This is a genomic window from Serratia sp. ME47 (genome assembly GCF_903970925.1).
Taxonomy (GTDB): domain Bacteria; phylum Pseudomonadota; class Gammaproteobacteria; order Enterobacterales; family Enterobacteriaceae; genus Serratia; species Serratia ureilytica.
This window is the reverse complement of record NZ_CAJCKE010000007.1, coordinates 1-169,660: the sequence shown is the minus strand read 5'-3', so window position 1 is coordinate 169,660 and position 169,660 is coordinate 1. Positions and strand designations below refer to the sequence as shown.

Annotated in this window: 150 protein-coding genes, 10 tRNA genes, 2 other RNA genes, 3 pseudogenes and 1 riboswitch; of the genes and pseudogenes, 91 read left to right on the top strand and 74 right to left on the bottom strand. The window is 57.9% G+C overall.

Features of this window, described 5'->3' with window-relative positions:
• Positions 1-78: 78 nt before the first annotated feature.
• From H7A77_RS10505 to H7A77_RS10360, 30 genes are all read left to right on the top strand, one after another.
• Entirely contained in the window at positions 79-384 is a 306-nt protein-coding gene (locus H7A77_RS10505) for a phage holin family protein (protein ID WP_182074132.1), read from the top strand.
• Positions 381-821: a lysozyme gene (locus H7A77_RS10500; protein WP_128868907.1), complete on the top strand. Its 441-nt coding sequence runs from the start codon at positions 381-383 to the stop codon at positions 819-821. Before H7A77_RS10505 ends, H7A77_RS10500 begins: the two co-directional genes overlap by 4 nt.
• Complete coding sequence (locus H7A77_RS10495; RefSeq protein ID WP_127146584.1) at positions 818-1,264, top strand: lysis protein; 447 nt, start codon at positions 818-820, stop codon at positions 1,262-1,264. Before H7A77_RS10500 ends, H7A77_RS10495 begins: the two co-directional genes overlap by 4 nt.
• 78 nt (positions 1,265-1,342) lie before the next feature.
• Positions 1,343-1,552 carry a hypothetical protein gene (locus H7A77_RS10490; RefSeq protein WP_182074131.1) on the top strand — a complete coding sequence of 70 codons (210 nt, stop codon included), beginning with the start codon at positions 1,343-1,345 and terminating at the stop codon, positions 1,550-1,552.
• 536 nt (positions 1,553-2,088) lie between these two features.
• Positions 2,089-2,337, top strand: a complete 249-nt coding sequence (locus H7A77_RS10485) for a DNA polymerase III subunit theta (RefSeq protein WP_182074130.1) — start codon at positions 2,089-2,091, stop codon at positions 2,335-2,337.
• Between the two features lie 51 nt (positions 2,338-2,388).
• A complete protein-coding gene (locus H7A77_RS10480; protein WP_128868910.1) occupies positions 2,389-2,631 on the top strand; it encodes a DUF2560 family protein in 243 nt (80 codons plus the stop codon).
• A gap of 67 nt (positions 2,632-2,698) precedes the next feature.
• On the top strand, positions 2,699-3,349 hold the full coding sequence (locus H7A77_RS10475; protein ID WP_182074129.1) for a putative metallopeptidase: 651 nt from the start codon (positions 2,699-2,701) through the stop codon (positions 3,347-3,349).
• 31 nt (positions 3,350-3,380) lie between these two features.
• Positions 3,381-3,836: a DUF2280 domain-containing protein gene (locus H7A77_RS10470; protein WP_063919324.1), complete on the top strand. Its 456-nt coding sequence runs from the start codon at positions 3,381-3,383 to the stop codon at positions 3,834-3,836.
• Positions 3,833-5,080, top strand: a complete 1,248-nt coding sequence (locus H7A77_RS10465; RefSeq protein WP_063919325.1) for a PBSX family phage terminase large subunit — start codon at positions 3,833-3,835, stop codon at positions 5,078-5,080. The genes H7A77_RS10470 and H7A77_RS10465 overlap by 4 nt, the downstream gene beginning before the upstream one ends.
• Before the next feature lie 21 nt (positions 5,081-5,101).
• Positions 5,102-6,430 (top strand): anti-CBASS protein Acb1 family protein, encoded by a 1,329-nt coding sequence (locus H7A77_RS10460; RefSeq protein WP_182074128.1) that lies wholly within the window; start codon positions 5,102-5,104, stop codon positions 6,428-6,430.
• Positions 6,414-7,340, top strand: a complete 927-nt coding sequence (locus H7A77_RS10455) for a phage minor head protein (protein ID WP_182074127.1) — start codon at positions 6,414-6,416, stop codon at positions 7,338-7,340. Before H7A77_RS10460 ends, H7A77_RS10455 begins: the two co-directional genes overlap by 17 nt.
• Before the next feature lie 3 nt (positions 7,341-7,343).
• Complete coding sequence (locus H7A77_RS10450) at positions 7,344-8,609, top strand: hypothetical protein (RefSeq protein WP_182074126.1); 1,266 nt, start codon at positions 7,344-7,346, stop codon at positions 8,607-8,609.
• Between the two features lie 12 nt (positions 8,610-8,621).
• The gene (locus H7A77_RS10445; RefSeq protein WP_049188535.1) at positions 8,622-9,068 is read left to right on the top strand and encodes a hypothetical protein; all 447 of its coding nucleotides are present in this window, start codon (positions 8,622-8,624) and stop codon (positions 9,066-9,068) included.
• Between the two features lie 17 nt (positions 9,069-9,085).
• The gene (locus tag H7A77_RS10440; protein ID WP_182074125.1) at positions 9,086-10,162 is read left to right on the top strand and encodes a major capsid protein; all 1,077 of its coding nucleotides are present in this window, start codon (positions 9,086-9,088) and stop codon (positions 10,160-10,162) included.
• An 8-nt stretch (positions 10,163-10,170) separates the two neighbouring features.
• Entirely contained in the window at positions 10,171-10,464 is a 294-nt protein-coding gene (locus H7A77_RS10435) for a hypothetical protein (RefSeq protein ID WP_060429454.1), read from the top strand.
• Positions 10,465-10,530: 66 nt separating this feature from the next.
• Entirely contained in the window at positions 10,531-10,929 is a 399-nt protein-coding gene (locus H7A77_RS10430) for a hypothetical protein (RefSeq protein ID WP_182074124.1), read from the top strand.
• Positions 10,930-11,100: 171 nt separating this feature from the next.
• Positions 11,101-11,448 (top strand): hypothetical protein, encoded by a 348-nt coding sequence (locus H7A77_RS10425; RefSeq protein WP_147823658.1) that lies wholly within the window; start codon positions 11,101-11,103, stop codon positions 11,446-11,448.
• 2 nt (positions 11,449-11,450) lie between these two features.
• Positions 11,451-11,849 carry an HK97 gp10 family phage protein gene (locus H7A77_RS10420; RefSeq protein ID WP_060660826.1) on the top strand — a complete coding sequence of 133 codons (399 nt, stop codon included), beginning with the start codon at positions 11,451-11,453 and terminating at the stop codon, positions 11,847-11,849.
• Positions 11,846-12,229 carry a hypothetical protein gene (locus H7A77_RS10415; protein ID WP_182074123.1) on the top strand — a complete coding sequence of 128 codons (384 nt, stop codon included), beginning with the start codon at positions 11,846-11,848 and terminating at the stop codon, positions 12,227-12,229. Before H7A77_RS10420 ends, H7A77_RS10415 begins: the two co-directional genes overlap by 4 nt.
• A 60-nt stretch (positions 12,230-12,289) precedes the next feature.
• Positions 12,290-13,039, top strand: coding sequence for an Ig-like domain-containing protein (locus tag H7A77_RS10410; RefSeq protein WP_041033806.1), 750 nt, complete (start codon positions 12,290-12,292; stop codon positions 13,037-13,039).
• A 51-nt stretch (positions 13,040-13,090) separates the two neighbouring features.
• Positions 13,091-13,765, top strand: coding sequence for a DUF6246 family protein (locus H7A77_RS10405; protein ID WP_182074122.1), 675 nt, complete (start codon positions 13,091-13,093; stop codon positions 13,763-13,765).
• Positions 13,766-13,847: 82 nt separating this feature from the next.
• The gene (locus H7A77_RS10400; protein WP_182074121.1) at positions 13,848-14,198 is read left to right on the top strand and encodes a hypothetical protein; all 351 of its coding nucleotides are present in this window, start codon (positions 13,848-13,850) and stop codon (positions 14,196-14,198) included.
• A 61-nt stretch (positions 14,199-14,259) separates the two neighbouring features.
• Entirely contained in the window at positions 14,260-17,655 is a 3,396-nt protein-coding gene (locus H7A77_RS10395; protein ID WP_182074120.1) for a tape measure protein, read from the top strand.
• Between the two features lie 57 nt (positions 17,656-17,712).
• Positions 17,713-18,180: a hypothetical protein gene (locus H7A77_RS10390; protein WP_182074119.1), complete on the top strand. Its 468-nt coding sequence runs from the start codon at positions 17,713-17,715 to the stop codon at positions 18,178-18,180.
• Positions 18,181-18,651 (top strand): DUF1833 family protein, encoded by a 471-nt coding sequence (locus tag H7A77_RS10385; protein WP_060452314.1) that lies wholly within the window; start codon positions 18,181-18,183, stop codon positions 18,649-18,651.
• Positions 18,644-19,063, top strand: a complete 420-nt coding sequence (locus tag H7A77_RS10380; RefSeq protein WP_255443858.1) for an NlpC/P60 family protein — start codon at positions 18,644-18,646, stop codon at positions 19,061-19,063. The genes H7A77_RS10385 and H7A77_RS10380 overlap by 8 nt, the downstream gene beginning before the upstream one ends.
• The gene (locus H7A77_RS10375; protein ID WP_182074118.1) at positions 19,023-21,515 is read left to right on the top strand and encodes a host specificity factor TipJ family phage tail protein; all 2,493 of its coding nucleotides are present in this window, start codon (positions 19,023-19,025) and stop codon (positions 21,513-21,515) included. The genes H7A77_RS10380 and H7A77_RS10375 overlap by 41 nt, the downstream gene beginning before the upstream one ends.
• Positions 21,516-23,411 carry a hypothetical protein gene (locus tag H7A77_RS10370; RefSeq protein WP_182074134.1) on the top strand — a complete coding sequence of 632 codons (1,896 nt, stop codon included), beginning with the start codon at positions 21,516-21,518 and terminating at the stop codon, positions 23,409-23,411. It abuts the gene before it with no gap.
• A 1-nt stretch (position 23,412) separates the two neighbouring features.
• Positions 23,413-24,213, top strand: coding sequence for a hypothetical protein (locus H7A77_RS10365; RefSeq protein ID WP_182074117.1), 801 nt, complete (start codon positions 23,413-23,415; stop codon positions 24,211-24,213).
• Between the two features lie 89 nt (positions 24,214-24,302).
• A complete protein-coding gene (locus tag H7A77_RS10360) occupies positions 24,303-25,154 on the top strand; it encodes a hypothetical protein (RefSeq protein WP_182074116.1) in 852 nt (283 codons plus the stop codon).
• On the opposite strand, the gene H7A77_RS10355 is transcribed toward H7A77_RS10360, so the two are convergent.
• Both H7A77_RS10355 and H7A77_RS10350 read right to left on the bottom strand, forming a co-directional pair.
• Positions 25,136-25,366, bottom strand: a complete 231-nt coding sequence (locus H7A77_RS10355; protein WP_182074115.1) for a hypothetical protein — start codon at positions 25,364-25,366, stop codon at positions 25,136-25,138. The genes H7A77_RS10360 and H7A77_RS10355 overlap by 19 nt on opposite strands.
• 259 nt (positions 25,367-25,625) lie before the next feature.
• Positions 25,626-25,766 (bottom strand): annotated as a pseudogene (locus tag H7A77_RS10350) (integrase); the annotation flags it as partial.
• Between the two features lie 636 nt (positions 25,767-26,402).
• On the opposite strand from H7A77_RS10350, the gene rfaQ reads away from it, so the two are divergent.
• Positions 26,403-27,563 (top strand): putative lipopolysaccharide heptosyltransferase III, encoded by a 1,161-nt coding sequence (rfaQ, locus tag H7A77_RS10345; RefSeq protein ID WP_182074114.1) that lies wholly within the window; start codon positions 26,403-26,405, stop codon positions 27,561-27,563.
• A gap of 51 nt (positions 27,564-27,614) precedes the next feature.
• Complete coding sequence (locus H7A77_RS10340) at positions 27,615-28,862, top strand: O-antigen ligase (RefSeq protein ID WP_182074113.1); 1,248 nt, start codon at positions 27,615-27,617, stop codon at positions 28,860-28,862.
• Between the two features lie 177 nt (positions 28,863-29,039).
• Here H7A77_RS10340 and H7A77_RS10335 read toward each other — a convergent pair whose 3' ends face one another.
• On the bottom strand, positions 29,040-30,536 hold the full coding sequence (locus H7A77_RS10335; protein ID WP_033642144.1) for an NCS1 family nucleobase:cation symporter-1: 1,497 nt from the start codon (positions 30,534-30,536) through the stop codon (positions 29,040-29,042).
• Between the two features lie 133 nt (positions 30,537-30,669).
• Between H7A77_RS10335 and H7A77_RS10330 the strand changes: the two genes are divergently transcribed.
• The 5 genes and pseudogenes from H7A77_RS10330 to H7A77_RS10310 all read left to right on the top strand — a co-directional run bounded on the left by H7A77_RS10330 (position 30,670) and on the right by H7A77_RS10310 (position 35,079).
• Entirely contained in the window at positions 30,670-31,386 is a 717-nt protein-coding gene (locus H7A77_RS10330) for a GntR family transcriptional regulator (RefSeq protein ID WP_182074112.1), read from the top strand.
• A pseudogene (locus H7A77_RS10325) lies at positions 31,386-32,253 on the top strand (aspartate/glutamate racemase family protein); the annotation flags it as partial. The gene H7A77_RS10330 and the pseudogene H7A77_RS10325, both read left to right, overlap by 1 nt.
• Positions 32,222-33,076 (top strand): annotated as a pseudogene (puuE, locus tag H7A77_RS10320) (allantoinase PuuE); the annotation flags it as partial. The pseudogenes H7A77_RS10325 and puuE, both read left to right, overlap by 32 nt.
• A gap of 192 nt (positions 33,077-33,268) precedes the next feature.
• A complete protein-coding gene (locus tag H7A77_RS10315) occupies positions 33,269-33,412 on the top strand; it encodes a hypothetical protein (protein WP_162837200.1) in 144 nt (47 codons plus the stop codon).
• Between the two features lie 125 nt (positions 33,413-33,537).
• Positions 33,538-35,079, top strand: a complete 1,542-nt coding sequence (locus tag H7A77_RS10310; RefSeq protein ID WP_033651133.1) for a glycosyltransferase family 39 protein — start codon at positions 33,538-33,540, stop codon at positions 35,077-35,079.
• Between the two features lie 75 nt (positions 35,080-35,154).
• Here the strand turns inward: H7A77_RS10310 and cysE are convergent, their stop codons facing one another.
• The 10 genes from cysE to H7A77_RS10260 all read right to left on the bottom strand — a co-directional run bounded on the left by cysE (position 35,155) and on the right by H7A77_RS10260 (position 57,901).
• Positions 35,155-35,922, bottom strand: coding sequence for a serine O-acetyltransferase (gene cysE, locus H7A77_RS10305; RefSeq protein WP_049866655.1), 768 nt, complete (start codon positions 35,920-35,922; stop codon positions 35,155-35,157).
• 58 nt (positions 35,923-35,980) lie between these two features.
• The gene (locus tag H7A77_RS10300; RefSeq protein ID WP_089191282.1) at positions 35,981-37,201 is read right to left on the bottom strand and encodes an aminotransferase class V-fold PLP-dependent enzyme; all 1,221 of its coding nucleotides are present in this window, start codon (positions 37,199-37,201) and stop codon (positions 35,981-35,983) included.
• On the bottom strand, positions 37,198-38,481 hold the full coding sequence (locus tag H7A77_RS10295) for a phenylacetate--CoA ligase family protein (protein ID WP_042783830.1): 1,284 nt from the start codon (positions 38,479-38,481) through the stop codon (positions 37,198-37,200). The genes H7A77_RS10300 and H7A77_RS10295 overlap by 4 nt, the downstream gene beginning before the upstream one ends.
• Positions 38,478-39,485, bottom strand: a complete 1,008-nt coding sequence (locus H7A77_RS10290) for a TauD/TfdA family dioxygenase (RefSeq protein ID WP_182074111.1) — start codon at positions 39,483-39,485, stop codon at positions 38,478-38,480. Before H7A77_RS10290 ends, H7A77_RS10295 begins: the two co-directional genes overlap by 4 nt.
• Positions 39,482-42,592: an amino acid adenylation domain-containing protein gene (locus H7A77_RS10285; protein WP_182074110.1), complete on the bottom strand. Its 3,111-nt coding sequence runs from the start codon at positions 42,590-42,592 to the stop codon at positions 39,482-39,484. Before H7A77_RS10285 ends, H7A77_RS10290 begins: the two co-directional genes overlap by 4 nt.
• A gap of 8 nt (positions 42,593-42,600) precedes the next feature.
• Positions 42,601-43,176 (bottom strand): DUF6817 domain-containing protein, encoded by a 576-nt coding sequence (locus tag H7A77_RS10280; protein ID WP_232097504.1) that lies wholly within the window; start codon positions 43,174-43,176, stop codon positions 42,601-42,603.
• Positions 43,177-43,197: 21 nt separating this feature from the next.
• Positions 43,198-48,219: a non-ribosomal peptide synthetase gene (locus tag H7A77_RS10275; RefSeq protein ID WP_182074109.1), complete on the bottom strand. Its 5,022-nt coding sequence runs from the start codon at positions 48,217-48,219 to the stop codon at positions 43,198-43,200.
• Positions 48,220-48,232: 13 nt separating this feature from the next.
• Complete coding sequence (locus H7A77_RS10270) at positions 48,233-55,822, bottom strand: non-ribosomal peptide synthetase/type I polyketide synthase (RefSeq protein WP_182074108.1); 7,590 nt, start codon at positions 55,820-55,822, stop codon at positions 48,233-48,235.
• Entirely contained in the window at positions 55,815-56,597 is a 783-nt protein-coding gene (locus H7A77_RS10265; protein WP_071883536.1) for a thioesterase II family protein, read from the bottom strand. The genes H7A77_RS10270 and H7A77_RS10265 overlap by 8 nt, the downstream gene beginning before the upstream one ends.
• 80 nt (positions 56,598-56,677) lie before the next feature.
• A complete protein-coding gene (locus tag H7A77_RS10260; RefSeq protein ID WP_182074107.1) occupies positions 56,678-57,901 on the bottom strand; it encodes an MFS transporter in 1,224 nt (407 codons plus the stop codon).
• A gap of 1,189 nt (positions 57,902-59,090) precedes the next feature.
• Here H7A77_RS10260 and H7A77_RS10255 point away from each other — a divergent pair.
• Entirely contained in the window at positions 59,091-59,642 is a 552-nt protein-coding gene (locus H7A77_RS10255; RefSeq protein WP_033642149.1) for a flavodoxin family protein, read from the top strand.
• A 603-nt stretch (positions 59,643-60,245) separates the two neighbouring features.
• Positions 60,246-61,694, top strand: coding sequence for a GGDEF domain-containing protein (locus tag H7A77_RS10250; RefSeq protein ID WP_072628211.1), 1,449 nt, complete (start codon positions 60,246-60,248; stop codon positions 61,692-61,694).
• Between the two features lie 6 nt (positions 61,695-61,700).
• Here the strand turns inward: H7A77_RS10250 and H7A77_RS25495 are convergent, their stop codons facing one another.
• Both H7A77_RS25495 and H7A77_RS10245 read right to left on the bottom strand, forming a co-directional pair.
• On the bottom strand, positions 61,701-61,862 hold the full coding sequence (locus tag H7A77_RS25495; protein WP_216594421.1) for a YnfU family zinc-binding protein: 162 nt from the start codon (positions 61,860-61,862) through the stop codon (positions 61,701-61,703).
• Between the two features lie 81 nt (positions 61,863-61,943).
• A complete protein-coding gene (locus H7A77_RS10245; RefSeq protein ID WP_004940042.1) occupies positions 61,944-62,423 on the bottom strand; it encodes a cold-shock protein in 480 nt (159 codons plus the stop codon).
• A 167-nt stretch (positions 62,424-62,590) separates the two neighbouring features.
• On the opposite strand from H7A77_RS10245, the gene H7A77_RS10240 reads away from it, so the two are divergent.
• Entirely contained in the window at positions 62,591-63,100 is a 510-nt protein-coding gene (locus tag H7A77_RS10240; protein ID WP_015376923.1) for a VOC family protein, read from the top strand.
• A gap of 36 nt (positions 63,101-63,136) precedes the next feature.
• Here H7A77_RS10240 and H7A77_RS10235 read toward each other — a convergent pair whose 3' ends face one another.
• From H7A77_RS10235 to H7A77_RS10210, 6 genes are all read right to left on the bottom strand, one after another.
• The gene (locus H7A77_RS10235; RefSeq protein WP_015376924.1) at positions 63,137-63,964 is read right to left on the bottom strand and encodes an amino acid ABC transporter ATP-binding protein; all 828 of its coding nucleotides are present in this window, start codon (positions 63,962-63,964) and stop codon (positions 63,137-63,139) included.
• Positions 63,965-63,973: 9 nt separating this feature from the next.
• The gene (locus H7A77_RS10230; protein ID WP_089191287.1) at positions 63,974-64,861 is read right to left on the bottom strand and encodes an amino acid ABC transporter permease; all 888 of its coding nucleotides are present in this window, start codon (positions 64,859-64,861) and stop codon (positions 63,974-63,976) included.
• Positions 64,862-64,891: 30 nt separating this feature from the next.
• On the bottom strand, positions 64,892-65,419 hold the full coding sequence (locus H7A77_RS10225) for a GNAT family N-acetyltransferase (RefSeq protein WP_016928789.1): 528 nt from the start codon (positions 65,417-65,419) through the stop codon (positions 64,892-64,894).
• Positions 65,420-65,428: 9 nt separating this feature from the next.
• Complete coding sequence (locus tag H7A77_RS10220; protein ID WP_089191288.1) at positions 65,429-66,349, bottom strand: ABC transporter substrate-binding protein; 921 nt, start codon at positions 66,347-66,349, stop codon at positions 65,429-65,431.
• 26 nt (positions 66,350-66,375) lie between these two features.
• A complete protein-coding gene (locus H7A77_RS10215) occupies positions 66,376-67,701 on the bottom strand; it encodes an LLM class flavin-dependent oxidoreductase (protein WP_042783837.1) in 1,326 nt (441 codons plus the stop codon).
• 188 nt (positions 67,702-67,889) lie between these two features.
• The gene (locus H7A77_RS10210) at positions 67,890-69,053 is read right to left on the bottom strand and encodes a M20 peptidase aminoacylase family protein (RefSeq protein ID WP_182074105.1); all 1,164 of its coding nucleotides are present in this window, start codon (positions 69,051-69,053) and stop codon (positions 67,890-67,892) included.
• A 345-nt stretch (positions 69,054-69,398) separates the two neighbouring features.
• Here H7A77_RS10210 and cspE point away from each other — a divergent pair, with 345 nt between their 5' ends.
• Positions 69,399-69,608: a transcription antiterminator/RNA stability regulator CspE gene (gene cspE / locus H7A77_RS10205; protein ID WP_004940030.1), complete on the top strand. Its 210-nt coding sequence runs from the start codon at positions 69,399-69,401 to the stop codon at positions 69,606-69,608.
• Positions 69,609-69,665: 57 nt separating this feature from the next.
• On the opposite strand, the gene H7A77_RS10200 is transcribed toward cspE, so the two are convergent.
• From H7A77_RS10200 to crcB, 3 genes are all read right to left on the bottom strand, one after another.
• On the bottom strand, positions 69,666-70,856 hold the full coding sequence (locus H7A77_RS10200; protein ID WP_033642154.1) for a multidrug effflux MFS transporter: 1,191 nt from the start codon (positions 70,854-70,856) through the stop codon (positions 69,666-69,668).
• Positions 70,857-70,862: 6 nt separating this feature from the next.
• Positions 70,863-71,459: a TetR/AcrR family transcriptional regulator gene (locus tag H7A77_RS10195; RefSeq protein WP_182074104.1), complete on the bottom strand. Its 597-nt coding sequence runs from the start codon at positions 71,457-71,459 to the stop codon at positions 70,863-70,865.
• A 289-nt stretch (positions 71,460-71,748) separates the two neighbouring features.
• Complete coding sequence (crcB, locus tag H7A77_RS10190) at positions 71,749-72,132, bottom strand: fluoride efflux transporter CrcB (protein WP_004940022.1); 384 nt, start codon at positions 72,130-72,132, stop codon at positions 71,749-71,751.
• 78 nt (positions 72,133-72,210) lie between these two features.
• A riboswitch (Fluoride riboswitch) is annotated at positions 72,211-72,273 on the bottom strand.
• An 83-nt stretch (positions 72,274-72,356) separates the two neighbouring features.
• On the opposite strand from crcB, the gene H7A77_RS10185 reads away from it, so the two are divergent.
• Entirely contained in the window at positions 72,357-72,785 is a 429-nt protein-coding gene (locus H7A77_RS10185) for a GNAT family N-acetyltransferase (RefSeq protein ID WP_033651145.1), read from the top strand.
• A gap of 1 nt (position 72,786) precedes the next feature.
• On the opposite strand, the gene H7A77_RS10180 is transcribed toward H7A77_RS10185, so the two are convergent.
• Positions 72,787-73,854: a diguanylate cyclase gene (locus H7A77_RS10180; RefSeq protein ID WP_182074103.1), complete on the bottom strand. Its 1,068-nt coding sequence runs from the start codon at positions 73,852-73,854 to the stop codon at positions 72,787-72,789.
• A gap of 218 nt (positions 73,855-74,072) precedes the next feature.
• Between H7A77_RS10180 and tatA the strand changes: the two genes are divergently transcribed.
• Positions 74,073-74,288: a Sec-independent protein translocase subunit TatA gene (tatA, locus tag H7A77_RS10175; protein WP_004940019.1), complete on the top strand. Its 216-nt coding sequence runs from the start codon at positions 74,073-74,075 to the stop codon at positions 74,286-74,288.
• A gap of 93 nt (positions 74,289-74,381) precedes the next feature.
• Here tatA and lipA read toward each other — a convergent pair whose 3' ends face one another.
• The 13 genes from lipA to leuS all read right to left on the bottom strand — a co-directional run bounded on the left by lipA (position 74,382) and on the right by leuS (position 87,871).
• On the bottom strand, positions 74,382-75,347 hold the full coding sequence (gene lipA, locus H7A77_RS10170; RefSeq protein ID WP_004940018.1) for a lipoyl synthase: 966 nt from the start codon (positions 75,345-75,347) through the stop codon (positions 74,382-74,384).
• Complete coding sequence (lipB, locus tag H7A77_RS10165; RefSeq protein ID WP_033651147.1) at positions 75,340-76,008, bottom strand: lipoyl(octanoyl) transferase LipB; 669 nt, start codon at positions 76,006-76,008, stop codon at positions 75,340-75,342. Before lipB ends, lipA begins: the two co-directional genes overlap by 8 nt.
• Positions 76,009-76,142: 134 nt before the next feature.
• Entirely contained in the window at positions 76,143-76,409 is a 267-nt protein-coding gene (gene ybeD, locus H7A77_RS10160) for a DUF493 family protein YbeD (RefSeq protein WP_004940012.1), read from the bottom strand.
• Between the two features lie 104 nt (positions 76,410-76,513).
• A complete protein-coding gene (gene dacA, locus H7A77_RS10155) occupies positions 76,514-77,725 on the bottom strand; it encodes a D-alanyl-D-alanine carboxypeptidase DacA (protein ID WP_004940010.1) in 1,212 nt (403 codons plus the stop codon).
• Positions 77,726-77,905: 180 nt separating this feature from the next.
• Entirely contained in the window at positions 77,906-78,979 is a 1,074-nt protein-coding gene (gene rlpA, locus H7A77_RS10150) for an endolytic peptidoglycan transglycosylase RlpA (RefSeq protein ID WP_164107194.1), read from the bottom strand.
• 10 nt (positions 78,980-78,989) lie between these two features.
• A complete protein-coding gene (mrdB, locus tag H7A77_RS10145) occupies positions 78,990-80,102 on the bottom strand; it encodes a peptidoglycan glycosyltransferase MrdB (RefSeq protein WP_004940006.1) in 1,113 nt (370 codons plus the stop codon).
• Between the two features lie 8 nt (positions 80,103-80,110).
• The gene (gene mrdA / locus H7A77_RS10140) at positions 80,111-82,006 is read right to left on the bottom strand and encodes a peptidoglycan DD-transpeptidase MrdA (RefSeq protein ID WP_033642160.1); all 1,896 of its coding nucleotides are present in this window, start codon (positions 82,004-82,006) and stop codon (positions 80,111-80,113) included.
• Between the two features lie 38 nt (positions 82,007-82,044).
• Entirely contained in the window at positions 82,045-82,515 is a 471-nt protein-coding gene (gene rlmH / locus H7A77_RS10135) for a 23S rRNA (pseudouridine(1915)-N(3))-methyltransferase RlmH (RefSeq protein WP_004940002.1), read from the bottom strand.
• Positions 82,516-82,518: 3 nt separating this feature from the next.
• On the bottom strand, positions 82,519-82,836 hold the full coding sequence (gene rsfS / locus H7A77_RS10130; RefSeq protein WP_004940001.1) for a ribosome silencing factor: 318 nt from the start codon (positions 82,834-82,836) through the stop codon (positions 82,519-82,521).
• Positions 82,837-83,030: 194 nt separating this feature from the next.
• Positions 83,031-83,693: a nicotinate-nucleotide adenylyltransferase gene (nadD, locus tag H7A77_RS10125; RefSeq protein WP_015376938.1), complete on the bottom strand. Its 663-nt coding sequence runs from the start codon at positions 83,691-83,693 to the stop codon at positions 83,031-83,033.
• Complete coding sequence (holA, locus tag H7A77_RS10120; RefSeq protein ID WP_182074102.1) at positions 83,683-84,717, bottom strand: DNA polymerase III subunit delta; 1,035 nt, start codon at positions 84,715-84,717, stop codon at positions 83,683-83,685. Before holA ends, nadD begins: the two co-directional genes overlap by 11 nt.
• Positions 84,714-85,274 (bottom strand): LPS assembly lipoprotein LptE, encoded by a 561-nt coding sequence (lptE, locus tag H7A77_RS10115; RefSeq protein ID WP_033633932.1) that lies wholly within the window; start codon positions 85,272-85,274, stop codon positions 84,714-84,716. The genes holA and lptE overlap by 4 nt, the downstream gene beginning before the upstream one ends.
• 14 nt (positions 85,275-85,288) lie before the next feature.
• Positions 85,289-87,871 (bottom strand): leucine--tRNA ligase, encoded by a 2,583-nt coding sequence (gene leuS / locus H7A77_RS10110; protein ID WP_147838935.1) that lies wholly within the window; start codon positions 87,869-87,871, stop codon positions 85,289-85,291.
• Between the two features lie 285 nt (positions 87,872-88,156).
• Between leuS and H7A77_RS10105 the strand changes: the two genes are divergently transcribed.
• Complete coding sequence (locus tag H7A77_RS10105; RefSeq protein WP_025301844.1) at positions 88,157-88,639, top strand: zinc ribbon-containing protein; 483 nt, start codon at positions 88,157-88,159, stop codon at positions 88,637-88,639.
• A 40-nt stretch (positions 88,640-88,679) separates the two neighbouring features.
• Here the strand turns inward: H7A77_RS10105 and H7A77_RS10100 are convergent, their stop codons facing one another.
• From H7A77_RS10100 to miaB, 12 genes are all read right to left on the bottom strand, one after another.
• Positions 88,680-89,390, bottom strand: coding sequence for an FMN-dependent NADH-azoreductase (locus tag H7A77_RS10100; protein WP_182074101.1), 711 nt, complete (start codon positions 89,388-89,390; stop codon positions 88,680-88,682).
• Positions 89,391-89,537: 147 nt separating this feature from the next.
• Positions 89,538-90,470, bottom strand: coding sequence for a pyrimidine-specific ribonucleoside hydrolase RihA (gene rihA / locus H7A77_RS10095; RefSeq protein ID WP_033642165.1), 933 nt, complete (start codon positions 90,468-90,470; stop codon positions 89,538-89,540).
• A 113-nt stretch (positions 90,471-90,583) separates the two neighbouring features.
• Positions 90,584-91,309 carry an amino acid ABC transporter ATP-binding protein gene (locus H7A77_RS10090; protein ID WP_004939983.1) on the bottom strand — a complete coding sequence of 242 codons (726 nt, stop codon included), beginning with the start codon at positions 91,307-91,309 and terminating at the stop codon, positions 90,584-90,586.
• On the bottom strand, positions 91,309-91,983 hold the full coding sequence (gltK, locus tag H7A77_RS10085) for a glutamate/aspartate ABC transporter permease GltK (RefSeq protein ID WP_015376945.1): 675 nt from the start codon (positions 91,981-91,983) through the stop codon (positions 91,309-91,311). The genes H7A77_RS10090 and gltK overlap by 1 nt, the downstream gene beginning before the upstream one ends.
• Complete coding sequence (locus tag H7A77_RS10080; protein WP_004939979.1) at positions 91,983-92,723, bottom strand: amino acid ABC transporter permease; 741 nt, start codon at positions 92,721-92,723, stop codon at positions 91,983-91,985. Before H7A77_RS10080 ends, gltK begins: the two co-directional genes overlap by 1 nt.
• A gap of 216 nt (positions 92,724-92,939) precedes the next feature.
• On the bottom strand, positions 92,940-93,836 hold the full coding sequence (locus tag H7A77_RS10075; RefSeq protein WP_033642166.1) for an amino acid ABC transporter substrate-binding protein: 897 nt from the start codon (positions 93,834-93,836) through the stop codon (positions 92,940-92,942).
• Between the two features lie 395 nt (positions 93,837-94,231).
• Positions 94,232-95,761: an apolipoprotein N-acyltransferase gene (lnt, locus tag H7A77_RS10070; RefSeq protein ID WP_089191293.1), complete on the bottom strand. Its 1,530-nt coding sequence runs from the start codon at positions 95,759-95,761 to the stop codon at positions 94,232-94,234.
• Between the two features lie 7 nt (positions 95,762-95,768).
• Complete coding sequence (gene corC / locus H7A77_RS10065) at positions 95,769-96,647, bottom strand: CNNM family magnesium/cobalt transport protein CorC (protein WP_004939973.1); 879 nt, start codon at positions 96,645-96,647, stop codon at positions 95,769-95,771.
• An 84-nt stretch (positions 96,648-96,731) separates the two neighbouring features.
• Entirely contained in the window at positions 96,732-97,205 is a 474-nt protein-coding gene (ybeY, locus tag H7A77_RS10060; RefSeq protein WP_004939970.1) for an rRNA maturation RNase YbeY, read from the bottom strand.
• Positions 97,202-98,233 (bottom strand): PhoH family protein, encoded by a 1,032-nt coding sequence (locus H7A77_RS10055; RefSeq protein ID WP_170853105.1) that lies wholly within the window; start codon positions 98,231-98,233, stop codon positions 97,202-97,204. The genes ybeY and H7A77_RS10055 overlap by 4 nt, the downstream gene beginning before the upstream one ends.
• Before the next feature lie 258 nt (positions 98,234-98,491).
• Entirely contained in the window at positions 98,492-98,827 is a 336-nt protein-coding gene (locus tag H7A77_RS10050; RefSeq protein ID WP_004939967.1) for a zinc ribbon domain-containing protein YjdM, read from the bottom strand.
• A 119-nt stretch (positions 98,828-98,946) separates the two neighbouring features.
• Complete coding sequence (gene miaB, locus H7A77_RS10045; protein WP_089191294.1) at positions 98,947-100,371, bottom strand: tRNA (N6-isopentenyl adenosine(37)-C2)-methylthiotransferase MiaB; 1,425 nt, start codon at positions 100,369-100,371, stop codon at positions 98,947-98,949.
• 197 nt (positions 100,372-100,568) lie between these two features.
• On the opposite strand from miaB, the gene ubiF reads away from it, so the two are divergent.
• The gene (gene ubiF / locus H7A77_RS10040) at positions 100,569-101,750 is read left to right on the top strand and encodes a 3-demethoxyubiquinol 3-hydroxylase (protein WP_089191295.1); all 1,182 of its coding nucleotides are present in this window, start codon (positions 100,569-100,571) and stop codon (positions 101,748-101,750) included.
• A gap of 88 nt (positions 101,751-101,838) precedes the next feature.
• Here the strand turns inward: ubiF and H7A77_RS10035 are convergent.
• From H7A77_RS10035 to nagB, 12 genes are all read right to left on the bottom strand, one after another.
• Positions 101,839-101,913 (bottom strand) — tRNA-Gln (locus H7A77_RS10035).
• Between the two features lie 4 nt (positions 101,914-101,917).
• Positions 101,918-101,994: transfer RNA gene (locus H7A77_RS10030), tRNA-Met, on the bottom strand.
• Between the two features lie 41 nt (positions 101,995-102,035).
• Positions 102,036-102,110: transfer RNA gene (locus H7A77_RS10025), tRNA-Gln, on the bottom strand.
• A gap of 44 nt (positions 102,111-102,154) precedes the next feature.
• Positions 102,155-102,229: transfer RNA gene (locus tag H7A77_RS10020), tRNA-Gln, on the bottom strand.
• 30 nt (positions 102,230-102,259) lie between these two features.
• Positions 102,260-102,344 (bottom strand) — tRNA-Leu (locus tag H7A77_RS10015).
• A 16-nt stretch (positions 102,345-102,360) separates the two neighbouring features.
• Positions 102,361-102,437, bottom strand: a tRNA-Met gene (locus H7A77_RS10010).
• A 218-nt stretch (positions 102,438-102,655) separates the two neighbouring features.
• Positions 102,656-104,320, bottom strand: a complete 1,665-nt coding sequence (gene asnB, locus H7A77_RS10005) for an asparagine synthase B (protein WP_033642171.1) — start codon at positions 104,318-104,320, stop codon at positions 102,656-102,658.
• Positions 104,321-104,603: 283 nt separating this feature from the next.
• Positions 104,604-106,046 (bottom strand): glycosyl hydrolase family 18 protein, encoded by a 1,443-nt coding sequence (locus tag H7A77_RS10000; RefSeq protein ID WP_046686571.1) that lies wholly within the window; start codon positions 106,044-106,046, stop codon positions 104,604-104,606.
• 190 nt (positions 106,047-106,236) lie between these two features.
• The gene (locus H7A77_RS09995; protein ID WP_004939957.1) at positions 106,237-106,989 is read right to left on the bottom strand and encodes an HAD-IIA family hydrolase; all 753 of its coding nucleotides are present in this window, start codon (positions 106,987-106,989) and stop codon (positions 106,237-106,239) included.
• Between the two features lie 67 nt (positions 106,990-107,056).
• Positions 107,057-108,277 carry an N-acetylglucosamine repressor gene (locus H7A77_RS09990; RefSeq protein WP_019454064.1) on the bottom strand — a complete coding sequence of 407 codons (1,221 nt, stop codon included), beginning with the start codon at positions 108,275-108,277 and terminating at the stop codon, positions 107,057-107,059.
• Positions 108,278-108,304: 27 nt separating this feature from the next.
• A complete protein-coding gene (nagA, locus tag H7A77_RS09985) occupies positions 108,305-109,444 on the bottom strand; it encodes an N-acetylglucosamine-6-phosphate deacetylase (protein ID WP_033642173.1) in 1,140 nt (379 codons plus the stop codon).
• Positions 109,445-109,462: 18 nt separating this feature from the next.
• Complete coding sequence (gene nagB / locus H7A77_RS09980) at positions 109,463-110,263, bottom strand: glucosamine-6-phosphate deaminase (protein WP_004939952.1); 801 nt, start codon at positions 110,261-110,263, stop codon at positions 109,463-109,465.
• A gap of 334 nt (positions 110,264-110,597) precedes the next feature.
• Between nagB and nagE the strand changes: the two genes are divergently transcribed.
• The 5 genes from nagE (at position 110,598) to H7A77_RS09955 (ending at position 119,562) form a co-directional block, all read left to right on the top strand.
• Positions 110,598-112,634, top strand: coding sequence for an N-acetylglucosamine-specific PTS transporter subunit IIBC (nagE, locus tag H7A77_RS09975; RefSeq protein WP_164107199.1), 2,037 nt, complete (start codon positions 110,598-110,600; stop codon positions 112,632-112,634).
• 240 nt (positions 112,635-112,874) lie between these two features.
• Entirely contained in the window at positions 112,875-114,539 is a 1,665-nt protein-coding gene (gene glnS, locus H7A77_RS09970; protein ID WP_033642175.1) for a glutamine--tRNA ligase, read from the top strand.
• Positions 114,540-115,115: 576 nt separating this feature from the next.
• Positions 115,116-116,519, top strand: coding sequence for an OprD family outer membrane porin (locus tag H7A77_RS09965; protein WP_182074100.1), 1,404 nt, complete (start codon positions 115,116-115,118; stop codon positions 116,517-116,519).
• A 45-nt stretch (positions 116,520-116,564) separates the two neighbouring features.
• Complete coding sequence (gene chiQ / locus H7A77_RS09960) at positions 116,565-116,891, top strand: ChiQ/YbfN family lipoprotein (RefSeq protein ID WP_046686572.1); 327 nt, start codon at positions 116,565-116,567, stop codon at positions 116,889-116,891.
• A gap of 13 nt (positions 116,892-116,904) precedes the next feature.
• A complete protein-coding gene (locus H7A77_RS09955; RefSeq protein ID WP_033651163.1) occupies positions 116,905-119,562 on the top strand; it encodes a beta-N-acetylhexosaminidase in 2,658 nt (885 codons plus the stop codon).
• Between the two features lie 249 nt (positions 119,563-119,811).
• Here H7A77_RS09955 and fur read toward each other — a convergent pair whose 3' ends face one another.
• The 4 genes from fur to ybfF form a co-directional block, all read right to left on the bottom strand.
• A complete protein-coding gene (gene fur / locus H7A77_RS09950; protein ID WP_019454058.1) occupies positions 119,812-120,258 on the bottom strand; it encodes a ferric iron uptake transcriptional regulator in 447 nt (148 codons plus the stop codon).
• Positions 120,259-120,587: 329 nt separating this feature from the next.
• The gene (gene fldA, locus H7A77_RS09945; protein WP_004939938.1) at positions 120,588-121,127 is read right to left on the bottom strand and encodes a flavodoxin FldA; all 540 of its coding nucleotides are present in this window, start codon (positions 121,125-121,127) and stop codon (positions 120,588-120,590) included.
• Between the two features lie 262 nt (positions 121,128-121,389).
• A complete protein-coding gene (ybfE, locus tag H7A77_RS09940; RefSeq protein ID WP_004939936.1) occupies positions 121,390-121,677 on the bottom strand; it encodes a LexA regulated protein in 288 nt (95 codons plus the stop codon).
• A 256-nt stretch (positions 121,678-121,933) separates the two neighbouring features.
• A complete protein-coding gene (gene ybfF / locus H7A77_RS09935) occupies positions 121,934-122,707 on the bottom strand; it encodes an esterase (protein ID WP_080273370.1) in 774 nt (257 codons plus the stop codon).
• Between the two features lie 224 nt (positions 122,708-122,931).
• Here ybfF and seqA point away from each other — a divergent pair, with 224 nt between their 5' ends.
• The 4 genes from seqA (at position 122,932) to H7A77_RS09915 (ending at position 126,324) form a co-directional block, all read left to right on the top strand.
• Complete coding sequence (seqA, locus tag H7A77_RS09930) at positions 122,932-123,474, top strand: replication initiation negative regulator SeqA (protein ID WP_033651164.1); 543 nt, start codon at positions 122,932-122,934, stop codon at positions 123,472-123,474.
• 77 nt (positions 123,475-123,551) lie between these two features.
• A complete protein-coding gene (gene pgm, locus H7A77_RS09925; protein ID WP_033638690.1) occupies positions 123,552-125,195 on the top strand; it encodes a phosphoglucomutase (alpha-D-glucose-1,6-bisphosphate-dependent) in 1,644 nt (547 codons plus the stop codon).
• A gap of 191 nt (positions 125,196-125,386) precedes the next feature.
• Positions 125,387-126,025 carry a PadR family transcriptional regulator gene (locus H7A77_RS09920; RefSeq protein WP_089191298.1) on the top strand — a complete coding sequence of 213 codons (639 nt, stop codon included), beginning with the start codon at positions 125,387-125,389 and terminating at the stop codon, positions 126,023-126,025.
• Positions 126,025-126,324: a DUF3861 domain-containing protein gene (locus tag H7A77_RS09915; RefSeq protein WP_033642181.1), complete on the top strand. Its 300-nt coding sequence runs from the start codon at positions 126,025-126,027 to the stop codon at positions 126,322-126,324. Before H7A77_RS09920 ends, H7A77_RS09915 begins: the two co-directional genes overlap by 1 nt.
• 27 nt (positions 126,325-126,351) lie before the next feature.
• Here the strand turns inward: H7A77_RS09915 and kdpE are convergent, their stop codons facing one another.
• The 6 genes from kdpE to H7A77_RS09885 all read right to left on the bottom strand — a co-directional run bounded on the left by kdpE (position 126,352) and on the right by H7A77_RS09885 (position 134,289).
• Positions 126,352-127,041, bottom strand: coding sequence for a two-component system response regulator KdpE (gene kdpE, locus H7A77_RS09910; RefSeq protein WP_033637458.1), 690 nt, complete (start codon positions 127,039-127,041; stop codon positions 126,352-126,354).
• A 16-nt stretch (positions 127,042-127,057) separates the two neighbouring features.
• Positions 127,058-129,754: a two-component system sensor histidine kinase KdpD gene (gene kdpD / locus H7A77_RS09905; RefSeq protein ID WP_033642182.1), complete on the bottom strand. Its 2,697-nt coding sequence runs from the start codon at positions 129,752-129,754 to the stop codon at positions 127,058-127,060.
• Positions 129,755-129,827: 73 nt separating this feature from the next.
• Positions 129,828-130,397: a potassium-transporting ATPase subunit KdpC gene (gene kdpC, locus H7A77_RS09900; RefSeq protein WP_033651192.1), complete on the bottom strand. Its 570-nt coding sequence runs from the start codon at positions 130,395-130,397 to the stop codon at positions 129,828-129,830.
• Positions 130,398-130,415: 18 nt separating this feature from the next.
• A complete protein-coding gene (kdpB, locus tag H7A77_RS09895) occupies positions 130,416-132,485 on the bottom strand; it encodes a potassium-transporting ATPase subunit KdpB (protein WP_033651166.1) in 2,070 nt (689 codons plus the stop codon).
• A 26-nt stretch (positions 132,486-132,511) separates the two neighbouring features.
• Positions 132,512-134,200 carry a potassium-transporting ATPase subunit KdpA gene (gene kdpA / locus H7A77_RS09890; protein WP_182074099.1) on the bottom strand — a complete coding sequence of 563 codons (1,689 nt, stop codon included), beginning with the start codon at positions 134,198-134,200 and terminating at the stop codon, positions 132,512-132,514.
• A complete protein-coding gene (locus tag H7A77_RS09885; protein ID WP_016928742.1) occupies positions 134,200-134,289 on the bottom strand; it encodes a K(+)-transporting ATPase subunit F in 90 nt (29 codons plus the stop codon). Before H7A77_RS09885 ends, kdpA begins: the two co-directional genes overlap by 1 nt.
• A 441-nt stretch (positions 134,290-134,730) precedes the next feature.
• Here H7A77_RS09885 and H7A77_RS09880 point away from each other — a divergent pair, with 441 nt between their 5' ends.
• The 12 genes from H7A77_RS09880 to nei all read left to right on the top strand — a co-directional run bounded on the left by H7A77_RS09880 (position 134,731) and on the right by nei (position 145,024).
• Positions 134,731-134,940: a YbfA family protein gene (locus H7A77_RS09880; protein ID WP_004939916.1), complete on the top strand. Its 210-nt coding sequence runs from the start codon at positions 134,731-134,733 to the stop codon at positions 134,938-134,940.
• A gap of 142 nt (positions 134,941-135,082) precedes the next feature.
• On the top strand, positions 135,083-136,039 hold the full coding sequence (locus H7A77_RS09875; protein ID WP_033651168.1) for a DUF523 and DUF1722 domain-containing protein: 957 nt from the start codon (positions 135,083-135,085) through the stop codon (positions 136,037-136,039).
• A 16-nt stretch (positions 136,040-136,055) separates the two neighbouring features.
• The gene (gene phrB / locus H7A77_RS09870) at positions 136,056-137,486 is read left to right on the top strand and encodes a deoxyribodipyrimidine photo-lyase (protein WP_072628175.1); all 1,431 of its coding nucleotides are present in this window, start codon (positions 136,056-136,058) and stop codon (positions 137,484-137,486) included.
• Between the two features lie 22 nt (positions 137,487-137,508).
• Entirely contained in the window at positions 137,509-138,489 is a 981-nt protein-coding gene (locus H7A77_RS09865; protein ID WP_042783859.1) for an MBL fold metallo-hydrolase, read from the top strand.
• 18 nt (positions 138,490-138,507) lie between these two features.
• Complete coding sequence (locus H7A77_RS09860) at positions 138,508-139,251, top strand: type 2 GTP cyclohydrolase I (protein ID WP_016928738.1); 744 nt, start codon at positions 138,508-138,510, stop codon at positions 139,249-139,251.
• A 159-nt stretch (positions 139,252-139,410) separates the two neighbouring features.
• Positions 139,411-140,067, top strand: a complete 657-nt coding sequence (pxpB, locus tag H7A77_RS09855; RefSeq protein ID WP_071997796.1) for a 5-oxoprolinase subunit PxpB — start codon at positions 139,411-139,413, stop codon at positions 140,065-140,067.
• Complete coding sequence (gene pxpC, locus H7A77_RS09850) at positions 140,061-140,993, top strand: 5-oxoprolinase subunit PxpC (RefSeq protein WP_047572334.1); 933 nt, start codon at positions 140,061-140,063, stop codon at positions 140,991-140,993. Before pxpB ends, pxpC begins: the two co-directional genes overlap by 7 nt.
• Positions 140,983-141,723 (top strand): 5-oxoprolinase subunit PxpA, encoded by a 741-nt coding sequence (gene pxpA, locus H7A77_RS09845; RefSeq protein ID WP_004939906.1) that lies wholly within the window; start codon positions 140,983-140,985, stop codon positions 141,721-141,723. Before pxpC ends, pxpA begins: the two co-directional genes overlap by 11 nt.
• A 54-nt stretch (positions 141,724-141,777) precedes the next feature.
• Complete coding sequence (locus tag H7A77_RS09840; RefSeq protein WP_016928734.1) at positions 141,778-142,509, top strand: DUF969 domain-containing protein; 732 nt, start codon at positions 141,778-141,780, stop codon at positions 142,507-142,509.
• Entirely contained in the window at positions 142,506-143,525 is a 1,020-nt protein-coding gene (locus H7A77_RS09835) for a DUF979 domain-containing protein (RefSeq protein ID WP_108680285.1), read from the top strand. Before H7A77_RS09840 ends, H7A77_RS09835 begins: the two co-directional genes overlap by 4 nt.
• A gap of 8 nt (positions 143,526-143,533) precedes the next feature.
• A complete protein-coding gene (pcp, locus tag H7A77_RS09830) occupies positions 143,534-144,178 on the top strand; it encodes a pyroglutamyl-peptidase I (RefSeq protein WP_016928732.1) in 645 nt (214 codons plus the stop codon).
• A gap of 54 nt (positions 144,179-144,232) precedes the next feature.
• Positions 144,233-145,024 carry an endonuclease VIII gene (nei, locus tag H7A77_RS09825; protein ID WP_047025691.1) on the top strand — a complete coding sequence of 264 codons (792 nt, stop codon included), beginning with the start codon at positions 144,233-144,235 and terminating at the stop codon, positions 145,022-145,024.
• Between the two features lie 57 nt (positions 145,025-145,081).
• On the opposite strand, the gene H7A77_RS09820 is transcribed toward nei, so the two are convergent.
• Positions 145,082-146,374: a citrate synthase gene (locus H7A77_RS09820; RefSeq protein ID WP_033642196.1), complete on the bottom strand. Its 1,293-nt coding sequence runs from the start codon at positions 146,372-146,374 to the stop codon at positions 145,082-145,084.
• A gap of 729 nt (positions 146,375-147,103) precedes the next feature.
• On the opposite strand from H7A77_RS09820, the gene sdhC reads away from it, so the two are divergent.
• The 8 genes from sdhC (at position 147,104) to sucD (ending at position 156,857) form a co-directional block, all read left to right on the top strand.
• Positions 147,104-147,493 (top strand): succinate dehydrogenase cytochrome b556 subunit, encoded by a 390-nt coding sequence (gene sdhC, locus H7A77_RS09815; RefSeq protein WP_004939893.1) that lies wholly within the window; start codon positions 147,104-147,106, stop codon positions 147,491-147,493.
• A complete protein-coding gene (sdhD, locus tag H7A77_RS09810) occupies positions 147,487-147,834 on the top strand; it encodes a succinate dehydrogenase membrane anchor subunit (RefSeq protein WP_004939891.1) in 348 nt (115 codons plus the stop codon). Before sdhC ends, sdhD begins: the two co-directional genes overlap by 7 nt.
• On the top strand, positions 147,835-149,601 hold the full coding sequence (gene sdhA / locus H7A77_RS09805) for a succinate dehydrogenase flavoprotein subunit (protein ID WP_015376974.1): 1,767 nt from the start codon (positions 147,835-147,837) through the stop codon (positions 149,599-149,601).
• Between the two features lie 16 nt (positions 149,602-149,617).
• Positions 149,618-150,334, top strand: coding sequence for a succinate dehydrogenase iron-sulfur subunit (locus tag H7A77_RS09800; RefSeq protein ID WP_015376975.1), 717 nt, complete (start codon positions 149,618-149,620; stop codon positions 150,332-150,334).
• Between the two features lie 275 nt (positions 150,335-150,609).
• Positions 150,610-153,417 (top strand): 2-oxoglutarate dehydrogenase E1 component, encoded by a 2,808-nt coding sequence (gene sucA / locus H7A77_RS09795; protein WP_033644215.1) that lies wholly within the window; start codon positions 150,610-150,612, stop codon positions 153,415-153,417.
• Positions 153,418-153,481: 64 nt separating this feature from the next.
• Positions 153,482-154,696 carry a 2-oxoglutarate dehydrogenase complex dihydrolipoyllysine-residue succinyltransferase gene (gene odhB / locus H7A77_RS09790; RefSeq protein WP_033642197.1) on the top strand — a complete coding sequence of 405 codons (1,215 nt, stop codon included), beginning with the start codon at positions 153,482-153,484 and terminating at the stop codon, positions 154,694-154,696.
• 122 nt (positions 154,697-154,818) lie between these two features.
• Positions 154,819-155,985 (top strand): ADP-forming succinate--CoA ligase subunit beta, encoded by a 1,167-nt coding sequence (gene sucC / locus H7A77_RS09785; protein WP_015376978.1) that lies wholly within the window; start codon positions 154,819-154,821, stop codon positions 155,983-155,985.
• Positions 155,985-156,857 carry a succinate--CoA ligase subunit alpha gene (sucD, locus tag H7A77_RS09780; protein ID WP_004939878.1) on the top strand — a complete coding sequence of 291 codons (873 nt, stop codon included), beginning with the start codon at positions 155,985-155,987 and terminating at the stop codon, positions 156,855-156,857. The genes sucC and sucD overlap by 1 nt, the downstream gene beginning before the upstream one ends.
• A gap of 72 nt (positions 156,858-156,929) precedes the next feature.
• Here sucD and H7A77_RS09775 read toward each other — a convergent pair whose 3' ends face one another.
• Entirely contained in the window at positions 156,930-158,828 is a 1,899-nt protein-coding gene (locus H7A77_RS09775) for a bifunctional UDP-sugar hydrolase/5'-nucleotidase (protein WP_182074098.1), read from the bottom strand.
• Positions 158,829-159,512: 684 nt separating this feature from the next.
• Between H7A77_RS09775 and cydA the strand changes: the two genes are divergently transcribed.
• The 17 genes from cydA to H7A77_RS09690 all read left to right on the top strand — a co-directional run bounded on the left by cydA (position 159,513) and on the right by H7A77_RS09690 (position 169,429).
• Positions 159,513-161,081 (top strand): cytochrome ubiquinol oxidase subunit I, encoded by a 1,569-nt coding sequence (cydA, locus tag H7A77_RS09770; protein ID WP_004939873.1) that lies wholly within the window; start codon positions 159,513-159,515, stop codon positions 161,079-161,081.
• 14 nt (positions 161,082-161,095) lie between these two features.
• Entirely contained in the window at positions 161,096-162,235 is a 1,140-nt protein-coding gene (cydB, locus tag H7A77_RS09765) for a cytochrome d ubiquinol oxidase subunit II (RefSeq protein WP_015376980.1), read from the top strand.
• Positions 162,236-162,252: 17 nt separating this feature from the next.
• Positions 162,253-162,366 carry a cytochrome bd-I oxidase subunit CydX gene (gene cydX, locus H7A77_RS09760; protein ID WP_004939868.1) on the top strand — a complete coding sequence of 38 codons (114 nt, stop codon included), beginning with the start codon at positions 162,253-162,255 and terminating at the stop codon, positions 162,364-162,366.
• A complete protein-coding gene (gene ybgE / locus H7A77_RS09755) occupies positions 162,366-162,662 on the top strand; it encodes a cyd operon protein YbgE (RefSeq protein ID WP_033641067.1) in 297 nt (98 codons plus the stop codon). Before cydX ends, ybgE begins: the two co-directional genes overlap by 1 nt.
• 130 nt (positions 162,663-162,792) lie before the next feature.
• Positions 162,793-163,197: a tol-pal system-associated acyl-CoA thioesterase gene (gene ybgC, locus H7A77_RS09750; protein WP_004939863.1), complete on the top strand. Its 405-nt coding sequence runs from the start codon at positions 162,793-162,795 to the stop codon at positions 163,195-163,197.
• The gene (gene tolQ, locus H7A77_RS09745) at positions 163,194-163,877 is read left to right on the top strand and encodes a Tol-Pal system protein TolQ (protein ID WP_004939862.1); all 684 of its coding nucleotides are present in this window, start codon (positions 163,194-163,196) and stop codon (positions 163,875-163,877) included. Before ybgC ends, tolQ begins: the two co-directional genes overlap by 4 nt.
• A gap of 12 nt (positions 163,878-163,889) precedes the next feature.
• Positions 163,890-164,318, top strand: coding sequence for a colicin uptake protein TolR (gene tolR / locus H7A77_RS09740; protein ID WP_004939859.1), 429 nt, complete (start codon positions 163,890-163,892; stop codon positions 164,316-164,318).
• An 81-nt stretch (positions 164,319-164,399) separates the two neighbouring features.
• Complete coding sequence (gene tolA / locus H7A77_RS09735; protein WP_164107210.1) at positions 164,400-165,623, top strand: cell envelope integrity protein TolA; 1,224 nt, start codon at positions 164,400-164,402, stop codon at positions 165,621-165,623.
• 133 nt (positions 165,624-165,756) lie between these two features.
• The gene (gene tolB / locus H7A77_RS09730; RefSeq protein WP_004939856.1) at positions 165,757-167,049 is read left to right on the top strand and encodes a Tol-Pal system beta propeller repeat protein TolB; all 1,293 of its coding nucleotides are present in this window, start codon (positions 165,757-165,759) and stop codon (positions 167,047-167,049) included.
• A 44-nt stretch (positions 167,050-167,093) separates the two neighbouring features.
• Positions 167,094-167,609: a peptidoglycan-associated lipoprotein Pal gene (gene pal, locus H7A77_RS09725; protein WP_004939853.1), complete on the top strand. Its 516-nt coding sequence runs from the start codon at positions 167,094-167,096 to the stop codon at positions 167,607-167,609.
• A gap of 9 nt (positions 167,610-167,618) precedes the next feature.
• Positions 167,619-168,413: a cell division protein CpoB gene (cpoB, locus tag H7A77_RS09720; protein WP_004939852.1), complete on the top strand. Its 795-nt coding sequence runs from the start codon at positions 167,619-167,621 to the stop codon at positions 168,411-168,413.
• A gap of 178 nt (positions 168,414-168,591) precedes the next feature.
• Positions 168,592-168,667 (top strand) — tRNA-Lys (locus H7A77_RS09715).
• Positions 168,668-168,696: 29 nt separating this feature from the next.
• Positions 168,697-168,772: transfer RNA gene (locus H7A77_RS09710), tRNA-Val, on the top strand.
• 7 nt (positions 168,773-168,779) lie between these two features.
• Positions 168,780-168,855 (top strand) — tRNA-Lys (locus tag H7A77_RS09705).
• A 15-nt stretch (positions 168,856-168,870) separates the two neighbouring features.
• Positions 168,871-168,995, top strand: a non-coding RNA gene (locus H7A77_RS09700) — RtT sRNA.
• A gap of 152 nt (positions 168,996-169,147) precedes the next feature.
• Positions 169,148-169,223 (top strand) — tRNA-Lys (locus tag H7A77_RS09695).
• A gap of 69 nt (positions 169,224-169,292) precedes the next feature.
• Positions 169,293-169,429, top strand: a non-coding RNA gene (locus H7A77_RS09690) — RtT sRNA.
• Positions 169,430-169,660 lie beyond the last annotated feature (231 nt).

Genomic DNA, 169,660 nt, shown 5'->3' with positions numbered 1-169,660 from the left:
TACCGGCAGCGTTTACGGCTGGTGGCTGAACCCTACCCATAACCCGAAGCCGGGAAAGAGCCCCGGAAGGGGGAGGTTATGAAAATGCCCTGGAAGAACGAACCCAACATCCTATCAATGCTGATTGCGTTCGGCATGACCCTGCTGGGCGCTATTGCGAGCTACTCGTTCAAGGTATTGAACGGCGAGGTGTTCAGTTGGCGCACGCTGTTTCTGCAACTCTTCATTTCCATCTTCGCTGGTTCAACTATGGTGCTGATTGCCCTGCATTACGGCTGGCCATCTGAGGTGATGGGTGGCGTAGCCGGTATGGCTGGCTGGTCAGGCGCGTCATTGATTAAGGCGCTGGAGCGTCGATTCCTGAATAAAGCGAGCGAGCAATGAATATCAGTAAAAGCGGCATTGAGCTGATTAAGCGCTTTGAAGGCCTGCGGTTGAAAGCCTATCAGGATTCGGTGGGCGTCTGGACGATCGGTTACGGATGGACACAGCCAGTTGACGGTAAGAAAGTCGGCCCAGGAATGCAGATTGATCAGGCGACTGCCGATCGGCTGCTGAAATGCGGCGTTGTGCAATATGAGCAGGGCGTTAATCAGTTGGTGAAGGTGAAAATCACTCAGGGCCAATTCGATGCGCTGGTGAGCTTTGCATATAACCTCGGCCTGCGATCGCTGAGCACATCTACGCTTCTGCAAAAACTGAACGCTGGCGATAAGCAAGGCGCAGCAGACCAATTCGGCCGCTGGGTAAATGCCGGGGGTAAACGTCTGGATGGTCTGGTTGCACGCCGTGCAGCAGAGCGCGAGATGTTTTTATCATGAAATGGCCGCTACCGCATTGGCAGGCCGCTATCGTGGCTGTGGTGCTCTCTCTGCTGGCGTATTTCGCATATAGCAATCAGGCGCTGCGCCACGAACGCGACAAATTGCAAACGGCCAACAGCCAGCTGACTGGCCAGCTCGACTGGCAGAACGGCACACAGCGCGCCGTGGCTGCAATCGACGAGCACCGCACCCAGGAACTGAACGATGCCAAGAATCAAATCGATGTTCTGCAGCGCGCTGTTGACACTGGCAATCTCCGGCTGCAGCTCGCCGCCACGTGCCCAACCACCGGCGCCGCCGGCGTGGCTAATGCAGCCAGCCCCAGACTTACTGACGCCGCTGAGCGGGATTATTTCCGTCTCCGAGAGCGAATCGAAATCGCCCGCAGCCAAATAGCTGGCCTACAGGACTATATAAGACAGGTTTGCTTAGCGAAATGAACCCGAAAGGTTCGGCTGATGCTGCGAATTAAACAGGTAGTGATATAATGCCACTTCCAAAATCAGACTGGAGATGGCATGGAAAAGTTAAACAAAGAGATTTATTTAATCTTGGCCGAGCAAGAACTTACCGGATGGGATGGAAAGCCTATTCTTGATGTTATGCAGCCTTATTATAAGAATGGGAACGAAGAAACCAAGGCGCTTATCATCAATAAGGTAGAGGCGCTGAAGGTGGAACCTGGAATTAATTTCCCAACAAATTATGAACAGATTTTGAATGGTTGATGAAGCCGCCTCCGGGCGGTTTTTTGTTGTCCATCACAGAGCAGCTTTCCGAGGCTGCTGCGTGATGAAGAATTCCCCCGACAAGGAGTGAGACGGTGAAGCCCTGCAGGAGGTGATCACGTCTTGGCAGCCGGAAAGACGGAAGTGGCGAGGCAACCCCGCGAGGTGGGGCTGATACTGCGATTTGATAGACGGGTGATTAACTGACTGGGAATAGGTATTGAGAGAAGTGAAGTGCGATTTTTGCCAATGCGGTTAGAAAGGCAAAACCGGATGATATGGCGACATAAAACTCAGGTGGATAGTTCATAAGGCCTCCTTGGCTAGTTGGAACGTGTAGTTGCTATAAGGGTAACTAATCAGGCTTAGCCGGATGGTTATGCTGATTATCAATTGTGTCGGCGATTAGAAGTCCAGCGCACCGATGGCCCTATAGTCAGGGTTTACCCGCTGTGAGGCGCTCTCTCGATAGTGAGTCGTAATTGCTTACATGCAGCTGGATGCTGGCGTATGATCCTCTGAACCAGGAGGATTTCATGTCATACAATCTCGGCAATCTGCCAAAAGAAGAAATGGACAAGGTTAACGTAGACCTTGCGGCGTCAGGTGTGGCGTACAAAGAGCGCATGAACATGCCGATCGTACCGGCGCAGGTGGAGCAGCCTGAGCACCTTCGTGAACTTTTCCGCGAGCGTCTGCAGCACTACCGGAGCCAGAGCCAAAAATTCCCAGGGCCGAATGACCCACGCTATCAGCAGATGGCTGAGGCCAACGGCAAGAAATGACTGAACCCGCTCCGGCGGGTTTTTTTATGCCCCTTGAACAGGAAAATCTATATGTCAGGCACTGTAGAGATCACCCCAGCCCAAACAATCCGTCTTCGGTTACTTGAACTAGTTAATTACGACACCGCGGCAGCAGCGAAAGCCATTGAGTTTGTCGGCGACGATGCGCTCAAGAACGCGATCTTCCAGCAGCAGTTTGCGCGTGTTTTTACGGAGAGTGAGATTGTCGCTAAGACGGTCAAAGCTATTCAGGAAAGCAAAGAAGCCCTGGCGCTGTTCGACACCGAGGCATAGCAGGCATCGCGGCAGCCATTCAGTGAGTGGCTGATTCAATGCTACCGATAACAAGCAGGAGGAAGTCATGGCAAAGCAAACGCAGGATGAAAGCCATGCTCGGCGGCCATATCCGCCCCTGCAGTTCATCGAGTCCCATCAACTGATGCCATACATCGGCATGGTGCCTGCAAACGAAGTGCAGGAGTGGATAAAGCATCAAATTATCGACGAAGCCGGCAGCCTGTTTAATCCAGACCACGGACACCTTGCAGACGCCGATCTACGCTTTATGTGGGCATCGTCCGCGTTTGAGAAGAAAGGACGCCATGTGCTCGGCCAGGCTGAAGAGGTAGCGATGCGCGCCGGCGGCTGGCAGAAGGCCAGGATGGAACAGCAGATGCATGAGTGGTTCGGCGATGTGCCGAAATTCATCATCACGCTTGCTGCCGACTACTGCACACAGTGCTCTGATGCTGAGTTCTGCGCGCTGGTAGAGCATGAGCTTTACCACATCGCGCAGGCGACAGACGATTTCGGCGCACCAAAATTCAACAAGGAAGGTCAGCCGGTGCTGAAGCTACGCGGCCACGACGTTGAAGAGTTTGTTGGCGTAGTTCGTCGGTATGGCGCCAGCGTGGAAGTTCAGGAACTGGTTGATGCGGCCAACAGGCCTGCGGAGGTGGCACAACTAAACATTGCCAGGGCGTGCGGTAACTGCATGTTGAGGCTGGCGTAAAGCTGTATTCAGATTGTCATGGAGGTGACCAATGGCAGCATTATCGACAGAGGTTAAAGCCTTCATTGTTCAATCACTTGCATGTTTCGAGTCGCCAACAAAAGTCATTGAGCTTGTAAAGGCTGAATATGGCATCAATGTCTCACGGCAGCAGGTGTCACAATACACGCCCGGCAACGCAATGGCGTCCAAGTTGAGCCAGAAGTGGATCGACCTGTTCAATGCCACTCGTAAACGATTCCAGAATGAGATCGCCGACATCCCGATCGCAAACAAAGCATACCGGTTGCGCGTTCTTGACCGAATGGCGACCAATGCTGAAAAGATGAAGAACTTCGGTATGACCTCGCAACTTATCGAGCAGGCAGCCAAAGAAATGGGTGACGCCTATACCAATCGCCAGAAAGTAGAGCACACAAGTCCTGATGGCAGCATGACCCCGAAGCCTACCATCATCCAGTTACTGCCCGTTGAGCCGAAAGCATGAGTGAAGCCGTTCAACTACCGATCCCAGCAAAGCTAGCTCCGCTGTTCACCGTAATGGATAAGCGCTATCGCTGCTCACACGGTGGCCGCGGTAGTGCTAAGACACGCACTTTTGCCATGATGACGGCAGTTAAAGCCTATCAGGCGATGATGAATGGCGAAGCTGGAGTGATCTTGTGTGCTCGTGAGTTCATGAATTCACTGGAAGAGTCGAGCATGCAGGAGGTTAAGCAGGCGATCCTATCTGTGCCATGGTTAGCAGCCAACTTCGATATTGGTGAGAAGTACATCCGAACCATCGATAAGAGCGTGAATTATGTGTTCTGTGGTCTGCGGCATAACCTCGATAGCATCAAGTCGAAGGCGCGGATTTTGCTTTGCTGGGTCGATGAGGCTGAATCAGTCAGCGAAATTGCCTGGCAGAAGCTGAGCCCTACCGTTCGTGAGGAAGGCTCAGAGATTTGGGTGACGTGGAACCCAGAGCGCGACGGTAGCGCCACTGATAAGCGTTTTCGCAAAGAGGCTGGCGATGACTGCATTACCGTTGAGATGAACTACACGGATAATCCCTGGTTCCCCGATGTGCTGGAAGGTGAACGGCTGAACGATGAGCGCCGTCTTGACCCGGCAACATACGCATGGGTATGGGAAGGGGCTTACCTCGAAAACTCGGATAAGCAGGTACTGGCCGGCAAATATCGGATTGCTGAATTTTCCGACAATCTCTGGAAAGAGGCGGAACGCCTGTTCTTCGGTGCCGACTTCGGTTTCGCTAAAGACCCGAATACGTTGGTGCGTTCATTCATTCTGCATAACCGCCTTTACATCGAATATGAGGCATATGGTCAGCATACCGAACTTGACCACATGCCTGAGCTGTACGACACCATCCCCGGTGTGCGTGACTGGCCCATTAAGGCCGACTCAGCGCGGCCGGAGACAATCAGTTATCTCAAGAGACAGGGATTCAATATTTCAGCTGCTGAAAAGTGGCAGGGAAGCGTTGAGGACGGGATCGCCCATCTCCGTGGCTTTGACGAAATAATCATTCATCCTCGCTGCAAGAACGTGGCGCGCGAGGCACGGCTCTGGTCTTACAAAACTGACCGTATCACCGGTGAAGTGTTACCAAAACTGGCAGATGGCAATGAGCACTGTTGGGATGGGATACGCTACAGCTTGGATGGACATATCAAACGTAAATCTCAGGCCGTCGGGATGCTGATCCCTAAGCGACTTCGGTAAACCCTTCCAAACGGAAACCACATGAACAAAAATCTCCAGCTGGCCGTCAACCACGCGTTGAACGACGCCAGGATTGAGCGTGCTCGTATGGCGATGCTTGGGCCATCTATGGGCCTGGATAATAAACGCGGCTCCGCCTGGTGCGAATACGGCTTTCCTGAGCAGATCACTTACGACAACCTTTATTCACTGTATCGCCGCGGTGGTATTGCGCATGGCGCCGTGGAAAAGCTGGTGGGCAAATGTTGGCAGACCAACCCTGAGATCATCGAGGGTGATAAGGCCGACGAGAAGCGCGCGGAAACTGCCTGGGAGAAAAAACTCAAACAGGTATTCACGAACCGGTTATGGCGCGCTTTTGCAGAGGCTGACCGTCGGCGGCTTGTCGGGCGTTACTCCGGCATTTTGTTGCACATCCGCGATAACAAACCATGGAATACCGAAGTAACCAGAGGCCGAGGGCTCGAAAAAGTCACGGTTGCCTGGGCTGGTTCACTAAACGTGAGCGAGTGGGATACCGGGCTTAACTCGCAAACATACGGCCAGCCGAAGATGTGGCAATACACAGAGCGGCTTTCAAATGGAGCCTCGCGACGTGTCGAAATACATCCAGACCGGATCTTCATCCTTGGCGACTACACCGACGACGCTATCGGGTTCCTTGAGCCAGCATACAACGCATTCGTCAGCCTGGAGAAAGTAGAGGGCGGTTCCGGTGAGTCATTCCTGAAGAACGCAGCTCGGCAGCTGGCGCTAAGTTTCGACAAAGAGATCGACTTCGGCAGTTTGGCTTCTATGTATGGCGTCAGCGTTGACGAATTGCAGGACAAGTTCAACGAAGCCGCGCGCGAGATGAACCGCGGCAACGATGTGCTGATGAGCCTGCAGGGCGCTGCTGTTACCTCCCTTGTTTCCCCTGTGTCTGACCCAAGCCCAACCTATGCCGTGAACCTGCAGACGGCTTCTGCCGGCGTTGATATTCCTTCGCGGATACTGGTAGGCAACCAACAGGCTGAACGCTCAAGCACCGAAGACCAAAAGTACATGAACGGGCGCTGCCAGAGTCGCCGCGGTGATCTGTCGTTCGAAATTGAGGACTTCTGCGACAAGCTGATCGACCTGATAATTATCGATTCTGTCGGCCAGAAAACAGTCATCTGGGATGATCTCAATCAACAGACTCGCGCTGAACGCCTGGCGGACTCTAAGACCATGGCAGAGGTGAACAAGGCTATGGTTGAAAGCGGTGACACGGCGCCATTCAGCGGTGAGGAAATTCGCACTGCTGCAGGATTTGAGACTGAAGGCGGCGACCCGCTTGGAGAGACAGGGGATGACGACGAAACCTAAACCTCCAATCCTGCCGAGCAACATCAAAGATCCCACAGGAGTTGATAAGTTAGAGCGTGGCGCCATGCGTGAGTTTGCAAAGCGCATGAAGCTGATAACGAAAGGCTATATCGACATCCTCAACCGCATCCCCGCCGAACCAGTCGTAAACGAGCGCTACACCTTCCGTCTTGATCAGGGGCTTCTGTCGATGCTGCTTCATAACGGTGAAGCGCTGGTGGACGAAATTCTGCTGGAGGGTGGGGAGTTCAATCTGTGGTTCTTTGGCCGCTATGTGTCCGTGGCTTACCAGCGAGGAACGGCGCAGGAGTATTACAACCTCTCTCAGCAATCCTCCGCTTATGCCGCCGGCCAGCAGGATGTTCCAAACATCTTGTTAAGTGAGCCATATCAGCTTCGGCTGATTCTGGTCAGAGCGCGTGAATTCGAAGAGATGAAAGGGCTCAGCGCTCAGGTTAAGAGCGATATGGCGAGAATTCTGACTGATGGCATTGCCAGGGGGCTAAACCCGCGGGACGTAGCCAAAAACCTCAACGAGCAAACCGGCATTGAAACCCGACGCGCGAATCGCATTGCCAGGACTGAGATCACTACCGCACTGCGGCGCGCGCGGTGGGATGAAGCTCAGGATGCGCAAGACCGCTACGGCATCAAAACAAAGCTGCTTCACATCTCTGCGTTAAGCCCTACCACCCGAGCAACGCACGCCGCCAGGCATGCTCATCTGTACACGCAGGATGAAGTTAGGGAGTGGTACACGAAGAATGGCAACGCCATCAACTGCAAATGCTCGCAGCTTTCCGTGCTGGTGGATGACAAGGGGAACCCTCTCACTCCTTCGATCATCGACAAGGCCAAGCAGACGTTCAACGACATGAAGGAGAGAGGCTACGAATGGGCAGAGGGTTAATCCATGAAAGTTCAAGTTAACGTCACTACGAAGGTCAACAGCCAGGCAATTCGCCGGGAGTCATACAACGGCCGCGAGCATCTTGTTTTGCCGAGCTACACACTGCCGGCAAACGTGGTCATGAATGAAGGGCTGTATACCGCCAGTGAAATCGATGCTCACTATCAAGGGCTGGAAGGCACGCTAGCGCCGCTGGGGCATCCCCAGCTAAATGGCGCATTCATCTCTGCATTTTCTCCTGAAGGTATCAACCAGGGCCATATCGGCGCCTGGAATCGCAACGCGAAGAAATCTGGCAACAGAATCTACCTGGAGAAGTGGGTGGATACAACGATCGCTAACCAGAGTGAAGGTGGCAAAGAGCTTATCGCTCGTGTCGAAGCATTCGAGCGTGGTGAGGATGTCCCACCAATCCACACCAGCGTTGCGGTGTTTCTCGACCAGCTTGAGCCCAATGAGCAGCAAAAGGCTACAGGCGCGAAGTGGGTGGCGAAGATTCACAGCATAGATCATGACGCAATCCTACTGCATGAGGTGGGTGCAGCGACGCCTGAGCAGGGCGTTGGACTGATGGTTAACGCTGACCTTGCTACGCCGTTAAAGGCCAACTCTGGCGCGCTGATTGGCGAATCCTACCGGGATCGTGAGCAACGCCTAGACCGCGCTGCAAAAGATAAATTTGCTCCCGGCGAAAATGAATATGCCTGGGTGGCAGACTTCACCGACTCACAGGTGGTTATCATCCGCAACGGCGGCGCAGCCCAGGTTTATGGCTACACATCGGAGGGCGGAAAAATCACCTTTGATGAAACCGGCACGCCGGTTGCGCGTCAGGAATCCTGGGTGACGGTCGTCGCCAACAAAGTTAAATCCTTTTTCAATCCGCAGGGACAACCTGCAAACAACCAGCAAACGGAGGGCGACATGCCTTTAACCACTGAAGAGAAACAAGAGCTGATCACCGAAATCGGCAAAGGCCTGGCCGCCAACTTCGCCGAGGCGCTCAAGCCTATTACCGAGAAAGTTGAAGCGCTGCAGGCCAACCATACCCAACTGGCCGAAACCCTTACTGCCAACTCCCGCGCAGAAGAGAAAACCAAGCGTGAAGCAGTGGCGAAAGTTCACGGCGAAATCGTGGCAAACGCGCTGCAAGGCGAAGCCCTGGAAGCGATGTTTAAAACGCTTGGCGAATCGGCGCCGCTGGCGGGTAACTCAGGCCAGCATCAGCAAGAATCCGGCGCACCCGCCGCAGATGCATACTTTAAATAAGGGGGCTATCCAATGCCACGTTATCGTCGCGTAAACATCGACGGAAAGTCGCTGTATAAGACTGAAACCCGCACCACTGCCGCGGCACTTTTGCCAGGCACTGCTGCTGTCATCAACGCCAGCGATGAATTCGCTCAGGCTACCGCGCTAAAGGGTCGCATCTACATCATCGATGTTGCCTACCATCAAGGGCTGAAAATCACCGAGGCGGTTCCTGCTGGCGACTCCGCTGTAGGCAACTACGTGGAAGAAGGCCGTGAACTGGCGCTGCTCTGCGTACCTGGCGCGTACAAGAAAGATAGCCCGATCAAGCTTGGCGCTAACGGCCAATTCACCCTGGCAACTGCTGACACTGACTCAGTGATCGGTTACAGCCAGGATGAAGCCACCATCGCCGCCGGCGCTACCGATTTCATCCGCGTGCGTATGCGCGTTGGCACTGTCGCCGCTGGCGCTTAAAAGAAGGATAAACGCACATGTATTTCTCCAAAGAGACATTGGCTGCTAATAGCCGCCTCGGCGGTCACTGGAATGAGCTGTGGGCGAACCGCAATATGTGGAACGCCAATCATAACGCCATGATCGCTGCCAACCGCGCCCACATGACACAGGAGTGGTTGGCAGTAAACGCTGCTGGTGGCTTTACTCGTGATTTCTGGGCTGAAATTGATCGCCAGGTACTGCAACTGCGCGATCAGGAAGTTGGCATGGAAATCATCAACGATTTGGCCGGCGTTCAAACGGTTCTGTCCGTCGGCAAAACTGCCAAGCTGTATAGCGTGGTAGGTGATATTGCTGATGATGTGTCGGTAAGCATTGATGGCCAGGCGCCGTTCTCCTTTGACCACACAGAATACGCCAGCGATGGCGACCCAATTCCGGTATTCACTGCCGGCTATGGTGTGAACTGGCGTCATGCTGCCGGGCTGAACACCGTGGGTATCGATCTGGTGTTGGACTCGCAAATGGCTAAGATGCGTAAGTTCAACCAGAAGCGCGTCAACTATTACCTCAACGGTGATCCTAACATCCAGGTTCAGTCCTATCCTGCGCAGGGTATTAAAAACCACCGCAACACCAAAAAGCTCAATCTTGGGGCTGGTGCCGGCGGCGCAAACATCGATCTGACTGCAGCAACGATGACTCAGTTGTTCGAGTTCTTCGGCAAAGGTGCATTCGGTGCGCTGGCGCGCGCCAACAAAGTCGCTCAGTACGACGTGATGTGGGTATCCCCAGAAATCTGGGCAAATCTGGCGCAGCCATACGTGGTCAACGGCGTTGTGAGTGGCACTGTATTGCAGGCGGTACTGCCATTTGCACCGGTTAAAGAAATTCGCATGACCTTTGCACTGAAGGGTAATGAGTTCGTCGCTTACGTCCGGCGCCGTGATGTGATCTCTCCGCTGGTCGGCATGGCTGTGGGTGTTATTCCGCTGCCGCGCCCTCTGCCTAACGTTAACTACAACTTCCAGATCATGTCTGCTGAAGGTCTGCAAATCACTGCGGACGATCAGGGGCTTTCCGGCGTTGTCTACGGCGCCAATCTGGCGTAAGGGGAAACATGGCTAAATACGAAGTTATTCGCCCCTGGAATGGCGTAGAGATCGGGGATGTGTTGGAACTGGAAAAGCTTCACCCAGCGCTGAAATCTAACGTTCGGTTGATGCGTGGCGCGGCCGGCGGTGAACTGACCCCGGCCACCCCGGATGCCGGCAACGAAACCAAGTCGCGCAAGGATGCTATCAAGGCGCGGCTCACTGATCTGGGGATTGAGTTCAAAGGCAACCTCGGCGAAGAAAAGCTCGCTGAACTGTTGCCGGAAGGCGAGCTCGAAAATCTGTTCCCTGCTGAATAACAGCCGCCGCCAGGGCGGTTTTTTTATGCCCCGTTTCGGCGGGGCTTCTTCTTACAGGAATCAGCCATGGTGACTAAAGAAAAGGCCAAGGAATATCTGGATTCACAGGGTATCACCTTGCCTGATTTCGTCCTGGATGCGCTGGTGGAGCAGGTGAACAGCATTCAGGAATGTCTGGATGCGAATTACCCAGCATCCACAGCGTTACTCATCCAACTCTATCTTCTCGGGCTTATGGGATTAGGCCAGGGAGATAAATACATCAGCTCTCAAACGGCGCCAAGCGGGGCATCTCGTTCGTTCCGCTATCAATCATTCAGCGATCGCTGGAAAGGGGCGCTGAACCTGCTGCGCGGGTTGGACAAAAAAGGGTGCGCTACAGGCCTGATTCCACCTGACCCGACAAACAAGGCTTTTGCTGGTGTCTGGATCGGCAAGGGTGGCTGCATGTGCGGTGGTGGTTGATGGCATGGATACCTGTCACCGAACGATTACCAAAGCCTTTTGAGCGCGTCTGGGTGAAGACTGATACGGACAGGCAAACCACGGGATTCGTTAACGACCGCGGTGAGTGGAAATTTAATTGCCCGAAAATCGCGGCAGAACGGCCTGCGGTGATTAGCTGGAGAGAGTGACATGTCATCATTAGCCATTTGGTCATATACGGCTGAGGCCACGATATGGCGCAATCTCGGCAATAGTGAAGCGGGCGATCCTCTGGGTTGGGCTCCGCCTGAAATTATCATGTGCGATTACCAGGGCGGACTCTCGGCGAAGCTGAACAATATCGGTTCGGAAATCACTGTAAAAAACACTGTGTGGACTGAATTCACCGAAGCAAAGAAAGGCGACTATCTGCTTATCGGCGTGTCTACCATGGTAGACCCGATCGCCGCGGGTGCCGATGAGGTGGTACAAGTGATCCGCTATGCCGACACGTTTGAGCGCCTGGCAGAGGATATAGCCATTCTGACGGGAGCGTAGCGATGGGCGTAAAGATAAAGGGTATCAAAGAGGCCCAGCGGCGCCTTGATGCCGTGGTTGAGGATGTCAGGACGAGAAAGGCAGTCAGGGCTATCAAATCGGCCGTGATGATAATCGCTAATGAAGCAGCGCTGATGACCCCGGTTGACACCAGTACCCTGATAAATTCGCAGTACCAGGAGACAATGATCAACGGTACTCGGATTACTGGCCGTATCGGTTACTCAGCGAATTATGCGGTCTATGTCCATAACGCCAGTGGCATCATGAAGGGGTTACCGCGGCCAAACAACCGCGGCAACTACTGGGATCCTGCTGGTGAACCTAAATTCCTCACCAAGGCCGCAGAGAAAACCCGCCGGCAGGTGGGAGAGATAATCAGGAAGGAGATGATGCTGTGACACCTCCAATGTATCTCCGCCTGCGAAATCTTTTCGAGAGCGCAGGCCTAACCGCAGGGTTCACCATCCAAACGCTGATGTGGAACGACACGGGTAAGTTATCTGACGCCTTCATCGTGTTCCGGCCTGGCGGTGGTTCAGATATTCAATACGACCGCGGCGGAGATTTCTTCGTAATGGTCGATGTTGTCGGGGCCAAAGGGAAGAACGCAGAAGCAGATGCTACGGCAAACAAAATTGCCGACTACATCAGCAGCCAACAGGGCGCTGATAGCTGTGTTGGCGCTATGCGTCTGCTCGGAGGCTATCCAGCGCCAATCCCATCAGCAGAGGGGCGATTAATCTACCGACTTTTAGTCTGCTGCACCTTCGGCGAATAACGCACATATCTATCCATCAGGCTGCCTCTGGGCGGCCTTTTTTATTTGAAGAGGTAACACATGCAAGGTTGTGCAAATGATACCGGCAAGCTGATCGGTAAAGTCGCGGTGCTGCGTATGGCTTTCGGCTGTGCTGACACGCTGCCGGCACTGAGTGACTGGAAGCGCCTCGGCGCGCTGACCACCAAGGGCTTCGACTTCTCGCCAAACTCCGTGACGTCCGAAGCGGACGACGCGAAAGGGCTGGTGGAGAACCTGGTAACCAATATGGACTTCACCATTTCCGGTGAAGGTGAATTCCGCCGTAAAGACAAAACCACTGAGATCGGCGCGCTCAACATCTCGAAGTACATTTTCGATGAAGTGCAGGCTGGCCGGCAGCCGTCGATTTGGGTTCGATTCGATTTCGTCGGCGAAGATTCCGGCACCTACATCATGGGCTACTTCAACACCACATCGTGGTCTGGTGATTTTGGCACGAGCGACATCTCCACTTTCTCCGGCGAGTGGAAAGTTGCTGATGCCGATACTGTCGTATTTGAAGTCGCCGCGGATGTACCGGTTACCGGTGTGACAGTGGCGCCAGCAACAGCAAGCATTGCTGTAGGGGCTACTCAACAGCTTACCGCCACCGTGGCGCCGGCTGATGCAAGCGACAAAACCGGCACCTGGTCATCCTCGGCAACCGGTAAGGCCACAGTCAATCAGTCAGGTCTCGTTACTGGCGTTTCTGCCGGCGCGGCCACAATCACGTTTACCACCAATGATGGCGCCAAAACATCAACCAGCGCGATCACCGTTACCGCGTGACTATCACAAAGGGCGTACTGCGCCCTTGATGATAATTATTCGAGGAATCTCATGACACCAATCACTGAATTAGGCGAGATGGTCATCACCGATGCCGATCGCGATTACTTCCTTCGACCTTCGTTCGCAAACATGACCCGTATAGGCTCGCCAGCGGAGATTGTAGAGCGATTTGCTGAACTCCATACCAGTGAGGCACCACGGTTACTTGAAGCCGCTGTAGAGGCATACGGTGAGGTTCCTGGGTGGTTGCTGGCATACATCAATGCGCCGTCATTCAGTAGCTCAGCAGTATTCGCCGGGATGATCGTCATGCAGGCATGCTGTGATGATGACCTCAGCGCGCTAGTGGGAGAGTTGCGGCCAAGCAAAAGAGGGAAGAGGGCTTTCGTGTTTCGCCGCGGCAAGATGCCGGCGAGCGATATCATCGTAATCGGTCAGTCGCTGATCACTCATGGCATCATCGGCAAGGCAAAGATACGTAAGTTGCAACGACACGAGTCGAACAGCTACGTTAACGAGTTCAACGCCTTCGAGTACATCAGCGCAGCACGGAATCACTTCAACATGCCTCGTGCCGAAGCAGAGCGCCTTTCGATGACCGAGTTTAAGCTGCTGCTAGCGGCTAAGTACCCAGAGCAGAAAGGCTTCACGCGTGAAGAGTATGACCAGGTGATGGAAGAAGATGAGAAGCGCTGGCAGGCGATGATGGGTAAAGAAAGGTAGCCAGCTAAGCTTTGGGTTTTTCGTTGCCTGCCCCATGCTCTCTGCTAAGATCGGGTCATCTTTGATTGATGGGGATATGGGTGTGAAAAATTTTTTGTTCATCATGCTGGCTTCGTTTGCGCTGGCTGGGTGCGGTGAAAAAAATGATGCTAAAGCCATTGAAGCGGTTATCGACTACGTTTCAAAAAATGACGATGGAACATCAGAGTTACAAAACTTAAAATTCTATCCAGACGACAAAAAATCAGAGCAAGCTATCAGCGGATATGTTTGTGGGAATGTGAATATAACCATGAAAGATAAGAGTAAAATGTCATATCCGTTTTATTCTCATGTTTTCATCTCTGGCGAAACCAAAAATTTCACGGATACGCATGCGTTATTCTCTAATGACGAGGATTCTGTTTTAAAAATAAAATCAAGGTGTAAGTGATTTTTTAGCAAAACCATAGGCCTCGCTCTAGCGAGGTTTTTTTATGCCCGGAGATCGGTAAATGGCTAATGAGACGCGTGACGGAAGCATCCTTTATCAGGTTGAGATGGATGTTCAAGGATTGCTGGTTGGCCAGCGGCAAGTAAATGCCAGACTTGATGAAATGGAAGGCCTTTTCAACGCTACAGGGAAAGCGGTTGGTTCCACAGAAAAAGCCTTCTCGTCTTTATCGCGCGTTGCCGTCAGCCTGTCCGCCGCTCTATCCGTCCAGCAAGTGGCGCAATATGCCAATGCCTGGGTAGATGTGAACAACAAGCTGGTAAACGCCGTAAGACCAACCGAACAGTTGGCAGATGTAACGCAGCGAGTTTTTGACATCTCTCAAGAGACGCGTTCCGGGTTGGAGGCAACGGCAACGCTTTACGGACGACTTGAGCGAGCAACGCGCAGCGCAGGAACTAGCGCTGAAGATTTGGCAAAGCTGACAACGACAATAAATAAGGGCTTGATTGTCTCCGGTGCGACCACGCAAGAAGCTAGTTCAACCATGATCCAGTTGTCTCAGGCGCTCGCCTCCGGTGTGCTGCGTGGTGAAGAGTTCAACTCAATCTCAGAGAACGGCTCCCGCTTATCGGTGGCTCTGGCTGACTCCTTGGGCGTAACGGTTGGTCAGCTCCGAGCCATGGCGGCAGAAGGTAAGCTGACTACCGATGTAGTTGTGAAAGGATTACTCAGCCAAGGTGATGTGATTGCCAAAGAGTTCGGCAACACGATCCAAACCATGGGTCAGGCCTTCCAGATCGCCGGGAACAACATCACTAAATTCATCGGTGAATCTACCTCTGTTCAGTCAGGTTTGAAGGTATTCAATGATGCTGTTGTCTCTTTAAGTGAAAATGTTGATGTTGCTGCTGGTGTGGTCACGGCTTTTGCTGTCGTGCTCGGCGGGCGATACATTGGCTCCTTGGCGATGGCTACGCAGGCAAAGGTAAGCGACATGCTTGCTTCTCAGGCTCACGCTTCTGCAGTAGCAGCTGACGCAGCGGCTGCAGCGAATGCTGCTGCGGTAACGGCAAGAAAGGCATTGTTAGATAAAGAGGCTGCGTTATCGTCTCTTGCACTGGCACAAGCAGAATACAACGTTGCCAAGGGGACGAACGCGGAAGCTTTCGCGTTGCAAAATCTCAATACAGCTAAGTCGGTTGCTATTCAACGGTCAGCTGTGTTTGCGGAGGCGCAATTAGCACAGGCGGCAGCAACCACGACAGCAACGACTGCAGCAGCGGCGGCCACTACTACCATTGGCGGATTGGCGAGAGGTGCTCTGTCATTAATTGGAGGACCGGCAGGCGCAGCGATGATTGCTGGTGCAGCATTGTTCTATTTTTACCAAAAGGCACAACAGGCGAAGCAGGAATCTATTGATTTCGCGGACAAGCTTGACGGTGTTATTGCCAAAATGCGTACCATGAGCAATGTGCAGTTGGCAGCAGAGATAGACAAGGCGGCCAAATCGATAAATGTCCAGTCTGGAGAGCTCAAGAATAACGAAGCTCGCCTGACGGATCTCACTTCAAGGCTGCAAAGCGCTAAAGCCGCGGTGGCTGGTTTGTCGGAAGGAAGCCTTTTTTATTCAGATGCTGTGTCGAAAGTAAGTCAGTTAGAAAGTGAACACATCCAATTAACTGCCAAGGTAGAGGCAGAGCAAAGTAAGCTGAGCCAGACAATTAGCAAAGCCGGTATCTTGCGGGCGCAGATGAACGGTGAGTTCAGGCAGGGTATAGACCTTTTGAAACGAGATGGCCAGGAGGCAAGCGTTACTGCTGGTCTATTTGGTCAGCTTGGTGATGCCATTAACTTTGCGGGTAGGGCTAAAGAAAAGTTTAACTCGCAAAGCCTCATCGTTGAACGGCCTAAAAACGTTCAGGACTATCTGGATAAGCTGAATGATCAGGTTGAGATTCAGAGCGAACTTAACGACAGGAAGCGCGCCCAGCTTAAGGCAGAGAAGGACATCAGAACACTCGGCGGTAGCGAGCAAGACGTCATGCTGGCACGCGAAAGGGCTGGTGCAGAGTTCGATGCAACCAAGGCGATTCAGGAGCAGAAGAAGGCAACCAAGGAAGGGATAGCGGAGGGCAAGAAGTCAGCGAGCCAGGTGGAAAGCGTTGCCCAGAAGCTGGCTAACCTGAAGCAGCAGTCTGAGCTTGCGGCGGACTCAACAAGTGAGCTTAGCCGAGAGCAGGCGATCCTGACTGCACAACAATCGCTGGGTAAAGGAGCTACACAGGCCCAGATCGCTGAGGCTGGTGCTTACGCCGCTAAGAAGTGGGACACTGCCAACGCTATCAAGGCGCAGGCTGCAGCAGAGAAGCTCCTGCCAGAAGCCAAAGAGAATGCCAGCTACGCTCAGGACGTGAAGGACTTAAACACGGCGTTAGCGGCCAAGAAAATCAGCCAGGAGCAGTACAACACCACGGCTGAGCAGCTGGAGCAACAGCATCAGGTTAACTTGGCAAAAATCCGGGCTGAAGCCGTGGTAAGTCCTCAACAGCAAGCTGCCGGCATGGTTGACCCAGTGCAGCAGCTTGCCAATGAGAATACGCAGAAGCTGGCGTTGATTCAGCAGTTTGAAACGGATAAAGGGAAGATTACTCAGCGCGGAATTGAGCTGATGAATGCTGCTAACAAGCAGTACGAACAACAGCGAACTGCCGCGCAGTGGGAAATCCTTAGCCAGCAGAGCCTTGGCTACGACATGTTGACGAGCGCTGTTGATGCTTTCTCGGGTAATGCCTCAAACGCTATTACAGGGCTGCTTACCGGCACCATGTCGGCACAAGAGGCGATGAGGTCGCTTGGCAACACCATTCTGAACAGCGTGATAAACAGCATCGTTCAGGTGGGTGTGGAGGCGTTGAAAAACTACATCCTCGGCCAGACGCTTGGCGCCGCCTCCGTGGCGTCATCTGTGGGTATGGCTGCAACAACGGCTTCAGCCTGGGCGCCGGCGGCCGCAATGGCATCACTGGCAACTCTTGGCGCTAACGCTGCTCCAGCGGCTGCAGGGATAACCTCAACCGTTGGATTGGCTGGTGGGCTGGCTTTGGCTGGAGCGCGTTATAACGGCGGCCCTGTGAGCGCCGGTGCGATGTACCAGGTAGGTGAGCGAGGCAAGCCAGAGATTTACCAGGCGAGCACTGGTAAGCAGTACATGATCCCCGGTGACAACGGCAAGGTGATTAGCAACAAGCAGATGACCGGCGGCGGCAGTGCGGCGCCAACCATCATTATCGAAAACTACTCATCCGGCGCTGGTGTAATGGATACTCAGGCCAGCAAAGGGGCTGATGGTGCCGATGTGGTGCGCATTGTGCTGGCTGATCTGCAGCAGGGCGGCCAAATTAGTCAGGGCATCTCCCAGTATCACCAGGCGCCTCGCAAAGCCACTGAATAGCAGCACTCAAACCTCCATAACCCGCTTCGGCGGGTTTTTTATTACCGGGAGAAAACCGTGGCAATACCCTATCCCGACTGGCTATCACTTCCCCAGAAGGCCAACAAGAGCCGCACGATTGATGCCGGGTTCCGCACCGATCAGCCGGCAGTGGGCGCGCCTATCTTCCAGCGCCTGACAGATGACCTCAAAACTACCTGGTCGCTGACGTGGATTTTCACGCTGCAAGAGGATCGGGCATTCGAACAGTGGTATCGCAGCCCTCGTTACCTGGATAACGGCAATCAGTGGTTCACGATGCTGTGCAATCTGGGGGGCTCTGGCCTGCAACTGCAGGAGCTGCATTTCGTTGCGCCGCCGGTGCAAACGAGCATCAACGGCAACACGACGACGTGGACGGCGAGCGTAATCACCCGGAAGGTCTACAACCCGGATGACGATTTCTCAGACGTCATTGTTGAGCTGCCGCCGTATCAGTGGGGGATCATTGATGAAGTGGTCAACCGCGACATGCCGGAGTATTGAATGCCTACATTACGAGAATTTCAGTCACAGCGGCCCAACAGGATCATCTACGACACGATGACGTTTAGCCATCCGTCATTTGGCGTTCTCCGGCTGGTGGCTAACCAGATATACCCAAAGACGTTCGCCGGCCAGGTGTTTTCACCGTGTCGAATGGAGGTCGCAGAGAGCCAGCAAAGCAGTACGCCGGTGATCAACTCAACGGTGAAATTCGGGCGTCTGGCACAGGACTTTAAGCAGCAGCTGAAGCTGTGGCGCGCGCACTCACGCATAACGCCTATCTCTGCCACGTATCAGCGTTTCGATGCGGCGGACATGAACACGCCACTGAAGTCTTGGACGCTGTATGTGAAAGATGCCTCTCTCGATGAGGCTGACGTAACGTGCTCGCTCACGCTGCAGAACCCGCTCAACAACAACATCGGCTTTCTCTACAACACCACTGAATTCCCAGGACTCGCCAATGCATAAATCTGACTTCATTCACACCATGGAGGGTAAGCCGTGGCGCGATCGGGCGTGCTCGTTCGACACGGCTGATTGCTGGGGGCTGGTGGTGCTGTATTACCGGCATGTGCTCGGCATAGAGATACACCAAACGCCGGACTACGAAGCCGGTAGCGACTTCCTGACGTGTTTTTCCGGTGATGTTGTGTTCTGGCATCAGGCCGATAAAGCGGCCGACAGTAGCATTTTTATCGCGTATTACGGCGGTCAGCCTGCCCACGTTGGTTTAGTCATCTATGGGCAAGCATTCCATAGCCGCGGCGAAGCGGGGCATGTGCGCTTTGACAAACTGCGGACGCTGGAGCGAGTTTTCACCAAATTGGAGTTTTACGACTATGCCGTTGATCGAAGTACAGCGCGTGCCGGGGTTGCCTAAAGAACGTCATAACCTTCCCGCCGGCAGCATGTTCTACCCCTGGCTGAAATCGGCCAATCTTCACTGCGATGTTGAAATTCTGCGTAACGGCGTAAAGCTGCAGCCCGATGATGAGTTGAATTTCCCGCTCAACGACGGCGACGTGATCAGCGTGTTCGACCAGCCGAAAAGCGGCACCATTGGCAAAGTGCTAAGTCCTATTTTCGCTCCGATCAAGTTTGTCCAAAAAATCCTGACGTCACTGCTCGGCCAACCAAGCGCGGGCGTGGCGACAAGCAGCAATGCAAAGACCTCCCCGAATAACAGCCTGAAAGGGCAAACCAACATTGCGCGAAACGGTGAGGCAAAGCCTGACAACTACGGCCAGGTGCGCGCGTACCCTGACCTGATTCAGGAGTCGCTGTTCGAGTATGACAACAACATCAAGAAAGTCACAGAGTGGATGAACTTCGGGCTGGGCCGGTATGACGTCACGTCAGTAAGGTACTCAGAATCGAACCTCGGCGCGCTGGCTGGCGCCTCATACCGCATCTACCAGCCAGGCGATAACATCCCGCTGATCAACGAGGGGTTCGCTTTTGACGACATCGACGGCCAGGAGCTGCCGGGGCCGAACGAGAGCGGAGATTTTCCAGCAGAAACGGCGACGACAACTACCGATATGGTGTCTGGGGAGTTCATCGCTGGACAGGCAAAGGTGAAAATCAAGCAGAACAGCGATTTCGATTACTTCTATGACCTGTCTAAGCCTCATTCCGTGTCTTTCGTGGTCAATGTCACATACAACACAGTATCAGGCCCAGTAACACGCGATATCACTGTATTTGCCGATCTCTTCAGTGCTACGACAACCGACGATGGCGCCCCAGTTAATCCGCATTATTTCTACGAATTCACCTTCATAAACCTGGGGGGCAATGATATTGGGCAGATCCCCGATGATGCGGTGATCAACACGTCGATATTCACGCTAAACGACAATGAACCGTTGGTAATCGGCCCGTCATTTTCACCAGTAGAGGGGACTCAGCTATGGATTCATCTGCAGGCGCAACTGGGGCATGGTGACTATGCACGAACAACGGTCACATGGTGGAAGATTGACGATGACAACAACCAGATCCCAGGGACTACAGAGTTTCTAAACATCGGACTTAACAATGATGACGAGAATGCAGATACCAAGTACGGGACAACCAAAATCACGCCGGCAGCCGGTTATGGTCGTTATGCGCTTCAGTTTGTCAGAACCAACAACAGTAACGATCACTCGATCCTGAAGGTTGAAGCTGTACACATCGTCAGGACGCGCACCAACGTTGTTTACCCGAATGACACGCTCGTAACCGTCACTGTCACTGCGACAGAACGCGCGACCAGTGCAAGGGAGCGAAAATATAACGCTCTAATCACCCGCCACGTCATCAGCTACAACCTGGCCACACAGACAGTCGATTACACAGAAAGGCCGTCACGCTCGTTTGCAGACGCGGTATTGCACACCTGGCTAAAGATGGGTGGTCAGCCAGAGTCGAGTATCGACATCTACGAGCTTTACTCTATCGCGGCATCGTTGCCGGATCAGCGCCTGGGCTATTTCGATTACACCTTCGATGACGAAGATATCTCGCTGGGCTCTCGGATTCAGACGATCTGTGATGCGGCGACCATAACCGCATTTTGGGATGGCGGGGTGTTGTCTTTTACTCGCGATGAACGGAAGCCAAGCGCAACAACGGTGTTCAACCGCGCCAACATGAAAGCGGAGGATTACAGCCTTTCCTACGACATGACACTACCCGGTGGTTTTGATGGGGTAGAGGTCAAGTATCGAAACCCGGTCACGAATAAACAGGCATTCATCCGCTACCGGATCGTCGGCAACTCGATTGAAGAGGGGGAACCGGTAAAGGCGAAGAAGTTCGACATGCTGTTTATCCGCAATTCTTTCCAGGCACGGGATCGGGCATTGAAAGAAGTTCGCCGGCTGCTGTATTCACGCCAAACGATGGCTATCCGCGCGCTTGCCGATGGTGAATGGGTGAACGTCGGCCAGATGGTGCAGGTAGCCGATATCTACGACGCGAACCAGCAGGATGGCTATATCGTTGCGCGAAACAGCAACAACTTCGACACAAGCGAACGCATCGAGTGGGCTGGGGATATGTTTGTCGTCATCACTGATGCAAGTGGCACTCCAACGGCGCGCGTTCAGGCATACCCCCGCAGCGATACGACATTCGGTTTTACCGCTGCAGTGCCAGCAATAAACCTCAACATATTTGACGGCTACAACGTCCAGTCGCCGTCTCGCTACGTTATTGCCACGCAAATGGAGATGGATGCCACTAAGTGGACGATCACAGAAAAGAAACCGAATGGCGACGGGACTACCTCGTTAACCATGTCTGAATACAACGATGAAATGTATAATTACGAGGTTACAGCGTAAATGACCACACCAACGAATAAGCCAATCCCAAGCGAGGACGTAAGGGATTTAAAATTCAACTCTGGAAAAATTGATGAGATTGTAACTTCTGATAAAAGAACATACATCGATAGGTTTGGTGTTGAAAGATATACATGGGCTGGCGCACTAGCAAATATAGCACCACTTGGTCATCCATGGACTGAGTCAGAAGCGAGCGCTGCAATTGCATCTGGAGAGATCCCTAATGGTGCGTATTACTTTGTCTGGTCACCATATAAAAATAATATTGCAGATGTATGGCGTAATGTGAACGGAACGCCTACAAAAACAGAAAAGAGTTATCCATCAAGCGAGTTTGTATACGAACTTAGTGATAAAGTTGATGACCTATCAGCGCAAGTAAGAAATGTAGTAAATATCAGTGGTGTGAAAGATGAGTTGGGTAGGGAGATTATCGGTGGAATAGCATCAGATAACGGTAAGATCCCGCTCCATGTAAACAGCAATGGGGATACGTTCTTGTCGGGATTGAAGGTTATTAACTTACCTGGTGACAATGGTGTTGTTTTTACGGACAAATACTACAGGCCATACGCTTGTTCTGCAGGATACAAAAACGATGAAGGGCTTCCTGTTATTGGCGGTGTTAGCATTTCCGAAAAGCCGACAAGTAAAATAGAACTATCTGGCATTATGGGTATAGAGAATGGAGGTCAATCATTAAGTCAAGGGGTGACAAATCCTGCCAGTGTGAAAATTGTTAACTCCACTCAGCCTTATAGTAATGTAACATTTAGCGGGACAATTCGAAGCACTACTCCTGAAACTGATGTACTTGCCCCATTGGTAGAAAGCAACCGCGTGCTGCCGGGATTTGAAAATTATCCACAATCAGAGACATATTTGAGTTCATTCGTAAACGAACTGACAAGAAAGTTAATGGTTGAGTTAGGGATTGACTCTTCTGAATCACTTAAATTTAAATTCTTCGGGGCATCTCATGGTGTTGCAGGTCTAAAGCTTATTGAGCTGATGAAGGGGTCTGAAAGCTATAATACTTATATCAAATATGTTACCAACGCAAAGCGTTTGGCTAATGATAGTGGGGTGATATATTCGGAACTATGCGAGATATTCAGCCAGGGAGAGTCCGATTATCGGGATCAGACGCCTCAAGAGGAATGGGAGTCCTTGCTGATTAAATATATTGAGGATAAGAATAATGACGCAATGGCTATAACTGGACAGTCCTTTGACCGTGTTATGATTGCCGCGCAGTTAGCATCACACCGGGCTTATCAGAGAGTAAAGCCAACAATTGCTTTGTCTATAGCTAAGCTTGCCAGGAAGGGTTATTTACAGATCGGTTATCCGGCATATGTTGGTAAATACGTTGACGGTGTTCACATGTCTCCTGATGAGTATATCTATGTTGGACGCTTGGCGCAGAGGTCATTTCATCGAGCCATCAAAAATAACCAGGAAGGTAAGTCATTCGGCATCACATGGCTTGCAGTGACTTCTGAGCGCGTGCAGGGTAATATTCGTGAGTTAACGTATAATGTACCAACACCACCAATTCGACTAAAAACAGATTGGGTATGGAAGTCTGCCAATTATGGGTTTGAGGTTGTTGATAGAATTACGAATGAATATGTGGACATTATTACCTCGGTGGAAGTTTCTGGCTCCAATCGCATTACTGTAGTTACTTCGCGTCCACTGGCACAAAATGAAGTGCTAACATACGGATGGGGAGTTTCTGGAGAGATAGGAAAAAGCGGTAGAATTAATGGGCCGCGAGGTAATGTTTGTGATAGCTCAGGCGATCTGCCTGGTGAATCTTATACTGATTCCACTGGCGTGCTGCGCCCGATGGATGACTACGCTGAAATTTGGATGTCGGAGTTATAAAATGCCAATCATTCTTGCTGATAATTCTATTATTGAAAACCCTCAATTTGCGCCTATGTTTACCCCGTTCAATACTGTTGCAGGGTGCATGGCTGCTTGGAGGGGAGATTTTAGTGTTGACCTTACAGGGAATGGACATACGCTCACTAAAATTGGCTCTCCTAACCAATCTGTAAACACAGTTTTATGCAACAAAGATAACGGTTATATCACAAACGTACCTGACGGAATAAATCGCACTTTAATCGTTGTTCACCGCTTGCCTAATACTGTTGCTCCGCCAAATCAAACATATAGCAATCCACTGGGCAATCTATCTCAGCTTGGAACTAGTCAAGGTGTTGGTATTGGTATTGTTCAGGCCACTATTGCTGGTGATAACGGTTTTCAACAGATGAGTGGCTGTGTTGGTGCTGATAAAAAGGATACACCTTTGTTCTCAAAGGCGACGCCAGCACAAGACAAACCAGTAACCAATGCTCTTAAATGGCAATGGTCTGCATTTGCAGTAGATGGCGATAACAATATCTGTGCAATGTATATTCCGCGTCAGCTGGATGACCTTGTTGTCGGAGTTAATGCGCCAGGGATTCAGTTAAAAAACAGGTGGGTAACTGAGAACAACGGCCCGTCAATGTACCGCATTGGTGCTTGGCGTGATCCATCAACACCAGGGATTGCATCTTCATCAGTAGAGGTGGCGTATGCGGCTATCTACAACCGCCCCCTGTTGCTGTCAGACTTGCGTCAACAGTATCAGTACGACAAATTTTATTGCGGGCAAGTAAACATAGCAGTTTAAATTATGCCGGGAAGGAACCCGGCCTTTGGTGACTTATTGAGTGATTTGCTGTATGATTCGCTGAAATTTATCATATAAAAAGGGGTTATATGAAACGGAATTTTCTACTATCATTCATACTAATTTTCATTATTGGTTTTTTATTCTTATTTTATTACTATTTTTATTCTGTTTCTGGAAGGGTTTCTTATCTAACAATAATAGACGACGACACCAGAATTGAAACATATACATACTGGGGTAAGTTATCAAAAGAAACAGGTGTCAATATAACCATAGCAGCCGTGCCAAACTGGATAAATGGGAATGGCCCTGATGGCAAAAAAACCATGAGTTTAGAGCAGTTAAAAGAAATGTATAATAATGGAAGCGATGTTGTTTCTCATGGGTTCGATACTTTAACAATACAAGACAACATTAGTAATGATGATATTACAAAGAAGCAGCTGTTTGAATCAAGACAGTGGTTAATCGATAACGGGTTTACTAGGCGTAATGGCTATGACTATTTTGTGTGGCCTCAAGGGCTAAGTGGTTCAGAAGACGTTAAGGAAAAAGTAAAGCTTGAAGCAAGTAAATATTATAGTTTTGCCGTTAATGCGTTTACTGATGAAAGGTATCTAAAAAAAGGATTATTCGATTCTTATGATATACCCCGCGCTACATCAGATGGGCAAAGATCTTTAAGACTTATTCATTGGATGCGGCAAGCTATCAATGATGGTGGATGGATGGTTGTTTTGAGCCATTCATGGCACGCGAAAGATTATGATGATGATAACTATGATAAGTGGGCATCTAGATATCGTTATCTAATATGGTACGCCAAAATAAACAACGTACAGATAGTAACTCTTCCTGAGGGAATGAAGCTATGGTGTATGGAAAATGCATTGAATGAACAGTGTAAGTGGCTCAATGCTCAAAATGTAAATCTATAAGCTAGTTCTGCGTCAACTGCTTCGCCCTGGGTTTTATATGGATCTTCAGAGACGAGCGGCCAGCGCCCTTTATGCCAAACATAAAGCCAGTGCTGCTGCTCTTCGTCTTCGCGTATCGCGAACATCGGAGGGCTATTCTGCTGCGGTTCCGGGTATCTGTCGTTTTCGTTGAGAATGAAGATCTGCCGGCCGGCGATGGTGATGCTGCCCATTGCTACGCTCCGTTGGTGGGTGTGCAGTAATGGTAGCTGGTGGGGGGGTTGAAGGGTAGGGATGGTGTCATATTGGTGACGTCACTACGGTGCCATTAAGGCGTCACTAATATGTCATCACTTGCCGATTCATGTCACTGTGAATGCAGAACGGCCTTTAATTACAATGGGTTAAACTTTATGTCACTTTCTTCTAAGCCGTAGGTCATAGGTTCGAATCCTATAGGGCGTGCCATTAAGTATCAATGAGTTACGCCTTTCATCCCGTCTTTCCAATTTCATCATGGGACAGATTTGGGACTAAACCTCCGAAAATCGCATCAATTTGCCTCGCATGCTCAGTGAGATGGTTCGGTGCAAGGTGAGTGTATCGCTGTACCATTTCTATGCTCTCCCAGCCGGTCTATTCTCCAAAGCTCAGCTTTTCGACGGTCGTGCAATTCCTGCGCTTGGCGAGTGATTAGGTATCCGGCCGCGGCGCCGCTGTTCCACCGGTGAAAACTCCTATTTCCCCCTCCCACGTTTATTCGCTGACGATGGTTCACTTCCCGCACCGGGCTCTCCGGTCGGGGAGTGAGTTCAGCACGCGCCGTACGCTGCAGCAATAAAAGACATTAATAACCTCAATGGGTTAGGAGTTTTCTCGGTAACCCTGCAATTTGTAAAGGATTGATCGTTTTCAACGATCGGTAGGATCTTATTGATCTGCACAACCAATTATCTTTGCTGCACGGTCGCCGTTAAGATCGGGCAGGATATTATTCGGCGGTAACTCTTTATTCATCCGGTGAATACCACGTAGCGCTCGACAATTTATCAGGATAAAACCCCCGTACTCAGCCATGACGAGAACGTCTGCTAATCGCCCGCTTTCCCGCGATAACGAGATTGACGGTTCAGGGAGCACGGCAGAGAGAACGGCGTTTTCTCCCTGCAGCCTTCTCGGGTTTTCGAACCGTGGCGCAGCGCTATTTTTATCCTCACGGACTCTTTCGGCCCTGCAGCGGCCTTTTGTATTTTTCTGAGGCGACGAACCATGAATGCCCATCGCACCACCGGCAAACGCCCCGTATCCCCGCTGGCCATACTCCCCGATCGCCGGGTGCCCAATGCGCTTTTGCACCGGGATAGCGTGCAACGCATTCTCGTCATCAAGCTACGCCACTTTGGCGACGTCCTGTTGATGACGCCGGTGCTCAGCACATTGCGCGTCAACTACCCCAATGCGTTGATCGATGTGCTGGTCTATGACGGCACCGAGGCGATGCTGGCCGGCAATCAGGATGTTTATCTGGCCTTTACCGTGGACCGGGATCTCAAGCACGAGGGGCTGAAAGCGCAATACCGCGGCGAATATGCGTTATGGAACAGCCTGCGGACCGGCCATTACGATCTGGTGATCAACCTCTCCGATCAGTGGCGGGCGGCGTTGTATTGCCGTTTTCTCAAGCCGACCTTCAGTCTGGGGTTTCGCTACCCCAAACGCGACAATCGACTCTGGCGGGCCTGCCATTCGCTACTGGTCGACGTTGCCGGCCCGGCGCAGCACACCGTGCTGAATAATCTCAGCATTCTGGCGCCACTGGCCTTGCCCACGACAATCACGCAGGTGACGCAGGCCTGGCGGCAATCTGATGTGGATGACGTTGACCGGCTCAGCCGACGTCATCACCTGACCGATTTTGTGCTGATACAGCCGACCGCACGCTGGGCTTTCAAGACCTGGACGGTGGACGGATTCAGCGCCGTGATTAACCACCTGACCGCCCAGGGCAGAACGGTGGTGCTCACCGGCGGACGCACGCAAGATGAATCCGCGATGATAAGCGCCATTATGGCCCGCTGCCTGTTACCGCGGCGGGTGATTAATCTGGCCGGGCGTCTGGAGCTGCCGGAGCTCGCGGTGTTGATTGACCGGGCGCGGCTGTTTATCGGGGTCGATTCGGTGCCGATGCACATGGCCGCCGCGCTGAATACGCCCTCGGTGGTGCTGTTCGGGCCCAGCGACCTCGCGCGATGGTCCCCGTGGCAGGCGCCCCACACGTTGCTGTGGGCCGGAGACTATCGTCCGCTGCCCGCCCCGGAAGCCGTTGACACCAACACCTGCGAGCGTTACCTCGCGGCCATCCCGGCCGGCGATGTGATACAGGCGGTTAACAGGCAACTGGCATCCCTCGTCGGGTCTGCGCAGCGTTAATCCTGCGCGGCCTTCCACCGTGTTTTTTCTCTTATCAATGAGTACGTCACGATGCTATTCAACTCAGCAGTTTCCTCGTCGATACAGACGCCCCTTCAGCAACGGTTGTTTGCGTTTACCGCCTTTTTGCTGGGAGCCTCCCTCCCGACCTCCAATCCCCTGATGAATATCTCACTGGGGCTGGTTGTCGTCTGTCTGCTCTGGCTGCGCGATATCCGGCAGTGGGCTGCACTGGTTTGTCATCCCCTGGTCTGGTTGCCGGCCCTGATGTTTGCGCTGCTGGCGTTGTCATTGCTGACGCATGCTCACGCCTACGGCCCCAAAATGGTCGGCAAATACCAAAAATTGCTGTATGTCCTGCCGCTGGCGCTGTTCTTTCTGGCCGACTCGCGGCTGATGACGCAATTTGTCCGCGGCTTTTTGTGGGCCAATGCCGCGATATTGGCCATCAGCTTCATGAGCGGGCTTGGCCATGTCACATTGGGCGGGCTGAACCCCGACAACCCTACGGTGTTTAAGCTGCAAATCACCCAAAACGTGTTTATGGCGCTGGCGGCGCTGGTCTGGTTGTCGCGTGCTTTTGCCTGTAGCGGAAAACGGCGCTGGGGGTATGCGGGACTGGTGTTGCTGGCGACGGTTAATGTTCTGCTGATGGTGCAGGGGCGTACCGGGTATGTGGCATTGGCCGTTGGCATGGGCATCTGGTTATTGCTCACACTCCGGCGCAAGCAGCAAGTGGCCGTGATCGCCTGCGGCATACTGGCTGTCGTGATGCTGGTCATGACCCCCAATCGCGCCATGGAGCGCCTGACGCTGGGCGTCCAGCAAATTCAGGAGTGCGTTTTCGCCCCGGCCCAAACGGCTTATGCGGCCTGCGACAACTCCATGGGCCAACGCACCGCCTTCGCCCGCGAAGCCCTGCGACTGATAAAGCAATCCCCGCTGCTGGGCAACGGTGCCGGCAGCTTTTGGTACGGCAATCCATCCACCGGCTATGGCGTGCATAATCCGCACAATGAATACCTGCTGGAAACGGTGCAGAGCGGCTTGCTGGGATTGATGGTGTTCCTCACCTGGATGTGGAGTTGCTACCGCGTCGCCTGGCGCTTGCCGCCGGCGCGCCGAAATCTGTTCGTTGCGGTGCTCAGCAGCTACATGGCCTGCCATCTGTTCAATTCATTCCTGCTGGACTCGTCCGAAGGGCACCTGTTTGTCATTATCGCCGCCTTACTGGCCGGGCTTTCCCTCACCACTCCGCCGTCTCTTCATGCAGATTTGCCTCAACCCCAGATGCGATAGGGGGTTGAAGTGCTTCGAAAATACGCGCTTGAACGCGGCGCTCAGCGCTCCTCCGCGCATCGGTGAAAAGCCGGCGGCCGCCTGGTTCGCTCACAACGGCCGCCCCGGCGTTAACGCCGGGGCGGCACGGTTGCGGATGGCTTTTTTCCCTTCCGGCGCAGTTTGCTGTGGGCGGAATTACTCTTTTTGCGCCATCACCTTCGCCCGGAACGCCGGACCGGCCACGGCGGTGCGCTCATCGCGGGCCAGCCAGCGGTAGGCGGTCGCGCCGAGGAAGACGCCGATAAACCAGCTGAAGTTGGCCACTTGGTGCAGAGCCGGAATAAAGCTGATGATCAGGCCAATGGCCACCGACGGCAGCAGCGCGGCAATGGCTTTCGGGTTAAAACCGTTGCGGTACCAGTATTTGCCTTTCGGGGTGTCATCAAACAGATCGTCCACGGATACCTGGCCGCGTTTGATCAGATAAAAATCGGCGATCAGGATGCCGAACAACGGGCCAATAAAGGCGCCCAGCACGTCGAGGGTGTAGTGGATAAGCTCCGGCGAATTAAACAAATTCCACGGCGTCAGCAGAATCGACCCAACGGCGGCAATCATCCCGCCGGTGCGGAAGCTGATTTTCTGCGGCGAACAGTTCGAAAAGTCAAAGGCCGGCGAGACGAAGTTGGCCACGATATTGATGCCAATGGTGGCGGTGATCATCGTCAGCAGGCCAATGGCGACCGCCAGATCGTTTCCAATGCGGCTGACGGTTTCAATCGGGTCGGTGATCATGTGGCCAAACAGCGATTGTGTGCCGGAAACAATCACTACGGTGACGATGGAGAACAGCAGGAAGTTGAACGGCAGGCCCCAGCGGTTGCCGCGGCGGATCTCGCCCATGTTTTTGCCGTAGCGGGAGAAATCGCCGAAGTTGAGCAGCGGCCCGGAGAAGTAGGAGACCACCAGCGCGGTGGCGGTGATCATTTGCCAGGTCTGCTCCCCGGCGGTCAGCGATTTGCTGGCCAGGGTAAAGGAAATCCCGTCAAAACCGGTCTTGTATACAATCCAGCCCGCCAGCGCCAGCATAACCACATAGACTGCCGGCCCGGCGATATCGATGAAGCGCTTAATGGCGTTCATGCCGTGCCAAAAGACCATCGCCTGCAGCAGCCACATGGTGGCGAAGCATAGCCAGCCCAGGAGCGACAGGCCGAGGAAGCCGCTTCCGGTGAGCGTGGACAGCGACGGCCAGAACTTGAGCAGCACCAGCATCAGGGCGTTGGCCGCAAGGTAGGTCTGGATCCCATACCAGGCGAAAGCGATAAGCCCGCGGATCACCGCCGGGATATTGGCGCCAAAGACGCCAAACGCCTGGCGGCAGATGACCGCATAGGGCACGCCGGCCATTTGGCTTGGCTTCGCCACCAGGTTGGCGCACAGCTGTACGATGCAAATGCCGATCAGCAGGCAGAGCAGCACCTGCCAACTGGCCAACCCGAGCGTGAAAAAGCTCGCCGCGACCACATAGCCCCCCATGCTGTGCACGTCCGACATCCAGAATGAAAAAATGTTGTACCAGCTCCAGTTTTGGTCGCGCGTCGGCGCGAGATCTTCATTACACAGTCGCGGGCTGTAGCCGGCGGTCGCGTCTTTGGCCGAAACCTGATGCATGTGTGTTGAATGTGGCATGAAACCTGCTCCTCTTGTTATGTGGATTGCTGAGGCTATTGCAGGATCCAGGCCACAATGGCTGATTTTGCATACAGAAACCGAGCGTTATGTATACGATTTTGCTATCGATAGGTGAAACCGGAGTGGGTGAATGAATACTGAACATTGTCTCCAGGCCGCGCCAGCGCTGCAGGACAAAGATGAAACCATTTATCAGGCGTTGATGACGGCGATTGTCGAGCATCAGCTGCCGCCGGGCAGCAAATTGCCGGAGGAGGCGTTGTCCGACGTGTTTGCCGTGAGCCGCACCGGCATCCGTAAGGTGCTGCAACGACTCGCCGCTGTGCAAATGGTTAGCCTGAAGCCCAAACGTGGTGCATATGTCGCCAGCCCGACGGTGGAAGAGGCGCAGGCTATCTTCCGCACGCGCGCGCTGCTGGAGGTCGCCAACCTTCCCGATATTATCGCCCGCTGTCGGGCGCCCCATCTGGCGGCACTGGAGCGCATTATTCAGCTGGAACAGCAGGTGCATGAGGCTTACGACGGCCCGACGGCGATTCGCTATTCCGCCGATTTTCATATTCAGCTGCAGGCGATCTCGGGCAATTCGGTTATCACCGACATGGTGACGCGTCTTTGCCAGCGTTCTTCCCTGGTCATCGCCACCTGGGGCGCGCCGTGGCGGCAGGGGTGCCGTTGCGACGATCATCAGCAGTTGGTCGGTTTGTTGCGGGATAAAGCGCTGCAGCCTCTGAGCGACGCCCTGATGCGCCATTTTGATCATATTGTCGCCAGCCTGCGCTTTGAGCGCGATGGCGTCAGCCTGCCCGATTTTTCCCGGCTGTTCGCCGGTTACAAGGAGCCGTGATGTCTTCTGTTTGCATACAGGTTATCAACCCCAACACCAGTCAGGCGATGACCGACACCATCGCCGCCGCCGCGCGCACCGCCGCCGCGCCGGGCACCGAGATCCTGGCGGTGTGTCCGCGCGACGGGGTGCCGTCCATTGAAGGGCACTTTGACGAAGCCATCGCGGCGATCGGCGTGCTGGAACAGGTGAGGGCGGGGCGACGGCAGGGCGTTGACGGTCATGTGATCGCCTGTTTCGGCGATCCGGGATTGCTGGCCGCGCGCGAGCTGGCGCAGGGGCCGGTGATCGGCATTGCGGAAGCGGCGATGCATATGGCGTCGATGGTGGCGACCCGTTTTTCGATCGTCACCACGTTACCGCGCACGCTGATTATCGCCCGCCACCTGCTGCATCAGTACGGTTTTCATCAGCATTGCGCGGCGCTGCACGCCATTGACTTGCCGGTGCTGGCGCTGGAAGACGGCAGCGGGCTGGCGCAGGAGAAAGTGCGCGAGCGCTGCATCCGCGCTCTGAAAGAGGATGGCTGCGGGGCGATTGTGCTCGGCTGCGGCGGAATGGCGACGCTGGCGCAGGAACTGACCCGCGAGCTGCGGGCGCCGGTGATTGATGGCGTCAGCGCGGCGGTAAAAATGGTGGAGTCGCTGGTGGCGTTGGGGTTATCGACCAGCAAACAAGGGGACTTGGCCTATCCCGAAACCAAAGCGTTAAGCGGTCAATTTCAGTCGTTAAATCTATTTTAAAGGGATGAAGAATGGTCATTGTCGATGAGAATTACCCCCGTGACCTGCGAGGCTACGCCGGAGATCCGCCGCACGCGCGCTGGCCGGGCAACGCGCGGATTGCCGTGCAGTTTGTGCTCAATTACGAGGAGGGTGCGGAGAATCATGTGCTGCATGGCGATGCGGGATCGGAACAGTTTCTCTCCGATATTATCGGCGCCGCCAGCTATCCGGCGCGCCATATGTCGATGGATTCGCTGTACGAATACGGCAGCCGGGCGGGCTTTTGGCGGATCCACCGCGAGTTCAGCCGGCGTGGCCTGCCGTTGACGGTCTTCGGCGTGGCGATGGCGCTGGCGCGCCAGCCGGAGATTGTCGCGGCGATCAAAGCGGCGAAATACGATGTGGTCAGCCATGGTTGGCGCTGGATCCATTATCAACATATGGATATCGCTGAGGAGCGTGAGCATATGCAAAAAGCGGTGCAAGTGCTGGCCGACCTGTTCGGCAAAGCGCCTACCGGCTGGTATACCGGGCGCGATAGCCCCAACACTCGGCAACTGGTCGTGGAGCAGGGCGGTTTTGATTATGACAGCGATTATTACGGCGATGATTTGCCGTTCTGGAGCGAAGTGGTGTGCGGCGACGGCAGCCGTCGGCCGCACCTGATCGTTCCTTACACGCTGGACGCCAACGACATGCGTTTTGCCACCGCTCAGGGGTTTAATACCGCCGAGCAATTTTACACCTATCTGAAAGACAGCTTCGACGTGCTGTACGCTGAGGGCGAGGAGGCGCCGAAGATGATGTCGGTGGGGATGCACTGTCGTCTGCTGGGCAGGCCGGGGCGTTTTCGCGCGCTGCAGCGTTTTCTCGATTATATCCAGCAACACGAACGGGTGTGGGTCTGTACGCGGCAGCAGATAGCGGACCACTGGCGCGAGACCCATCCGTACCCGGGAACATGACGCATGCCTGGCGGCGCTGTGTCGGCCCGCTGCGCAGCATGTTTTCGTATGGCCAATAACGCTGCCGCTCAGCTCGCTCCAATGCTTTGATGGATCGACAGAGCGGCCGTAGGGCAAACGACCCGCCGCCAATTGAACCTTCGTTTATTTTGCCGCGTTACAATAGGTGAAAATTTCCCCATGGAGCCTATCGTGCGCAAATCCAGATTCTTTCTCGTGACCTTGCTGTGCCTGTGCGGCGCCGCCGTGCTGTACGTCATGGCTTACCGGGCATTGGGGCATTACCTCAGCGACGGGGAGAAGGCCTACCCGGACATCACCGTTGAAATCCGCTGAGGGCCGTGCGCCGCCGCGGTGATTGCGCCGATTTTTTCGCACTGATTTACCCGCCATTTACCCGCCGTCGGCAATGATGACGCTGCGTCTCCACACTGTGTGATTCTCTTGGGCGGAATGCGGTTATGTCACTGCAACAGGTATCGAATGTTTCTTTGAGCAATAACGGCTTAAAAGGCATCGGTTACAAACATTACGCGTTGGCGATCGTGGCGTTTTCGGCGATCGTGCGGTTTATTTCCTTAACGGATCGGTATTTTTGGTGCGACGAGGCCTCCAGCGTGCTGACCAGCCGCTATGATGTGGGCGCTTTGCTGTACCATGCTTCCTTCGATGTTCACCCGCCGCTTTATTACCTGCTGCTGCATGGCTGGATGGTGCTGTTTGGCGACGGCATTATGGCGGCCCGCGCGCTGAGCCTGGTGTTCGGCGTGATGACGGTGGCGCTGGCGATGCGTTTTACCCGTTGGTTGGCCAACGAGCGGGCGGCGCTGACTGCGGGATGGCTGATGGCGATCATGCCGATGGCGGTGCGTTACAGCCAGGAGGCGCGCATGTATGCGCTGATGGGGCTGTTGGCGATCGCCGCCGCCATGGCGCTGGCGAAGTGGCTGAAAACGCCGGATAACCGCCGCTATCTGGCGCTGTATGCGCTGTTGATGACGCTGAGCTTTTATACTCACTACTTCACGATTTTCACGCTGATCGCGCACTGGCTGGTGGTGTTGGCACTGTCGTGCCGCCGCGAAGGCGAGTGTTACATCAGGCAGCCGGCGTGGTGGGTGGCCAATGCGGCGATTGGAGTGGCCTATATTCCCTGGCTGCTGGTGCTGCTCAATCTGCTGGCGCATATTGCTGAACTGCGGGTCGGCGGCGACGTCGGTTGGATCCCTCAGGTTGCCTGGGGCGATCTGCCGGCGATGTATTGGCGTTTTCTCACCGGGCATGATGGCAGCAACTATCCCACGATCATTCTCTGGCTGCTGCCGGCGATGTTTGTCGCCTTATGTTCACTGCTGCTGTGGCGGCGCCAGATGCCGAGAAAATATGCGCTGCTGCTGCTCGGCGGCATGCTGATCCCGGTGACGTTGGTATTCGCCATTTCCTGGCGTTCGCCGCTGTTTGTCGATCGCTACCTTTATTCCGCCGCGCTCGGCATTCCGCTGGTATTGGGCGTGCTGATCGCCGGTACGAAAAGCCGGGTGCGCGGGATCTCTTTGCTGCTGTTCTTCAGCCTGCTGTTCGGCTGCGGCGTGCGCAACGACTATCCGGTCGAGAAAGATGAATTCAAGGTGATGGTGCACTACATCAACAGTAACTATCAGCCCAACGATGCGGTGGTGGTCAGCAACATGTTCAACTACCTGAGCTATGTGTATTACAACAAGAAGGGCTATCGCGCCTTGCTGTATACCCCCGCCAGGCCCAACGGCATTTCGGGCAAGCCCAATGCCTATGGTTTCGGCACCTTTTTCCACGATCGGGCGGCGCAGACCTACGTCGATAACCTCAGCGCGTTAGCGAAAGGCCATCGCCGGGTCTGGCTGGTCAGCGGCGGGGATTTCAATCAGGACTTCGGCCGTTCGCCGCCGGGGTGGGTCAATACCGGCACCTTCAAAAGCGGCGGTTTCGAGTCGAGGCTATTCGTGGTGCGCGACGCCAGATAGCCGGATAAATGCCCCAAATCTCGGAAGCCCCCACACACCGAAACTTTTTCACCGCTACCGGTGTGTGGGAGGCGCTTAGAGGCCGACAATCCGGGCGGGAACGCCCACTGCCGTGGCCGATGGCGGAATGTCCTTGAGCACAACGGCGCCGGCGGCAACACAGCAACTGTCGCCGATTCGCACATTACCCAATATTTTGGCTCCGGCGCCGATAACGACGCTATTACCCACCTTGGGATGGCGATCGCCGCCGGCTTTTCCTGTTCCTCCCAGCGTCACCGAATGCAGCAGGGAGACGTTGTCGCCCACCGTCGCCGTTTCACCGATGACAATCGCGTGAGCATGGTCGAGCATGATGCCTTTGCCCAGCTTGGCGGCCGGATGGATATCGATACAGAAGAGTTCTGATACCCGACTTTGGATGTGATAGGCCATTTCACGTTGCTGATGCCGATACAGCGCATGTGAGATGCGATAGGCTTGCAATGCGATAAACCCCTTGAAGAAAAAAAATATCTGTACCGTACTGTGGCAGGCGGGATCGCGTTCGTAAACCGCGCGCATGTCCGCCAGCGCGGCGTCGACAATGTCGGGCGCACGTTGCAGCGTTTGTTCAACAACGTTTCTCAGGCTCGTCGCATCGATATCGTCATTGGCCAGTTTCAAGGCCAGGCGGTTTGCGAGCGCCTCGTTGAAGGTGGCATGCTGCAATACTCCTTGCTGCAGGAGTTTGCTCATCGCCCCTTCTCTTTCGGCCAAGGCTTTTGCCTCTTGCCGGAGCTGTACCCAGAAGGGGTCGGAGACCGTCAGGTTCGGGAAAATGGCATAGTTCATCAATCGCATCTTTTTTCCTCGTCGCGTTATAGCGATAAAACGCCCGGCAAACGCCGGGCGTTTTTCATCAGTTTACCGTGGGCAGCCCCATGCACTCCGCCAGGTCATCAAGGGCCTGATACAGGGCATCGATATCAGCCGTCGTGTTGTATAGATAGGCGGATGCTCGCAGGATCTCTCCACCGGCCAGGGTGCTAACGAAAGGTTGCGCGCACAGATAACCGCTGCGGCACATGATGCCGTAGGCGTCGCTGAGCAAGCGGGCGATTTCTCCGACCGAAACGCAGTCCGAGAACTTGAAGGCGCCTATGGCATGGCGGTTTTCACCGTCGGCGGGGCCGATAAGTTTGAGGTAAGGGCGAGAGGCCGCCCCGGAAAGCAGCGCGTTGACCAAACCTTTGTCGTGTTCACGCCGCGCCGTCTCATCGAAGCCGGCTAACAGACGAAAAGTCGCGCCGGCGCCGATGACGGAAGCAATCGCCGGCGTGCCGGCCTCGAGATGATAGGGCGCCCGACGATTGACCTGGCCATCGGCATCCACCCAGTCAACCGTACCGCCACCGAATTGCAGCGGTTTAAGTGCATCGAGGCGATGTTGGTTCGCGTACAAAAAGCCCAACCCGGTTGGGCCCAGCATTTTGTGTGCGGAGAAGGCGACAAAGTCGGCGCCCAGCGTGTGGAGGTTGAGACGGCCGTGCGGGAGAGACTGTGCGGCGTCCAGCACAATAACGGCATCGCTTTGTGTGCGGATCATCGCGATCATCTGCTCAATGGGATGCACAACGCCGGTGACATTGGAGCAGTGCGTCAGGGCGACCACTTTCGGCCGTTGCGCGAGCAGCGTCTGGAAATGATCCAAATCGATCCTGCCCTGATCATCGGTTTGGATGAACCTCAGGGTGGCTACTTGTCGCCAAGGCAATAGTTGGGAATGATGTGAATCGACACCAGCGATAACCAGATCCGATTTTCTCAGCGCCAATCCTTGCGCCACGATGTTCAGCGCATGGGTCGTATTGTGGGTAAACACGACTTCGTTAGCCTGTGCGCTGATGTAGTCCGCTACTGCGAGGCGCGCGGCTTCATAGGCATTGGAGGCTTCATCGGAGAGACGGTGTTTGCCGCGATGGATATTGGCGCCGTTCTGGCTGTAATACTCCGTTACGGCGTCAATCATGACGCGCGGCTTTAGGGTAGTCGCGGCGCTGTCGAGATAGTTGAGAGGCCGTCCGTCTATTTCCTGCATCAGCGCAGGGAACTGACTGCGGTCAATAAAATGATTCGTCATGGATGAGATGCCCCGTTATATCTTGAAATGCAGGATTGGAATTTTCCGCTGCGTTCGCAGGCGATGTAATCCACGGCTTCGAAAATGATGTCGCGGGTTTGGCAAAGTGCGCTGATGCGCTGTTGCAATGCGAGTAGCTCAGACGATGATGCTTGATTGAGGATATAGCGAAAACGAAGATTCCCGAGCTCGTCTTGTTCCAACTTATATAAATCGATCGCTGGGCAATCGGCCACCGCCAGATCGACCTCGGCAGGCGTCACTATCGCCCCGTTTTTACCGATGACGTTGTGGGTGGCGCGCCCTTCGATGTTGACCACCGGCAAAGTGGCGCCACAGGTGCAGGGTTCCGACGATAGACGGTACAGGTCGCCGGTGGCGTAACGAATGCGCGGTAGCAAGCTGTCATCAATGGTGGAAATGACCAACTCGCCGACTTCATCCAAGGCCGATTCCTGCTCCCCGCTTAAAAACTCCAGGAAAAAATCTTGGTTGTTGATGTGCAAACAACCGTGGTGGCATTCGAAACCGAGGTAACCCAGTTCCGACATGCCCAGCATGTTGCCGATTGGCGTTTCGTCACCGAAGAAGCGCCGAATTTGACGTCGTGCAACCTGCGTCAAATGGGTATAGCCACAAACGATATGCAGCTTGTTGGTGGTGACGATAGTGCGTCCCAACTTGTCGGCCTCTCGAGTTAAAAAAGCTAAATGCGTCGGGTCCACCACCAAAATTTCCGGATCGTAGGCGGCGATTTCGTCCAGCGCCTGCTTGATCATCCTGGCGGGGGTCGCCAATAAGTCGTGAGCGACAGGCAAGACCAGCGTGCCGTCGGCCAGCGTGCGTTCCGCCATGGTTGTCAGGCCGATGCCGCACTCTACGTCAGAGCAGTTAGGTGGGGCATAGCGGCAAATGCGCGGCCGGGCACCAGGGCGCCACAGTGCGTTGAAGTTTGCATTGACGCCCATACTGGTGGCCTGTCGTCGCGCCAGGTCATAGGAAAGGATCGCGCTGTTCAAACGTTCTCCTGAGGTCCCAGAACTTTGAAAGCGCATCACATGCGGCCCGGTCAGTGTAAATCCGGCAGCTAACACCCCTGACGGATAGTTGCGTCGATAGTGCATTTTGCGTGTGACGGGGATGCGTTTAAAGTCCGCCAGGGTTTTAATGTCGTCGGGCCGTAGGCCCGACGCTGCCATGTGAGCTTTAAAAAATTTCACATTTTCATAAGCGTACGCCACTTCACGACGTACATCTTTAAATGAACCTGATTCGCTCATGTCATTGCCACCATGATGTTGCGCGGCGGCGTAAATGGTCGCCGGCCGTGGGAAATGGTTTCGTTATCCAAAATCAGAATGTCGCCCTGTTCCCAGTCGAACAGGATTTCTTCTTGTTGATAGGCTTGTCGAATCAGCGTCAGGTCGGTTGACGGGATAGGACTGCCGTCGCCAAACAGGGCATTGCGCGGCAGCTCATGCTCGGCGAATTCGCGTCTTAACTCACGTTCCGCCTCCGCCGGCAGATTGCTGATATGGAACAGATGCGCCTGATTAAACCAGATCCCCGCCCCCGTTCGCGGGTGGGCAAGGGTCGCCTGACAAATTTGGCGTGTGCGCAGGCGTCCTTCCCCCAACCATTGGCATTGGATGTCGTTCGCTTGGCAATACGCCTCAACCTCCGCCTGATTTTCCGTTTGGAATACCTGCTGCCAGCTGAGATCCAAACCTTGTCCAAAATTGCGCACGTACATCACGCCATGGGCTTCAAAACGCGCGCGCAGGTCTTCCGGCAGGCGTTCATAGACCCCCTGACTGTCGGCAAGCGGAGTCTGCCCCCGATCGCCTGGTTTGACGGCGCAGTGGAAGAACAGCCGCTTGGGCCAACTGCGGGTGTAGGACATCTCATTGTGTTGGGGAATATGCTGGTCGGCCGGATACTCGGTCGAGGTGTATATCCCTTCGCTGATATTGCTGCGCGGCGTAGAGCGGTGGGTGTATCCCAACAATGCGCCTGCCGACGTTTGCACAAAGGCGCGAAAAGCCGCGACATCCGCGACCTTGAAGCCACGCAGCAAAACGGCGCCAGATTCGGCTAACAGACTGGCGATATAATCCCAGCTGTTTTGCCCCCACTCAGGGGCGGATAGGTTGGCTAGCGCCGGGCGCAGCATGACACCTTTAGCGCCGGCATGGGTCAGTGGTGACGCGGTGACCAGACTGGTGACGGATACGCCTTGGCTCTGGCGCCGTCGGGCGAATAAACCGCTTGCTGTTTCGTTCATTTTGCCAGTTCCTGAGAGTGTCGTTGTTCATCAATGTTGCGGCTGAGGCCGGCTACGGTCGCATCCATAAAAACGCTGCGCAGATTGAACGGAATATCGAAGGTGGAACGGATTTGAGCGACCAACTTTGTGGCGATTAGCGAATGCCCACCGATATCAAAGAAGTCGTCGTGTATGCCTACACGGTTGGCCAGCAGCAACTCCTGGAAAATGGCCGCGACACTTTTTTCCGTTTCGCTTTGCGGCGCGACATAGTCATCGGCGTTGGCGGCGATAAGCGTATCCGGCGCCGGTAGCATGCGGTGATCGACTTTGCCGTTGTGGTTTAACGGGAAGCGGGAGAGCGACACGATTTGAGAGGGGATCATGAAATCCGGCAGGTAAGCGGCGAGATGCTCACGCAGCCAATCGGCATTGCCGTTGTCGCCGCTTTGCAGAACCACGTAAGCCAACAGATGTGCACTGCCGGATTCGCCTTGTTCAACGACGCAGCTGTCCAAAACCTCCGCATGTTTGCGCAGCGTGCTTTCTATTTCGGCCGGTTCTACCCGGAATCCGCGGATTTTCAACTGACGGTCGATACGGCCAAGAAACTCCAGGCTGCCATCGGGAAGCCTGCGAACTTTATCCCCTGAACGGTAAAGCCGGGCATTGGATCGCGGGCTCCAGGGATCGGCGATAAAGCGGGGACGCTGATCTTCAGCGCTTTGCACATAGCCGCAAGCGACCGTCTCGCCGCCAATATATAACTCACCCGCGACGCCCACGGGAAGCAATGCACCATGCGGGTCGACGACATAGCAGCGGGCATGCGGCAAGGGGGTACCGAGGGGAACGGTGGAAGCCAGCCTGGCGTATTTATCCGACGCTACCTGCTGCGCAATGGCGCCCACGCAGGTTTCGGTTGGCCCATAATGATTGTAGATGCGACAACCGTTCGCAAAATCGTTGAACAGGCGCCACATCCCCCAACTTAACACCTCACCCCCCAGCAATAAGGCCTTGCCAGGCATCAGGCGCGCCGGCGTGTCCGCCAGCGCGAATAAAGATGCCATATGAGAAGGGGTCAATTTGAGGACGTCATACTCGCTTTGCTCCATATAGCGAATTTGCTCCTGAATATCCTCGGCGTGCGTGAAAGGTGAGATGTCGATGCAGCCACCGGTGACCAGTGCGGGGAACAGGGTGGTATTACCCAAGTCGGTGGTGATGGGGCCAATGGAGAGATAGGTGAGCGCTGCGCCCAGTTCCGCACGCTCAATAATGCCGGACACATAGTTCTGCAATTGATGATGAGCGATCTTGACGCCTTTCGGCTCTCCGGTAGAGCCGGAGGTGTAGAGCACATAAGCGAGGCTGTCGGCAGACGCGGTGAATGGCAGCGCGGAGTCATCCAACACGCTAATGTCATTCCACTGCTCATCCAGCGCCATCACGGGGAGGGTGAGCTGCGCCTGGCGGTGTTGCGCTTGAGCGACAAGCATCAGTGCCGGCCTGGTTTGCTTCAGGATGATCTCCACCCGCTGCTGGGGCAGTTGAGGGTCGAGAGGGACATAACAGGCTCCGGCTTTGTGGATGGCGATGATAGCCGCCAGCGCCAGATCGCTGCGCTCAAGCATCAGGCCGACCGCTGCGCCCTGTTCCACCCCATTGTTCAGCAAATGGCGAGCCAACTGATTGGTGAAGGCATCCAGCTCGGCATAGCGCCAAATGCGCGAGTTGTACTTTAACGCCGGCGCATCGGGAGTCTGCGACGCCTGGCGGCTGAAAGTATGGTACCAACAACCGAGGGCCGGCGATGACGACAACGCGTTATGGGTGTTTTCAATCAGAATGCGTGTTTCATCGTCAGTCATAAGCGGAAAGCGATCGAGCATGGCCTGTGGTGTCTTGAGCAACGCCTGCAGCGTGGCGCGGAACGCCTGCTCAATCGTTGCGATCCCTGCCGTATCGAAGACGCCTTGCTGTATCTGCAACACAAGGTGGAGGCGTTCACCGGCATTCACCTGCAGAGATAATCTGCAGTGTTCCGGTACAGGGATGGCGGTACGGTTTTCCCAATGTAGCAGGGGTGTTTCGATTGCCGACGCCGCATTGAAGAATTGATAGCCGATCTCGCTGGCTGAATGAACATCACCCGGCTGGCGGCCGTCTTGCTGCTCGCTCAGTCGCAGTGCTTGCTGACAATGTTCAGCGAACTGCAGCAACGTCATGTCAGCGTTGGGCTGCGCGATCGTAGGCACTGCATATTCGAACCGACCCAGAGCCTGTTGAAGTTCCGCAAAAGGGCGGCCGGCCAGGTTCGTGCTGAGCACAAAGCGGTCGGGATATTCCGCTATGCGCCATAACGCAGCACTCCAACAAGCGTAAAGCAGAGCGCGCAGAGACAAGGCGTTTTCTGTTGCCAGCGCTTGTAGCTGAGATTGTGTTTCCATCGTCAGCGTTATGGGGCGGCATTGCCAATCCTGGCTGTCGGACTTGAATTCGAGAGGCAGACGCAAAGAAGGGATGGGCTCGACATGAGTAACGGTAGTTTGCGGGGGGAAATCCTCGCGCTGCCATTGGGCAAAGTCGACGTATTGTACAATGGGGGACGACGTACCAGCCTCACCGGTATAGAGGCGACTCAACGCCACCATCATCGCGTCGGCGGAGGCATAGTCCAGGCTGGCGGTGGGCAGTGAAATCACCAGCGTATGCCGGTCGGCTGTTATGCGGTAAAGCGCGGCTTTGAGAGGCCGTTCTCTGGCTGTGGGACTTGCGCATGCCGATGCCGCTTCTTCCTCGTTGAACGGGTTAACGTCCGAAGGCTCACCGTCAGCCATAATCAGTTCGGGCTGATAGGGATCATTGATGACCATCAGCACATCGCTGTTTTCTCCCAATACGTTTCTGAACGACGTTCGCAAAATCTCATGTTCATTAATCAGTGTGGACAAGGCCGCGATTAAACGGTTGGGGTCCAAAGATCCTGACAGAGAATACGTTGCGCTGAAATATTGCGGGCTATTTCGGGTAGTTTGCTTAATCAGCTGTTGCTGCTGAAAAGACAGGGGAAACCCTTCCCAGTTATTCTCTGGTAATGCCATGTTTTCTGCAGTTTTCATGTTTTTTATTACCCGTTAATGGTTTTGTTCCAAATGGACAAGTGTTTTTCACCCAGATATTCCGCGACTAACTCCCAAAACATGCCGTATTCCGCCGGCAGATTTAGACAGGTGTGATATTTCTGCGTAGGGGTGTGCGCCAATACGTCCGCCAGCTTTAAAGCTAACAATGCTTGGAAATGACTTACTGAAACGTTGAGCGTTTGACCGTTCCTGCGATCCTTCAAACAAGGTTGCCCTTCCGGTTTGAGGATATTACGGAAACTTTTACTCAATGATTCGTAACTCATGACGGAGAAGTGATAAACCAGCTGCTCGGCGTTTTCACCGATACTGGCTCTGACAATTTCCCTTTGAGATGACGGAATGTCACCAATCTCATCGGTATGTAATCCCTGTGTGCCATATGCGCCGTGAAATAATCCGGATAAGCATATCGTCTCGTCACATTCCATTTCCCTGAGAAGATGGTGTGTTCGTATTAAATGATTCATTAGTGGCTCATCTAAATGAGCCACTTTATGTGCGCCCAACTTCACCAGCTGCGGCTGGTATTGCGCGATAAGCTTGGCATCTGCATCCATCATTTTTTCCTGTCAATAAGATCAGTCGTTGGCGGTGATTCGTTGTTTTCTTTGTTGCATTAGGCGTTGTCGGCCAGAGAGCCGCTGTTCGGTTGCCTGAGATGCGCCCGCTGCATCGTTCTCTATGTTGCCGGCCAGCCATTCGGCGAGGCTGCGCAAAGTGGTGTACTGAAAGAGCGTGACGATGGGGATCGTGCGGTTCAACGCGTTCTCCAGCGTTCTGTGTGTCCTTATCAAGCTGGCGGAGTTGCCGCCGAGATCAAAAAAGTTATCCGTAGCGTTCAGGGCCTCGCAGTTAAGTTCGTGCTTCCAGATATCGGCGATCGTCGTCTCATAGTGCCCTGTCGGGGGGGCGTGCCGATCGCCGCCGCCGTTCAGCGTTATTGGCTCCGGAAGCCGCTGCTTATCCAGTTTGCCGTTGGCGGTTAAAGGAAATGCTGACAGACAGGTGAATACGGCGGGGATCATGTATTCGGGTAATTTGGTGCGCAGATTGGCGCGCAGCCGTGCAATCGCCTCCTGATTGTGTTCCTCGCTGACGATATAGGCGCACAGCCAGAGGCGATGACGTTCACCTTTAACCACGACACAAGCGCCGTTTATTCCGGGTTGCGTGAGTAGCGCAGCTTCGATTTCGCCCGTTTCAATGCGGTATCCATTGATTTTTATCTGCGTATCTTGCCGTCCCAGGAATTCGATGGTGCCATCCGGAAAGAATCGGGCTCTATCGCCGGTTCGATACATTCTGGCGGTTGGCGTCAGGCCATATGGATCGGGCAGATAACTGCGCGCCGTTTTCTCTTGATCGCCGAAGTAACCTTCGGCCAATACCTCGCCGCCGATAAACAGATCGCCCTCGACCGCGATGGGAACGGGCTGCAGTTGCTTATCCAGTATGTAGTAGCGAGCATTTTGAATCGGTTTGCCGTAAGGGATGCTGCTTTGCTCCGGCGCTACCCGCTCGATGATAAAGAAGTTGGACCAAATGACGGCTTCAGTGGCGCCGCCCAAGCCAACCAGCTGCAGGTTGGGGAACGTCTTACGCAGCTTGTCCGGCAGCGATACGGGGATCCAGTCGCCGGACAAGAAGGCCAGGCGTAATGATGGAATCGGGTACGGCGGGAAATAGGGTTCGCATTGATCGAGCGCGATGGGCGCTGAGTTCCAGAAGGTGATGCCCTCTGCACAGACGATGTTGGCCAGTGTACTCGGATCCTTGGTTTCGTCTCGGCCGGCGAGGCGAATCGTTCCGCCTGCCGCAAGCATTCCCAGCAGATCGTAGACGGACAGGTCGAAGGCCAGTGACGTGACGAACAGCGACTTGTCGCTGGCGTTCACGGTGAAGGTCTTGTTTACCCACTCGATCAGATTGATTACCGGTTTATGCCTGACGGCGACCGCCTTGGGATCGCCGGTCGTTCCTGATGTAAAGATGATGTAAGCCAGTGCGTCCGATGTGATGCGGCTCTCCACGGGAGTCGAAGGCCAGGAGAGGTCCTCGCTTATCGCGACGTGCACGTGCGCCAACGAGGTGGGCGCTTGTGCGATCAAGGCGGCGGCGGTATCGGCAAACAGCGCGTCAGTTGCGATACCGGTGATGCCGGCGATACGGATCATCGCTTGAAAACGAGCTGGAGGGCTGGCGGGATCGAAGGGCACATAAACACAGCCCGCTTTCAGAATAGCCAACATGGCGATGACCATCGCCGGGCTGCGATCGCACAGGATAGCGATGCGTGCGCCGGCGTCGAATCCCTGGGCCAGCAAATAATGGGCCAAACGATTGGCACGCGTATCCAAGTCAGCGTAACTCATCGCGTTCTGCGCATTGCATAGCGCGATGTGGTGAGGTGCCTGACTGGCTTGTGCTTCGAACAGCTGATGCACCAGCCGATCGCCGGCATAATCGCATTGCGTGGCGTTCCAGCCGTCGAGCATGTTGTGGCGCTCATCGTCAGAGAGCAAAGGCAGGGCATTGACGACGGTTTCATCGTTTGCGAGCGCTGCACTCATCAGTGTGAACCAATGGCCGATCAGGCGCTGAACCGCAGCATCGGTAAAGCGTTCCGTGTCGTATTCGAGATTCAGCTCAAGGCCGCCGTTGCTGAGACGGAAAAAGAAGCCCAGGCTGAAACGGCTGGTCAACAAGTCGATGGGCAGGTGGCTGGAGCCGGTATCCCTCATCGTCCACAGCGGCTGTTCTTGCTGCAGCGATAGCATGACGTTGAGCGCCGGCGTGCCATTGGCGGTGCGTAGCCCTTTGACGTTATCGAGCACCGTTTCATAAGGAACCTGGCCGAACTGCATGGCTTCCTGGGTACGTTGCCTGGCCTGACGCAATAATTCACCGACGCGCGGCTGGTGCCGCATATCGCCGCGCAAAATAACCGTATTGACGAAATTACCGATGGTTGCGGCAAAATCGTGGTTGTTTCGCGTTTGCAGCGGTGCGGTCAACAGGACATCGTCGGTATCCGCCAGGCGTCCCAAATAAGCCCAAGTCAGCGCCAGCAACCCGTGGAACACAGAGACTTCGTGTCGGCGGCAAAGTTGAGAAAGCGCGATGAATTTATCTTCTGGAATGGGGACGCTTAACTGGCGACCTTGCCCCCGTTCCTGGCGCGGCAGCGGCCGATCGCAGGGAAGTTGCGGGGCGGCCGGTGGCTCGGCCAGCTGTCGTTGCCAATAAGCCAGAGCCTCGGTTTGCCGGCTTTCACATTGCGTCAGCCAGTGGCAATAGTCCTGGTAACTGAGGGGGGCAGGAGAGGCATCCGAAGCCGTATTCTCATAGGCCGCGGAGAGTTCGGACAGCAAGATGTCCATGGAGCCGTCAACGGCGATGTGGTGCGTCAGCAGCACCACCAGATGCAGGTCTTGCTTGATCTTGAGGGCCAGCACCTTGAACGGGATTTCTTCGGTCAGATCGAACGCCGTGCGAGCGAAGGCGTTCGCGCGGTTCCAGGCCTGTTCCCAGGCTGCTTTTTCATCCCATTCACACAGGTTTTCATGATGAACCACCGGCGGGTAGGTTTGGGCGACGCATTGCTGCAGACCCTGCGCGCCTTCGGCATAGCGCGTACGCAAGATGGTATGTTGCATCACGACTTGTTCCGCTGCGTTGGAAAGACGGCTTAGATCCAGTGGCCCCACGATTTGAAAAGCTGCGGGAATGTTGTAACGAGGCGAGCCGGGCAACAGTTTTTCCAGCATCCACATTCTCGATTGCGAGGGCGAACAGGGTGCTTCGAGAGTGGTTTGTCGCGTATGGCTGACGCACGGCGGCGCATCGGCGTTTTTCGTCCATTGTTCAATAAGTCGTGCCTGACGCGAGAGCGTATCGGCAGCCAGGAGCCGTTCTATCGCAAGGTCAGCAGAAAACTGCTTTTTGATCTCATGAGCCAGTCGGGCGAGCAGTAAAGAATGCCCGCCGAGACCGAAGAACGTATCGGTGCGATAGACGTCAGCACAGTCCAGCAACTGGCGCCAAAGTCCAGCCAACGATAGCTCTGTGGCGCCTTCAGGCGCTTGGCCCGCACGATTTTCATGTTGCGTTCGGCAGTGTCTTAAGGCACCTCTGTCAATTTTTCCGTTAGGCAAACGGGGAAGTTCATCGAAGGCCATCCACTCCGCCGGCAGCATGTAGACCGGCAGTTGGGTTGCCGCCCAGGCGATAATGGCATGACGATCCGCCGGAGAGTGCAGCTCCAGCGCGCAGCGTAAAGATTTGCCCTTGTTCGCTGATTCGACCACCACCACCGCCACTTCTCGCACACCAGGATGCCGACGGAGCACGGCGTCAATCTCACCGATTTCGATACGATGGCCGCGGATCTTGACCTGGTCGTCGCGACGCCCGAGGTAGAGCAGGCGTCCATCTTCAAGCTGCTTGCCATAATCGCCGGTGCGGTACATGCGCGCCCCTTTGGGGCCGGCGGGGTCGGGCAGGAAGGCGTCGTTGAGTTCTGGACGATGGTAGTAACCGCGAGCGACGCCCGGGCCGGCCACGTAGATTTCCCCCGTTTCTCCCGGCGCTACGGCGTTGCCTTCTGCGTCAAGCAGATAACAGCGTCGGCCCGTCAGTGGTGTGCCGATGGTGGGATGCGGGTCTGAGGCCAAGACTTCACCGCCGGTGGAGTAGGTCGTATCTTCCGAGGGACCATAGAGATTAAAGATTTTTGCCGTCGGGCATTGTCGCCTGAGCGTATGCACCAGGTGCATCGGCAGCGGTTCCCCGGCTAAGTTGATAATCGGCAAATGGGATGGCAACTCGCCGATTTTAACCATCTCGTTGATGACCGAAGGTACGGTATTGAACAGCGTAATATCGTCACGCTTGTGCCACTGTAATAACGCCAGGGGATCTGCCAGCATATGCACGCATCCGCCCTGAGTAAGCGGAGCAAAGATTTCAAAGACGGAGAGATCGAAGGTGATCGACGTGCCACAAGCGACCTGCGACAGCTGTTCGTCAGTATAGGTTTGGTGGGCCCAATCGATAAGCGACAGGGCGTTGCCGTGTTCGATCATCACCCCTTTGGGAACGCCGGTGGAACCGGAAGTAAAGATAAAGTAAGCCAGTTGAGTGGCGCAGGTGTTGCGCTGCAGTATGGCTTCGTTGGGGCGCCCGTTTTCGTCGATGAAAACGGGCGTAATGGTGTCGGGCAGCCTGCTCGCTAGCGCCGTTGTTGTAATGACGTATTTGGCCTGGGCGATCTCCAGCAACAGTTCGGTGCGCGCCTGGGGATGCTTGGGGTCGAGCGGCAGATAAGCGCAATCCGCCGCCATGATGCCCAACAAGCTGGCGGGGATATGGCGATCGCGCGGAAGATAGACGCCGACGGCCGTCTCTTTCGCCAGATTAAGCGCGGACAATTGCTGTGCGATGCTCAACGCGGCATGCCGCAAGCATTGATAGTCCATGATGCCGCTTTCGTCGATCACGGCCGGGCGTAGTGGCGTTGCCATCGCCTGATTAAAGACGGCTGCGTGCAGCGTATGGGATTGCGTCTGGTTTTCCGGTCCAATACCTTTCATGCTTTGCATTGTTAACCCTTATTTATTTGCGGCGATTAACCGAAAAGTCCCAAGAGGGCAATTCGTCTGAACAGGCTGATGTTTCATCGACTTTGGGGTGTTGTGCATCGAGATAGCCTTTTATTTCCGGCAAGGTGATCGTCATGTCCTCAGAAACCTTCTCGACTAACTGCGTAAAGGCGACGGCAACATTTGCGATTACGTCGGGTGTAAACAAGGCGGTGCGGTAATCCAGCCCGCCTTCCATTGCGCCCTGTCTGGTAACCAGCGACAGTTTTATGTCGTGCACGTCCAGCAGAAATTCCGCATCGAGCAAGGTGGCCTTAATGCCTGATAACGTCCATGGCGGGGTCGCTACGTCATGCAAGACGAACCACGAGCGGTAAATCGGCGCCGACTGCGACATTTTTCGCTTCGGTCGCAGCGCGTTGACGATTTGATCGAACGGCAGATCCTGATGCCGGTAGGCATCCAGACAGGTTTGTTTGACGCGCAGGCACAGATCTGCAAAGGCGTTATGGCGTTGGAAGCGAGTGCGGATGGCGAGGCTGTTCACCATAAATCCGATGACGCCGGCGAGTTCGGGACGAGAACGATGGCCTGCCGCCGTTCCCACGACGATGTCGTCTTGTTGACACCACCAATGCAGCAGCAACTGCCAGGCGGTCATATACCCCATGAAAGGCGTGATACCCAGTTTGGCGCAGAGTGCATCGAAGCGTGCAGTGAGCGGCGCGCTTAAATGGAAAGGATGACGCGCGCCGGTAGCGGTCAGATGGTCGGTATCGACAGGCGTCGTCGGCAAAGCCAGCACCGGCAGGTTATCGCCAAGCTGATTGACCCAGTAATCCAATTGAGTGTTGAAGGTCCGGGATGCGCGTTGCGTTTGCTCCCATTGCGCGACGTCAAGGAAATTAAGCCTGTCTGACGATTCGGCTGGCGTCCTCCCTGCGACGAGAGCGTTATATATCTCGCTGATCTCACCCGCCATAATGGCAGTGGACCAGCCATCCCATACGATGTGATGCACGGCGATGATCAGGAGGTGACACTGCGCGGAGAATGCGATGAGGCTGGCTCTGAACATATCGCCGCAACGGGTATCGAACGGGCGCGTCGCCGCGGCAGCAAGTGCGCGCTGCATGTAGCCCTTTCTCTCGTGAGAGGGGATGTCGAACGCCTCTTCCAACTGCAGCTGAAATGAGGTCTCCAGCGACGGGGACATATAAGCGTCAGCCCGATCGTCGAGAATGCGGCATGTCAGCACCGAATGTCTGGCGACAAAGATCCGCAGAGCCTGGGACAAGGCATCCACATTGAGCAAGCCGTTCAGTTCGAAAGGTTCCACCAGGTTGTAGGTGCAGTTTCCCGGATGAAGCTGATCATGGAACCACAGCCGCTGTTGGGCGGAAGAAAGCGGCCAGCGGGACATGGCCGGTACCTTGACAATAGGGGGCAGTTCGTCCTCGGTGCGCTCAGCATCCAGCGCATTCCTGACCGCCTCTGCAATGCCCCGTATGTTGGGCGTTTCAAAGGCGGCGCGAAGCGGGAATGCCGGGGTAAATTCTCGGCGAATTTGGGTCACCAAATCGGTGAGACGGCGTGAGTCAATCCCGGATTTAAACAGATCCTGGGTAACGCTCAGCGCCTCGCCACCCAAAATCTTCTGGCCAAGCCGGCAGAGACGATGCTCGATATCGTCCGCCGGAGCGATAAATTCACCGCTATGGCGTGACAGTTGCGGCGTCGGCAGCTGTGAAATATCGACTTTGCCATTGGCTGACAGCGGCAACGTCGGTAGGATCATAATGACGCTTGGCACCATGTAGTCCGGCAGCTGTTCGGCAAAATGGCGATGGAGCTGCATTTCATCGAGCGTGGCGTCTTGCCTCGGGCAAAGATAGGCGAGCAGCAGTGCTGAGCCGTCCTGGCGGTGAAGGCGAACCACACAGCGATCGACTCCCGGGTGTTTACCGGCGGCGCGCTCTATTTCACCGGTTTCAATACGGAATCCATTGATCTTCAGTTGATTGTCTCTGCGCCCCAAAAACTCGATGGTGCCGTCAGGCAACCAGCGTCCCAGATCGCCGGTTTTGTATAATCGCTCGCCGCTTTGCGGGTGGGTGATAAAGCGCGCTGCGGTTTCTGCGGGATTGTTCAGGTAGCCGGCGGCCAGCCCTTTGCCGGCGATATAAAGTTCGCCCGCAACGCCTTCGGGCCGGTGGCGAAGATGGGTGTCCAAAACATAGAAGCGTTGGTTTGCCAAAGCCTTGCCATAAGGAATGCTGGTCATCGTCGGATCGATATCCTGGATGAGGTGGAAAATGGACCAAATGGCGGCTTCGGTGGCGCCGCCAAGACTGACGCTCAGGGCGTTTGGCATTGCGCGGTGGATTTTCTCCGGTAAAGCAACGTTGATCCAATCGCCGCTCATCATGACCAGCCTGATGCTCGTCAGCGTTGCGTTTTGATTGGCGGACAGATGATTGACCAAGAGTTCAACCAAGGCCGGCACCGAGTTCCAGACGGTGACCCGGTATTTCTGCACGCAGGTTTCCCAGTGCGCAGGATCTTTGGCAAGCTCATCTTTCGGCATCACGATGGCCGCGCCGCGCGCCAGTGGCCCGAAAATGTCGTAAACCGACAGATCGAAAGAGAGTGAGGAAAGCGCCAACACACGGTCGTTCTCGCCGATAGCGAAACGCGAATTGATATCGGTAACGGTGTTAGCGGCGGCGGCATGGGTGACAATGACCCCTTTGGGCTTACCGGTCGTGCCTGAAGTAAAGATAATGTAAGCCGGCGACGCCGCGTCGATCTCGGCATCGCGCCATTCGTCCGTGAATGCGTTCATCGCTTCAGTGATGGGCAGATGCGCGATGGTTGCCGGCCACTCAACGCGCCCGTCGCTGGCGGGCGTCGTCAGTGCGACTCGAATTTCGGCCTCGCTCAAAAGTGCCTGCATGCGCCCCTTCGGTAGCGTCGGGTCGAGTGGAACATAGACGCAACCGGCGCGCAAAATACCCAACACAGCGGCGACTTGTTGCCAGCCTTTTTCTGCGACTACGGCTACGCGTGCACCGGGCTGGAGCGCCTGCTTGGTCAGCGACAGCGCCACATTGGCGGAGATATTCGCCAAATCCGCATAGGTGAGGACGGTTTCCCCCAGGATAGCGGGAGCTGACGGCTTCTTGTTTGCATACGCCAAGAACCCCTGATGCAAGCAACTTTCGTCAAAGGCGACGGCCGTACGATTGGCTTCGGCGATGGCGCCGCTGTTGACGCGTTGAGCCAGAGCGTCGCGCCAATGATTTTCATGCCAGATGGCTTCTTCTTTGGGCAAACGCATAAGCAATGCGCGATAGTCCATAAACATCGCATCAAGCATGTCAGGATCGAAAAGGCCGTCGACCGCATCCCAGTTGATGAGGAGATTGCCTTTTTCTTCGTAAACCTGGCAGTCGAGCCATACGTGTGGCGTTTGCGATATCCCTTCCACCAATTTACCGAGCCGGCTCACAATCGGTTTATCATCGGCGGACGGGAAGATCAGGCTGGTAAAGACATAGGGCATGGTTGGCCGTTCGGCGCTTTTTTCCGCAATGTCTCGCAGCATTTTTACGCCGCTGTACTGCAAGGCAGAAAGATCGTCCCAAAGGCGTTTTTGCGTTTTTTTAGCGCGTTGAGTAAAGGTCTCCTCCTGCCGCAGGTCGGCTTCGAACAGCAGAACCGAGGTGAAATCCCCCATCACCTGATCGATTTGTGGATGCACCTCCAGACGATTGAAAGCCGGCAGGTTCAGGCAAAAATGGGGTGTTTCGCTCCAGTTCGCCAATATCTCCGTATAGGCGGTGAGCAATATGGTGGACGGCGTGAGGCCCTGGTGTGCGGCGGCGTCTTTCAGCTTGCGCCAGACGGCGTGGGGTATCGTCGTTTCCCGGCGAATGAAGCGGCGATGCTCCAGGCTTTGCGGAGCGATTCGCTGCGGCAGGGACGGGGCAGAAGGGAAGGCGTCGGCGCGTTTAAGCCAATAGTCGCGAGCGCGCTGATAGGCGGCGCTGTGTTCCAGGCGCTGTTCGGCCAGCACGTAATCTCTGAACGTGATGGCCACCGGTTCAGGCTGGTAATCGGCGTGGTAATAACGTTCCTCCAGCTCGCGCCAGAATAACGTAATGCTCCAGGCGTCCATAATCAGCAGATCGAAGCTGACGTGCAGCCGTACGGTGCCATCGGGCAATCGCGAGGCGGAAATATCAAACAGCGGCCATTGATCACAGGGCATCAGCTGATGAGATTTCCGCTCCCTGAGCGCCGTTAACTGCGCCACGGCGTCCTTAGGTTTCAACTGACTAAAATCGTTAGTGTCAATGATATATCGGGGGACGTGGGGGAGAACGCGCTGCATGCCGTCGTGCGTCATGACGGCTCTCAGCATATCGTGTTGAGCGATCAAGGCATTGAGTGCCTGTTCTAGACGCGCAAGATCCAGATCGGCGCATTCAAACTCTTCATAGGCATGCGCTGCAACATTGCCCGAGTTATTGCCCGCGTTACGTCCAACCCAATATGCGTGCTGAATATCGGTAAGCGGGAACGGCAAGAATGCCTCGTCCGGACGGATTTTCAAGGCGCTTGCATAAATGCTGGCCAGATCTTCTTCGGGTTGTGCCGCTGCGTCGCGTTGCCCTGCACGGTTCTCCAAAGCGGCGAGCAAGCTTTCCACCGTCGGAAACTCGAGGATGTCACCAGGGCCAAAATGCAACCCCAGCGTACGCGCGCGGTTAGCAATCTGGATGCTGAGAATGGAGTCGCCACCGAGATCGAAGAAATTTTCTTTCGGCTCAATTTGCGCGACTCCCAGCGCTTCGCTCCACAGCAACGTCAGTTTTTCCGCCAGCGTGTTCGCCGGCTTCGCCTGTTCAGGCGCATTTTTGTTGTCGACGGCGCTGATGGCCGGCACCATGTCAGCGGTTTGCGGTTCAGGATCGACCCAGTGACGGGCGCGATCAAAGCGGTAAGTCGGCAGCGGAATTTTGTTGCCCCGCGATGAGTGGGGTATTGCCTGGCCGTAACACCAGCGCTGCTCCTGGATGCGCAGAAGTGACGCCGGGCCACTCAATCCCGTGTGCTCGGGCGAGAGCAACGGGATGGCGTTGACATCTTTGCGGCCGGCGCCAATAGCGCGTGCAGCCTGGCTCAATGAGGTGCCTGGCCCGCACTCGAACAACAGGAAGGCGTGTTGATCGATAAGCGTTGCCAACCCATCGGCAAAACGCACGGTACCACGTAGATGACGCACCCAATAATCCGGGGCCGTCGCCTCTTCATCAGTGATCCATGTTCCGCTGAGATTGGAGATAAAGCGCTGACGCGGCGGTGTCAGGGTGACCTGAGCCAGCACCTCACCAAAAGCCTGCAAGCAAGGTTCCATCATGGCCGAATGGAAAGCATGGGAGGTTTCAAGGGCTCGGCAGCTGATGCCATCGTGCTCCAATGACCGGCGAAACGCGTCCATATCATGGGCGGGGCCGGAGATGACGGTTAATGCCGGCCGATTGACGGCCGCGATGGAGAGGGCGGAGGGTAGCCGAGAGTGCAGGCTTGCCTCATCAGACATGACGGCCAACATCTCGCCGTGATCCATGCTTTGCATCAAGCGACCGCGTGCCGAAACGACCTTGACGGCATCTTCAAGCGTAAAAACACCTGCGAGGCAGGCTGCGACATATTCGCCGATGCTGTGTCCTATCATGCCTTCGGGGGTCAGGCCGGAAGCCATCCAATGTTTCGCCAGCGCATATTCGACGGCGAAAATCGCCGGTTGCGAAAGCCAGGTTTGCGCCAGCAATTCGCCAGTGTCCTGCGCCTTGTTGAACAACAGCGAGCGTAAGTCGTGGTCGATAAACGGTTGGAACAGCTGCGCCAGCCGATCGAACTCTTGGGTGAAGATGCCGCCGGTGTGATACAGGTTGGCTCCCATACCCTGATATTGTGTTCCCTGGCCAGGAAACATAAACGCTGTTTTCATCGGCGCGTCGCAGGCTTCTCCGAAGCACGTGGTTTTAGCTCGCTCGGTTTCCAGCTGCGCGATGGCCTCTTCCACGCTGTCGGCCGTTATGGCGGCGCGCACGGGAAACGCTTTCCGACCTGTCGCCAACGAATGGGCGACATCGGCGAGAGATACCTCGGTATGGTTGCGCAAATAATGAGCTAGTTGCTGCATTGTCGCGCGCAAGGCGACCTGGCTTTTGGCCGAGAAGCGTAATGCGCAGGTGGCGGGTTCTGCGGCAGGGGAGACGGCGGAAACCGGGGGTTGCTCCATGACGACATGGACATTAGAGCCGCCGATGCCGAAGGCGCTGACTCCCGCCCTGCGTGGCGAGCCTTCTTCCCAGGGCGTTCCTTTACTCGTCACGGTAAACGGGGTACCGGCGAAATGGATGGCGGGGTTTGGCGTCCGGTAATGCAGCGTAGCGGGAATATAACCGTGATAAAGGCTTAGCGCGGTCTTGATAAATCCGGCAATACCGGCACCGGCGTCAAGATGGCCTATGTTGGATTTGACCGAACCTATCTTACAGCTTGCGGCTGGACAATCGTCGCCAAAAGCGGCCGCCAGCGCGGCGATTTCTATCGGATCGCCCAAGCTGGTGGCCGTGCCATGAGTTTCAACGTATCCGATAGTGTCGGGCGTCACGTTGGCAACGGCGTGCGCCATTTGGATAACGCGGGTTTGGCCTTCGACGCTGGGTGCGGCATATCCCACTTTTTGTGCGCCGTCATTGTTGGTCGCAGAGCCGCGGACGATGGCATAAATATGATCCCGATCGTTGATCGCATCATCCAGACGTTTTAACACCACGATCCCGCCGCCATTCCCGCGCACTGTGCCGCTGGCATGTTCGCTGAACGGTTTGCAATGCCCGTCCTGTGAAAGAATGCTGCCCGGTTCATACCGATAGCCTTCTTCAGCCGGGTATTCCAGCGAGATACCACCGGCCAGGGCGATATCACACTCTCCTGCCAGCAGGGACTGGCTTGCAGTGTGTACGGCCAACAACGAACTGGAACAGGCCGATTGAACGACGATGCTTGGGCCTTTCAAATCCAGTTTGTAGGAGATGCGGTTGGCTGCGTAATCCTTGTCATTGCCAATCAGCAATTGCATTTTGCTGGTGGTGGCGCAAAGCTGCCTATTGTTCGCGAGATTATGCAACCAATACCCGCTGGGACCGCTGCTGACATAGACGCCGACGTTTTGTTGGTGGCATGTGGCGGCATAGCCGGCGTTTTCCAACGCTTCCCACGCGCACTCAAGTAGCAGGCGTTGCTGCGGGTCGGTGATCGCCGCTTCTTTTGGCGACATAGCGAAAAATTTTGCATCGAATTGATCGACATCGGTTAGCAGGTAGCCTGCAGGGACGTGCCAGGAACCGTCCGTGGAGGCTTGCGGCGCAAAATCAGCATGCCAGGTAACGGAATCGATCTCCTGACAGAGATTATTCCAGTAAGCGTCAATGTCTCCTGCTCCGGGAAAACGCCCGGCCATTCCTATGACGGCCAGTTCGATGCCGGTAAATTCATTATCGAGAGTTTTTTCTAATTCAGACATGAGTATGATTCCCCAGGGATGTCGGCGGCATGTGCAGCGATAATGTGGCGAGCACTTTTTTCACGTCTTGCAGCCAAATATCTTTTTGTTCGTCAAATAAGAAATGGCCTGCATTAAATTCGCGCCATTCGACGGTATTGGCGGTAACGTCTATCCAGCCGCGAGTCGCCTGGCGATCGATCACCTGGTCGTGCAAGCCGTGGCAAACGTGTATTGGGCATGTCAACGGGGCTTTACCTGTTGGTGCATAGCCGTCACTCGCCTCCAAATCTGCGCGGATGGTTGACAGAAAAAGCTCATAGAATTCCGGTGTCGCGGCATCCTGTGCGTTGATGCCACCTAGTTTGACCAGGCAATCGATCAGCTTTTCCGCCGACATCTGATGCCAGTTTTGTCGTGTTTTGTGATAGTGGGGAGACCTCTGGCTGGCGATCAATAGCGCGTGAACGCAGGCACCATGCTGTTCCAGCCGCGTTGCCATCTCATAGGCCAGCAGGCCGCCGTAGCTGATGCCTGCCAACACCAGCGGCGTATCGAGATAGGGTTTTATACGAGCGAATACGTCATCGGCCACTTGTTCCAGCGTGGAAAAGGCAGGTTCAATAAAACGTTCTTCTCTGCCGGGAATAACAGGAATAAGAATATTGGCATATTCCTGTAATTCGGCATGCCAGGTACGATATCGGCTGGTGCCACCACCGGCATGAGCAAAGCAAATTAAATTTATGGCCGACGGGCGTGATGCAGACAGCTCACGGATAAAATGATTACCCATGCTAGGTCCTTAATTATTTTATGTAAAAAGGGTATGTAGCTGGCGGGCTTTATTCCCGCCGTGATGCTATTTTCCGATTTTTATTCGGATTTTTTTAGCGTGACAATTGCGGAAATTAACGAGAGCAACGCCAATAAGGCCAGGCTAAAAGTAATAACCAGGGGGGTTCCGCTATTGAACTCGGCAATAAACTGCGTGGCAACGCTCGCGAGAAGCATGCTGATGAACATGCTCAATCCTGCCGCGGTGCCCGCCAGAGGCTTGATCGCACCAATGGCGCCGGCCTGCGCTGCCGGGCTGGTGATACCGTAGAAAATACTGAATACCATCGTTGGGATGACCAGTGCGGGAATCGACCAGATGTTTATCAGGCTTAGCGTCAGAGCGAGCATGCTGAAAATAAAGCCGATGATGCTGCCCAACAGCAAACGGCGCCGTAGCGACAGACTTTGCGGTAAACGGCTGGCCGACAAGTTACCGATAATGGCGCTGCCAGACACCATCAATAGCAACAAACTGGCGCCAGAGGCGGAAAGTTGGAAGGTCTGCGTCAGCACGATGGGGGCGGCGGCCATAAAGGCCATAAAGGCCGACTGAGCGAAACCAAATTGAAAGGCGTTGCCGAGAAAGGTGGCGTTTTTCGCCAACTGCCCATAGTCATGGAACAGATTGCTTTTGCCTGCTTCTACGCCAGTTTGCGCTTTGCGGGTTTCGGGGAGACTGAACAAGATGATAACAAACACGATGGCTGCAATAGCGCCGATCAGAATGAAATTTGAACGCCAACCAAAGTTATCCGTTAATAAACCACCCAATGGCACGCCCAGTAGCGGCGATATCATCATAGAAGCGACCAGTTTCGACATGACATTTGCCGCCTTTTCGCTGTGATAGATATCCATGACGATAATTCGCGCCGCAATAACGCCGGCCGCCCCGCCCGCCGGTTGAATAATACGGCCCAAAATTACGGCTTCAATGGACTGCGCCGATAAACAAATGAAACTACCAATAATCAGGATCGCCATGCCTAACAGTAATATGGTTCTGCGTCCCAGTCGATCAGCCAATCTTCCATATACCAGACAAGCAAGGGCAAAACTGATCATCGATAGAGAGACTGTCAGGTTGGCGGTCGCAGGTGTTGTTTCAAAGTATTTAACCAGGCTAGGCACTGAAGGCAGGAAAATTTGGAATGAGGTTGGTCCCAAACCTGACAATAGAATGAGAATGAATTGCAATAGGGCGTGATTGACGTGCGTTTGCTCGCTGGCGTTATCAGAGGACATTTGTCTTCCGTTCATTGCTTCTTCCTGTATTGAGTGTAAGAGACAGCTAAATACCCTCGACATACCGCAATGGGCATTCACCGCAAAAAAAACAAATTATTCGCATCCATTTAATTACCTTGCTAATCATTTGTGCCTGTGGTTGGCAAGGTGATTGGGTTTTTTGTTGTTTTTAAAAGACTTTTATCATCACGATGCTGCTGGTAGGGATTGTGATGTTATGTAAAGTTAAGTCCTTTTTTGTTAATCAAAGGTAAACATACGCAAATATTATTATCTATAAGCTATATCCAAGTCAATCAGTAAGGTTAATTTATTTTAATGATTTTCCTGCTCCTGTAAGCCGAGTGTCGCTGCAGGCCTTGATAAGGCTGCAATCAGGCAGTCGTTGAGTATTCCTTGATTTTTTAATAATGAGTGGGAGGTCACAGAATAAAAATGATAAAAAACAGAACTATTTTTATAGCTTATGAAAATAGAAAAAATTGATATTTTGGTTTTTTGTATTGTTAATTTCGCAGGATTTTGGTTTTAAAAACTGCCTTGTTGTTGCTATTTGGCGATTTTAATCGACAAAGATAATGGGGTTTCTCTCCCGAGCCCTTCCTGTCGTCCATGTTTCAGAGCACGAAAGAAAAATGACGCTCTGATAGGACGGAACCTGGATCGCGAATGGGGTGATTAATAATTAATGTTATTATTGTATTTGTTAATTATTTGTGCTGATGTTTAATGCTGTTTTTTGTGCAAGGATGAATGATTGAACAACGAATTCAGTAAATGTTTGCATGGGATGACGAGGGCGTAGTGACATCTTCATATTCAAACGGGTTTATGGGGGGACGTCGCTCTCGGCTATATGGCCGTGGATGAGTTTATCGGTTGTTTCATCTCCCCATTCGGCGTTACATCTGGCCGAGCAAACTTACGCGGGGATGACAGTTCTATACATTGGGATTGGTACTGTAGCTCTACCCGATGATGTTGTGTGTTATCCATTCCCTGTAGTGTATTACCCCATCCCTGTTAAGTTTATCCCGCCTTGTGCGGGATTTTTTTTATCTGCGCATACCCGGCGGCGCGTAGCGCGATTTTTTTGAATAACACCGTCAGTTTTATTCAGTATTCAGCCGTTGCGCGCTTGATTAGATTGAACGCGAGATGGGCGTCGTCGGCGCCTTTGTGCAATGAGTGGAGAATTTCTATGGCGAAGACAGTAGTGGTGTTTCATTCCGGCTACGGCCATACCGAGCGTTTGGCGAAAGTGGTGGCGGAAGGCGCTGGGGCCGAACTGATCGCTATCGATCAGGAAGGCGATATCAGCGATGAAGCGTGGCAGAAGCTGGATGAGGCGGACGCCATCATCTTTGGCTCACCGACCTATATGGGCGGCCCGTCCTGGCAGTTCAAGAAATTCGCCGACGCCAGCTCCAAAGCCTGGTTCGGCCGCAAGTGGCAGGACAAAGTGTTCGGCGGCTTTACCAACAGCGCCAGCCTGAACGGCGACAAACAGGTCACGCTGATTGCGCTGCAAACGCTGGCTTCGCAACATGGCGGCCTGTGGGTCAGCTTGGGGCTGCTGCCGGCCAACACCAAATCGGCGCAGCGTACCGATGTCAACAACCTGGGCGGTTCGGTGGGGCTGTTGGTACAGACGCCGTCGGATGCCGGCGTGGACGAGATGCTGTCGGGCGATCTGGCGACCGCCAAGCTCTATGGCCAGCGCGTGGCGGGCTTTGCCGCCAAACTGGCGTAAGGCCTTGCCGCGTGCAGCGTTCATTTTCTCTGCACATTTGGCGTGTAAGCTGCGAAATGTTATTAGCCTGCTTGGGCTAACGCTGCATTTCGTACAAATATTCCCGGTTCCTAGGCCGGGTTTTTTGTTGCTAAGGTCTGCTTAAGCTTTCGCCGCTACACTGCATGGCAGCACAGGCATGCAATGAATGGCTGTGTCGTAACTGTCGATTTGCTGTTGTTCAAGCAAGCCCGCTTTAGGCGGGCTTTTTTTGGGTTGTTATTGCACGGGCGGCCCAGTTGCAGGAAAATAATCGCGTAGTTATTCAAATATCATTCAACGAGCAATAACCACAATCTTATTAATGTAATTAACGTCGGTCGGCGGCCTATTACGCTTTGCGCTATGCTGTCAGCAGAGCTGAGCATTATTTTCCGACGGTATGCGGGGGAGTCCGCCGCCGCCACATTAGGTTAAGAAAAGTCTGTTAATTAATTGTTAATGCTTTTTATTATTGATTTGTCTGGCTTTTTTGGTTGAAATCCGGGTTGATTATCCCTCACTGGCCGGGCGAGAGAGTATGCACATTATTATTCTGGTTATTAGCAAAATATGGGCGAGGCGATGAACGCCAGAATAAACGCCAGGCATGGCCTGCCGCTTACGGTTCAGCTTATCAATCTTTTCATGCTGGCCTTTTTACTTTCCCTGGTGGGCATTCTTAGCCGGCCGATTGGCTCGCTTTCTTTATTTTGGCCGGTGAATGCGATTCTGCTCGGCCTGCTGCTGCGCAAACCCGCTTACGCCACGCCACTCGGCTGGCTCACGACCTACCTGGGCATGGTTGCCGCCGATCTCAGCACCGGCGAGGGCTGGTCTTTGGCGCTGTGGCTTAACGCCTGCAACATGTCGCTGATCGTCGTCGGTTACGGCATCATGCTGATGCTGCCGCAATCTCAACGGCGCATGGGTAAACCCCAGGCGATACTCTATATGTTCAGCGCTAGCCTGGCCGGTGCGGCGGTGGCGTCGACGCTGTCCGTGCTGCGTAACGATAGCCTGTACAACAACACGGTGGTGGTCGCCTGGCTGGCCTGGTTCAGCGAACAGTTTTCGACGACCCTGCTGCTGTTGCCGGTGCTGATGGCGGCGCCGCGGTTGAAACAGCTGTTGCGCATGCAGGTGCGTTGGCGCTTGAAAGGCTGCCTGCCGCTGCTGGCGCTGCTGCTGTCGCTGGCGTTCAGCGTCTATATCGGCGGGCCGGGCGCGATCGCCTTCCCGATCCCGGCGCTGCTGTGGTGCGCGGTGCGCTACCAGCTGTTCCCCGTGACGTTGCTGACGCTGTTGACCGGTATGTCCGAGATCAGCAGCATCTCCGCCAACCTGGTGCTGTATGAAACGCCGAACAACCATAATGCCTTCCTCGACACGCTGATGTCTGCCCGATTGGGTATCGCCATGCTGGTGATGGGGCCGCTGATCCTCGCCAGTTCCATCGCGGCCAACCGTAAGCTTATGCGGCGTCTGGAGCACAGCGCCAACCACGATTTCCTGACCGGCGTGCTGGCGCGCAGCGCGATGACGCGCAAAGCGAGCGAGCTGTTGGAGCACAAGCACCGTTCCAAAGAAGCGGTGTCGTTACTGCTGATCGATATCGATCATTTCAAGCAGATCAACGATACGCACGGCCACAGCGCCGGCGATCAGGTGCTGGCGTCGTTCGCGCACATCGTGCGGCGCGAGCTGCGGCACGATCAGCTATTCGGCCGCTTGGGCGGGGAAGAGTTCGCCATCATGCTGCCGCGCGCGTTGGCGGCGCAGGGCGTGGCGCTGGGGGAGCATCTGCGCCGGCTGGTAGAGCAGACGGAGCTGCAGGCTGAAGGCAAGCAGACGTTGAAAATCACCATCAGCGTCGGCGTCGCCAGTTTGGCGATGAACGAGGTGAAATCGCTGGAGCAGTTGATGAACATGGCGGATATCGCGCTGTATCGCGCCAAATCGCAGGGGCGTAATCGGGTGGAATCGTTCAACGTGGTGAACGGCAACAGCGTTGAGCATATCCTGTTCCGCTAACCGTTTTCAGCTTTGCCTGGGCTCGAAGCGGGTTTCGCAATTAGGGCAAATCAGTATCACGTCTTGCAGCATTGCCGCGCATTTTTGCCGGGTAACATAGCCGCATTTAGGGCAGACGATTTGGGTGGAGCGGTTGATAAAACCTTTAACGCTGCTGGAATCGGACATATCAATAGCCTGTGTCAGGTGAAAACTCACGCTAACACAGGCGACGACACATTTCGTTGGTTATTTTCTGTACGCAGAGGCTTACAGGCTTTTCAGCGCCTTGATGGTCTCATCCATGTCGATCTCGTGCTCGGAGAAGGTATGGGTGGTGTTCTGGAAGGTGGTGATGGTCAGCATGCGCAGCGTTTGCATGGCCTGCGCCTGGTCTTCAGACTGCGGGCGAATGCGGTTCATCAGCAGGCCGACCGACAGCACGGTGTTCTCTTTATCCACGTCGGCTTTGACCGGCACTTCCTTGGTGAAGGTATTGAAAGACTTGATGCTGGTGATCTTGATTCTTTCATTGGCGATGATGATGTATTTGCTGGGCGCCAACACTTTGACCGCATAAGCCGACGGGCCTTTGGTGTTGTTGGTCGGTTCGAAGGTCACCGCCGCGTTTTTCTTAATCAGCTCCGGGTTTTGCACTTTAATCACGTGAAAATAACGATTTTCTCCGTTCTCGTCGGTAATAAAGCCGAAGCCTTTGTCTTCAAAAAAAGTCGTTATCTTGCCGTTCATCGCTATTCTCACAAAAAGGTTCAATACAGCGCTTATGATAGCGCGGAATGCCTTGCAGCGACAGATTGCGCGGGCGGCATTTAGTCATGCGATAACGGCATTTAGCGGCTTCCCGGCGACATGCTATGTTCATGCTGACTTTATTCAATGCGCAAAAAGGAATAGCGATGGGCATCAAACGTCTCAATCACGCCGTGCTGTATGTCAGCGACGTGCGGCAGAGCGCCGATTTTTATCATCAGGTATTGGGCTTCAAGCTGAAGCCGTCCGACAGCCCCGATCGGGCGGTATTTACCCAGGCCGCCGACTCGGACAACGATCACGATTTGGCGTTGTTCAGCAAGAACCTGGGCCAGCAGCGCGCCGGGGTGTTTCGCGCCAACGGCGAGCCGCCGGCGGAGCATGAGCCGCCGGCCGGGCTGTATCATCTGGCCTGGGAAGTGGACAGCCTGGAAGAGCTGGAGCGCATTCGCCATCAGCTGGCCGAACGCGGCATTCTCGGGTTGGAAGAGGATCACGGCGTGCACAAAAGCATTTATGGTCACGACCCGGACGGGCTGCTGTTTGAGGTGACCTGGTTTATTCCCCCGGCGTTGCTGACCGAAGAGGACAAAAACCAGCAGGGGATCCGCCCGTTGGATTTCGCCGCCGAGAAGCGGCGTTTCGCCGGCCTCTAACCTGCTCCTGCGCGGGGCGCATCGGCGCCCCGACGCTCACAGCACTTTGTTGAGGAAGTTAACGGTGCGCGGGTGCTGCGGCTGAGCCAGCACCTGTCTGGCATCGCCCTGCTCGACGATCTGCCCGTCGACCATAAACACCACCCGATCCGCCGCTTCGCGCGCAAAGCCGATTTCATGCGTCACCACTACCAGCGTGACGCCCAGATCCGCCAACCCTTTAATCACGTCCAGCACTTCGCCGACCAGCTCGGGATCGAGCGCGGAGGTCGGCTCATCGAACAGGATCACCTTCGGGTTCAGCGCCAGCGCGCGCGCGATGGCGATGCGCTGCTGTTGGCCGCCGGAGAGGTGGCGCGGGTAGGCGTCCGCCTTGTGGCGCAGCCCGACCGTATCCAGCAGCTCATAGGCTACCGCTTTCGCCCGTTCGCGGGAGTGGATCTTGTGCACCACCGGCGCTTCGATGATGTTTTCCAGCACCGTCAGATGCGGGAACAGGTTGAAGTTTTGGAACACGTAGCCGACGTTGATGCGCTGCCGGAGGATGGCCTTTTCCTTCAGCTCGTACAGCCGGTTGCCCTTGCGGCGATAGCCGACGTAGTCGCCGTCGATGCGGATAAAGCCCTCGTCGACGCGCTCCAGATGGTTGATCGCCCGCAGCAGCGTCGATTTTCCGGAGCCGGAAGGCCCGAGGATCACGGTCACGGTGCCTGGCTGCAGCGTCAGGCTGACGTCGTCTAACGCCTTGTGTTTGCCGAAGAATTTGCTGACGTTGCTGATTTCGATCAGACCGCGCGCCGGCACCGGGGTGAGGTTGCGTGCCGGCTGTTCGGGCAAGGCGTAATAATCAATGGCTTCAGACATACGGGTCTCCTAACGTTTTAGCCAGCCGGCCAGTTTCTGCCAGGGCGTCGGCGGCAGTTCGCGCACCGCGCCCCGGGCGAAATAGCGTTCGATGTAGTATTGGATCACCGACAGGGCGGTGGTGATGAACAGATACCAGACGGTGGCCACCATCAGCAGCGGTATCACCTGCTGGGTGCGGTTATAGATCACCTGGATGGTGTAAAACAGCTCCGGCAGCGCCAGCACATAAACGATTGAGGTGCCTTTCGCCAGACTGATGATCTCGTTGAATCCGGTCGGAATAATGGATCGCAGCGCCTGCGGCAGAATGATGCGGAAGGTGCGGCGATAGCCCGGCAGGCCCAGCGCCGCCGCCGCTTCGTGCTGGCCGTAATCCACGCCCAGGATGCCGCCGCGGATGATCTCGGCGGTATAGGCGGACTGCACCAGCGTCAGGCCCAGCACCGCCACGGCGAACTGGCCGAGGATATCGATGGTCGGGTAGCTGGCGAACACCACCGAGGTAAAGGGAATGCCCAGCGAGATGGCGTCGTACAGATAGGAAAAGTTATACAGGATGATCAGCACCAGGATCAGCGGCAGCGAGCGAAACAGCCAGATATACCCCCAGGCCAGCGACGCCAGCAGGTAAGAGCGCGACAGCCGCGCCAGCGCCAGCAGGGTGCCGAACAGGATGCTGAACAGCGTGCCGAGCAGCGTCAGCAGCAGGGTCTGTCCCAGCCCCGCCAGCACCGCCGGGGCGAAGAACCACTCGGCGAACACGCCCCATTCCCAGCGCGCGTTGCCCGCCACCGATTGCACGATGGCGGCCAGAATAAACAGCGAAAACAGCGCGCCGATCAGCCGCAGCGGATAGCGGGCGGGCACCACTTTCAAGATTTCTTGTTTGGACATGTCATGTCTCCTGATACAGATAAAGGGGCCTTAGGCGATTTTCCTTTCCGACGCGCAACAACAGGCGTCCTCTGCAATCAGGCTTTTGCGGAACGGCAGGCGGCCATCGTAGGGCGGGCGGCTGTAAACCTCGCTGTCGACGGTGGGATCGAACTGCGGCTGATAACCGTTGCTCAGGTACAGGCCCACCGCTTCGGGCTGGCGAAAGCCGGTGGTCAGATAGAGCCGGCGATAACCCTGCGCCAGCGCCAGCGTTTCCAACTGCTGCAACACCCGTTGCGCCAGGCCCTGGCGGCGCAGATCGCCCCGCGTCCAGATACGCTTCAGCTCGGCGGTTTGCCCGTCATAGCGCTTGAAGGCGCCCATGGCGATCGGCGCACCGGCGCGCAGCAGCACGATGAAGGCGCCCTGCGGCGGCGCGTACAGGTCCAGCGGTTCCGGTTCCTGGTCACCAAAATAGTCGCCGTAGCGCTGACGATATTCGCCGAACAGCCCCTCGATCACTGGGGCGATCAGCGGATCGGTCGGCAGCGTTTGAATGAAAGTGTCTTGCGTCATCGCGCGCTCCTAATCGCCCAGACCGGGCGGGTTGATTTCCGACTGCGCAAGGCGTTCGACGCTCTCGCCCCAGCGGTTGAGCACCCGATCGTACTGTCCGCCGCGGATCGCGCCGTTCAGCGCTTCATTCACCGCCTGCACCAGCCCGTTGCCTTTACGGATGGTGACGGCGATGTGCGCCGCCTTGGGCCAACCGCCTTCCACCGTGCCCGCCAGCCGGGTACGGCCATTCAGCGCCGCTTTATAGGCGCCCAGCACGTTGGGCCCGAAATAGGCGTCGGCCCGGCCGGACTGGATCGCCAGCGTGGCGGCCGCATCGTCGGTCACGTAGATCGGCTGGAAGGGTTTGAGCCCCTGCTGCCGATTCTGCTTGTCCCATGCCAGCAAGATGGCTTCCTGGTTGGTGCCGGAGCCGACGATGATCTTTAATCCGGCGATATCGGCAGGCTGTTTGATCGTCGCTATCTTGCCGCCGGTTTTGACATAAAAGCCGAGCGAGTCGATGCGATAGGTAGCGAAGTCGAAGCGGGTTTTGCGCTCTTTGGTGACGGTGACGTTGGTGATGGCCGCGTCATACTTGCCGGAAACCACCCCCAGCGGCCAGTCTTCCCACGAGGTTTGCACCACGTTCAGTTCCAGGCCCAGGCTGTCGGCCACCAACTGCGCGATATCCACTTCGCTGCCGATAAGCCGCCGGTTGTCGGCGGCGAACAGCGCCAGCGGCGGCGTGTTGAGCGCGGCGATCGCGACGGTGAACCGGCCCGGCTTCACGAAGCGGAAGTCGGCCGGCAGCTTGGCGATCGCCTGCGGGTTTTTCGGCGCATGGATAGGGGTTTCATTGGCCTGCAAATCGATGCCGGTGCCCGCCTGCGCGGCGCCGGTCAGGCTCAGCAAGGCCGCCACGAGAGCGGCGGTAACGGTTTTCTGCATAGCGGGTATCCCTGAAAACGATCTTATTATTGGGTGAATCTGTTCAACGGACGCTTCAGGCCCAGGTGCTCGCGCAGCGTATCGCCGTGGTACGCCTGGCGGAACAGGCCGCGCCGTTGCAGGACGGGCACCACCCGATCGACGAAGTGCCCGAAGGCGTTGGGCGTACCGCCGCTGATGATGAAGCCGTCGGCGGCTTCGCCGTCGAACCAGCGTTGCAGGCCGTCCGCCACCGCTTCCGGCGTGCCGCTGAACACCGGGCGCGGCGAGGCGGCCTCCAGCGCCACCTGGCGCAGCGTGAGGTTACGCTCGCGGGCGTTGCGCTTGATGGCGTCGGTGGTGCTGCGAAAGCTGTTTTGCCCCAGATCGCCGATGTCCGGGAAGGGCGCGTCCAACGGATGGCGGGAAAAGTCGTAATGTTCGAAGTAGCGGCCCAGGTAGTTGAGGGCGTTCTCGATGCTGACCAGACGGGCCGTCTCTTGGTACTGGCGCTCGACGTCCGCATCGTCGTCGCCGACGATCACGCTCACGCCCTGGAAGATGCGCAGGTCGTCCGGTTCGCGCCCCTGTTCCACCAGCTGCCGCTTCACGTCCTGGTAGAAATCCTGCGCCTGCTCCAGCGTGTCGTGATGGGTGAAGATCGCATCGGCGTGCTTGGCCGCCAGCCGTTTGCCGTCTTCGGAGGCGCCGGCCTGGAACAGGATCGGGCGGCCCTGCGGCGTGCGGCCGATGTTCAACGGCCCCTGCACCGAGAAGAACTCCCCCTGATGATTGAGGGTGTGCAGTTTCCCGGCGCGGAAAAATTCGCCGCTGGCCTTATTGCGCACGAAGGCATCGTCTTCCCAGGAGTCCCACAGTCCTTTGGCGACGTCGAGAAACTCGCCGGCGATGCGGTAACGCAGGCTGTGCTCCGGGTGTTCGGCGCGCGAGAAGTTTTTGGCCGAACCTTCCAGCGGCGACGTCACCACGTTCCAGCCCGCGCGGCCGTTGCTCAGGTGATCGAGGCTGGCGAACTGGCGGGCGACGGTGAACGGATCGCTGTAGGACGTGGAGAGCGTGCCCACCAGGCCAATTTTGTCGGTGGCGGCGGACAGCGCGGCCAATAAGGTCAACGGCTCGAAACGGTTAAGAAAATGCGGAATGGACTTTTCGTTGATATATAAGCCATCGGCGACGAAGACGAAATCGAATTTCCCTTGTTCGGCTTTTTTCGCCGAGGCGATATTAAATTCGAGGTTGATGCTGGCGTCGGCGGTGGCGTCCGGGTGGCGCCAGGCGGACATATTTCCCGAGGCGCCGTGCAGAATGGCGCCCAGCCGTAATTGCCGTTGATTATTCGCGTTGTCGCTCATCGTGATTATCCTGTCATGCGCCGAAAGGCGCGCGGTGTCTGATGCGTCCACTATTGATGAGCGCTGTCGGGATGTAAAACAACAAAACAGCATATTCAAATGTTGAAAACTGCAAATATCACGGCGAGCGAAAATAATAATCCCCGGCGCGGCATCAGCGGCGTCGGGGAAATACTATTTCACGTTATTCAGGCGTTGCTGAGGGCTTTTTTCGCTGCGGGGGTTAATTGCTGCAGCGTGCGCTCCGCCAGCAGCGAAAAATAGTGGGCGGCAGGAAAGAGGGCGCGCTCATCGGGATTGAAACGCGGATGGTGCAGGCCGAATTCGCTGGCGGAGCCGATGCTGACGAACGCGCCCGGCACGTGATGCAGATACAGCGCGAAATCCTCGCCGCCCATCTGCAGCTCCGCCTCTTCGACCCGGTAGCCGGCCTCGGCGGCGACGGTTTTGCTGAACGCCGCCCAATGGGCGTCGTTGATCACCGCCGGCGGCCCCGGCTGCCAGTGGAGTTCGGCCTGCGCGCCGAGCGCGGCGGCAACGCCGTCGATCACCTGGCGAATTTTATCCGGCACCTGGCGGCGCACCGCATCGCTGTGGGTGCGCACCGTGCCTTCCAGCTCGACGGTTTGCGGCAGCACGTTCCAGGTATTGCCGCCTTCGATGCGCGTCACGCTCACCACCAGCGACTCCAGCGAGCTGAAGCTGCGGCTGGGCAGCGTTTGCAGCGCGCCGACGATCTGGCTGGCGGTGACGATGGTATCGACACCCTGTTCCGGTTTGGCGGCGTGCGCGCCTTTGCCGGTGATGCGGATCTGGAAGCGATCGACGTTGGCGTAGAACGGCCCCGCGCGGGTGGCGAAGGTGCCGGTGGGCAGCTCCGGCGCATTGTGCAGGCCAAATATCGCCGCGACGTTATCCAGCGCGCCGGCGTCGATCAGGTGTCGGGCGCCGTTGAAGGTCTCTTCCGCCGGCTGGAAGAAGATGCGCACCGTGCCCGCCAGTTCGGCTTCACGCGCTTTGAGCAGGTGTGCGGCGCCGAGCATCACCGAGGTGTGAAAGTCGTGCCCGCAGGCGTGCATTACGCCGCTGTTTTGCGAACTGAAGGGCACGTCGGCGATTTCGTCGATCGGCAGGGCGTCGATGTCGCCGCGCAGCGCGATGATCGGCCCCTGGCCGCTGCCGATCTCCGCCACGACGCCGGTTTTCAGCGCCAACGGCAGAAGGCGAATGCCCGCCTCTTGCAGCCAGCGGATCAGGCGGGCGGTGGTGGCGAATTCGTGATTGGAAAGCTCCGGGTTTTGGTGCAGTTCACGCCGATAGGCGATGATCTTGTCTGCCAACTGGCTGGTCATAGGCTTGGCTCACAGTGGGAAATAAACCCTAACCCTAGTGCAGGGGCCGCCGAAGCAAAAAGACCATCTGGTTATATTTCATAGCGATTGTGTTTGCACGGCGCGTCAACGATGGGGGGAAGGGGCAGGTTTAGGCGTTCGCGCGTTGTTCGCCGGCGCAGGGAGAGGATTGACCTGGAACGGTAACTTACTGCAACCGGTGTCATTCATTTACACCGGACAACACGGATTTTTTCACTCTTTATCGGATTTCTGTGATCGCGGTGGTGGACAAAATCCTGCCTGCTTGCTGTACTGTAATCGACACAGGTTTTGTGTCTTTCATTCACGTTAAAGGTAAGTTTGATGTCTAAGATTAAAGGTAGCGTTAAGTGGTTTAATGAATCCAAGGGCTTCGGTTTCATTACTCCGGAAGATGGTAGCAAGGACGTTTTCGTTCACTTCTCTGCCATCGTTAGCAACGGTTTCAAAACGCTTGCTGAAGGCCAGCGTGTAGAATTTGAAATCACGAACGGTGCCAAAGGCCCATCTGCCGCTAACGTTACTGCTATCTAAGCTGCGCAGCTGAATTTCTTAAAACCCGCTCATTGAGCGGGTTTTTTATTGGGCGCGTTATGCGTCGCTGCGGCGGGCCAACAGGCTGAACAGCAGGATGGCGATGGCGTAGCAGCCAACGATGGTCAGCGCCATTGACAGGCCCGAGGTGCCGCCCAGCCCGGTGAGCGGCACGGCGCAGGCGCCGAGCGCGAACATGCACACGCCGATCAAGGCCGACGCGCTGCCGGCTTTGTCCCCCTGGCTTTGCATCGCCAGCGACGAGGCGGTCGGGCCGACGATGCCGATCACCGCCACCGAGAAGAACAGCGGCACCAGCAACACGACCAGCGGTGCATGCAGCGCGGCGGCCAACAGCAGCAACAGCGATGCGACGGCCGCCAGCGTTAACCCGCCCCTCAACACCCGGCGTTCCCCCCAACGTGAACTGAGACGGCTGGCCAGCTGCGCCGCAATGATCAGCCCGACGCCGTTAATGGCGAAGCACAGGCTGAACATCTGCGGGCTGAGGCCGTAGATCTGCTGCAAGACGAAAGGCGAAGCGCCGATATAGGCGAACATGCCGGCCATTACGAAGCCCTGCGTCAGGCACAGGCCCATGAAATAGCGCTGGGTCAGCAACCCGCCGAGCGACATCAGCATCGCCAGAATGCCGCCCTGGCTGCGGCGCTCGACCGGCAGGGATTCGCGCAGCTTCAGCGCCGACAGGCTGAACAGCAGCACGGCGATGGCCGCCAGCACGCCGAAGATGCCGCGCCAGTTCATCACCTGCAGCATGACGCCGCCCAGCACCGGCGCGACGATCGGCGCCAGGCCGTTAACCAGCATCAGCAGGGCGAAGAAGCGGGTCAGCTCGTGGCCGGCGTACAGATCGCGGGCAATGGCGCGGGAAATCACCGCGCCGCCGGCGCCGGCGATGCCCTGGAGCAGGCGGGCGATCAGCAGTTGGTCGATGGTGGGCGCCAGCGCGCACCACAGCGAAGCGCCCAGCAGCAGGATCAGCGACAGCAGCAGCGGGCGCATACGGCCCAGTTTGTCGCTGTAAGGGCCAAAAATCAGCTGGCCGACGCCCAGGCCGAGCAGCCCGGCGGTCAGGCTGAGCTGCGCGGCGGCGGTGGAGGTATTCAGCTCGCCCGCCATTTCCGGCAGGGCGGGCAGATAGAGATCGGTGCACAGCGGCCCCAGCGCGGCCAACAGGCCAAGCACGACGGCGTACACCAGACGTTGTCTGGCTAAGTGTTTGGTCATGGGAGATTAAGATTTCCTGAACAGGTGAGAAATGGCCTGCTGATACAGATCGCGCAGCAGGGACGCATCGGCTTTTTGCGTGGTAAGGATACGGTAACCGGTGCCTTCGCTCATGACGGCGATAAACTCCACCCGGGCGGCGATCTCTTCCGCGCTGAAATCGGGATACAGCCGCTGCAGGTTGTGGCACACGTGGCGAAACAGCCGCGCTTCCGCATCGCTGAGCAGTTTGGCCACCACCGGGTTGCGCGTGGCCTCGGCGGTCACTTCCAGCATCAGCATGTGATCGGTTTCGCTCTCGCCCGGTTGCTGAAACAGCGTGCGCGCCGCCAGCGTGCCGGCGATCAGGTTGATGTGATCGCCAAGGTTTTCCAGGCGCTGCATCTTGCTGGTGATGATGCGGTTGACGATCTCTTCGATAATCGCGTCTTTATTGGCGAAATAGCGATAGATTTGCCCGACGCTGAGCTGCGAGCCCTGGGCAATCTCCGCCATGCTGGCGGCATGGAAGCCGTGGTGGCGGAAGCTGGTTTTCGCCGCTTCGACGATCTGATCGCGGCGCGCCTGCACTTTGGCCTGTTTACTGTCGTTGGGGGAGAGCATCTGCCCGATCCTTTGCTGCGCGTGAGCCGGGTTCACAATTTTGGGTGTGAACGTTCATTCTCAATTGTAGTGTAACGGATGGGGAGGACGCAAGATGAACGCGCGCTGCGGGGAAAGGGGGGTTAGGCGAACAGGTAGGCGTTGATAAAGGCGGCGACGATCAGCACGCACAGCGCAACGGCGATCGTTTCGGCGGTGGTTTTCGGCAGGCTAAACATAGCGATTTCTCATCCAGTCAGGAGTTCTGGATGAGATTATGCGCATGCAAGATTAAGGAAACATTAAGGGCTTAGCGCCCGTTGACCCACATCACCAGCATGAAGGCCAGCAGCGTCATCGCCAGCGAGCCGGCCAGGTTGAGCAGCATGTTGGCCAATGCCCAGCCGAAGCGGCCGTCCTGCATCAGATACACCACCTCCAGCGAAAAGGTGGAGAAGGTGGTCAGGCCGCCGCAGAAGCCGGTGGTGATCAGCAGTTTCCAGGTGGGATCCAGGTGTGTCATGCGGGTGAAGATCGCCATCGCCAGACCGATGATAAAACCGCCGATCAGATTGACCATCAGCGTCCCGAGCGGAATGTGGGCGTTCAGCGGATTCATTTTCATGCTTACCGCCCAGCGCAAAACGCTGCCGACGCCGCCGCCGATAAAGACGGCCAGTAAAGAACTCAACATGGGGCAACTCCCTTTCAAACAGAGAAATTCACGGGCTCGGAAAGGGACAGGCGTAACGCTACGCGCCTCTCTCCGAGAGGTTACGTAGACATCATCAGCCTGTGAAGGCGGTTAGGGAGGAATGTCATCTCCAGCGTGCCGCACGGCCTTTTTCACCGTACCCGATGGATGTTACACCTAACGCCGTCTATTTTGTAGTATCGACCCCCTGCGAGGTAAAACCGATGGAAATCAGAGCGGCGCGTCTGGGCGACCGGCACGCTATCGCCGAATTGATGACGGCGTTGGGCTATCCCGGCACCGAGGCGTTTCTGACGCAGCGCATGCAGCAACTGTTGGCGCACCCGGACGAGGCGCTGCTGGTGGCGGCGGACGGGGCGCAAGTGCTGGGCGTGTTGTCGCTGCATTTCCTGCCGCAGCTGGCGTTGGCCGGCGACATTGGCCGCATCAGCTATTTTTGCGTCGACGATCGGGCGCGCGGCGCGGGCGTGGGGCGGCGGTTGTTGGCGGAGGGAGAGGCGTTGGCGCACCGTCGCGGTTGCGATCGGTTGGAGGTTCATTGCCACAGTCGCCGCGAGCGGGCCCATGCGTTTTACCTGCGCGAAGGCTTTGTTGAAGCGCCGAAGTATTTTGCCAAGTTATTAAGTCAGTAAGTTACTCCCCTGGCGGCACTGCCGTTTCCAGCCGGTTGCGGCCGTTTTGCTTCGCCCGATAGAGCGCGCTGTCGGCCGCTTTCAGCCAGTCCAGATAGCCGCCCAACGCGGGGTGGTAGTTGGCGATGCCGGCGCTGATCTGCAGCCGCAGCTGCGGCGCCTCCTTGAAGCTGACCGCATCCAGCCGCTGCTGGATGCGTCGCAGGACGATTTCCGCCTGCTCGGCGTTGGTGTTCGGCAGCACCGCGCCAAACTCGTCGCCGCCGTAGCGCCCGACGATATCCACGTTACGCAAGCCGATCAGCAGCTCTTCCGCCAGCGCCGCCAGGGCCTCATCCCCCAAAGCATGGCCGAAGGTGTCGTTGATGGTTTTGAAGCGGTCGATATCCATCAGGATCAGCGTGGCGTTATCCTGGTAGCGACGGCAGCTGTCGAACTGGCGATGCAGCAGATGCTCCCAGTGGCGACGGTTGTATAAGCCGGTCAGCCCATCGCGGGTGCTGATGCGCTGCAGCTCCTGTTTCTTTTCCGCCAGCCGCTTGGCGGTGCGGTAAGTCACCAGCCCGAGCAGCGTCGGGTAAAGGTAGATCATCGGCAGGCACAGATAGACCTGCAACGGCGTGCTGTACGGGTGAAACGGGAAGCCGAGCAGCGCGGCGGTGAATGCCGCCGTGGCCAGTTGCATGGCCAATCCTTTTACAAACAGCGTTTTGCCGGCTGAAGCGATGTTATTCATGCTCATCATCGACAGGATGACGATGGCGGGCAGCGCGTTGAACGCCATCATCGCCGCCCAGAAGCCGCCGAAAGCGGAGTCGATCAGCAGGTTGCGAATTTCGGCTTTGAACGGATCTTGGGCGCGGCAGGCCAGGCGGTACGCGAGATGCGGCCAGAGAAACCCGTGAAAGGCCAGCAATAGCCAGACCGCCGCGGGCGGAGCCAGGGGATAGAGCGCGGCGCAGACGCAGATAAAGCCGAGCCCCAGACCGACGGCGCGGGGCAGGTAGGTGCGTTTGGCGAAGCTGAGGCCGGATTTTCGGGCATCGAAAATGGGTGGGGCAATATACATCCGGCATCTCCCTGATGAGTATCATGGCAGCGTATCATGCGGGTGATAAACTAAGAATAGTCTGGGATTCACGTCCAGAGGCCCTGTGGCATTCCTGCGACCGATCTCACTCTGTTACATGTTGCGGTTGTGCGAGCCAAAGGAAAGTCGCTAAATATTCGCAGGCAAGGTCAGTTTTTCTCGCTGTTCACGCAGCGCTCTATGATAAGAAGGTGAGTATGGAAGGTATCAGCATTACCAAACTTCTGGTGATTGCGGTGTTGGTGATTTTACTGTTCGGCACCAGCAAACTGCGTACGCTCGGCGCCGATCTTGGCGCGGCGCTGAAAGGCTTTAAAAAAGCCGTGGGCGATGACAGCACGCCGCCGGCTGCTGGCAACAACGCCGCCGAAAGCCAGTCCGCTCAGCAGAGCGTCGAAAAGAAAGACGTTTAACCCCGTCTGACTGCGCGCAATAAAAAACGGATGCCTTGCGGACATCCGTTTTTTGGCGTTTCCGCCGTCTATAGCGTAACAAACTATTACGCGTTATTTCACTTCCATCCCTTTGGCCTGCAGATCGGCGTGGTAAGACGAACGCACGAACGGGCCGCAGGCGGCGTGGGTGAAGCCCATCGCCATCGCTTCTTCTTTCATCTCGTCAAACTCGGCAGGGCTGACGTAGCGCTGCACCGGCAGGTGGTGACGGCTCGGCTGCAGGTACTGACCCAGCGTCAGCATGGTCACGCCGTGGCGACGCAGATCGCGCATCACTTCAATGATTTCCGCGTTGGTTTCGCCCAGGCCGACCATCAGGCCGGATTTGGTCGGGATATCCGGGTGCGCTTCTTTAAAGCGCTCCAGCAGCTTCAGCGACCATTCGTAGTTGGCGCCCGGACGCACCTGGCGGTAGACGCGCGGCACGTTTTCCAGGTTGTGGTTGAATACGTCCGGCGGCGTGGCGGTGAGGATCTCCAGCGCGCGGTCCATACGGCCGCGGAAGTCCGGCACCAGCGTTTCAATTTTGATGTTCGGGCTTTTGGCGCGGATGGCGGAGATGCAGTCGGCAAAGTGCTGAGCGCCGCCGTCGCGCAGATCGTCACGGTCAACCGAGGTGATCACCACGTAACGCAGCGCCATGTCGGCGATGGTTTGCGCCAGCTTTTCCGGCTCGTTGGCGTCCGGCGCGATCGGGCGGCCGTGGGCCACGTCGCAGAACGGGCAGCGGCGGGTGCAGATGGCGCCGAGGATCATAAAGGTGGCGGTACCGTGGTTGAAACACTCGGACAGGTTAGGGCACGAGGCTTCCTCACAGACGGAGTGCAGGCCGTTCTTGCGCATCGCGGCTTTGATGCCCTGAATGCGCGTTGAGTCGGCAGGCAGTTTGATCTTCATCCACTCGGGTTTACGCAACAGCTCCTGCCGTTCGGTGACCACCGTTTTGACCGGGATCAGCGCCATTTTGTCAGCATCGCGGTATTTGACGCCGCGTTCCATCTGAATTGGTTTACTCATAATCGTGCAGGTTCCAGTTACGAAGCTCGACCGTCTGGTAGCCGAGTAAATGAACAAATTCCTGTACCAGGATTGGGTGTATGTCTTCAATGCCAACGCCGGGCGCCAGCGCGCTGACCTGCGTCATCTGCATACCGGCGTAACCGCAAGGGTTGATGCGTTGGAAGGGGCTGAGATCCATCGCCACATTCAGGGCCAGGCCGTGGAATGAGCTGCCTTTGCGGATCCGCAAACCCAACGAACAGATTTTCTGCTCCCCCACGTACACGCCGGGCGCATCCGGACGGGCGCGCGATGTGAGGCGGAAGTGGGCGAGGGTGTTGATAACCGTATCTTCTATCGCCGTGACCAATTGACGTACGCCGACCTTGTTGCGTTTCAGATCGACCATCACGTACATCACCTGCTGACCCGGCCCGTGGTAGGTCACCTGGCCGCCGCGATCGCTCTGGACAACCGGGATGTCGCCGGGCATCAGCACGTGTTCGGCTTTGCCGGCCTGACCCTGGGTGAACACCGGGTGATGCTGCACCAGCCACAGCTCGTCCGGCGTGGTCTCGGTACGACTGTCGGTGAAGTTATGCATGGCTTGGGATACAGGCGCGTAGGGCTGCAACCCCAGCTGACGCAAAATGATCTTGTCTGGTTGCAAAAGAGTCATCGTCAGGTTACAGAAGTGGTAAAGCCATTATACCGGGCGCTCCGGCCTGCGACCAGCCTTTCGCTGACCAAAAATGCGCAACCCGGGAAGACGCTGCGCCATCCCGGGTTGATAAGCAGGGGTTTATGCTGGAATTACAGCACCATGCGAACAATTTCAATGTTGCCCAACTCTTCGTAAAGGGTTTCGACCTGCTCGATGTGAGTGGCATTGATGGTGATGGAGACGGAGTGGTAGTTGCCTTTGCTGCTTGGCTTGACCTGCGGGTTGTAATCGCCCGGCGCATGGCGCTGCACCACTTCAACCACCTGGTCAACCAGCTCAGGCTGCGCCAGGCCCATTACCTTGTAGGTAAACGAGCAAGGGAATTCGAGCAGTTCGTTCAGTTTAGTTTTTTGCATGTGCGTGCGCTCCAGAGTGCTAGCTAATCTATAAAGTATAACTCCCGCCGGGGCGGGAGTTAGTGTTATTCACTATATGGGGACGATTTCGCCCGTTTCAACCGTTAACCGAACCAGTGGTGGAACATCAGTTTGATGTAGTCCACGATGCGGCTGAAGAAGCCGCCTTCTTTCACTTCGTTCATGACCACCAGCGGACGCTGGTCGATGGTTTTGCCGTCCAGCTGGAAGTTGATGCTGCCCACCACCTGGTTTTTCGCCAGCGGCGCGTGAATTTCCGGCGTGTTCAGCACGTAGCTGGCCTTCAGATCTTTCATGCGGCCGCGCGGAATGGTCAGGTAGACGTCTTTGTCCACGCCCAGCTCAACGCGGTCGGCATCGCCGAACCAGACCGGCTCGGAGGCGAACTCTTTACCGACTTTCAGCGGCGCCACGGTTTCGAAGAAGCGGAAGCCCCAGGTCAGCAGTTTCTTGCTTTCGGCTTCACGGCCTTTGTAGGTGCGGCCGCCCATCACGGCGGAGATCAGGCGCATTTGGCCTTCGGTCGCCGAAGCCACCAGGTTGTAGCCCGCCGCGTCGGTATGGCCGGTTTTGATGCCGTCGACGTTCAGGCTGTTATCCCACAGCAGACCGTTGCGGTTCATCTGGCGGATATTGTTGAAGGTGAACTCTTTTTCTTTGTAGATCGCGTATTCTTCCGGCACGTCGCGGATCAGCGCCTGGCCGATCAGCGCCATGTCGCGCGCCGAGCTGTATTGGCCCTGCGCATCCAGGCCGTGCACCGTCTGGAAGTGGGTATTCTGCAGGCCCAGCTTGCTGACGTAGGTGTTCATCAGGTTGACGAAGGCGTCCTGGCTGCCGGCGACGTAGTCGGCCATCGCCACGCAGGCGTCGTTACCGGACTGCAGGTTGATGCCGCGGGTCAGTTTGGAGACCGGCACGCGATCGCCCGGCTTCAGGAACATCAGCGAGGAGCCTTTGAACACCGGGTTGCCGGTCGCCCAGGCGTCCTGGCCGACGGTCACCAGATCGTCCTGGCCGATTTTGCCCGCTTTCAGCGCCTGGCCGATGACGTAGCTGGTCATCATTTTGGTCAGGCTGGCCGGATCGCGACGCGCATCGGCGTTCATCTCGGCCAGCACCTTGCCGGAGTTGTAATCAATCAGGATGTACGCTTCCGCATCGATCTGCGGGACACCTGGGATCATGGTTTTGATGTTAACGTCATCGGCGTGCGCAACGGAGGCTGCGCTCATTGCGATAACGGTGCCGAGGGCGATGCTTTTGATTAAGCGAAAAGAAGTTACTTGTTTCATGATCGGGACTACAACATCCGTGAAAGTAAAGTTAAAAAACGAGCCACACTATAGCAGATGCGATCCCGGCAGGCATTACCCATTCATCTGACTAATTGCGGTTAGTGCCCTTTTAGCTGCAAGAAAATGTTTCAGCTAAATAACCGCTTATCGGCCGTGAATGCCCGCCGGGCTTAACGCTCAGGGTGCAGCAGTAACGAAAGACTGTTGTTGCGCTTCGCTCGCCAGGCGTTGCTGCAGCTGGGCCGCCTGTTGACGGCTGCTGAACGGGCCAAGCTGGACGCGGTAAACGTTGCCGTTGGCCGCCACTTTGCCCGGCACGCCAAACTGTTGGCTCAGGCTCTGTTGCCAGCTCTGGGCGCGTTCGGCGCTGCTCAGCGCGCCGACCTGCACCACGTAGCCGCCGGAAGAGGCGGCAGCAGCCGCAGCGCCGGCCGCGACCGGTGCGGCCACCGCGGCGGCTTCAGGTTCGGAACCTTCCAGCACCCCGGCCGGCACCGCGCTCGGCGCGCCGAGGAAACCGCTGCGGCCGTTGGCGGCATTGCCGCCGGCAGCTGGGGCGCTGTTGTCGTCGGTGCGCAGGGTGCTGTTATCGATCGGGCGCACCGCCGCGCCGCTGGCGATCGGCGCCTCCTGTTGAATAGGGGTGCCCATGCCGCTGGAGCCGAGATCCGGGCGCGCCGGCAGGGCGTAGCTCTGTTTCGCCACGATGGTGCCGATGGTGCCGGGGCCGCTCAGCGTGCCGTCCGGCGCCACGTTGATGAAATCTACCTTGACCTTGGTGTTGTTGGACAGGTTGAGGCGGTCGGCGGCGGCTTTCGACAGATCGATGATGCGGCCCTTGGTGTATGGCCCGCGATCGTTGACGCGCACCACCAGCTGACGGCCGTTGGCCAGGTTAGTGACGCGCACATAGCTTGGGATTGGCAGGGTCGGATGCGCCGCCGTCAGGCCGTTGGGGTCAAACTGCTCGCCCAGCGCCGTGGTGTTGCCGTTGGCCTCTTCGCCATACCAGGCCGCCAGGCCGGTCTGCGAGAAGTTCTGCGGATCTTTTACGATGCGGTAAGTATCGCCATTAACCTTATAATCCTGCATGTTATTAGGGTTATAGGGTTCATATTGAGGCTCGACACCGCCGATTTCCACCACCGGGCCGTTGTACGGCTGCGGAGGGGCTTGCTGTTCCGTGGTCGGGGCGGTACAGGCGGAGAGCAACACCGCCGCGACGCCGATCCAAAGCCATTCCTTACGCATTACTCACCTCTTATAAACTTTTAGACAGCATTTTCCGATGCGTGTGGATCGACATGATGATGCCGAAACCGGCCATCAACACTATCAGCGCCGAACCCCCGTAACTGACCAGAGGCAAAGGTACGCCAACTACCGGCAAAATGCCACTGACCATACCGATGTTAACAAAGACATAAACGAACAAAATCAGCATCAAGCCGCCGACCATGACGCGGCCAAAGGTGGTTTGCGCCTTGGCGGCGATCATCAGCCCGCGGATGATCACCAGCAGGTAAAGCGCCAGCAGCACCAGTACCCCGATCAGCCCCAGCTCTTCGGCCAGGACGGCGAAGATAAAGTCGGTATGGCGCTCCGGCAGAAACTCCAGCTGCGACTGGGTGCCGTGCAGCCAGCCCTTGCCGGACAGGCCGCCGGAGCCGATGGCGATCTTGGATTGAATGATGTGATAACCGGCGCCGAGCGGGTCGCTCTCCGGATCGAGCAGCATCATGACGCGGTCGCGCTGATAGCCGTGCATCAGGAAGAACCACAGCACCGGGATGAAGGCCGCCAGCGCGACGGCGGCGACGGCGATCAGCTTCCAGCTCATGCCGGACAGGAACAGTACGAACAGGCCGGAAGCGGCGATCAGGATAGAGGTGCCCAGATCCGGCTGCGCGGCCACCAGCAGCGTCGGCAGGAAGATCAGCACCAGCGCGATGGCGGTGTTTTTCAGCGAAGGCGGGCAGACGTCGCGGTTCATAAAGCGCGCCACCATCAGCGGCACGGCGATCTTGGCGATTTCCGACGGCTGGAAGCGCACTACGCCGAGATCCAACCAGCGCTGTGCGCCTTTACTGATCTGGCCGAAGGCGTCCACCAGGATCAGTAAAATCACGCAGAAGATATACAGATAGGGCGCCCAGCTTTCGTACACGCGCGGCGGGATCTGCGCCATGACGGCCATCACGATCAGCCCCATGACGATCTGCCCGATCTTGCGCTCCATCATGCCGATATCCTGGCCGCTGGCGCTCCACATCACGAAGGCGCTGTAGACCAACAGGGCCAGGATCAGCAGCAGGAACGTCGGGTCGATGTGGATTTTGGTCCAGATCGAGCCTTTTTGTTGGCTTTCAGTCATGTTCTACCTTAGTCACCTTCTACGCCAGGCGGCAGCGGGGCCTCGCTTGGCAATTGCGTATTGTTGTCGCCCAGCAGAATGTGGTCGAGGATCTGGCGGGTGATGGTCCCCACCGCCGGACCGGAGCCGCCGTTTTCCAGAATGATGGCGACCGACACCGTCGGGTTGTTGAACGGTGCGAAGGCGGTCATCAGTTTGTGATCGCGCAGGTGCTCCGCCAGTTTGTGGGCGTTGTAGGTTTCATAGCCGAATACCTGTGCGGTACCCGATTTCGCCGCGGCTTTATAAGGTGCGTCCGCAAAGTATTTGCGCGCCGTCCCGTTCGGACGGTTGGCCACACCGTACATGCCGTCTTTGGCAATTTCCCAGAAGCCGGAGTGAATATCGCCGATCTGCGTGTTTTCTTCCTGTTTGAACGGCACCAGCGCGCCGTTGATGCGTGTGCTCTGCAGCAGGTGCGGCGTTTTGACGGTGCCGTCGTTGATCAGGGTGTTCAGCGCCTTGGCCATCTGGATCGGCGTCGCGGTCCAGTAACCCTGGCCGATGCCTACCGGAATGGTGTCGCCCTGATACCACGGTTTTTTATAGCGTTTCTGCTTCCATTCGCGCGTCGGCATCAGGCCGGAGCGCTCTTCGGACAGATCGATGCCGGTGTACTGGCCGTAACCGAATTTGGTCAGCCAGGTCGACAGCCGATCGATCCCCATGTCATAAGCGACCTGGTAGAAATAGGTATCTGCGGACTCTTCCAGCGCCTTGGTGACGTTCAGGCGGCCGTGGCCCCATTTCTTCCAGTCGCGAAAGCGTTTTTCCGAGCCGGGCAATTGCCACCAGCCGGGATCGAACACCACGGTGTTTTTGGTGATCACCCCGGCGCTCAGCGCCGACACCGCGATATAAGGCTTCACCGTCGAGGCGGGCGGGTAGACCCCCTGGGTGGCGCGGTTGATCAGCGGGCGATTCGGATCGTTCAGCAACCCCTGATAGTCCTTGCTGGAAATGCCGTCGACGAACAGGTTCGGATCGTAGCTCGGGTTGGAGACCATCGCCAGGATGGCGCCGGTGCGCGGATCGCTCACCACCACCGCGGCGCGGCTGCCGACCAACAGCTGTTCGATATAGCGCTGCAGGTTAAGATCGAGCGTCAGGTAGACGTCCTGACCGGCGGAAGGCGGCTGTTCGTGCAATTGGCGGATCACCCGGCCGCGGTTGTTGACCTCGACCTCTTCATAGCCGGTTTTGCCGTGCAGCGTGTCTTCGTAATAGCGTTCGATGCCCAGCTTGCCGATATCGTGGGTGGCGGCGTAGTTGGCCAGTTTACCGTCTTTGTCCAGCCGCTCGACGTCGCGGTCGTTGATCTTCGACACGTAGCCGGTGACGTGGGTGAGGGCGGAGCCGTAGGGGTAGTAGCGGCGCTGGTAGCCTTTCACTTCCACGCCCGGGAAGCGGAACTGATTGACCGCAAAACGGGCGACTTGCACCTCGGTCAGCGCGGTTTTCACCGGAATGGAGACGAAACGGCGCGAGCGCTTGCGCTCTTTTTCGAAATTGGTGATGTCGTCATCGGTCAAGTCGACCACCGGGCGCAGCGCCTGCAGCGTGGCTTTGAGATCGTCGACCTTTTCCGGCATCAGTTCCAGCTGATAAATGGTGCGGTTGAGCGCCAGCGGAGTGCCGTTGCGATCGTAGATAATGCCGCGGCTGGGCGCGATGGGCACCAGCTTGATGCGGTTTTCGTTGGAGCGGGTGCGGTAATCCTCGACGCGGACCACTTGCAGATTATACAGGTTGGCGATCAGGATGCCGGACAGCACCAGGATGACCAAGAACGCCACCAGGGCGCGGCGTACAAACAGGGCGGATTCAGCCGTATAGTCGCGAAAAGGGTTACGTTCTATTTTCATCCCGCTGCTTTATTTCACTCTGTCACGGTCACCACCGGCTATTCCCGGTGGTAAGGATGATTTGTAGTAATACTCCAGGCGCGGTAGAGGCTTTCGGCCACCAGGACGCGCACCAAAGGATGCGGCAGTGTCAACGGAGAAAGCGACCAACTCTGCTCGGCAGCGGCTTTGCAGGCGGGCGCCAGCCCTTCCGGGCCGCCGATCAGCAAGCTGACGTTGCGGCCATCCTGCTTCCAGCGCTCAAGCTGCTGCGCCAGCTGCGGCGTTTCCCACGGCGTGCCTGGGATATCCAGCGTAACGATGCGGTTGCCTTTGCCCACCGCCGCCAGCATTTGTTCGCCTTCCTTGTCCAGAATGCGTTTGATGTCGGCGTTTTTGCCGCGTTTGCCGGCCGGGATCTCGGTCAGCTCAAACGGCATATCTTTGGGAAAGCGGTGCAGGTAATCCATAAAGCCGGTTTGCACCCAGTCTGGCATTTTGGTGCCGACCGCCACCAATTGCAGTTTCACCGCTTAGCTCCAGAGTTTTTCCAGCTCGTACAGGCGACGGCTTTCTTCCTGCATCACGTGCACGATCACTTCGCCCAGATCGACCACGATCCAGTCGGAGGCTTCCTGGCCTTTCATGCCAAACAGCTCCATGCCCGCGGCGCGGGATTCCTGCACCACGTGGCTGGCGATCGACATCACGTGGCGAGTCGACGTGCCGGTGCAGATGATCATGCAATCGGTGATGCTGGATTTGCCCTGTACGTCCAGAGCGACAATGTCTTGGCCTTTAAGATCATCGATTTTATCGATGACGAAATCTTGGAGCGCTTTACCTTGCAAAGGTTCCCCCTCGGGTGTGTTCTGTTCAGTCGGCTGCGGCGGGCAAAATGCGCGCGCCGCGGCGTAACCGGATAAAGGTTTCGGCAGGCTGCCGCTGAAAGCCAGCTAACTGGTGACTGCCCGGCCAGCTAAGGTTTCCGGGGTTTTCAGCGGATACCTGAAAAATAGCGGCGCAGTATATCACGCACCTTTCGCTAGCGATATAAACCCTGCAACTCGATATAGCGCTGCACCGGGCGCGGCAGCAGATCGTCGCAGTTGAGGCCCTGATGGCGGCGCTGGCGGATCTCGGTGGCGGAAATTTCCAGCTCCGGCGTATCGGCCAGATAGATATGGCCATGCGGGCGGCGGCTGAGCAGCGCCGGGTCGGCGGTGCGATGACGTTCCAGCCACTGCTGCAGTTCCGGCGTGTCCATGCGATCGTTATAGCCCGGGCGCGCCAACACCAGCAGATGGCAGACGTCCAACAGCGCCTGCCAGCGATGCCATTTATGCAGCGTCAGCAGCGAGTCCTGGCCAATAATAAACGCCAGCGGCTGGGCGGCGCCACGCTCTTTACGAATCGTTTCCAACGTCTCGATGGTGTAGGAGGGGGTGGTGCGATGCAGTTCGCGATCGTCGACCGCGAACAGCGGATTGCCGGCGATCGCCAGCTCGACCATCTTCAAGCGCTGCTGTGCGTTGGCCTCGGGCTGCGGGCGGTGCGGCGGCACGTGGTTAGGCAGCAGCGTAACGCGATTCAGGCCCACTTCTGCGGCCAGCGCCTCCACCGGCCGCAGATGGCCGTAGTGGATCGGATCAAAGGTGCCGCCAAACAGCGCGTGCAATACGGTGGGGTGTTCCGGATTAGTGGGCATCGGTAAAACTCGTGGCCAGGGGTTTGCCGCACAGCAGCATCGACAGGTTTTCCAGTTCCGGCCAGACCGACTGGCCATAGTCCTGCTTGAGGGTCAGCTCGATTTGCGTCAGCAGCTGTACCGCTTGCTGCAGCTGGGCGCCGGACAGGCGTTGCAGCGCCTGGGTCACCAGCGGGCGGCGGTTCTGCCAGACCTTGTGCTGATCGAACAGCGTGCGCAGTGGCGCGGACGCCATGCGGCGCTGCAGCGTCAGCAACAGCAGCAGTTCGCGCTGCAGGGTGCGCAACAGGATCACCGGCTCGACGTCCTCTTGCTGCAGCTGCTGCAAAATATGCCAGGCGCGCTTGCTCTTACCAGCCAGCAAGGCGTCCAACCAGTGGAACGGCGTGAAGTGGGCGGCGTCGTTCACCGCCTGCTCGACGCGCGGCAGGGTGAGCTTGCCGTCCGGGTGCAGCAGCGACAGCCGCTCCAGCGCCTGCGACAGCGCCAGCAGGTTGCCTTCGTAGCAATAGCACAGCAGCTGATTGGCGGCGTCGTCCAACTCCAGCTTCATCGCCTTGGCGCGCGCGGCGACCCAGCGCGGCAGCTGTGCCTGCTCAGGCGTCTGGCAACTGACGAGGGCGCCGTGCGGGCTGAGCGCCTTGAACCAGGCGCTGTTTTCCTGCGCTTTGGTGAGGCGCGGGCCGCGCAGGATCAACAGGATGTCGTCGTGCAGCAGGGTGGCGAGCTTGGTCAGCTGTTCACCGATCGGCGCCGTCGGGCCGTTTTCCGGGAAAATCAGCAGCAGCGTCTGGCGGCTGGCGAACAGGCTCATCGCCTGGCAGATGCCGAAGATGGCGTCCCAGTCGGTATGGGCGTCGAGGGAAATGCTGTAGTGCTCGCTAAACTGCTGCTGTTGCGCGGCCTGCCGGAGCAGATCCTGGCTTTCCTGCAGCAGCAGCGGTTCATTGCCGCTCAATAAATAACAAGCGCGCAGCCCCTCTCGGAGCTGCGCGGCAAGTTGTTCCGGATAAATGCGGATCATTGTGCGGTTTGGCTTGCCGCTCGTTCGCCGACGGCAGCGGCTTTCTGCCGGTTTTCTTCTTCCGCCGCGTGCACGGTCAGCAGTTTGCGCACCAGCTGCTGCGCCGCCTGCTCACGCATTTCCTGGCGAATGATCTCCTGCTCGGAGTCTTTGGCCAGCGCGGTCAGCGGGTTGTCGAAGAACGAACGGAACACTTTCACCGACAGCGGATACAGGTCGTGCCCCGGGATCAGCACCTGGGCCTGCACGGTCAGCACCAGCTGATACTCGGCGGTTTTACCGTCCTGGAAGATCGAGGCGGTATCCTGGCTTTCCGTCGCGCCGACGATGCGCAGAGAAGGCACGTCTTTACGCTTCGGATCGCTGACGATGGTCACGGCGTTCAAACGCAGTTGCTCACGCACCGCGCGCGTCAATGGCCCGTAAGGATCCGAACTGTCCAGGATCAGCGTTTTCATTTCATTAGGCACCTGCGTGGTGCCACGCAGGTGAAAACCGCAGCCGGCGGTGACCAGCACCGCCAACCCCAGCAACAGCGTCAGAATACGTTGTCGCACAACTCCTCCTTGTGTTAACCCACAACCAGGTTAAGCAGTTTGCCCGGAACATAGATCACTTTGCGAATCGTGACGCCGTCCAGATATTTAGCCACCAGATGCTCTTCGGCAGCGCGCGCGCGCACTTGCTCTTCGGTCGCATCGGCAGATACGGTGATTTTAGCGCGAACCTTGCCGTTCACCTGCACCACCACCAGCTTGGAGTCTTCGACCATCGCCTGCTCGTCGGCAACCGGCCATGGCGCGGTGTCCACGTCGCCTTCGCCGCTCAGCGCCTGCCACAGGGCGAAGCACACGTGCGGGGTGAACGGATACAGCATGCGAACGACGGCCAGCAGCGCTTCCTGCAGCAGCGCGCGATCCTGCTCGCTCTCCTGCGGCGCGCGGGCCAGTTTGTTCATCAGCTCCATCACGGCGGCGATCGCGGTGTTGAAGGTCTGGCGGCGGCCGATATCGTCGGTCACTTTGGCGATGGTTTTGTGCAGATCGCGGCGCAGCGCTTTCTGCTCTTCGTTCAGCGACGCCACGTCCAGCGGCTGCACCGCGCCTTTTTCCACGTGATCGTAGGCCAGTTTCCATACGCGTTTCAGGAAGCGGTTAGCCCCTTCCACGCCGGATTCCTGCCACTCCAGCGTCATTTCTGCCGGTGAAGCGAACATCATGAACAGACGCACGGTGTCCGCGCCGTATTTTTCCACCATCTCCTGCGGGTCGATGCCGTTGTTCTTCGACTTCGACATTTTGCTCATGCCAGCATAGACCAGTTCACGGCCTTGCGGATCGGTGGCCTTGATGATGCGGCCTTTGTCATCGCGCTCGACGGTGGCGTCAACCGGGGATACCCAGACGCGCTCGCCGCTGTTGCCGGTGTAGTAGAAGGCGTCGGCCAGCACCATGCCCTGACACAGCAGGCGCTTGGCCGGCTCATCGGAATCCACCAGGCCCGCATCGCGCATCAGCTTGTGGAAGAAGCGGAAGTACATCAGGTGCATGATGGCGTGCTCGATGCCGCCGATATATTGATCGACCGGCAGCCAGTAGTTAGCGGCGGCCGGATCCAGCATGCCCTGGTCATACTGCGGGCAGGTGTAGCGCGCGTAGTACCAGGAGGACTCCATAAAGGTGTCGAAGGTGTCGGTTTCGCGCAGCGCCGGCTGGCCGTTGACGGTGGTCTTCGCCCACTCAGGGTCGGCCTTGATCGGGCTGGTGATGCCGTCCATGACCACGTCTTCCGGCAGGATCACCGGCAGTTGGTCTTCCGGCGTCGGCATCACGGTGCCGTCTTCCAGGGTCACCATCGGGATTGGCGCGCCCCAGTAACGCTGACGGGAAACGCCCCAGTCGCGCAGACGGTAGTTGACCTTGCGCTGGCCGACGCCTTTGGCGACCAGTTTGTCGGCGATGGCGTTAAAGCCCGCTTCGTTGTCCAGACCGTCAAACTCGCCGGAGTTGAACAGCGCGCCTTTGTCAGTCATCGCTTCGGCGCTCACGTCAGGCTGGCTGCCGTCGAGGTTCAGGATCACCGGTTTGATCGGCAAATCATATTTGGTGGCGAATTCCCAGTCGCGCTGGTCGTGCGCTGGCACCGCCATCACGGCGCCGGTGCCGTATTCCATCAGCACGAAGTTGGCGACCCACACCGGCAGCTTCTCGCCGCTCAGCGGGTGGACAACGAACAGGCCGGTCGGCATGCCTTTCTTCTCCATCGTCGCCATTTCGGCTTCGGCCACTTTGGTGTTGCGGCATTCGTCGATGAAGTCGGTCAGCGCCGGGTTGTTGCGCGCGCCCTGTTGCGCCAGCGGGTGGCCCGCGGCGACCGCCACGTAGGTGGCGCCCATGAAGGTGTCGGGACGGGTGGTGTAAACCGTCAGCTTCTCTTCGCTGCCAGCCACGTCGAAGGTGATTTCCACGCCTTCGGAGCGGCCAATCCAGTTGCGCTGCATGGTTTTCACCTGTTCCGGCCAGCTTTCCAGCGTGTCCAGATCGTTCAGCAGCTGATCGGCGTAGGCGGTGATTTTGATGAACCACTGCGGGATCTCTTTACGCTCGACCTTGGTGTCGCAGCGCCAGCAGCAGCCGTCGATAACCTGTTCGTTGGCCAGCACGGTCAGATCGTGCGGACACCAGTTCACCGCCGAGGTCTTCTTGTAGACCAGGCCTTTTTCATACAGCTTGGTGAAGAACCACTGTTCCCAGCGGTAGTATTCCGGCTGGCAGGTGGCGATTTCGCGATCCCAGTCGTAGCCGAAGCCCAGCAGTTTCAGCTGGTTCTTCATGTATTCGATGTTGTCGTAGGTCCACGGGGCCGGCGCGGTGTTGTTTTTCACCGCCGCGCCTTCCGCGGGCAGGCCGAACGCATCCCAGCCGATCGGCTGCAGTACGTTTTTGCCCAGCATGCGCTGATAGCGTGAGATCACGTCGCCGATAGTGTAGTTACGAACGTGGCCCATGTGCAGTCGGCCGGACGGGTAAGGCAGCATGGATAGGCAGTAGTACTTTTCCTTGCTGTCGTCTTCGGTAACTTTGAAAGTCTGCTTCTCTTGCCAGTGAAGCTGTACGTTCGATTCTATGTCTTCTGGACGGTATTGCTCTTGCATGGCGGCCGGTGGTCCTGTAGGTGTAAACCGTTGCCCCGGTCAGAGGCAACGCAATGAACATTTAGTATTCGTAGATCCGCATAGCATAGCTGATAAGACCTCCCGGCAACAACTCCAAGCGCCTGACTCGGCGCATTTAAAAAAAACGCCGCCATGACGCGGCTCACAACCTGCGGATCCCGCGTCTTGCCAAGTGACATCAGTCATTTACGGCTAAAATAAGAACAAGTAGCTTAAGGGTATCCCCATGGCCAAGTTCGGCGCAGCGTTTATCGAGGAGAGTCTATGAACAAGGTTGCTCAGTATTACCGCGAATTGGTGGCATCGCTGACCGAACGTCTGAAAAACGGCGAACGCGATATCGACGAACTGGTGGCCAGCGCGGAGCGGCGGTTGAACGAGGCCGAAGATCTGACGCGCGACGAGGTGCGGCAGGTGACGCAGGCGGTGCGGCGCGATCTGGAAGAGTTCGCCCGCAGCTATCAGGAAAGCCGGGACGAGTTTACCGACAGCGTGTTTATGCGGGTGATTAAGGAGAGCCTGTGGCAGGAACTGGCGGATATCACCGATAAAACCCAGTTGGAGTGGCGCGAGGTGTTCAAGGATGTCAGCCACCACGGTGTGTATCACAGCGGTGAAGTGGTGGGGCTGGGCAATCTGGTCTGCGAGCAATGTCACTACCACCTGGCGTTTTACACGCCGGAAGTGCTGCCGCTCTGCCCGAAATGCGGTCACGACCAGTTCCAGCGTCGGCCATTTGAACCCTGATGACGTCCCCCGCCGCGGCGGGGAACGCTGACGTTTACCGTTAACGGAACAGTTTCTTCAGCAGGTTGCTCAGGAAACCGCCGCTGACGGCTTCTTGGGCGACGTTTGCCGGCGCTGGCGCCGGTGCGCTGGCCGGGACGGCGACGCCGGCCGGGATTTTCTGCGCGACCGCGATGCGGCTGTCCTGGGCGGCTTTCTCCGCCGCTTCCGGGCCGTAGGCGAAGCCTTCCGCCAGCACGAATTCAACGTCGGTGATGCCGATAAAGCCCAGGAACAGCTTCACGTACGGGGTGATCAGATCCGTCGGCGTGTCGGCGTGGATGCCGCCGCGGCTGGAGATGACGATCGCTTTCTTGCCCGTCACCAGCCCTTCGGCGCCGGCGGAGGTGTAGCGGAACGTCTGACCGGCGCGGGCGATCAGATCGAAGTAGATCTTCAGCTGCGTCGGGATGTTGAAGTTGTACATCGGGGCGCTGATGATCAGCGTGTCGTGCGACTTCAGCTCGGCAATCAGCTCATCGGACAGCGCCAGGGTGCTTTGCTGATGCGGCGTCAACGGCTTGTCGCCGGCGGTAAAGCCGGCTATCACTTCGCCATCCAGCTCCGGCAGCGTTGGGTTGGCCAAGTCGCGCACGGTGAAGGTGTCTTCTGGGTGAGCTTCACGCCATTGTTCAACAAAAAAATCGACTAATTTTCCAGACTGGGAATATTCACCCAGAATACTTGATTTCAGGACCAGTACGCGGCTCATTGGCTTATCTCCAGGCGAAGTGTAATCGGTAACGATGTCAATCGGTGTAAACGCATGGTAGAGGCAAGCCATCAACAGTGATAGCGCAAAAATTCGCTGAGTTAAATCAAAAAAGTTGAATGAGGGCGCGAGCGCGCCCCGAGAGGATTAATAACGCGCGACGCGCTCGGCCAGCAGATCGATAAAGCCTGCGCGATCGATGCCGGTCAGCACTTCCACGTTGGCCGCGTTGCCGGTTTGCTGGAAATAGTCCACCACCGTCATGCCGACGGTGTATTCCCCTTTGGTTTCCACACCGACCCAGCGTTCAACGCCGGTAAACAGCTGCGGCGCCAGCAGCCAGGCGATGGTGCAGGGATCGTGCATCGCCGCGCCAGGCAGGCCGCGCGGGTGGCTGAGATACAGCGGCAGGTAAAAATCGAGCATCTCCGCCACCGCCTGCGCGACCGGATTGGCTATCTGACGAATGCGCTCGATATCCTGCGGCAGCACCAGCGCCTGATGGGTGACGTTCAGCCCAGCCATGGTCAGCGGCACGCCGGATTTCAACACCATCTCGGCGGCTTCGGGATCGACGAAGATATTGAACTCCGCGACCGGCGTGGTATTGCCGGCATTCATGCCGCCGCCCATAAACACGATGCGCTCGATACGGCTTTTCAGCTCGGCGTGCTGGGCCAACAGCAGGGCGATGTTGGTCATCGGGCCGGTCACCACCAGGGTGATTGGCTGCGGGCTGGCGCGCAGCAGGTCGGCGATCAGCTCGACGGCGCCGCGGGGATCGGGTTTGAGGGCCGGCGTCGGCAGGTGGGTGTTGCCCATGCCGGTTTTGCCGTGGACATAGTCGGCGATCACCAGCTCGCGCATCAGCGGGCGAGCGGCGCCGGCGGCGACAGGGATGTCCTCGCGCTGCATCAGGGTCAACAGACCCAGCGCGTTATGCAGGGTTTTCTCCGGCGTCTGGTTGCCGGCGGAGGTGGTGATGGCTTTGACGTCCAGCTCCGGCGAGCGCAGCGCCATAGCCAGCGCGATGGCGTCGTCGAGGCCGGGATCGCAATCGATGATAATAGGGCGGGGCATGTTCTTTCTCCTCTGTTTGTTATCCGGCGAGCATCGGATCAAAAACGAGGAGATACAAGCGCTTTTCGTGCCGGGAGAATCGATGCGCCCCTGGCGGGGCGCATAGCGAGAACTTAGTGCAGGATCTTGGCGAGGAAGTCCTTGGCGCGATCGGACTCGGGGTTGTTGAAGAAATCGTCTTTGTTGCGGTCTTCGACGATTTTGCCTTCGTCCATAAAGATCACGCGGTTCGCCACCTTGCGGGCGAAGCCCATTTCGTGGGTCACCACCATCATGGTCATGCCTTCGTTCGCCAGCTCGACCATCACGTCCAGCACTTCGTTGATCATTTCCGGATCGAGCGCCGAGGTCGGTTCGTCGAACAGCATGGCGATCGGATCCATGCACAGCGCGCGGGCGATGGCGACGCGCTGTTGCTGGCCGCCGGAGAGCTGACCGGGGAACTTGTTGGCATGGGCGGACAGGCCGACGCGTTCCAGCAGCTTCAGGCCCTTCTCGCGTGAGGCGGTCTTGTCGCGCTTGAGCACTTTTACCTGCGCCAGCGTCAGGTTGTCGATAATGGACAGGTGCGGGAACAGTTCAAAGTGTTGGAACACCATGCCGACCTTGGCGCGCAGCTGCGCCAGGTTGGTTTTCTTGTCGTTGACGGGCGTGCCGTTCACCAGGATGCTTCCCTGCTGGATCGGCTCCAGGCCGTTGACGGTTTTGATCAGGGTGGACTTGCCGGAGCCTGAAGGACCGCAGACGACGACCACTTCGCCTTTTTTCACTTCGGTGGTGCAATCGGTCAACACTTGAAAGTGACCGTACCACTTGGAAACATTTTTCAGGGATATCATCAAACAGTCCTTTTCTTCAAATAGCTTACCAGCGCCGAGGCGGCGAGGCTGATAACAAAATAGACAAAGCCGGCGAACAGGATCATTTCAACCTGGGTGCCGTCGCGTTCGCCGATGGTCGATGCGGTGCGGAAGAAGTCGGCCAGGCTCAGTACGTAAACCAGCGAGGTATCCTGGAACAGGACGATGCCCTGGGTCAGCAGCAGTGGCACCATGGCGCGGAACGCCTGCGGCAGGATCACCAGCCGCATGGATTGCCAATGCGTCATGCCCAGCGCCAACGCGGCGGAGGATTGGCCGCGCGAGATGCTGATGATACCGGCGCGGATGATTTCCGAGTAATAGGCCGCTTCAAACAGGGAAAAGGCTACCATAGCCGAGATCAGGCGAATATCGGTTTTCGGCGACAGGCCTAGAACCTGTTGTAATAAGCTTGGAACCACCAGATAGAACCACAGCAGCACCATCACCAGCGGCACCGAGCGGAACAGGTTGACATACAGGGTGGCGAACCAGCTGATGGGCTTGAACGGCGACAGACGCATCACCGCCAGCACGGTGCCCCACAGAATGCCGACCACGATGGCGGTCACGGTGATCTTCAGCGTGATCGCCATGCCCTGCAGTAGATAAGGGAAGCTTGGGACGATCGACGCCCAGTCAAATTCGTACATTATTTACTCCCCAGGTTGCCAGGCAACTGCACTTTCTTTTCGACCAGACGCATAAACAGCATGATCACGGCGTTGATGCCGATATAAGCCAGCGTAATGGCGGTAAAGGATTCATAGGCGTGTGCGGAGTAATCCAACAGCTTGCCGGCCTGTGCGGCCATGTCCACCAGGCCGATGGTGGAGGCGATGGCGGAGTTTTTGACCAGGTTGAGCATCTCCGAGGTCATCGGCGGCACGATAACCCGGTAGGCGTTCGGCAACAGCACGTAGCGGTAGGTTTGCGGCAGCGTCAGGCCCATCGCCAACCCGGCGGCTTTCTGGCCGCGCGGCAGGGATTGAATGGCGGCGCGCACTTGCTCGCAAACGCGGGCGGCGGTAAACAGCCCCAGACAGAGCATGGAAGAGACGAAGAACTGCACGTTGGGATCCAGCTCGGTCTTGAACCAGGTGCCGATATTGGCCGGCAGCAGCTCGGGGATCACCAGATACCAGGTAAAGAATTGCACGATCAGCGGCACGTTGCGGAACAGTTCGACGTAACAGGTGCCGAGAGTGGAAAGAAAGCGGTTGGGCACGGTACGCAAGATACCGAACAGCGAACCGACGAAGAAAGCGATAATCCATGCACAGACGGAGAGGGCCACCGTGACCTGAAAGCCGGACCAGATCCAGCCGAGGTAAGTGGTGTTCCCAAACGGGGCCTGCTGCAGGAAGATACCCCAGTTCCAATCTATTGACATAACAAACTCCGATAAACGGGCGCAGGGCGCCGAAAAGTGATGACTTGATAGGCGCCGATCGCCGCGCGGCCAGTCGGGCTGGCTTGTTGTGTGCGGAGATCGGTGACGCGCCTTGGGGAAAATGAGGGAGGGGAACGGCCCCCCTCATTCCTGTCTGTCCCAGTCATCAACTGGGCCGGTTTGGCTTGGCGGCCGCCCCGGCTTTATTCTATTGAGTTAGTTCAACGCTTTGTCGTTAGGCGCTTTGAACAGTTGCTTCATGTCGTCCGACAGCTCGAAGTTCATGTTGAGGTTTTTCGGTGGGATAGGCTGCTTGAACCATTTATCAAACCACTTGGCCGCTTCACCGGAGGTTTGCGCCTGGGCGATAGTGTCATCGACCAGTTTCTTGAACTCAGGATCGTCTTTACGCAGCATGCAACCGTAGGCTTCTTTCGACTGCGGCGTGCCGATGATTTCCCATTGATCCGGCTTCTTGGCTTTGGCGCGCTCGCCCGCCAGCAGGGCGTCATCCATCATGAAGGCCACCGCGCGGCCGCTTTCCAGGGTGCGGAAGGAGTCGCCGTGGTCTTTGGCGCTGATGATGCGCATGTTCATTTTGTCGCTGTCGTTCAGTTTGTTCAGCAACACTTCGGACGTGGTGCCGGAGGTGACCACCACCGGTTTGCCGGCCAGGTCTTTAAAGTCTTTGATGTCGGAGCCTTTCTTCACCAGCAGGCGGGTGCCGACCACAAAGATGGTGTCGGAGAAGGCGGCCTGTTTCTGGCGCTCTACGTTATTGGTGGTAGAACCGCATTCGAAGTCATAGGTGCCGTTTTGCAGCAGCGGGATGCGGTTCTGCGAGGTAATCGGCAGCATTTTCACCTGCAGATTCGGTGCATTCAGCTTTTTCTTAACGGCTTCAACGATTTGGTTGGAGTAGTCCTGAGAGTAGCCCACAACTTTTTGCTGGTTGTCGTAGTAGGAAAAGGGCACAGACGATTCGCGGTGGCCGACAACGATAACGCCGTTGTCTTTGATTTTCTTCAGCGTACCGGTCAGGTCTTCCGCGTGCGCCACGCTACCTGCCATACCGAGCAGCAGTAACGATAACGCCAATTTACGCATTTGCATGGTCCAACTCCTTTGCTGTTGTGGTGGCTCTGACTAAAGAGCGTCAGGTTTAAATCGACTATTTATTGCTCAGGTTATAAAGATAGTCTTAGAACGGATAGCCGTTAAAAAATAACCGATTGTGAATATCTTGAAACTAAAATGTTTCATTTTTTGAGACGCCGCGCGCACCAAATCAATGCAACCAAACCCCGACGCACCTGTATGGTGCGTTCGGCGCCTCCAAAATGTGCACGGGTGCGACAAAACGTCAGCGAAAGTTAACCGACGTGCGATGTCACCTTAGATAAAGCAAGGAGTGTGCCAGCCGCGTTGATTTAACGACGTTTTCTGACCGAGGTGGGGGAACGTTTACGGAAACGCGGGGCGCGGCGGGCGCGCCCCGGCGAAGAGGACTATTTGCGGCGCAGGCCCAACATCAGCGCCCAACCGCCCAGCAACAGGGTGATCACCCACAGCGGTGCGGCGCCGAAACGCGCGTAAGGCGTGACGCCGGTGGTCGGTGTGACCTTCACTTCAAGCACCTGACGAGTGAACTGCGGGATCTCGGCGATCACGTCGCCGTTCGCGTCCACCGCGGCGGTGACGCCGTTGTTGGTGCTGCGCAGCAGCGGCCGGCCCAGTTCCAGCGCCCGCATGCGCGCCATCTGGAAGTGCTGCCATGGGCCGATGGAGTGGCCGAACCAGGCGTCGTTGGAGATGGTCAGCAGGAAGTTGGTGTCCGGGCGGAAGTTATCGCGCACCTGCTGGCCCAACACGATTTCGTAGCAAATGGCTGCCGTCAGGTTGTAGCCGCGTACGCTGAGCTGCGGTTGTACGTAGTCGCCGCGGCTGAAGGAGGACATCGGCAGGTCGAAGAACGGCGCCAGCGGCCGCAGCAGCGTCTCCAGCGGCACGAACTCGCCGAACGGCACCAGGTGGTGCTTGTTGTAGCGATCGTTGGCCGGGTACCTGTACGGCGTCGGTTCACCGAGCACGATGGCGCTGTTGTAGATTTGCTGGCCCTGCGGCGTGGCGCGCACGTCGACGATGCCGGTGATGAGGCTGCTGTTCTTCGCCCGCATCAGGTCGTCCATCATCGTCAGGAAGCCGTTCTGATTGGCTTCATAATCCGGGATGGCGGATTCCGGCCAGATAACGATTGGCGCCTTGCCCATGTAGGGACGGGTTTCGTCCAGATAGGTTTGCAGCGTGCTGACCAGCGCTTTCGGATCCCATTTCATCGATTGAGCGATGTTGCCTTGCACCATGGCGACATTCACCGCTTTATCCGTCTGCGGAGTAAACCACTGCAGCTGGCGCAGCGGCCATGGCAACAGCAGCAGCGCGGCGGCGATCACCGCCGCCGAGAGGCGGCGCTGATTGACGGCGTACACCAGCAGGCCGGCGATGGCCATCAGCACAAAGGTGATGGCGTCGACGCCCAGCAGCGGCGCGATGCCTTTCAGCGGGCCGTTGATCTGGCTATAGCCGAACTGCAGCCATGGGAAGCCGGTCAGCACCCAGCCGCGCAGGAATTCCGTGACCTGCCACAGCGCCGGCGCGGCGATGGCCAGCCGCCACCAGCGGGTCGCCGGCCACAGGCGGGTCAGCAGCCCGGCGAACAGCCCGGTATACAGCGACAGGTAAGCGGCGAGCAGCGCCACCAGGAAGACGTTGACGGCGAAGGGCATGCCGCCGAAATCGGCGATGCTGACATACACCCAGTTGATCCCGCTGCCGAACAACCCGAAGCCCCAGACAAAGCCGAGCAGGGCGGACTGTTTGGTGGTGCGATTGAGGGTAACGGCCAGCAGGCCGAACAGGGAGACAATGGCCGCGGGCCAGAAATCGTAGGGCGAGAACGCCAGCGTCCCGCCGGCACCTGACAACAGCGCCAGCAGGGCGCGAACCCACTGGCGTTCAAGTAATGAGGCTTTAGCCATGTTGGATTTAATCTTCCAGTTTCGGTGGTGGAGAGTCGTCCGGAATTTTTACATGAACCTGGATGATACGTCGACTGTCTGCCATGGCAACTTTAAATAGGTAACCTTCGATTTCAATGGTTTCCCCGCGCGCAGGCAGATGGCCGAAGGCTTGCATCACCAAACCGCCGATGGTATCGACCTCGTCGTCGCTGAAATGGGTGCCGAAGGCTTCGTTGAAGTCTTCGATCGGTGCCAGCGCGCGTACGGTGTACATGTGGCGGCTGAGCTGGCGGATATCCAGATCGTCTTCGTCGTCGTATTCGTCTTCGATCTCGCCGACGATCAGTTCCAGAATGTCTTCGATGGTGACCAGGCCGGACACGCCGCCGAATTCGTCAATGACAATCGCCATGTGGTAGCGCTGGGAGCGGAACTCTTTCAACATCCGGTCGACGCGCTTGCTTTCCGGCACCACCACCGCGGTGCGCAGCACTTTGTCGATGCTGAAAGGCTCGGAGTCTGCGCGCATGAACGGCAGCAGATCCTTGGCCATCAGGATGCCTTCGATGTGATCTTTGTCTTCGCTGATCACCGGGAAGCGCGAGTGGGCGGAGTCGATAATCACGTCCAGGCACTCTTCCAGCGTCTGGTTGCGCTTGAGCGTCACCATCTGGGAGCGGGGGATCATGATGTCGCGCACGCGCTGTTCGGCGATATCCATCACGCCTTCCAGCATGTCGCGGGTATCGGGATCGATCAGGTCGTTTTGTTCGGAATCACGGATCAGCTCGACCAGATCGCCACGGTTTTTGGGCTCGCCGTGGAACAGCTGGTTAAGGATAAGAGTAAAGAACCCCTTCTTGGGACTGGGGCTGTCATTGCTTTGTGAATGGTCGTCGCTCATGGCGTTTTCGTTACTGTCACTCATGTCAGAGTTAAGGGGCGTCAGCGACAGCCCCGTTAGGGGCTGTAAGGTAAACGGCTGACGTCAGACGGGGTCTTTTTCCGCCAGGTACGGATCAGGGTAGCCCAGTCCGTGCATGATTTCGGTTTCCAAAGACTCCATTTCTTCGGCTTCATCGTCTTCGATGTGGTCATACCCTAGCAGATGAAGGCTGCCGTGGACAACCATATGCGCCCAGTGGGCCTCCAGCGCCTTGCCTTGCTCAATCGCTTCCTGTTCAACCACCTGGCGGCAGATGATCAGATCGCCGAGCAGCGGCAGCTCGATGCCCGGCGGGGCCTCGAACGGGAAAGAGAGCACGTTGGTCGGCTTGTCTTTGCCGCGATAGGTCAGGTTCAGCTCGTGGCTTTCCGCTTCGTCCACCAGACGCACGGTGACCTCGGCCTCTTCCTGAAATTGCGGCAGCACGCCTTCCAGCCAGCGTTGGAAGGTGGCCTCATCCGGCAGGCCGTCGCTGCTTTCACAGGCAATCTGCAAATCCAAAATCACCTGACTCATGGTGTCTCCTGCTCGGAGGCGGCGAGCGCCTCGCGCTTACGTTGTTCGGCAATTGCGTCTTTGCGTTTCTGTTCGGCCGCTTCCCAGGCCTCATAAGCGATGACCACGCGGGCCACCACCGGGTGGCGCACCACGTCTTCGCTGTGGAAGAAGTTGAAGCTCAGTTCTTCCACGTCCGACAGCACTTCCACCGCGTGGCGCAGGCCGGATTTCTGGTTGCGCGGCAGGTCGATCTGGGTGACGTCGCCGGTGATGACCGCCTTAGAGTTGAAGCCGATGCGCGTCAGGAACATCTTCATCTGCTCGATGGTGGTGTTCTGGCTCTCATCCAGAATGATAAAGGCATCGTTCAGCGTACGGCCGCGCATATAGGCCAGCGGCGCGACTTCGATCACGTTGCGCTCAATGAGCTTCTCCACGCGCTCGAAGCCCAGCATTTCGAACAGGGCGTCGTACAGCGGGCGCAGATAAGGATCAACCTTCTGGCTCAGATCGCCCGGCAGGAAGCCCAGCTTTTCGCCGGCTTCGACCGCGGGACGGGTCAGCAGAATGCGGCGAATTTCCTGGCGTTCCAGCGCATCCACCGCGGCGGCGACCGCCAGGTAGGTTTTGCCGGTACCGGCCGGGCCGATGCCGAAGGTGATGTCGTGATCGAGAATGTTGGCGATGTACTGCGCCTGGTTAGGCGTGCGCGGTTTCACCATGCCGCGCTTGGTTTTGATGGTGACCGCCTTGCCGTAATCCGGCACGCTGTCCGCCACCTGTTCCAGCACCCGGCTCTCTTTGATAGCCAGATGGATTTGCTCCGGATCGATATCCGGGATCACACCGCGAATCGGCGCGGTATCCACGTACAGATGGCGCAGGATATCGGCGGCGGCGACCACGCACAGGTTTTTGCCGACCAGCTTGAAGCGGTTGTCGCGACGATTGATTTCGATGCCCAATCGGCGCTCGAGTTGCTTGATGTTGTCATCAAACGGGCCGCACAGGCTGAGCAAACGCTTGTTGTCTGCGGGCTCCAACATAATTTCTTGTGTTGCGACGTTCAAACTATTCCTCTAGGTCACATCGGGCCTGGTTGATGTCACATAGCGCGTCCGGGACGCGCGCGTTCAGGGCGAGCCTGAATACTCTCTTTCTTGAATTATTCATGGTGCGCCGCAACGGCGCAAGTTTACCGCTGATCTATCTGTGCGCCGTCGGCGGAATTCAAGGGAAGATAAGGAAAAAACGCGGCGGGGCGCAAAGCCCGCCGCGTCATCACAGGACAAGGCCGCCGAGAATCAGTTCTTTTTCACGAACTCGGATTTCAGTTTCATCGGGCCGAAGCCGTCGATTTTGCAGTCGATGTTGTGGTCGCCTTCCACCAGACGAATGTTTTTCACCTTGGTGCCGATCTTCAGCATCGAGGAGCTGCCTTTAACCTTCAGGTCCTTGATCACGGTGACCGCGTCGCCGTCCGCCAGCAGGTTGCCGTTGGCGTCTTTGACGATCAGCGCGTCCTGATCTTCCGCCGGGGCGCTGTCGCTCCACTCGTGGGCGCACTCAGGGCAGATGAACAGGGCATTGTCCTGGTAGGTGTATTCGGAGTTGCACTTCGGGCAGTGTGGGAGTTGCATGTTATGTCGCCTCTTCAACAATAAAAAATAAAAAAAGAACATCACCGGGCGCGGACGCCCGGCGGAGAAACGGTAAGGAGTAGCGCGAACGGGCGGCGATAAGGCGGGCCGCCGCGGCGTCAGGGCTGGTAAATGCCGACGCCCAGCGCGTTTTCTTTGCGGGTACGGGCGATCACCGACTGCGGGGATTCATGTACGCGCAGATCCATCTGCTGTTCGGTGCGCACCACTGCGCCACGCAGGGTGTTGGTCAGCACCTCGGTAATTTCCACGTCGACAAACTGGCCGATCATGTCGGGTGTGCCTTCGAAGTTTACCACACGGTTGCACTCCGTGCGCCCGGCCAGCTCCATCACGCTTCTGCGCGAGGTTCCTTCCACCAGAATGCGCTGGACGGTGCCGAGCATGCGGCGGCTGAACTGCAGCGCCTGCTGGTTGATGCGATCCTGCAGAATATACAGCCGCTGTTTTTTCTCTTCTTCGCTGACGTCGTCAACCATGTCCGCCGCCGGCGTACCGGGGCGCGACGAATAGATGAAGCTGAAGCTGACGTCGAAGTTGATGTCGGCGATCAGGTTCATGGTTTGTTCGAAGTCGGCCTGGCTCTCGCCCGGGAAACCGACGATGAAGTCGGAGCTGAGCTGGATGTTCGGGCGCGCCTTGCGCAGCTTGCGGATAATCGCCTTATACTCCAGCGCGGTATGGGCGCGTTTCATCATGGTCAGGATGCGATCCGAACCGCTCTGCACCGGCAGGTGCAGGAAGCTGACCAGCTCCGGCGTGTCTTCGTACACCGCGATGATGTCGTCGGTGAACTCGATAGGGTGGCTGGTGGTGAAGCGAATGCGATCGATGCCGTCGATGGCGGCCACCAGGCGCAGCAGTTCGGCGAACGAGCAGATATCGCCGTCATGCGTGGCGCCGCGGTACGCGTTGACGTTTTGGCCGAGCAGGTTGACTTCGCGCACGCCCTGCGCCGCCAGTTGGGCGATTTCGAACAGCACGTCGTCGCTCGGGCGGCTCACTTCCTCGCCGCGGGTGTATGGCACCACGCAGAAAGTGCAGTATTTGTTGCAGCCTTCCATGATCGACACGAACGCGGTCGGGCCTTCGGCGCGCGGCTCCGGCAGGCGGTCGAACTTTTCGATCTCAGGGAAACTGATATCGACCACCGGGCTGCGGGTGCCCTGAACGTGGTTGATCATTTCCGGCAGGCGGTGCAGGGTCTGCGGGCCGAATACCACGTCGACGCAAGGCGCGCGGCTGCGGATCAGTTCGCCTTCTTGCGAGGCCACGCAACCGCCGACGCCGATGATGACAGACGGGTTCTTCTCTTTCAGCAAGCGCCAGCGCCCCAGCATGGCGAAAACTTTTTCCTGCGCTTTTTCACGGATCGAGCAGGTATTCAGCAACAACACGTCCGCTTCCTCGGCGTTGTCGGTCCACTCGAAGCCGTGCGTGCTGTTCAACAGGTCGGCCATTTTCGATGAATCGTACTCATTCATCTGGCAGCCCCAGGTTTTGATATGTAGTTTTTTCGTCATTGACTTGCCATTACTCAGTGCGGAGCGAAAGTTGCGTTACGCGACATGCAGGGCGCGTATTGTAATCATTTGCCGCCGTTGTGACCAGCGCGGGGGAAAATGGCACGCAACCTGAAGCCGAAGCGAAAATCCGGTACACTGCGCAAAACGCCATGTCGGGTGGGATGGCGAGCATTCACATAGAAAACATAGCCAATATGAAGACATCTCAAAATCGGTACGACGCGGTGGTGGTGGGCGGCGGCATGGTCGGCGCGGCGGCGGCTCTGGGCCTGGCGCAGGCGGGCTGGTCGGTGGCGTTGCTGGAACATCAGGCGCCGCAGGCGTTCGAGGCGCAAAGCCCGCCGGACCTGCGCATTTCCGCTATCGGCTGCACCTCGGTGGGGCTGCTGAAACAGCTCGGCGCCTGGCCCGCCGTGACGGCGATGCGCACGGCGCCATATCGCCGGCTGGAGACCTGGGAATGGGCGTCGTCGCGCGTGGCGTTCGATGCGCTATCTCTGGGGCTGCCGGAGTTGGGCTTTATGGTGGAAAACCGCATTTTGCAGCTGGCGCTGTGGCAGCAGTTCGCACAGTGCGCCAATTTGACGCTGCTGTGCCCCGCCAGGCTGCAATCGCTGCAGCGGGCGGACAAGGCCTGGCAACTGACGCTGGACAGCGGCGAAACGCTGCAGGCGCGGCTGGTTGTCGGCGCCGACGGCGCCAACTCGCAGGTGCGCAAGCTGGCGGCGATCGGCACCAACGGCTGGCAGTATCGTCAGGCGTGCATGTTGATCACCGTCGATACCGGCGCGCCGCAGCAGGATGTGACCTGGCAGCGCTTCTTCCCGTCAGGGCCGCGCGCTTTCCTGCCGCTGTACGACAGCTGGGCGTCGCTGGTGTGGTATGACAGCCCGCAGCGCATTCGCCAACTGCAGGCGATGCCGCCGGCGCAGCTGGAGCGTGAGATCGCCGCCGCTTTTCCGGCGCGACTGGGCCCGGTCAAGGTGCACGCCGCCGGATCGTTCCCGTTGACGCGCCGTCATGCGCAGCGCTACGTGCTGCCGGGTCTGGCGCTGCTGGGCGATGCGGCGCATACCATCAATCCGCTGGCCGGGCAGGGCGTCAATCTGGGGTATCGCGATGTGGATGCCTTGCTGAATGTGCTGAGCGAGGCGCGGGAGCAGGGAGAAGACTGGAGCGGCGAGGCGGTGCTGCTGCGCTATCAACGCCGCCGCCGTACCGACAATCTGCTGATGCAGAGCGGCATGGATCTGTTCTATACCGCCTTCAGCAATAACCTGGCGCCGCTGACCGTGGCGCGCAATCTGGCGCTGATGGCCGCGCAGCGGGCGGGCAAGCTGAAAGAGCATGCGTTGAAGTACGCCTTGGGATTGTAACCGACAGGGCTCAGCGGTGGCTGGGCCTATTTAAGGTTGGCTGAACGGCAGACAGCAAAAAGCCCGCCGAAGCGGGCTTTTCTAAATATGGCTGGGGTGCCAGGATTCGAACCTGGGTATGCTGGTATCAGAAACCAGAGCCTTACCGCTTGGCGACACCCCAATTATGGTGGCTACGACGGGATTTGAACCTGTGACCCCATCATTATGAGTGATGTGCTCTAACCAGCTGAGCTACGTAGCCGATGTTACTTTTTACTTCTTTGATTTGCAAACAGTTTGTTATGGCTGGGGTACCTGGATTCGAACCAGGGAATGCCGGTATCAAAAACCGGTGCCTTACCGCTTGGCGATACCCCACCTGCAAACAAATCTTATGTTGAAACCCCGTTCCCGAAAGAATATGGCTGGGGTACCTGGATTCGAACCAGGGAATGCCGGTATCAAAAACCGGTGCCTTACCGCTTGGCGATACCCCATCAACATACTGCGCCGACGATGAAGAGAAATGGTGCGGGAGGCGAGACTTGAACTCGCACACCTTGCGGCGCCAGAACCTAAATCTGGTGCGTCTACCAATTTCGCCACTCCCGCAAATACAAAAAAGAGATGGTGGCTACGACGGGATTCGAACCTGTGACCCCATCATTATGAGTGATGTGCTCTAACCAGCTGAGCTACGTAGCCCTCTTTTTTTGCTTTGCCTTCATCGGCGTTGCGGGGCGCATTATGCGTATATGACCGATTTGCGTCAACAAGTTTTTTCCCGAAAAAGCGCCCGGAAGCGCCGTTTGTCTGGGTTGTGAACATTATGGCGATAAAATCGGCAATTCAGGCAGTTGGCGGGCGGAAAAGGCAACAAAAAGGCGGGCCAAAAGGCCCGCCTCGGGGAAAATGCCGCACGATTATTTATAGGCGGCCTGGTGCACGCCGACGGCGCGGCCGGAAGGATCGTCCATCTTCTTGAACGATTCATCCCACTCGATGGCCTTGGCGGACGAGCAGGCGACGGATGGGCCGCCCGGCACGCATTCGGCGGCGCTCGGCAGCGGGAACAGCTCCTCGAAGATTTCGCGGTACAGGTAGCCTTCTTTCGACGTCGGCGTGTTGTACGGGAAGCGGAAACGCGCGGTTTCGAGCTGTTGATCGCTAATTTGCTGCGCAGCCACCTCTTTTAGCGTGTCGATCCAGCTGTAGCCGACGCCGTCAGAGAACTGCTCTTTCTGGCGCCAGGCCACGCTGGCGGGCAAATAGGACTCGAAACATTCGCGAACGATGTGTTTTTCCATTTTGCCGTTGCCGCACATTTTATCTTTCGGGTTGATGCGCATTGCCACGTCGAGGAATTTCTTGTCCAGGAACGGCACGCGGGCTTCGACGCCCCAGGCGGACATCGCCTTGTTGGCGCGCGCGCAGTCGAACATGTGCAGCGCCAGCAGTTTGCGTACGGTCTCTTCGTGGAATTCGCGGGCGTCCGGCGCCTTATGGAAGTACAGGTAGCCGCCGAACACTTCGTCCGCGCCTTCGCCGGAAAGCACCATCTTGATGCCCATCGCCTTGATTTTGCGCGACATCAGGTACATCGGCGTCGACGCGCGGATGGTGGTGACGTCATAGGTTTCGATGTGGTAAATCACGTCGCGGATGGCGTCCAGCCCTTCCTGCACGGTGAAGTGGATCTCATGGTGCACGGTGCCCAGATGGTTGGCCACCTCCTGCGCGGCGCGCAGATCCGGCGAGCCTTCCAGCCCGACGGCGAAGGAGTGCAACTGCGGCCACCAGGCTTCGCTGCGTTCCTGATCTTCCACGCGGCGTGCGGCGTACTTCTTGGTGATCGCCGAAATGACCGAAGAATCCAGCCCGCCCGAGAGCAGCACGCCGTAAGGCACGTCGGACATCAGGTGGCTTTTCACCGACTCTTCCAGCGCGGTGCGCAGGGCGGCGGCGTCGGTCACGTTGTCCTTGACGCTGTCGTAATCGAACCAGTCGCGGCGATAGTATTCGCGGATCTGGCCGTCCTGGCTCCACAGGTAGCTGCCGGCTGGGAATTCCTTGATGGTGCGGCACACCGGCACGAGCGCTTTCATTTCCGAGGCAACGTACAGGTTGCCGTGTTCGTCATGGCCCATATACAGCGGGATGATGCCCAGGTGATCGCGGCCGATCAGGTAGGCGTCTTTTTCGGTGTCATACAGGGCAAAGGCGAACATGCCTTGCAGATCGTCGAGGAACTCCGGTCCTTTCTCCTGATACAGCGCCAGGATCACTTCACAGTCGGAGCCGGTCTGGAAGGCATAGCGGTCGCTCAGCTGTTGGCGCAGTGCCTGATGGTTGTAAATTTCGCCGTTGACCGCCAGAACGTGGGTGTGCGCAGCGTTGTACAGCGGTTGAGCGCCGTTGTTGACGTCGACGATCGACAGGCGTTCGTGAGCCAGAATGGCTTTGTCGCTGGCGTAAACGCCGGACCAATCCGGGCCGCGGTGGCGCATCAGACGTGACAGCTCCAGCGCTTTCTTACGCAGTTCAACGGGATCGGACTTCAGATCGAGCACACCGAAAATAGAACACATACAACTCTCCTAACGGGCTTTTATGACTGTGATGTTGTTTTTACTGTTATGGGCAGCATTGCCGATTTATCAGCGATAACGCGATTTTGCTGCGCTGTGGTTATGAAAATGCGCCAAAAGCTGCAGAGGATGCAAGCGTTTTAGCCATGCGCTGAGAAATAGTTGTTTGCGGAGCTGAGGTTTTTAACGGATTTTCAGTTATCGGCGTGAAAAATTATCGATTATGCAATTTTTAGCGTGATGGCGGGATTGCCGGCCAGTTTGACCGGCAATCGATTAGCGATTAGGCGATGAGCTGCCAGAGGGTGAACGCGGCATCCGGCGTCCAGCCGGCATTGGAGGTGTGCGCCTGAATACAGGTGTATTTCTTGCCTTTATAACTCACGACGTCGCCGGCTTTGTAGCTGTGGTTGTTCTGCCACTCGGGCGCGCCCGGATCGGGCGGCGTACCGTCATTGGCGGTTTTGACCGCCAGCGCGCTGCTCGGCAGGGAGGTATTGCCCAGGGTGTCGGTCGCGGTAACGAAGTAGCTGTACTGGGTTGCCGGCGTCAGACCGCTGTCGGCCAGCGACAGACCGGCGGTTTGGCCGATCGGGTTGCCGTTGCGGTAGACGGTGTAGCTGGCGATCGGTGAGGCGCCGGTGGCGGCGGCCCAGCTCAGTTTCAGCGAGGTGGCGCCCAGCTCGGCGACCGTCAGCGCCGTCGGCGCATTAGGCTTTCCCGGCGGCGGGGTGACGCCGCCCTGAATCAGCGGCGCATAGCGGGTTTTGAACTCCCAATTGTAGGCGACGCCGGCTTTGCTCTTGCCGTTATCCCAGTTGATTGACCAGGTCATCAGGCCCTTGATCGACAGGTTTTTGGCGTCGAGACGCGAGAAAGCGTTATACACCGCCTGTTTGTTGACCACGTAGCCGGTGGCGGCGGCATCGTTGTTGCTCGGCAGGCCGATGACGAATTTCGCCGCCGGGATCTTCGCATAGCCGCGGGTGCCGGTAACCAGGCTTTCCGTCAGGTAGTAGAGGAAGTCCTCTTTCATGGCGTCGTTATTCTGCGTGATCCAGGCATTGAGTTCATCCACCCAAATACCGTCGCCGCCCTGGTTATAATATTGCGGCGCGATAAAGTCGTAATAGCCTTCGAGGGCGTTAATATAATCCAGGTAGGTGCCGTTGGTGCGTAAATACGGGAATTCCGGCGCCATGCTGATAATAAAGTTTTTCCCCTGGGCGGCGTAATGGTCTTTTACTTTTTTCAGCGCCGCAGGCAAGACGGTTTTATTATTGGCGGCGCCGATCGCCGCCTGCTCCAGATCGATATCCAGGCCGTCGAAGCCATAGACTTCCACCAGGCGAATAATCTCGTCTTTCAGCTTGTCTTCGTCGCCGGTTTTCAGCTCGATATGCGCGTCTGCGCCGCCGAGGGAGATCAGCACCGCGCGGCCCTGGCTGTTCAGCACGCCCACCTGGCGGCGGAACTCGGCATCGGACAGGTTGTAAGGCTTGAAGGTCGGGATGCCCTGGCCTTTCATAAAGGCGACGGCCACCACGTTGTACTCGGCGGGAATGTCGGTCAGGTTCATATTGGTGAACTGGCCCTGCTGATAGCCGTCACTGGCGCCGGCGGCCCAGTTGTGCCAGAAACCCATCAGGATCTTTTTATTGGCGATAGACGGCATAATGGCCGCGTCATCGGCGGCGACGGCATTAATCGTGTTATTTGTGCTCATGGTAGCCTCATTAATTAGGGGTAAGGGTTTTTCGCTCGCCGGCAATATCAGCTATTGGCGGGGCGTAACGTTATAATGAGGATTTTTAACGCAGGCAGGCTGAAACCTTTTACGGCCATGAACGAATTAAATTCAAACTGACGCTGAGGGAGAAGGAAATAATGGCGGCCGGGCGGCCGCCATGGCCGCATCAGAAGATGGTGATATCGGCGACGGAAGGGTAGACGTAGCTCGGGCGGAACGGCATGGTTTCGATGTCGCTCAGCGTGGAGACGCCGGACAGCACCAGCACGGTTTCCAGGCCGGCCTGGAAGCCCGCCAGAATGTCGGTGCGCAGGTTATCGCCGACGATCACCGTCTCTTCCGAGTGCGCCTGCATTTTGTTCAGTGCGGCGCGAATGATCCACGGGCTGGGCTTGCCGACGTAAAACGGCTTGCGGCCGGTGATCTTCTCGATGGGGGCGCACAGCGCGCCGCAGGCCGGCGAGAAGCCGTGGCCGTGACTATCCGGGTTGGTGGCGATAAAGCGCGCGCCGTTGCTCACGAAGTAGGCGGCTTTATGCATCATGTCCCAGTTGTAAGAGCGGGTTTCACCGACGATCACGAAGTCCGGGTTGATGTCGGTGATGGTGAAACCGGCTTTGTACAGCTCATGGATCAGGGCGCCTTCGCCGACCACATAGGCTTTTTTGCCTTCCTGACGGCGCAGGAAATCGGCGGTGGCCATCGCCGAGGTGTAGAACGCGCTCTCCGGCACTTCCAGCCCGGCGGCGGCGAAGCGGTTCGCCAGATCCTGTGCGGTCTGTGATGGGTAGTTGGTCAGCACCACCAGCGGCATGCCTTGTTCCTGGATGCGCGCCAGGAACAGGTCGGCGCCGGGAACCGGCGTATTGTCATGCAGCAGCACGCCGTCGATATCGCATATAACGTTTTTGATTTTCATTTGTTGCTGTTTCTCATGATTACGGCAGGCGAAGGGTGACGATAACACGCCTGCCAGAAGCGGCGGATCAGCTTTCCAGCAATCGCTGCAAGAGCACGCCGTTGAGCATCGCGCGTTTGGCCAGGGCGAAAGCGCCGATCGCCGAGCGATGATTGAGTTCGGAGGTCACCACCGGCAGATTTTTGCGGAAGTCCTTCAGCACCTGGGTATTGATGCAGCTCTGGATCGCCGGCAGCAGCACCTTGTCCGCTTCGGTGATCTCACCGGCGATCACCACCTTCTGCGGATTGAACAGGTTGATGGCGATGGCCACCGCTTTGCCCAGATAGCGGCCTACGTGTTCGATCACTTCGCTGGCCAGCAGATCGCCGCGGTTGGCGGCCTTGCAGATGGCGTTGATGCCGCAGTCTTCCAGCGTCAGTTTGCTCGGATAGCCCTGGCTCAGCAGCTGGCGCACGCGCTGTTCGATCGCGGCGTTGGCGGCCACGGTTTCCAGGCAGCCGAAGTTGCCGCAGTGGCAGCGTTCCCCCAGCGGATCGATCTGGATATGGCCGATCTCGCCGACGTTGCCGTTGTTGCCGAGAAAAATCTGCCCGTTGACGATGATGCCGGCGCCGGTGCCGCGATGCAGGCGCACCAGAATCGAGTCTTCGCAGTCGCGGGTGGCGCCGAAGTAGTGCTCCGCCAGCGCCAGGCTGCGGATGTCGTGGCCGACGAAGCTGGTGACGTTAAAGCGCTGCTGCAGGTTGTCCACCAGCGCCCAATTGCTGACGCTGATGTGCGGCATGTAGCGCACCACGCCCAGCGCCGGATCCACCAGGCCGGGCAGGATCACCGCGATGGCGATCAGCTCGCGCAGGCGGCGCTGGTTAGCGTCGATGAATTGGGCGATGGCGGCGAACAGCGCATTCTCCAGCGTTTCTTGAGTGCGTTCCGGCAGCGGATAGTGTTCTTCGCTGAGCGACTTGCCGCTCATGTCATACAGGGTGATGGTGGCGTCGTGGCGGCCGAGACGCACCGCGACGGTATGGAAATGACGGGTTTCCGACACGATGGAGATCGCGCGGCGGCCGCCGGTGGAGGCCTGCTGATCGACTTCTTTGATCAGCCCGCGCTCCAGCAGCTGGCGAGTAATTTTGGTGACGCTGGCGGGGGCGAGCTGGCTGAGTTCGGCAATCTGAATGCGCGAGATCGGGCCCTGCTGGTCGATCAGGCGGTAAACTGCCGCGCCGTTAAGTTGTTTGACTAAGTCAACGTTCCCTATTTGTGCTTGTCCGCCAGTGCTCATCAATAATTTTACTCGCTGTTCATTGAATTAAACCTCGTTACCGTTAACGAGCGTTTTGGTGATCTTGAAATCACGGGTGAAGGCGGTCAGGTTAGCCACCTTGCCGGCTTCGAGGGTGCCCAGACGGTGATCGACGCCGATGGCGCGCGCCGGATACAGCGTCGCCATGCGCAGCGCTTCGTCCAGCGCGATGCCGATATGCTCGACGCTGTTTCGCACCGCTTCGATCATGGTCAGCGCGGAACCGCTCAGGGTGCCGTTCTCATCCACGCACAGCCCATCCCGATAGTATATTGTTTTACCGGCGAAAATAAATTGGTCAATATCTGCACCCGCCGGCGCGGTGGCATCGGTGACCAAGACCAATTTATCACCTTTCAGGCGTTTGGCGTTACGGATACTCGCCCAGGCCACGTGATGGCCGTCGGCGATGATGCCGGTATAGACCTCCGGCGTATCGAAGATTGCCCCCATCAGCCCCGGTTCGCGGCCGGTGATATAAGGCATGGCGTTGTACAGGTGGGTGGCGAAGCTGATGCCGGCGGCGAAACCGGTGCGAGCCTGATCGTAGGTGGCGTTCGAGTGGCCGGCGGAGACCACGATGCCGGCCTCGGTCAGCTGCTTGATAAAGTGCGGCTCAACCATTTCCGGCGCCAGCGTCACCTTGGTGATCACGTCGGCGTTGGCGCACAGGTAATCGATCATTTCCTGGGTCGGCTTGCGAATGAACGCCGGATTGTGGGTGCCTTTTTTCACCGGGCTGAGGTATGGCCCTTCCAGGTGCAGGCCCAACGCCTGGTTTTGGTGCTTTTTCAGATAAGCGCGCATCACGTCGACGCTGTGCTTCATGAATTCGTCGCTACTGGTGATCAGCGTCGGCAGATAGCTGGTGCAGCCGGATTTCTCGTTGGCGCGCTGCATGATCTCCAGCGTTTCTTCCGAGATCGCTTCCAGCGAATCGTTGAACTGTACGCCGCCGCAGCCGTTCAGCTGCACGTCGATAAGCCCGGGGGCCAGGATGGCGCCACCCAGGTCGCGCGTTTCGATGCCGGCGGGCAATTCAGCCGCCGGGCAGACTTTCTCGATCAGCCCATCAGCGATAATGACTGCATGGTCATCAAGTACGTCGTGGCCGGTATAGATTCGGCCGTGGGTTAAAGCGAACATCGTAGCCCCCTGCAAAGATTAAAGACTTTTAACGCTTTCCGCTTCTAACTCGCGGAAATATTTGACAGTTTTGACTTTCAGCTCCATGGTGGCCGGTTCGTCGCACACCACTACCGCTTTGGCGTGCAGCTGCAGACAGCTGATGGTCCACATGTGGTTGATATTGCCTTCCACTGCGGCTTCCAGCGCCTGCGCCTTGGCGTGGCCGGTGACCAGGATCATTACTTCTTCCGCGTCCAGCAGCGTGCCCACGCCGACGGTCAGCGCATATTTCGGCACCAAGCTGACGTCGCCGCCGAAGAAGCGCGAGTTGGCGATGCGGGTGTCTTCGGTCAGCGTTTTGATGCGGGTGCGCGAAGCCAGGGACGAAGCCGGCTCGTTGAACGCGATATGGCCGTCGATGCCCACGCCGCCCATGAACAGGTTAATTTTGCCGTAAGACTTGATCTTCTCTTCGTACTGGCGGCACTCGGCGTCGACATCCGCGGCGTTGCCGTTCAGCAGGTTGATATTTTCGCGAGGGATATCAACGTGATCAAAGAAGTTGCGGTACATGAAGGTGTGATAGCTTTCCGGGTGTTCCTGCGGCAGGCCAACGTACTCGTCCATGTTGAAAGTCACAACATGCTTAAAGCTTACTTCACCTGCTTTGTGCATCGCAATCAGATGTTTGTAGGCTTCCAGCGGCGTGCCGCCGGTGGGCAGGCCGAGAACAAACGGGCGCTCTGCGGTTGGCTTGAATGCGTTGATGCGTTGAACGATATGACGCGCGGCCCATTTGCCGACTTGTGCGGTATCTTTCAGTGGGATAAGTCTCATCTAACACCTCTTGGGATAAGTAAACTAAAGCTATACTGTACGGGCCTGCGGGAGTCGTAAGCGTAACCCAGCTTTATGATTCTCGCGTGAATCGTCCGTCCGGTTGATTTTTTGAATGATAAAATAAGTTTTGTGTGATGGCCAGCAATCTGGGAGGTAAAGACTACTTTTTGGTGATATTTATCACAAAAAGGGAGGTTTTAATTTGCGATACAAAATAAATTTTTTACACTCGGCATGAGTGATACGTGCCAAGCGCTGTTTCTAAAAAGGTAGTGAGAGCTCCAAATAAACTACTAATAGGGTCCGTCCGCGGACAACATAGGGGGAAAAGGTGAACATTCTTAGTTATTTGCAAAAGGTGGGACGGGCGCTGATGGTGCCGGTCGCCACGCTGCCCGCCGCCGCCATCTTGATGGGCGTCGGGTACTGGATTGACCCTGTTGGTTGGGGCGGCGACAACGCGCTCGCCGCTTTCTTCATTAAATCCGGCTCCGCTATCATCGACAACATGTCGGTGCTGTTCGCTATCGGCGTGGCCTACGGCATGTCCAAAGACAAGGACGGCGCCGCCGCGTTGACCGGCTTCGTCGGCTTCCTGGTGCTGACCACTCTCTGTTCGCCAGCCGCCGTGTCGATGATTCAGAAGATCCCGCTCGATCAGGTGCCCGCCGCGTTCGGCAAGATCCAGAACCAGTTCGTCGGTATTCTGGTGGGCATCATCTCCGCCGAAGTGTACAACCGCTTCAGCGGCGTCGAGCTGCCCAAGGCGCTGTCGTTCTTCAGCGGCCGCCGTTTGGTGCCGATCCTCATTTCCTTCCTGATGATCCTGGTGGCTTTCATCCTGATGTACATTTGGCCGGTGATCTTCAATGGTCTGGTGAACTTCGGTGAACACATTCAGAAAATGGGCTCGGTCGGCGCGGGCATCTACGCCTTCTTCAACCGCCTGCTGATCCCGGTCGGCCTGCACCACGCGCTGAACTCGGTGTTCTGGTTCGACGTGGCCGGCATCAACGATATTCCTAACTTCCTTGGCGGCCAGCAGTCGATCGAAGCCGGTAAAGCGGTTGTCGGCATCACCGGCCGTTATCAGGCGGGCTTCTTCCCGATCATGATGTTCGGTCTGCCGGGGGCGGCGCTGGCCATTTACCACTGCGCGCGTCCTGAGAACAAAGCCAAAGTGGCGGGCATCATGCTGGCGGCCGCTTTCGCCGCCTTCTTTACCGGTATTACCGAACCGCTGGAATTCTCCTTCATGTTCGTGGCGCCGGTGCTGTACGTGATCCACGCCGTGCTGACCGGTATCTCGGTGTTCATCGCCGCCAGCATGCATTGGATCGCCGGTTTCGGCTTCAGCGCCGGCCTGGTGGATATGGTGCTGTCGTCTCGCAACCCGCTGGCGACCCACTGGTACATGCTGATCCCGCAAGGCCTGGTGTTCTTCGTCATCTACTACGTGGTGTTCCGCTTCACCATCAAAAAATTCAACCTGATGACCCCGGGCCGCGAGCTGGCGGTTGCCGGTGACGAAACCGACGGCTACGACGTCAACGTCGACAGCAACGCCGGTAAAGACGAGAACGAAACCACCACCCTGGCTCGTCGTTACGTCGGCGCGATCGGCGGTTCCGACAACCTGACCGGCATCGACGCCTGCATCACCCGCCTGCGTTTGAACGTGAAAGACTCCGCGCTGGTGAACGACGCATTGGCGAAACGCCTCGGCGCGTCGGGCGTTATCCGCCTGAACAAGCAGAGCGTGCAAGTGATCGTCGGCACCCGTGCCGAACTTATCGCCAGCGCAATGCGCAACGTGATTGCGGCCGGCCCGGTAGCGGCAGCGGCGGCCCCGGCGGCGGCGCCTGCCGCGGAAGCCAAACCGCAGGCGGTGCCGAACGCGCCGAAAGACGCGTTTGAAACGCTGCTGGCGCCGGTGACCGGTGAAGTGGTGGCGCTCGAACAGGTGCCGGACGAAGCTTTCGCCAGCAAGGCGGTAGGCGACGGCCTGGCGATTCGCCCGACCGACAAGATCGTGGTGGCGCCGGCTGACGGCACCGTGGTGAAAATCTTCAATACCAACCACGCATTCTGCCTGGAAACCGACAAGGGCGCCGAGATCGTGGTGCACATGGGGATCGACACCGTCGCGCTGGAAGGCCAGGGCTTCAAACGCCTGGTGGAAGAGGGCGCGGAAGTGAAAGCCGGTCAACCGATTCTGGAACTGGATCTGGATTACCTGAATGCCAATGCGCGTTCGATGATAAGCCCGGTGGTGGTCAGCAACTCTGACGAGTACGCCGGCCTGGCGGCGCTGGCCAGCGGCTCTGTGGTCGCCGGTCAGACCAAGCTGTATGAGATCCAGAAATAAGGCTGTTTTTACCTGAGTAGTGCCTGGGGCCGAACACGCATCATGGCGGCGTTTGCCCCGACTTGGCGGGAAGAGAGCGATCTCTTCCCGCTTTTTTTATCCCGTTTCGCCCCACGGCGGTGCGCTGCGCGCCGATGGTGCAACGCGCCGCATTTTTCATGAAACAAACGGTTGTTTCCAGACGTGGCTTGTTGGATCATAGGCGGTTATGTGTAGCGCTTTGCATTGAGGAACAGTGAAATGAGTGAGGCTGAAGCCCGCCCAACCAATTTTATCCGTCAGATCGTCGATGAAGATCTGGCGTCGGGGAAACACACGTCGGTACATACCCGTTTCCCGCCGGAGCCTAACGGCTATCTGCATATCGGCCACGCCAAGTCCATCTGCCTGAACTTCGGCATCGCCAAGGACTATCAGGGCCAGTGCAACCTGCGTTTCGACGACACCAACCCGGTGAAAGAAGACATCGAGTTCGTCGAGTCTATCAAGCACGACGTGGAGTGGCTGGGCTTTGAGTGGAGCGGCAACGTTCGTTACTCCTCAGACTATTTCGATCAGCTGCACCAGTATGCGGTGGAGCTTATCAGCAAAGGGCTGGCCTACGTCGACGAACTGTCGCCGGAGCAGATCCGTGAATACCGCGGCACCCTGACTGCGCCGGGCAAAGACAGCCCGTACCGCGGTCGCAGCGTGGAAGAGAACCTGGCGCTGTTCGAGAAGATGCGCAACGGCGAATTCGCCGAAGGCGCTGCCTGCCTGCGTGCCAAGATCGATATGGCCTCGCCGTTTATCGTGATGCGCGATCCGGTGCTGTACCGCATCAAGTTCGCCGAACACCACCAGACCGGCAATAAATGGTGCATCTACCCGATGTACGATTTCACCCACTGCATTTCCGATGCGCTGGAAGGGATCACCCATTCGCTGTGCACCCTGGAATTCCAGGATAACCGCCGTTTGTATGATTGGGTGCTGGATAACATCACCATTCCTTGCCACCCGCGCCAGTACGAGTTTTCGCGTCTCAACCTCGAATACGCCATCATGTCGAAGCGCAAGCTGCATCAGCTGGTGGCCGAGAAGATCGTCGAGGGCTGGGATGATCCGCGCATGCCGACCGTCTCCGGTCTGCGCCGCCGCGGTTATACTGCCGCCTCGATCCGCGAGTTCTGCCTGCGCATCGGCGTAACCAAGCAAGACAACAACGTCGAAATGGTGGCGCTGGAATCCTGCATCCGCGACGATCTGAACGAGAACGCGCCGCGCGCCATGGCGGTGCTGGATCCGGTGAAAATCGTCATCGAGAACATGGGCGATGCGGTGGAAATGGTCAGCATGCCTAACCACCCGAACAAGCCGGAAATGGGCAACCGCGATGTGCCGTTCAGCCGTGAGATCTATATCGATCGCGCCGACTTCCGCGAAGAAGCCAACAAGCAGTACAAGCGTCTGGTGCTGGGCAAAGAAGTGCGTCTGCGCAACGCGTACGTGATCAAGGCCGAGCGCGTCGAGAAAGATGAAGCCGGCGAGATCACCACCATCTTCTGCAGCTACGATGCGGAAACGCTGAGCAAAGATCCTGCCGACGGCCGCAAGGTGAAGGGCGTGATCCACTGGGTGTCTGCGGCGCACGCGCTGCCGGCGGAAATTCGCCTGTACGATCGCCTGTTCAGCGTGCCTAACCCGGGCGCGGCGGAGGACTTCCTCTCCACCATTAACCCGGAATCGCTGGTGATCAAGCACGGTTTCGTTGAGCCGAGTCTGGCGGCCGCACAGCCGGAGAAAGCCTATCAGTTCGAGCGTGAAGGCTACTTCTGCGCCGACAGCCATTACTCTTCGGCTGAGCACCTGGTGTTTAACCGCACCGTCGGTCTGCGTGACACCTGGGCGAAAATCGAAGGCTAATCTTAATCGCCTCGAAAATTAATGTATCAGCGCGGCTCAGGCCGCGCTTTTTTATGCCTGCTATTGAGTAAATCATCTATTCCCGCCACGTTTTACCGGGCTGCGTTTAATTAACTGCGGTGCGTTAATCAATAAGTTTTCTTATATTGGGCTTAGTAGTCTTAATATTTTCTTATATATTCGTGGTGCGAATTAATTTCATTTAGAGAGCGCTCTCAAATTTTATCTCCTGACTGACGGATTTAGTCAGGCTGAAACCATTAATCGTCTCTGGTTGACCTGGTATCCGTATTTATTCTGATTTAATTGAATTTTTTATTCGACACCTTCCATGAATGCCAGCGTAACAAATTATCACCGATATGTGCTCCTTGTCATACTTTGACAAATCTTCCGCATTTTTTATTTGATAATTCGCGTCGCGAAAAATAGTCTGTCTGTAGCAATTAGTGCTGTGGGAATAACATCTCGTCGGCAATATTTTTACCCGTTCGGGTTTTTTATTGGCAGTCGTGCAGGGCAGTGGTGAACACAGGCGGCTGCAACTTTTAAGTTAAGTCAAAGAGGAATTTCAATATGGGTACGCACGGTGCTCAGCGTAAAACGCTGGCGCTCGCAGTCGCGGGCGCGCTGTTGGGAACAGGGTTTGCCATGCCGCCTGAGGCGAAAGCCGCAGGGTTTATCGAGGATTCCACGCTGACCGGCGGCATTTATTACTGGCAACGTGAGCGTGACCGTAAAGATCTCAATCCGGACAGCAAGGATTACAATCAATACACCACCAACCTGTCCCACTCTACCGCCAACCTGAGCCTGGATTTCGCGTCGGGCTACGCCTGGGACATGTTCGGTCTGGATGTCGGCACTTTTACCGCCATCGAACTGGCTGAATCCAGCGCCAGCGGTCACCCGAACGAAATTGCGTTCTCCTCGAAGAACCGTACCTACGACGAAGACTACTCCGGTGACAAAGGCGGTATCAGCCTGTACAAAGCCGCCGCCAAATTCAAATACGGCCCGGTCTGGGCGCGCGCCGGCTATATTCAGCCGAGCGGTCAAACCCTGCTGGCGCCGCACTGGAGCTTTATGCCGGGCACTTATCAGGGAGCTGAAGCCGGCGCCAAGTTCGACTACGGCGATGCCGGCGCGTTGAGCTTCTCCTACATGTGGGCCGACAAATACAAAGCGCCGTGGCATATCGAGATGGACGACTTCCGCCAGAACGATAAGAAAACCCGTGTCTCCTACCTGCACTCGCTGGGCGCCAAGTACGATTTCAAAAACGATCTGGTGCTGGAAGCCGCTTACGGCCAGGCCCAGGGGTACGTGAATCAGTACTTCACCAAGGCGTCTTACAAATTCGATCTGCTGGGCAACCCACTGACCACCAGTTACCAGTTCTATGGCGCGGAAGACCGCATCAGCAACAAGAACGATCCGAACAGCATCTATGACGGCCTGGCCTGGCTGCAGGCGTTGACCTTCGGTTACACCACCGGCCAGTTCAACTGGCGTCTGGAAGGCACCATGGTCAAGGCGGAAGGCAATCAGGGCTTCTTCCTGCAACGTATGACCCCGACCTACGCCTCGTCAAACGGTCGCCTGGACGTGTGGTGGGATAACCGCTCCGACTTTAACGCCAACGGCGAAAAAGCGGTGTATGCCGGCGTGATGTATGACCTCAGCAACTGGAACCTGCCGGGCATGGCGGTCGGCGGCTCTTACGTTTACGCGTGGGACGCCAAGCCGAGCACCAACCCGATCTACGATCAGAGCCAGCGCCTGAAAGAGAGCGCCTGGAGTCTGGACGCGATGTACACCATCCAAGAAGGGCGAGCCAAGGGCACGCTGCTCAAGCTGCATTACACCCAGTATGACAACCACACCAACATTCCGAGCTGGGGCGGCGGTTACGGCAACATCTTCCAGGACGAGAAAGACGTCAAATTCATGGTCATCGCGCCATTCACCATCTTCTGATGCGTTCCCCGGCCTCGCCGCCGGGGCAGTTAAGGGAATTCAACGATGAAAAAAATCATGCTGATGTTGGCGGCCGCTGCGGCGCTGAGCGCCTGTGCGCAACCCGCCGCGCCGCCGGAAGACGCCAGGTTGAAACAGGCTTACAGCGCCTGCATCAATACCGCGGAAGGCTCGCCGGAGCGTCTGCAGCCGTGCAAGGCGGTACTGAACGTGCTGAAACAAGAGAAACAGCACCAGCAGTTCGCTGCGCAGGAAACGGTACGGGTGATGGATTATCAGAACTGCATTATGGCGGTTCACAGCGGTAACGGTCAGGCTTACGACGCCAAGTGCGGCAAGCTGTGGCAAGAAATTCGCGATAACAATAATTAAGAAGGACGAGAAGATGAACGCATTCAAACTGAGCGCACTGGCCGCCTTGACGGCAACGATGGGATTCCTGGGCGGCATGGGGAGCGCCATGGCCGATCAACAGCTGGTGGATCAGCTGAGCCAACTGAAGCTGAACGTGAAAATGCTGGATAACCGCGCCGGGGAAAACGGCGTGGATTGCGCGGCGCTGGGCGCAGACTGGGCCTCATGCAACCGGGTGTTGTTCACCCTGAGCAACGACGGGCAGGCGATCGACGGCAAAGACTGGATCATTTATTTCCACAGCCCGCGCCAGACTCTGCGGGTAGACAACGATCAGTTCAAGATCGCTCACCTCACCGGCGATCTGTACAAGCTGGAGCCGACCGCCAAATTCAGCGGTTTCCCGGCCGGTAAGGCGGTGGAAATCCCGGTGGTCGCCGAATACTGGCAGCTGTTCAGAAACGACTTCCTGCCCCGCTGGTATGCCACTTCCGGCGACGCCAAGCCGAAAATGCTGGCGAATACCGACACCGAAAATCTGGATCAGTTTGTGGCGCCGTTTACCGGCGATCAGTGGAAGCGCACCAAGGACGACAAAAATATTCTGATGACGCCGGCTTCGCGTTTTGTCAGCAACGCCGATCTGCAGACGCTGCCCGCCGGCGCGCTGCGCGGCCAGATCGTGCCGACGCCGATGCAGGTGAAAGTGCACGCGCAGGACGCCGATCTGCGCAAAGGGGTATCGCCGGATCTGAGTGCGTTGGTCAAGCCGGCGGCGGATGTCGTCAACCAGCGCTTCGCGCTGCTGGGCGTGCCGGTTCAGGCCAACGGTTACCCGATCAAGACCGACATCCAGCCGGGCAAGTTTAAAGGCGCGATGGCGGTGCCGGGCGCTTATGAGCTGAAGATCGGCAAGAAAGAGGCGCGGGTGATCGGCTTCGATCAGGCCGGGGTGTTCTACGGGTTGCAGTCTATCCTGTCGTTAGTGCCGACCGACGGCAGCGGCAAGATCGCCACGCTCGACGCCAGCGATGCGCCGCGCTTCCAGTATCGCGGCATTTTCCTCGACGTGGCGCGTAACTTCCATAAGAAGGATGCGGTGCTGCGCCTGCTGGATCAGATGGCGGCTTACAAGCTCAACAAATTCCACTTCCACCTGAGCGATGACGAAGGTTGGCGTATCGAAATTCCCGGCTTGCCTGAGTTGACGGAAGTCGGCGGCCAGCGCTGCCACGATCTGAGCGAAACCACCTGCCTGCTGCCGCAGTACGGCCAGGGGCCGGATGTCTACGGCGGTTTCTTCACTCGTCAGGACTACATCGACATCATCAAATACGCCCAGGCGCGCCAGATTGAGGTGATCCCGGAGATCGACATGCCGGCGCACGCCCGCGCGGCGGTGGTCTCGATGGAAGCGCGCTACAAGAAACTGCATGCCGCCGGCAAAGAGCAGGAGGCCAACGAATTCCGTCTGGTGGATCCGACCGATACCTCCAATACCACCTCGGTGCAGTTCTTTAACCGTCAGAGTTACCTGAACCCGTGCCTGGATTCCTCCCAGCGCTTTGTCGACAAGGTGATTGGCGAGATTGCCCAGATGCATAAAGAAGCCGGCCAGCCGATTAAGACCTGGCACTTTGGCGGCGACGAAGCGAAAAACATCCGCCTGGGCGCCGGCTACACCGACAAGGCGAAACCGGAACCGGGTAAAGGCATCATTGACCAGAGCAATGAAGATAAGCCGTGGGCCAAGTCTCAGGTGTGCCAGGTGATGATCAAAGAGGGCAAAGTGGCCGACATGGAGCACCTGCCGAGCTACTTCGGCCAAGAGGTCAGCAAGCTGGTGAAGGCGCACGGCATCGACAGAATGCAGGCCTGGCAAGACGGCCTGAAGGACGCCGAGAGTTCGAAGGCGTTCGCCACCTCGCGCGTGGGGGTCAACTTCTGGGACACCCTGTACTGGGGCGGTTTCGACAGCGTCAACGACTGGGCCAACAAAGGGTATGAAGTGGTGGTCTCCAACCCGGACTACGTCTATATGGACTTCCCTTACGAGGTGAACCCGGACGAGCGCGGTTACTACTGGGGCACCCGCTTCAGCGACGAGCGCAAGGTGTTCAGCTTCGCGCCGGACAACATGCCGCAGAACGCGGAAACCTCGGTTGACCGAGACGGCAACCACTTCAATGCCAAGAGCGACAAGCCGTGGCCGGGGGCATATGGACTTTCCGCTCAGCTGTGGAGCGAAACCCAGCGCACCGACCCGCAGATGGAATACATGATCTTCCCACGCGCGCTGTCGGTGGCGGAGCGCGCCTGGCATCGCGCCGGTTGGGAGCAGGACTATCGCGCCGGCCGCGAATACAAAGGCGGGGAAACCCACTTTGTCGATACCAAGACGCTGGAGAAAGATTGGCTGCGCTTCGCCAATATTCTGGGCCAGCGTGAACTGGCCAAGCTGGACAAAGGCGGCGTGGCTTATCGTCTGCCGGTGCCGGGCGCTCGCGTGGCGGGCGGCAAGCTGGAGGCGAATATCGCGCTGCCGGGGTTGGGCATCGAGTACTCCACCGACGGCGGTAAGCAGTGGCAGCGCTATGATGCCAAGGCTAAACCTGCGGTCTCCGGCGAAGTACAGGTGCGCTCGGTCAGCCCGGACGGCAAACGCTACAGCCGCGCCGAAAAGGTCTAAGAAGGGCGGTGCGGCCCGCAGTTTTGGCGGCGGGCCGCATCATAACGAAGGGGGAATGCGTTCGCCCGCGCGTGTCGGCGCAGGGCGGACGTTGTGGTGAGAGTAGTACGTGGAGTCGCTGTGCCGCTGCAATTGTGGTATTTCATGACATGATTTTCCCCGGCTGGTCCGGGGATTTTTTTTCCCGTTGTACGGCGGGCATAAAAAAACCGCCTCAAAATGAGGCGGTTTTTCATAGCCGGTCAGGGCTTATTTCTTGTCGTGCAGCGTTTCGTCTTCGCGACAGTCACCGGTTTCACAGTGGCCGTACAGGTACAGACTGTGGTTGGTGAGCTTGATGCCGTGCTGCTTGGCGATGTCACGCTGGCGCACTTCGATGGATTCGTCGCTGAATTCGATCACTTTGCCGCAATCCAGGCAAATCAGGTGATCGTGGTGATGCTGTTGGGTCAGCTCGAACACGGACTTGCCGCCTTCGAAATTGTGACGTGTCACAATGCCCGCATCGTCAAACTGGTTCAGTACGCGATAAACCGTCGCCAGCCCGATCTCTTCGCCCATATCAATCAGTTTTTTGTACAAATCTTCCGCACTGACGTGATGGCATTCCGGATTTTGCAGTACTTCCAGGATTTTGAGTCGCGGAAGCGTGACTTTTAAGCCGGCCTTCTTCAATGCGATGTTGTTGTCGGTCATGCGAATTCAGTCCTGTTACTATGCTAATCAAGTTGAGGCGTACTCGCCTGTGGCATCGGTCGGCACAAAGAGTTAATGCGTCTCATTATAGAACCGGTTGTACTAAATGGAAACCGCCGGTTGTTAACAAAGATATAATTGCACTATTGCATGTTTTGCATGCAACGCCTTGATGGATGGGATAAACCGATATCTCAGTCTACCGTGACGGGGTGGGAAGTTACAAATCTGTAGCTTCTATCGCAGCAATCCCTGTTGCCGATGACGGCCCTGTCGGCACACTATGCACTTTACAGGGCCTTTGTTCAACCTTTCGCCAGTCCCGGCGTTTAGCCGACGATATCGGCCAGGCTCAGCTCTTCGACGATCTGTTTGACCCAGGCGTCGACACGCTCGTTGGTCAGCTCCGGCTGACGGTCTTCGTCGATCGCCAGACCGATGAAGTGGTTGTCGTCCGCCAGGCCTTTGGAGGCTTCGAAGTGGTAGCCTTTGGTCGGCCAGTGGCCCACGATGGCCGCGCCGCGCGGTTCGATGATGTCGCGGATGGTACCCATCGCGTCACAGAAATATTCCGCGTAGTCTTCCTGGTCGCCGCAGCCGAACAGCGCCACCAGTTTGCCGTTGAAATCGACTTCTTCCAGCGTCGGGAAGAAATCGTCCCAGTCACACTGCGCTTCACCGTAGTACCAGGTCGGGATGCCCAGCAGCAGGATATCGAACCCTTCCAGGTCTTCTTTGCTGCTTTTAGCGATGTCATGCACTTCAGAGACGTCGTCGCCAAACTGTTTCTGGAGAATTTTCTGGATCATTTTGGCAATGTTTTCGGTATTGCCAGTGTCGCTGCCAAAGAAAATGCCTACAGTAGCCATATCGCGTATAACCTTTAAATTCAATTAATTGCATTACTCGATGCCAGCACTGCCGCCGCTGACGCCGATTAAAATGATGCCATGGCAAGAGCCGTTCGCCGCGGGGGCGGGCGCCGACAGGCGCAGTCTCTTACCGGTAAATGCGTATCATGCCAGAAAGTGGCGCCGGGGTTTTATCGCATTTATGCGATGCCGGAGATGAAGAAAAGCGTGTCGATCCGGCGTTGTCCTTAACGCCGCGCCGCGCGTGCGGCCGAAGAGATCAATGTTCCGGCTGTTCTTCCGCCAGTTGCGCCAACAGCATCTGCTCGATGAGTTCGCTGCGGCTGATGTTGCGCTGTTCCGCCAGTTTGTTCAGGGCGTCCACCGCATCCGCGTTGATTTTCAGCTCTACGCGCCGCAATCCACGCACTTTATCGCGCCGTAACTGATTGCGCTTATTGATTCTAAGCTGTTCATCGCGGGAAAGCGGGTTGGTTTTCGGGCGCCCCGGACGGCGTTCATCTGCGAACAGATCCAGCGTCGTGCGATCCGTTTGTTCTTTTGCCATAGGTAGCGGTACTGCAAGGGAGTTTGCATCAAAAAGCGCTCGCACGCTTCCGGAGGCATCGGTTAACACACTTCGGGCCAATAAACCCTAACCCAAATTCACCCCCGACCCGGCGTTCGCGAACGCGCTGGCGCGGCGGCAAAATTATAGCGCGCCATATTACCCCAGCAGATGGAGCGGCGACAATGCCTAACTGCGGGCTAAACGCGCTAAGCCGTTATCTTTAGCGCGTTTTTTCGCCAGGTGAGCGTGTTTTTCAGGCTTCGTCGAGGAAACGGTGAATGGCGCGCAGCACCGCCTCCGGTTTTTCGGCGTGCACCCAATGGCCGGTGCCGGCAACGACGTGCGCGCGGGCCTGCGGGAACTGGCGGGCGATGTCCGCACGGTAGCTGTCCTGCACGTACGGCGACAGGCCGCCGCGAATGAACAGGGTCGGGTGCGGCCAGGCCGGCACGTCCTGCCAGCCGGTGATGTCATCATAGCGCTCAATCAGCACCGGCAGGTTGAAGCGCCATTCGCCGTTATGGAAGGACTTCAGCAGGAACTGGATCACGCCTTCTTCCTGCAGGTAATCGCGCATCAGCTGGGCGGCGGCCTGGCGCTGGGTGATGCCGGCGGCGCTGACGGCCTTCAGGGCGGCGAAAATCTCGTCGTGACGTCGGGTCTGGTAATTCACCGGCGCGACGTCGATGACGATCAGCTTGGCGACGCGCTCGGGCGCGATGGCGGTCAGCGCCATCGCCGCTTTGCCGCCCATCGAATGGCCGATGACGATCGCTTTCTCAAGCCGCAGTTCGTCGAGCAGCTCCAGCAGATCCTGCGCCATCGCGGGGTAGTTCATCTCGTCGGCGCGCGGGGAGAGGCCGTGGTTGCGCAGATCGACCTTAATTACGCTGTGACGCTGATGCAGATCGCGCGCCAGCACGCCCAGGTTGTCCAGATTGCCGAACAGCCCGTGGATCAGCAGCACCGGCAGCGCGTCTGACTCGGCGGCCAGCAGTTGATAATGTAATTTCATGGCGAAGTTCATACTGAGAGAGATTCAGATTAGGGTATCATGATTGAATCGCACGATGAATCATGCGGAATTTTCGCGGCGCGGGCTTGGCAGTGCCGGCTATAGGTATTAGTCTGCATTTGCCGTCCGGAGGCACATTGTTGTGTTCGCCCCAGCGCTTTTAACCTTATAATCCCATGGCTTGAATGCAGGATCTGGCTTCAGGTTCTAAGTAGAAAAAACAGTATTGGATAAAGATGAAAACTATTGAAGTCGACGAAGAGCTTTACCGTTATATTGCCAGCCACACGCAACACATCGGTGAAAGCGCGTCCGATATTTTACGCCGCATGTTGAAATTCACCGCCGGTCAGCCGGTGCGCGCGTTGCCTGCCGCCAGTGCGTCGCCCTCCGTCGAAGCGGAAAAAGCGGCGCCGGTTCAGCGCCCGCGCGATCGCGTACGCGCCGTGCGTGAACTGCTGCTGTCGGATGAATACGCCGAGCAGAACAAAGCGGTCAACCGATTCATGCTGGTGCTGTCCACGCTGTACACCCTCGATGCCGCCGGTTTTGCCGCCGCCACCGAGGCGTTGACCGGCCGTACCCGCACCTATTTCGCCGGCGATCAGCAGACCCTGCTGGCCAACGGCACGCATACCAAGCCGAAGCATGTGCCGGGCACCCCTTACTGGGTGATCACCAATACCAATACCGGCCGCAAACGCAGCATGATCGAACACATCATGCAGGCGATGCAGTTCCCGGCGGAACTGATCGAGAAAGTTTGCGGTACCGTCTAATTTAGCGAACAGCCCGTCATGATGGCCGTGCGCGACGTATTTGCCCGGTCACCGACAGGGATGAGGGAGATATGTCGATGGCGAATAATCCACGTGCCGGGCAGCCCGCCCGTCAAAGCGATCTGATTAACGTAGCCCAGCTGACGTCGCAGTACTATGTGCTGCAACCGGAAGCCGGCAATGCCGCACATGCGGTGAAGTTTGGCACCTCCGGCCACCGCGGCAGCGCGCAGCGCCACAGCTTCAACGAAGCGCACATCCTCGCCATCGCTCAGGCGATCGCCGAAGTTCGTCATCAGCAGGGCACCACCGGCCCGTGCTACGTGGGCAAAGACACCCATGCGCTGTCCGAGCCGGCCTTTATTTCCGTGCTGGAAGTGCTGACCGCTAACGGCGTCGATGTGATCGTGCAGGAAAACAACGGCTTCACGCCAACGCCGGCGGTATCGCACGCCATTTTGTGCCACAACCGCCGCGGCGGCGCGCAGGCCGACGGCATCGTCATTACGCCGTCCCACAACCCGCCGGAAGACGGCGGCATCAAATACAATCCGCCGAACGGCGGCCCGGCTGACACCAACCTGACGTCAGTGATCGAAAAGCGCGCCAACGAACTGCTGGCGCAGCAGCTGAAAGGCGTGCAGCGTCAGTCGCTGGACAAGGCCTGGAACAGCGGCCACCTGCACGCCAAAGATCTGGTGCAGCCTTACGTCGAAGGGCTGGTGGAGGTGGTCGACATGCCGGCCATCCAACGCGCCGGCCTGAAGCTGGGCGTGGATCCGCTCGGCGGTTCCGGCATCGCCTATTGGCAGCGGGTGGCGGAACACTACAAGCTGGATCTGACGCTGGTGAACGATTCCATCGATCAGACGTTCCGCTTTATGCACCTGGATCACGACGGCATCATCCGCATGGACTGCTCGTCGGAGTCGGCGATGGCCGGCCTGCTGGCGCTGCGCGACAAATTCGATTTGGCGTTCGCCAACGATCCGGATTACGACCGCCACGGCATCGTCACGCCGAAGGGGCTGATGAACCCGAACCACTATCTGGCGGTAGCCATCAACTACCTGTTCCAGCATCGCCCGCAGTGGGGCGCCGATGTTGCGGTAGGTAAAACGCTGGTGTCCAGCGCGATGATCGATCGCGTGGTGGCCGATCTGGGCCGCAAGCTGGTGGAAGTGCCGGTCGGCTTCAAGTGGTTCGTGGACGGTCTGTTCGACGGCAGCCTGGGCTTTGGCGGCGAAGAGAGCGCCGGGGCCTCGTTCCTGCGCTTCAACGGCCAGCCGTGGTCGACCGACAAAGACGGCATCATCATGTGCCTGCTGGCGGCTGAAATCACCGCGGTAACCGGTGAGAACCCGCAGCATCACTATGACGATCTGGCCAAGCGTTTCGGCGCGCCAAGCTACAACCGCATCCAGGCGCCGGCAACCCATGCGCAGAAAGCGGCGCTGTCCAAGCTGTCGCCGGAGATGGTCAAGGCCAGTACGCTGGGCGGGGACCCGATCACCGCACGTCTGACCGCAGCGCCGGGCAACGGCGCGTCGATCGGCGGCCTGAAAGTGATGACCGACAACGGTTGGTTCGCGGCTCGTCCTTCCGGCACCGAAGAGGCTTACAAGATCTACTGCGAGAGCTTCCTCGGGGCGGAGCACCGCGAGAAGATTGAGCACGAAGCGGTCGAGATCGTCAGCGAAGTGCTGGCTTCCGCCAAGTAATCACTTTTCTTGATTGATAAAAAGCGCTGTTTTTACAGCGCTTTTTTTATGGGCGCTATTTAGATATATCTTTTTCACGGCACGCGCTTGCGCATTTAGATATATCGATCTAGATTAGCGCTATCGATGCTGTTTAGATATATCTAAACAACCTCGTATTGATGTTCCCTACTAAAGCGAGGTCTCACCTTATGTTTCATCGATTAGGTTTACACCGGCATCATCATCACCATGAATGCGAAGAGGGCCGTCGTCATCGCGGCGGGCGCCATCACTTCGGCGGCGAAGGCGAAGAGCACGGCCGGGGTGGGCGCGGCGGCCGGGGCGGGCGTCATCGTCTGTTCGAACACGGCGATCTGCGCCTGGTGCTGCTGGCACTGGTGGCGCGCAAGCCCAGCCACGGGTACGAATTGATCAAGGCGATCGAGGAAGCGTCATCCGGCCTGTACGTGCCGAGCCCGGGGGTGATTTACCCCACGCTGACGCTGCTGGAAGAGCAGGACTTCCTCGAACCGCTCACCACCGGCAACGGCCGCAAAAGCTACCGCATCACCGCGGCGGGCGAGAGCGAGCTGCAAAAGCATCAACAGGTGGTTGAGGTCATTCTGGCGCGTCTGGCGGGCGCCGGCCGCGAGCGTCATCGGCACGGCAACCTGGCGGAAGGCATCTACGACGCCATGAACCGTCTGCGCAGCCTGCTGCGCGGCAACGTGATGCGCGCCGATCTCACGCCGCAGCAGGTGGAGCGCATCAACGCCGCGTTGCTGACCGCCGTGGCGGCGATCGAAAGCGAAATGCAGATTCAACCTCCGCAACAGGAGAAGAACTGATGCCCGGCCACCGTTTTAACATTACCGTTGAAGCCCTGAGCGATCGCCAGGGCAATCCCGTCGAGAAAGCGCCGCTGAGTTTTGAAGTGAGCAACCACGACGATATTCTCGAGATCGTCGAGCGCATTCGGGCGCGTGACGATCTGAACTTCGGCCCCGAGCAGAGCGCGGCTTTTGCCGTGGGGTTGAAGCTGTTCTCCGAAGTGATGATCGAAAACCGCAAACACCCGGTGTTCGCTCCGCTGCGCGAGGCGTTTAAGGAGTTTATGGTCGGATTGAAGAAGGGCCCGGCGGCGTAAAGGCGCGGCAAACCGCGCCCACCGGGGTTAAGGCATGAAGCGATAGCCGACGCCGGTTTCGGTCAGCAGGTGTTTGGGCCGGGCCGGATCGGCTTCAAGCTTCTGCCGCAAATGGCCCATGTAGATGCGCAGATAGTGGCTGTGCTCCACGTAGTTCGGCCCCCAGACGTGGCTCAACAGCTGGCGTTGGGTGATCACCTTGCCGGCGTTGGCCAGCAGCTCCGCCAACAGGCGAAACTCGATCGGCGTCAGATGCAGATCTTCGTCGTTGCGCAGCACCCGGCGATTCACCAGATCGACGGTAATCGCCGAAAAGCTCACCAGCGGGCTTTCCTGTTGGCTAGCTGAGTGGCGACGCAGCGCGACCCGCACCCGCGCCAGCAACTCACCGATGCCGAACGGCTTGCTGAGGTAGTCGTCGGCGCCGGCGTCCAGCGCGGCGATCTTGTCCTCTTCGGCGTTGCGCGCCGACAGCACGATCACCGGAATGGCGCTCCACTGCCGCAGATCGCGGATGTAGCTCAGCCCGTCGCCATCCGGCAACCCCAAATCCAGGATGATCAGATCCGGTTTGCGCGTGCCGGCCTCAATCAGCCCCCGCTGCAGCGTTTCACTTTCAAACACCCGCAGGCCTTCGCTCTCCAGCGCGGTGCGCACGAAGCGGCGGATCTCTTTTTCATCTTCAACAATCAGAATGTTGGTTGGCGTTATGCTCACGTTTCCCCTGCGTTGATTACAGATCGAAGGCGTCGCCGTCGATCTCGGGCGGTTTTTCCAGCGGCAGCACGAAGCGGAAGCTGGCGCCGCCGTTGGCGCCGTTTTCCGCCCAGATGCGGCCGTCATGCACTTCAATAATGGCACGACAAATCGCTAACCCCAAGCCGACGCCGGGGATCGCCGACTCTTTATTGCCGCGTGAAAACTTGTCGAAAATCAGCTGCAGCTGATCGGCGGGGATGCCGGGGCCGTTATCCCAGACCTCGACTTCCAGCCACTCGGGCAGCGTGCGGGCGCGAATGCCGATGGTGGCCTCGGCGCCGGCGTATTTATTGGCGTTTTCCAACAGGTTGGTGAACACCCGTTCCAGCAGGCTGCCGTCGCAGTTGACCAGGATCTGTTCCGGCGGCAGATCGACCTCGATCGGATGCTGGCTGAGCAGCGGCTCCAGCATATGCAGCGAAGCGCCGACGATCTCTTCCAGCGACTGCCACTCTTTACGCAGGCTGAAACCGCCGGACTGGATGCGCGCCATATCCAGCAGGTTGTTCACCAGCCGGGTGGTGCTCAGCACCTGCTGGCGGATCTGGCTGGCCTGGGTGGCGTGATTGGAGCCTTCGGCCGCCAGGTCCAGCGTGAGAATTTCCGCCTGGCCGAACAACACGGTCAGCGGGGTGCGCAGATCGTGCGACAGCGCCGCCAGCAGCGAGTTGCGCAGCTGTTCGCGTTCGGCGTCCAGCTTGGCTTCTTCGGCGCTGCGCGCCAGGTGCAGCCGTTCCAGCGCGCTGGCGATCAGCACTGCGAAGGTTTGCAGCAGCCGCTGTTGTTCCGGCACCATCAGCTGGCGCAGGTTGTTGGGTTCGATCGCCAACAGGCCGAAGGTCTGTTTGGGGGTATTGAGCGGCAGCAGTTGGTAAGGCACGCCGGGCAGGGTGTCGGTGCCGGCGCCGGCCGGCAAGCCTTTATCGAAACTCCAGCGCGCGATGGCTTCGTCTACCGACAGCAGCCCGCCTTCCTCGCCGATCATTTGCTGCAGCCGGCCGTCTTCCTGCGGCAGCAGCAGCACGGTTTTCGCCTGGAAGCTGCTGGAGAGGAAATGACGGCTGGTGTTGGCGATGTCGGCCACGGTCAGCGCGCGGCTCAGCCCGCGTGACATTTCGTACAGATGGCGCGCCCGCTGCTCGCGATAGCGCGCCACCCGGGCCTGATAACGCACCCCGGCGGTCAGGTTGCCGATGATGATGCCGACGGCGAGCATCACGCCGAAGGTCAGCAGATACTGCATATCGCTGACGGCGAACGACCATTCGGGCTGAACGAAGAACAGATCGAAACTGGCGACGTTGATCACCGCCGCCAGCACCGATGGCCAGCGGCCGAAGAACAGCGCGACGATCGCCACGCCGAGCAGGTAGACCATCACCAGGTTGGCCTGATCGAAGCCCGGCAGCAGCCACTGCGAGAGCAGGGTGATCAGCGCGCACAGCGCCACCGCCACCGCGCAGCCGCGCAGCTGCATGCGCCATTTCTCATTGAAGCTGCGGCCGTCGTGCTCCTTGCCCGGCGGCGGCTGTGCGGCGTCGCTGTCCAGCGCGACGATCACCAGATCGAGATCCGGGCCCAGCCGGCCGAGGCGATCGGCGAAACTGCCGCGCAGCTTCCAGCGCTGCTCGCTGCGGCGGCCGATGATGATTTTGCCGAGGTTATGCTCGCGGGCGTAGCGCAGCACTGCGCGCTCTTCGGACGGATCGGCCAGGGTGGCGGTTTCGGCGCCCAGCTCCTGCGCCAGCCGCAGCGCGCGCAGAATGGCGCGGCGCTGGTTTTCCGGCAGCCGGTGCAGCTTGGGGGTTTCCACGTAGACCGCATGCCAGTGGCAGCCGAGCCGCGCCGCCAGCCGGGCGGCGATGCGCACCAGCTTTTCGTTGCCGCTGTTGTGGCCGACGCACAGCAGAATGCTGTCGCGGGTGTGCCACACTTTCTCGCGTCCCTGGGTGTCGCGAAACTCGCGCATCTGGTCATCGACCCGATCGGCGGTGCGGCGCAGCGCCAACTCGCGCAGGGCGATCAGGTTGCCTTTACGGAAAAAATGCTCGATGGCGCGCTCGGCCTGACCGGGAATATACACTTTGCCTTCGTGCAGCCGTCGGCGCAGATCGTCCGGCGGCAGATCGACCAGCACCACTTCGCTGGCCTCGTCAAACACGTGGTCGGGCACCGTTTCGCGCACCCGCACGCCGGTCACGCCGCCCACCACGTCGTTCAGACTTTCCAAATGTTGTACGTTGACGGTAGTCAGCACGTCGATACCGGCGTCCAGCAGCTCTTCCACATCCTGCCAGCGTTTGGGGTGGCGCGAACCGTGGGCGTTGCTGTGCGCCAGTTCGTCCATCAGGATCAGCGCCGGATGGCGCGCCAACGCGGCGTCGAGATCGAATTCCTGCACCAGTCGCCCACGATGCTGGATGCGCTTTTGCGGCAACAGCGCCAGGCCGTCGAGCAGGGCGGCGGTCTCGCTGCGGCCGTGGGTTTCCACCACGCCGACCAGCACATCCAGCCCCTGTGCGCGCAAACGCTGGGCCTCCTGCAGCATGGCGTAGGTTTTGCCTACGCCGGCGCAGGCGCCGAAGAATACCTTCAACCGGCCGCGCGGTTTTTCATTGGCCAGCGCCAGCAGGCTATCGGGATCGGGACGCTGCTGTTCTTCTTCGACCATGACAATTCCTTGTGTTACCAAGCAAAAAGGGGTTCGGCATGCCGAACCCTATCACTATGCTGAATACGGCGCGTTACTTCAACGCATCCAGCGCCAGGTTCAGCTTCAACACGTTGACCACCGATTCGCCCATGAAGTTGGGCGTGGCCCGATCGGTGTTGTCTTCGATCAGTTTGGCGACCTGTTCCGGCGGCAGATGACGTGCCGCCGCGACCCGCGCCAGCTGATACCGCGCCGCGACGATCGAGATCTGCGGATCCAGCCCGCTGCCGGAGGCGGTCAGCAGATCCACCGGGATCGGGCCGCTCATGGCCGGATTGGCCTGGCGCAGCTGCGCCGCGCGTTCGGCGATAGCCTTATCCAGCGCCGGGTTGGTGGCCGCCAGGTTGCTGCCGGCGGAGGCCAGTGGATTATAGGCTGAATCGCCGGTCGCCGACGGGCGGCCCCAGAAATAGTCGGCGCGCGTGAAGTTCTGGCCGATCAGCGCGGAGCCGACCGCCTTGTCGCCCTGGTACAGCAGCGAACCGTTAGCCGCGCCCGAAAACAGCAGCTGCGCCAGCCCGGTGGTCAGCAGCGGATAGGCGATGCCGGTGAGCAGCGTCAGCAGGATCAACATCACCAGCGCAGGTCGTAAATACGTCATGTTCATTTCCCTCAATGGTTAACCGGCGACGTGCAGCGCGACCAGGATCAGGTCGATCAGTTTGATGCCGATGAACGGCACCAGCAGACCGCCGACCCCGTACAGCCACAGGTTGCGGCGCAGCAGAGCCGCGGCGCTCATCGGTTTGTAGCTCACCCCTTTCAGCGCCAGCGGGATCAGAAACACGATCACCAGGGCGTTGAAGATCACCGCCGACATGATGGCGGAGGCGGGGGAGTGCAGGTGCATCACGTTCAGCGCGTTCAGCTGCGGATAGGTGGCCGCGAACGCCGCCGGAATGATGGCGAAGTACTTGGCCACGTCGTTGGCGATGCTGAAGGTGGTCAGCGAGCCGCGCGTCATCAGCATCTGTTTGCCGATATGCACCACTTCGATCAGCTTGGTCGGGTTGGAATCCAGATCGACCATGTTGCCCGCCTCTTTGGCGGCCTGGGTGCCTGAGTTCATCGCCACCGCCACATCGGCCTGCGCCAACGCCGGGGCGTCGTTGGTGCCGTCGCCGGTCATCGCCACCAGACGGCCTTCCGCCTGATACTGGCGGATCAGCGCCAGTTTGGCTTCCGGCGTGGCTTCCGACAGGAAGTCGTCCACCCCGGCTTCGGCGGCGATCGCCGCCGCGGTCAGCGGGTTATCGCCGGTGATCATCACCGTTTTGATGCCCATCTTGCGCAGCTCATTGAAGCGCTCTTTGATGCCGCCCTTGACGATATCCTTCAACGCCACCACGCCCAGCACCCGGGCGCCTTCCGCCACCACCAGCGGCGTGCCGCCGGTGCGCGCCACGCTTTCCACCAGATCGTCCACCGCCCGCGGGAAGTGCCCCTGATTGGTTTCGACGTGACGGCGAATGGCGTCCACCGCGCCTTTGCGGATCATGCGCTCCTGCACGTTGACGCCGCTCATGCGAGTCTGGGCGGAGAAGGGCACGAAGGTGGCGTTCAGCGCCTGCAGATCGCGCTCGCGCAGGTTAAAGCGCTGTTTGGCCAGCACCACGATGCTGCGGCCTTCCGGCGTTTCGTCCGCCAGCGAAGCCAGCTGCGCGGCGTCCGCCAGCTCTTGTTCTTTCACGCCCGGCGCCGGCAGGAACTCCGACGCCTGACGGTTGCCCAGCGTAATGGTGCCGGTTTTATCCAGCAGCAGCACGTCCACGTCGCCGGCGGCTTCCACCGCGCGGCCGCTGGTGGCGATCACGTTGGCGCCGAGCATGCGGCTCATCCCGGCCACGCCGATGGCGGACAGCAGACCGCCGATGGTGGTGGGGATCAGGCAAACCAGCAGCGCGACCAGCACGGTGATGGTGACCACGCTGCCGCTGCCGGCCGCCTCGACGCTGTATTGCGAGAACGGGAACAGGGTGGCGGTGGCCAACACGAACACGATGGTCAGCGCCACCAGCAGGATGGTCAGCGCGATTTCGTTCGGCGTTTTGCGGCGTTTGGCGCCTTCCACCATGGCGATCATGCGATCGAGGAAGGTTTCCCCCGGGTTGACGCTGCACTGCACCACCAGCCAGTCGGACAGCACGCGGGTGCCGCCGGTGACCGAGGAGAAGTCCCCGCCGGATTCGCGGATCACCGGGGCGGATTCCCCGGTGATGGCGCTTTCATCCACCGAGGCGCCGCCCTCCAGCACTTCGCCGTCGCACGGAATGGTGTCGCCGGCTTCCACCAGCACGATATCGCCTTTGCGCAGGCTCTCGGCGGCCACTTTCTCCGTGGCGCCGTCGCGGCGCGGGCCGGCCAGTTTTTTCGCCCAGCTGGTTTTCTTGGTGCCTTTCAGGCTTTCCGCCTGGGCCTTGCTGCGGCCTTCGGCCAGCGCCTCGGCGAAGTTGGCGAACAGCACGGTGAACCACAACCACAGGGAGACGCTGCCGGTAAAGGCGGCGGCACCGTCGGTTTGGCCGGCGAGGATCGCCAGCCAGATGGCGGTGGTCAGCAGGCTGCCGATATACACCACGAACATCACCGGGTTGCGCCATTGAACGCGAGGGTCCAGTTTTTTCACCGCATCGATCAGCGCGGTGCGCACCAGAGCCGGTTCAAACAGCGCGCGTTGTTTGCGAGTCATCTCTTATTCTCTCTCTGTGACGTCGGTTAGTTTGCCAACCAAAGTTGCAAATGCTCGGCCACCGGGCCCAGCGCCAGCGCCGGCACGAAGGTCAGCGCGCCCACCAGCAGCACGGTGCCGATCAGCAGGCCGATAAACAGCGGCCCATAGGTCGGCAGGGTGCCGTTGCCCGCCGGCTGGCGTGGCTTGGCGCTCAGCGAACCGGCGATCGCCAGCACCGGCAGGATCACCCCGAAGCGGCCGACGAACATGGCGAAGGCCAGCAGCAGGTTGTAGAACGGCGTATTGACGCTCAAGCCGGCGAAGGCGCTGCCGTTGTTGTTGGCGGCGGAGGACAGGGCATACAGCACTTCGCTGAAGCCGTGGGCGCCCGGATTGAGGATGCCGGCGCGGCCCGCGTCGGTGCCGATGGCCAGCGCGCTGCCCAGCAACACCAGCGTCGGCGTGACCAGGATCGCCAGCGCGGTCATCTTCATGTCGTAAACGTCGATTTTTTTGCCCAGGTATTCCGGGGTGCGGCCGATCATCAGACCGGCGATAAACACCGTCAGCAGCACGAACAGCAGCATGCCGTACAGGCCGGAGCCGACGCCGCCGAACACCACTTCACCGATCTGCATCAGCCACATCGGCACCATGCCGCCCAGCGCGGTGAAGGAGTCGTGCATGGCGTTGACCGCCCCGCAGGACGCGGCGGTGGTCACCACCGAGAACAGGCTGGTGGCGAGAATGCCGAAGCGCGACTCTTTGCCTTCCATATTGATGTTGCTGTCGGCGCCCAGCGCGCTCAGGTGCGGGTTGCCCGCCAGCTCGGCGACCATCACCACCACCACCGCCACCACGAAGATCAGCGCCATCGCCCAGATCAGCGCGTGGCCCTGGCGGTTTTCACCGGCCAACTGCCCGAAGGAGAAGCACAGCGCGCAGGGGATCAGGAAGATGGCCAGCATCTGCACGAAGTTGGTCAGCACGGTTGGGTTCTCGAACGGGTGCGCCGAGTTGGCGCCGAAGAAGCCGCCGCCGTTGGTGCCGAGCATTTTGATCGCTTCCTGCGAGGCCACCGGCCCCATCGGCAGCGTTTGCTGCGCGCCTTCAAGCGTGGTGACGTGCAGGTAAGGCAGGAAGTTTTGCAGCGTGCCCTGGCTGACGAAGAACAGGGCGATCAGCAGCGCGATCGGCAGCAGCACATACAGCGTGATGCGGAACAGATCGGCCCAGGCGTTGCCGACGGTCTTGCCGGCGCGGCGGGTAAAGGCGCGGATCAGCGCAAAGGCCACGGCGATGCCGGTGGAGGCGGAGACGAAGTTCTGCACCGCCAGCCCGGCCATTTGGCTGAAATAGCTGAGGGCGCTTTCGCCGCTGTAGGCCTGCCAGTTGGTGTTGGTGACGAAGCTGACGGCGGTGTTGAGCGCCAGATCCCAGGAGAGGCCCGGGAAGCCTTGCGGGTTGAGCGGCAGCGAGCCCTGCGTCATCAGCAGGGCGAACAGCAATGCCAGGCCGAGCAGGTTGAACGCCAGGATCGCCAGCGCGTACTGCCACCAGTTCATCTCGGTGGCGCGGATGCCGCAGGCGCGCCAGACGCCGGCTTCCACCCCGCGCAGCGCAGGCAGCGGCTCACCTTCGATCAGGCGCGCCATAAAGCCGCCCAGCGGCCGGGCCAGCAGCAGAAGCACCAGCAGGAAGCTGGCGATCAGTAAAAAGGCTGAAGCCGCCATCAGAAATCCTCCGCGTTAAACAGGGCGTAGACCAAATAGGCCAACAGCAGCAGAACCAACAGCGCACCACCAATAACGCTGAAACTCACGGGACACCTCCAGAGGTGTTGTTTTTGATAGAGGCAGTGTAGGGAGAGGGGTAGAAAGAAGATGAAAAAATCGCGCGGGTGGGTGTAAAAAAAGTATAAAAATGGCTGAAATTGCAGCGGAAATTCAGCATTTCAACCATCAGGCCGGTGGCGAGATTGCCCCTGATGGGGGAGGGAGAACGGGCGTAAGCGGGAAATAATAACCCGGATAATAACCACAACGTAACCAATGTTAAGTTAAAAATTAACTTGATTGTAACAAAATTACGAATCGCCGCGGTGATTAGCGATTTTTTGTGCGATTTAGTGGTCGGATGAGTAGTAAACTTTCATCAAGTGCGCTAAAATTTTGTCCAGTTACCAAATTACCGATTGTTCATTTGATACGCCCACGCCGTTTTCCCTGACAAATCAACGGCAGGCGTTTTTAAGGAGGTTCGCATGTCTACGACCTATCACGCTTATTCACTGCATCGGATTCTCCTGCGCCGCAGCGCAGTGGTGATCGCGGGCATTTTGGCCCTGCCGGTGATGCTGTTCCGCAGCGATCGCGGGCGTTTTTACAGCTACCTGCACCGCGTCTGGTCAAAAACCAGCGATAAACCGGTCTGGCTGCAGCAGGCGGAACTGGCGTCCTGCGACTTCTACTGAGTCACTGCCGACTCACGAACAACCCTCGCCCTGCGGCGGGGGTTTTTTTATGCCCCAAGCCCGCTGCCGTCAAGCGCAAGGTCGTATTTGGCAAGCCATTCTTCTACACTTTCCCCATCGACCAACACCACGAGAGAACGGTATGAGTGACAAGATCCCTATCGGCATCAGCGCCTGTTTACTGGGCGACGCGGTGCGTTTCGACGGTGGCCACAAGCGGCTGGCCTTCGCGGTGGAACAGTTGGCGCCCTATGTGCGCTTTGAGCCCGTATGCCCGGAAATGGCGATCGGCCTGCCCACGCCGCGCCCGGCGCTGCGCCTGGTGAAACAGGCGCAGCCGTGGCCGGCGATGCGCTACAGCAACGACGCCGGCGTGGATCTGACCGAGGAGATGCGCAGTTTCTCCGCGCAGCGCGTGGCCGCGTTGCAGCACTTGTGCGGTTACATCGTCTGCGCCAAGTCGCCGAGCTGCGGCCTGGAGCGGGTGCGGGTCTACAGCGAGAACGGCAAGGACTCGCGTAAAAACGGCGTCGGGCTGTTTACCGCCGAGCTGCTGCGCCAGATGCCGTGGCTGCCGGTGGAAGAGGATGGGCGTTTGCAGGATGCGGCGCTGCGGGAAAACTTTATCGAGCGAGTGTACGCGCTGTATGAGTTGAACATGCTATGGCGTCAGGGGCTGACCCGCGGCGGGCTGATCGCGTTTCACAGCCGCTACAAGCTGTCGCTGCTGGCGCATTCGCAGCCGGCGTACCGCGAACTGGGGCGTTTCGTCGCCGACATTCATCGCTGGGACTCGCTGGAAGACTTCGCCGTGGAGTACCGCAGCCGCCTGATGGCGCTGTTGGCGCACAAGGCGACGCGCCGCAACCATACCAACGTGCTGATGCACGTGCAGGGTTACTTCCGCCGCCAGCTCAGCGCGGCGCAGCGCCAGGAGCTGGCGCACCTGATCGACCGCTACCGGCAGGGCATGCAGCCGCTGCTGGCGCCGATCGCCTTGCTTAAGCATTACATGGCGGAATACCCCGACAGTTATTTGGCGGAACAACGCTATTTCGAACCTTATCCGGAGGCGCTGCGTTTGCGTTACGGCCATTGATTGACAAGGGAATTTTATGACCACGCATCTGGTCTGGTTGCGTAACGATCTGCGTATCACCGACAACAAAGCGCTGCACGCTGCCTGCAGCGATCCCAAAGCCCGGGTGCTGGCGGTGTTTATCGCCACCCCGCAGCAGTGGCGGGAACATGAGATGGCGCCGCGGCAGGCGGCGCTGATCCACGCCAGCCTGCGGGCGGTACAGCAGGCGCTGGCGCAAAAGGGCATTGCGCTGCATTGCCATGCCGGCACGGACTTTGCCGCGTCGATCGACTGGCTGGCGGAGTATTGCCGGCGAGAGCAGGTGGACGCGTTATTTTACAACCGCCAGTACGAACTGAATGAACGGCGACGCGATGCGCGGCTGGAGCAGCAGTTGAATGGGCGGGTAACGTGCCACGGTTTTGATGACAGCCTGCTGTTGCCGCCGGGCAGCGTGCTAACCGGCGGCGGCGAGATGTACAAGGTTTATACGCCGTTTCGCAACGCCTTCATTCAGCGCCTGACTGAGTCCGACGTGAGCTGCCTGCCGGCGCCGAAGATCCGTGCCGATGGCGCGTTGCCTGCGCCTGAAGCGCCGGCGGCGTTCGATTATCCCGCGGCGGACATCGGGGATGATTATCCCGCCGGCGAGGAGGCCGCGCTGCAGCGGCTGCGCGCCTTTTGTCGTGAGCAGGTGCAAGATTACCTTCGGCAGCGCGATCTGCCCGCCATCGCCGGCACCAGCAGCCTGTCGCCCTATCTGGCGATCGGCGCGCTGTCGCCGCGCCAGTGTTTTAACCGCCTGCGCGCCGAATGCCCGCAGCTGCTGGAAGATCGCGAGAGCGGCGCTTTCGCCTGGCTGAACGAGCTGATTTGGCGCGAGTTCTATCGCCATCTGCTGGTGGCCTACCCCGAGCTGTGCCGCCATCGTCCCTTTATCGCCTGGACGGACAAGGTGCGCTGGAGCGCTGACGCGGCGAAGCTGCAGGCCTGGCAGCGGGGCGAAACCGGCTATCCGATCGTCGATGCCGCCATGCGCCAACTGAACGCTACCGGCTGGATGCACAACCGGCTGCGCATGATCAGCGCCAGTTTTCTGGTGAAGGATCTGCTGATCGACTGGCGCGCCGGGGAGCGCTATTTCATGTCGCAACTGCTGGACGGGGATCTGGCGGCCAATAACGGCGGCTGGCAGTGGGCGGCCTCCACCGGCACCGACGCCGCGCCGTATTTCCGCATCTTTAACCCGACCACCCAGGGTGAACGTTTTGATCCACAAGGCACTTTCATCCGTAAATGGTTGCCGGAACTGGCGGATGTGCCCGACAATGACATCCATTACCCCCACCGCTGGGCGGAAAAGCAGCGCCGTACGCTGAACTACCCGCTGCCGATCGTCGATCACAAACAAGCCCGCGTGGAGACGTTGGCGGCGTTCGAGGCGGCGAAGCGGGGAGAGTCTTGAGGCAACTGCAAGGAGCGACGTAATGATGAAAAAGGTGCTGGCCCTGTGCCTGAGCGGCTATTCCGCGCTGGCGATCGCCGGCTTTGACGTGGTGGCGCTGGGCGTCGACGGCGGCGTCAGCGACGGCAACCTGACCTCTTATCTGATCCGCAGCGATAATCAGCCGCAGTATGTGGCGCTGGACGCCGGCTCGCTGCTGCCGGGCATCGCCAAAGGGCTGGAGAAGGGCAGTTTCCCGCAGGTGACCCCCGAGCTGGCCGCGCCTTACACGCCGCAGGGCTATGTGTTCCGGCAGTTGATCGGCGGCTATTTCATCAGCCACGGCCATCTGGACCACGTGGCGGGGCTGATCGTCGGCTCGCCCGAGGATAATAAAAAAACCGTTTACGCCCAGGCGGACACCGTGCTGACCCTGCGCAACCATTACTTCAACTGGAAGGCCTGGCCGAACTTTACCGACGCCGGCAACGGCTCGCGGCTGGGCACCTACCGGCTGCAAACGGTGCGGCCGCAGCAGCGCTTTACCCTCGGCCTGACCGGGTTGACCGGCGTGATGTACCCGCTCAGCCACGATCGCTACCCGTCGTCAATGCTGCTGATTTCCAACGGCAACGAGTTCTTCGCCTACTTCGGCGATACCGGGCCGGACAAGGTGGAGCAGTCGCGCGATCTCGATGCCGTGTGGCGCGTGCTGGGGCCGCTTGTCGAGCAGAAAAAGCTCAAGGGCATGATTATCGAAACCTCTTACCCTAACGGGGTGGAGGACAAACATCTGTACGGCCATCTGACGCCGGCCTGGCTGCTGAAGGAGCTGAAGAACCTGACGCAGTACAGCGGCGGCGAAGGCTCGCTGAACGGTCTGCCGGTGGTGATCAGCCACATCAAACCGAGCCTGAAGCAGGGCGAAGACGCGCGCGCCGCCATTGCGCAGCAGCTGGCGCAGGGCAACGATCTGGGGGTGAAATTCATCCTGATGGCGCAGGGCGATCGGCAGACATTTTGACTATGAAGAGAGAAGAGAATGCGTAACCTCGATCTGGAACAACTGATCAACACGGAACTGAACGCCGCGGCGTTTCAGGACTATGCCCCCAATGGATTGCAGGTGGAAGGGCGCCCGCACGTGCAGCGCATCGTGACCGGCGTCACCGCCTGTCAGGCGCTGTTGGACGCCGCGGTGGCGCATCAGGCCGACGCGATCATCGTGCATCACGGCTATTTCTGGAAAAACGAGGCGCCGGCGGTGCGCGGCATGAAGCGCAACCGCCTGAAAACGCTGTTGACCCACGACATCAATCTGTACGGCTACCACTTGCCGTTGGACGCGCATCCGGTGCTGGGCAACAACGCGCAGCTGGCGCAGGCGCTGGGCATTCGGGTGATTGGCGACGTCGAGCCGCTGGTGCCGCACGGGGAATTCGAACAGCCGCTGACCGGCGAAGCGCTGCAACAGCGCATCGAAAGCCGGCTGGGGCGCGCGGTGCTGCACTGCGGCGATAACGCGCCTGAGCATATTCGCCGAGTGGCCTGGTGCACCGGCGGCGGCCAGGGCTTTATCGACAGCGCGGCGCGCTTCGGCGTCGATGCTTTCATCAGCGGTGAAGTGTCTGAGCAGACCATTCACAGCGCGCGCGAAATGGGCGTGCATTTCTTTGCCGCCGGCCACCACGCGACCGAGCGCGGCGGCGTGAAAGCGCTGGGGGAATGGCTGGCTCAGCACCACGGTTTTGATGTGACCTTTATCGATATCCCGAATCCCGCCTGATTTTTTTCTGCGTCGGATCCAGCCCGGCCTGCGCGCCGGCTGAATCCTTTTATCGCGCTATTTCCTTATTTTCCTTATGGTTGCGTTCTATTGACAGCCGGGGCTGCGTCACGCATAACTGGTGTGTTTTTCAGCGCGATAATAATAAGGAGAATAAGGGTGCAACAAGCGCGTTATTACCTTTTAGGTGAAAGAGCGGTAGTGCTTGAACTGTCACCGCCGGTGACGTTGCCGAGCCAGCAGCGCATCTGGGCGCTGGCGGAAAAGCTGAATCATCATCCTGACGTGCGGGAAGTGGTGCCGGGAATGAACAACCTGACGCTGCTGTTGCATACGCCGCAGGCCGACGCCGAAGCGATGCTCGCGTTACTGCAGCAGGGGTGGGAAAGCAAAGAGCGCCTGACGCCGGAGTCGCGTCAGGTGGAGATCCCGGTTGTCTACGGCGGGGAACAGGGCCCTGATCTGGATGAGGTGGCGCGCCATACCGGCATGACGCCGCGACAGGTGGTGGAATGCCATGCGGCGGCGGCTTACGTGGTCTATTTTCTCGGCTTTCAGCCGGGCTTCTCCTATTTGGGCGGCATGCCGGAAAAACTGGCGACGCCGCGCCGCGCCGAACCGCGTCTGGCGGTGGCGGCCGGCTCCGTCGGTATCGGCGGCGGCCAGACCGGCATCTATCCGCTGGCGACGCCCGGCGGCTGGCAGCTGATCGGCCGCACGCCGCTGGCGTTGTTCAATCCCCATGAAATGCCGCCGACGCTGCTGCGCCCGGGCGATAGCGTACGCTTTGTGCCGCAGAAGGAGGGCGTATGCTGATTATTCTGCGCGCCGGCATCTATACCACGGTGCAGGATTTGGGCCGTGAAGGATTTCGCCGTCTGGGCATCAGTACCGGCGGCGCGTTGGATCAACCGGCGCTGAAGATCGCCAACCTGCTGGTGGGCAACGCGCCGGAGGCCGCCGGGCTGGAGATCACGCTCGGCCAGTTCAGCGCCGAGTTTACCCGTCCCGGCTGGATCGCCCTGACCGGCGCCGGCTGCGACGCGCAGCTGGACGGTAAGCCGCTGTGGACCGGCTGGCGCTACCCGGTGAAAAAGGGGCAGCGGCTGGTGCTGGGCACGCCGAAGCGCGGCATGCGCAGTTATCTCGCGATCGCCGGCGGTATCGCCGTGCCGGAAATGCTGGGCTCGCGCAGCACCGACATGAAAGCCGCTTTTGGCGGGTGCGAGGGGCGTAATCTGAAGGACGGCGATCGGTTGCCGCTGGGCAAATCCGCCGCTGAACCGCAAACCCGCTGTGGCGTGAAGCAGTTGCTGTTCACCAATCGCATCCGTGCGTTGCCGGGGCCGGAGTACGCCGAATTCAGCGAAGAGGCGCAAGATGCGTTTTGGCGCGCCGCCTGGCAGCTCAGCCCGCAGAGCAACCGCATGGGCTACCGTCTGCACGGCGGCACGCCGCTGGCACGCACCACCGACAGAGAGATGCTGTCGCACGGCCTGATGCCCGGCGTGGTGCAGGTGCCGCACAACGGCCAGCCGATCGTGCTGATGGCCGATGCGCAAACCACCGGCGGTTACCCGCGCATCGCCTGCGTGATCGAAGCCGATCTTTACCATTTGGCGCAGATCCGTCTCGGCGAACCGATCCATTTCGTTCTCTGTTCACTGGCCGAGGCGCAGCGCGCCAAGGCCGAGCAGGATCTTTTCCTTCGACAGATTGCCTGGGGGTTACATGATCGTTGATTTGAACGCCGATCTCGGCGAAGGCTGCGCCAACGACCAGGCGCTGTTGCAATTGGTGAGCTCGGCCAACATCGCCTGCGGCTTCCACGCCGGCGATGCGCAGACCATGCGTCAGTCGGTGCGCTGGGCATTGCAGTACGGCGTGGCGATCGGCGCCCACCCGAGTTTTCCCGATCGGGAGAATTTCGGCCGCACTCGCATGCAGCTGCCGCCGGAAACGGTGTACGCGCAGGTGGTGTATCAGCTCGGGGCGCTGGCGGCCATCGCCCGCGCCGAGGGCGGGGTGATGGTGCACGTTAAGCCGCACGGCATGCTGTACAACCAGGCGGCGGTTGAGCCGGCGCTGGCGGAAGCCATCGCCCGGGCGGTGCAGGCGGTCGATCCGGCGCTGCGGCTGGTGGGGCTGGCCGGCAGCGAGCTGATCCGCGCCGGGCAACGGCTCGGTCTGACCACCCGGCAGGAGGTGTTCGCCGATCGCGGTTATCAGGCCGACGGCACGCTGGTGCCGCGCGGTTTGCCGGGGGCATTGATCGAGGATGATGAACAAGCGCTGGCGCAAACCCTGGAGATGGTGCGCCATCACCGGGTGCGCAGCGTCGATGGCGTTTGGACCGCCGTACAGGCGGAGACCGTCTGCCTGCACGGGGACGGCGAGCATGCGCTGGCGTATGCGCGCAAGCTGCGGGACAGTTTTGTTCAACAGGGCATCCGCGTCAGCGCAGAGCAGTAAAGCAAGACACAACATCACAAACAAAAAATTATTAGAAAATATCGAGGGAAGACTATGGAACAGGCCGTGAATCTCTGGCCACTGATCGGCATCGCCGCGATCGTGGTCGGGTTTGTATTGCGTTTCAATCCGGTGCTGGTGGTGATCGCCGCCGGCATCATTACCGGTCTGGCGGCGCTGATGCCGCTGGACGTCATTCTGGAAAAGCTCGGCGAGGGCTTTCTCAATACCCGAAACCTGCCGCTGATCCTGCTGCTGCCGCTGGCGGTGATCGGCCTGCTGGAACGTCACGGGCTTAAAGAGCGGGCGCAGGCGTGGATCGCCAAGATCAAAAGCGCCACCGCCGGCCGTTTGCTGATCGTGTACCTGTTCGTGCGCGAGATCACCGCGGCGATGGGGCTGACCAGCCTGGGCGGGCATCCGCAGATGGTGCGGCCGCTGCTGGCGCCGATGGCGGAAGGGGCGACGGAAAACCGCTACGGCGAGCTGCCGGAGCGTACCCGCCACCGCCTGCGCGCCATGTCGGCCGCTACCGACAACGTCGGGCTGTTCTTCGGCGAGGATATCTTCGTGGCCTTCGGTGCGATCATCTTCATGCATAACTTTATGCTGGAGTCCGGCGGCATTCAGACCGAGCCGCTGCATATCGCGCTGTGGGGCATTCCGACCGCCATTTTCGCTTTCCTGATCCACGCGTTCCGGTTGTATCGGATGGATAAACAGCTGAGCGCCGAGCTGGCGCAGCTGAATCAGGCGGCGCTGCAGGCGAAGGGGGAGGCGCGATGAACTTCCAGCAACAATACCTTTACTGGCTGGCCGGCGCGGTGCTGCTGATTGTGGCGGTGATGTCCTTGCGCGATCGCGCCAACCCGCGCCGCATCACCACCGGGCTGTTTTGGGGGCTGTACGGCCTGGTATTCCTGGTCGGCGACTGGACTTATCGCCTGCTGGGCGATGTACTGGGCGAGGGCAGCAACGAAAAACGCATGCTGCATATCATCGTTGGCGTGGTGGTGGTGGTGATGGCCCTGATTGCCGGCTTCGGCGGCGTGCGCCTCGGCAGCTATCACCAGCGGACGCCGCAGGAGCGCGAGGCGAGCGCCAAGCGCCTGGGCAACAAGCTGTTCATTCCCGCGCTGGCGATCCCGGTGGTGACGGTGGTCGGCGTGCTGCTGTTCAACAACGTGCCGGCGTTGCAAAACGCGGTATTCGGCAGCGGTAACCACGCGACGCTGATCACCCTGTTCTCGATGACCGTCGGCTGCCTGATCGGGTTGGCGATCGCGGTGACAATGACCCATGAGAAGGCGCTGCAGCCGATACAGGAAGCGCGGCGCCTGCTGGATTCGATCGGCTGGGCGTTCATTCTGCCGCAGATCCTCGCCACGCTGGGGCTGCTGTTTACCGTCGCCGGCGTTGGCACTGCGATCTCGCATTTGACCCAGGAATATCTGGCGGTCGATAACCGCTTTATCGCCGTGGCGGTCTACGCTATCGGTATGGCGGTGCTGACCATGGTGATGGGCAACGCCTTCGCCGCTTTCCCGATCGTTACCGCCGGCATCGGCATTCCGATCCTGGTGTTGCAGCACGGCGGCAACCCGGCGGTGATGGCGGCGATCGGCATGTTCTCCGGCTATTGCGGCACCCTGATGACGCCGATGGCGGCGAACTTCAACATTGTGCCGGCGGCGCTGCTGGAGTTGCCGGACAAGAATGCGGTGATCAAAGCGCAGGTGCCGACCGGCGTGCTGCTGCTGTTGGTTAACGTGTTCCTGCTGTATTTCCTGATGTTCCTGTAGGAGTAAGGATGCAAAAAGTATTGATTACCGGCTTCGAGCCGTTTGGCGGCGAGCGCCTCAATCCCTCCTGGGAAGTGGTGAAGCAGCTCAACGATATGGAACTGGTGGGCACGCGTATCGTGGCGCGCCAGTTGCCGTGCGTGTTCGGGGCCGCGCTGGAGGCGCTCAATGCGGCGATCGACGAGGTGCAGCCGGTGATGGTGCTGGCTATCGGCCAGGCCGGCGGCCGCACCGACATCACGATTGAACGGGTGGCGATCAACGTCGACGATGCGCGTATTCCCGACAATCAGGGGCAGCAGCCGGTGGATGAGCCGATCGTCGCCGGCGGTCCGGCTGCCTATTTCAGCACTTTGCCGATCAAAGCGATGGTGAGTTCGATGCGCGAGGCCGGCATTCCGGCCGCCGTTTCGCAGACTGCCGGCACCTACGTGTGCAACCATGTGATGTATGGGCTGCTGCACCGTTTGAGCGGCCAGCGCGAGGTGAAGGGCGGTTTTATCCATATCCCGTATCTGCCTGAGCAGGCGGCGGCGCACCCCGGCGCGCCGAGCATGGCGGCTTCGACGGTGCTGTTTGCGCTGGAGCTGGCCGTTTCCATCGCTTTGCAGGTGGAACACGATCTGAAAGTGGTGGGCGGCGCGACGCATTAATCAAGAGAATCCCCGGCGCATCGGGCTGCGCCGGTTCTACGCAAGGAGTGGTCTATGCCGGAAGGACCGGAGATCCGCCGGGCGGCGGACAAACTGGCGGCGGCGGTGATCGATCAGCCGCTGACCGCCGTCGATTTCGCTTTTCCCCAGTTGAAGCACTACCGCCAGCATTTGCTCGGCGAGCGCATCGTCGCCATCGAGCCGCGCGGCAAGGCGCTGTTGACCCACTTTTCCAATGGGCTGACGATGTACAGCCATAACCAGCTGTACGGCGTATGGAAAGTGGCGGCGGCGGGAGAGACGCCGGAGACCAAGCGCGATCTGCGGGTGCGCCTGGAAACCGCTCGCAGCGCAATATTGCTCTACAGCGCGTCCGACATCACCGTCGGGCCGCGCGAGGAGATAGAACAGCACCCGTTCCTGCAACGCATCGGCCCCGACGTGCTGGACATGACGTTGACGGTGGATGAGGTGCAGGAGCGTTTGCTGACGCCGCGTTTTCGCCGCAGGCAGCTGGGCGGCATGCTGCTCGACCAGGCGTTTCTCGCCGGATTGGGCAATTATCTGCGCGCCGAAATTCTGTGGCAGGCCGAACTGGCGCCGCAGCACAAACCGCAGGATCTGGCGCCGGAAGCGCTTTGGCGTCTGGCGGAGGCGCTGCTGGCGGTGCCGCGTCTTTCCTATCAGACGCGTGGGCAGGCGGATGAGAACCGCCATCACGGCGCGCTGTTTCGCTTCAAGGTGTTTCATCGCAGCGGCGAGCCCTGTGAGCGCTGCGGCGCGATGATTGTGCGCACCGACCTGTCGTCGCGGCCGTTTTATTGGTGCCCGGGCTGCCAGAAATAAGCAAAAAAAACGCCGCCCGAAGGGGCGGCGCTGTGCGGTTTCAGCCGGGGAAGCGGCTTACTTGGTTTTCAGCTGGGATTTGAAATCACGCTCGGCATAGCCGGTGTACAGCTGACGCGGACGGGCAATTTTGATGCCTTCGTCGTGCATTTCGTTCCAGTGCGCGATCCAGCCGATGGTGCGCGCGATGGCGAAGATCACGGTGAACATGGAAGAAGGAATGCCCATCGCCTTCAGGATGATGCCGGAGTAGAAGTCGACGTTCGGGTACAGTTTCTTCTCGATGAAGTACGGGTCGTTCAGCGCGATGTGCTCCAGCTCCATCGCCACCTGCAGCAGGTTGTCGTCCTTCTTGTTCAGCTCTTTCAGCACTTCGTGACAGGTCTCGCGCATCACGGTGGCGCGCGGATCGTAGTTCTTGTACACGCGGTGGCCGAAGCCCATCAGGCGGAAGGAGTCGTTCTTGTCCTTGGCGCGCTTGATGAATTCCGGAATGTGATCGACGGTCTTGATCTCTTCCAGCATTTTCAGCGCCGCTTCGTTGGCGCCGCCGTGCGCCGGCCCCCACAGGGAGGCGATGCCGGCCGCGATGCAGGCGAACGGGTTGGCGCCGGAAGAGCCGGCGGTGCGCACGGTCGAGGTAGAGGCGTTCTGCTCATGGTCGGCGTGCAGGATCAGGATGCGATCCATGGCGCGTTCCAATACCGGGTTCACCACGTACTCTTCGCACGGGGTGGCGAACATCATGTGCAGGAAGTTGCCGGCATAGGACAGATCGTTGCGCGGATAAACGAACGGCTGGCCCAGGGAGTATTTGTAGCACATCGCGGCTACGGTCGGCATTTTGGACAGCAGACGGAACGCGGTGATTTCACGGTGACGCTCGTTGTTGACGTCCAGCGCATCGTGGTAGAACGCCGCCAGCGCGCCGGTCACGCCGCACAGCACCGCCATCGGGTGCGAGTCGCGACGGAAGCCACGGAACAGATGGGTGATCTGGTCGTGGATCATGGTGTGACGGGTAACGGTCGTTTTGAAGGTCTCGAACTCTTCCGGCGTCGGGGTCTCGCCGTACAGCAGGATGTAGCACACTTCCAGGTAGGAAGATTCTTTCGCCAGCTGTTCGATAGGGAAGCCGCGGTGCAGCAGCACGCCTTTGTCGCCGTCGATGAAGGTAATCTTGGATTCGCAAGAAGCGGTGGAGGTAAAGCCGGGATCAAATGTGAAATAACCTTTGGAACCCAGAGCGCGGACATCGAGGACATCAGGGCCCAGTGTCGGTGTCAATACGCCCAGTTCGATCGGAGCTTCGCTGTCGTTAATGGTTAGCGTCGCTTTCTTATCAGTCATTTACTGTCTCCTTAGCGCCTTATTTTAAAAACCACTAACAACTGAAATACCTTAAATCTCTGCAGGTTGCCCGCAAAAAATGGTGCGGACGCTAACTCTGTGAGCGACTGCGCAACTGTGCGCGGGTAGGGTACAGAGTGCTGACCAGGCGAACGAGACGGGTGACCAGTTGTTAACGATTCAGAGTAATTCGTTATAGTCTGTTAATCTTACCTATGAGCTGTTCGAAGAGATGTGAACCTATCCCAATAAACTGTTTTTATTTGCTTTATTTGCTTTTTGACGCCGGCAAAATCGAGCGGGAAACAACGGCTATTGGGATAGGTTCGCCAAATACACTGTTGCATAACTCGAACCCGGGGGGAAGTGTATCTGCTGACCCGTAGCGCATCATAGGACCGTTTGTGCCCCTATATGTAATGGAAATGTTGATCTCTTGTCAAATCAGATAATTAATTTTGCACTAATTGTGAAATCCGTGATCTGAATCACTGTTCGGGGGAAATGTTATCAAAGCGGTTGTATGAGAATTGTAATCAGAATGTGATCCTCCTATACTGCCGCCAGGTCTCCGGATTACCCTGAAGTAGGAGCACCCAGCGTTATAAATGCGCGCCGTTTGAGCACAGAGGATGTTGATGTTTGAGCGCGTGACGTGTAAGGGTTTTAGGCTCTTAACGCTGTCTGATCCCCGCCCAGGCCCGGAGGAAGGAAAATAATAAGAGCTGTGTGGGCAAATACGTGAAAAAACAACGACCTGTCAACTTGGATCTGCAAACGATCCGGTTCCCCGTAACTGCGATAGCGTCTATCTTACACCGAGTCTCTGGCGTAATTACCTTCGTTGCCGTGGGTATCCTCCTCTGGCTGCTGGGCCTGTCACTCTCTTCCCAAGAGGGGTTCCTGCAGGCGGCCGCCATCATGAATAGCTTCATCGTCAAATTCATATTCTGGGGCATCCTCACGGCGCTGGCCTATCACATTTGCGGTGGCATCCGTCACTTGTTAATGGATTTTGGCTACATCGAAGAGAGTTTGGCCGCCGGCACCCGTTCCGCCCAGGTGGCGATCGGTCTGACCGTCGTGCTGTCAGTTCTGGCTGGAGTCCTCGTATGGTAAACAACGTTTCTGCATTAGGGCGCAACGGCGTGCACGATTGGCTGCTGCTGCGTGCTTCCGCTATCATCATCACCCTGTACGTCCTGTATATCCTGGGCTTTTTCGTCACGGCTCCGGAACTCACTTATGACATCTGGCGCGGTTTCTTCGCCACTTCCATTACGAAAGTGTTCACTCTGCTGACCTTGCTGTCGATTCTGGTTCACGCCTGGATCGGGCTGTGGCAGGTGCTGACGGACTATGTCAAGCCGCTGGCGGTTCGCCTGGTGTTGCAGCTGGCTGTCGTGGTCGCGTTGCTGGTCTATTTACTGTACGGAACAATCGTAGTGTGGGGTGCTTAAATGAAACTGCCAGTCAGAGAGTTTGATGCCGTCGTAATCGGCGCCGGCGGTGCGGGCATGCGTGCCGCGCTGCAAATTTCCCAAGCGGGCTCGACCTGTGCCCTGCTGTCCAAAGTTTTCCCGACCCGTTCCCATACCGTGTCCGCCCAGGGCGGCATCACCGTCGCGCTCGGCAACAGCCACGAGGACAATTGGGAATGGCATATGTACGACACGGTGAAAGGTTCCGACTATATCGGTGACCAAGACGCCATCGAATATATGTGTAAAACCGGCCCGGAAGCGATTCTGGAACTGGAACACATGGGTCTGCCGTTCTCTCGCCTGGACGACGGCCGCATCTATCAGCGCCCGTTCGGCGGCCAGTCGCTGAACTTCGGCGGCGAGCAGGCGGCGCGTACCGCAGCCGCAGCCGACCGTACCGGCCACGCGCTGCTGCACACCCTGTACCAACAGAACCTGAAAAACCACACCACCATTTTCTCTGAGTGGTATGCGCTCGATCTGGTGAAAAACCAGGACGGCGCGGTGGTCGGCACCACGGCTATCTGCATCGAAACCGGTGAAGTGGTTTACTTCAAAGCCAAGGCCACCGTGCTGGCGACCGGCGGCGCAGGCCGTATTTACCAGTCCACCACCAACGCCCACATCAACACCGGCGACGGTGTCGGCATGGCGCTGCGCGCCGGCGTGCCGGTGCAGGACATGGAAATGTGGCAGTTCCACCCGACCGGCATCGCCGGCGCGGGCGTGCTGGTGACCGAAGGCTGCCGCGGCGAAGGCGGTTACCTGCTGAACAAACACGGCGAGCGCTTCATGGAGCGTTATGCGCCGAACGCCAAAGATCTGGCGGGGCGCGACGTGGTTGCCCGTTCGATCATGATCGAAATCCGCGAAGGCCGCGGCTGCGACGGTCCTTGGGGCCCGCACGCCAAGCTGAAGCTGGATCACCTGGGCAAAGAGGTGCTGGAATCCCGTCTGCCGGGCATTCTGGAGCTGTCCCGCACCTTCGCGCACGTCGATCCGGTGAAAGAGCCGATCCCGGTTATCCCAACCTGTCACTATATGATGGGCGGCATTCCGACCAAGGTGACCGGCCAGGCGTTGACCGTAAACGAGAAAGGCGAAGACGTGGTGATCCCGGGGCTGTTCGCCGTGGGCGAAATCGCCTGCGTATCGGTGCACGGCGCCAACCGTCTGGGCGGCAACTCGCTGCTGGACCTGGTGGTGTTCGGCCGTTCCGCCGGCATGCACCTGCAGGAATCGTTGGAAGAGCAGGGCGTGAGCCGTGACGCCAGCGACTCCGACGTGGAAGCTTCGCTTGATCGTCTGAACCGTTGGAACAATACCCGTTCCGGCGAAGACCCGGTCGAAATTCGCAAAGCGCTGCAGTCTTGCATGCAGCACAACTTCTCGGTATTCCGCGAAGGCGATGCGATGGCCAAGGGCCTGGAAGAACTGAAAGTGATCCGTGAACGTCTGAAGAACGCACGCCTGGACGATACCTCCAGCGAGTTCAACACCCAGCGCATCGAGTGCCTGGAGTTGGATAACCTGATGGAGACCGCGTATTCCACCGCCGTGTCGGCCAACTTCCGTACCGAGAGCCGTGGCGCACACAGCCGCTTCGACTACCCGGAACGCGATGACGCCAACTGGCTGTGCCATTCGCTGTATCTGCCGCAATCGGAAAGCATGACGCGTCGTGAAGTGAACATGCAACCGAAGCTGCGCCCGGCATTCCCGCCGAAAGTGCGTTCTTACTAATTGCGGAGATCGACAGATGAAACTCGAATTTTCCATTTATCGCTACAATCCGGATGTCGACGACGCGCCGCACATGCAGGACTACACCCTGGAAGCGGAAGAAGGCCGTGACATGATGCTGCTGGATGCGTTGATCCAGCTGAAAGAAAAAGATCCGACTCTGTCGTTCCGTCGCTCATGCCGCGAAGGCGTGTGCGGTTCCGACGGCCTGAACATGAACGGTAAAAACGGCCTGGCGTGCATCACTCCGGTTTCGTCGCTGCGCAAAGGCAACGGCAAGATCGTGATCCGTCCGCTGCCGGGGCTGCCGGTGGTGCGCGATCTGGTGGTGGATATGGGGCAGTTCTACACCCAGTATGAAAAGATCAAGCCATACCTGCTGAACGACGGCAAGAATCCGCCGGCGCGTGAGCACCTGCAGTCGCCGGAACAGCGCGCCAAGCTGGACGGTCTGTACGAGTGCATCCTGTGCGCCTGCTGCTCGACTTCTTGCCCATCGTTCTGGTGGAACCCGGACAAGTTCATCGGGCCTGCCGGTCTGTTGGCGGCGTATCGCTTCCTGATCGACAGCCGTGACACGGAAACGCAAGAACGTTTAGATGATCTGGACGATGCTTTTAGTGTTTTCCGCTGCCATAGCATTATGAATTGTGTCAGTGTATGTCCTAAAGGCTTGAACCCGACGCGTGCGATCGGGCATATCAAGTCCATGCTGCTGCAACGCGGCGCATAAACGGAATGAGATGCTGCGCCGGGCTCTTTTCCGGCGCACATCCCATAGGGGAGGGAACCTCTAAAAACTGACCCGCGGCTGCGGCGCTATGCAGCCTGGCTCTTCCGCCGGTTTTTAGAGGTTCCTTGTAAGGGACCGCAAGGTCCATAACAGAACGTATCGGGCCGTCATGGCCGCAAGTACGTCGAGTGAACCGTTTTACGGCAAACCGTATTCATCACGGTAATTATGTTAACCACGGCGAAAACTAAAGCTTCAAAGCTTAAGGGATCATGATGCAGAACGGCGCAATGAAGGCCTGGCTGGATTCCTCCTATCTGGCGGGCGCGAACCAGTCTTACATAGAGCAGCTCTATGAAGATTTCTTAACCGATCCGGGTTCCGTTGAAGATAGCTGGCGTTCCATTTTTCAACAGCTACCAACCGCGGGTGTCAAACCCGATCAGCTCCACTCTCAAACGCGCGACTACTTCCGCCGCCTGGCGAAAGACTCCGCGCGCTACAACACCACCATCACCGATCCGGCAACCGATGCCAAACAGGTCAAGGTACTGCAGCTGATCAACGCCTTCCGCTTCCGCGGACATCAGCATGCCAACCTCGATCCGCTCGGCCTGTGGCAGCGTGAGCAAGTTCCTGACCTTGAGCCCGCTTACCACAACCTGACCGAAGCCGATTTCCAGGAAACCTTCAACGTGGGCTCTTTCGCCATCGGCAAAGAAACCATGAAGCTGGGCGATCTGTACGCCGCGCTGAAGCAGACCTACTGCGGTTCGATCGGCGCTGAATACATGCACATCACCAACACCGAAGAGAAACGCTGGATCCAGCAGCGCATCGAGTCGGTAGTGGGGCGCGCCAGCTTTACCGCCGACGAAAAACGCCGTTTCCTGAACGAGCTGACCGCTGCGGAAGGCCTGGAACGCTACCTGGGCGCCAAATTCCCGGGCGCCAAACGCTTCTCGCTGGAAGGCGGCGACGCGCTGGTGCCGATGCTGAAAGAGATGGTGCGCCACGCCGGCAAGAACGGCACGCGTGAAGTGGTGTTGGGCATGGCCCACCGCGGCCGTCTGAACGTGCTGATCAACGTGCTGGGCAAAAAGCCGGCCGACCTGTTCGACGAATTCGCCGGCAAGCATAAAGAACACCTCGGCACCGGTGACGTGAAATATCACCAGGGCTTCTCCTCCGACGTGGAAACCGAAGGCGGCATGGTTCACCTGGCGCTGGCGTTCAACCCGTCGCACCTGGAGATCGTCAGCCCGGTGGTCATGGGGTCGGTTCGCGCCCGTCGCGATCGTCTGGACGAAGCGCGCAGCAACATGGTGCTGCCGATCACCATCCACGGCGACGCCGCCATTACCGGCCAGGGCGTGGTTCAGGAAACCCTGAACATGTCTCAGGCTCGCGGCTACGAAGTGGGCGGCACCGTGCGCATCGTCATCAACAACCAGGTTGGCTTCACCACCTCCAACCCGCTGGATGCGCGCTCTACCGAATATTGCACCGACATCGCCAAAATGGTTCAGGCGCCGATCTTCCACGTTAACGCGGACGATCCGGAAGCCGTGGCCTTCGTCACTCGCCTGGCGTTGGATTTCCGTAACACCTTTAAGCGTGACGTGATGATCGATCTGGTCTGCTACCGTCGCCATGGGCACAACGAGGCCGATGAGCCGAGCGCCACCCAGCCGGTGATGTATCAGAAGATCAAGAAACATCCTACGCCGCGCAAAATCTACGCTGACATTCTGACCGAACAGAAAGTGGCCAGCCTGGAAGATGCCACGGAAATGGTCAACCTGTATCGTGATGCGCTCGACCGCGGCGATTGTGTGGTTGAAGAATGGCGTCCGATGAATCTGCACTCCTTCACCTGGTCGCCGTACCTGAACCACGAGTGGGACGAAGAGTACCCGAGCAAGGTTGAGATGAAGCGTCTGCAGGAACTGGGCCGCCGCATCAGCACCGTGCCGGAAGCGATCGAAATGCAGTCACGCGTGGCGAAAATCTACGCTGACCGTGCCGAGATGGCGGCGGGCAACAAGCCGTTCGACTGGGGCGCCGCCGAAACGCTGGCCTACGCCACCATGGCGGATGAAGGCATTCCAATCCGCATCTCCGGCGAAGACGCCGGCCGCGGCACCTTCTTCCACCGTCACGCGGTGGTGCACAACCAGAAAAACGGTTCGGTCTATGTTCCGCTGGCGAATATCCACAGCGGCCAGGGCGAATTCAAGGTCTGGGACTCCGTGCTGTCTGAAGAGGCGGTGCTGGCGTTCGAATACGGCTACGCCACGGCGGAACCTCGCACGCTGACCATCTGGGAAGCGCAGTTCGGCGACTTCGCCAACGGCGCGCAGGTTGTTATCGACCAGTTCATCAGCTCCGGCGAGCAAAAATGGGGCCGTATGTGCGGCCTGGTGATGCTGCTGCCGCACGGCTATGAAGGCCAGGGCCCAGAGCACTCCTCCGCGCGTCTGGAACGTTATCTGCAGCTGTGCGCTGAGCAGAACATGCAGGTGTGCGTCCCGTCCACGCCGGCGCAGGTTTACCACATGCTGCGTCGTCAGGCGCTGCGCGGTATGCGTCGTCCGCTGGTGGTGATGTCGCCGAAGTCGCTGCTGCGTCACCCGCTGGCGGTCTCTTCGCTGGACGAGCTGGCCAATGGCACCTTCCTGCCGGCGATCGGCGAGATCGACGATTTGGATCCGAAAGCGGTCAAGCGCGTCGTGCTGTGCTCCGGTAAGGTTTACTACGACCTGCTGGAACAGCGTCGCAAGAACGAGCAGAAAGACGTGGCCATCGTGCGCATCGAGCAGCTGTATCCGTTCCCGCATCAGGCCGTGCAGGCCGTGCTGGAGCAATACTCGCACGTGCATGACTTCGTCTGGTGTCAGGAAGAGCCGCTGAACCAGGGCGCCTGGTACTGCAGCCAACACAACTTCCGTGAAGTGGTGCCGTTCGGGGCTTCTTTACGTTACGCAGGACGTCCGGCCTCCGCCTCTCCGGCGGTGGGTTATATGTCCGTACACCAGAAGCAGCAGCAGGCTCTGGTGAATGATGCGCTGAATATTGACTAATGTTCGCTCGCTTGCCGGCCGAGGGGCCGGCAAGCAGATGATAAAAAACTTAAGGGAAAGCTAAATGAGTAGCGTAGATATTCTGGTTCCTGACCTTCCTGAATCGGTTGCCGATGCGACCGTAGCCACCTGGCACAAGAAACCGGGCGACAGCGTTCAGCGTGACGAAGTCCTGGTTGAAATCGAAACCGACAAAGTGGTGTTGGAAGTGCCGGCCAGTGAAGCGGGTATTCTCGATGCTATCGTGGAAGAAGAGGGCGCGACCGTACTGTCTCGCCAGCTGCTCGGCCGCATCCGTCCGGGCGACAGCTCCGGCAAGCCGACCGCTGAGAAGAGCCAGGAGAAAGAAGCCACGCCTGCACAGCGCGCGACCGCGAGCCTGGAAGAAGAAAGCAATGACGCGCTCAGCCCGGCGATTCGTCGCCTGATTGCTGAACACGATCTCGATGCCGGCGCCATCAAAGGCACCGGCGTGGGTGGCCGCATTACGCGTGAAGACGTGGAAGCGCACCTGGCCAAAGGCGGCGCCGCTGCCAAACCAGCCGCCGCTGAAGCCGCGCCGCAGCCTGCTCTGGCCGGCCGCAGCGAAAAACGCGTGCCGATGACCCGCCTGCGCAAACGCGTCGCCGAGCGTCTGCTGGAAGCGAAAAACAGCACCGCGATGTTGACCACCTTCAACGAAATCAACATGCAGCCGATCATGGATCTGCGCAAGCAGTACGGCGAAGCCTTCGAGAAACGCCACGGCGTGCGTCTGGGCTTCATGTCCTTCTACATCAAGGCGGTGGTTGAAGCGCTGAAGCGTTTCCCGGAAGTGAACGCGTCGATCGACGGTTCCGACGTGGTTTACCACAACTACTTCGACATCAGCATCGCGGTTTCTACTCCGCGCGGCCTGGTGACGCCGGTACTGCGCGATGTGGACGCCATGAGCATGGCTGACATCGAGAAGAAAATCAAAGAGCTGGCCGTTAAGGGCCGCGACGGCAAACTGACCGTGGAAGAGCTGACCGGCGGTAACTTCACCATTACCAACGGCGGCGTATTCGGCTCCCTGATGTCCACCCCGATCATCAACCCGCCGCAGAGCGCCATCCTGGGCATGCACGCCATCAAAGATCGCCCAATGGCGGTCAATGGTCAGGTGGTGATCCAGCCGATGATGTATCTGGCGCTGTCTTATGACCACCGCCTGATCGACGGTAAAGAATCCGTCGGTTATCTGGTGACGGTCAAAGAGATGCTGGAAGATCCGGCTCGTCTGCTGCTGGACGTCTAGTAACCCTTGCCGGGCGCGGCATGCCGCGCCCGCACTCTGTGCTATGTGGCCGGAAAACCATGCGGTTTACCGCGTAATAATGGTCCGGCTAAAAACCTTCAGAACTGAATGGATAGAACATCATGAATTTACACGAATATCAGGCAAAACAGCTGTTTGCTCGGTATGGCATGCCGGCACCAACCGGTTACGCCTGTACCACTCCGCGTGAAGCAGAAGAAGCCGCATCCAAAATCGGCTCCGGCCCGTGGGTGGTGAAATGTCAGGTTCATGCTGGCGGCCGCGGTAAAGCGGGCGGCGTTAAAGTCGTCAACAGCAAAGAAGATATCCGTGCCTTCGCGGAAGCCTGGTTGGGCAAACGTCTGGTGACTTACCAGACTGACGCGCTGGGCCAGCCGGTTAACCAGATCCTGGTAGAAGCGGCGACCGACATCGATAAAGAGCTGTACCTGGGCGCCGTTGTAGACCGCGCGACCCGTCGCATCGTATTCATGGCGTCTACCGAAGGCGGCGTGGAAATCGAGAAAGTGGCGGAAGAAACCCCGGAACTGATCCACAAAATGACCATCGATCCGCTGGCGGGTCCACAGCCTTATCAGGGCCGTGAGCTGGCCTTCAAACTGGGCCTGACCGGCAAGCAAGTCAGCCAGTTCGCCAAGATCTTCATGGGTCTGGCGACGCTGTTCCTGGAGCGCGACCTGGCGATGGTTGAGATCAACCCGCTGGTGATCACCAAGCAGGGCGATCTGGTGTGCCTGGACGGCAAACTGGGCGCCGACGGCAACGCCCTGTTCCGTCAGCCTGAACTGCGTGAAATGCGTGACCCTTCGCAGGAAGACGAGCGTGAATCCCGTGCGGCTCAGTGGGAGCTGAACTACGTTGCCCTCGACGGCAACATCGGCTGCATGGTGAACGGCGCCGGTCTGGCGATGGGCACCATGGACATCGTTAAACTGCACGGCGGCGAACCGGCCAACTTCCTGGACGTTGGCGGCGGCGCGACCAAAGAGCGCGTGACCGAAGCGTTCAAAATCATCCTGTCCGACGACAAGGTGAAAGCGGTTCTGGTTAACATCTTCGGTGGTATCGTACGTTGCGATCTGATCGCTGACGGCATCATCGGCGCAGTGGCTGAAGTGGGCGTTAACGTCCCGGTCGTGGTGCGCCTGGAAGGGAACAATGCCGAACTGGGCGCCAAGAAACTGGCGGACAGCGGCCTGAATATCATTGCTGCGACCAGCCTGACTGATGCGGCTCAGCAAGTTGTTGCAGCAGTGGAGGGTAAATAATGTCCATCTTAATCGATAAAAACACCAAAGTAATTTGCCAGGGCTTCACCGGTAGCCAGGGGACTTTCCACTCCGAACAAGCTATCGCTTACGGCACCAAAATGGTTGGCGGCGTCACCCCGGGCAAAGGCGGCACTCAGCACCTGGGTCTGCCGGTGTTCAACACCGTGCGTGAAGCGGTTGAAGCGACCGGCGCGACGGCCTCCGTCATCTACGTTCCAGCGCCGTTCTGCAAAGACTCCATTCTGGAAGCGATCGATGCCGGCATCAAACTGATCATCACCATCACCGAAGGCATCCCGACCCTGGACATGCTGACCGTGAAAGTGAAACTGGACGAAGCCGGCGTGCGCATGATCGGGCCGAACTGCCCTGGCGTAATCACCCCGGGCGAGTGCAAAATCGGCATCATGCCTGGCCACATCCACCTGCCGGGCAAAGTGGGCATCGTTTCACGCTCGGGTACCCTGACCTATGAAGCGGTGAAACAAACCACCGATGCTGGTCTGGGCCAGTCCACCTGCGTGGGCATCGGCGGAGACCCGATCCCGGGCTCCAACTTCATCGATATCCTGAAGATGTTCCAGCAGGATCCGCAGACCGAAGCGATCGTGATGATCGGTGAGATCGGCGGCAGCGCTGAAGAAGAAGCGGCAGCTTACATCAAAGAACACGTCACCAAACCGGTCGTGGGTTACATCGCCGGCGTGACCGCGCCGAAAGGCAAGCGTATGGGCCACGCGGGCGCCATCATCGCAGGCGGCAAGGGCACGGCGGACGAGAAGTTTGCTGCGCTGGAAGCGGCGGGCGTGAAAACCGTTCGCAGCCTGGCGGACATCGGCGACGCGGTAAAAGCGGTGCTGAAGCGCTAAGATATTAGTACGAAATAACACTATCTCGACATGTTTGGCCACCCATTGGGTGGCCTTTTTTATGGGTGAAGATCAGAAGTCGTTGAGCGCCTTGATCAGCGAGATCCGATCCTGCAGGCGGCGCTGCCGCACCGGATCGGCGGCGGCTTGCCGCTGTTGCTCCAGCGAGGTGAGGGCGGTGCGGTAATCGTCGGCATTGTTGAACAGCGCGTCTTTGACGTTGATCGAGGCGACGTTGGTGTAGCGCCCGTCGTCGGTGGTCGGCACCTGGATAACGCCTTCATTGAGCAGCCGTTTGACGATCGCCCGCTGCGGTTCGTATCCCGCCATGCCGGCCAGCTTCCAGCGCTGCGGCGGCACGCTCTGATACTGGCCGTGTTTCACTTCCGTCAGGTAGCGCAGAGTCAGGTTGCGAATGGTGCCTTCTTCTTCACCGTATTGCGCTTTGCTGTCGAACAGCACCGGGAAGGATTGCCCCTCCAGCGCGCCACCCTTTTGCGTCAGGTGGCCCATGCGGTAACTGTTCATGCCCAGGCGGATTGGCATGTCGTCGGTGACCGGCGTGCCGTCTGCCAGACGCAGATCGACGATACGCGAGCCGGCGGGCTGGCGCAGATCGATGGTGTAAGTGACGCCGTCGAAGAAATCGTTGGTGGAATATTTGGACGAGCGCCGCGCCGGGTTAAAGCTGTAGGTGACGTCGCCCGGCTGCAGCTGATTGAAATAATCGGCAGACCACTCCATGTAGCGTTTAAGCGCTTTGCCGTTGAGCTGATAAACGGTGATCTCGCCGCCGGCGTATTGGTAGTTAAAGGCGATATCCTTGGCCTTGATGTCGCCGACATCCAGTTTGGCGCGATCGTTGTCGATCTGCAGGGCGATCACCTGCGCCAGCGGTGCATAGTGACGGGCGGCCTGCTGGAATAACTCACTGATGCCGGTATCTTGAACGTGTACCTGAGGAATGCCGCGGAACTCGTCGGCAGGCACCAGATCGCTGCCGCCCAGCTTCGCCACGACTCGGTTGGCGTTGGCGCGCAAAATGTCATGATACGGCTGGTAGAGAGCCTGCATGGCGCTGTCCGGCGCCAGCCCCTTGATGGAATAGGTGTAGCTGTTTTTGTCGATCAGCGTGAATTTGCCGTCGCGGCGTTCAAATTGCAGGTCAATGCGTGACAGCGCGCGACCGTACTTATCCGGCTCCGTGATGATGACGCCGTTCACCACCGCTTTGTCGATCTTCACATGCATGTGGCCGGCGACGATCGCCGCCAGCTCCGGGTTGGCGTTGGCGATGTCCGCCACGCCGGTGCCGGGGCGCTGGTTCTCGTTGTCGATGCCCATATGCGCGACCAGCACGATCGCGTCGACCTGGCCGTCGATCTGCCTGATGACCTGTTTCACCGCCTGTACCGGATCGGTGAAGTTCAGCCCTTTGATGCGATCGGTGCCCTTGGCGAATTCCGCAGTCATCGGCGTGTCCATGCCGATAATGCCGATCTTCACGCCCTGGCGTTCGAGGATGGTATAGGCCGGCAGATAAGGTTTGCCGCTGTCCCAGACGATGTTGCCCGCCAGCGCCGCGCCTTTAAACTGTTTGAGCGGCGTGGCCAGCGCCGGCAGACCGAAGTCGAATTCGTGGTTGCCCATCACCCAGACGTCGTAGTCAAGCGCGTTGAGGCCCAGCATCATCGGGCTGACGGCCTCCTGTTTGAAGGTTTCGACGAAGTTGCCCTGGATGGTATCGCCGGCGTCCACCAGAATCAGGTTGGGCTGTTCGGCGCGCACCTTTTTGACCTGGGTGGCTATCTGGCTCAGGCTGCCCGCCAGGTTTTCCGTGTCGCTGGCGTAGTCCCAGGGCACGAAAGTGCCGTGCAGATCGGAGGTGCCCAACAGGGTGATATTTACCGTTTCGGCGGCCATGGCGTTTCCCGAGAGTCCCAAGACAGAGGCAAAGATGATTTTTTTCATAAGTTATTGTCACTCAATGCAATTTTAACATAAGTGGTCATTTTGCTACAAAATCGCAACCTTTACGATCCCATTGCGAGAAATAGACTAATATTGGAGAGAGATTTGTTGTTTTGTGACTGCTATCACTGTCACGGCTTATTGGAAATAAAAGGTTAATTATGTCGCATAATAAGTGCGTAATAATACAATGGCGGCTCTTTTGAATTACATTTACTTAACACAAAAATATCATTAAAAAACAATTAAACCATTGCGCAACATGACCCTAAGAAAATTATGCGAAATGTGCTGATGAATATGGAAATAATATGCGGATAGGCTTAAATTGTCTCAGATCAAATTAGGCCGAAGTACCTCTTTCGGCTAAGATTTGACCTGTAACCAAAAGTCCAACCCACGTCACGTAAAAACCTATTTATTGTGTGGGATTGGGCGAGTATCATCCATGTTGTGATTATGGATGGTTGATCTTGTTGCATTTGTTACCCGTTGTCGGTTTTCAGTGGCGTGCTTGTCGACGGCCCGTGCGGGCTATTGGCCGAGTGTGCGGTTGAAAGCGGAGAAGCTGGATCAAATTTGTTGTGTTTAAGGGCATTCACTGCGGGGCGTTACTGGCGGCTTTGAAAGAAGCGTGCCGATAACCGCGTGTCGGAGTCTTCCTGCGAGGAGCAAGGAGTCAAGATGTTTGATATTGTCGAACTGTCGCGCTTACAGTTTGCTTTAACGGCGATGTACCATTTCTTATTTGTCCCATTAACGCTCGGTATGGCGTTCTTGTTGGCAATTATGGAAACGGTATATGTCCTGTCTGGCAAACAAATCTATAAAGACATGACCAAATTCTGGGGAAAGTTATTTGCGATTAACTTTGCTCTGGGTGTGGCCACCGGTTTGACCATGGAGTTCCAGTTCGGGACTAACTGGTCATATTTCTCTCATTACGTCGGCGATATCTTCGGGGCCCCTCTGGCTATCGAAGGTCTGATGGCGTTCTTCCTTGAATCGACGCTGGTCGGCCTGTTCTTCTTCGGCTGGGATCGTCTGAGCAAGGTGCAGCACATGGCGGTAACCTGGTTCGTGGCCCTCGGCTCCAACCTGTCCGCGCTGTGGATCCTGGTCGCCAACGGCTGGATGCAGAACCCGATCGCGTCGGATTTCAACTTCGAAACCATGCGCATGGAGATGGTCAGCTTCTCCGAGCTGGTGCTTAACCCGGTTGCGCAGGTGAAATTCGTTCACACCGTGGCTGCAGGCTACACCACCGGCGCCATGTTCGTGCTGGGCATCAGCGCTTACTACCTGCTGAAGGGCCGCGACATCGCTTTCGCCAAACGCTCCTTCGCCATCGCCGCCAGCTTCGGCATGGCTGCGGTGCTGTCGGTGATCGTGCTGGGTGACGAATCCGGTTACGAAATGGGCGACGTACAGAAAACCAAACTGGCCGCCATCGAAGCGGAGTGGGATACCCAGCCGGCGCCGGCGTCCTTCACCCTGTTCGGCATCCCCGATCAGGACAAGATGGAAAACTCCTTCTCTATTCAGATCCCGTATGCGCTTGGCCTGATCGCTACGCGTTCCACCGACACTCAGGTCACCGGCCTGAAAGATCTGCTGGCGCAACATGAAGTGCGCATCCGCAACGGCATGAAAGCCTACCAGCTGCTGGAAGAGCTGCGCGGCGGCAATACCGATCCTGCGGTGCGTGCGGAATTCAACAAAACCAAGCAAGACCTGGGCTACGGCATGCTGCTGAAGCGTTATACCCCGAACGTCAGCGACGCGACGGAAGCGCAGATCCAGCAGGCGACCAAGGACTCCATTCCACGCGTGGCGCCGCTGTACTTCGCCTTCCGCATCATGGTGGCCTGTGGCGTGCTGATGCTGCTGATTATCGGTCTGTCCTTCCTGAGCGTGGTGCGCGGCCGCATCGGCCAGAAAAAATGGCTGCTGCGTGCGGCGCTGTATGGCTTGCCGCTGCCGTGGATCGCGGTGGAAGCCGGCTGGTTCGTGGCGGAATACGGCCGTCAACCGTGGGCGATTGGTGAGGTGCTGCCGACCGCAGTCGCCAACTCTTCGCTGACCGCGGGCGACATTCTGTTCTCGATGGGGCTGATTTGCGGCTTGTACACCCTGTTCCTGGTGGCTGAAATGTACCTGATGTTCAAGTTTGCGCGTCTGGGTCCAAGCAGCCTGAAAACCGGCCGCTACCACTTTGAACAACCGACTGCCGCCGTGCAGGAAGCGCGCTAAACAGGAGTCCACGTATGTTTGACTATGAAGTACTGCGATTTATCTGGTGGGTGCTGGTTGGCGTACTGCTGATCGGCTTCGCCGTCACCGACGGTTTCGACATGGGCGTCGGCATCCTGGTGCGCATCATCGGTAAAACCGATACCGAGCGCCGGGTGATGATCAACTCCATCGCCCCTCACTGGGACGGTAACCAGGTGTGGCTGATCACCGCCGGCGGCGCGCTGTTCGCCGCCTGGCCGATGGTCTACGCAGCGGCCTTCTCGGGCTTCTACGTCGCCATGATCCTGGTGCTGGCGGCGTTGTTCTTCCGCCCGGTCGGTTTTGACTACCGTTCCAAGCTGGAGAGCAGCCGCTGGCGCAACATGTGGGACTGGGGCATCTTCATCGGTTCCTTCGTGCCTGCGTTGGTGTTCGGCGTGGCGTTCGGCAACCTGCTGCAGGGCGTGCCGTTCCATGTGGACGAGTACCTGCGTCTGTTTTACACCGGCAACTTCTTCCAGCTGCTGAATCCGTTCGGTCTGTTGGCGGGCGTGGTCAGTCTGACCATGCTGGTCACTCAGGGCGCGACCTACCTGCAGATGCGCACCACCGGCGAGATCCACCTGCGGTCACGCGCCGCAGCGCAGATCGCGACGCTGATCATGGCGGTATGCTTCCTGCTGGCGGGGGTGTGGCTGGTTAAAGGCATCGACGGCTACGTGATCACTTCGGCGCTGGACACCATGGCGGAATCCAACCCGCTGCGTAAAGAAGTGGCGCATCAGGCCGGCGCATGGCTGATCAACTTCAACAAGTATCCGCTGCTGTGGGCTTTGCCTGCACTGGGCGTAGTGCTGCCGTTGTTCACCATCCTGTTCTCGCGCCTGGAGAAAGGCGCGCTGGCGTTCGTCACCTCGTCGCTGACCATCGCCTGCGTCATCCTCACCGCCGGGGTCACCATGTTCCCGTTCGTGATGCCGTCCAGCACCGTGCCTAACGTCAGCCTGACCATGTGGGACGCGACGTCGAGCCTGTTGACGCTGAAAGTGATGACCGTCGTGGCGGCGATTTTCGTGCCTATCGTTTTGGCGTACACCAGCTGGTCGTACTACAAAATGTTCGGTCGTCTCGACAAGAACTACATCGAAAACAACAAGCATTCGCTGTACTAAGGATAAGGAGCTAAACCATGTGGTATTTTGCCTGGATTCTCGGAACGCTTCTTGCCTGCGCCTTCGGCATCATCACGGCGCTGGCGCTTGAGCAGAGCGAAGCGACCAAAGCTCAGCAAGACGGTAAGTAATGAGCTCGTCCGTGATTGACAAGCTGTACGCTGTCACCGACAAGGGCCCGGTTCGGGCCCTTTCCCTGGCGCTGGCGTTGATTTTGGCGGGGTGCGTGTTCTGGGATCCGACGCGTTTCGCCGCCAAAACCAGCTCGCTGGAGATTTGGGAAGGGCTGTTGCTGATTTGGGCCGTCTGCGCCGGAGTGATCCACGGCTTCGGATTCCGCCCGCAGCGCAGCGTCTGGCGCGCTTTTTTCGCGCCGCTTCCTGCAATTGTGATCTTGTGCGCAGGATTACTTTACGTTTCTTTATAATCTCCCCGATGTCCCCACGTTATGGGCCCTCACGGCCCATAATTATTTTCATTCCCATCTTGTAACCCATTCCCAACCCGATCTGTCTTGCGTATAGTAGCAGCGTTAAATTGCATTGCTGGGAAGTAGAGTGAGTAATACGTTGTTTCGATGGCCGGTTCGCGTTTACTACGAGGATACCGATGCCAGTGGTGTGGTCTATCACGCCCGCTACGTCGCCTTTTTTGAAAGAGCGCGCACAGAGATGCTGCGTCAGCACAACTTTCATCAACAGCAGCTGCTCAGTGAACAAGTCGCTTTTGTCGTCCGGCGCATGACGGTGGATTATCTGGCTCCGGCTCGTCTCGACGAGCAACTGGAGGTCCAGAGTGAAATCACCTCTCTGCGCGGGGCTTCTCTCACGTTTGCTCAACGCATTGTCAATTCTGACGGGGCCCTACTGAGCCAGGCAGATGTCCTGATTGCCTGTATTGATCCACACCAAATGAAGCCAAGAGCGCTTCCTAAGTCTATTGTCGCGGAGTTTAAGCAGTGACTGACATGAACATCCTAGATTTATTCTTGAAGGCGAGCCTGCTGGTTAAGCTTATCATGTTGATTTTGATATGCTTCTCGGTAGCCTCTTGGGCGATCATCATTCAGCGCACCCGCATCCTCAATGCGGCGACGCGTGACGCCGAAGCCTTTGAAGACAAATTCTGGTCCGGTATCGAGCTTTCCCGTCTGTACCAGGAAAGTCAGGCGCGTCGCGATAGCCTGACCGGTTCCGAGCAGATCTTCCATTCCGGCTTCAAAGAGTTCGCCCGCCTGCACCGCGCCAACAACCATGCGCCGGAGTCGGTGATCGAAGGGGCGTCGCGTGCGATGCGCATTTCGATGAACCGCGAGCTGGAAACGCTGGAAACCCATATTCCGTTCCTCGGCACCGTCGGTTCGATCAGTCCGTACATCGGCCTGTTCGGCACCGTGTGGGGGATCATGCACGCCTTTATCGCGCTGGGCGCGGTGAAGCAAGCCACGCTGCAGATGGTGGCGCCGGGTATCGCCGAAGCGCTGATCGCCACCGCGATCGGTCTGTTCGCCGCCATCCCGGCGGTAATGGCCTATAACCGTCTCAACCAGCGCGTCAACAAGCTTGAGCAGAATTACGACAACTTTATGGAAGAGTTCACCGCTATTCTGCATCGTCAGGCCTTCTCCAGCGACAGCAAATAAGTAGGAGGTAGCATGGCGAGAGTACGTGGACGTAGTCGGCGCGAGCTGAAGTCCGAAATTAACATCGTTCCGCTGCTCGACGTGTTGCTGGTGCTGCTGCTGATCTTTATGGCAACTGCGCCAATCATCACGCAGAGCGTGGAGGTTGACCTGCCGGACGCCACCGATTCCAAAACGGTGTCCAGCGATGACAATCCGCCGGTGATCCTCGAGGTTTCCGGCGTAGGTCAATACACCCTGGTGGTGGATCACAACCGTATGGAGCTGCTGCCGCCTGAACAAGTCGCGGCCGAAGCCAAGTCGCGTTTGGCGGCTAACCCGAAAACGGTCTTTTTGATCGGCGGTGCGAAGGAAGTCCCTTACGATGAGATTATCAAGGCATTGAATATTCTCCATCAGGCGGGCGTGGCTTCCGTGGGGCTGATGACCCAGCCGATCTGACCGTAAGGCGAACGGCAACCCGGTTCCTGCGCTGCGGCCCAGGAACCCCGTATAAGCAACACCAGTTTTTGGGAATCTATTTTGGTAAAGGCAACTGAGCAAAACGATAAGCTGAACCGCGCCGTTATTGTTTCGGTCGTTCTGCACTTCATACTGATTGCCCTGCTGATTTGGGGATCGCTGCAGGAAAAGGTCGACATGAGCGCCGGCGGCGGCGGCGATGGTTCTGTAGTGGGCGCGGTGATGGTCGATCCCGGCGCGGTGGTGGAGCAGTACAACCGCCAGCAGCAGCAGAGCAACGATGCGCAGCGTGCCGAGAAGCAGCGCCAGAAAAAAGCGGAGCAACAGGCCGAAGAGCTTCAGCAGAAGCAGGCGGAGCAGCAGCAGCGCCTGAAAGAGCTGGAGAAAGAGCGTTTGGCGGCGCAGGAGAAAGCCGCGCAGAACGCCAAGGCGCAGGCTGAGCAACAGCAGAAGGCGGCGGAGCAGCAGAAGCAGGCCGCCGAGCAGCAAAAAGCGGCGGAAGCCGCCGCAGCGAAAGCCAAAGAGCAACAAAAGGTCGCCGAAGCCGCCGCCGCCAAGGCGAAGGCCGAAGCGGACAAGGTCGCCAAGGCGCAGGCGGACGCGCAGAAGAAAGCCGAAGCGGAAGCCAAGAAAGAAGCGGCCGCCGCTGCCGCCGCCAAGAAACAGGCGGAAGAGGCGAAGAAAGCCGCCGCCGCTGCCGCAGAGCAAAAAGCTGCAGAGGCCGCGGAGAAGAAAGCGGCTGCTGAAGCCGAGAAAAAAGCCGCAGCGGAAGCCGAGAAGAAGGCTGCCGCCGAGGCAGAGAAGAAAGCGGCCGCCGCTGAGAAAGCTGCGGCAGCCAAGAAAGCGGCTGCAGAGAAGAAAAAAGCCGCCGCCGAGGCTGCGAAGCAATCGGCGGAAGTTGATGACCTGTTTGGTGGCCTGGCGGACGGCAAGAACGCGCCGAAAGGTGGTGGCAAGCAGAAGGGTGACGGTAAACCGGCTGGCCAGGGCAATGCCAAAGCGGCTGGGGCCAGCGGGGCGGAAATCAATGGCTATCTTGGCCAGATTACCGCTGCGATTCAAAGCAAGTTCTACGATGCGGATCTGTACAAGGGCCGTAAATGTGACCTGCGAATCAAGCTGGCCCCGGACGGTTTTCTGGTAGACGTTAAATCTGAAGGGGGCGATCCGGCACTGTGTCAGGCGGCGATAGCCGCGGCGAAACAGGCGAAGATCCCGAAACCGCCAAGCCAGGCGGTGTATGAGGTGTTTAAGAATGCTCCCCTTACGTTCAGGCCGGAATAATGGTTGTTTGAGCTGAGTAAGATCACAGGGATGTACTAAGGTAACCAACAGGGATTATGTAGTTTTACGTGAGTTGGTTTGTTAAAATTCTGCTAATTTATCGCAGGCATCCCGCCTGGATAAGGGAGATGAGATGAAGCAGGCATTTCGAGTAGCGCTAGGTTTTTTAATTCTGTGGGCGTCCGTGTTGCACGCGGAAGTTCGCATTGAAATCACCCAAGGGGTCGACTCCGCTCGTCCGATTGGCGTGGTGCCGTTTAAATGGGCGGGCCCAGGCACGCCGCCGGAAGATATCGGCAAGATTGTCGGTGCGGATCTGCGCAACAGCGGCAAATTCAACCCGATCGACGTGGCGCGCATGCCGCAGCAACCTACCTCCGCGTCTGAAGTGACGCCGGCGGCCTGGACTGCATTGGGCATCGACGCCGTAGTGGTCGGTCAGGTTCAACCTGGCGCCGACGGCAGCTACCTGATCTCCTACCAGTTGGTGGACACCTCGGGTTCGCCGGGCACCGTATTGGCGCAGAACCAGTATAAAGTGACCAAACAGTGGTTGCGTTATTCTGCCCATACCGCCAGCGACGAAGTGTTCGAGAAGCTGACCGGCATCAAGGGCGCGTTCCGCACCCGTATCGCCTATGTGGTGCAGACCAACGGCGGGAAATTCCCGTACGAGCTGCGCGTAGCGGATTACGACGGTTACAACCAGTTCACGGTGCACCGTTCGCCTGAGCCGCTGATGTCGCCGGCCTGGTCGCCGGATGGCAGCAAACTGGCTTACGTGACCTTCGAGAGCGGCCGTTCCGCGCTGGTGGTGCAAACCCTGGCTAACGGCGCCATCCGCCAGATCGCTTCGTTCCCGCGCCACAACGGTGCGCCGGCGTTCTCGCCGGACGGCAGCAAGCTGGCCTTCGCGCTGTCCAAGAGCGGCAGCCTGAACCTGTACGTGATGAACCTCGGCTCCGGCCAGATCACGCAGCTGACCGATGGCCGCAACAACAACACCGAACCGACCTGGTTCCCGGATGGCCAGTCTCTGGCGTTTACCTCCGACCAGGGCGGGCGTCCGCAGATTTATAAAATCAGCGCCAGCGGCGGTGCCGCACAGCGTCTGACGTGGGAAGGCTCTCAGAACCAGGATTCTGAAGTCAGCTCCGATGGTAAATTCCTGGTGATGGTCAGCACCAACAGTGGTGCACAACACATCGCCAAACAAGATCTTGGATCAGGCGCCGTTCAGGTTTTGACCGGCACCTTCCTGGATGAAACGCCTAGTATTGCGCCAAACGGCACCATGGTGATCTATAGCTCCACGCAAGGTATGGGCTCCGTGCTGCAGTTGGTGTCAACTGATGGGCGTTTCAAAGCGCGTCTTCCGGCAACTGATGGACAGGTCAAATTCCCTGCCTGGTCGCCGTATCTGTGATGCATGTGTAAATATGTATGGCAAACTATAAAAGGATCAAAGAAATGCAACTGAACAAAGTGCTGAAAGGGCTTCTGCTGGCACTGCCAGTTCTGGCTGTAGCAGCTTGTAGTTCTAACAAAAGCGCGAACAACGACCAATCTGGTATGGGCGCTGGCGCCGGCACTGGTATGGAAAACGGCAGCAGCAACCTGTCTTCCGAAGAACAAGCTCGTCTGCAGATGCAAGAACTGCAGAAGAACAACATCGTTTACTTCGGCCTGGACAAGTATGACGTAAGCTCCGAATTCGCTCAGATGCTGGACGCGCACGCTGCATTCCTGCGTAACAACCCGTCTTACAAAGTGACCGTTGAAGGCCACGCTGACGAACGCGGCACGCCGGAATACAACATCGCTCTGGGTGAGCGTCGTGCTAACGCCGTTAAAATGTACCTGCAGGGTAAAGGCGTTTCCGCTGACCAGATCTCTATCGTTTCTTACGGTAAAGAAAAACCAGCAGTACTGGGCCACGACGAAGCGGCTTATGCTAAAAACCGTCGTGCCGTTCTGGTTTACTAAGAGAATCGCATGAACAGTAACTTCAGACGTCACCTGTTGAGTCTGTCGTTACTGGTTGGCGTAGCGGCCCCTTGGGCCGCTACTGCCCAAGCGCCAATCAGTAATGTCGGCTCCGGCTCGGTCGAAGACCGCGTCACCTCGCTTGAGCGCATCAGCAATGCTCAAGGCCAGCTTTTAAACCAACTCCAGCAACAACTCTCTGACAATCAACGCGACATTGATTCTCTCCGTGGGCAAATCCAGGAAAGCCAGTATCAGTTGAATCAGGTCGTTGAACGCCAGAAGCAAATCTATCAACAGATGGATAGCCTCAGCCAGGGCGGCGCTCAGAGCGCCTCTGCGGCAGCGGGCGCTGCCGGCGGGGCAGCCGCAGGCGCATCTTCCGATGCGGGCAGCAGCGCGCCTGCAGCCGCTTCTGCAACGCCGAGCGGCGGTGATGAGAACAGCGACTACAACGCCGCTGTTTCTCTGGCGCTGGAAAAAAAACAGTATGACCAGGCGATTTCCGCCTTTCAGTCCTTCGTAAAACAGTACCCGAAGTCTACTTACCAGCCCAACGCCAACTATTGGCTGGGCCAGTTGTTCTACAACAAGGGTAAAAAAGACGATGCGGCCTATTATTTTGCGGTGGTGGTGAAGAATTACGCTAAATCACCGAAGGCGCCGGACGCCATGTACAAGGTGGGTATCATCATGCAGGAAAAAGGGCAGGCCGATAAAGCCAAGGCCGTGTTCCAGCAGGTGATTAAACAATACCCAACCAGTGCGGCGGCCAAGCAGGCGAAAAGTCGCGTAGGCGGTTAACGGTTAGAAAAATGAGCCCAGAAGTTAGTCGATTTGACCGATTTCTGGGCTCATTCGCGTGAAGAACAAGCAGTTGAACGCATCGGTAAAAAATTTAGGTTGCGCTGCCAAGATAAATTAGTAATATATGCCGCCGTTGCCAAGACATCTTGCAAGATGTTAAAGCGGCAGGGAAATTGGGTCGTTAGCTCAGTTGGTAGAGCAGTTGACTTTTAATCAATTGGTCGCAGGTTCGAATCCTGCACGACCCACCAATTTCTGAAGTAGCAGTAACCACAACAGTGGGTGATTAGCTCAGTTGGTAGAGCATCTCCTTTACACGGAGGGGGTCGGCGGTTCGAGCCCGTCATCACCCACCACTGTTATGGGTCGTTAGCTCAGTTGGTAGAGCAGTTGACTTTTAATCAATTGGTCGCAGGTTCGAATCCTGCACGACCCACCATTCTTAGAGAATGGCTGCAATAGAGAATCGTAAAGGATGAGAACCGTAAAGGTTCGAGTCTCGCGCAGCGAGACAACATCACTCCGGTGATGGCCCGTAAGGGCGAGGCCAAAGGCCGAGTTATCCTGCACGACCCACCATTCTTAGAGAATGGTAGCTTCAGAATCGGTTTGATGTGGCAAAGTAAAGGTCCGAGTCGAGTACCCGTCGAGTTGTCCTGAACATCCCCATCCTTGTTTTCCGCGAGTCGGTTTTTGTAACCTATTCGCCATCAGCAGTAAACCACATCAGTGGGTCGTTAGCTCAGTTGGTAGAGCAGTTGACTTTTAATCAATTGGTCGCAGGTTCGAATCCTGCACGACCCACCACTCTTTGATAGAGCAAGGTGTTAAATCGTCAGGATGAGACAAAAGCGTTTACGCTTTTGAACAGCGCTTGCGCTGGCCCGAAGGGGCCGTCTATGAAATAGACGGATAGCCGTAGAGGTTCGAGTCTCGCGAAGCGAGACAACATCACCCCGGTGATGGCCCGCAAGGGCGAGGCCAAAGGCCGAGTTATCCTGCACGACCCACCACTCTTTGATAGAGCAGGATGTGAAAAATAGCAGTACCACAGCAGTGGGTGATTAGCTCAGTTGGTAGAGCATCTCCTTTACACGGAGGGGGTCGGCGGTTCGAGCCCGTCATCTAATTTGAATACCGGTAATCATTATGTTGCCTCCGTACAAGGGCGTAAAAATTCACATCGTGAGAAAACCCAATTCTGGTTTCGGCCATTTGGTAAAACCATTGTTGTCTTGTTGTTC

Excerpts from the sequence above, each read along its gene's own strand:
- H7A77_RS10495 (WP_127146584.1), top strand. The coding sequence starts at position 818 with ATGAAATGGCCGCTACCGCATTGGCAGGCCGCTATCGTGGCTGTGGTG.
- mrdA (WP_033642160.1), bottom strand. The coding sequence starts at position 82,006 with ATGAAAATAGAACGTAACCCTTTTCGCGACTATACGGCTGAATCCGCC.
- H7A77_RS09915 (WP_033642181.1), top strand. The coding sequence starts at position 126,025 with ATGCCCGGCCACCGTTTTAACATTACCGTTGAAGCCCTGAGCGATCGC.
- H7A77_RS10185 (WP_033651145.1), top strand. The coding sequence starts at position 72,357 with ATGGAAATCAGAGCGGCGCGTCTGGGCGACCGGCACGCTATCGCCGAA.
- tolR (WP_004939859.1), top strand. The coding sequence starts at position 163,890 with ATGGCGAGAGTACGTGGACGTAGTCGGCGCGAGCTGAAGTCCGAAATT.
- nagB (WP_004939952.1), bottom strand. The coding sequence starts at position 110,263 with ATGAGACTTATCCCACTGAAAGATACCGCACAAGTCGGCAAATGGGCC.
- holA (WP_182074102.1), bottom strand. The coding sequence starts at position 84,717 with ATGATCCGCATTTATCCGGAACAACTTGCCGCGCAGCTCCGAGAGGGG.
- H7A77_RS10505 (WP_182074132.1), top strand. The coding sequence starts at position 79 with ATGAAAATGCCCTGGAAGAACGAACCCAACATCCTATCAATGCTGATT.
- corC (WP_004939973.1), bottom strand. The coding sequence starts at position 96,647 with ATGAGCGACGACCATTCACAAAGCAATGACAGCCCCAGTCCCAAGAAG.
- ubiF (WP_089191295.1), top strand. The coding sequence starts at position 100,569 with ATGAAGACATCTCAAAATCGGTACGACGCGGTGGTGGTGGGCGGCGGC.
- H7A77_RS10445 (WP_049188535.1), top strand. The coding sequence starts at position 8,622 with ATGCCACGTTATCGTCGCGTAAACATCGACGGAAAGTCGCTGTATAAG.
- H7A77_RS09775 (WP_182074098.1), bottom strand. The coding sequence starts at position 158,828 with ATGAAAAAAATCATCTTTGCCTCTGTCTTGGGACTCTCGGGAAACGCC.
- tolB (WP_004939856.1), top strand. The coding sequence starts at position 165,757 with ATGAAGCAGGCATTTCGAGTAGCGCTAGGTTTTTTAATTCTGTGGGCG.
- sucC (WP_015376978.1), top strand. The coding sequence starts at position 154,819 with ATGAATTTACACGAATATCAGGCAAAACAGCTGTTTGCTCGGTATGGC.
- H7A77_RS10180 (WP_182074103.1), bottom strand. The coding sequence starts at position 73,854 with ATGTATATTGCCCCACCCATTTTCGATGCCCGAAAATCCGGCCTCAGC.
- H7A77_RS10225 (WP_016928789.1), bottom strand. The coding sequence starts at position 65,419 with ATGACGCAAGACACTTTCATTCAAACGCTGCCGACCGATCCGCTGATC.
- H7A77_RS09880 (WP_004939916.1), top strand. The coding sequence starts at position 134,731 with ATGTCTACGACCTATCACGCTTATTCACTGCATCGGATTCTCCTGCGC.
- ybfF (WP_080273370.1), bottom strand. The coding sequence starts at position 122,707 with ATGAACTTCGCCATGAAATTACATTATCAACTGCTGGCCGCCGAGTCA.
- H7A77_RS10420 (WP_060660826.1), top strand. The coding sequence starts at position 11,451 with ATGGGCGTAAAGATAAAGGGTATCAAAGAGGCCCAGCGGCGCCTTGAT.
- H7A77_RS10490 (WP_182074131.1), top strand. The coding sequence starts at position 1,343 with ATGGAAAAGTTAAACAAAGAGATTTATTTAATCTTGGCCGAGCAAGAA.
- ybgE (WP_033641067.1), top strand. The coding sequence starts at position 162,366 with ATGAGCTCGTCCGTGATTGACAAGCTGTACGCTGTCACCGACAAGGGC.
- H7A77_RS10465 (WP_063919325.1), top strand. The coding sequence starts at position 3,833 with ATGAGTGAAGCCGTTCAACTACCGATCCCAGCAAAGCTAGCTCCGCTG.
- H7A77_RS10210 (WP_182074105.1), bottom strand. The coding sequence starts at position 69,053 with ATGACCAGCCAGTTGGCAGACAAGATCATCGCCTATCGGCGTGAACTG.
- pgm (WP_033638690.1), top strand. The coding sequence starts at position 123,552 with ATGGCGAATAATCCACGTGCCGGGCAGCCCGCCCGTCAAAGCGATCTG.
- H7A77_RS09840 (WP_016928734.1), top strand. The coding sequence starts at position 141,778 with ATGGAACAGGCCGTGAATCTCTGGCCACTGATCGGCATCGCCGCGATC.
- H7A77_RS10485 (WP_182074130.1), top strand. The coding sequence starts at position 2,089 with ATGTCATACAATCTCGGCAATCTGCCAAAAGAAGAAATGGACAAGGTT.
- H7A77_RS09955 (WP_033651163.1), top strand. The coding sequence starts at position 116,905 with ATGAACGCATTCAAACTGAGCGCACTGGCCGCCTTGACGGCAACGATG.
- fldA (WP_004939938.1), bottom strand. The coding sequence starts at position 121,127 with ATGGCTACTGTAGGCATTTTCTTTGGCAGCGACACTGGCAATACCGAA.
- H7A77_RS09865 (WP_042783859.1), top strand. The coding sequence starts at position 137,509 with ATGATGAAAAAGGTGCTGGCCCTGTGCCTGAGCGGCTATTCCGCGCTG.
- H7A77_RS10300 (WP_089191282.1), bottom strand. The coding sequence starts at position 37,201 with ATGACGAATCATTTTATTGACCGCAGTCAGTTCCCTGCGCTGATGCAG.
- H7A77_RS10255 (WP_033642149.1), top strand. The coding sequence starts at position 59,091 with ATGGCGAAGACAGTAGTGGTGTTTCATTCCGGCTACGGCCATACCGAG.
- nei (WP_047025691.1), top strand. The coding sequence starts at position 144,233 with ATGCCGGAAGGACCGGAGATCCGCCGGGCGGCGGACAAACTGGCGGCG.
- rihA (WP_033642165.1), bottom strand. The coding sequence starts at position 90,470 with ATGCCCCGCCCTATTATCATCGATTGCGATCCCGGCCTCGACGACGCC.
- H7A77_RS10425 (WP_147823658.1), top strand. The coding sequence starts at position 11,101 with ATGTCATCATTAGCCATTTGGTCATATACGGCTGAGGCCACGATATGG.
- rfaQ (WP_182074114.1), top strand. The coding sequence starts at position 26,403 with ATGAATGCCCATCGCACCACCGGCAAACGCCCCGTATCCCCGCTGGCC.
- sucD (WP_004939878.1), top strand. The coding sequence starts at position 155,985 with ATGTCCATCTTAATCGATAAAAACACCAAAGTAATTTGCCAGGGCTTC.
- H7A77_RS10050 (WP_004939967.1), bottom strand. The coding sequence starts at position 98,827 with ATGCAACTCCCACACTGCCCGAAGTGCAACTCCGAATACACCTACCAG.
- H7A77_RS10285 (WP_182074110.1), bottom strand. The coding sequence starts at position 42,592 with ATGAAAACTGCAGAAAACATGGCATTACCAGAGAATAACTGGGAAGGG.
- H7A77_RS10470 (WP_063919324.1), top strand. The coding sequence starts at position 3,381 with ATGGCAGCATTATCGACAGAGGTTAAAGCCTTCATTGTTCAATCACTT.
- H7A77_RS10230 (WP_089191287.1), bottom strand. The coding sequence starts at position 64,861 with ATGTCCAAACAAGAAATCTTGAAAGTGGTGCCCGCCCGCTATCCGCTG.
- H7A77_RS10055 (WP_170853105.1), bottom strand. The coding sequence starts at position 98,233 with ATGTTGGAGCCCGCAGACAACAAGCGTTTGCTCAGCCTGTGCGGCCCG.
- cysE (WP_049866655.1), bottom strand. The coding sequence starts at position 35,922 with ATGCGATTGATGAACTATGCCATTTTCCCGAACCTGACGGTCTCCGAC.
- H7A77_RS09920 (WP_089191298.1), top strand. The coding sequence starts at position 125,387 with ATGTTTCATCGATTAGGTTTACACCGGCATCATCATCACCATGAATGC.
- H7A77_RS10405 (WP_182074122.1), top strand. The coding sequence starts at position 13,091 with ATGACACCAATCACTGAATTAGGCGAGATGGTCATCACCGATGCCGAT.
- H7A77_RS10340 (WP_182074113.1), top strand. The coding sequence starts at position 27,615 with ATGCTATTCAACTCAGCAGTTTCCTCGTCGATACAGACGCCCCTTCAG.
- H7A77_RS10240 (WP_015376923.1), top strand. The coding sequence starts at position 62,591 with ATGGGCATCAAACGTCTCAATCACGCCGTGCTGTATGTCAGCGACGTG.
- lnt (WP_089191293.1), bottom strand. The coding sequence starts at position 95,761 with ATGGCTAAAGCCTCATTACTTGAACGCCAGTGGGTTCGCGCCCTGCTG.
- H7A77_RS10000 (WP_046686571.1), bottom strand. The coding sequence starts at position 106,046 with ATGAGCACAAATAACACGATTAATGCCGTCGCCGCCGATGACGCGGCC.
- H7A77_RS10200 (WP_033642154.1), bottom strand. The coding sequence starts at position 70,856 with ATGACCAAACACTTAGCCAGACAACGTCTGGTGTACGCCGTCGTGCTT.
- fur (WP_019454058.1), bottom strand. The coding sequence starts at position 120,258 with ATGACCGACAACAACATCGCATTGAAGAAGGCCGGCTTAAAAGTCACG.
- H7A77_RS10435 (WP_060429454.1), top strand. The coding sequence starts at position 10,171 with ATGGCTAAATACGAAGTTATTCGCCCCTGGAATGGCGTAGAGATCGGG.
- H7A77_RS10380 (WP_255443858.1), top strand. The coding sequence starts at position 18,644 with ATGCATAAATCTGACTTCATTCACACCATGGAGGGTAAGCCGTGGCGC.
- H7A77_RS10355 (WP_182074115.1), bottom strand. The coding sequence starts at position 25,366 with ATGGGCAGCATCACCATCGCCGGCCGGCAGATCTTCATTCTCAACGAA.
- rlpA (WP_164107194.1), bottom strand. The coding sequence starts at position 78,979 with ATGCGTAAGGAATGGCTTTGGATCGGCGTCGCGGCGGTGTTGCTCTCC.
- gltK (WP_015376945.1), bottom strand. The coding sequence starts at position 91,983 with ATGTACGAATTTGACTGGGCGTCGATCGTCCCAAGCTTCCCTTATCTA.
- kdpC (WP_033651192.1), bottom strand. The coding sequence starts at position 130,397 with ATGACGTATTTACGACCTGCGCTGGTGATGTTGATCCTGCTGACGCTG.
- leuS (WP_147838935.1), bottom strand. The coding sequence starts at position 87,871 with ATGCAAGAGCAATACCGTCCAGAAGACATAGAATCGAACGTACAGCTT.
- mrdB (WP_004940006.1), bottom strand. The coding sequence starts at position 80,102 with ATGACTGAAAGCCAACAAAAAGGCTCGATCTGGACCAAAATCCACATC.
- cspE (WP_004940030.1), top strand. The coding sequence starts at position 69,399 with ATGTCTAAGATTAAAGGTAGCGTTAAGTGGTTTAATGAATCCAAGGGC.
- sdhD (WP_004939891.1), top strand. The coding sequence starts at position 147,487 with ATGGTAAACAACGTTTCTGCATTAGGGCGCAACGGCGTGCACGATTGG.
- H7A77_RS10250 (WP_072628211.1), top strand. The coding sequence starts at position 60,246 with ATGAACGCCAGAATAAACGCCAGGCATGGCCTGCCGCTTACGGTTCAG.
- H7A77_RS10395 (WP_182074120.1), top strand. The coding sequence starts at position 14,260 with ATGGCTAATGAGACGCGTGACGGAAGCATCCTTTATCAGGTTGAGATG.
- H7A77_RS10310 (WP_033651133.1), top strand. The coding sequence starts at position 33,538 with ATGTCACTGCAACAGGTATCGAATGTTTCTTTGAGCAATAACGGCTTA.
- H7A77_RS10365 (WP_182074117.1), top strand. The coding sequence starts at position 23,413 with ATGCCAATCATTCTTGCTGATAATTCTATTATTGAAAACCCTCAATTT.
- H7A77_RS10090 (WP_004939983.1), bottom strand. The coding sequence starts at position 91,309 with ATGATATCCCTGAAAAATGTTTCCAAGTGGTACGGTCACTTTCAAGTG.
- H7A77_RS10260 (WP_182074107.1), bottom strand. The coding sequence starts at position 57,901 with ATGAACGGAAGACAAATGTCCTCTGATAACGCCAGCGAGCAAACGCAC.
- H7A77_RS10440 (WP_182074125.1), top strand. The coding sequence starts at position 9,086 with ATGTATTTCTCCAAAGAGACATTGGCTGCTAATAGCCGCCTCGGCGGT.
- lipB (WP_033651147.1), bottom strand. The coding sequence starts at position 76,008 with ATGACTCTTTTGCAACCAGACAAGATCATTTTGCGTCAGCTGGGGTTG.
- H7A77_RS10475 (WP_182074129.1), top strand. The coding sequence starts at position 2,699 with ATGGCAAAGCAAACGCAGGATGAAAGCCATGCTCGGCGGCCATATCCG.
- H7A77_RS10265 (WP_071883536.1), bottom strand. The coding sequence starts at position 56,597 with ATGGGTAATCATTTTATCCGTGAGCTGTCTGCATCACGCCCGTCGGCC.
- ybfE (WP_004939936.1), bottom strand. The coding sequence starts at position 121,677 with ATGGCAAAAGAACAAACGGATCGCACGACGCTGGATCTGTTCGCAGAT.
- H7A77_RS10335 (WP_033642144.1), bottom strand. The coding sequence starts at position 30,536 with ATGCCACATTCAACACACATGCATCAGGTTTCGGCCAAAGACGCGACC.
- H7A77_RS10385 (WP_060452314.1), top strand. The coding sequence starts at position 18,181 with ATGCCTACATTACGAGAATTTCAGTCACAGCGGCCCAACAGGATCATC.
- H7A77_RS10195 (WP_182074104.1), bottom strand. The coding sequence starts at position 71,459 with ATGCTCTCCCCCAACGACAGTAAACAGGCCAAAGTGCAGGCGCGCCGC.
- H7A77_RS10295 (WP_042783830.1), bottom strand. The coding sequence starts at position 38,481 with ATGAGCGAATCAGGTTCATTTAAAGATGTACGTCGTGAAGTGGCGTAC.
- seqA (WP_033651164.1), top strand. The coding sequence starts at position 122,932 with ATGAAAACTATTGAAGTCGACGAAGAGCTTTACCGTTATATTGCCAGC.
- kdpB (WP_033651166.1), bottom strand. The coding sequence starts at position 132,485 with ATGACTCGCAAACAACGCGCGCTGTTTGAACCGGCTCTGGTGCGCACC.
- H7A77_RS10245 (WP_004940042.1), bottom strand. The coding sequence starts at position 62,423 with ATGAACGGCAAGATAACGACTTTTTTTGAAGACAAAGGCTTCGGCTTT.
- H7A77_RS09835 (WP_108680285.1), top strand. The coding sequence starts at position 142,506 with ATGAACTTCCAGCAACAATACCTTTACTGGCTGGCCGGCGCGGTGCTG.
- H7A77_RS10235 (WP_015376924.1), bottom strand. The coding sequence starts at position 63,964 with ATGTCTGAAGCCATTGATTATTACGCCTTGCCCGAACAGCCGGCACGC.
- pal (WP_004939853.1), top strand. The coding sequence starts at position 167,094 with ATGCAACTGAACAAAGTGCTGAAAGGGCTTCTGCTGGCACTGCCAGTT.
- H7A77_RS10075 (WP_033642166.1), bottom strand. The coding sequence starts at position 93,836 with ATGCAAATGCGTAAATTGGCGTTATCGTTACTGCTGCTCGGTATGGCA.
- H7A77_RS10375 (WP_182074118.1), top strand. The coding sequence starts at position 19,023 with ATGCCGTTGATCGAAGTACAGCGCGTGCCGGGGTTGCCTAAAGAACGT.
- H7A77_RS10450 (WP_182074126.1), top strand. The coding sequence starts at position 7,344 with ATGAAAGTTCAAGTTAACGTCACTACGAAGGTCAACAGCCAGGCAATT.
- H7A77_RS10280 (WP_232097504.1), bottom strand. The coding sequence starts at position 43,176 with ATGGATGCAGATGCCAAGCTTATCGCGCAATACCAGCCGCAGCTGGTG.
- odhB (WP_033642197.1), top strand. The coding sequence starts at position 153,482 with ATGAGTAGCGTAGATATTCTGGTTCCTGACCTTCCTGAATCGGTTGCC.
- H7A77_RS10100 (WP_182074101.1), bottom strand. The coding sequence starts at position 89,390 with ATGAGCCGCGTACTGGTCCTGAAATCAAGTATTCTGGGTGAATATTCC.
- H7A77_RS10080 (WP_004939979.1), bottom strand. The coding sequence starts at position 92,723 with ATGTCAATAGATTGGAACTGGGGTATCTTCCTGCAGCAGGCCCCGTTT.
- kdpA (WP_182074099.1), bottom strand. The coding sequence starts at position 134,200 with ATGGCGGCTTCAGCCTTTTTACTGATCGCCAGCTTCCTGCTGGTGCTT.
- cpoB (WP_004939852.1), top strand. The coding sequence starts at position 167,619 with ATGAACAGTAACTTCAGACGTCACCTGTTGAGTCTGTCGTTACTGGTT.
- cydA (WP_004939873.1), top strand. The coding sequence starts at position 159,513 with ATGTTTGATATTGTCGAACTGTCGCGCTTACAGTTTGCTTTAACGGCG.
- cydX (WP_004939868.1), top strand. The coding sequence starts at position 162,253 with ATGTGGTATTTTGCCTGGATTCTCGGAACGCTTCTTGCCTGCGCCTTC.
- H7A77_RS10215 (WP_042783837.1), bottom strand. The coding sequence starts at position 67,701 with ATGAGCGACAACGCGAATAATCAACGGCAATTACGGCTGGGCGCCATT.
- tatA (WP_004940019.1), top strand. The coding sequence starts at position 74,073 with ATGGAAGGTATCAGCATTACCAAACTTCTGGTGATTGCGGTGTTGGTG.
- kdpD (WP_033642182.1), bottom strand. The coding sequence starts at position 129,754 with ATGGTCGAAGAAGAACAGCAGCGTCCCGATCCCGATAGCCTGCTGGCG.
- nadD (WP_015376938.1), bottom strand. The coding sequence starts at position 83,693 with ATGCCCACTAATCCGGAACACCCCACCGTATTGCACGCGCTGTTTGGC.
- ybeY (WP_004939970.1), bottom strand. The coding sequence starts at position 97,205 with ATGAGTCAGGTGATTTTGGATTTGCAGATTGCCTGTGAAAGCAGCGAC.
- H7A77_RS10430 (WP_182074124.1), top strand. The coding sequence starts at position 10,531 with ATGGTGACTAAAGAAAAGGCCAAGGAATATCTGGATTCACAGGGTATC.
- pxpA (WP_004939906.1), top strand. The coding sequence starts at position 140,983 with ATGATCGTTGATTTGAACGCCGATCTCGGCGAAGGCTGCGCCAACGAC.
- H7A77_RS09820 (WP_033642196.1), bottom strand. The coding sequence starts at position 146,374 with ATGACTGATAAGAAAGCGACGCTAACCATTAACGACAGCGAAGCTCCG.
- H7A77_RS10460 (WP_182074128.1), top strand. The coding sequence starts at position 5,102 with ATGAACAAAAATCTCCAGCTGGCCGTCAACCACGCGTTGAACGACGCC.
- H7A77_RS10330 (WP_182074112.1), top strand. The coding sequence starts at position 30,670 with ATGAATACTGAACATTGTCTCCAGGCCGCGCCAGCGCTGCAGGACAAA.
- H7A77_RS10480 (WP_128868910.1), top strand. The coding sequence starts at position 2,389 with ATGTCAGGCACTGTAGAGATCACCCCAGCCCAAACAATCCGTCTTCGG.
- pcp (WP_016928732.1), top strand. The coding sequence starts at position 143,534 with ATGCAAAAAGTATTGATTACCGGCTTCGAGCCGTTTGGCGGCGAGCGC.
- H7A77_RS09990 (WP_019454064.1), bottom strand. The coding sequence starts at position 108,277 with ATGAGCACTGGCGGACAAGCACAAATAGGGAACGTTGACTTAGTCAAA.
- H7A77_RS10105 (WP_025301844.1), top strand. The coding sequence starts at position 88,157 with ATGAACAAGGTTGCTCAGTATTACCGCGAATTGGTGGCATCGCTGACC.
- H7A77_RS09875 (WP_033651168.1), top strand. The coding sequence starts at position 135,083 with ATGAGTGACAAGATCCCTATCGGCATCAGCGCCTGTTTACTGGGCGAC.
- H7A77_RS25495 (WP_216594421.1), bottom strand. The coding sequence starts at position 61,862 with ATGTCCGATTCCAGCAGCGTTAAAGGTTTTATCAACCGCTCCACCCAA.
- H7A77_RS10370 (WP_182074134.1), top strand. The coding sequence starts at position 21,516 with ATGACCACACCAACGAATAAGCCAATCCCAAGCGAGGACGTAAGGGAT.
- cydB (WP_015376980.1), top strand. The coding sequence starts at position 161,096 with ATGTTTGACTATGAAGTACTGCGATTTATCTGGTGGGTGCTGGTTGGC.
- H7A77_RS10275 (WP_182074109.1), bottom strand. The coding sequence starts at position 48,219 with ATGCAAAGCATGAAAGGTATTGGACCGGAAAACCAGACGCAATCCCAT.
- H7A77_RS10455 (WP_182074127.1), top strand. The coding sequence starts at position 6,414 with ATGACGACGAAACCTAAACCTCCAATCCTGCCGAGCAACATCAAAGAT.
- pxpC (WP_047572334.1), top strand. The coding sequence starts at position 140,061 with ATGCTGATTATTCTGCGCGCCGGCATCTATACCACGGTGCAGGATTTG.
- glnS (WP_033642175.1), top strand. The coding sequence starts at position 112,875 with ATGAGTGAGGCTGAAGCCCGCCCAACCAATTTTATCCGTCAGATCGTC.
- H7A77_RS10360 (WP_182074116.1), top strand. The coding sequence starts at position 24,303 with ATGAAACGGAATTTTCTACTATCATTCATACTAATTTTCATTATTGGT.
- nagA (WP_033642173.1), bottom strand. The coding sequence starts at position 109,444 with ATGTTCGCTTTAACCCACGGCCGAATCTATACCGGCCACGACGTACTT.
- lipA (WP_004940018.1), bottom strand. The coding sequence starts at position 75,347 with ATGAGTAAACCAATTCAGATGGAACGCGGCGTCAAATACCGCGATGCT.
- sdhA (WP_015376974.1), top strand. The coding sequence starts at position 147,835 with ATGAAACTGCCAGTCAGAGAGTTTGATGCCGTCGTAATCGGCGCCGGC.
- H7A77_RS09860 (WP_016928738.1), top strand. The coding sequence starts at position 138,508 with ATGCGTAACCTCGATCTGGAACAACTGATCAACACGGAACTGAACGCC.
- H7A77_RS09965 (WP_182074100.1), top strand. The coding sequence starts at position 115,116 with ATGGGTACGCACGGTGCTCAGCGTAAAACGCTGGCGCTCGCAGTCGCG.
- H7A77_RS10220 (WP_089191288.1), bottom strand. The coding sequence starts at position 66,349 with ATGCAGAAAACCGTTACCGCCGCTCTCGTGGCGGCCTTGCTGAGCCTG.
- chiQ (WP_046686572.1), top strand. The coding sequence starts at position 116,565 with ATGAAAAAAATCATGCTGATGTTGGCGGCCGCTGCGGCGCTGAGCGCC.
- H7A77_RS10290 (WP_182074111.1), bottom strand. The coding sequence starts at position 39,485 with ATGAACGAAACAGCAAGCGGTTTATTCGCCCGACGGCGCCAGAGCCAA.
- H7A77_RS09995 (WP_004939957.1), bottom strand. The coding sequence starts at position 106,989 with ATGAAAATCAAAAACGTTATATGCGATATCGACGGCGTGCTGCTGCAT.
- H7A77_RS10270 (WP_182074108.1), bottom strand. The coding sequence starts at position 55,822 with ATGTCTGAATTAGAAAAAACTCTCGATAATGAATTTACCGGCATCGAA.
- sucA (WP_033644215.1), top strand. The coding sequence starts at position 150,610 with ATGCAGAACGGCGCAATGAAGGCCTGGCTGGATTCCTCCTATCTGGCG.
- miaB (WP_089191294.1), bottom strand. The coding sequence starts at position 100,371 with ATGACGAAAAAACTACATATCAAAACCTGGGGCTGCCAGATGAATGAG.
- H7A77_RS10410 (WP_041033806.1), top strand. The coding sequence starts at position 12,290 with ATGCAAGGTTGTGCAAATGATACCGGCAAGCTGATCGGTAAAGTCGCG.
- asnB (WP_033642171.1), bottom strand. The coding sequence starts at position 104,320 with ATGTGTTCTATTTTCGGTGTGCTCGATCTGAAGTCCGATCCCGTTGAA.
- H7A77_RS09800 (WP_015376975.1), top strand. The coding sequence starts at position 149,618 with ATGAAACTCGAATTTTCCATTTATCGCTACAATCCGGATGTCGACGAC.
- phrB (WP_072628175.1), top strand. The coding sequence starts at position 136,056 with ATGACCACGCATCTGGTCTGGTTGCGTAACGATCTGCGTATCACCGAC.
- H7A77_RS10500 (WP_128868907.1), top strand. The coding sequence starts at position 381 with ATGAATATCAGTAAAAGCGGCATTGAGCTGATTAAGCGCTTTGAAGGC.
- crcB (WP_004940022.1), bottom strand. The coding sequence starts at position 72,132 with ATGTTGAGTTCTTTACTGGCCGTCTTTATCGGCGGCGGCGTCGGCAGC.
- dacA (WP_004940010.1), bottom strand. The coding sequence starts at position 77,725 with ATGAAACAAGTAACTTCTTTTCGCTTAATCAAAAGCATCGCCCTCGGC.
- ybeD (WP_004940012.1), bottom strand. The coding sequence starts at position 76,409 with ATGCAAAAAACTAAACTGAACGAACTGCTCGAATTCCCTTGCTCGTTT.